This is a genomic window from Priestia sp. MDV22-iso46 (genome assembly GCF_058629175.1).
The window spans coordinates 283,017-502,025 of sequence record NZ_JBZVWT010000003.1; the positions used below are offsets into that span (position 1 = coordinate 283,017).

266 protein-coding genes, 1 other RNA gene and 3 pseudogenes (2 of these 270 running past the window's edge) are annotated in these 219,009 nt (G+C 38.9%); 177 read left to right on the forward strand and 93 right to left on the reverse strand.

What is annotated here, in order from left to right; genetic code table 11:
- The 3 genes from AC4NPH_RS18690 to phaZ form a co-directional block, all read left to right on the forward strand.
- A protein-coding gene (locus AC4NPH_RS18690; RefSeq protein WP_013058090.1) for an ECF transporter S component crosses the window boundary here: on the forward strand, positions 1–340 show its 3' portion. Its footprint begins 191 nt before the window's first position; the window shows 340 of its 531 coding nt (coding positions 192–531); its start codon lies beyond the left edge, outside the window; it ends in the stop codon at positions 338–340.
- 89 nt (positions 341–429) lie between these two features.
- Complete coding sequence (locus AC4NPH_RS18695) at positions 430–621, forward strand: hypothetical protein (RefSeq protein WP_013058089.1); 192 nt, start codon at positions 430–432, stop codon at positions 619–621.
- A gap of 207 nt (positions 622–828) precedes the next feature.
- The gene (phaZ, locus tag AC4NPH_RS18700) at positions 829–1,725 is read left to right on the forward strand and encodes an intracellular short-chain-length polyhydroxyalkanoate depolymerase (RefSeq protein WP_013058088.1); all 897 of its coding nucleotides are present in this window, start codon (positions 829–831) and stop codon (positions 1,723–1,725) included.
- A gap of 218 nt (positions 1,726–1,943) precedes the next feature.
- Here the strand turns inward: phaZ and AC4NPH_RS18705 are convergent, their stop codons facing one another.
- Complete coding sequence (locus AC4NPH_RS18705; protein ID WP_053487524.1) at positions 1,944–2,510, reverse strand: CBO0543 family protein; 567 nt, start codon at positions 2,508–2,510, stop codon at positions 1,944–1,946.
- A gap of 268 nt (positions 2,511–2,778) precedes the next feature.
- On the opposite strand from AC4NPH_RS18705, the gene AC4NPH_RS18710 reads away from it, so the two are divergent.
- From AC4NPH_RS18710 to AC4NPH_RS18730, 5 genes are all read left to right on the forward strand, one after another.
- Complete coding sequence (locus AC4NPH_RS18710) at positions 2,779–3,006, forward strand: hypothetical protein (protein WP_063672158.1); 228 nt, start codon at positions 2,779–2,781, stop codon at positions 3,004–3,006.
- Positions 3,007–3,109: 103 nt separating this feature from the next.
- Positions 3,110–3,259, forward strand: coding sequence for a glycine zipper domain-containing protein (locus AC4NPH_RS18715; protein WP_160203617.1), 150 nt, complete (start codon positions 3,110–3,112; stop codon positions 3,257–3,259).
- 23 nt (positions 3,260–3,282) lie between these two features.
- A complete protein-coding gene (locus AC4NPH_RS18720; RefSeq protein WP_013058086.1) occupies positions 3,283–3,660 on the forward strand; it encodes a hypothetical protein in 378 nt (125 codons plus the stop codon).
- Positions 3,661–3,934: 274 nt separating this feature from the next.
- Positions 3,935–4,558 (forward strand): FMN-binding negative transcriptional regulator, encoded by a 624-nt coding sequence (locus tag AC4NPH_RS18725; protein WP_098196753.1) that lies wholly within the window; start codon positions 3,935–3,937, stop codon positions 4,556–4,558.
- 210 nt (positions 4,559–4,768) lie between these two features.
- Positions 4,769–5,746: a ring-cleaving dioxygenase gene (locus AC4NPH_RS18730; protein WP_075421114.1), complete on the forward strand. Its 978-nt coding sequence runs from the start codon at positions 4,769–4,771 to the stop codon at positions 5,744–5,746.
- Positions 5,747–5,815: 69 nt separating this feature from the next.
- Here the strand turns inward: AC4NPH_RS18730 and AC4NPH_RS18735 are convergent, their stop codons facing one another.
- From AC4NPH_RS18735 to AC4NPH_RS18750, 4 genes are all read right to left on the reverse strand, one after another.
- Entirely contained in the window at positions 5,816–6,085 is a 270-nt protein-coding gene (locus tag AC4NPH_RS18735; protein ID WP_029323149.1) for a YjcZ family sporulation protein, read from the reverse strand.
- Positions 6,086–6,306: 221 nt separating this feature from the next.
- Entirely contained in the window at positions 6,307–7,200 is an 894-nt protein-coding gene (locus tag AC4NPH_RS18740) for a tyrosinase family protein (protein ID WP_098196752.1), read from the reverse strand.
- A gap of 177 nt (positions 7,201–7,377) precedes the next feature.
- On the reverse strand, positions 7,378–7,902 hold the full coding sequence (locus AC4NPH_RS18745) for a hypothetical protein (RefSeq protein ID WP_098196751.1): 525 nt from the start codon (positions 7,900–7,902) through the stop codon (positions 7,378–7,380).
- A 4-nt stretch (positions 7,903–7,906) separates the two neighbouring features.
- Positions 7,907–8,116 (reverse strand): hypothetical protein, encoded by a 210-nt coding sequence (locus tag AC4NPH_RS18750; protein WP_029323142.1) that lies wholly within the window; start codon positions 8,114–8,116, stop codon positions 7,907–7,909.
- Positions 8,117–8,314: 198 nt separating this feature from the next.
- On the opposite strand from AC4NPH_RS18750, the gene AC4NPH_RS18755 reads away from it, so the two are divergent.
- Entirely contained in the window at positions 8,315–8,854 is a 540-nt protein-coding gene (locus AC4NPH_RS18755) for a GNAT family N-acetyltransferase (RefSeq protein ID WP_098196750.1), read from the forward strand.
- 59 nt (positions 8,855–8,913) lie between these two features.
- On the opposite strand, the gene AC4NPH_RS18760 is transcribed toward AC4NPH_RS18755, so the two are convergent.
- The 3 genes from AC4NPH_RS18760 to AC4NPH_RS18770 form a co-directional block, all read right to left on the reverse strand.
- Complete coding sequence (locus AC4NPH_RS18760; protein WP_013058078.1) at positions 8,914–9,549, reverse strand: FMN-dependent NADH-azoreductase; 636 nt, start codon at positions 9,547–9,549, stop codon at positions 8,914–8,916.
- Between the two features lie 485 nt (positions 9,550–10,034).
- Complete coding sequence (locus tag AC4NPH_RS18765) at positions 10,035–10,670, reverse strand: FMN-dependent NADH-azoreductase (RefSeq protein ID WP_013058077.1); 636 nt, start codon at positions 10,668–10,670, stop codon at positions 10,035–10,037.
- Between the two features lie 40 nt (positions 10,671–10,710).
- Positions 10,711–11,028 carry a winged helix-turn-helix transcriptional regulator gene (locus tag AC4NPH_RS18770; RefSeq protein ID WP_013058076.1) on the reverse strand — a complete coding sequence of 106 codons (318 nt, stop codon included), beginning with the start codon at positions 11,026–11,028 and terminating at the stop codon, positions 10,711–10,713.
- Positions 11,029–11,248: 220 nt separating this feature from the next.
- Between AC4NPH_RS18770 and AC4NPH_RS18775 the strand changes: the two genes are divergently transcribed.
- The 7 genes from AC4NPH_RS18775 to AC4NPH_RS18805 all read left to right on the forward strand — a co-directional run bounded on the left by AC4NPH_RS18775 (position 11,249) and on the right by AC4NPH_RS18805 (position 17,252).
- Positions 11,249–11,491: a spore germination protein gene (locus AC4NPH_RS18775; protein WP_029323136.1), complete on the forward strand. Its 243-nt coding sequence runs from the start codon at positions 11,249–11,251 to the stop codon at positions 11,489–11,491.
- A 409-nt stretch (positions 11,492–11,900) separates the two neighbouring features.
- Positions 11,901–13,064 (forward strand): glycosyltransferase family 2 protein, encoded by a 1,164-nt coding sequence (locus tag AC4NPH_RS18780; RefSeq protein ID WP_491938846.1) that lies wholly within the window; start codon positions 11,901–11,903, stop codon positions 13,062–13,064.
- Positions 13,065–13,193: 129 nt separating this feature from the next.
- Positions 13,194–13,814 (forward strand): polysaccharide deacetylase family protein, encoded by a 621-nt coding sequence (locus tag AC4NPH_RS18785; RefSeq protein WP_029323133.1) that lies wholly within the window; start codon positions 13,194–13,196, stop codon positions 13,812–13,814.
- Positions 13,815–14,068: 254 nt separating this feature from the next.
- Positions 14,069–14,638, forward strand: a complete 570-nt coding sequence (locus tag AC4NPH_RS18790; protein WP_013058074.1) for a LemA family protein — start codon at positions 14,069–14,071, stop codon at positions 14,636–14,638.
- The gene (locus AC4NPH_RS18795; RefSeq protein WP_053487521.1) at positions 14,638–15,402 is read left to right on the forward strand and encodes a TPM domain-containing protein; all 765 of its coding nucleotides are present in this window, start codon (positions 14,638–14,640) and stop codon (positions 15,400–15,402) included. Before AC4NPH_RS18790 ends, AC4NPH_RS18795 begins: the two co-directional genes overlap by 1 nt.
- A gap of 153 nt (positions 15,403–15,555) precedes the next feature.
- Positions 15,556–15,744 carry a hypothetical protein gene (locus AC4NPH_RS18800; protein ID WP_082522656.1) on the forward strand — a complete coding sequence of 63 codons (189 nt, stop codon included), beginning with the start codon at positions 15,556–15,558 and terminating at the stop codon, positions 15,742–15,744.
- A 137-nt stretch (positions 15,745–15,881) separates the two neighbouring features.
- Positions 15,882–17,252, forward strand: a complete 1,371-nt coding sequence (locus AC4NPH_RS18805) for a DUF2254 domain-containing protein (RefSeq protein WP_013058071.1) — start codon at positions 15,882–15,884, stop codon at positions 17,250–17,252.
- Between the two features lie 36 nt (positions 17,253–17,288).
- Here the strand turns inward: AC4NPH_RS18805 and AC4NPH_RS18810 are convergent, their stop codons facing one another.
- Entirely contained in the window at positions 17,289–18,593 is a 1,305-nt protein-coding gene (locus tag AC4NPH_RS18810; RefSeq protein ID WP_098196747.1) for an aldehyde dehydrogenase, read from the reverse strand.
- A 60-nt stretch (positions 18,594–18,653) separates the two neighbouring features.
- Entirely contained in the window at positions 18,654–19,280 is a 627-nt protein-coding gene (locus AC4NPH_RS18815) for a nitroreductase family protein (protein WP_013058069.1), read from the reverse strand.
- 453 nt (positions 19,281–19,733) lie between these two features.
- Here AC4NPH_RS18815 and gdh point away from each other — a divergent pair, with 453 nt between their 5' ends.
- From gdh to AC4NPH_RS18830, 3 genes are all read left to right on the forward strand, one after another.
- Positions 19,734–20,519, forward strand: a complete 786-nt coding sequence (gene gdh / locus AC4NPH_RS18820) for a glucose 1-dehydrogenase (protein WP_013058068.1) — start codon at positions 19,734–19,736, stop codon at positions 20,517–20,519.
- A 144-nt stretch (positions 20,520–20,663) separates the two neighbouring features.
- The gene (locus tag AC4NPH_RS18825; protein WP_098239026.1) at positions 20,664–21,653 is read left to right on the forward strand and encodes a DUF4003 family protein; all 990 of its coding nucleotides are present in this window, start codon (positions 20,664–20,666) and stop codon (positions 21,651–21,653) included.
- Between the two features lie 131 nt (positions 21,654–21,784).
- Complete coding sequence (locus AC4NPH_RS18830; RefSeq protein WP_013058066.1) at positions 21,785–21,922, forward strand: hypothetical protein; 138 nt, start codon at positions 21,785–21,787, stop codon at positions 21,920–21,922.
- Between the two features lie 69 nt (positions 21,923–21,991).
- Here the strand turns inward: AC4NPH_RS18830 and AC4NPH_RS18835 are convergent, their stop codons facing one another.
- Together AC4NPH_RS18835 and AC4NPH_RS18840 are read right to left on the reverse strand one after the other, a co-directional pair.
- The gene (locus AC4NPH_RS18835; RefSeq protein WP_491938847.1) at positions 21,992–22,756 is read right to left on the reverse strand and encodes an MBL fold metallo-hydrolase; all 765 of its coding nucleotides are present in this window, start codon (positions 22,754–22,756) and stop codon (positions 21,992–21,994) included.
- Positions 22,757–22,900: 144 nt separating this feature from the next.
- On the reverse strand, positions 22,901–23,068 hold the full coding sequence (locus AC4NPH_RS18840) for a GGDEF domain-containing protein (protein WP_306473015.1): 168 nt from the start codon (positions 23,066–23,068) through the stop codon (positions 22,901–22,903).
- A 3-nt stretch (positions 23,069–23,071) separates the two neighbouring features.
- Here AC4NPH_RS18840 and AC4NPH_RS18845 point away from each other — a divergent pair.
- Positions 23,072–24,196: pseudogene (locus AC4NPH_RS18845) on the forward strand (glycoside hydrolase family 1 protein); the annotation flags it as partial.
- A gap of 91 nt (positions 24,197–24,287) precedes the next feature.
- On the opposite strand, the gene AC4NPH_RS18850 reads toward AC4NPH_RS18845, so the two are convergent.
- Positions 24,288–25,106, reverse strand: coding sequence for a histidinol-phosphatase (locus tag AC4NPH_RS18850; protein ID WP_013058063.1), 819 nt, complete (start codon positions 25,104–25,106; stop codon positions 24,288–24,290).
- Positions 25,107–25,353: 247 nt separating this feature from the next.
- On the opposite strand from AC4NPH_RS18850, the gene rnpB reads away from it, so the two are divergent.
- Both rnpB and AC4NPH_RS18860 read left to right on the forward strand, forming a co-directional pair.
- Positions 25,354–25,742: RNase P RNA component class B (rnpB, locus tag AC4NPH_RS18855), an RNA gene on the forward strand.
- A 224-nt stretch (positions 25,743–25,966) separates the two neighbouring features.
- Positions 25,967–26,356: a VOC family protein gene (locus AC4NPH_RS18860; protein ID WP_013058062.1), complete on the forward strand. Its 390-nt coding sequence runs from the start codon at positions 25,967–25,969 to the stop codon at positions 26,354–26,356.
- A 125-nt stretch (positions 26,357–26,481) separates the two neighbouring features.
- Here the strand turns inward: AC4NPH_RS18860 and AC4NPH_RS18865 are convergent, their stop codons facing one another.
- Complete coding sequence (locus AC4NPH_RS18865; RefSeq protein WP_013058061.1) at positions 26,482–27,699, reverse strand: MFS transporter; 1,218 nt, start codon at positions 27,697–27,699, stop codon at positions 26,482–26,484.
- A gap of 252 nt (positions 27,700–27,951) precedes the next feature.
- Between AC4NPH_RS18865 and AC4NPH_RS18870 the strand changes: the two genes are divergently transcribed.
- The gene (locus tag AC4NPH_RS18870) at positions 27,952–28,836 is read left to right on the forward strand and encodes a LysR family transcriptional regulator (RefSeq protein WP_029323104.1); all 885 of its coding nucleotides are present in this window, start codon (positions 27,952–27,954) and stop codon (positions 28,834–28,836) included.
- 32 nt (positions 28,837–28,868) lie between these two features.
- On the opposite strand, the gene AC4NPH_RS18875 is transcribed toward AC4NPH_RS18870, so the two are convergent.
- The gene (locus AC4NPH_RS18875) at positions 28,869–29,408 is read right to left on the reverse strand and encodes a MerR family transcriptional regulator (protein WP_029323102.1); all 540 of its coding nucleotides are present in this window, start codon (positions 29,406–29,408) and stop codon (positions 28,869–28,871) included.
- A 349-nt stretch (positions 29,409–29,757) separates the two neighbouring features.
- On the opposite strand from AC4NPH_RS18875, the gene AC4NPH_RS18880 reads away from it, so the two are divergent.
- Entirely contained in the window at positions 29,758–30,072 is a 315-nt protein-coding gene (locus AC4NPH_RS18880) for an MGMT family protein (RefSeq protein ID WP_097812255.1), read from the forward strand.
- Positions 30,073–30,106: 34 nt separating this feature from the next.
- Here the strand turns inward: AC4NPH_RS18880 and AC4NPH_RS18885 are convergent, their stop codons facing one another.
- On the reverse strand, positions 30,107–30,724 hold the full coding sequence (locus AC4NPH_RS18885) for a LysE family translocator (RefSeq protein WP_013058057.1): 618 nt from the start codon (positions 30,722–30,724) through the stop codon (positions 30,107–30,109).
- Between the two features lie 137 nt (positions 30,725–30,861).
- On the opposite strand from AC4NPH_RS18885, the gene AC4NPH_RS18890 reads away from it, so the two are divergent.
- The 5 genes from AC4NPH_RS18890 (at position 30,862) to AC4NPH_RS18910 (ending at position 34,849) form a co-directional block, all read left to right on the forward strand.
- Positions 30,862–31,407 carry a cupin domain-containing protein gene (locus AC4NPH_RS18890; RefSeq protein ID WP_097812254.1) on the forward strand — a complete coding sequence of 182 codons (546 nt, stop codon included), beginning with the start codon at positions 30,862–30,864 and terminating at the stop codon, positions 31,405–31,407.
- Positions 31,408–31,577: 170 nt separating this feature from the next.
- Positions 31,578–32,510 carry a class A beta-lactamase gene (bla, locus tag AC4NPH_RS18895; protein WP_013058055.1) on the forward strand — a complete coding sequence of 311 codons (933 nt, stop codon included), beginning with the start codon at positions 31,578–31,580 and terminating at the stop codon, positions 32,508–32,510.
- Positions 32,511–32,608: 98 nt separating this feature from the next.
- Positions 32,609–32,872 (forward strand): excalibur calcium-binding domain-containing protein, encoded by a 264-nt coding sequence (locus tag AC4NPH_RS18900; RefSeq protein ID WP_055992029.1) that lies wholly within the window; start codon positions 32,609–32,611, stop codon positions 32,870–32,872.
- A 242-nt stretch (positions 32,873–33,114) separates the two neighbouring features.
- Complete coding sequence (locus tag AC4NPH_RS18905) at positions 33,115–34,512, forward strand: NCS1 family transporter (RefSeq protein ID WP_013058053.1); 1,398 nt, start codon at positions 33,115–33,117, stop codon at positions 34,510–34,512.
- 187 nt (positions 34,513–34,699) lie between these two features.
- Positions 34,700–34,849 carry a hypothetical protein gene (locus AC4NPH_RS18910; protein WP_013058052.1) on the forward strand — a complete coding sequence of 50 codons (150 nt, stop codon included), beginning with the start codon at positions 34,700–34,702 and terminating at the stop codon, positions 34,847–34,849.
- Between the two features lie 81 nt (positions 34,850–34,930).
- Here AC4NPH_RS18910 and bglA read toward each other — a convergent pair whose 3' ends face one another.
- Positions 34,931–36,370, reverse strand: a complete 1,440-nt coding sequence (gene bglA, locus AC4NPH_RS18915; RefSeq protein WP_491938850.1) for a 6-phospho-beta-glucosidase BglA — start codon at positions 36,368–36,370, stop codon at positions 34,931–34,933.
- 13 nt (positions 36,371–36,383) lie between these two features.
- Positions 36,384–38,267: a beta-glucoside-specific PTS transporter subunit IIABC gene (locus AC4NPH_RS18920; RefSeq protein ID WP_097812252.1), complete on the reverse strand. Its 1,884-nt coding sequence runs from the start codon at positions 38,265–38,267 to the stop codon at positions 36,384–36,386.
- A gap of 168 nt (positions 38,268–38,435) precedes the next feature.
- On the opposite strand from AC4NPH_RS18920, the gene AC4NPH_RS18925 reads away from it, so the two are divergent.
- Both AC4NPH_RS18925 and AC4NPH_RS18930 read left to right on the forward strand, forming a co-directional pair.
- Entirely contained in the window at positions 38,436–39,146 is a 711-nt protein-coding gene (locus AC4NPH_RS18925) for a GntR family transcriptional regulator (protein ID WP_013058049.1), read from the forward strand.
- Positions 39,147–39,269: 123 nt separating this feature from the next.
- The gene (locus AC4NPH_RS18930; protein ID WP_013058048.1) at positions 39,270–39,761 is read left to right on the forward strand and encodes a GNAT family N-acetyltransferase; all 492 of its coding nucleotides are present in this window, start codon (positions 39,270–39,272) and stop codon (positions 39,759–39,761) included.
- A gap of 682 nt (positions 39,762–40,443) precedes the next feature.
- Here AC4NPH_RS18930 and AC4NPH_RS18935 read toward each other — a convergent pair.
- Positions 40,444–41,337 (reverse strand): DMT family transporter, encoded by an 894-nt coding sequence (locus tag AC4NPH_RS18935; protein WP_013058047.1) that lies wholly within the window; start codon positions 41,335–41,337, stop codon positions 40,444–40,446.
- Between the two features lie 114 nt (positions 41,338–41,451).
- On the opposite strand from AC4NPH_RS18935, the gene AC4NPH_RS18940 reads away from it, so the two are divergent.
- The 12 genes and pseudogenes from AC4NPH_RS18940 to AC4NPH_RS18995 all read left to right on the forward strand — a co-directional run bounded on the left by AC4NPH_RS18940 (position 41,452) and on the right by AC4NPH_RS18995 (position 48,648).
- The gene (locus AC4NPH_RS18940) at positions 41,452–42,324 is read left to right on the forward strand and encodes a LysR family transcriptional regulator (protein WP_013058046.1); all 873 of its coding nucleotides are present in this window, start codon (positions 41,452–41,454) and stop codon (positions 42,322–42,324) included.
- Between the two features lie 130 nt (positions 42,325–42,454).
- A complete protein-coding gene (gene fabI, locus AC4NPH_RS18945; RefSeq protein ID WP_097812251.1) occupies positions 42,455–43,234 on the forward strand; it encodes an enoyl-ACP reductase FabI in 780 nt (259 codons plus the stop codon).
- Between the two features lie 247 nt (positions 43,235–43,481).
- Complete coding sequence (locus AC4NPH_RS18950) at positions 43,482–43,799, forward strand: hypothetical protein (RefSeq protein ID WP_013058044.1); 318 nt, start codon at positions 43,482–43,484, stop codon at positions 43,797–43,799.
- A gap of 343 nt (positions 43,800–44,142) precedes the next feature.
- Positions 44,143–44,508: a hypothetical protein gene (locus tag AC4NPH_RS18955; protein ID WP_041816586.1), complete on the forward strand. Its 366-nt coding sequence runs from the start codon at positions 44,143–44,145 to the stop codon at positions 44,506–44,508.
- Complete coding sequence (locus tag AC4NPH_RS18960; RefSeq protein WP_013058042.1) at positions 44,498–44,758, forward strand: metal-sensitive transcriptional regulator; 261 nt, start codon at positions 44,498–44,500, stop codon at positions 44,756–44,758. The genes AC4NPH_RS18955 and AC4NPH_RS18960 overlap by 11 nt, the downstream gene beginning before the upstream one ends.
- Positions 44,759–44,849: 91 nt before the next feature.
- Positions 44,850–45,077 (forward strand): sulfurtransferase TusA family protein, encoded by a 228-nt coding sequence (locus tag AC4NPH_RS18965; protein ID WP_053487514.1) that lies wholly within the window; start codon positions 44,850–44,852, stop codon positions 45,075–45,077.
- Positions 45,078–45,124: 47 nt separating this feature from the next.
- Positions 45,125–45,607, forward strand: a complete 483-nt coding sequence (locus tag AC4NPH_RS18970; RefSeq protein ID WP_013058040.1) for a DsrE/DsrF/DrsH-like family protein — start codon at positions 45,125–45,127, stop codon at positions 45,605–45,607.
- A pseudogene (locus AC4NPH_RS18975) lies at positions 45,592–45,744 on the forward strand (rhodanese-like domain-containing protein); the annotation flags it as partial. The gene AC4NPH_RS18970 and the pseudogene AC4NPH_RS18975, both read left to right, overlap by 16 nt.
- A 55-nt stretch (positions 45,745–45,799) precedes the next feature.
- A complete protein-coding gene (locus AC4NPH_RS18980) occupies positions 45,800–46,351 on the forward strand; it encodes a sulfurtransferase TusA family protein (protein WP_097812250.1) in 552 nt (183 codons plus the stop codon).
- Positions 46,352–46,413: 62 nt separating this feature from the next.
- Positions 46,414–47,541 carry an MBL fold metallo-hydrolase gene (locus AC4NPH_RS18985; RefSeq protein ID WP_491938853.1) on the forward strand — a complete coding sequence of 376 codons (1,128 nt, stop codon included), beginning with the start codon at positions 46,414–46,416 and terminating at the stop codon, positions 47,539–47,541.
- Between the two features lie 35 nt (positions 47,542–47,576).
- Positions 47,577–47,801 carry a sulfurtransferase TusA family protein gene (locus tag AC4NPH_RS18990; protein ID WP_055992054.1) on the forward strand — a complete coding sequence of 75 codons (225 nt, stop codon included), beginning with the start codon at positions 47,577–47,579 and terminating at the stop codon, positions 47,799–47,801.
- Between the two features lie 70 nt (positions 47,802–47,871).
- Entirely contained in the window at positions 47,872–48,648 is a 777-nt protein-coding gene (locus AC4NPH_RS18995; protein WP_097812248.1) for a sulfite exporter TauE/SafE family protein, read from the forward strand.
- 28 nt (positions 48,649–48,676) lie between these two features.
- Here the strand turns inward: AC4NPH_RS18995 and AC4NPH_RS19000 are convergent, their stop codons facing one another.
- The 3 genes from AC4NPH_RS19000 to AC4NPH_RS19010 form a co-directional block, all read right to left on the reverse strand.
- On the reverse strand, positions 48,677–48,853 hold the full coding sequence (locus AC4NPH_RS19000; RefSeq protein WP_165592324.1) for a hypothetical protein: 177 nt from the start codon (positions 48,851–48,853) through the stop codon (positions 48,677–48,679).
- Positions 48,854–48,948: 95 nt separating this feature from the next.
- The gene (locus AC4NPH_RS19005) at positions 48,949–49,491 is read right to left on the reverse strand and encodes a DUF2812 domain-containing protein (protein ID WP_097812247.1); all 543 of its coding nucleotides are present in this window, start codon (positions 49,489–49,491) and stop codon (positions 48,949–48,951) included.
- Positions 49,488–49,814 (reverse strand): PadR family transcriptional regulator, encoded by a 327-nt coding sequence (locus AC4NPH_RS19010; protein WP_053487510.1) that lies wholly within the window; start codon positions 49,812–49,814, stop codon positions 49,488–49,490. Before AC4NPH_RS19010 ends, AC4NPH_RS19005 begins: the two co-directional genes overlap by 4 nt.
- A 486-nt stretch (positions 49,815–50,300) precedes the next feature.
- Between AC4NPH_RS19010 and AC4NPH_RS19015 the strand changes: the two genes are divergently transcribed.
- The 3 genes from AC4NPH_RS19015 (at position 50,301) to AC4NPH_RS19025 (ending at position 52,831) form a co-directional block, all read left to right on the forward strand.
- Positions 50,301–51,503, forward strand: a complete 1,203-nt coding sequence (locus AC4NPH_RS19015) for an aminotransferase-like domain-containing protein (RefSeq protein WP_013058032.1) — start codon at positions 50,301–50,303, stop codon at positions 51,501–51,503.
- A 5-nt stretch (positions 51,504–51,508) separates the two neighbouring features.
- The gene (locus tag AC4NPH_RS19020) at positions 51,509–52,111 is read left to right on the forward strand and encodes a dienelactone hydrolase family protein (protein ID WP_097812246.1); all 603 of its coding nucleotides are present in this window, start codon (positions 51,509–51,511) and stop codon (positions 52,109–52,111) included.
- Positions 52,112–52,216: 105 nt separating this feature from the next.
- The gene (locus tag AC4NPH_RS19025; protein WP_097812245.1) at positions 52,217–52,831 is read left to right on the forward strand and encodes a GNAT family N-acetyltransferase; all 615 of its coding nucleotides are present in this window, start codon (positions 52,217–52,219) and stop codon (positions 52,829–52,831) included.
- A 48-nt stretch (positions 52,832–52,879) separates the two neighbouring features.
- On the opposite strand, the gene AC4NPH_RS19030 is transcribed toward AC4NPH_RS19025, so the two are convergent.
- The 4 genes from AC4NPH_RS19030 to AC4NPH_RS19045 form a co-directional block, all read right to left on the reverse strand.
- Positions 52,880–54,826: an ABC transporter permease gene (locus AC4NPH_RS19030; RefSeq protein WP_097812244.1), complete on the reverse strand. Its 1,947-nt coding sequence runs from the start codon at positions 54,824–54,826 to the stop codon at positions 52,880–52,882.
- Entirely contained in the window at positions 54,816–55,577 is a 762-nt protein-coding gene (locus AC4NPH_RS19035; protein WP_029323043.1) for an ABC transporter ATP-binding protein, read from the reverse strand. The genes AC4NPH_RS19030 and AC4NPH_RS19035 overlap by 11 nt, the downstream gene beginning before the upstream one ends.
- A 100-nt stretch (positions 55,578–55,677) precedes the next feature.
- Entirely contained in the window at positions 55,678–56,682 is a 1,005-nt protein-coding gene (locus AC4NPH_RS19040) for a sensor histidine kinase (RefSeq protein WP_013058027.1), read from the reverse strand.
- Positions 56,675–57,367 (reverse strand): response regulator transcription factor, encoded by a 693-nt coding sequence (locus AC4NPH_RS19045; RefSeq protein WP_013058026.1) that lies wholly within the window; start codon positions 57,365–57,367, stop codon positions 56,675–56,677. Before AC4NPH_RS19045 ends, AC4NPH_RS19040 begins: the two co-directional genes overlap by 8 nt.
- Positions 57,368–57,537: 170 nt before the next feature.
- Between AC4NPH_RS19045 and AC4NPH_RS19050 the strand changes: the two genes are divergently transcribed.
- Positions 57,538–58,452: an NAD(P)-dependent alcohol dehydrogenase gene (locus AC4NPH_RS19050; protein ID WP_097812243.1), complete on the forward strand. Its 915-nt coding sequence runs from the start codon at positions 57,538–57,540 to the stop codon at positions 58,450–58,452.
- Positions 58,453–58,498: 46 nt separating this feature from the next.
- On the opposite strand, the gene AC4NPH_RS19055 is transcribed toward AC4NPH_RS19050, so the two are convergent.
- Together AC4NPH_RS19055 and sfnG are read right to left on the reverse strand one after the other, a co-directional pair.
- Positions 58,499–59,719: an acyl-CoA dehydrogenase family protein gene (locus tag AC4NPH_RS19055; protein WP_013058024.1), complete on the reverse strand. Its 1,221-nt coding sequence runs from the start codon at positions 59,717–59,719 to the stop codon at positions 58,499–58,501.
- A gap of 42 nt (positions 59,720–59,761) precedes the next feature.
- On the reverse strand, positions 59,762–60,835 hold the full coding sequence (sfnG, locus tag AC4NPH_RS19060) for a dimethylsulfone monooxygenase SfnG (protein WP_013058023.1): 1,074 nt from the start codon (positions 60,833–60,835) through the stop codon (positions 59,762–59,764).
- A gap of 446 nt (positions 60,836–61,281) precedes the next feature.
- Here sfnG and AC4NPH_RS19065 point away from each other — a divergent pair, with 446 nt between their 5' ends.
- Together AC4NPH_RS19065 and AC4NPH_RS19070 are read left to right on the forward strand one after the other, a co-directional pair.
- Positions 61,282–62,634, forward strand: a complete 1,353-nt coding sequence (locus AC4NPH_RS19065; protein WP_097812242.1) for an LLM class flavin-dependent oxidoreductase — start codon at positions 61,282–61,284, stop codon at positions 62,632–62,634.
- On the forward strand, positions 62,612–63,796 hold the full coding sequence (locus AC4NPH_RS19070; protein ID WP_013058021.1) for a M20 family metallopeptidase: 1,185 nt from the start codon (positions 62,612–62,614) through the stop codon (positions 63,794–63,796). The genes AC4NPH_RS19065 and AC4NPH_RS19070 overlap by 23 nt, the downstream gene beginning before the upstream one ends.
- 181 nt (positions 63,797–63,977) lie before the next feature.
- On the opposite strand, the gene AC4NPH_RS19075 is transcribed toward AC4NPH_RS19070, so the two are convergent.
- A complete protein-coding gene (locus AC4NPH_RS19075; RefSeq protein ID WP_223268997.1) occupies positions 63,978–64,451 on the reverse strand; it encodes a hypothetical protein in 474 nt (157 codons plus the stop codon).
- Positions 64,452–64,546: 95 nt separating this feature from the next.
- On the opposite strand from AC4NPH_RS19075, the gene AC4NPH_RS19080 reads away from it, so the two are divergent.
- Positions 64,547–65,089 (forward strand): GNAT family N-acetyltransferase, encoded by a 543-nt coding sequence (locus tag AC4NPH_RS19080; protein WP_098314670.1) that lies wholly within the window; start codon positions 64,547–64,549, stop codon positions 65,087–65,089.
- Positions 65,090–65,190: 101 nt separating this feature from the next.
- On the opposite strand, the gene AC4NPH_RS19085 is transcribed toward AC4NPH_RS19080, so the two are convergent.
- The 5 genes from AC4NPH_RS19085 to AC4NPH_RS19105 all read right to left on the reverse strand — a co-directional run bounded on the left by AC4NPH_RS19085 (position 65,191) and on the right by AC4NPH_RS19105 (position 70,287).
- Positions 65,191–66,618 carry an MFS transporter gene (locus tag AC4NPH_RS19085; RefSeq protein WP_491938858.1) on the reverse strand — a complete coding sequence of 476 codons (1,428 nt, stop codon included), beginning with the start codon at positions 66,616–66,618 and terminating at the stop codon, positions 65,191–65,193.
- A 31-nt stretch (positions 66,619–66,649) separates the two neighbouring features.
- Entirely contained in the window at positions 66,650–67,585 is a 936-nt protein-coding gene (locus tag AC4NPH_RS19090; RefSeq protein ID WP_063672118.1) for a TauD/TfdA dioxygenase family protein, read from the reverse strand.
- A 13-nt stretch (positions 67,586–67,598) separates the two neighbouring features.
- A complete protein-coding gene (locus tag AC4NPH_RS19095) occupies positions 67,599–68,411 on the reverse strand; it encodes an ABC transporter ATP-binding protein (RefSeq protein ID WP_063672116.1) in 813 nt (270 codons plus the stop codon).
- A 63-nt stretch (positions 68,412–68,474) separates the two neighbouring features.
- Positions 68,475–69,476 carry a taurine ABC transporter substrate-binding protein gene (locus AC4NPH_RS19100; protein ID WP_063672114.1) on the reverse strand — a complete coding sequence of 334 codons (1,002 nt, stop codon included), beginning with the start codon at positions 69,474–69,476 and terminating at the stop codon, positions 68,475–68,477.
- A gap of 22 nt (positions 69,477–69,498) precedes the next feature.
- Positions 69,499–70,287: an ABC transporter permease subunit gene (locus AC4NPH_RS19105; RefSeq protein ID WP_013058014.1), complete on the reverse strand. Its 789-nt coding sequence runs from the start codon at positions 70,285–70,287 to the stop codon at positions 69,499–69,501.
- 482 nt (positions 70,288–70,769) lie between these two features.
- Between AC4NPH_RS19105 and AC4NPH_RS19110 the strand changes: the two genes are divergently transcribed.
- Complete coding sequence (locus AC4NPH_RS19110; RefSeq protein ID WP_491938860.1) at positions 70,770–72,368, forward strand: FAD-dependent oxidoreductase; 1,599 nt, start codon at positions 70,770–70,772, stop codon at positions 72,366–72,368.
- The gene (locus AC4NPH_RS19115; protein ID WP_063672108.1) at positions 72,368–72,697 is read left to right on the forward strand and encodes a 4Fe-4S dicluster domain-containing protein; all 330 of its coding nucleotides are present in this window, start codon (positions 72,368–72,370) and stop codon (positions 72,695–72,697) included. The genes AC4NPH_RS19110 and AC4NPH_RS19115 overlap by 1 nt, the downstream gene beginning before the upstream one ends.
- 34 nt (positions 72,698–72,731) lie before the next feature.
- Here the strand turns inward: AC4NPH_RS19115 and AC4NPH_RS19120 are convergent, their stop codons facing one another.
- A complete protein-coding gene (locus AC4NPH_RS19120) occupies positions 72,732–74,120 on the reverse strand; it encodes an alpha/beta fold hydrolase (protein WP_013058011.1) in 1,389 nt (462 codons plus the stop codon).
- 164 nt (positions 74,121–74,284) lie between these two features.
- On the opposite strand from AC4NPH_RS19120, the gene ggt reads away from it, so the two are divergent.
- The 3 genes from ggt to AC4NPH_RS19135 all read left to right on the forward strand — a co-directional run bounded on the left by ggt (position 74,285) and on the right by AC4NPH_RS19135 (position 77,343).
- The gene (gene ggt, locus AC4NPH_RS19125) at positions 74,285–75,895 is read left to right on the forward strand and encodes a gamma-glutamyltransferase (protein WP_013058010.1); all 1,611 of its coding nucleotides are present in this window, start codon (positions 74,285–74,287) and stop codon (positions 75,893–75,895) included.
- Between the two features lie 297 nt (positions 75,896–76,192).
- Complete coding sequence (locus tag AC4NPH_RS19130; RefSeq protein WP_063672106.1) at positions 76,193–76,693, forward strand: CBO0543 family protein; 501 nt, start codon at positions 76,193–76,195, stop codon at positions 76,691–76,693.
- Between the two features lie 131 nt (positions 76,694–76,824).
- Positions 76,825–77,343, forward strand: a complete 519-nt coding sequence (locus AC4NPH_RS19135; protein ID WP_231101760.1) for a hypothetical protein — start codon at positions 76,825–76,827, stop codon at positions 77,341–77,343.
- Positions 77,344–77,398: 55 nt separating this feature from the next.
- Here AC4NPH_RS19135 and AC4NPH_RS19140 read toward each other — a convergent pair whose 3' ends face one another.
- Positions 77,399–77,710, reverse strand: coding sequence for a hypothetical protein (locus AC4NPH_RS19140; RefSeq protein ID WP_141480541.1), 312 nt, complete (start codon positions 77,708–77,710; stop codon positions 77,399–77,401).
- 226 nt (positions 77,711–77,936) lie between these two features.
- On the opposite strand from AC4NPH_RS19140, the gene AC4NPH_RS19145 reads away from it, so the two are divergent.
- From AC4NPH_RS19145 to gvpU, 20 genes are all read left to right on the forward strand, one after another.
- Positions 77,937–78,119, forward strand: a complete 183-nt coding sequence (locus AC4NPH_RS19145; protein ID WP_063672104.1) for a hypothetical protein — start codon at positions 77,937–77,939, stop codon at positions 78,117–78,119.
- Between the two features lie 31 nt (positions 78,120–78,150).
- On the forward strand, positions 78,151–78,351 hold the full coding sequence (locus AC4NPH_RS19150) for a hypothetical protein (RefSeq protein ID WP_013058005.1): 201 nt from the start codon (positions 78,151–78,153) through the stop codon (positions 78,349–78,351).
- Positions 78,352–78,438: 87 nt separating this feature from the next.
- Positions 78,439–78,777 carry a zinc ribbon domain-containing protein YjdM gene (locus AC4NPH_RS19155; RefSeq protein WP_013058004.1) on the forward strand — a complete coding sequence of 113 codons (339 nt, stop codon included), beginning with the start codon at positions 78,439–78,441 and terminating at the stop codon, positions 78,775–78,777.
- A gap of 199 nt (positions 78,778–78,976) precedes the next feature.
- A complete protein-coding gene (gltP, locus tag AC4NPH_RS19160; protein ID WP_013058003.1) occupies positions 78,977–80,221 on the forward strand; it encodes a glutamate-aspartate/proton symporter GltP in 1,245 nt (414 codons plus the stop codon).
- A 247-nt stretch (positions 80,222–80,468) separates the two neighbouring features.
- Positions 80,469–80,948: a DUF2798 domain-containing protein gene (locus AC4NPH_RS19165; RefSeq protein ID WP_013058002.1), complete on the forward strand. Its 480-nt coding sequence runs from the start codon at positions 80,469–80,471 to the stop codon at positions 80,946–80,948.
- Between the two features lie 181 nt (positions 80,949–81,129).
- Positions 81,130–81,615 carry a YflT domain-containing protein gene (locus AC4NPH_RS19170; protein ID WP_013058001.1) on the forward strand — a complete coding sequence of 162 codons (486 nt, stop codon included), beginning with the start codon at positions 81,130–81,132 and terminating at the stop codon, positions 81,613–81,615.
- A 443-nt stretch (positions 81,616–82,058) separates the two neighbouring features.
- Positions 82,059–82,319: a gas vesicle structural protein GvpA gene (gene gvpA / locus AC4NPH_RS19175; protein ID WP_013058000.1), complete on the forward strand. Its 261-nt coding sequence runs from the start codon at positions 82,059–82,061 to the stop codon at positions 82,317–82,319.
- A 60-nt stretch (positions 82,320–82,379) separates the two neighbouring features.
- A complete protein-coding gene (gene gvpT / locus AC4NPH_RS19180) occupies positions 82,380–82,865 on the forward strand; it encodes a GvpT/GvpP family gas vesicle accessory protein (protein WP_013057999.1) in 486 nt (161 codons plus the stop codon).
- A 25-nt stretch (positions 82,866–82,890) separates the two neighbouring features.
- Positions 82,891–83,364 (forward strand): gas vesicle protein GvpQ, encoded by a 474-nt coding sequence (gene gvpQ, locus AC4NPH_RS19185; protein WP_013057998.1) that lies wholly within the window; start codon positions 82,891–82,893, stop codon positions 83,362–83,364.
- 19 nt (positions 83,365–83,383) lie between these two features.
- Entirely contained in the window at positions 83,384–83,650 is a 267-nt protein-coding gene (gvpA, locus tag AC4NPH_RS19190; RefSeq protein ID WP_013057997.1) for a gas vesicle structural protein GvpA, read from the forward strand.
- Positions 83,651–83,725: 75 nt separating this feature from the next.
- Positions 83,726–83,992, forward strand: a complete 267-nt coding sequence (gvpO, locus tag AC4NPH_RS19195) for a gas vesicle protein GvpO (protein ID WP_013057996.1) — start codon at positions 83,726–83,728, stop codon at positions 83,990–83,992.
- 28 nt (positions 83,993–84,020) lie between these two features.
- Positions 84,021–84,947, forward strand: coding sequence for a gas vesicle protein GvpN (gvpN, locus tag AC4NPH_RS19200; RefSeq protein ID WP_013057995.1), 927 nt, complete (start codon positions 84,021–84,023; stop codon positions 84,945–84,947).
- A gap of 14 nt (positions 84,948–84,961) precedes the next feature.
- Positions 84,962–85,729 carry a GvpL/GvpF family gas vesicle protein gene (locus AC4NPH_RS19205; RefSeq protein ID WP_013057994.1) on the forward strand — a complete coding sequence of 256 codons (768 nt, stop codon included), beginning with the start codon at positions 84,962–84,964 and terminating at the stop codon, positions 85,727–85,729.
- Position 85,730: 1 nt separating this feature from the next.
- On the forward strand, positions 85,731–85,997 hold the full coding sequence (locus tag AC4NPH_RS19210; protein WP_013057993.1) for a gas vesicle protein GvpG: 267 nt from the start codon (positions 85,731–85,733) through the stop codon (positions 85,995–85,997).
- The gene (locus tag AC4NPH_RS19215; protein ID WP_097812236.1) at positions 85,998–86,807 is read left to right on the forward strand and encodes a GvpL/GvpF family gas vesicle protein; all 810 of its coding nucleotides are present in this window, start codon (positions 85,998–86,000) and stop codon (positions 86,805–86,807) included.
- 17 nt (positions 86,808–86,824) lie between these two features.
- Positions 86,825–87,112, forward strand: coding sequence for a gas vesicle protein (locus AC4NPH_RS19220; protein WP_097812235.1), 288 nt, complete (start codon positions 86,825–86,827; stop codon positions 87,110–87,112).
- Entirely contained in the window at positions 87,066–87,350 is a 285-nt protein-coding gene (locus AC4NPH_RS19225) for a gas vesicle protein K (RefSeq protein ID WP_013057990.1), read from the forward strand. Before AC4NPH_RS19220 ends, AC4NPH_RS19225 begins: the two co-directional genes overlap by 47 nt.
- Before the next feature lie 21 nt (positions 87,351–87,371).
- Positions 87,372–87,674, forward strand: coding sequence for a gas vesicle protein (locus AC4NPH_RS19230; RefSeq protein ID WP_013057989.1), 303 nt, complete (start codon positions 87,372–87,374; stop codon positions 87,672–87,674).
- Positions 87,675–87,710: 36 nt separating this feature from the next.
- A complete protein-coding gene (gene gvpT, locus AC4NPH_RS19235; RefSeq protein ID WP_097812234.1) occupies positions 87,711–88,589 on the forward strand; it encodes a YtxH domain-containing protein in 879 nt (292 codons plus the stop codon).
- Positions 88,590–88,612: 23 nt separating this feature from the next.
- Positions 88,613–89,029, forward strand: a complete 417-nt coding sequence (gene gvpU / locus AC4NPH_RS19240; protein ID WP_013057987.1) for a gas vesicle accessory protein GvpU — start codon at positions 88,613–88,615, stop codon at positions 89,027–89,029.
- Positions 89,030–89,059: 30 nt separating this feature from the next.
- Here the strand turns inward: gvpU and AC4NPH_RS19245 are convergent, their stop codons facing one another.
- Positions 89,060–89,959 (reverse strand): AraC family transcriptional regulator, encoded by a 900-nt coding sequence (locus tag AC4NPH_RS19245; protein WP_491938867.1) that lies wholly within the window; start codon positions 89,957–89,959, stop codon positions 89,060–89,062.
- A 108-nt stretch (positions 89,960–90,067) separates the two neighbouring features.
- Here AC4NPH_RS19245 and AC4NPH_RS19250 point away from each other — a divergent pair, with 108 nt between their 5' ends.
- The gene (locus AC4NPH_RS19250) at positions 90,068–90,988 is read left to right on the forward strand and encodes an EamA family transporter (protein ID WP_057273573.1); all 921 of its coding nucleotides are present in this window, start codon (positions 90,068–90,070) and stop codon (positions 90,986–90,988) included.
- Between the two features lie 34 nt (positions 90,989–91,022).
- Here the strand turns inward: AC4NPH_RS19250 and AC4NPH_RS19255 are convergent, their stop codons facing one another.
- Positions 91,023–91,238: a hypothetical protein gene (locus AC4NPH_RS19255; RefSeq protein ID WP_013057984.1), complete on the reverse strand. Its 216-nt coding sequence runs from the start codon at positions 91,236–91,238 to the stop codon at positions 91,023–91,025.
- Positions 91,239–91,511: 273 nt separating this feature from the next.
- On the opposite strand from AC4NPH_RS19255, the gene AC4NPH_RS19260 reads away from it, so the two are divergent.
- From AC4NPH_RS19260 to AC4NPH_RS19270, 3 genes are all read left to right on the forward strand, one after another.
- Positions 91,512–92,447: an aldo/keto reductase gene (locus tag AC4NPH_RS19260; RefSeq protein ID WP_053487497.1), complete on the forward strand. Its 936-nt coding sequence runs from the start codon at positions 91,512–91,514 to the stop codon at positions 92,445–92,447.
- A 370-nt stretch (positions 92,448–92,817) separates the two neighbouring features.
- Positions 92,818–93,201, forward strand: coding sequence for a MerR family transcriptional regulator (locus AC4NPH_RS19265; RefSeq protein WP_013057980.1), 384 nt, complete (start codon positions 92,818–92,820; stop codon positions 93,199–93,201).
- Positions 93,202–93,221: 20 nt separating this feature from the next.
- The gene (locus AC4NPH_RS19270) at positions 93,222–93,668 is read left to right on the forward strand and encodes a GNAT family N-acetyltransferase (protein ID WP_013057979.1); all 447 of its coding nucleotides are present in this window, start codon (positions 93,222–93,224) and stop codon (positions 93,666–93,668) included.
- Positions 93,669–93,977: 309 nt separating this feature from the next.
- Here AC4NPH_RS19270 and AC4NPH_RS19275 read toward each other — a convergent pair whose 3' ends face one another.
- The gene (locus AC4NPH_RS19275) at positions 93,978–94,124 is read right to left on the reverse strand and encodes a YjcZ family sporulation protein (protein ID WP_013057978.1); all 147 of its coding nucleotides are present in this window, start codon (positions 94,122–94,124) and stop codon (positions 93,978–93,980) included.
- 516 nt (positions 94,125–94,640) lie between these two features.
- Between AC4NPH_RS19275 and ymaG the strand changes: the two genes are divergently transcribed.
- The 4 genes from ymaG (at position 94,641) to AC4NPH_RS19295 (ending at position 98,486) form a co-directional block, all read left to right on the forward strand.
- Positions 94,641–94,934 carry an inner spore coat protein YmaG gene (gene ymaG / locus AC4NPH_RS19280; RefSeq protein WP_035439060.1) on the forward strand — a complete coding sequence of 98 codons (294 nt, stop codon included), beginning with the start codon at positions 94,641–94,643 and terminating at the stop codon, positions 94,932–94,934.
- 476 nt (positions 94,935–95,410) lie between these two features.
- Positions 95,411–96,619, forward strand: coding sequence for an NAD(P)/FAD-dependent oxidoreductase (locus AC4NPH_RS19285; protein ID WP_098314667.1), 1,209 nt, complete (start codon positions 95,411–95,413; stop codon positions 96,617–96,619).
- 77 nt (positions 96,620–96,696) lie between these two features.
- The gene (locus AC4NPH_RS19290) at positions 96,697–97,269 is read left to right on the forward strand and encodes a GNAT family N-acetyltransferase (protein WP_013057975.1); all 573 of its coding nucleotides are present in this window, start codon (positions 96,697–96,699) and stop codon (positions 97,267–97,269) included.
- An 80-nt stretch (positions 97,270–97,349) separates the two neighbouring features.
- On the forward strand, positions 97,350–98,486 hold the full coding sequence (locus AC4NPH_RS19295; RefSeq protein ID WP_013057974.1) for a GAF domain-containing sensor histidine kinase: 1,137 nt from the start codon (positions 97,350–97,352) through the stop codon (positions 98,484–98,486).
- Between the two features lie 57 nt (positions 98,487–98,543).
- On the opposite strand, the gene AC4NPH_RS19300 is transcribed toward AC4NPH_RS19295, so the two are convergent.
- The gene (locus AC4NPH_RS19300) at positions 98,544–99,317 is read right to left on the reverse strand and encodes a DUF2628 domain-containing protein (protein WP_053487493.1); all 774 of its coding nucleotides are present in this window, start codon (positions 99,315–99,317) and stop codon (positions 98,544–98,546) included.
- A gap of 190 nt (positions 99,318–99,507) precedes the next feature.
- Between AC4NPH_RS19300 and AC4NPH_RS19305 the strand changes: the two genes are divergently transcribed.
- The 6 genes from AC4NPH_RS19305 (at position 99,508) to AC4NPH_RS19330 (ending at position 104,815) form a co-directional block, all read left to right on the forward strand.
- Positions 99,508–99,852: a YunG family protein gene (locus AC4NPH_RS19305; protein ID WP_013057972.1), complete on the forward strand. Its 345-nt coding sequence runs from the start codon at positions 99,508–99,510 to the stop codon at positions 99,850–99,852.
- A gap of 14 nt (positions 99,853–99,866) precedes the next feature.
- Positions 99,867–100,745: a PhzF family phenazine biosynthesis protein gene (locus AC4NPH_RS19310; RefSeq protein ID WP_013057971.1), complete on the forward strand. Its 879-nt coding sequence runs from the start codon at positions 99,867–99,869 to the stop codon at positions 100,743–100,745.
- 163 nt (positions 100,746–100,908) lie between these two features.
- Positions 100,909–101,583: a response regulator transcription factor gene (locus AC4NPH_RS19315; RefSeq protein WP_029322953.1), complete on the forward strand. Its 675-nt coding sequence runs from the start codon at positions 100,909–100,911 to the stop codon at positions 101,581–101,583.
- Positions 101,580–102,962, forward strand: a complete 1,383-nt coding sequence (locus AC4NPH_RS19320; RefSeq protein ID WP_097812231.1) for a sensor histidine kinase — start codon at positions 101,580–101,582, stop codon at positions 102,960–102,962. Before AC4NPH_RS19315 ends, AC4NPH_RS19320 begins: the two co-directional genes overlap by 4 nt.
- A 72-nt stretch (positions 102,963–103,034) precedes the next feature.
- The gene (locus tag AC4NPH_RS19325) at positions 103,035–104,120 is read left to right on the forward strand and encodes an ABC transporter permease (protein WP_491938869.1); all 1,086 of its coding nucleotides are present in this window, start codon (positions 103,035–103,037) and stop codon (positions 104,118–104,120) included.
- Positions 104,120–104,815 carry an ABC transporter ATP-binding protein gene (locus AC4NPH_RS19330; protein WP_057273564.1) on the forward strand — a complete coding sequence of 232 codons (696 nt, stop codon included), beginning with the start codon at positions 104,120–104,122 and terminating at the stop codon, positions 104,813–104,815. Before AC4NPH_RS19325 ends, AC4NPH_RS19330 begins: the two co-directional genes overlap by 1 nt.
- A 115-nt stretch (positions 104,816–104,930) precedes the next feature.
- Here AC4NPH_RS19330 and AC4NPH_RS19335 read toward each other — a convergent pair whose 3' ends face one another.
- A complete protein-coding gene (locus AC4NPH_RS19335) occupies positions 104,931–105,251 on the reverse strand; it encodes a hypothetical protein (RefSeq protein ID WP_013057966.1) in 321 nt (106 codons plus the stop codon).
- A 152-nt stretch (positions 105,252–105,403) separates the two neighbouring features.
- Between AC4NPH_RS19335 and AC4NPH_RS19340 the strand changes: the two genes are divergently transcribed.
- From AC4NPH_RS19340 to AC4NPH_RS19390, 11 genes are all read left to right on the forward strand, one after another.
- A complete protein-coding gene (locus AC4NPH_RS19340; RefSeq protein ID WP_255284992.1) occupies positions 105,404–105,739 on the forward strand; it encodes a hypothetical protein in 336 nt (111 codons plus the stop codon).
- A gap of 111 nt (positions 105,740–105,850) precedes the next feature.
- On the forward strand, positions 105,851–106,402 hold the full coding sequence (locus AC4NPH_RS19345) for a shikimate kinase (protein ID WP_098196723.1): 552 nt from the start codon (positions 105,851–105,853) through the stop codon (positions 106,400–106,402).
- A gap of 14 nt (positions 106,403–106,416) precedes the next feature.
- Positions 106,417–106,806 (forward strand): VOC family protein, encoded by a 390-nt coding sequence (locus tag AC4NPH_RS19350; protein ID WP_013057963.1) that lies wholly within the window; start codon positions 106,417–106,419, stop codon positions 106,804–106,806.
- A gap of 232 nt (positions 106,807–107,038) precedes the next feature.
- On the forward strand, positions 107,039–107,605 hold the full coding sequence (locus AC4NPH_RS19355; protein ID WP_029322936.1) for a GNAT family N-acetyltransferase: 567 nt from the start codon (positions 107,039–107,041) through the stop codon (positions 107,603–107,605).
- Positions 107,606–107,968: 363 nt separating this feature from the next.
- Entirely contained in the window at positions 107,969–108,823 is an 855-nt protein-coding gene (locus AC4NPH_RS19360) for a GAF domain-containing protein (RefSeq protein WP_098589973.1), read from the forward strand.
- Between the two features lie 161 nt (positions 108,824–108,984).
- Positions 108,985–109,437 carry a hypothetical protein gene (locus AC4NPH_RS19365; RefSeq protein WP_274589153.1) on the forward strand — a complete coding sequence of 151 codons (453 nt, stop codon included), beginning with the start codon at positions 108,985–108,987 and terminating at the stop codon, positions 109,435–109,437.
- 440 nt (positions 109,438–109,877) lie between these two features.
- Positions 109,878–111,380, forward strand: a complete 1,503-nt coding sequence (zwf, locus tag AC4NPH_RS19370; protein ID WP_013057959.1) for a glucose-6-phosphate dehydrogenase — start codon at positions 109,878–109,880, stop codon at positions 111,378–111,380.
- A gap of 28 nt (positions 111,381–111,408) precedes the next feature.
- The gene (tkt, locus tag AC4NPH_RS19375; RefSeq protein ID WP_064471864.1) at positions 111,409–113,403 is read left to right on the forward strand and encodes a transketolase; all 1,995 of its coding nucleotides are present in this window, start codon (positions 111,409–111,411) and stop codon (positions 113,401–113,403) included.
- Between the two features lie 38 nt (positions 113,404–113,441).
- A complete protein-coding gene (gnd, locus tag AC4NPH_RS19380; protein ID WP_013057957.1) occupies positions 113,442–114,335 on the forward strand; it encodes a phosphogluconate dehydrogenase (NAD(+)-dependent, decarboxylating) in 894 nt (297 codons plus the stop codon).
- A 49-nt stretch (positions 114,336–114,384) separates the two neighbouring features.
- Positions 114,385–115,053, forward strand: a complete 669-nt coding sequence (fsa, locus tag AC4NPH_RS19385; RefSeq protein WP_014459236.1) for a fructose-6-phosphate aldolase — start codon at positions 114,385–114,387, stop codon at positions 115,051–115,053.
- 78 nt (positions 115,054–115,131) lie between these two features.
- Positions 115,132–115,617, forward strand: coding sequence for a hypothetical protein (locus AC4NPH_RS19390; RefSeq protein ID WP_053487488.1), 486 nt, complete (start codon positions 115,132–115,134; stop codon positions 115,615–115,617).
- A gap of 307 nt (positions 115,618–115,924) precedes the next feature.
- Here the strand turns inward: AC4NPH_RS19390 and AC4NPH_RS19395 are convergent, their stop codons facing one another.
- Complete coding sequence (locus AC4NPH_RS19395; protein ID WP_057273558.1) at positions 115,925–116,470, reverse strand: GNAT family N-acetyltransferase; 546 nt, start codon at positions 116,468–116,470, stop codon at positions 115,925–115,927.
- A 297-nt stretch (positions 116,471–116,767) separates the two neighbouring features.
- On the opposite strand from AC4NPH_RS19395, the gene AC4NPH_RS19400 reads away from it, so the two are divergent.
- From AC4NPH_RS19400 to AC4NPH_RS19410, 3 genes are all read left to right on the forward strand, one after another.
- Positions 116,768–118,048, forward strand: coding sequence for a glycosyltransferase (locus AC4NPH_RS19400; RefSeq protein ID WP_335447980.1), 1,281 nt, complete (start codon positions 116,768–116,770; stop codon positions 118,046–118,048).
- Between the two features lie 23 nt (positions 118,049–118,071).
- Positions 118,072–118,728: a TetR/AcrR family transcriptional regulator gene (locus AC4NPH_RS19405; RefSeq protein ID WP_029322917.1), complete on the forward strand. Its 657-nt coding sequence runs from the start codon at positions 118,072–118,074 to the stop codon at positions 118,726–118,728.
- Between the two features lie 155 nt (positions 118,729–118,883).
- On the forward strand, positions 118,884–119,477 hold the full coding sequence (locus AC4NPH_RS19410; RefSeq protein WP_013057951.1) for a hypothetical protein: 594 nt from the start codon (positions 118,884–118,886) through the stop codon (positions 119,475–119,477).
- A gap of 40 nt (positions 119,478–119,517) precedes the next feature.
- Here AC4NPH_RS19410 and AC4NPH_RS19415 read toward each other — a convergent pair whose 3' ends face one another.
- The 7 genes from AC4NPH_RS19415 to AC4NPH_RS19445 all read right to left on the reverse strand — a co-directional run bounded on the left by AC4NPH_RS19415 (position 119,518) and on the right by AC4NPH_RS19445 (position 125,208).
- Positions 119,518–119,862, reverse strand: coding sequence for a DUF1516 family protein (locus tag AC4NPH_RS19415; protein ID WP_028414497.1), 345 nt, complete (start codon positions 119,860–119,862; stop codon positions 119,518–119,520).
- Positions 119,863–120,024: 162 nt separating this feature from the next.
- Positions 120,025–120,447: a NucA/NucB deoxyribonuclease domain-containing protein gene (locus AC4NPH_RS19420; protein ID WP_013057949.1), complete on the reverse strand. Its 423-nt coding sequence runs from the start codon at positions 120,445–120,447 to the stop codon at positions 120,025–120,027.
- Between the two features lie 140 nt (positions 120,448–120,587).
- Positions 120,588–121,052 carry a FixH family protein gene (locus AC4NPH_RS19425; protein ID WP_491938872.1) on the reverse strand — a complete coding sequence of 155 codons (465 nt, stop codon included), beginning with the start codon at positions 121,050–121,052 and terminating at the stop codon, positions 120,588–120,590.
- A gap of 29 nt (positions 121,053–121,081) precedes the next feature.
- Positions 121,082–122,464, reverse strand: coding sequence for a PepSY-associated TM helix domain-containing protein (locus tag AC4NPH_RS19430; protein WP_082611746.1), 1,383 nt, complete (start codon positions 122,462–122,464; stop codon positions 121,082–121,084).
- Between the two features lie 112 nt (positions 122,465–122,576).
- Complete coding sequence (locus AC4NPH_RS19435; RefSeq protein WP_098196719.1) at positions 122,577–123,569, reverse strand: glycerophosphodiester phosphodiesterase family protein; 993 nt, start codon at positions 123,567–123,569, stop codon at positions 122,577–122,579.
- 175 nt (positions 123,570–123,744) lie between these two features.
- Positions 123,745–124,386 carry a response regulator gene (locus AC4NPH_RS19440; RefSeq protein ID WP_057273553.1) on the reverse strand — a complete coding sequence of 214 codons (642 nt, stop codon included), beginning with the start codon at positions 124,384–124,386 and terminating at the stop codon, positions 123,745–123,747.
- Positions 124,387–125,208 carry a sensor histidine kinase gene (locus AC4NPH_RS19445; RefSeq protein WP_098196718.1) on the reverse strand — a complete coding sequence of 274 codons (822 nt, stop codon included), beginning with the start codon at positions 125,206–125,208 and terminating at the stop codon, positions 124,387–124,389.
- A 223-nt stretch (positions 125,209–125,431) separates the two neighbouring features.
- Here AC4NPH_RS19445 and AC4NPH_RS19450 point away from each other — a divergent pair, with 223 nt between their 5' ends.
- From AC4NPH_RS19450 to AC4NPH_RS19460, 3 genes are all read left to right on the forward strand, one after another.
- Positions 125,432–126,265 carry an AraC family ligand binding domain-containing protein gene (locus tag AC4NPH_RS19450; protein ID WP_098196717.1) on the forward strand — a complete coding sequence of 278 codons (834 nt, stop codon included), beginning with the start codon at positions 125,432–125,434 and terminating at the stop codon, positions 126,263–126,265.
- Positions 126,266–126,292: 27 nt separating this feature from the next.
- Positions 126,293–126,922, forward strand: coding sequence for a LysE family translocator (locus AC4NPH_RS19455; protein ID WP_029322899.1), 630 nt, complete (start codon positions 126,293–126,295; stop codon positions 126,920–126,922).
- Between the two features lie 153 nt (positions 126,923–127,075).
- The gene (locus AC4NPH_RS19460) at positions 127,076–127,210 is read left to right on the forward strand and encodes a hypothetical protein (RefSeq protein WP_013057941.1); all 135 of its coding nucleotides are present in this window, start codon (positions 127,076–127,078) and stop codon (positions 127,208–127,210) included.
- Positions 127,211–127,297: 87 nt separating this feature from the next.
- On the opposite strand, the gene AC4NPH_RS19465 is transcribed toward AC4NPH_RS19460, so the two are convergent.
- Positions 127,298–127,660, reverse strand: a complete 363-nt coding sequence (locus AC4NPH_RS19465; RefSeq protein WP_013057940.1) for a hypothetical protein — start codon at positions 127,658–127,660, stop codon at positions 127,298–127,300.
- A gap of 202 nt (positions 127,661–127,862) precedes the next feature.
- Here AC4NPH_RS19465 and AC4NPH_RS19470 point away from each other — a divergent pair, with 202 nt between their 5' ends.
- Genes AC4NPH_RS19470 through cotJC form a run of 3 tightly spaced genes read left to right on the forward strand, consistent with a single transcriptional unit; the run spans position 127,863 to position 128,959 of the window.
- Positions 127,863–128,111 carry a spore coat associated protein CotJA gene (locus AC4NPH_RS19470; protein ID WP_013057939.1) on the forward strand — a complete coding sequence of 83 codons (249 nt, stop codon included), beginning with the start codon at positions 127,863–127,865 and terminating at the stop codon, positions 128,109–128,111.
- On the forward strand, positions 128,108–128,368 hold the full coding sequence (locus AC4NPH_RS19475; protein WP_098196715.1) for a spore coat protein CotJB: 261 nt from the start codon (positions 128,108–128,110) through the stop codon (positions 128,366–128,368). The genes AC4NPH_RS19470 and AC4NPH_RS19475 overlap by 4 nt, the downstream gene beginning before the upstream one ends.
- Positions 128,369–128,389: 21 nt before the next feature.
- Positions 128,390–128,959: a spore coat protein CotJC gene (gene cotJC, locus AC4NPH_RS19480; RefSeq protein ID WP_013057937.1), complete on the forward strand. Its 570-nt coding sequence runs from the start codon at positions 128,390–128,392 to the stop codon at positions 128,957–128,959.
- Positions 128,960–129,029: 70 nt separating this feature from the next.
- Here cotJC and AC4NPH_RS19485 read toward each other — a convergent pair whose 3' ends face one another.
- Positions 129,030–129,398 carry a nuclear transport factor 2 family protein gene (locus tag AC4NPH_RS19485; RefSeq protein ID WP_013057936.1) on the reverse strand — a complete coding sequence of 123 codons (369 nt, stop codon included), beginning with the start codon at positions 129,396–129,398 and terminating at the stop codon, positions 129,030–129,032.
- A 303-nt stretch (positions 129,399–129,701) separates the two neighbouring features.
- Here AC4NPH_RS19485 and AC4NPH_RS19490 point away from each other — a divergent pair, with 303 nt between their 5' ends.
- From AC4NPH_RS19490 to AC4NPH_RS19500, 3 genes and pseudogenes are all read left to right on the forward strand, one after another.
- Complete coding sequence (locus AC4NPH_RS19490; protein WP_013057935.1) at positions 129,702–130,280, forward strand: TetR/AcrR family transcriptional regulator; 579 nt, start codon at positions 129,702–129,704, stop codon at positions 130,278–130,280.
- 26 nt (positions 130,281–130,306) lie between these two features.
- The gene (locus tag AC4NPH_RS19495; protein ID WP_491938875.1) at positions 130,307–133,456 is read left to right on the forward strand and encodes a bifunctional cytochrome P450/NADPH--P450 reductase; all 3,150 of its coding nucleotides are present in this window, start codon (positions 130,307–130,309) and stop codon (positions 133,454–133,456) included.
- A gap of 138 nt (positions 133,457–133,594) precedes the next feature.
- A pseudogene (locus tag AC4NPH_RS19500) lies at positions 133,595–133,843 on the forward strand (hypothetical protein); the annotation flags it as partial.
- Here the strand turns inward: AC4NPH_RS19500 and AC4NPH_RS19505 are convergent.
- Positions 133,746–134,705 carry a helix-turn-helix transcriptional regulator gene (locus AC4NPH_RS19505; protein WP_491938877.1) on the reverse strand — a complete coding sequence of 320 codons (960 nt, stop codon included), beginning with the start codon at positions 134,703–134,705 and terminating at the stop codon, positions 133,746–133,748. The pseudogene AC4NPH_RS19500 and the gene AC4NPH_RS19505 sit on opposite strands and share 98 nt — an antisense overlap.
- 90 nt (positions 134,706–134,795) lie before the next feature.
- Here AC4NPH_RS19505 and AC4NPH_RS19510 point away from each other — a divergent pair, with 90 nt between their 5' ends.
- The gene (locus AC4NPH_RS19510) at positions 134,796–135,314 is read left to right on the forward strand and encodes a dihydrofolate reductase family protein (protein WP_098196712.1); all 519 of its coding nucleotides are present in this window, start codon (positions 134,796–134,798) and stop codon (positions 135,312–135,314) included.
- Between the two features lie 131 nt (positions 135,315–135,445).
- Positions 135,446–135,886, forward strand: a complete 441-nt coding sequence (locus AC4NPH_RS19515) for a cell wall hydrolase (RefSeq protein WP_013057931.1) — start codon at positions 135,446–135,448, stop codon at positions 135,884–135,886.
- Between the two features lie 141 nt (positions 135,887–136,027).
- On the opposite strand, the gene AC4NPH_RS19520 is transcribed toward AC4NPH_RS19515, so the two are convergent.
- From AC4NPH_RS19520 to gvpA (AC4NPH_RS19565), 10 genes are all read right to left on the reverse strand, one after another.
- Positions 136,028–136,552, reverse strand: a complete 525-nt coding sequence (locus tag AC4NPH_RS19520; RefSeq protein WP_013057930.1) for a hypothetical protein — start codon at positions 136,550–136,552, stop codon at positions 136,028–136,030.
- 144 nt (positions 136,553–136,696) lie between these two features.
- Positions 136,697–136,825: a hypothetical protein gene (locus tag AC4NPH_RS19525; RefSeq protein WP_328250670.1), complete on the reverse strand. Its 129-nt coding sequence runs from the start codon at positions 136,823–136,825 to the stop codon at positions 136,697–136,699.
- Positions 136,826–136,857: 32 nt separating this feature from the next.
- Positions 136,858–137,175 (reverse strand): gas vesicle protein, encoded by a 318-nt coding sequence (locus AC4NPH_RS19530; RefSeq protein WP_013057928.1) that lies wholly within the window; start codon positions 137,173–137,175, stop codon positions 136,858–136,860.
- A gap of 14 nt (positions 137,176–137,189) precedes the next feature.
- The gene (locus AC4NPH_RS19535; protein WP_013057927.1) at positions 137,190–137,474 is read right to left on the reverse strand and encodes a gas vesicle protein K; all 285 of its coding nucleotides are present in this window, start codon (positions 137,472–137,474) and stop codon (positions 137,190–137,192) included.
- A complete protein-coding gene (locus AC4NPH_RS19540) occupies positions 137,464–137,715 on the reverse strand; it encodes a gas vesicle protein (RefSeq protein ID WP_013057926.1) in 252 nt (83 codons plus the stop codon). Before AC4NPH_RS19540 ends, AC4NPH_RS19535 begins: the two co-directional genes overlap by 11 nt.
- Complete coding sequence (locus tag AC4NPH_RS19545; protein WP_063672074.1) at positions 137,712–138,536, reverse strand: GvpL/GvpF family gas vesicle protein; 825 nt, start codon at positions 138,534–138,536, stop codon at positions 137,712–137,714. Before AC4NPH_RS19545 ends, AC4NPH_RS19540 begins: the two co-directional genes overlap by 4 nt.
- A 9-nt stretch (positions 138,537–138,545) precedes the next feature.
- The gene (locus AC4NPH_RS19550) at positions 138,546–138,803 is read right to left on the reverse strand and encodes a gas vesicle protein GvpG (RefSeq protein WP_013057924.1); all 258 of its coding nucleotides are present in this window, start codon (positions 138,801–138,803) and stop codon (positions 138,546–138,548) included.
- Positions 138,800–139,570, reverse strand: a complete 771-nt coding sequence (locus AC4NPH_RS19555; RefSeq protein WP_063672073.1) for a GvpL/GvpF family gas vesicle protein — start codon at positions 139,568–139,570, stop codon at positions 138,800–138,802. Before AC4NPH_RS19555 ends, AC4NPH_RS19550 begins: the two co-directional genes overlap by 4 nt.
- Positions 139,571–139,593: 23 nt before the next feature.
- Positions 139,594–139,857 carry a gas vesicle protein GvpO gene (locus AC4NPH_RS19560; protein ID WP_013057922.1) on the reverse strand — a complete coding sequence of 88 codons (264 nt, stop codon included), beginning with the start codon at positions 139,855–139,857 and terminating at the stop codon, positions 139,594–139,596.
- Positions 139,858–139,880: 23 nt separating this feature from the next.
- On the reverse strand, positions 139,881–140,159 hold the full coding sequence (gene gvpA / locus AC4NPH_RS19565; RefSeq protein WP_013057921.1) for a gas vesicle structural protein GvpA: 279 nt from the start codon (positions 140,157–140,159) through the stop codon (positions 139,881–139,883).
- A gap of 436 nt (positions 140,160–140,595) precedes the next feature.
- Here gvpA (AC4NPH_RS19565) and AC4NPH_RS19570 point away from each other — a divergent pair, with 436 nt between their 5' ends.
- Positions 140,596–141,420: an SPL family radical SAM protein gene (locus AC4NPH_RS19570; RefSeq protein WP_429582199.1), complete on the forward strand. Its 825-nt coding sequence runs from the start codon at positions 140,596–140,598 to the stop codon at positions 141,418–141,420.
- 36 nt (positions 141,421–141,456) lie between these two features.
- Here AC4NPH_RS19570 and AC4NPH_RS19575 read toward each other — a convergent pair whose 3' ends face one another.
- Both AC4NPH_RS19575 and AC4NPH_RS19580 read right to left on the reverse strand, forming a co-directional pair.
- Complete coding sequence (locus AC4NPH_RS19575; RefSeq protein WP_013057918.1) at positions 141,457–141,840, reverse strand: nuclear transport factor 2 family protein; 384 nt, start codon at positions 141,838–141,840, stop codon at positions 141,457–141,459.
- 18 nt (positions 141,841–141,858) lie between these two features.
- Entirely contained in the window at positions 141,859–142,338 is a 480-nt protein-coding gene (locus tag AC4NPH_RS19580) for an RrF2 family transcriptional regulator (protein ID WP_013057917.1), read from the reverse strand.
- Between the two features lie 160 nt (positions 142,339–142,498).
- On the opposite strand from AC4NPH_RS19580, the gene AC4NPH_RS19585 reads away from it, so the two are divergent.
- Both AC4NPH_RS19585 and AC4NPH_RS19590 read left to right on the forward strand, forming a co-directional pair.
- Positions 142,499–143,482 carry a LacI family DNA-binding transcriptional regulator gene (locus tag AC4NPH_RS19585; protein WP_013057916.1) on the forward strand — a complete coding sequence of 328 codons (984 nt, stop codon included), beginning with the start codon at positions 142,499–142,501 and terminating at the stop codon, positions 143,480–143,482.
- Between the two features lie 272 nt (positions 143,483–143,754).
- Positions 143,755–144,438 (forward strand): TerC family protein, encoded by a 684-nt coding sequence (locus tag AC4NPH_RS19590; protein WP_013057915.1) that lies wholly within the window; start codon positions 143,755–143,757, stop codon positions 144,436–144,438.
- A 35-nt stretch (positions 144,439–144,473) separates the two neighbouring features.
- Here the strand turns inward: AC4NPH_RS19590 and AC4NPH_RS19595 are convergent, their stop codons facing one another.
- On the reverse strand, positions 144,474–145,025 hold the full coding sequence (locus AC4NPH_RS19595) for a helix-turn-helix domain-containing protein (protein WP_013057914.1): 552 nt from the start codon (positions 145,023–145,025) through the stop codon (positions 144,474–144,476).
- 95 nt (positions 145,026–145,120) lie between these two features.
- On the opposite strand from AC4NPH_RS19595, the gene AC4NPH_RS19600 reads away from it, so the two are divergent.
- The 6 genes from AC4NPH_RS19600 to AC4NPH_RS19625 all read left to right on the forward strand — a co-directional run bounded on the left by AC4NPH_RS19600 (position 145,121) and on the right by AC4NPH_RS19625 (position 151,721).
- On the forward strand, positions 145,121–145,846 hold the full coding sequence (locus AC4NPH_RS19600; RefSeq protein ID WP_013057913.1) for an AzlC family ABC transporter permease: 726 nt from the start codon (positions 145,121–145,123) through the stop codon (positions 145,844–145,846).
- A complete protein-coding gene (locus AC4NPH_RS19605) occupies positions 145,843–146,172 on the forward strand; it encodes an AzlD domain-containing protein (RefSeq protein WP_013057912.1) in 330 nt (109 codons plus the stop codon). The genes AC4NPH_RS19600 and AC4NPH_RS19605 overlap by 4 nt, the downstream gene beginning before the upstream one ends.
- Before the next feature lie 453 nt (positions 146,173–146,625).
- A complete protein-coding gene (locus tag AC4NPH_RS19610; RefSeq protein WP_053487472.1) occupies positions 146,626–148,524 on the forward strand; it encodes an endonuclease MutS2 in 1,899 nt (632 codons plus the stop codon).
- A gap of 363 nt (positions 148,525–148,887) precedes the next feature.
- Positions 148,888–149,670, forward strand: a complete 783-nt coding sequence (phnX, locus tag AC4NPH_RS19615) for a phosphonoacetaldehyde hydrolase (protein WP_013057910.1) — start codon at positions 148,888–148,890, stop codon at positions 149,668–149,670.
- An 11-nt stretch (positions 149,671–149,681) separates the two neighbouring features.
- Positions 149,682–150,794: a 2-aminoethylphosphonate--pyruvate transaminase gene (gene phnW / locus AC4NPH_RS19620; RefSeq protein WP_491938909.1), complete on the forward strand. Its 1,113-nt coding sequence runs from the start codon at positions 149,682–149,684 to the stop codon at positions 150,792–150,794.
- Between the two features lie 156 nt (positions 150,795–150,950).
- The gene (locus tag AC4NPH_RS19625) at positions 150,951–151,721 is read left to right on the forward strand and encodes a DeoR/GlpR family DNA-binding transcription regulator (protein WP_013057908.1); all 771 of its coding nucleotides are present in this window, start codon (positions 150,951–150,953) and stop codon (positions 151,719–151,721) included.
- Positions 151,722–151,869: 148 nt separating this feature from the next.
- Here AC4NPH_RS19625 and AC4NPH_RS19630 read toward each other — a convergent pair whose 3' ends face one another.
- Both AC4NPH_RS19630 and AC4NPH_RS19635 read right to left on the reverse strand, forming a co-directional pair.
- A complete protein-coding gene (locus tag AC4NPH_RS19630; RefSeq protein WP_013057907.1) occupies positions 151,870–152,283 on the reverse strand; it encodes a DUF1259 domain-containing protein in 414 nt (137 codons plus the stop codon).
- Between the two features lie 115 nt (positions 152,284–152,398).
- The gene (locus AC4NPH_RS19635; protein WP_013057906.1) at positions 152,399–153,055 is read right to left on the reverse strand and encodes a DUF975 family protein; all 657 of its coding nucleotides are present in this window, start codon (positions 153,053–153,055) and stop codon (positions 152,399–152,401) included.
- Between the two features lie 328 nt (positions 153,056–153,383).
- On the opposite strand from AC4NPH_RS19635, the gene AC4NPH_RS19640 reads away from it, so the two are divergent.
- From AC4NPH_RS19640 to AC4NPH_RS19695, 12 genes are all read left to right on the forward strand, one after another.
- Positions 153,384–153,740: a nuclear transport factor 2 family protein gene (locus tag AC4NPH_RS19640; RefSeq protein WP_491938884.1), complete on the forward strand. Its 357-nt coding sequence runs from the start codon at positions 153,384–153,386 to the stop codon at positions 153,738–153,740.
- An 83-nt stretch (positions 153,741–153,823) separates the two neighbouring features.
- A complete protein-coding gene (gene lepB, locus AC4NPH_RS19645; protein ID WP_491938886.1) occupies positions 153,824–154,384 on the forward strand; it encodes a signal peptidase I in 561 nt (186 codons plus the stop codon).
- Between the two features lie 292 nt (positions 154,385–154,676).
- Positions 154,677–155,240 (forward strand): NAD(P)H-dependent oxidoreductase, encoded by a 564-nt coding sequence (locus tag AC4NPH_RS19650; protein ID WP_013057903.1) that lies wholly within the window; start codon positions 154,677–154,679, stop codon positions 155,238–155,240.
- Between the two features lie 312 nt (positions 155,241–155,552).
- The gene (locus AC4NPH_RS19655; protein WP_328230435.1) at positions 155,553–157,595 is read left to right on the forward strand and encodes a BglG family transcription antiterminator; all 2,043 of its coding nucleotides are present in this window, start codon (positions 155,553–155,555) and stop codon (positions 157,593–157,595) included.
- Between the two features lie 36 nt (positions 157,596–157,631).
- Positions 157,632–158,117, forward strand: coding sequence for a PTS sugar transporter subunit IIA (locus tag AC4NPH_RS19660; RefSeq protein ID WP_013057901.1), 486 nt, complete (start codon positions 157,632–157,634; stop codon positions 158,115–158,117).
- A 1-nt stretch (position 158,118) separates the two neighbouring features.
- Complete coding sequence (locus tag AC4NPH_RS19665) at positions 158,119–158,415, forward strand: PTS sugar transporter subunit IIB (protein ID WP_098314658.1); 297 nt, start codon at positions 158,119–158,121, stop codon at positions 158,413–158,415.
- A 42-nt stretch (positions 158,416–158,457) separates the two neighbouring features.
- Positions 158,458–158,742 carry a PTS sugar transporter subunit IIB gene (locus AC4NPH_RS19670; protein ID WP_013057899.1) on the forward strand — a complete coding sequence of 95 codons (285 nt, stop codon included), beginning with the start codon at positions 158,458–158,460 and terminating at the stop codon, positions 158,740–158,742.
- A 55-nt stretch (positions 158,743–158,797) separates the two neighbouring features.
- Positions 158,798–160,069: a PTS galactitol transporter subunit IIC gene (locus tag AC4NPH_RS19675; protein ID WP_013057898.1), complete on the forward strand. Its 1,272-nt coding sequence runs from the start codon at positions 158,798–158,800 to the stop codon at positions 160,067–160,069.
- A gap of 26 nt (positions 160,070–160,095) precedes the next feature.
- On the forward strand, positions 160,096–161,142 hold the full coding sequence (locus tag AC4NPH_RS19680; protein WP_013057897.1) for a galactitol-1-phosphate 5-dehydrogenase: 1,047 nt from the start codon (positions 160,096–160,098) through the stop codon (positions 161,140–161,142).
- A 5-nt stretch (positions 161,143–161,147) separates the two neighbouring features.
- Entirely contained in the window at positions 161,148–162,179 is a 1,032-nt protein-coding gene (locus tag AC4NPH_RS19685; RefSeq protein WP_013057896.1) for a zinc-binding dehydrogenase, read from the forward strand.
- Between the two features lie 42 nt (positions 162,180–162,221).
- Positions 162,222–162,566: a hypothetical protein gene (locus AC4NPH_RS19690; protein WP_013057895.1), complete on the forward strand. Its 345-nt coding sequence runs from the start codon at positions 162,222–162,224 to the stop codon at positions 162,564–162,566.
- A 317-nt stretch (positions 162,567–162,883) separates the two neighbouring features.
- Entirely contained in the window at positions 162,884–163,048 is a 165-nt protein-coding gene (locus tag AC4NPH_RS19695; RefSeq protein ID WP_013057894.1) for a hypothetical protein, read from the forward strand.
- An 81-nt stretch (positions 163,049–163,129) separates the two neighbouring features.
- Here AC4NPH_RS19695 and AC4NPH_RS19700 read toward each other — a convergent pair whose 3' ends face one another.
- On the reverse strand, positions 163,130–163,384 hold the full coding sequence (locus tag AC4NPH_RS19700) for a hypothetical protein (protein WP_013057893.1): 255 nt from the start codon (positions 163,382–163,384) through the stop codon (positions 163,130–163,132).
- Between the two features lie 362 nt (positions 163,385–163,746).
- Here AC4NPH_RS19700 and AC4NPH_RS19705 point away from each other — a divergent pair, with 362 nt between their 5' ends.
- From AC4NPH_RS19705 to AC4NPH_RS19740, 8 genes are all read left to right on the forward strand, one after another.
- The gene (locus AC4NPH_RS19705; protein ID WP_013057892.1) at positions 163,747–164,553 is read left to right on the forward strand and encodes a cell wall hydrolase; all 807 of its coding nucleotides are present in this window, start codon (positions 163,747–163,749) and stop codon (positions 164,551–164,553) included.
- Between the two features lie 318 nt (positions 164,554–164,871).
- Complete coding sequence (locus AC4NPH_RS19710; protein WP_013057891.1) at positions 164,872–165,822, forward strand: ABC transporter permease; 951 nt, start codon at positions 164,872–164,874, stop codon at positions 165,820–165,822.
- Complete coding sequence (locus tag AC4NPH_RS19715; protein WP_013057890.1) at positions 165,815–166,762, forward strand: iron chelate uptake ABC transporter family permease subunit; 948 nt, start codon at positions 165,815–165,817, stop codon at positions 166,760–166,762. Before AC4NPH_RS19710 ends, AC4NPH_RS19715 begins: the two co-directional genes overlap by 8 nt.
- Entirely contained in the window at positions 166,756–167,514 is a 759-nt protein-coding gene (locus tag AC4NPH_RS19720; protein WP_013057889.1) for an iron ABC transporter ATP-binding protein, read from the forward strand. The genes AC4NPH_RS19715 and AC4NPH_RS19720 overlap by 7 nt, the downstream gene beginning before the upstream one ends.
- 23 nt (positions 167,515–167,537) lie before the next feature.
- The gene (locus tag AC4NPH_RS19725; RefSeq protein WP_053487467.1) at positions 167,538–168,494 is read left to right on the forward strand and encodes a siderophore ABC transporter substrate-binding protein; all 957 of its coding nucleotides are present in this window, start codon (positions 167,538–167,540) and stop codon (positions 168,492–168,494) included.
- A 536-nt stretch (positions 168,495–169,030) separates the two neighbouring features.
- A complete protein-coding gene (locus AC4NPH_RS19730; protein WP_016764829.1) occupies positions 169,031–169,873 on the forward strand; it encodes a manganese catalase in 843 nt (280 codons plus the stop codon).
- 273 nt (positions 169,874–170,146) lie between these two features.
- Positions 170,147–171,001 carry a manganese catalase family protein gene (locus tag AC4NPH_RS19735; RefSeq protein WP_013057886.1) on the forward strand — a complete coding sequence of 285 codons (855 nt, stop codon included), beginning with the start codon at positions 170,147–170,149 and terminating at the stop codon, positions 170,999–171,001.
- 255 nt (positions 171,002–171,256) lie between these two features.
- On the forward strand, positions 171,257–171,397 hold the full coding sequence (locus tag AC4NPH_RS19740; RefSeq protein ID WP_013057884.1) for a hypothetical protein: 141 nt from the start codon (positions 171,257–171,259) through the stop codon (positions 171,395–171,397).
- 468 nt (positions 171,398–171,865) lie between these two features.
- Here AC4NPH_RS19740 and AC4NPH_RS19745 read toward each other — a convergent pair whose 3' ends face one another.
- From AC4NPH_RS19745 to AC4NPH_RS19755, 3 genes are all read right to left on the reverse strand, one after another.
- Positions 171,866–172,945, reverse strand: a complete 1,080-nt coding sequence (locus AC4NPH_RS19745; protein ID WP_013057883.1) for a PrsW family intramembrane metalloprotease — start codon at positions 172,943–172,945, stop codon at positions 171,866–171,868.
- Positions 172,946–173,221: 276 nt separating this feature from the next.
- A complete protein-coding gene (locus tag AC4NPH_RS19750; protein WP_029322842.1) occupies positions 173,222–173,470 on the reverse strand; it encodes a hypothetical protein in 249 nt (82 codons plus the stop codon).
- A gap of 22 nt (positions 173,471–173,492) precedes the next feature.
- Positions 173,493–174,107 carry an NAD(P)-dependent oxidoreductase gene (locus tag AC4NPH_RS19755; RefSeq protein ID WP_013057881.1) on the reverse strand — a complete coding sequence of 205 codons (615 nt, stop codon included), beginning with the start codon at positions 174,105–174,107 and terminating at the stop codon, positions 173,493–173,495.
- 535 nt (positions 174,108–174,642) lie between these two features.
- Between AC4NPH_RS19755 and AC4NPH_RS19760 the strand changes: the two genes are divergently transcribed.
- A complete protein-coding gene (locus tag AC4NPH_RS19760; protein WP_013057880.1) occupies positions 174,643–176,130 on the forward strand; it encodes a hypothetical protein in 1,488 nt (495 codons plus the stop codon).
- Positions 176,131–176,432: 302 nt separating this feature from the next.
- Here AC4NPH_RS19760 and AC4NPH_RS19765 read toward each other — a convergent pair whose 3' ends face one another.
- Positions 176,433–177,155, reverse strand: a complete 723-nt coding sequence (locus AC4NPH_RS19765; protein WP_231101754.1) for a DUF421 domain-containing protein — start codon at positions 177,153–177,155, stop codon at positions 176,433–176,435.
- 327 nt (positions 177,156–177,482) lie between these two features.
- Between AC4NPH_RS19765 and cspD the strand changes: the two genes are divergently transcribed.
- Together cspD and AC4NPH_RS19775 are read left to right on the forward strand one after the other, a co-directional pair.
- The gene (gene cspD, locus AC4NPH_RS19770) at positions 177,483–177,680 is read left to right on the forward strand and encodes a cold-shock protein CspD (RefSeq protein WP_013057877.1); all 198 of its coding nucleotides are present in this window, start codon (positions 177,483–177,485) and stop codon (positions 177,678–177,680) included.
- 242 nt (positions 177,681–177,922) lie between these two features.
- Positions 177,923–179,500: a peptide chain release factor 3 gene (locus AC4NPH_RS19775; RefSeq protein ID WP_013057876.1), complete on the forward strand. Its 1,578-nt coding sequence runs from the start codon at positions 177,923–177,925 to the stop codon at positions 179,498–179,500.
- 97 nt (positions 179,501–179,597) lie between these two features.
- On the opposite strand, the gene AC4NPH_RS19780 is transcribed toward AC4NPH_RS19775, so the two are convergent.
- Positions 179,598–179,924 (reverse strand): DMT family transporter, encoded by a 327-nt coding sequence (locus AC4NPH_RS19780; RefSeq protein ID WP_013057875.1) that lies wholly within the window; start codon positions 179,922–179,924, stop codon positions 179,598–179,600.
- The gene (locus tag AC4NPH_RS19785; RefSeq protein ID WP_013057874.1) at positions 179,921–180,454 is read right to left on the reverse strand and encodes a TetR/AcrR family transcriptional regulator; all 534 of its coding nucleotides are present in this window, start codon (positions 180,452–180,454) and stop codon (positions 179,921–179,923) included. The genes AC4NPH_RS19780 and AC4NPH_RS19785 overlap by 4 nt, the downstream gene beginning before the upstream one ends.
- A 221-nt stretch (positions 180,455–180,675) precedes the next feature.
- Here AC4NPH_RS19785 and AC4NPH_RS19790 point away from each other — a divergent pair, with 221 nt between their 5' ends.
- Positions 180,676–181,251 (forward strand): poly-gamma-glutamate hydrolase family protein, encoded by a 576-nt coding sequence (locus AC4NPH_RS19790; RefSeq protein ID WP_013057873.1) that lies wholly within the window; start codon positions 180,676–180,678, stop codon positions 181,249–181,251.
- Here AC4NPH_RS19790 and AC4NPH_RS19795 read toward each other — a convergent pair.
- Positions 181,202–181,756: an HAD-IIIA family hydrolase gene (locus tag AC4NPH_RS19795; protein ID WP_035439049.1), complete on the reverse strand. Its 555-nt coding sequence runs from the start codon at positions 181,754–181,756 to the stop codon at positions 181,202–181,204. The genes AC4NPH_RS19790 and AC4NPH_RS19795 overlap by 50 nt on opposite strands.
- 148 nt (positions 181,757–181,904) lie before the next feature.
- Between AC4NPH_RS19795 and AC4NPH_RS19800 the strand changes: the two genes are divergently transcribed.
- Positions 181,905–183,227: an AlbA family DNA-binding domain-containing protein gene (locus AC4NPH_RS19800; protein WP_013057871.1), complete on the forward strand. Its 1,323-nt coding sequence runs from the start codon at positions 181,905–181,907 to the stop codon at positions 183,225–183,227.
- A gap of 157 nt (positions 183,228–183,384) precedes the next feature.
- On the forward strand, positions 183,385–183,531 hold the full coding sequence (locus tag AC4NPH_RS19805) for a hypothetical protein (RefSeq protein ID WP_013057870.1): 147 nt from the start codon (positions 183,385–183,387) through the stop codon (positions 183,529–183,531).
- Positions 183,532–183,569: 38 nt separating this feature from the next.
- On the opposite strand, the gene AC4NPH_RS19810 is transcribed toward AC4NPH_RS19805, so the two are convergent.
- Positions 183,570–184,013 (reverse strand): hypothetical protein, encoded by a 444-nt coding sequence (locus AC4NPH_RS19810; protein ID WP_013057869.1) that lies wholly within the window; start codon positions 184,011–184,013, stop codon positions 183,570–183,572.
- A gap of 118 nt (positions 184,014–184,131) precedes the next feature.
- On the opposite strand from AC4NPH_RS19810, the gene AC4NPH_RS19815 reads away from it, so the two are divergent.
- The 9 genes from AC4NPH_RS19815 (at position 184,132) to AC4NPH_RS19855 (ending at position 189,589) form a co-directional block, all read left to right on the forward strand.
- Entirely contained in the window at positions 184,132–184,350 is a 219-nt protein-coding gene (locus tag AC4NPH_RS19815; protein WP_013057868.1) for a DUF1659 domain-containing protein, read from the forward strand.
- A gap of 15 nt (positions 184,351–184,365) precedes the next feature.
- The gene (locus tag AC4NPH_RS19820; protein ID WP_013057867.1) at positions 184,366–184,578 is read left to right on the forward strand and encodes a DUF2922 domain-containing protein; all 213 of its coding nucleotides are present in this window, start codon (positions 184,366–184,368) and stop codon (positions 184,576–184,578) included.
- A 55-nt stretch (positions 184,579–184,633) separates the two neighbouring features.
- Positions 184,634–184,771, forward strand: coding sequence for a YvrJ family protein (locus AC4NPH_RS19825; protein ID WP_013057866.1), 138 nt, complete (start codon positions 184,634–184,636; stop codon positions 184,769–184,771).
- An 84-nt stretch (positions 184,772–184,855) separates the two neighbouring features.
- Complete coding sequence (locus AC4NPH_RS19830; RefSeq protein WP_013057865.1) at positions 184,856–185,269, forward strand: BlaI/MecI/CopY family transcriptional regulator; 414 nt, start codon at positions 184,856–184,858, stop codon at positions 185,267–185,269.
- A gap of 3 nt (positions 185,270–185,272) precedes the next feature.
- Complete coding sequence (locus tag AC4NPH_RS19835) at positions 185,273–186,124, forward strand: M56 family metallopeptidase (RefSeq protein ID WP_098598593.1); 852 nt, start codon at positions 185,273–185,275, stop codon at positions 186,122–186,124.
- A 36-nt stretch (positions 186,125–186,160) separates the two neighbouring features.
- Positions 186,161–186,868 (forward strand): DsbA family protein, encoded by a 708-nt coding sequence (locus tag AC4NPH_RS19840; protein WP_013057863.1) that lies wholly within the window; start codon positions 186,161–186,163, stop codon positions 186,866–186,868.
- A complete protein-coding gene (locus tag AC4NPH_RS19845) occupies positions 186,868–187,278 on the forward strand; it encodes a disulfide oxidoreductase (protein ID WP_013057862.1) in 411 nt (136 codons plus the stop codon). The genes AC4NPH_RS19840 and AC4NPH_RS19845 overlap by 1 nt, the downstream gene beginning before the upstream one ends.
- Positions 187,279–188,355: 1,077 nt before the next feature.
- A complete protein-coding gene (locus AC4NPH_RS19850) occupies positions 188,356–188,838 on the forward strand; it encodes a DUF2243 domain-containing protein (RefSeq protein WP_491938887.1) in 483 nt (160 codons plus the stop codon).
- Positions 188,831–189,589 (forward strand): cytochrome c oxidase assembly protein, encoded by a 759-nt coding sequence (locus AC4NPH_RS19855; RefSeq protein WP_013057859.1) that lies wholly within the window; start codon positions 188,831–188,833, stop codon positions 189,587–189,589. Before AC4NPH_RS19850 ends, AC4NPH_RS19855 begins: the two co-directional genes overlap by 8 nt.
- A 39-nt stretch (positions 189,590–189,628) precedes the next feature.
- Here AC4NPH_RS19855 and AC4NPH_RS19860 read toward each other — a convergent pair whose 3' ends face one another.
- Positions 189,629–190,513 (reverse strand): YitT family protein, encoded by an 885-nt coding sequence (locus AC4NPH_RS19860; RefSeq protein WP_013057858.1) that lies wholly within the window; start codon positions 190,511–190,513, stop codon positions 189,629–189,631.
- Positions 190,514–190,814: 301 nt separating this feature from the next.
- On the opposite strand from AC4NPH_RS19860, the gene AC4NPH_RS19865 reads away from it, so the two are divergent.
- Both AC4NPH_RS19865 and AC4NPH_RS19870 read left to right on the forward strand, forming a co-directional pair.
- On the forward strand, positions 190,815–190,940 hold the full coding sequence (locus AC4NPH_RS19865) for a hypothetical protein (protein ID WP_013057857.1): 126 nt from the start codon (positions 190,815–190,817) through the stop codon (positions 190,938–190,940).
- Positions 190,941–191,038: 98 nt separating this feature from the next.
- Positions 191,039–191,512, forward strand: coding sequence for a hypothetical protein (locus AC4NPH_RS19870; protein ID WP_013057856.1), 474 nt, complete (start codon positions 191,039–191,041; stop codon positions 191,510–191,512).
- A 28-nt stretch (positions 191,513–191,540) separates the two neighbouring features.
- Here the strand turns inward: AC4NPH_RS19870 and AC4NPH_RS19875 are convergent, their stop codons facing one another.
- The gene (locus AC4NPH_RS19875) at positions 191,541–191,999 is read right to left on the reverse strand and encodes a GyrI-like domain-containing protein (RefSeq protein WP_013057855.1); all 459 of its coding nucleotides are present in this window, start codon (positions 191,997–191,999) and stop codon (positions 191,541–191,543) included.
- 244 nt (positions 192,000–192,243) lie between these two features.
- On the opposite strand from AC4NPH_RS19875, the gene AC4NPH_RS19880 reads away from it, so the two are divergent.
- Positions 192,244–192,753, forward strand: coding sequence for a hypothetical protein (locus AC4NPH_RS19880; RefSeq protein WP_231101753.1), 510 nt, complete (start codon positions 192,244–192,246; stop codon positions 192,751–192,753).
- A gap of 14 nt (positions 192,754–192,767) precedes the next feature.
- Here AC4NPH_RS19880 and AC4NPH_RS19885 read toward each other — a convergent pair whose 3' ends face one another.
- Positions 192,768–192,995 carry a hypothetical protein gene (locus tag AC4NPH_RS19885; protein WP_063672045.1) on the reverse strand — a complete coding sequence of 76 codons (228 nt, stop codon included), beginning with the start codon at positions 192,993–192,995 and terminating at the stop codon, positions 192,768–192,770.
- Between the two features lie 128 nt (positions 192,996–193,123).
- On the opposite strand from AC4NPH_RS19885, the gene curA reads away from it, so the two are divergent.
- Positions 193,124–194,122 (forward strand): NADPH-dependent curcumin/dihydrocurcumin reductase, encoded by a 999-nt coding sequence (gene curA, locus AC4NPH_RS19890; protein ID WP_013057852.1) that lies wholly within the window; start codon positions 193,124–193,126, stop codon positions 194,120–194,122.
- A 40-nt stretch (positions 194,123–194,162) separates the two neighbouring features.
- Here the strand turns inward: curA and AC4NPH_RS19895 are convergent, their stop codons facing one another.
- Positions 194,163–194,795: a YitT family protein gene (locus AC4NPH_RS19895; RefSeq protein ID WP_013057851.1), complete on the reverse strand. Its 633-nt coding sequence runs from the start codon at positions 194,793–194,795 to the stop codon at positions 194,163–194,165.
- A gap of 416 nt (positions 194,796–195,211) precedes the next feature.
- Between AC4NPH_RS19895 and AC4NPH_RS19900 the strand changes: the two genes are divergently transcribed.
- On the forward strand, positions 195,212–196,036 hold the full coding sequence (locus AC4NPH_RS19900) for a 5'-nucleotidase, lipoprotein e(P4) family (protein WP_053487465.1): 825 nt from the start codon (positions 195,212–195,214) through the stop codon (positions 196,034–196,036).
- Between the two features lie 208 nt (positions 196,037–196,244).
- Here the strand turns inward: AC4NPH_RS19900 and AC4NPH_RS19905 are convergent, their stop codons facing one another.
- A complete protein-coding gene (locus AC4NPH_RS19905; protein ID WP_013057849.1) occupies positions 196,245–196,814 on the reverse strand; it encodes a GNAT family N-acetyltransferase in 570 nt (189 codons plus the stop codon).
- A 312-nt stretch (positions 196,815–197,126) separates the two neighbouring features.
- On the opposite strand from AC4NPH_RS19905, the gene AC4NPH_RS19910 reads away from it, so the two are divergent.
- The gene (locus tag AC4NPH_RS19910; RefSeq protein WP_013057848.1) at positions 197,127–197,918 is read left to right on the forward strand and encodes a sulfite exporter TauE/SafE family protein; all 792 of its coding nucleotides are present in this window, start codon (positions 197,127–197,129) and stop codon (positions 197,916–197,918) included.
- A gap of 29 nt (positions 197,919–197,947) precedes the next feature.
- Here AC4NPH_RS19910 and srtD read toward each other — a convergent pair whose 3' ends face one another.
- The 3 genes from srtD to AC4NPH_RS19925 all read right to left on the reverse strand — a co-directional run bounded on the left by srtD (position 197,948) and on the right by AC4NPH_RS19925 (position 200,283).
- A complete protein-coding gene (gene srtD / locus AC4NPH_RS19915; RefSeq protein ID WP_098238971.1) occupies positions 197,948–198,673 on the reverse strand; it encodes a class D sortase, LPxTATN-specific in 726 nt (241 codons plus the stop codon).
- 1 nt (position 198,674) lies between these two features.
- Positions 198,675–199,808 carry a processed acidic surface protein gene (locus AC4NPH_RS19920; RefSeq protein WP_491938891.1) on the reverse strand — a complete coding sequence of 378 codons (1,134 nt, stop codon included), beginning with the start codon at positions 199,806–199,808 and terminating at the stop codon, positions 198,675–198,677.
- Positions 199,809–200,151: 343 nt separating this feature from the next.
- A complete protein-coding gene (locus tag AC4NPH_RS19925; protein WP_013057845.1) occupies positions 200,152–200,283 on the reverse strand; it encodes a hypothetical protein in 132 nt (43 codons plus the stop codon).
- 349 nt (positions 200,284–200,632) lie between these two features.
- On the opposite strand from AC4NPH_RS19925, the gene AC4NPH_RS19930 reads away from it, so the two are divergent.
- The 6 genes from AC4NPH_RS19930 to AC4NPH_RS19955 all read left to right on the forward strand — a co-directional run bounded on the left by AC4NPH_RS19930 (position 200,633) and on the right by AC4NPH_RS19955 (position 205,630).
- Positions 200,633–201,190, forward strand: a complete 558-nt coding sequence (locus AC4NPH_RS19930; RefSeq protein WP_013057844.1) for a thioredoxin family protein — start codon at positions 200,633–200,635, stop codon at positions 201,188–201,190.
- A gap of 382 nt (positions 201,191–201,572) precedes the next feature.
- Positions 201,573–203,216, forward strand: a complete 1,644-nt coding sequence (gene aimA, locus AC4NPH_RS19935; protein WP_013057842.1) for a glutamate/serine transporter AimA — start codon at positions 201,573–201,575, stop codon at positions 203,214–203,216.
- A gap of 137 nt (positions 203,217–203,353) precedes the next feature.
- Positions 203,354–203,533: a hypothetical protein gene (locus AC4NPH_RS19940; RefSeq protein WP_013057841.1), complete on the forward strand. Its 180-nt coding sequence runs from the start codon at positions 203,354–203,356 to the stop codon at positions 203,531–203,533.
- 115 nt (positions 203,534–203,648) lie between these two features.
- On the forward strand, positions 203,649–204,272 hold the full coding sequence (locus AC4NPH_RS19945; RefSeq protein WP_013057840.1) for a LysE family translocator: 624 nt from the start codon (positions 203,649–203,651) through the stop codon (positions 204,270–204,272).
- A gap of 152 nt (positions 204,273–204,424) precedes the next feature.
- Positions 204,425–204,547, forward strand: a complete 123-nt coding sequence (locus AC4NPH_RS19950) for a hypothetical protein (protein WP_013057839.1) — start codon at positions 204,425–204,427, stop codon at positions 204,545–204,547.
- A 237-nt stretch (positions 204,548–204,784) separates the two neighbouring features.
- On the forward strand, positions 204,785–205,630 hold the full coding sequence (locus tag AC4NPH_RS19955) for an N-acetylmuramoyl-L-alanine amidase family protein (RefSeq protein WP_097812212.1): 846 nt from the start codon (positions 204,785–204,787) through the stop codon (positions 205,628–205,630).
- A 47-nt stretch (positions 205,631–205,677) separates the two neighbouring features.
- Here the strand turns inward: AC4NPH_RS19955 and AC4NPH_RS19960 are convergent, their stop codons facing one another.
- The 6 genes from AC4NPH_RS19960 to AC4NPH_RS19985 form a co-directional block, all read right to left on the reverse strand.
- Positions 205,678–205,995, reverse strand: a complete 318-nt coding sequence (locus AC4NPH_RS19960; RefSeq protein ID WP_013057837.1) for a DUF3243 domain-containing protein — start codon at positions 205,993–205,995, stop codon at positions 205,678–205,680.
- Between the two features lie 223 nt (positions 205,996–206,218).
- On the reverse strand, positions 206,219–206,725 hold the full coding sequence (locus AC4NPH_RS19965) for a PCYCGC motif-containing (lipo)protein (protein WP_041816582.1): 507 nt from the start codon (positions 206,723–206,725) through the stop codon (positions 206,219–206,221).
- An 84-nt stretch (positions 206,726–206,809) separates the two neighbouring features.
- A complete protein-coding gene (locus AC4NPH_RS19970; RefSeq protein ID WP_013057835.1) occupies positions 206,810–207,430 on the reverse strand; it encodes a class I SAM-dependent methyltransferase in 621 nt (206 codons plus the stop codon).
- Between the two features lie 58 nt (positions 207,431–207,488).
- Positions 207,489–210,050 carry a heavy metal translocating P-type ATPase gene (locus AC4NPH_RS19975; protein ID WP_055992109.1) on the reverse strand — a complete coding sequence of 854 codons (2,562 nt, stop codon included), beginning with the start codon at positions 210,048–210,050 and terminating at the stop codon, positions 207,489–207,491.
- A gap of 31 nt (positions 210,051–210,081) precedes the next feature.
- Complete coding sequence (locus AC4NPH_RS19980; protein WP_013057833.1) at positions 210,082–210,441, reverse strand: ArsR/SmtB family transcription factor; 360 nt, start codon at positions 210,439–210,441, stop codon at positions 210,082–210,084.
- 284 nt (positions 210,442–210,725) lie between these two features.
- Positions 210,726–211,157, reverse strand: a complete 432-nt coding sequence (locus AC4NPH_RS19985; protein ID WP_013057832.1) for a PAS domain-containing protein — start codon at positions 211,155–211,157, stop codon at positions 210,726–210,728.
- Between the two features lie 504 nt (positions 211,158–211,661).
- Between AC4NPH_RS19985 and AC4NPH_RS19990 the strand changes: the two genes are divergently transcribed.
- Positions 211,662–211,814, forward strand: coding sequence for a hypothetical protein (locus tag AC4NPH_RS19990; RefSeq protein WP_176519016.1), 153 nt, complete (start codon positions 211,662–211,664; stop codon positions 211,812–211,814).
- Positions 211,815–211,871: 57 nt separating this feature from the next.
- Here the strand turns inward: AC4NPH_RS19990 and AC4NPH_RS19995 are convergent, their stop codons facing one another.
- Positions 211,872–212,336, reverse strand: a complete 465-nt coding sequence (locus AC4NPH_RS19995; protein ID WP_231101752.1) for a hypothetical protein — start codon at positions 212,334–212,336, stop codon at positions 211,872–211,874.
- 383 nt (positions 212,337–212,719) lie between these two features.
- Here AC4NPH_RS19995 and AC4NPH_RS20000 point away from each other — a divergent pair, with 383 nt between their 5' ends.
- The 6 genes from AC4NPH_RS20000 (at position 212,720) to qoxD (ending at position 218,384) form a co-directional block, all read left to right on the forward strand.
- Complete coding sequence (locus AC4NPH_RS20000) at positions 212,720–213,067, forward strand: rhodanese-like domain-containing protein (protein WP_013057829.1); 348 nt, start codon at positions 212,720–212,722, stop codon at positions 213,065–213,067.
- 308 nt (positions 213,068–213,375) lie between these two features.
- Positions 213,376–213,954, forward strand: coding sequence for a hypothetical protein (locus AC4NPH_RS20005; protein WP_013057828.1), 579 nt, complete (start codon positions 213,376–213,378; stop codon positions 213,952–213,954).
- A 566-nt stretch (positions 213,955–214,520) separates the two neighbouring features.
- Positions 214,521–215,474 carry a cytochrome aa3 quinol oxidase subunit II gene (gene qoxA / locus AC4NPH_RS20010; RefSeq protein WP_013057827.1) on the forward strand — a complete coding sequence of 318 codons (954 nt, stop codon included), beginning with the start codon at positions 214,521–214,523 and terminating at the stop codon, positions 215,472–215,474.
- 46 nt (positions 215,475–215,520) lie between these two features.
- Positions 215,521–217,464: a cytochrome aa3 quinol oxidase subunit I gene (gene qoxB, locus AC4NPH_RS20015; protein ID WP_063672039.1), complete on the forward strand. Its 1,944-nt coding sequence runs from the start codon at positions 215,521–215,523 to the stop codon at positions 217,462–217,464.
- Positions 217,464–218,072, forward strand: a complete 609-nt coding sequence (gene qoxC, locus AC4NPH_RS20020) for a cytochrome aa3 quinol oxidase subunit III (RefSeq protein WP_013057825.1) — start codon at positions 217,464–217,466, stop codon at positions 218,070–218,072. The genes qoxB and qoxC overlap by 1 nt, the downstream gene beginning before the upstream one ends.
- Positions 218,073–218,075: 3 nt before the next feature.
- Positions 218,076–218,384, forward strand: a complete 309-nt coding sequence (gene qoxD, locus AC4NPH_RS20025; RefSeq protein WP_013057824.1) for a cytochrome aa3 quinol oxidase subunit IV — start codon at positions 218,076–218,078, stop codon at positions 218,382–218,384.
- A 29-nt stretch (positions 218,385–218,413) separates the two neighbouring features.
- On the opposite strand, the gene AC4NPH_RS20030 is transcribed toward qoxD, so the two are convergent.
- The gene (locus AC4NPH_RS20030) at positions 218,414–218,752 is read right to left on the reverse strand and encodes a hypothetical protein (RefSeq protein ID WP_013057823.1); all 339 of its coding nucleotides are present in this window, start codon (positions 218,750–218,752) and stop codon (positions 218,414–218,416) included.
- 1 nt (position 218,753) lies between these two features.
- A protein-coding gene (locus AC4NPH_RS20035) for an undecaprenyl-diphosphate phosphatase (protein ID WP_013057822.1) crosses the window boundary here: on the reverse strand, positions 218,754–219,009 show its end. It continues 524 nt past the right edge of the window; 256 of the gene's 780 nt are visible here — the last part of the coding sequence; its start codon lies beyond the right edge, outside the window; its stop codon occupies positions 218,754–218,756.

Below are 219,009 nucleotides of genomic sequence, written 5' to 3' on the forward strand. Positions count from 1 at the left end.
AGGAGCCATCGCCGGGGCTTTTGGAATGGGTTTATTCGACCTCATCTCCGGCTGGACAGCATGGGCGCCGTTTACGTTTATTATCGTAGGTGCAATGGGCTTTTTAGCAGGTCTTATCTCAGAAAAAGCACCTGGTAAAAGAGCACTTGTGAACACACTGGCAGTTGTTGCTGCGCTGATTGTAAAAATCGTAGGCTACTATTTTGCTGAAGTGATTCTTTATCATAACTGGATCGTTCCGCTTGGCTCTATACCAGGAAATGTGATGCAAGTTGTTATCGCCGGTATTATCGTCGTTCCGCTTGTAGGACGCTTAAAGAACAGAGCGGTACAGATTTAATCGCTCAATCGTAAGTCGTTTTACCATTATCTCATCCTTAAGTGATATACTTGATAGATATTCATCAAGTGAAAGGAGCGGAAAACACCATGAAATATTTAAAATCACAGATGAAGCAGCTCATTAAAGACAATCAGGAACTGCAAGGTAAGCTGAACGGACTGATGAAAGAGCACAGCCTTGAAAAAAACTTTGCTCTTAAAGCTCTGTACCATGCAGAAGTAGCTGAAGGTGGGAAATATCAGCTTGCCTATCAAGCATTAGACGCACCGAAAAAGTAATGGCCTTGTTGCTCATTCGTATATTTCTTCATTATAAAAAGGCAGCCAAATCGCGTATTTGGCTGTCTTTTTTAGCAAATAGAATGACATAGAATTATTTTGGGTTTTGCACAACTTCTTTCTAACTGCTTAAATCTTGATAAATAGGGTATTGAAAAATAAATGCTAGCGATCGTTCTAATTATATAAGAAAAGAGGAAAATAGCGATGACCGTATCTGCTTTAGAACAAGCAAAAGTAGAATTATCAAATGGAGAAACAGTAAATTACCGAATGAAAAAGGGCGGAAAAGAGGTACTTTTGTTAATTCACGGAAACATGAATTCTTCCCTTAACTGGGATGTGTTAATGAACGAACTTCCAGAACATATCACAGCTTATGCGATCGACTTAAGAGGATTTGGAGACTCCACTTATCATACACCTATTCACACAATCAAAGACTTATCAGATGATGTCAAACTGTTTGCAGATGCTTTAAAGTTGTCTGCTTTTACAATAAGCGGGTGGTCATTAGGAGGAGCAGTTGCTATGCAATATGTGATTGATCATCCGAATGATGCTAAAAAATTAATTTTATTAAGCTCCGTCAATATCAAAGGCTATCCGATTCCAAGAAGAACGTTTCTAGAACTGCCTATTCCTAACAACTTTATACAAACCAAAGAAGAAGTAAAAGAAGCATTTAGAATGGTAGAAAACGCGAAAGAAACAAAAAACACATGGTTTTTAAAAATGATGCTGCGTCAATTTTTATATACAAAAAATAAGCCGTCTGCTGATCAATTTGAAAAATATTTAGAAGAAACGATCAAGCAGCGCAACTTAATCGATATCAATTACGCACTCATGAGATTTAATATTTCAAACGATTTTAATGGTGTTGTGGAAGGGACAGGAGAGGTGGGAAAAATCACGATTCCGACTATGGTTATTCAAGGAGACGAAGATAAGATGGTTTCGACAAGAGATGCATCTGACATCGCGAAAGGCATAGGGGAAAATGCGACGTTAAAAATTATGAAAGGTGTAGGTCACTGTCCGTTGTTAGATGATTTAAGCAGTTTAATGGACTTATACAACACTAATTTAAGCAGGGCTTAAAAAAGTGAGATTTTCGCTGTTAACAGAAGTTTTATTATTGCTAGATGCAGCATGTTCTAAATCCACACAAGCAAAATGAGCTGCCTGCAAAATGCTTTGAGATGAACAAAGCCTGTTACCTTCTGAGGAAGCAGACAGCTAGTAAATAAAACAATCACAAAAAACGTAAGGTCTTTTCAAAAAGGCTTACGTTTTTTTATTGAGTGGACTTATTATATTTAATGTTGTTTTTCAAAATAAAGAAACAGATTGGTAATCCATTTTGATAGCAGTATCACAGCCAGATAAAATACAAATAAATGACCGTAAGTAGCCCATTCATGCAGCTGGAAAAAGCCAATCCCTGTTAATAGCGGTTTGAAAATAAAAGCAAAAAACAAACAAAGAGCAGTTGCATATACATAGTAATTTTTATGATGGTTAATTGTCCACTGATAAAGAAGCATAAAAGAGACAGGAATAAGCGAAGCATCTAGGCTAAAGCTTACGGGTATGATTGTGTTGATTTGGTAAGGATACGTCCACAGCCCGTTATAAACTCCAGCGGTGTCAATATAGTGAAACCAAACGTGCACGTTAAATCCATAAAACCCTAAGTGAAAGGCTTTTTTTCGGTCAATTAAAAAATAGAGAATGACTAAAGGTAAAATGAAAGCGCCCAAGGTAACCCAAAACTGCCAAGAACTTGGAGTGGAGTAGTGCTGCCAATATTCAGCCCACGTTTTGGCTAGATTTTCTTGTATGCTATGTATTTTTTTAAGATATTCCTGTTGGTTTGGTGTCAATGTAATCCATCCTTTTTAAGTAAGCAAAATTTCGTTACTTTTAAAATGCCCTTTTCTTAAGTTTTGGATACCTTTTCCTATTAAGATGTTCGTAACTTTCTGAGGAGAGATTATGCTTTTGATACATTAAGTGTAAAGTATGTAGTATTTCATTCTTTTATAGGCACTCCTCGGCTTTCCGCTATGCTAAAATAGTAGCTACAAAAAAGGAAAAATAAGGGAGAGTATAAATAGTCATATTTTAAACATAGTGATAGCAGTTTTGTGTATGATGGTTGGTTTAATGATTCTTTCTTTATCTCGGTCATTATCCGATGAATCAATGAAGCGGGTTCGGATTAAAGGTCTCCTTATCCCCATGTATTGGATAGCTAAAGGATGCTTTGGCGTATCGTTTGAGCGGTTTGTACGTAAATCGATGTATGTATTTGGAGTGATCTGCATGCTTACGTCGGTCTTGCTGCTCGGAGAGGCCGTTTATCAGCTCATCATTTAAAAAGCAGTTACAGCGACTGCTTTTTTTCCATTTTTATGAAACTTTTGCGCAGTTTTTACGTATAAAAGGTATCAATAAAATAGTAGAGAAAAGGAGTGGTTTTTTGTCTGAAGAAAAGAAAAAGACAGATTATCTAGGAATGGGGTTAGGGATGGGCGTTGCGATGGGGGCTTCTCTCGGTATGCTTATGGATAATATTGGGTTCGGCATTGCTATTGGAACGGCAATGAACCAAAGGAATAAAAAGGAATAAAGTTTTGAAAGAAGGAGTTCAGAATGAAGTATTTTGACGAAGCAAAAGAACTATGGTTAAACTATGTCCCGAGAAATGGGCAGTCGGATATCGTAGAAGGAGAAGTCATCCGGGCCATTGAAAAGCTTCGCTGTGAAGCTCAAGGCAACGGAAATGCCAATTGGGACGGCGGATTTGAGATGCTGGTGTTATATATACTAGACGTATTGAATGATCCGGACGTATTCAGCACAGCTATGTTAGCCGAAATAAAAGCCGATGTTCACACCTTGCTCACTTCGGCAGAAGATCCGTATTTAGAAGACGACGTATACGATCGTTTGACCGACCGCGTCATTGAGTGGCATATAGCCAAAGGCGGACCTATCAAACGAGAAAAAAATCCTCAATTGTATAGATAAACGTGAGAAAGAAGCTGTTTTAAACAAGCTCTTCTTTTTTTGAGTTTCTGAAGCTTTATTTAACCAACGGGTATCTAATTGCATCATGTGCTAAATAAATACATATAAAAAAGCAGCGGTTTACATCGCAACAGTGTAGCATAAGCTTCTTAAAAAATCGATTCATAAATGGTTAAATGTTTGCTGACCTCCATAAAAAGTTCATAACTGACGCTGTTGCAAACACGTATAGTATTATATCTTTTACTAAATAAGAGATAAAGGAGAAGCGCCGATGTATATTCCAAAGTATTTTAAAGTGAATGAGGAACAAATAATGTATGAATTTATTGAAGACAATGGATTCGCCACTTTGTTTTCGTATCATAATGAAAAGCCTTATGCTACTCATTTGCCCCTGATGTTAAACCGGAAAGAAAAAGCTTTATACGGACATTTTGCTCGTCCGAATCAGCAGTGGAAAGATGCTGAAAATCAAGAAATTTTGGTTGTGTTTCAAGGGCCTCACTGTTATATTTCACCTTCTTGGTATGAAACGAATCAAGCTGTACCAACATGGAATTATGAAGCTGTTCACGTGTATGGAACCATGAAAATGATTGAAGAACCAACAGAACTGCTTGGGCTGCTGAGAAAGATGGTGGAGAAATATGAAAGCCCGAACAGTACATATACACTAAATGACGTTGATCCTGCTTATATGAATGGTTTAAGCAAAGGAATCATTGGGTTTAAAATCGACATCAGCAAAATGGAAGGTAAACAAAAGATAAGTCAAAATCATTCAGTCGAAAGACAGCAGTTAGTCATAGAAAAATTAGAGCAGACATCTCGTGAAAATGAAACAAAAATTGCGGAGCTGATGAAGCAAAATGTGCAGCGCGTGCTTAAGAAGTAACCGCTGTTGGAAAAGATCAGCAGTTTGTTAAAGGGAAGATAAAGAGAAACTAACTATGTGTTTAGTTTCTTTTTTATGTTCACAACATTTTCTTGTTATTGACAAACAGCTGTATATCCTTTAAAATTATCTTTAATTAAAGATAATTAAATTAAAGATAATTTTAGTGGAAGTTAAAAAATTTATATATTATGAAAAGAGGCGGAGCAGATGGAATTGTTAGGGTTGCATCATGTATCTATTTTGACGGGGAAAGCTGAGAAAAACTATCAGTTTTTCACCAAAGTTTTAGGCATGCGATTAGTAAAAAAAACGGTTAATCAAGATAACACTCAGTCTTACCACTTGTTTTATGCAGATGGAGAAGGGACGCCAGGAACGGAAGTAACGTTTTTTGATATTCCGGGGCTTGCAAGAACGCATCAAGGTGCATCTGACATTTCGACTGTTTCGCTTCGCGTTAAAAGTACGGATTCTTTACACTTTTGGAAAGAGCGCTTCGAGCAGTACGGAGTGGAATATGAAGAAATAGCTAAACGAGCTAATCGTGATACGTTAGCATTTAAAGATTATGAAGGGACACGTTTGCTTCTTGTTGCGGACAACGGTGAAAAAGGGGTAAGAGCAGGCGTGCCGTGGAAGCGCGAAGACATTCCGTTAGAACATGCGATTATCGGCTTAGGACCGGTCACGCTAACGGTGGGTACGGCAGAACCAACTGTTGACGTACTGACAAATATTATGGGATTTCGCTACGTGGGTTCTTATCCATCTCTTGCAGGAGATCATAGAGATATTTTGGTTTATGCAACAGGTAAAGGCGGAAGCGGAGCCGAAGTTCATATTGAAACGAGACCCGATTTGCCGAAAGTTCGCTTAGGGCGCGGTGGCGTTCATCACGTTGCATTCCGTGTTCCAAATGAAGAAGAATACAATAAGTGGGCAAGTCGATTAAATGAAAACAGTCTGCCGAATTCCGGTAAAGTAGAACGATACTATTTTAAAGCACTTTATTTCAGAGAACCAAACGGCATTTTATTTGAATTATCAACGGACACACCTGGATTTGCGACCGATGAACCGCTTGAAACGATGGGCCAAACATTAGCGCTGCCGCCATTTTTAGAGCCTAAGCGCAAAGAAATCGAAGAGAAGCTGAGACCGCTAGATTTGGACGAAACGCTATAGAATTCTTAAGGTGCCTGCCGCCTATTAAGACATTAAAAAACTCCAGTATTAATACTGGAGTTTTTTAGGTTAACACTCATCGTGCCAGAAACCGCAACCACATGCACCAATAATAATGAGTAAAATAAACAGTACGATGATAATGGCGAAACCATTACATCCATGGTGAGGAACGCCATATCCACATTCAGGAACCACATATCCATAGTCAGGCATTGAATATCCGCAGTGTGGAATCATATGATCATAAGCAGGAGCTGTATAGCCGTGGTGAGCCATAGCAGGTGAGAACGGCATATTTTCATTAGAACTAAAAGGTGCGTTTACGTTATTATGCATTTTGATATCTTCCCTTCATTTATAAAGCTTTGATAACTTATTCATATGTTCCAAGGTCCTCATATGAAGCTTATTCACAGCCCAATTATGGTTGATTAACTATATTTTATGGTGAATGGAAATGAAGCAGTGAGTTTTACGATGCTTGCGGCCTTATAAGTTATGTCAGAAGGGAAGGGGTTTACCTGATTTTGATTGCATACCGCTGTTTCTAGAACGGGTTATGATGAACGTTTTGATTTTCTTAATTCTATATCGTATACGTACCCAAGCTTTCGATGGTTCATAACGTCTTCAGGGGTTGTATTCCAAGGATACATCGGATCTCTAAAGTTTTGACCAAATGGCCCGTTTTTCATCGGCTGATAGTTTTGATTGCGATGAACAATTTGCCATACAGCCCAAATACGATCCACATTTGCGTGGTGTAAAAAGAAGACAGGATCATTCGGAGCAGTAGGGACAACGCCCATCTGTCCGCCAACCCAACGGTGTACGCGATTGTGAAGCTGTGGCCCGTTAATAAATCCTTCAAGCTGATTACGAAAGCTGTTTTGGCTGGTCATATCCCAAGGCGGCGTGTCATATTGAGTTATTTTTAAAGCATCGAGCACATCATCTCGAGTAGGCAATGTAGGTGCCTCTTTAGTTGCTCCAAAATTACGTTTTAGCCCTCCAGAAGGATTTCCTTGTTCATCGATCGTCGTCCAGCGCCCAGCTGCAAATGGCCCGGTATCGACGATAAAATCTTTTTTTGGATTTCCGTTTCCTCCCATAAAATCTGCACTCCAAATTTGTGACTGTGAGGGATCCTGCAGCTGTGCGTCCGTTTCCCATTCCCAATAAGGAAGGGTTACTTCTGGATTGATTGATTGAAGGTCACGTTCGAATCGTAAAAGGTATTCACGATGCCACGGCAAAAAAGCAGAACTCATATGTGCTGCATTTCGATCGCTGCCCGGAGGAGTATGAAATTTACCTGCTGCACCATGCCAGGCTATATAGCGGTCATATATCCCTTTTTCCTTTAGTATTAGCACGGTACGAACAAAATCTCTTTTTTCCGTGTCGGTAAGCCGTAATAAGTTTTTTCTAACTCTGTACTTGTTACTCATTTTTTAACCTCTTTCTAAAAAAGAAGCAAGGGGCTGTTTCTTTTTTATATTTAGAATATGTCCAAGAGGTAAGAGTGCTACTGTAAATTTACAGAGACTTTTTTAAAGGTGTAAATCATAAATAGAGGTAAAATAATAAAAGCAGGCATGCGCCTGCTTTTATTCACTGCATTATTATTAATGACCAATTGGATACATGGTCGTTACGCTGTAGTCGTAGTCTTTGCCTCTGTAGTCAGTATACACAACTCTAACTTCTTGGTTTAAGGAACTAATATACTTTTCTTTAACGTAGTTGCCAGATTTATTGTTGGTGCCGTCGTCACCTTCGTTGATGACTTCTTCAGCAACAGACATCGCTTGTTTTTCATTTAAATACTTGCTGAATTGGCTTTTACCTTGGTAATTGTCAACGCCTGGTTTTTGCATATGCGCGACAATGTGGCAATATCCGTATTTATCATTTCCTTCTTGTAAGACAAGTTCTTTGCCGGTAAATAACCTGTCGCTTTGAGTCTCTGCAGAGCATTGGTTGCTTGATGTAGTGTCCGATGTGCTACTCGATGTGCTACTCGATGTGCTGCTTGAATTTTCATGCTGCTGAATGAGGGAAATGGGCGAATTGTTGGTAAATACAGCGATGAGAGCAATAACAAGTGCTACAATAGTGTATAGTATTTTGCTGTTTTTAAAAAAATCCATTTCTTTATGTGTCTCCTTTTTGAATCAACGTTAAAATCAAATCGACTTTCTTTTCTAGCTGATCAATTAAGTTTTGTTTTACTTGTTCTGATTGTAATAAAGCGCTTCTTAGTTCGTCCATATCTTTTTGCATATACGCACGGTTTTCTTTTTCTTGCTGCAGCTCTTTTTGAAGAGCGTGTATCGTGGACAGCAATTCTTTATCTTGGTTCATTTCTGCGTTCACCGCCTCTGTGTTGATAAAAAGCAACTTATGCCTACTATATAAAATACCACTATCTCCGCTGTAAATCGACTATTTGGATAGGAAATGAGTCCTCCCGGGTGAGGTTTTAGCAGGATATTGCTAGTTGAGAGGAGAATAGTATGGTTTACCGTAGGTAGATAAGCTGGGCAGAAAAGAGGGAAGAAAATGTTTCCGGAATTAGAGACAAAACGGCTGATATTAAGAAAAATTGTAGAAGATGATGCCGGTGAGATTTTAGAATGCTTTTCTGATGAAGAGGTGCTGCGCTATTACGGGCAAAAACCTTTAGAATCGATCAACCAAGTGAAGGAGATCATTAAGGGTTTTTCCAAAGGCTACGAAGAAAAGCAATTGATTAAATGGGGGATTCAGCTAAAAGGAAAAGAAAAGCTGATTGGAACAATAGGGTTTCAAGAGTGGTCTTCTGAGCATAAGAAAGTAAACGTAAGCTATGCTCTTTTTCCAGAGTATTGGAACAAAGGATACGCAACAGAAGCCGTTCATGAAGCGATTTCTCATGGCTTCAACGAACTTCAATACAATCGCATAGGAGCGATTGTATTTACACAAAATAGTGGATCTATCGCCTTGTTGAGCAAATTAGGATTTAAAAAGGAAGGGATGCTAAGAGAGTACATGTTCCAAAACGGCATCCCGTTTGATACATATGTTTATTCGCTACTGCGCGGGGAAGCCAAGATATAATTGTGAGCATAAAAAAAAGGAACATGAGGAGATGTTCCTTTTTTTGCTTACATTTTTTGTTAGAACGTACGTGCAGCTTCTTTAGCGCGAGCAATGCCGTCTTCTTTAATTTCTTGTGCTTTATCTGGCATTGCAGCCTGTCCTTCTACAAATAGGCTTCCAATAGAAGGAACCCCGAAGAAGTTCATCATAATGCGCATATATCGGTGACCCATTTCTAGTTCACCAGCAGGGCCGCGAGAGTAGATACCGCCGTTTGCTTGAATATGATACGCTTTTTTATCTGTTAATAGACCTACAGAACCTTCTGCTGTATATTTAAATGATTTTCCAGCTACTGCTACAGCATCTAAGTATGCTTTCATCACTGGTGGGAATGAGAAGTTCCACATTGGTGTAACAAATACATATTTGTCTGCTTGAGCAAATTGGTCACTTAACTCGTTTAAGCGAGCAACTTTGCGCTGTTCTTCAGGAGTAAGCGCGTCAAATTCTGCGCCGCTTCCAAGTTTACCCCATCCGCTGAATACATCGCCGTCGATGTGAGGGATATGTTCTTGATATAAATTAACATGAACAATCTCATCCGTTGGGTTTACTTCTTTATACTCGTTAATGAATGCGTCTCCCGCAGCCATACTGAATGATTGCGTAGCATCGTTAGGGTTTGCTGTAATATATAATACTTTTGCCATAATTCTTTTCACCTTTCTGTCTTCAATATATAAATGTTGTTTCATGAATTAAAGATAATGTGTTCGAAAACATCTACTACGTTATTAATAGTAACTTACGTAACAAATTTAGTCAAAGGTTTTTTATTTGGTTTTATCATGTTTAAAACTTTTCTTGCTGATAACATATTTTCTGTTTTTATGCGTAAACCCTTTTAAAAAAAGGATTTACACGTCTTACAGTACGATTTTAAATGTTATGATTTGAAAATAAATATCTTTTTTTGAAGGTGAATAATTTAAAAAAGAAAAAAGAAAAACATATATTTACATAACCTACGTTATGAATAGTAACAAAAAATAACGGCGTTTCATCTTTCCTTTAAACCTATTTTCAGTGCAAACCGAGCAGGAAGGTGATCATTATTTCAAGGGAAATATAAGGGAGGGAAGAGTAAAGAAAAAGACCTCGATCTGCTTCGAGGTCTTTTTCGTTTCTATTGAATTTAAAATGTTTTGGCCATTGAATGGGCTTTTTGGAATGCTTTTTCTTTAATTTGCGGAATTTGATCCGGGAATTTTACTTGTCCTTCAATAATAATGCTTTCAAACGCTTCAATGCCAAAGAAATCCATCATAATTTCTAAATAGCGATGACCCATTTCTCTTGCCATTTCAGGGCCTTCTGAATACACGTCTCCGCGGGATTGAATGTGTATCGCTTTTTTTCCTTTAAGCAATCCCTGAGCGCCTTCTTTTGTATATGTAAAGGTTTTACCTGACACGGTGATCGCATCAATGTACGTTTTCATAATCGCAGGAACCGAAAAATTCCACATTGGCGTGACAAAAATATATTTGTCAGCGAGTACGAACTGTCCGCCTAGTTCGGCTAATCGTCCCACTTTTAATCGTTCATCCGTTGATAAATCCTGAATGGAAGAGTGAGAACGAAGCTTTTTCCATCCATTAAATACGTCTGCATCTAAGTATGGAATATCTGCTTGATATAAATCTAAATGAACCACATCATCTTCTGGATGTGTTTGCTTATACACGTCGATAAATTCTTTCCCCACAGCCATGCTAAGCGATTCGTCTTCAGCTAAAGGGTGTGCAGTAATATAGAGAACATTTGCCATGATGCTCATCCTTTCTACGGAGTAATTTTAGTAACTGACATTAATCTTGGACCCAGCTTTCTGCCCACTGGCTAATCGGCCCTAATATTTTGCCTAGCTCTGTTCCTTTTTGAGTCAGCGAATATTCAGAACGAATAGGGCGGTCGGGAATAACATTTCGGACAACGATGCCGTGGTCTTCAAGCTCTTTAATCCGTTCTGTCAAAAGCCTTCTGCTTAAGGCTGGTATACTTTCATTTAATTCACTAAAGCGTTTAGGACCGCTCATAAGTACATAAATGATTAATCCTGTCCACTTCTTGCCAATCAGTTCGAAACTTTTTTCTACTTTAGGTTGAATATCTTTTGGTTCGTCCATATTACGTATCCTCCTTCAAACAATATGGATGAAAAATAACTTATGCATTTATTGTAACAGAAAAAGCATAAAAACATGTGGAAACTTTGGGTGAAGCAGGGTGAAATGAATAATTTCACTAGTATTTGTACCTTGCTTTTCACTTTTTGAAAATCTTTCACACATAGGCTTGTTACAGCATACGATGTACGAATTCATTTTAAGAAAAGGTGGTATGGCCATGGCAGGAGTTATTAACATCTGTAACACAAGAATTAATGGTATGGCGAGGAACGGATCGATGAATTTTGGAGAAGTTCTTCACAACGGACACACAGCGGATGTTAAATCTGTTGGAATCAACTCAACCTATGGAGACATTTCAGCTGCTTGTGCGCGAATGAAAAACACAAATATGGATGCAGATATATTTGATCAAACGGCTGTTGCGAATATTGACGGGGTATATGGAAATCAGCAATAGAAATCATAGAGATAAAGCGGCTTATAACAAGCAAAGTTATAAGCTGTTTTTTAATGTTGTTGTATAGTAGGATACCGTCTATTTACTAATGATAAGCGAATGTAAATGTTCGTTCTAATTATAATGATAGAGCGAATCTGTTATATACGCCTTTTCTAAAAAAAATTATATATTGTACAAGCACCCGGTCATTTATTGAATAGTATATAGAGGAAAAACAAAAAAGGATGATTAAAATAGACTTGTATGATTCCTATTACAACCGTTCTGATGGAAAATACTATATTAAAAAGAAAAGAATCTTAAACCCTTAAAAGAGTCTAAAAATAAAAGGGATAAAGTAGATAATCCATTATATAAAATGAGTATAAAAAATAATCACAAACACCCTATTAAAGTTAGCATCGTTATGCCCACTTATAATAAATATTATCAAACCTCTCTTTCGCTTTACGGTTTATCAAAACAAACGTTTCCTCAAGCTGAGTATGAAGTCATTTTAGTGGATGACGCTTCTTCCGATAATACGCCCAACATTTTTAAAGAAGCTGATGTCCCGTTCAAATTTAAGTATATCGGTATGAAACAAAATAAAGGGCGTTCCTCAGTACGTAATATAGGAATTAATCATGCTGAAGGAAATCTTTTAATCTTTTTAGATGGAGAAATGCTAGCGCCTCCTGCTTTTATTGAAAATCACTATAAACATCATGTGCATGAATCAAATCTCGTGGTTACCGGTGCCATGCATTATGAGGGAGTCTACACGTTTATTATGCCAGACTATAATGAAGATCAAGTGGCTCACTTGAAAGAACTAGTCAGCAGGGATCCTGAGTATAGAAGATTGTATGAAAACTATGAACAGACGCAGCAGCATTCAAATGTTCCTTGTCCTCTTGTAACAAAAGAAGATATTAATACAAACCGTTTTCAACGTGTATCATTTCCTAATCGTTATTTCCTTAACAGCGGGCTAAAACATTTCGGAGAGCGACTTGAAGGATTTACACTACCTTATATTGCATTTTTAAGTGGAAATGTATCAGTAAGAAAAGCGAACTTAAAAAAATCCGGTCTTTTTGATGAAACGTTTGTTGGCTACGGGGCAGAAGACTGGGAGCTTGGATATAGATTGTATAAAAATGGGGTGCAGTTTGTTTTAGATCCCTCTACGGTTGCCTATCATCAGGAACATGGGATATCGAAGCGGAAAGTGAAAGAGCAATGGGGCAATCACTATCGTTTTGTTAAAAAACATCCCAATATAGACGTTCTTATTCTATCTCTTGAATGGAAAGAGCTTCCGTTTATGCATATGCACCAAACACTAGTTGAATATAAAGAGCTGAAGAAGCGTTTTCCTGACGAATACAATGAACTTACACATGCTTTTCACGTCATGCTTTTTAGAATTATTGAGTATTTAAATAATGGACAGCCTGTGACGAAACTATATGAACTTCCTCCAGGCTCGGAAGAAAGAATAAAAATTCATCAGCAGCTTGAAACGCTGCGCCCCCGCGGATTTGACTACTTGGCGAGTTCTTTTGAACAAATCTATTACCTTTAGTAATTAACACTTTCAAAGAAAATATAGTATCGTCTCGTGAAAATCGTCTCACTGCAAAAACCCCTCAACTTACGCAAAAAAATTGAGGGGTTTATTTCTATATCTATTTTTTATATAAGGGGAGAACACATGAATCAAAATTCACCAAAATATGTTGCTTTAACGTTTGATGATGGACCCTCAGCCTACACCGTTGCTATTTTAAAAATTCTAAAAAGATATAATGTACGTGCGACATTTTTTGTCGTAGGTGCAGAAGCGGAAAAATTTCCAAGATTAATCCGACGTATTCATAGAGAAAAGCACGTAATTGGAAATCATACGTGGAGTCATCCTGATATTACAACTCTTTCTAAACGCGAATTATGGAAAGAAATCACTTCTACAAATGCTCAAATAGAGAAAATAATAGGTTGTTCTCCAAAGCTGTTTCGTCCACCTTACAGTTCGATAAATGATACAGCTCTTGCTGATATTAAAGAATTGGGAATGACGTCTGTTCTATGGAATGTAGATAGTCAGGATTGGCGTGAAGAAGATCCATTGGCCATATGCAAACATACGATTAAAAATCTACAAGAAAAGAATCTTATTGTCATGCATGATGGGGATCGATACGGCAGCGGAGCGCGAGACCAAATTGTTACTTCATTGCCGAAACTTATTAAGTATTTAATAAATAACGACTATCAATTTGTAACGGTTCCTGAATTTCACCGAGTGGCATTCAAAATTGAAGGATGGTCTTAAGCAAAAAAAGGAATACCCAAGAGGTATTCTTTTTTCTATTGTGAAACAAGATAAAATCGAGAAGGGTTACATGTGCTAATTGATAGAAAGACTAGGTAGAGAAAAGTATTTCACCTTATAGAGGAATTGATTGTTAGGAGATGTCTTACTTATACGTTCAATATAAATAAAATTGGTAAAAAATGAATCTTTTTAGAGCATGATTCGTACTAGTAAGTAGATACATAATTTTGATGAAGAAAAGAGGTAGTACATTGAAAAACAAAGGTTTGATCGCTACGATCATTGTGCTAGTGCTTGTTGTAATTTACGGAGTGAGCTCTTACAATAGTCTCGTTAGCGCAGAGGAAGATGTAGATAATAAATTTTCACAAATAGATAATCAACTGAAAAGAAGATCTGATTTAATTCCGAACTTAGTGGAAACCGTAAAAGGCTATGCTAAGCATGAGCAGGAAGCAATTGATTCGGTCACTCAGGCAAGAGCGCAGCTAGCGGGAGCTAAAACTCCTGAAGACAAAGCTGATGCTAATCAACAGTTAAGCGGTGCATTAAACCGCCTGCTCGTAGTGGTTGAAAAATATCCGGATTTAAAAGCGAATGAAAACTTCAGAAGCTTAATGGACAGTTTAGAAGGAACAGAAAATCGACTCGCTGTAGCGCGTAAAGACTATAACGATGAAGTTGCAAAATACAATAAATCGGTTAAGAGATTTCCTAAAAGCATGTTAGCGGGTACGTTCGGCTTTGAAAAAAAGCCATATTTTGAAGTAACAAATGAAGAAAAAGAAGCGCCGAAAGTTGATTTTGGGAGCGATAAGTGATGAAATTTCTTGCTTCGTTTGCTTTATTATTGTCTCTTTTATGTAATACGGTAAGCGTTGCTTTTGCTGCACCTGATATTCCAAATCCGGTAGGCGATATTTATGTTCAGGATTTTGCTCATCTATTAAACGATCAGGAAAAAGCTGATATAAATCAAATGGGCAGAAAGTTAGATGATGAAACCAAAGCTCAAGTAGCGGTTCTTACCGTGAATTCATTAGGTGATGCGGATGTAGAAGAGTACGCAAATGAAGCGTTTCGAAAGTACAAACTTGGTGATAAAAAGCTGAACAATGGCGTTCTTATTTTGCTCGCTAAAAAAGAACGAAAAGTTCGAATCGAAGTAGGATACGGGTTAGAAGGAGCCATCACCGATATCAAATCGGGGGAAATCATCGACTCTTATGCCATTCCTAACTTAAAAAATGGTAAATACGATACGGCGCTAGAAAGCACATACAAAGCTGTTTATAACCAAGTCGTAAAAGAGTATGATTTAGGAACAGATTTTGAACAAAAAGTACCAAAAGCAGATGCTCCCTCTGATAGCGGCGTTCATTTAACAACTCTTCAAACGCTGCTGATTGCAGCTGTTATTGTGGGCTTGCTTATTCTCGACTTCGTCTTTTTTAAAGGAGCGATTACACAATTTCTGCTAAACTTCCTTGTGATGTTTGGAGGAAGAGGCGGAGGCGGTGGCAGCGGTCCTCGCGGAGGTGGAGGCGGCAGTTCTGGAGGCGGTGGAGCGAGCCGAGGCTGGTAAAAAGATAAGAGTAAAAAGAGGCTGGGATAAAATTAGGTTAGTGGAAGGAAGATCCGAACGAGATGGATTCTTGATTGAGAATCCAACGCGTTCGGTTTTTTTATTTGTATGGTGAACATAGCTTTCATATCTTCATTCAGTTCCTTCTAGCAGTTGATTGGAGGGCAAGACGAAGACTCCTGCGGGAAAAGCGGTACAGGTGAGACCCCGCAGGAGCGCAAGCGACGAGGAGGCTCACCGGTCGCCCGCGGAAAGCGAAGTCTTTCACGGAAATCAACTGCGGTGTCAAAAGCGGTTCAACTCATGTATCCTAGTTGTACGTATTTAAATCGAATTAATTAGGTATGTCTCAACCTCTTTTTTGCTTTGTACAGTTATACCTTAAAAAATAGATTTTTTCCATTATATAAGCATAATCAGAAAAATTTAGGGAACTAAGAAAAAAGTTAGAGATTTACAAATAAAAAGGAAGGTTTTATATGAATACATTTAGATGGATAGCGGCAAGGAAACAGCTCTCTCCTCGTGCTTTTAAAGATGAGCTAAATAGCCAAATATGGTTTAGTCCCTTAATTTATGCTCTTTTTTCTGTCCTTTTAGCTGCATTGACGCTGTTTCTTGATTATTACTGTAAAGTAGGAGAGAAGGTTCCTTCATTTTTTTCAATCAACATGGATTTAACCAATACGTTAGTGAGTACGATTATGCCCGGAATTCTATCGATTACGACGTTTACCTTTAATTTAATGCTTGTTGTGTTTACATCATTTGCAGCTCAGTTTTCTCCTCGCGTGTTAAAAAACTTTGCTTCTTCTAAATCTACTCAGCGAATTCTGGGGATTTTTATAGGGAGTTTTTTGTATACACTTTTTGTTTTTTTATTTTTAAACAGCTCTCAAGTAGACGGATATTTTGCGATTCCATTTGTGACGACGGCGCTATCGGTTTTTAGTGCGGGCACGTTTGTCTACTTTATTAATCACTCTGTGAAGTGGCTGCAAGTAAATCATATGACTCAATCGATGAAAACAGCGTCCATAAAAGCAATTAAGACAACAATCCGCGAGGAACTGGAGATTCATCGAACGCAGTCTAGTCATAGCGAACAATTTTCCTTTCCAGAAGGAGAAAAAAAGCCGGTATGTATTCAAACATCTGGCTATATTCAAACAGTGAACTACAGCCAATTGATTCACTGCGCCAAAGAGCATAATTTAGTTATAAAAATGGAGCGTGAAGTAGGGGATTATGTGCTCAGCGGAACCGTATTATTTTATTATTGGCATAGAGATTCGACAGAGCAGGATGAAATGGATTGTACCGCCTTTCACCAATATATCCATGTAGGGAAATCTCAGACTGATATTCAAGATACTACGTATATCATTACGAAGTTTGTGGAGATGGCAGTTAAATCACTAGGGAATGATGATTTCAAAACGGCGGTTAACTCCATTCATCAAATTAGCGATATTCTTCGGGAAATTTGTGAAGCTAGTCAATTTTCTTCTTATTTAGTGGATGACAGCGGCGTGATACGAATGGTGATTCCTGATAAAAAATTTGAGGACTTTTTATATGATGGATTCGCTAATATCCGGCACTATGCGAGGCGGAATATTATCATTACGATGGAGCTGCTCAAAACGCTTGGAAATCTCGCTGAGGCCATTGGACCAGCTTTTTACGATGACATCTGGGAGTTTGCTGTATACATTTCTAAAGGCTTTGAAGAAGAGTATTTATTTGTTCAAGATAAAAAGTACTTTTTACATATTCTTTATGATTTAGCTATTTCTACAAAAAAAGAAGAGCAATATGAACAAATCGCCAAACAAATGAAGGAATAAAAAAGCCGAAGTCAGACGCTGACATCGGCTTTTTCTTTATTTATTTGAACGTTTTAAGATGCTTTTAGCATGTGAAAATGTATCGAAGCTTGCTTTTCCGTGATACGCACCCATTCCGCTGTCACCAACGCCTCCAAACGGAAGATAGTGAGATGTCATATGGTTAATTGTATCGTTAATAGAACCGCCGCCGAATGACACGCTGTTTAAGATGCGATCTTGGACTGCTTCATCTTCAGAGAAAAGATAAAGTGCCAATGGTTTTGGACGTTTTACGATTGCTTCAATTACTTCTGAGATTTCATCGTATACGATGACTGGAAGAATTGGTCCAAAGATTTCATCTTGCATCACATTGTCTTCCCATGAGATGTTGTCAAGAACAGTTGGTTCAATAAACAGACGAGAACGATCCGTTTTGCCTCCAAAAACGATATCTCCGTTTGTTAAGAAGCTGTTAAGACGATCAAAATGCTTTTCGCTCACTACGTGAGGGAAGTCTAGATTTTGTGAAACATCTTCGCCGTACGTGTTTGTTACGACTTGTTTTAGATTAGCTAGCAGCTCGTCTTTTACATTTCGTTGAACAAGAATGTAGTCTGGCGCTACGCAAGTTTGGCCAGCATTTGCAAATTTACCGCGCGCAATGCGTTTAGCTGCTTCTTCAATATTAGCATCTTCGTGTACAATTGTAGGACTTTTTCCGCCTAGTTCTAGTGTAACAGGCGTTAAATGTTTAGCAGCAGCTTCTGCCACAATTTTGCCGACCATTGTACTTCCTGTAAAGAAGATGTAATCAAAGTTTTCTTTTAGTAAAGCCGTGCTTGTTTCCACTTCACCTTCGACTACTGTCAAGTATTCTTCAGGGAAGTTTTCATTAAACATCTTAGCAAGAAGGCTTGACGTATGAGGTGTTAATTCAGAAGGCTTTAATACCACGCAGTTTCCTGCAGCAATCGCGCCTACTACCGGTGATACAGCAAGTTGGAACGGATAGTTCCAAGGTGCAATCACTAGTGCTAAACCGTACGGATCTTGATAAATATAGCTTTTTGCTCCGGCGTGAGTAGATGGTGTTTCTACTTCTTTTGGCGCTGCCCATTCTGCAAGATTCTTAACTGCAAAGTCGATTTCGCTTAGCACAAGACCAACTTCTGCACGTTTTGCTTCCATTTCTGGTTTGTTAAGGTCAGCTTTTACTGCTTTTAAAATGTCGTCTTCATGACGTACAACAAGTTCTCTTAATTTCTTTAGCGTTTCGATACGGAACGCAACGTCTTTTGTTTTACCGCTATTAAAGAATGAAAGCTGTTTTTTTGTAAGTTCTTGATAGTTATTCATTGGAAAGTCTCCTTTTACTTCACATTTTTAGCTCTTTATTTATTGAATAGAACTAGCTGCTTATTTCCAAGTTGTAACCGTATTGACCGGTAAACGGTAAGAAGCATGGCCTTCGCTTGCTGCTTTCCCGATTGAGATAAGCATAATCGGAAGATAACGTTCTTTATCTAAACCGAATGCTTCTGCGATTAATTCTTTTTCATATCCGCCGATTGGATTTGTATCATATCCGTGAGCGCGAGCAACAAGCATAAGCTGCATAGATACAAGACCTGAATCTATTAAAACGATGTCTTTCATATCAGCTTTTGGCATGTTTTCGTAAATCGGCTTGAAGAAATTTAGCTGCTGTTCTTTAATATCTTGAGGCATATAGCCAAGCTCTACGGCTTTGCCAAAAATTTCGTCTGCATATTCGACGTTGTTCATGTCACCAAATACAGCAATAACAGCTGAAGATGTATGAACTTGTTCGCTGTTAAATTTCGCAAGTTCAGCTAATTTTTCTTTTCCTTCAGGTGTTTCAATCACAACAAAGCGCCATGGCTGCATATTAACAGAAGAAGGAGCGCGCATAGCTTCGGTAAGAATTTCCTCCATTTCCTCACGGCTGATTTTTACTGAAGGATCATATTTTTTAATTGAACGGCGTTTTAAAGCAATTTCGTTAAAGTCTTTTGTAGTCATAGTCATTATTCCTTTCTTTTTAGGCGTTAAACTTATTTATTTTCATTTCCATATTTTTGATTGCGGGCAATTGTTTGATATATCAATAATTGATACATCAACAATATAATACATTGATTTAAGAATTGCAAGGGAAAAAGTTTAAACTTGTGAAAAGGTGTTAACTTAGAAGTGGGAAGACTCATTCTCCAGGGAACAAACAAATATGAGGAAAGTGAGAGATAAAAATAAATTATAAAAATGATCAAACAAAAAGTTTGACTACTTTATCTCTCTTGGTTACGATAAGTAACGAAAAGAAACAAAAGTGAATTTGTCTCTTTTTAAATGACATACAGTTTAAGAAAGAAGAGACAAAGAGATATTTCTTCTCTATTTAAAAACCTAAACTGTATTTATAATTAGTACAGTATAGCAAGACATATCACGCAGGAAAAGTAGGAGGACTTCAAGATGTACACAGATTTAAAAGATAAAGTAGTAGTTGTAACAGGCGGATCAAAAGGGTTGGGTCGCGCAATGGCCGTTCGTTTTGGTCAAGAGCAGTCAAAAGTGGTTGTAAACTACCGCAGCAATGAAGAAGAAGCGCTAGAAGTAAAAAAAGAAATTGAACAAGCTGGCGGCCAAGCAATTATTGTTCGAGGCGACGTAACAAAAGAAGAAGACGTTGTGAATCTTGTAGAGACAGCTGTTAAAGAGTTTGGCACATTAGACGTTATGATTAACAATGCTGGTGTTGAAAACCCGGTTCCTTCACATGAATTATCGTTAGAAAACTGGAATCAAGTAATCGATACAAACTTAACAGGCGCGTTTTTAGGAAGCCGCGAAGCGATTAAATATTTTGTTGAAAATGATATTAAAGGAAACGTTATTAACATGTCCAGCGTTCATGAGATGATTCCTTGGCCACTATTTGTTCACTATGCAGCAAGTAAAGGCGGTATGAAACTAATGACAGAAACATTGGCTCTTGAATATGCGCCAAAAGGTATCCGCGTAAATAACATTGGACCAGGCGCGATCGATACGCCAATCAACGCTGAAAAATTCGCAGATCCGGAACAGCGTGCAGACGTAGAAAGCATGATTCCAATGGGCTACATCGGCAACCCGGAAGAAATTGCATCAGTTGCAGCATTCTTAGCATCGTCACAAGCAAGCTACGTAACAGGTATTACACTATTTGCTGATGGCGGTATGACAAAATATCCTTCTTTCCAAGCGGGAAGAGGTTAATAAATAAAGCTGAAAGAAAAAAGACCTTGGGATATCCCGAGGTCTTTTTTGTATGCAACAAATACAGATTGAATTTACTAAATATTGAAACTTTTATTGAAGTATTACGTATATAAACTAACGACAAATAAAGGACGTGTTGATATGCTACCGGAAACGATTCAACAAAAAGTAGAGCAGTATAGAGGTTTTTATATCAGCTTAAAGAATGAACTCAAATGGAAAGTGGCAGATCACAAGCAGTTTATGGCTATCGCTTCTATGTATGTAGTGAAAGGCAAATCGCCTCAGCTTCAGCCTTATATTGAGTTAAGTGACTATATTAAAAATCAAGTAGGAATGTTTTCTACATTAAAATCATCGCAGCGGTTTACGATCGCAGCCATGCTGGATACCCGCTATGAGAATCCAAAAGAAACGTTTCATGAATTTCTGGATGTATATGATCAATTGGTACAAGGCGGGTTTACTAGAGGCGCATTTACGTATATCGCGGCTTCTGCTATGCTGTCGAATGAGTCGAGTCGAAGTCATAAAGAAATGGTTCGAAGGTCAGTAGAAATTTATCAAGGCATGAAAAAAAAGCATCTCTTCCTCACATCAAGCGGTGATGTACCTCTTACCGTTTTATTAGCTGAAACGAGCGAGTCTGTTGATGATTTGATGCATGAAATTGAACACTTTTATACCACATTGGCGCAGCATGGATTTAAAAAAGGAAATGACCTTCAATTTTTAAGTCATATTCTCGCAAACGATAAAAACTTACATGGAGATACCCTTATTGAAAGATGCCTAGCAGTAAAAGAAATCTGTGAATCGGCAGGTATGAAAGTAAAAGCAATGCATTACCCAGTCCTTGGCTTATTAGCACTGTTTGAAAAACCGGAAGCTGAAATTGAAATTATCCATGAAGTGGTAAAGCAGCTGAATGCAGATAAACTTTTTAAGTGGCAGAAAGACATCAATGTTATGCTGGCGGTTAATCTGGTTATCAGTGAAAAGCTAAAGGATTCTAGACTGGTCGAAACAGGCATCTATACAACGATTGAAACGATTATTCAAGCCCAGCAAGCGGCTATGCTAGCGGTTATTGCGAGCACTTCAGCGGTTGCTACTACGACTACTACTTGATAAATTAACCGGCTATAAAAAGAGGCTGGGACAAAAGTATGTTAGTTGAAGGGTGACCTGAACGATAAATCGGTCGGATTTTTTATTGGTAGAGGGAAGGTAGGTTTACTCAATTTAGTTACTTCTAGCTGTTGATTGGAGGGCAAGGCGAAGACTCCTGCGGGAAAAGAGGAACAGATGAGACCCCGCAGGAGCGCAAGCGACGAGGAGGCTCAGCGGCCGCCCGCGGAAAGCGAAGCCTTGCACGGAAATCAACAGCGGTGTCATAAGCGAGCGATCCATGCGATCTCATTTGTCTGTCTTTAGATTGGAATGATTTTGTTATGTCTTAATCTCTTTTACTTAAAAGTATAAACCTCGCCATCATCTGGAATAAAGACGCGGGACGCCATATCTTTTTCGTTGATAAAGCCTTTTAGCTCTTCTCTTGATAACGTCCAGTGATTTACAGCTTCCATATGGACAGAAACAATCGTAGCATGAGGGGCCGCTTTAAAAACTTGGTAAATATCTTCTTTCCCCATCACAAGAGAACCGCCTTCTAAAAATTGATTATCTCCGCCGTTTACGACAATGATCTCTGGTTTATGTGTATTGATCTCTTCTTCAACAGCGGAATACCATACCGTATCTCCAGCTACATAAAGCGTTTTTTCATTCTTATGTTTAAAAACAACGCCGCACACTAAACCAGTACGCTTTAAAATTTCTCCTCTTCCGTGTTCACCTTTTGTTTTGATTAATTCAACGCCTTCAAAAACCGTGTTTTGCGTAAGTACTTCTACATTTTTAAAACCAGCTTCTTTTACTACTGCGGCATCTTCTTCATTTTGAACAAACATTTTGATGTCTTTTGGCAACGCCTGTTTAGCGGCATCGTCAAAATGGTCTAAATGGAGGTGAGTGACAATAACCGCATCTACATCAGCAATAATTTCTTCAACGGATATCGGTAAGTTCACTAAAGGGTTGTTTTGATCTTGTCTGATCGAATTTGGGAAAGGAGGGTACGTGCCTTTCTCCGCTAACATAGGATCAATTAAAAACGTTTTTCCTCCGTATTCAACAATTAGAGTAGCGTTACGAATATGTGTAATCTTCATCTGTATCTCTCCTTTTTTTGATCTACGTATAGTTTATAGGATACTCTAGTTGCAAATACATAGATAAAATCAAGTCTTTTAACACTTTCACTTGATAAATGAAAGAATAGTAGTCAAAAGCAAAAAGAACCGAAACAGTGCTGTTTAGGTTCTTTTCAGGATTTCTTTTATCTCTTTATATATACGTACTTGGTTGCGTCCATGTTGTTTGGCAGCGTACAGGGCGATATCTGCTTTATTCAACAGCTCATCTAACGTTTCATTTTCTTGTTTTTCCGCTTGTGCTACTCCAAGACTTAGCGTAATAGAAATGGTTTCTTCATTAACCTATTTGATGAAATGTTAAAGTACGGAATTGAGCCGTTAGTGACGCTTTCGCATTATGAAACGCCGCTGGACCTTACGCGTAAATACAACGGCTGGTACAGCCGCAAGCTAATTGGCTTTTATACACGCTACGCAGAAACGGTATTTACACCCTATAAAAACAAAGTGAAATACTGGCTGACGTTTAATGAAATCGATGTGATTACCCATAGTCCTTATACAGGCGGCGGTATTTTAGTTGAAAACGTTCCAAATCAGTCAGCAGAACAAATTGCGTATCAAGGAGCGCATCATCAGTTTGTTGCGAGTGCACTTGCCACTAAGCTAGCTCACGAGATTATTCCTGATGTAAAAGTAGGGTGTATGCTTGCGCGTATGACAACGTATCCTGTGACGAATCATCCGGACGATATTTTACTAGCACAGCATAAAAATGACTTGAACTTATTTTTTACAGATGTTCAAGTGCGCGGAGAATATCCAAAGGTAATGGAGCGTTACTTTAAAGAGAACAACATTCAAATCGTAAAAGAAGTAGGGGACGATGAAATTATCAAACAATATCCCGTTGACTTTATTTCATTTAGCTACTATATGTCTCTTTCTGTCACAACTCAAAGTGAAGAAGAAAATATCCTAGGAAATATGATTGCGGGAAGTGTAAAAAATCCTCACCTTCAAACGTCCGATTGGGGATGGCAAATCGATCCGAAAGGACTTCGCTATACGTTACAAGATTTTCATAACCGTTACGGCAAACCGCTGTTTATTGTTGAAAATGGGTTAGGAGCTCATGACAAAGTAGAAGAAGACGGCTCGATTCATGATCCGTATCGTGTAGATTACTTAAGACAGCATATGGAACAAATGAAAGAAGCCGTCAAAGATGGTGTAGACTTAATGGGCTATACAGCGTGGGGACCTATTGATTTAATCAGTGTGTCAACAAACGAAATGTCAAAACGATACGGCTTTATTTACGTAGATCAAGACGATGAAGGAAATGGTACGCTTGAACGATCTAAAAAAGATTCCTTTTACTGGTATAAACAAGTGATTCAGACAAATGGAGAAGATTTATCTTCATCTCCAAAAGTCAAAGTTTCTCAGTAAAAAACACATGCCTGAAAACACGAGATGTTCCTTCATCTGCGTGTTTTCAGGCATATTTTAATTGGTGCACAGCCTATTTAAGTTCACCGTTTTACAAAGATACCACCTGCATTTTTTTCTGTCTGAAAAAGACCCAATCTGTAAAACCTATTTCTTTAAGGCGCTTTTTTACTAGTTCAAAGTCGTCTCCAATGCGCTCCGGGTCATGGGCATCGGAACCAAATGTAATGCGTACCCCGTAGCGCAGAGCTCTTTCCAAAATGTCGTCTGCAGGATACCAGCCTCCGCAGTCTTTGGTTTTGCCTGATGTATTCACTTCTATGGCAATATCATGTGCTGAAATCACTTTTAGCGTCTGATCAATGACAGCCGTCTCGATAGAAGAAAAAGAAGGGTAGAATCCTTTCATGGCATCAATATGGCCAAGAATCTGAAACATTCTGCTCCGGGCGGATTCTTCGATCAATTGATAATACGTTTCTTTCGTGCGCTGCTTTTCTTGCTGAGAAAGACCTTCCCAGCGCGTTTTATGAAAGATGCTGACTTCATCAACTTGATGGACAGAGCCGATTATGTAGTCAAACGGATATTTTTCATAGTAGCTACGATATATCTCCGCATGCTGGGGAAAGAAATCAGACTCTACGCCTAACAGCACTTCAATTTTTTCTTTATATTCTTCTTTTAGTTTCAAAATCTCAGCTACATATCCGGAGAATGCGCTTTTTCCCATAGCAATGTGAGGATACGGCTGGTCTTCTTCGCTCGCAAAATAAGGAGAATGATCCGAAATCCCAATGATATCAAGGCCTTTATCAATAGATGCCTCTATATAATCTCGAATCGTTCCGCGAGCATGTCCGCATCGGTCGTGATGGGTATGAAAATCAAATTTTAAATCAGCGTTCATTTTTCATCACCTCTGTTACCTTTTTATGTAGTGTATAAAATATTCTACAAAGAAACAAAGTATCCCCCGTAGAAATGGATGAAGAGAATATTTCTTGGCTTGCTGGTGAGTCATCTACTAAAAAGATTGTACAGAAAGAGGTTATTTTATTTAATTTGCTGCAAAAATTGACATGGAATCCATACCAAAAGTTACATTTGATTCGGCAAGCTAAAACGCATATACTACTCATACACGATCTGAAATAACGTTCAGGTAATCGCTGCATCATTTGATGTAGAGGAAAGTCCATGCTCGCACGGTGCTGAGATGCCCGTAGTGTTCGTGCCTAGTGAAAAAATAAGCTAGGGCAGCTTGGCTTATAGCTTAGCTGACGGCGGGAAAAACCACCTAAGTCTTTGGATATGGTCGAGTATCCCTGAAAGTGCCACAGTGACGAAGCTTTGCTGGAAACAGCAAAGGTGGAACGCGGTAAACCCCACGAGCGAGAAACCCAAACAATGGTAGGGGAACTGTCTCAAAGGAATCTAACGGAGAGACGGACGGTTACATGCGTAATCGTAGATAGATGATTACCGCCTGAGTACGAGATTAAAATCGTTTGCAGTACAAAGGTACAAAACATGGCTTATCGAACGTTGTTGAAACAGAGACTGACTATAAAATACGTAACCCAAACAAACCAGTGAGGTTTGTTTTTTTATTTGTTCTTTTTTAAAATTATAGCGCAAATGCGTTGATGGAGTGCTTGGATTTTCCTTATCGTAGCAAGAGGAATTAAGGTATATGTAAATACATATTAACTAAATTGCTGTATAGTTTACTTGTACTCACTAAACATGGGGAAAGGGAGAATATTCATGATTAAGAAAATGGAACATACAGCCATTATTGTTGGAGATATGGATGAAACGATTCACTACTACTCGGATATGTTTGGCTTTAAAGTTCGCCTTAAAGGCTCTACCGAAAAAAGAGAGATGGCTTTTTTGTATCTTGAAGAACAGCCGGGAATTGAAATTGAGCTCATTCGAGATATTGATCCGATTGGCAAGTATAACAAAAGTGGGATTGTTAACCACCTTGCATTTACGGTAGAGGATATAAATAAGGCGATTCAACATTATAAGAGCAAAGGAATTGAATTTTTATCATCGGAGCCTCAGCCAACGCTCGAAGGGGGACGTATGATTTTATTTCACGGACCTAATGATGAATTGCTGCAGTTAGTAGAACGAGTTAAACTCTAAAAAAGGTTACTTTAAGAGGTACATACAAGAAAAAATGTGTTTTAGATTCTCAAAAAAGACCTTTCTTTTATGGTGATAGAAAGGTCTTTTTGATGTGTAGTTACTATGATAGATCAAGTATCTTTTTAATAATTTTCTTTAACATTGGCAGCGCTTCTTGTCTTTATTGAGCTTTTTAAAAGAAAACCAGAAAGGATAAAAGCAATTAGTAAAAAAACAATAATCATATAAATCAAGCCTTTCCAGCCAAACATTGACCAAAAGACTCCTCCTAGCGTTCCGCCTACGCTTGAACCCGTGTAATATAGAAACAAATAAAGTGAAGAAGCCTGAGCTTTATTTGTTAAAGCGCGCTGACCTACCCAGCTGCTGGCAATCGAATGGCTGCCGAAAAACCCAAACGTAAACAAGCCCAAGCCAGCTACTTTAGCAAGTAAAGCAGGATCTAACGTTAAAACGACACCAGCTAGCGTAATCGAAAGGTTGATCATAAGTATTTTTTGTTTTCCGTAGCGGTCTACCAGCCTGCCGGTCCACATCGAACTAAACATTCCGATAATAAGAATTAAAAAGATCCAGCTGACAATCGTTTGGCTTAAGGAATAAGGGGTAGCGGTTAGTACATAACCGATATAGTTAAATAAGGCGACGTTGCTGCCTAACAGCAAAAAGCCTAAGCCGTATAAACAAACTAATCCTGGATCTTTAAGATGATCAAGCAGCGATTTCCCTAGCTTTCCAACCTCTAATTTACGAGATTGAAAGTGCTGTGAAGGAGGCAGGCTAATCCAAAAGATAACGGTCGCTGCTATACTTATAATACCAATTCCTGCTATTGCACCGTGCCAGCCGAAATACTCACTAAGCGTGCCGGAGATCACTCTTCCGCCAACGGCGCCAATTGCATTGCCGCTTATGTAGAGGCCCATTGCTGAACCTAGGCTTTTTGCTTCGATTTCTTCTCCTAAATAAGCCATTGCCACTGAAGGCAGCCCGGCTAGCGTAATTCCTAGCATTGTTCGAAAAAACAATAGAACGTGAAAAGTAGGACTACATGCAGTCAATAGGCATAACACAGAAGCAGCAAGCATGGAATAGACCATAACAGGCTTTCTTCCCCATACTTCCGATAACGAACCGAAAATAAGCATACTAATAGCCAAAGCTATGGTTGTAACGGAAAGCGATAGGCTAGAAGTCGTCGGAGAAATATGAAATTCTTTTGTGAACGCCAGCATTAAAGGCTGAGCGCAGTATAAAATCGCAAACGTATTAAACCCTGCTGCAAAAAATGCAAAGCTCGTTTTGCGAAAAACGGGCGTTCCTTTCTTTATGTAACTCATAGAGCAACCAGCTTACGCTTTCTCAGATGTACGATACGTTTCATAACAAATCCTTCTTTCTGCTAGAAAATGATGATTATAAAATTTTGTAGGAGCTGTATACAGCAGTCGTTAAAAGAAACTAAAAACATCCTCGAGTATGTTTCCATTTTTTATCGTAACACCAGCTATTTATAATGTATAATTCATTATAATCATATTTTTCATACATCTATGTAATGAATAGAACGGTTAATAAGGAGATGGTACAAAGTGGAGTGGCAGCAGTTTAAATACTTTCAAACGCTTGCACGTACGCAGCATATGACGCGCGCCGCAGAAGAGCTGTTAATTACGCAGCCTGCGCTCAGTCGTTCAATTGCTCGTTTTGAAGAAGAAGTAGGAGCGCCGCTATTTGACCGGCAAGGACGTTCCATTATATTAAATCAATATGGTAAAGTTTTTTTAAAGCGTGTAGATAACATAATGAAAGAATTTGATAAAGGACAGGAGGAAATTCAAGCGCTGCTAGATCCTGAAAAAGGGCAGGTGTCACTTGGATTTTTACATACGCTCAGCACAGATTTGATTCCAGATTTAATCGCTTCGTTTCGTAGTTTGTATCCTAAGGTGAATTTTCAGCTGAGGCAAAGCCCTTCTCACGTTCTTCTTGAGCAGCTGCAGCTGGGCGAACTAGATCTTTGTTTGATTGCGCCTATGGAAGAGAAATCGATCATCAAGTGGCAGCACCTTTGGAGTGAAGAGCTGTTTGTGATTGTGCCAAAAAATCATCGGTACGCTCGCTGTGAGAGTATCCCACTAGAAGAAATTGCTGAAGAATCATTTATTCACTTAAAAGAAGGCTTTTCTCTTCGTCTTACGTTTGAGCAGTTATTTGAAGAGACAGGGGTAAAGCCTCACATCATGTTTGAAGGAGAGGAAGCTGATACCGTAGCGGGACTTGTAGGAGCCGGCTTAGGAATTTCTATCCTTCCAGATTTACACGGAATAGATCAAAGTAAAATAGTGAAAATCCCATTAGCTAAAGCCAATTGCCACCGAGTAATTGGACTAGCTTGGATTGAAGGAAGATATCTATCACCGGCTGTTAAACAGTTTAGAAACTTTGTTTTACATAAATTCCATGAGCAGAAATAAAGGTGTTTCGTAGCCTAGACTTGTTTACAAACTCAGTCCTTTTTTCTTTTAAATAACCTTTTTAAAATTGATCTCTTTTTACCTACTACGCTGCTTTCTTTTGAAGCTTCTACTAATTCTGAAATGGCCTGCTGTTCACGCAAGCTTTTACGCAAAGATTGAATAAGCTGCTTATCTTTTTCCTGAAGAATTTGTTTTGTATCAGGCTCTTGTTGGGGTGAAGGCTGTACCGGCTGTTCGGGAGGTGTCGGCTGCTGGTCAGCTGCTTCTGCTGTGTTCTCTGTGTTCTCTTTGTCTTCGGCTTCTTCTAGAGACACGGCAGCTTGATCCTCGCTTGTAGTTAAAGAGAATTCTTTTTGCAGCGCTTCATTGATTTCTTCTGCTTGACAGCCCTCATCATAAAGCTGCTTAATTTTCAGTAAAACGGTCGCAGCCGCAGCTTCATATTGTTTTGGTCGATGATCCTCTTTTTGTATAAAGAAATATTGGAATTTATCTATATATCTTCTAATCGTTGAAGTAGGAATACTCGTTTCTTCAGATAACTCTTTTACACTAAGCCATTTTGTCATTTTCTCACCACTTTTTAAATGATTACTTATTCGTCAGCATCAATTTGAAATTGTACTAGTATCTACTGTTTATCTTATCATGTAACGCTTCTACGTACCTTGCTGTGTTGGTTTCTGTAACGTTTTTATAATCACAGTGTCATAAATGAGGTATAAGCTGCCACTCGCACAAAGATTTGTTAGTTGAAGAATAGGAAATAATCAGTAAGCATTTGTTTGGAGTATGTTGAACAATGATGAGCGTACTTCTTATTATTATCTTATAATGTTGCTGAAGAAAAATCGAGTGATTACTTCACTGTTTAATGATTATGGTAATGTTGTACTAAAGAATAAAAGGAGGGGCAGCATGAGTTTTACAGAACGAGCAGTAGCACTTATTAAACAAATACCATCCGGGAAAGTAATGACATACGGACAAATTGCCGGCCTGGCTGGTAGTCCGCGAGGTGCAAGGCAAGTTGTACGAGTACTGCATTCGATGAGTAAGAAACATAATCTCCCCTGGCACAGAGTCATTAATTCTAAAGGAGAAATTGGGTTTAAAGACGAAGAAATGTACGTTGTTCAAAAACTTTCACTTGAAGCGGAAGGGATACTCGTTTCTTCGCATGGAAAGCTTGATCTTAAAGTCTATCTCTATGAACCTGACGTGTATAAATAACAAAAAAGCTATCTGAAATAGATAGCTTTTTTTGTTATTTATGTTTTTCAAAAGCGAGCTTTAATCCAAAACCAATTAAAACGACTCCTGTTGCTTTATCCATAAAGCGCTGAACGCTAGGTGTTGTGAGCCATTTTCGTAAGTAGTTAATAAAAAAGACGAATACGAAAAACCACGTGATAGCAAGAAACGTATACGTTATGCCCATAAGAAGAAGTTGAAGCGTTACATTTTGATCACTTTGGACAAATTGAGGTAAAAAAGTTAAGAAAAACACCGCCACTTTTGGATTAAGGACGTTTGAGACAAGACCTTGACGAAAAGCAGACGTTTCTTTTGACTTCTCTTCTTTTACAGGAGAAGCTGTATCGCTTTTTTTAGAAAATAAAGAAGAGATCCCTAAGTACATTAAGTAAAGGGCTCCTGCATATTTTACCACTTCAAATGCCAGAGCTGACTGAAGAAGAAGAGCAGATAAGCCAAACGCGGCGGCGAGCGTATGAACTAAAGAGCCGCTTGCCAATCCTAACGCCATTTTATAGCCGCCCGTTTGTCCATCTGCCATCGTTCGTTTGGTGATAAGAGCCGTATCAATACCGGGACTCATAATAACAAACAATGTAAGAACTAAAAAGGTCAAGATGTCATTCATTTTTTTCTTCCTCCTTGCTGTGATAAAATACAACTACATTTTATTTATTAAATATAATTTAACATATTTCACTAGGTTTATTAAGTCTAATTTAATAAAATTAAATATAATTAAACATCTTTTACGGAGGAATCATCATGGAAAACATAGATATTGGAAAAAAAGTAGAGAAATTTCGAAAAGAAAAGGGGCTAAGCAGTCGAGAATTAGCCAAATTAGCGGAGATTACGCCGTCTATGTTAAGTCAAATTGAACGGGGATTAGCTAATCCGTCCATTTCAACGCTTAAAATTTTAGCTAAATGCCTCGATGTTCCTACTTTCAGTTTTTTACTTGAAGAAATAAACACCTCTCATTTAGTCGTACGGTCGAACGAGCGTAAAACGATGAAAGTAAAAGAGTTAACGTATTCGCTAGTATCACCAGACTTTACGGGAAATCTAGCTACGGCGATTATGGAAGTACCGCCGATGAAGTCCTCATCAGAATCTCCTTTAGCGCATAAAGGGGAGGAAGTGGCATATGTCTTAGAAGGAAAAATTAAGGTGTATTTGGAAGAGGAAGTATACGTGCTAGAAAAAGGAGACAGCGTCAAAATCCCTTCGCATCTGAAGCACAAATGGGACAATCCGTTTGAGGAGAAAGCGGTGATTTTATTCTCAGTTACACCGCCTGTTTTTTAAAATACTTACGGTTTTCATACTGCTCATCTTCAGTGTTAGCCACTTTTATTATATAAATGTGATAAAGCTATCATGTTCGTGGGGATAAACAATTGATAAAATAGCATTGTTGGGAATCTCTACCTAAGAGAATACATACTAAATACTTTTTTGAAAGGTGTTGAAGGGTAATGAAGACATGGAAAGAGATGTTTCGTACTTCAAAGCTTAAAAAAATGATGCCTGTACTCGCTCTGTCGTGCGCGGCGGCTGTAAGCTTTTCAAGCAGCGAGGTACATGCTGAAACGGTAAAATGTCAAAGACAAGAAACTAAGAGTGATCGAGAGTTTGCTAAGCTTGAAGAAAAATATGATGCGAATCTTGGCGTTTTTGCATTAGATACGGGTACCAATAAAACGGTAACGTATCATCCAGATGAGCGTTTTGCTTATGCGTCTACTCATAAAGCTCTTGCTGTCGGTGCACTTTTACAGCAGAAGTCAATCGAAGATCTCAATGAACGAATCTTTTATACGCGCGATGACCTTGTAAACTATAATCCCATTACAGAAAAGCACGTGGATACAGGCATGACTCTTCGAGAACTTGCGGATGCATCGCTTCGCTACAGCGACAATACGGCAGGGAACTTAATTCTGCAGCAGCTGGGCGGACCGGATGGATTTAAAGAAGCTTTAGAAAAAATAGGAGACGATGTGACGCTGCCTGAGCGCTTTGAACCGGATTTAAATGAAGTGAATCCAGGAGAAACCCACGATACAAGTACACCGAGAGCGCTCGCTACAAGTCTTCAAACGTATGTACTTGGACAGGCACTTCCTGAAAACAAACGTGCACTTTTAACAGATTGGATGAAGCGAAACACAACAGGGGATGCGTTAATACGAGCGGGCGTGCCGAAAAGCTGGGAAGTAGCCGATAAGACAGGCGCAGGCTCGTACGCGACGCGAAATGATATTGCCATCCTTTGGCCGCCAAAAGGAGATCCAATTGTTCTTGCGATCCTCTCCAATCGTACGGAAAAAGATGCGGAGTATAATGATAAACTGATTGCAGAAGCGGCTAAACAAGCGGTGAAGACCCTTAAAGTTACTCGGAAATAAAATTGGATAATAGTAGTTTAAATGTAAAAGAAAGATCGAAAAGATTGATAGAACATTCTATTATTAATTAGAAAAAATACAGGAAGGAAGTATCTCTTATGAAAAAGATTTTTCCAATTGTTCTATCTTTCGGTTTATTAACGAGCGTATCTTTTAGCACAGTTTCAAACGTAGATGCGGCAGCTAAATCTTACAAAAACTGCACGGAATTAAACAAAGACTATAAAGGCGGCGTAGCTCGTGCGGCCAATGTAACAAATAAAGGCGGCAAAACAAAGTACAAACCGTATGTGTCAAAATCACTGTATGATGCCAATAAAAAGCTAGATCGAGATAAAGACTACATCGCCTGTGAAAAATAAATACTAGCTGACTCATCCAAGCGCCTATTGTAAGCGCTTGGATTTTTTAATATCATCAACTTCTGTATGTTGCGAGCTGAGGTCAAAAATTAGTCAAATCGCACAAAATAATATCAGAAAATTCACATAAATAATAATGAACTTCCGTTGGAATTCGTATACACTATGTACATGTTAAGTTAACTTACATCTAATGTTAGAAGTCAGAGAGGAAACATCATAAAAAAGGAGTTGAGTATATAGTGTCTACAAATGCAACAAGTTCCGTTATAGAAGAGATGCATTCTCATCAAGATAGAAGTCTTGATCCGTCACTAAAGCCAAAAGTGGAAAGTGATCGAAAGCTAACTCCGATGTCCTATATGTTTATGTGGATTGGAGACGGCGTTAATTTAGGAAATATGACGCTTGGCGCAAGCTTAGTAGTAGCAGGTACTGCGGTATTAAATCTTTTTCAAACGTTTGTGGCAGCGATTATTGCCATTGGTATTATTTCTACTTTTTTTGTATTAAACGATCGAATTGGCTATAAGACGGGCATACCGTATGTGATGCAGCTTCGAATGTCTTTCGGAATAAAAGGATCCGTCATATCGTCTCTTTTACGAGGTATTCCAGCTATCATTTGGTACGGTTTCCAAAGCTGGACAGGCGGTACCGCTTTAAACGAAATCGGGAAAATTGTGAGTAAAGGGTCTTTTGACAATCTTGTTCTTTGCTTTATTATCATTCAGCTGCTGCAAATTGTGCTTTCTCTGTACAGCTTCCACGCGGTTAAATGGGTAGAGATGCTTGCTTCAATCATCATATTGCTTGGTCTTGTTTACGTATTTGGCGTTCTTTTAACTTCTCATAGTGAGGTAGTAGGGGAGAAGTGGATACATACAAAAGGTTCATGGGGACTTCCGTTCTTTTCTTTCATTATGATGTTTATGGGAAATTATGCAGCGATTTTTCTAAGCGCAGCCGATTACTCTAGAGAACTGAAGACAGGAATTAGCGACACAAAGCGTGGGTTCTTATACTTTACACCGATTCTAGTAGCCTACGGATTCGTTCTTACAATCGGGGCAATGCTTGCTTCTGCTACGGGTATTTCCAATCCAGTTAAAGCGTTCGCGGTTGTAGTGGATAATTCATATATTACCGTCGCTGTATCAGCTTTTATTGTGATTGGGGTTATTGCCGTAAACATGGTGGCGAATATTATTCCACCTACGTATGTGATTACGCTGCTGACAAAAGCAAATTATAAAGTGGCGGTGACCATTACTGGACTGCTTGCCTTTTGCTCGTTCCCTTGGGTGCTTGTTCAAGATTCGTCAGCTGCAGGTCTTGGGCTGTTCATTTTGATTTACTCTGCTTTTTTAGGTCCAATTGTTTCTATTTTACTAGTCGATTACTATATTTTACGAAAACAAAGAGTAAACGTAGAAGAATTGTATCAAGAAAAAGGGCCGTTTTCCGGCTACAATCCGTGCGCCATGCTTGCGATGCTCATCGGCGCAGGTGCTGCGTTTATCGAAGTCGATTTAGGCTGGATTATAGGAGTGGTAGTTGCAGGAGTTACGTATATTCTTTTAACGAAATTTGCTTTTAAACATTCAAAATTTAAAAAAGGAACCATCTTTGAATACTAACATTCCATCGATAAAAGCCTTTGCTTTCTGCAAAGGCTTTTATCGCGTCAGATTAAATCTCTTTGTCTAGTTTCCTAAAAAGTGGGTAAAGTAAAGAAGAGAAAAAAGTTACCTCTATTATGAGTTGCTTTTACAGGAGCGCATCTAATGTATCGCATCAATCATAGTTTAAAGGAGAGGGCAGAGTATGTATGAATTTAGAGTGTATACTCTTCGAGATGGAAGCGAAAAGGTAATCAAAACGCTGAAACATGAATCGTTTGCTGATGAAATTCAACGAGCGGGAATTAAGCAAACAGAAATTGCTCAAACACAGCTAGTAGATAAACCGAGATAAGGCATTTGCCTTTATTTTTACACGTTTTAAAAAAGCCGGATTCCTATGCCTTTACGCAGGAGTCCGGCTTTTTCTAATTTCTTATAGTTCTTCACCATTTGTTTCAATTACATGTTTATACCAGTTAAAGGAATCTTTTTTGTAGCGCTTCATTGATCCGTTTCCTTCGTTGTCACGGTCGACATAAATCATGCCGTATCGCTTTTTCATTTCGCCTGTTGTAAAGGAAACAATATCAATAATTCCCCACGGCGTGTAGCCCATTAAATCAACACTATCGTACGTCACAGCTTTTTCTAACGCTTCGATGTGCGATTTTAAATATTCAATTCGTGATGCGTCATGAATGGATCCGTCTTCTTCAACTGTATCGATAGCGCCAAATCCGTTTTCTACGATGAACAGCGGAATTTGATAGCGGTCGTAGAAGCGGTTTAACGTATAGCGCAAGCCCGTTGGATCAATCGACCAGCCCCAATCGCTTGACTTGATATAAGGATTTGCTACGCCGTTTGGCAATCCTCCGTTTACGATATCGCCTGTGTTATCAGCTTCAACGTCGCTTTTAACCGTTGTTGACATGTAATAGCTGAAGCCTAAATAATCCACCTTTCCGTTTCGTAAAATTTCTTCGTCGCCTTCTTCAAACGGAATACGATAGCCTTCTCGTTCGAACTCTTTTAACGCATAGCTTGGGTAGTAGCCGCGAACTTGAACGTCAGGGAAGAAGTAGCGCTGTCTCATTGTTTCTTCTGCTAACATCACGTCTTCAGGGTTTGAAGAATACGGATAGATTGGTACATGTGACACCATCGCTCCGATTTGGAAATTCGGATTAATTTCTTTTCCTTTTGACACGGCAAGAGCACTTGCCAGCAGTTCATGATGTCCTGCTTGATACATCACTTCTTTTGCGTTTTCACCCGGTTTTACAGAAACGCCGGAGTTCGTCCATAAGAATAGAGGGTTGTGTACGTCCATTTTGTTGTTGATTTCATTAAACGTCATCCAGTACGTGACTTTGTCTTTGTAGCGGTCGAAACAAACTTCAGCGAACTTCACAAAGCAATCTACCGTTTTTCGGCTTCTAAATCCGCCGTATTCTCGAGCCAAATGCAGGGGCATTTCAAAGTGAGACAGCGTAATAACCGGCTCAATGCCGTGTTTTAACAGTTCATCAAATACATCATCGTAGAATTTTAGTCCTTCTTCGTTTGGCTCAGCTTCATCGCCCTTAGGAAAAATACGACTCCAGCCAATAGACGTTCGTAAACATTTTAAGCCCATTTCTGCAAACAGTGCGATATCTTCTTTGTAGCGGTGGTAAAAATCAATTGCTTCGTGATTTGGATAGAATTTATCTTCTTCCACTGTTTCAGTGATTTTTCGCGCTACACCGTGCGCACCTGCAGTCATAACGTCTACTACGCTCGGTCCTTTTCCACCTTGGTTCCATCCACCTTCAAATTGATGAGCTGCTAATGCGCCGCCCCATAAAAAATCTTTTGGCATCTTTGTCATTGTTAGTTCCTCCTTATTTCACTACGGTAAATAATGTTTGATCTAGCCCGCTATTTTCAACATCTTCAACAATCACTTCGCGGTAAGCGCTTGAATTTGTGATAATAACCGGCGTAATGGTTTGTAATCCTTGTTTTTTAATAAATTCTTTATCAAATTCTATTAGTAAATCGCCTTTTTTAAATTTTGTACCGTCTTCTACGTGTAGCGTAAACGGCTTGCCGTCTAACGTAACGGTATCTAATCCAATATGAACAAGCAGCTCAACGCCGTATTCTGAACGAAGGCCAATGGCGTGCTTCGTTGGTGCTACCATGACTACCGTTCCGTCAAAAGGTGCATAAAGCTTATTATCTGAAGGATCAATCGCTAATCCTTCTCCCATCGCACCTGAGCTGAATACTTCATCGGGTACGCTAGAAAGAGGGATGACTTTCCCGCTAAACGGTGCGCTGATTGTTTCTTCATTTTCTTTTGGATTACTTACAGCTACTTCGTTTAAAGGAGCAGCAGCTGCGTCTTTTGCTGCATCTTCTCCGTAACCAAATACTTGAATAAGCAGAACGGGAAGAATGATTGCAATGGCACATCCAATTAAAATGCCCCAGATCGACATCGGGTAGTCCTGACTGATACCGTTTACAATGGTCAGCGGTCCAGGCAATCCTGCGTAAGCAAAGTAGTAAGGATGAAAGAAGCTTGCTACAACAGCACCAATAGCACCTGAAACGCATCCAAAGATAAACGGCTTTTTAAAACGTAGGTTTACGCCGTAGATGGCTGGTTCGGTAATACCGAATAATCCTGTTATCCCAGCTGATACGCTGACTTTGCGTGCTTCTTGGCTTTTTGCTTTTAAAATAACCCCAAGTACCGCTCCGACTTGAGCTACCACGGCAATTGTTTGATACGCTTGAAACGAATCTCTGCCGTTTAAATCAAAGTTTGCAAGCACCATCGGCGTAATTCCCCAATGTACTCCAAAGATAACAACAATTTGCCAGAAGCCGCCAATGATTGCTCCGGCCAAAGCAGGTACGTTTTCAGCTAAAAAGTTATAGCCATGAGCGATTCCATTAGCGCCCATCGTGGTAACAGGACCAATAAGCAAAATTGTTACAGGAACCATAATTACCATACATAAAAATGGGACAAACAGCGGTCTAACCACTTCATGAATGCTTTTGTTTAGGAACCTTTCAAGATAAGACAAAATCCATACTAAAAATAAAGGCGGTAAAACAGAAGAAGTATAGACCGTTTCGGATAGGAAAAGACCTAAAAACGTAATGCGGCTTCCGTCTGCAATTTTAGCCGCCATTTCTGCCCATGTTGGACTGACTAATGCCGCACAGCACGCCACTGCGATGTAGGTGTTGGTCTTAAAATGCTTGGATGCTGTGATGGCAATAAAAATAGGTAAAAAAACAAATGGTGCCCATGAAATGAAGCTTAATACTTGATATGTGCCCGTTTTTGCAAAGCTGTTAGAGACTAAGTTAATTAAAATTAACGAGCCCTGTAAAATTCCTGCTGCTGCTAGGATGTATACAAACGGGGCAAACACCGCTGACATCGTAGCAATCACACGATTTAAGATTGTTCCTTTGTTTTCAGATTGTTCCTCTGTGGTATCCAAGTTTACTAAACTAGCAAATTCTTCATAAACATCTCCTACGTGCTGTCCAATAACAACTTGAAACTGTCCGCTGTTTTCAACGACTGTAATAACACCAGGCATAGAAGACACCTTGCGTTTGGCTTCTGGCTTTGAGCGCTTTAACACAATTCGCAGTCTCGTAGCGCAGCGTGTAGCGCTTACGATATTTTCTTCGCCGCCTACCGCATCTAAAATGTCTGCTGCAAGCTTGTGATAATCTCTAATTTTCCCTCCCATATGTTCAACCCCCTTGTTGAGTATACGCTTTCAGTATAATTGTACCGATACAATTTATCAATACCCAAATAAAATAATAATTAATGAATAATTTAAGTTTATGGTATGGAGTTAGATTATGGTATAATCGTGTTATTCTTGAGACAAATTCAGTAAAGAGGTATAGCTATGATTAAATACCAACAAATTGCAATTGAAATTGAAACCTATATTGAAGAACACAAGCTTCAACAAGGAGAAAAGCTGCCGGTATTAGAAACGCTGATGGCGCAGTTTAAAGCAAGCAAAAGTACCGTAACAAAAGCCTTAGATCTGCTAGAGAAAAAAGGCGTTGTTTTTCAAGTGAGAGGAAGCGGCATTTTTGTCCGTCGCCATAAACGAACAGGCTATATTGGCTTGCTTTCCAATCAAGGATTTACGAGTGAACTTGAAGATTTTCAGTTAACGTCGGAAGTGATTGAGTTAGATGTACGAAAGCCGACGCAAGAAGCCGCGTTAAATTTAAACATAGAAGAAAATAGTGACGTCTATTATGTAAAAAGAGTACGGTATATTAACGGCCAGACGCTTTGTCTAGAAGAATCGTTTTATAATAAATCCATCGTTACGTACTTGAATAACGAAATTGTTTCTCAGTCTATTTTTCATTACATTAAAGAAGGACTTGGCTTAAAAATCGGGTTTTCTGATCTATATCTTCACGTCGGCAAGCTGAACGGAGAGGAAGCGAAGTACCTAGGATTAAAAGAAGGAGATCCTAAATTATTTATTGAAACACTCTTTCACTTAGCTAACGGCCAGCCGTTTGATTTTTCAAAAGTAACGTATAACTACGAACAGTCTCAGTTCTTTTTACAAGCAACGAGTCACGTTTTATAAAAAAAGTGTCCGTCTCTCAATTCTTGCAGGTGCTATGATTGGTTTTGTAGTTAACATAAGTTGTGCATTATTAAAGTTAATTAAAAATAAAGTGGAGTAAACTTATTCGGGGCGGTGGAGGTTTTGAGTGAAAGTATCATTATTCAGCCATATACGAGCAAGTATCAACAGCAAGTAGTGGATTTAATTCTTCATATTCAGCAGCAAGAATACCAAATTCCAATAACGGAAAAAGATCAGCCTGATTTGTTTGAAATCGAAAGCTTTTATCAACAGGGGAATGGAAACTTCTGGGTTGCTGTTTGCGACGAAAAAGTAGTAGGAAGCGTAGCTTTAATAGACATTGGCAGCCGTCAAGTAGCGCTGCGGAAAATGTTTGTAGCAAAGCCTTATAGAGGAGCAAACTTCAAAACAGCTCACCGGTTATTGCATACAGCCATCGCGTGGGTAAAAGAGCAGGAAGTGGAAAGAATATATCTAGGAACCACATTACAATATAAAGCTGCTCATCGATTTTATGAGAAAAATGGGTTTCAACATATAGAGAAAGAAAAGCTGCCTAAGAATTTCCCCGTGATGAACGTAGATAAAAAGTTTTATACATATAAGGTATAAGCTAAGCCTTTGTGCAAAATCATATCGGTTATTGTAATGAACGGTAGATATGAGAGCTGTGTTTGTAGCAAAACATATAAAAAAGACGGTCTATGCATATTAGATCGTCTTTTTATATAGCCTGTTTATAAGGATGGATGATAACCCAAACGGTAATGAACAGCTCAACGTTACAATGAGGATTCGCGGGAAGAGACTAAAAGCGGATATCCCGTCGCTTAGCAAAAATAAAGTTAATACGGCGAGTGCTCCAACGATACCGAAAAGAAGATATAGAATTAGTTCAATTAATATCTTAAGTGAATTTATGTATTTCATGATGCTTGTTATAGCTATTGAACAGGGGATGCCTACTATAATGATGAATGGAGTCGTAAGATACACACCAATAAGCAAAATCGATAGATAGTCTAGTATACCGGTATAGCCAAGGGAATTTAATTCAAATATTTCGATGCAAACTGCACCGCCGCATATCGATGAAGCAATAGTTGCAAGTATTTGTTTAATAAGCTTCACAGTCGTTCTGCTAGACGTACTTTTTTATCTAGAATAGCAATATAGTTTGAAAAATACTAGCATCTATTAAAAGAAAAGTGGATATAGGCGTTGGAACTGCTAAAAGAAAGCTTATACCTTAGCTTAATGACAAAAGCCGCTAGGTCAACGAATCTAGCGGCTTTTACTTTGGCAATGTCTCTTGATAATGAACTCTTTTTTTAAGTAGGAAATTGTCTAACTGAGCAATTAAAATCCCCGCAACCACAATAACAGAACCAATCAGTTCTTTAAGCGTAAACAGCTCATGCAAAAAGAGAACGGCAAACAGCGCAGCAAAAATAGGCTCTGTTGCAAAAATAAGTCCTGTGTGAGTAGGAGTTGTATAGCGCTGCGCAATAGCTTGACAAATGAATCCAATCGCGCTGCAAAGAACGCCAAGACCTAATATTGCAATCCATGATGATAAAGTAGTTGGGATGCTAGGGTGTTCAAATAAAAAGCTGCAAGTCAGTGCAAATAATCCAGCAAACCCTAGCTGTAAAATGCCGAGAGCAATTGGGTTTTCGTTTTTCGTAAACGTGCCGGTTAGCGTGATATGAATGGCATAACATAGCGCCGTTCCAATGCAAAGTAAATCACCAGCATTCATATGAAAGGAGTGCTTTAAAGTTAAAACACCTATACCAGTTAGGGTAGTGATAACGCCAAGCCCAATCGGCCAAGAAGGAAGCTTCTTCACTAAAAAGCAGTTAAGCAATGGAACAAAAATGACCGTTAAACTGACAAGAAATCCGGCATTTGAAGCAGACGTCATGCTGACGCCAAACGTGACAAATGAAAAAACGGAAAACAGTAAAAAGCCTAAAATAGCTGATGATCCAATTGTTTTGCGTGTGATTTGTCGTAAAGGCTTATAGAAAAAGAGTCCGGCAATAAAAAAAGCAATCAAACATCTAAGTGCAATAATAGTAAATGACCCGAGCGAACTCAGCCCCATTTTCATAAACACGTACGACATGCCCCAAAATACGTTTACCCCAATCATCATCATATTTGCTCGCGTGCGGTAACTCACGTTCAATCCTCCATTGTTTATAATATACTCACAGTATACAAAGGAATTTGATATTAATAAAATGAATCTTTATAATGATGAACGTGAATTAAATTCATGTTGAGGAGGGAGAAAATGAGCTTAGTAAAATATGAAATATTAAATAAAGTAGCGGAAGTGAAAAGCTTTACAAAAGCGGCAGATGCGCTGGCGCTCACGCAGTCAGCGGTCAGTCATGCCATTACAAATCTTGAATCGGAATTTGGATTTCTGCTTGTGAATCGAAACAGATCAGGTATTACCTTAACAACAGAAGGCGAAACGATGCTTCTTGCCATTCGGAAAGTGCTGCAAGAAAATGAAAAAGTTCATCAAGAAGCAGCCAGTCTGTTAGGTCTTGCAAAAGGAACGATTAAAATCGGTATTTTTAAAAGCGTGTCGACCAAATGGCTTCCTGAAATTATTCGGCTGATGGAAAAAAACTACCCTGAGATTCAAATTCAGCTCAAAGAAGGCGACTACCTTGAAATTGAACAGTGGCTGCTAAGCGGAGAAATAGACTGCGGTTTTATTAACATTACGCATTCAAGTCAATTTCATATTATTTCTTTAAAAAAAGACCGGCTTCTGTGTGTCGTATCGGATCAAAGTGCTCTATATCATCAGAAAACCGTTTCTTTTGAAGATTTAGAGAAAGAACCGTTTATTATGCCGACGTACGGCGGTTATCATGATATTAAGCAATTGTTTGAAGAACATGGCATTCAGCCTGACATCCGTTTTGAATTAATGGATGAAAGTGCTATTTTATCGATGGTTACGCATCACTTAGGAATTAGCATTTTACCTGAAATGCTTTTGGATTCGATCCCGCAGGAGCTGCGTGCGATTCCGTTTCAAGTAGACAGCTACCGTTCAATTGGTCTAGCTACTCGTTATCATCTTTCACCTGCAGCCAAAAAATTTGCTGAAACAACGCAAGCATGGCTGCAGGATTCGGATAAGTAGGAGATTATTTATAGAGCAAAATCGGTTAATTTATAAGACTCTTAGGAACTAAGCGCATCTTTGTGCTATAATAAAGCTATACAATTACCTATTAGTCATCATTGATGACTAATTTTTTTTGGAGGATAATATGGAAGATTTATTACAATTAAAGAACAAGAACTTTGTTATTATGGGAGTTGCCAACGACAGAAGTATTGCTTGGGGTGTTGCAAAAGCCCTTCATCAAGTAGGAGCAAACTTAATTTTTACATACCGTAAAGAACGTTCACTAGGAAAATTGAACAAGCTGCTAGAAAAAAATGAAATTCAAGCATCACTAATTGCTGAATGTGACGTGAACAGCGATGAAAGCATTGAAGCAGCGTTCAAGAAAATCGGAGAAGAAGCAGGCACAGTTCACGGAGTGATTCACTCTGTTGCGTTTGCTCACTCAGAAGATTTAAACGGTGAGTTCATCAATACATCAAGAAGCGGATATGCATTTGCTCAAGATACAAGCGCGTATTCATTTATCGCGGTAGCAAAAGCAGCAAAACCTCTTATGACAGAAGGCGGTTCTCTTGTAGCAATGAGCTACCTTGGTGCAGAACGTGCAGTTGAAGGCTATAACGTAATGGGCGTAGCAAAAGCAGCGCTTGAGTCTTCAGTAAAATACTTAGCATTAGACTTAGGGAAAGACAATATCCGCGTAAATGCGATTTCAGCAGGCCCAATTCGTACACTTGCAGCGAAAGGCATTTCTGACTTTAACCAAATTCTTCACCATGTTGAAGAAAAAGCACCTCTTAAGCGTAACGTAACGCAAGCAGAAGTTGGCGACATGACGGTTGTATTACTGAGCCACCTTTCACGCGGCGTAACGGGAGAAATCGTACACGTAGACGCTGGTTACAATATTGTAGGTTAATTCCTAGACACCTTCTTAAATGAGAAGGTGTTTTTTTGTGCCAAGTTCAGAAATTTAATGCCTTTTACTCTATTAAAATGATCAGTTCTTTTTATTCACAATTGAACTATATAGCTGTAAAGCGTACTTTTTTTATAACTGTCAATATGAATACATAAGAAATCAAAACGCCCATATTTAAGAAAAGATAAGCTCTAAATCAAAGAATGAACATATGATGTGGCAAAGGAAAAGGAGTTGAAGAAACATGCATCAAGGACAGCAGCATTATGTTCCATGGGAACAATGGCACAAACAGCATCCGCACGGCACGTGGAATCAATGGCATCAGCAACATCCCCACGTACCTTGGGAGCAGTGGCACAAACAGTATCCGCACGGCACATGGAATCAATGGCATCAACAACATCCATACACACCTTGGCATCAGTGGCATCATCAGTATCCGCACGGCACGTGGCATCAGTGGCACCAGCAAAATCCATATGTGCCTTGGAATCAATGGCACCAGCAGCATCCACACAGTTCATGGAATCAATGGCATAATATTTATCATCAAAGCTAATCAGCTTTTTAACATAAAAGGTCCAGTTCTCCTTAGGAACTGGACTTTTTGTGCGCAGATGGTGAATGGCGCAGTCAGCTTATTTTTTAGTGCTATAGACGAGCCCGCGTGGTGCATGAAAATGGAAAAGTATGTTTGTTCTATAGGGGAGGGGGTACACAAATAAAGCAGGTTAAAGAAAACATTCATGATTTCTAAGCTGTATAAAGTGGGTTAGTTCGTAGTAAAGCATCCATGTAAATAAGCAAAATTAAATATAATTTTCTCGCTTGACAATATACCTATAGGGGTATAATATAAGTCTTGTAAACAACATCAAATCGATAGCAAGGCGGTGATTGTTATGCTCTATATAGCAGTGTTGTTGCTTGCTATTTTATTTATTGCATACAGACGTTATTATCCTGTTAAAGGGATACAGTGCATGCGTGAATCTGAAGGGAAAGAACTTGGGCGAACGGTTGTAGATATTCGCCATTACCATGAAGTTCATGATTCTAAGGGGTTAGTTATTCCGTATGCTTACCTTAAACGCTTTTATTCAGAAATTCCACAGGGCAGCGTTCATCTAATTGCCGGAGATAGAGTGGAATTAAATGTAGGCGTAAGGTTCTTACGAAAAAGAGGTTTTCAAGTGCGCAGCTATGAGTTAGCAGCGTGTAAGTGTAAAAGTAAAGGAAAGAAAGGGGTATTCGATTATGGAGTATAACCAACAAGTGAAAAATCGCCTGCGCCGAATTGAAGGGCAGCTAAAAGGTGTGCTCAGCATGATGGAGCAAGAAAAAGACTGCCGAGACGTCGTGACTCAATTATCCGCTGCAAGAAGTGCTATTGATCGCACAATGGGAGTCATTGTGAGCAGCAATCTTGAACAGTGCGTCAGAGAGAGCCTTCAGCAAGGAGAGCCAACGGCAGGGCTAGTGCAAGAAGCTGTACAGTTATTAGTAAAAAGCCGCTAATTGTCATCACTTTATTAAAGTTGACGAATATAATTATTTAGTATAATATACCCTTACGGGTATATGTATATAAAAAGGAGAGATAAACACTATGAAAAGTGATCATGTATTAGATGCAAAAGGATTAGCATGTCCAATGCCAATCGTAAAAACAAAAAAGGCAATGGATACTTTAACAACAGGTCAAGTATTAGAAGTGCAAACGACAGATAAAGGTGCTAAAAGTGATTTGACAGCGTGGGCAAAATCAACAGGACACGAGCTTATTGATTTTAAAGAAGAAGGCAGCACATTTATCTTTTACATTCAAAAAGGCTAATTTTTTTTAGAATTAAATATACCCCATAGGGTAATAGGAGGGGCAACATGACTGAACAAAAGAAACGAACAACGATTGTATTATTTAGCGGGGATTATGATAAAGCAATGGCAGCTTATATTATTGCCAACGGAGCGGCTGCTTATGATCATGAAGTGACGATATTCCATACGTTTTGGGGATTAAATGCGCTGCGTAAAGAAGAAATGGTACCCGTGAAAAAAGGATTTTTAGAAAAGATGTTCGGCAAAATGATGCCGCGCGGTGCGGATAAAATGGGCTTATCTAAAATGAACTTTGCAGGTATGGGACCTAAAATGATTAAAAACGTAATGAAAAAGCATAATGCTCTAACCTTGCCGCAGCTTATTGAAATGGCGCAAGAACAAGATGTGAAGCTAGTAGCTTGTACGATGACGATGGATCTTCTAGGATTACAGGAAAAAGAGCTGCTAGATAATATTGAATATGCGGGCGTAGCGGCGTATTTAGCCGATGCAGAAGACGGAAACGTAAACTTATTCATTTAGACAAATCAAAGAACTACATTGTCGTCTGTCGTTCTGGAGGCAGAAGCGGAATGGCAGCTCGTTTTCTTGAGCAGCAAGGCTACAGTGTAACGAATATGACCGGCGGAATGATGGAGTGGAAAGGGGAAACGGTCTAATTTTTTTAGAGAAAAATATACCCCTACTAGTATTTGAAGCAAGGAGGAAAAAGAAATGATGCAAGCAAACTTCGCATTAGATGCAAAAGGACTAGCGTGTCCAATGCCAATCGTAAGAACAAAGAAGAAAATGAATGAATTAGAAGCAGATCAAGTACTAGAAATTCAAGCAACGGATAAAGGCTCTACGGCTGACTTACAAGCGTGGGCAAAAAGCACAGGTCATGAGTATTTAGGTACCGAGACAGAAGGTGACGTTCTTCACCACTTTCTTCGTAAAGGCGGTGCCGAAGAAAACATAACGCCCATTCCTGAAATTTCATTAGAAGAATTTGCGAAAAAAGTAGAGAATGAAGAACATCTTCATATTTTAGACGTTCGTGAAGTAGAAGAATACGATGAAGCTCATATTCCAGGCGTAGTTCATATTCCGCTTGGTGAAGTAGAAAAACGTTCGAATGAGCTAAATAAAGAGAATGAAATTTATATTATTTGCCACTCTGGAAGACGAAGTGAAATGGCAGGGCAAACGTTGAAAAAGCAAGGATTTAAACACTTAGTTAACGTGGTTCCTGGTATGCGTGACTGGACAGGTAAAGTAGAATAACCAATGAATCATAGTGAATTAAAAAATTTTGATGTTTTATATACCTAAGGAGGTATTTTAATATGACAGTACATGTTCTTACTGCAAAAGAAGTTACATCTAAAATTATTAATAAAGAACCGCTATTTATCTTGGACGTTCGTAATGAAAGTGATTTTAGCGATTGGAAAATTGAAGGTCATCAATTTCAGCATTTAAATGTTCCATACTTCGATCTTTTAGACGGAGTAGAAGAAATCTTAGAAAAAATTCCTTCTGATAAAGCAGTGTTAGTTGTCTGTGCCAAAGAAGGTTCATCGGTGATGGTAGCTGACATGCTTTCAGAAGCGGGTCTTACCGTATCGTACCTTAAAGGCGGTATGAAAGCGTGGAGTGAATATTTAGAGCCTGTTAAAGTCGGAGATTTAAAAGACGGCGGAGAGATCTATCAGTTTGTTCGTATCGGTAAAGGATGCTTATCTTATATGATCGTATCGAACGGTGAAGCTGCTATTATTGATGCGACGCGTATGGCGGATGTGTATATTAACTTTGCCAAAGAACTTGGTGTCACAATTAAGCATGTGTTTGATACTCACCTTCATGCAGATCACATTTCAGGAGGAAGAGTTATTGCTGAAGCAACAAATGCAGCTTACTGGCTGCCTCCAAAAGATGCAGAAGAAGTGATTTTTGACTACAAGGCGTTAGAAGAAGGCAGTGATGTCGTGATTGGTAACACAATGATTACGATTCAGCCTCTTTATTCACCGGGTCATACGATTGGATCAACTTCTTTTATCGTAGACGATCAATACTTGCTTTCAGGTGATATTTTGTTCATCGATTCAATTGGACGTCATGATTTAACAGGTATGGCTGAAGACTGGGTAGGCGATCTGCGCGAGACGCTTTATACACGCTATAAAGCATTATCAGATGAGTTAATCGTATTGCCAGCTCATTTTATGATTATTGATGAGCTAAATGACAACGGCAGCGTGGCTGAAAAGTTAGGTACTTTGTTTGCTGAAAATCATGGATTAAATATTGAAGACGAAGCAGAGTTCAGACACTTAGTAACAGATAATTTACCGCCGCAGCCAAATGCATATCAAGAAATCCGTGAAACTAATATGGGAAAAGTAAGTCCAGATGAAGAAAAACAGCGTGAAATGGAAATTGGACCAAACCGCTGTGCGATTCGCTAAGTAAAAAATTCAACTCAAACAAAGGAGAGAGAGAAATGGAATCAACTAAAATACTAGATGCAAAAGGGCTGGCATGTCCAATGCCGATTGTTAAAACAAAAAAAGCAATGAATGAACTTGAAGCAGGTCAAGTGTTAGAAATTCATGCAACGGATAAAGGGGCAAAAAACGATCTTGCAGCCTGGGCAAAATCTGGCGGTCACGAGCTTCTTCATACAGAAGAAGGCGACGTTTTTAAGTTTTGGATTAAAAAAGGATAAGAAATAATGGACGAAAAGGGTATCTCTTGTAAAAGGTACCCTTTCCTTATATGAAACGGAGCGACTATAGATGGATCTTACATTTATCATCACGCTTTTTCTTATTGGATTTATTGGGTCGTTTATTTCCGGTATGGTCGGTATTGGCGGGTCTGTTATTAATTATCCGATGCTGTTATATATTCCTCCATTAGTAGGAGTAGGAGCATTAACGGCTCATCTAGTCTCAGGTGCAGGAGCTGTTCAAGTGTTCTTTGCGACAATAGGCGGCGTATGGGCGTATCGAAAAAGCGGATTTTTAAACAAATCATTAATTTTATATATGGGCAGCAATATTCTAATCGGCAGCATGCTTGGAAGCTACAGCTCACATTATATGAGTGAACAAGGATTAAATGTTGTATATGGAGCTTTAGCTCTTATTGCGGTTATTATGATGTTTATTCCAAAGAAAAATTTAGATGAGATAAAAGAAGGCGAACTTCAATTCAATAAAGGATTAGCTTCTATTTTATCACTGCTTATCGGAGCCGTAGCAGGCGTGTTAGGAGCAGGAGGAGCCTTTATTTTAGTTCCTGTGATGCTCGTGGTACTTAAAATTCCAACTCGAATTACTATCGCAACTTCACTAGCCGTTACCTTTATTTCTTCCATTGGTTCGACGGTTGGAAAGCTGATAACGCATCAAGTCCCATTTATACCTGCACTTATTTTAGTTGCTGCAAGCCTAATTGCCTCTCCAATCGGTGCAAAAGTGGGGCAGAAAATGAATACAAAATTGCTTCAGTGGATCCTTGCCGGTTTAATTTTAGCAACGGCAATTAAGATTTGGTGGGGGCTGCTATAAAAAAAGCTATGGATTCCCATAGCTTTTTTTATAGTACTTCATCACTTTCCACAAACGTTTCAAGCGCAGGATGAAATTCTTTTTGATAGTGGTTAGACGGACATACTTTCACAACAGTAGAGCGAAGCGCATTGGATTTTGATGTATTTAACACTTGCTTGCATTTAGGGCATCGTTCATTAAACAGCAAATGAAGCCATTTCACTTCTTATCACTCCTGTATTAAAACCTTTAAATCTTATCGAGTTAATAAGGATTATAAAGTGTTTTATACGGAAGGTCAATGAAAAGGGAATCTCTTTAGGTGTTACTAAGCTTTTTTAGCTTACGCTGATACGCAAGGTAAGGAAGTCCTGGAAATACTAAAATTACTGTTGAAATCGCTAATAAAATCTCGCTTATTGTACCTAATGCTTCCGGAAGCCAGCCGTATAAGCTCATAACGTCAAGAAGCAGAAGAAACACCATAGCGGCAAGAATAGATAGCGCTGCTTTCCCTACGAAATGCTTTTCTCGTTTGTATCTGTCAATAATGGTCTCTATATCGGAATAGATAGGTTTTGTTCCCGGAGGTGCGCTGAAAATATGCATGGCATTCCCCTCTGAACAAACGTGCTGCCATCCAGCATCTTTAAAAAGCAGAAAATATTCATCATCTGCATTTTCCTGAAAATCCAGTGAATATTGAAGGTCTTGAGGCTCTCCTTTTTTAAGGTATATCCCAAAAATGCAAAACGATCTAAGAGCCAGCCTTTTTTCGCATAGTCGCTGAGCTTTTGTAAATCTTCTTGCTCTGCAAAAGCCGTTCCGCCGCTCATTATGTATTTTGTCTTTTTCATTTATAAACCTCCTAAAGCATCTTCAGCGTGTTTAATCATTTCTTTACGGCGCTGAATTTCTTTTTTTAAAAACTGAATTCCTTTTTCCGTTGCAACATACGTTTTCTTTTTGTCTTTGCTTTCGCTAAAAAGCGAAATTAACTCAGCTGCAAGAAGCTTTTTAATCGTGGTGTACATGGATGCAGGTCCAATCGAAAACTGTTGATTGGTCATGTCTTCAATGGTTTTCATAATAAGATACCCGTGTTTTGCTTCTATGAGGGACACTAAGATGTAGTAGGACGTGTCAGTAAGTTCCCCTGTCTCTAATGAATCGTTTCGCGGCATATTCAACCTCCTTATATCATTAAACGATATATCGTTAATTAATATATATCATTTAATGATATAAACAGTCAATAGAAAATGTTAAATTTTAGGTTTATGATTGCCTCATGAAGCGATTTAACGAGTATAAAAGGGAAGGAATCTTACAAAATAGTTTACTGAGATAAATATATTTGCATAAAAAATTAAGAATTTATAGAATTTATTGTTTATTTATTTGATTTTTATGTTATCCTTTTTAACATACATTAAATACAAGGCCATAATTATCGTACGACCTTTGATTTGTATTACAAATAGTGAATGAGAAAAATATGTACCGAAAGGAGAACGTGGCATCAAGAAGAAATGAAGAGTCAGAGAGCAAGCAGATGCTAGTTGTCTATTAAAAAGGCAGCTTCCAAGGCTTCCGCTTTAATTTTTCTGACTATTCGAATAATTAACCTGTCATTAAAAGTTTAAAATCTAGAAAAGGAATGATCATCAATGAAAGATAAATTTGCCCAACGAGCTAGTCTTGTAAAATCCTCTGAAACACGCGAAATTTTAAAAGTAACGGAACGACCAGAAGTGATTTCATTTGCAGGAGGACTTCCAGCGCCGGAGCTATTTCCCGTTGAAGCAATGAACGATGCGTGCCGCGCCGTATTAAATGAAGACGGAGCCGCTTCGCTTCAATATAGTACAACAGAGGGGTATATTCCTTTACGAGAAGCAATTTCTAAACGAATGCAGGACATCGGCATTGAGTCCACGGTTTCGAACATTTTAATTACGTCCGGATCTCAGCAGGCAATCGATCTTACCGGAAGACTGTTTCTTAATGACGGAGACGTGGTAATCTGTGAAAGTCCAACGTATCTAGCAGCCATTAACGTCTTTAAATCTTATAATGCAACGTTTGTAGAAGTGGACATGGACGAAGACGGAATGATCATGGAAGAGCTAGAGAAAAAGCTTCAGGAAAATCCGCATGCGAAATTTATCTATACAATTCCAGATTTTCAAAACCCTACAGGGCGCACATTAACGCGAGAAAGACGTCAGCGAATGATCGAGCTTGCGAACGCATACGACGTTCTAATTGTAGAAGATAATCCGTACGGAGGCGTTCGATTTGCAGGAGAAACGCTGCCGCCAGTTAAGCATTTTGATACAGAAGGCAGAGTTATTTATATCAGCACATTTTCTAAAATCTTTGCACCGGGTCTTCGGATCGGCTGGGTGTGTGCAGATGAAGCTTTTATTGATAAGTACGTAGCGTTTAAGCAAGTGGCTGACTTGCATACGGACAGCTTTGCTCAGCGCGTAACGGCTAAGTACATGGAGCTTTATGATATCGAAGAGCACATTCAAAAAATTAAAGCCGTATACAAAGAGAGATGTACCCAAATGTTATCGTGCATCGAAGAATTTTTCCCGGAGAATTTGTCTTACAGTAAGCCAGAAGGCGGATTGTTTATTTGGGTGGAACTGCCCCAAGGAATTGATTCAGCGCATATCTTTTCAGAATGTCTAAAAAACAACGTAGCCTGTGTTCCGGGAACTCCTTTCTTTCCAAACGGAACAAGAAACAATGCGCTGCGCTTGAATTATTCTAATATGTCTGCTGAACAAATCGTTGAAGGCATGAAGCGCATGGGAGACGTATTGCATCGTGAATTGACAAGGGAAACGACTGTTTTATAAAAAGAATGGAAAAATCAAATAAAGCAATATTATTGATTCATGAAATATACGGTGTGAACAATCATATGAAGTTTATGAAAGAGAAATTGTCTAAGTTAGAGGCAGATATTATCTGTCCTAACTTATTATCTAAAGACGCTCCTTATAGCTATGAAGAAGAACGAATGGCTTATCAAAACTTTGTTCAAAACATTGGTATTGATGAGGGTTCAAGACAAATTACTAACATGTTAATTCAACTAAAACAGGAATATGAAGAAGTAGGAGTTATAGGCTTCAGTGTAGGAGCCACAATATCGTGGCTATGTAGTGAAAACAATTTGTGTGACTTTGTGATAGGCTGTTACGGATCGCGTATTAGAGACTATATAAATAGACGTCCTGTGTGTCCAACTCTTCTTATTTTTCCTGCTGAAGAGCAAACATTTGATGTAGACTCTTTAATAAACTCATTAGAGCAAAAAAGAGAGCCGCTTTTGAAAATCAAAAAGTTTTATGGATTTCATGGGTTTATGAATCCTTTTTCAAAAACCTTTAATAAAGAATCAGCAGACCAAGCCTTCCAAACCATAAGTGATTTTCTCGAAAAAAACTTAGCTGATAACTAGGGTTATACTGAAAGTGATACCTTACAATAAGTAGAAACTGACCCTTTTTCAGTGCGTATACATGTATTAACATTTTCTTTAGACGTATCGAAAAGGAGCGAGATTATGCTAAAGTCAGTTGAACTTGTAGGAACAGCGGTAAAGCTAGTGCCGCTTGAAAAAATGCATGAGCAAGGACTCTATGAAGCTGCAAAACCGAAAGAAATTTGGGAGCACCTCCCGGTGAAAGTTCATAGTCTAAATGATATAAAACAGCTGATCAAAAGTGCTTTAATAGCCAAGCAAGAAGGAAGAGAGCTTCCTTTTGCTGTATTTGATATAGAGTCACATTCGATTGTAGGAAGCACGAGATTTTTAGATATATCGCTTCCTAACAAAAGCGTAGAAATAGGGTGGACGTGGTATCATCCATCCGTGTGGCGAACGCGAGTTAATACGGAGTGTAAGTATTTATTATTAAAATACTGTTTTGAAGAGCTGAAGCTTCACCGCGTTCAATTCAAAACGGATGTACGAAACAATCGGTCTAGAAAGGCTATTAAACGCTTGGGTGCCATGCAGGAAGGCATCAGCAGAAAACATATGGTTTTACCTGATGGATACGTACGAGATTCGGTTATCTTCAGTATAATTGACGACGAATGGCCGTTTGTCAAAAAGCGACTAGAAGGTTTTTTACATGCAGCCAGTCAGGGAAATAAAGAAAATGCCAGCAATTAATGGCATTTAAAGATAAAAAGCACAAGCTATAGCTTGTGCTTTTTATCTTTAAAGAGCTTCTTTAATAATTTTTTTATAGTAAAGAACAGATAAAATACCAAAAATAGAGTAGAGTGCAGTATAGACAATCATGACAATAATCATTGGTGTCCAAACCTCTGTTCCAAACAAGAACCAGCCGGATTGCACGGCAAAATAACTGTGAAGTAAGCCGATGACTAATGGGATGCCGAAGTTAAAGAGCTGCTTTATTTTAATGCCTTTCAATAAATCTTTTTCTGTGAAGCCGAGCTTTCTAAGAATGGTATAGTTTGGCTTTTCATCTTCACTTTCGTCCATTTGTTTAAAATAAAGAATGCAGCCTGATGTAATTAGAAATGCCAGTCCTAAAAAAGCAACAATGAACATGATTAGGCCCATATTTTGTTTTTGACTCACTGCCATTTCTATACGCGAGTTATTTAAGCTATCATCGCTAAATTTTATCTCTCCGAAAAGCTCATTTGCTTTTGGTAAGTTATCTTCATTTGATATGTCTATTCCAGTGTAGACAGAAGATTCTTTTTGAATAGAGGGGTCCGCATCCTTTTTTAGCTCATTAAATACGTGATCGTCTACAATCGCAGTAGGCAAACCGCCGCCTGTAAAATAAATAGGTAGAAGAAACTTTCGGTTTAATCCTACAAACTTTTGTGGAATTACTTTTTGCTTTCCTTTTAGCTCAATACGCCCCGAATCTTTAAAGGCCATTGTTTTTTGAAGCATATTATTATAGCCGGTAAACAAGGTTTCGTTTTGAGCTAGATTTATGCCATTAACTGATTTTTCACTGATCATTGGAATCGTCATAGCGGACGAATCCACCATCGGGCTTTCCAAATCATTTTCTAAGATGTTTTTTACGTTTGCTTTTACTTGGATGACGTCGATCTTTTTTTCCGTATATGCTATTTTCTTTCGATCCAGCGCGGCTTTAAACGAAGCGGCGTCTTTTGAATTATTGATAGCAAAATCGTTAGGTACATAGTCTCCAGCCGACTTTTCAGCAGAGTAATAGGAAATGTAGCTCAAACATAAAAAACCGATAGCAAGAGCGGATACGGTTGTAATAACCGTTAGTAATAACGCGTTTGATTTCATTCGAAACATAATCGAAGAAAGAGATAATACATCGTTAATTGACAAATAGCCTTTTTTGCTTTTTCGCATAAGATTTAATAAAAATCGAACCGAGCCTTTATAAAACAAGTAAGTACCTATGATAACTGAAGCCAAAATAGATATCATTGCGATTGCTAAAGCATTCATGCTGGTAAAAGAGCCGTCAAATAATTTGGCGGAAATGTAATAGCCTGAAGCGATAAAGGTAATGCCGAGAATCCCAATAATAATTTCAGCTATACTGATTTTTTTTAGTTTGCCTTCTGTCGATGAAGTGACTCGGAATAAAGCTAAAATAGTTTGTCTTTTAATAAAAAGGTAGTTCATCGTCATAATCAGCAAATAGATAGCGCCGAACACAATCAGCGTTTGAATCAAGGCTTCTTCAGAAAAATGAAGCTTGGCAATGCCTTTTGTATCGGTGATTTTAAACAAAATCATAATGACCGCTTTTGAAAACGAAAACCCAATTAAAATGCCGACAATCAGTGAGGCAAAATACAGCATAAAATTTTCAACGGTCAAAATACGGAAAATTCTTGTTTTGGTCATGCCAATTAGCTGAAATAAGCCAATTTCTTTGCTGCGTCGTTTGATGAATATCGTGTTTGCATATAATAGAAAGATAGAAACGATGGCTACAAGTAAAACGGAAGCCGCTCGAACCGCTGCGCCTCCTTTAATGGAACCTTTGGTTGCATCAAGAGCCGGATCATACTGCAGCGTTACAAAAGCAAAATATAAAGCTGCGCTGAACATCAGCGCAAAAACGTATAAATAATAGTTTTTTACATTCTTTTTGAAGTTTCGAAAAATCAGCTGATTAATGTTCATGTTGAACTCCGCCTAGCACGCCTTGAGTTTTCATAATATCGTCAAAAAAGGCTTTTTGCGTTTGATCGCCTTTGTACAGCTGCGTATAAATTTGTCCGTCTTTTATAAAAATGACTTTGCTGCAGTAGCTGGCTGCCACTGGGTCATGCGTTACCATCACAATACTTGCGCTTCTTTTGTCATTAAGCTCGGTCAGTTTGTTTAACAAATCGCTTGCCGCTTTTGAATCAAGTGCACCGGTTGGTTCGTCAGCAAAAATCATGCTTGGCTCATGAATAAAGGCTCTTGCAGCGGAGGTACGCTGTTTTTGTCCCCCGGAAATTTCACTTGGATATTTGTCTTTCAGCTCATAGATGCCGAGCTGTTTGGCTAGCGCGTCAAATTTTTTGTGAGCTACTGCTGAAGGAGTTTTCGCAACGGAAAGAGGCAAGAGGATATTTTCTTTCACTGTCAGCGTATCGAGCAAGTTATAGTCTTGAAAAATAAAGCCTAAATGTGTTTTTCGGAAGTTTGCTAACTGCTTTTCTTTCATTCTGCTAATTTCGTTTCCTTCAATTTTGATGGTTCCTCCGTTGATTTTATCAATGGAGGAAAGCACGTTCAGAAGCGTCGTCTTTCCTGAGCCTGAAGCGCCCATAATTCCTACAAATTCTCCTTTCATAATGGTAATATCTACGCCTTTTAATACTTCTTGTCTATTAAATTTATTTCCGTAGCTTTTATGAATATTAGTTGCTTCTAATATGTTCATATGTATTCACTCCTTTAATCTGATACGTTTATTATAGAAAAAGGGCTTTAGCTTTTCCTTTGATTCACCGAACAAATAACGAAAGCATGTGACATTTTTGTCACATGCTTTTCATATCCACAAAATCATTTGATTTAGGAAAGGCAAGTGTAAACGTTGTGCCTTCATTAAGAGCAGACTGCACGCCAATGTGAATCGAAAGAGCGTGGGCAGCTTTTTGAGCTAGATACAGACCCATGCCAGTGGCACGGCTGTCTTCATGCTGCGTAGTTGAGGTGAAACCTTTCTCAAAAATGCGCGGCATATCTTGAGGAGAAATGCCCCGTCCGTTATCTTTTACCTCGATGTATACTTGACCATGGTGCTCGTAGCTTCTAATCATCACATCAGATTCTTCACTGTACTTGACTGCGTTTGTTAATAGCTGTCTCATAATAAACGAAAGCCACTTTGCGTCACACAGTACACGTTCTGCCTGTAGGTCCACATCAAACCCAATATTTTTTTGCATGCACCAAGCTTGCAGCGTTTTGATTTCAGTGAAAATAAGGGACTCTAAATCCAGATGTTCAATATACATATCATTTTCGATAAAGAAAATGCGCTTTTGATGCAGCTGTTGATCAAGTAAAAAGTGAATACGGAGCCACTCGAACGTCAAGTTTGCTTTAACTTCTCGATTTTCTAAGCGTTCAATTATTAAATGCATTGCAGTTAACGGCGTTTTAATTTCGTGAATCCAAGCTAACAGTTCATCTTTTTCCTGCGTCACATGCAGCTGAGTTTGCACGCCATCTTTTTTCGCTTGTTCTAATTGTTGCATCAGATTTCGCTGAACAATCTTTTCAAAAGGACGCAGCGGATGAGAAAAAGTAGAAGAATCAAAGAAGTCTTCTTCATCTTTTAGCTTTTGATAAAATTTCGTTTCTTTGTGATAGCGGAAGACGCAGAAAATAAGAAAGATAATCGATGATAAAAACACGATATAGAGAATCGAAGACAGAGGAATAGATTCATCAATATACGCGATAAATAGCATGAAAAAATGTATGATAAAAAAGAAAAGAATCCAGCTTAGACGCTCGCGAATAAAGAGTTTAATCATAGCGTTCCTCTTCAATGGCTACGTAGCCTTGGCCGACTTTTGTTTCAATAAAAGTTCCCAGTCCAATTTCATCCAATTTTTTTCGCAGGCGATTGACGTTTACCGTCAGCGTGTTGTCACTGATAAATCGTTTATCTTCCCACAAACTATTAATCAGTTCATCTCGGCTTACAATCGTATTCTTTTTATGTATTAAGCATTTTAAAATAAAGATTTCATTTTTGGTTAAATCAATAGCTGTAGATTCGGTTGATACTTTATTTTTTTCGTAATCAATCGTTGCGCCTTGCCACGAAAGAAGGTTTACTTGCTCAACGCTGTAATTATACACGCGGCGGAGAAGGGCTTGTATTTTTGCTACAAGCACATCAAAATGAAACGGCTTTTGCACAAAGTCGTCTGCTCCAAACTGCATAGACATTACCATATCAGAAGGATGATCACGTGAAGATAGGAAGATGATAGGGATTTTCGAATGAGAACGAATCATTCTGCACCAGTGAAATCCGTCATACTTCGGCAGCTGAATATCCATAATAACCAAATCAGGTTTTACCTCGCTAAACTCCTGCATAACGTTACTGAAATCACGGATGCCGTAAACATCATAAGACCATTGCTCCAACCGCTCTTTCAGTTCGTTAAACAGCGTTACATCGTCTTCAATTAAAAGAAGTTTAAACAATAACACGTACCACGCTTTCTGTTTTTATACTTATTTTATAGCAATATCCTTTTATTTACCATATGTGATAGTAGATTCACCGGCGTTCTTTATAAAATGTGAAAGAATAGCTTTCGACGAGCATAGTTTATAAACATATATTGAACTCTAGCGAGAAAAGGAGAGCTGTTATGAAAGCAATGGTATGTACAAAGTATGGTAAACCAGATGTTCTTCAGCTTCAAGAAGTGGAAAAGCCTATTCCAAAAGAGAATGAAATACTGATAAAAATTTATGCCACCACGGTCACATCGGGCGACTGCAGAGTGAGGAGCTTTAATAGTCCACTGCTGTTGTGGCTTCCAATGCGAATAGTTTTAGGATTACGGAAGCCTAGAAAATCAATACTAGGTGTAGAGCTGGCCGGAGAAGTAGAAGACGTCGGAAAGAACGTAACGCGGTTCAAAAAAGGCGACCAGCTGTTTGCAATGACAGGTATGAAGTTCGGAGGATATGCGGAATATATCTGCTTACCAGAAAAGGGGACAATAGCCGTAAAGCCAGAGAATGTAACCTATGAAGAAGCCGCCTCTATTTCTTTCGGCGGCACGACGGCTCTGCATTTTTTTAGAAAAGGAACCATTCAAACCGGGCAAAAAGTGCTTATCTACGGTGCTTCAGGTGCCGTAGGAACTGCCGCTGTACAGCTTGCTAGCTATTACGGAGCTGAAGTGACAGGCGTGTGCAGTGCTAAAAATAGTGAACTAGTAAAGTCTTTAGGAGCAGACCGCGTCATCGACTACCAAAACGAAGATTTTACTGAAAAACAAGAAAAATACGATCTTATCTTTGATGCCGTTGGAAAAATCACAAAAAATCAGTGCAAGGCAGCGTTAGCCTTAAATGGACGCTTTGTTTCGGTCGAAGGGCAAGGAATTGCCAAAGTGCAGACGAAAGATTTATTACTTCTTAAAAAGCTGATAGAAGAAGGGCAGATTAAATCAGTGATTGATAGATGCTACTCTTTAGAACAAGTTCCAGAAGCTCATGAGTATGTAGAAACCGGACATAAGATAGGGAGCGTAGTCGTTACGTTAAAAAAGTAAAAAAGAGAATCTCTATAAAAGATCCTCTTTTTTATGATATTAAACTTTACTCTCCGCCTTTAATCCAAAGTTCAAGAGGAAGCCCTACAAGGTTCTTTCCGATCCATTCTCTGGCAATATTATTAGAAGGGCCCATAGCAATGCCCGCTCTGGCATCTCGGAACAAACGTTCAATAGGGCCTTTTTTATAGCCGTATCCGCCGCTTACATCCAATGCAATTCGCGTTGCTTTGTTGGCTACTTCTGAAGCGTGCACTTTAAATTCAGTCAGCGGGAGGGTAAGGACACCTTGTGCTTTTTGTTCAGCTTGTAAAATATCAAGCTGTTCTGCCAAGTCAATTTGCCATGGTTTTGTGCTTTCAATGAGGACTTTTGCTTCAGCAATCTGCTGGCGAATGACTTGATAGTCGCTAAGCTGGTTATTAAAATCGCGGTGAATCGTTCGCGTTGCATGGTTAACCGCAAGCTCTAGCGCATGTTCCGCTACTCCAAGCCAAGCAGAACCAAGGCCAATTAAATAAATAGGGGAAACGCCGTTTAAGACGATTTCTTTCCCTGTTTCTTCACTGCCTAGAAGATCTTCTTTTGGCACGTGTACATTTTTATAAGAAATCGGACCGCTGTGATTACCGCGAACGCCCAGCGCTTCCCATGGACTTGCGGTGATGCCGTCTGATTTTCCATCTACAATAAAAAAGCTAATATCCGTTGCTTCTTGTGCTTCAGGGCTGCGTGTTTGAACGACATAAAAATCAGCTTGCCCGGCGCTCGTAGTAAATGATTTGTCAGCATTAACTACATAATCTTCGTCATTTCGCTGCGCTTGACTGAAGTTGTACCACCAGTGTCCTCCTGAGGCTTTTTCACTTGTAGAGTACGTACCAATCAGCCCTTGGTCAATTGGTTGTAACCAACGTTTCTTTTGATCGTCATTTCCGTACAGCGTGATAGTTTGAATCGCTCCGACATGCATCACGTAAACTAAAGCAGTAGAAGCACAGGCTTTTGCAATTTCTTCAGCTACAATCGCAAAAGCCACGTGATCAAGTTCTAAGCCGCTGTATGCTTTTGGTACAAGAATATTTCCCCAGCCTGCTTTAATAAGCGCTTCTAAATTTTCTCGTGGAAAAACGCCTTCTTCATCTGTAAGGGCTGCATTAGGCCGGATCACTTCATCTACAAGAGAAGCGATTTTCTCGCGGATGGACGCGTAATAAGCGCGCGTTGATTGATTGTATACAGGACGTGCAGAAATTTCGACTGACATAACATACCTCCAAAAATTTTAATGTTTGTTACGATAAACTATTTACAATGCGCCCGCTTTTTCTTTTAGTTCCTGTTCTTTTTGTCTTACGAGCGGAATGATGGTTTCGCCAAACGTTTTGATTTCTTCTTCATAATGTAAAAAGCCTGTCAAAATAATGTCCACGCCGATTTTTTTCAGTTCGATAATTTGATTGGCGACTTGTTCGGCTGTTCCGATAAGGCCAGTTCGAAAGCCATCATTGTACTGAACTAAGTTTTCAAATGAAGAGTTTGCCCACATGCCTTCACCTTGAGGAGAAGCTTTGCCCGCGAATTTCACTTGACTTTCAAACCCTTCAACGGCTTCTTTATCCGCTTGTAGAACAATTTCTTTTAGCACTTGTTTTGCTTTTTCTTCTGTTTCACGGACAATGACAAACCCGTTCACGCCGAATTGAATATCACGGCCGTTTGCGTTTGCTTTTACATCTTCAATTTGGTTTTTTAAGTTTTCAATCGAGTTGCCGTTCATGAAATAAACGTCTGATACTCGGCCTGCCATTTCACGGGCGGCTTTAGAGTTTCCTCCTTGAAATACTTTTGGCGGCTGAAGAGGCTTTGGTTTTAGCGGTGCGTCATTTAATCGGTAAAAGTCTCCTTTGAACGTAGTCGTTTCGTTTTTCCATAGTTCTCGAAGCACGTTAATAAATTCTTCAGAACGGCGGTAGCGCTCGTCATGATCTAGCCATGGTTCGCCGTAGCCGTTAAATTCGCCTTTAAACCAGCCGCTTACAACGTTCACAGAGACGCGTCCGCTGCTGATATGATCAATAGTCGAAATGATTTTAGCAAATACGCCGGGATGCCATAGCCCCGGAAGAACCGCTGTAATAATGTTGATTTTTTTAGTAGTGGCAGCCAGTGCAGAAGCGAGAGTCGCAGCTTCTAGTTGATTTTCAGCTCCGTAGCTTGCAAAAAATCTAGTTTGCAAGAGAACATAATCAAAGCCCACCTGCTCGGCAATTTGCGCATACCGGCTGTTTGCTTCAAATGACCACTCTGTTTTTTGAGGAATGTTGGAAATGACAAGGCCTCCGCTTACGTTCGGGGCCCAATAAGCAAATTGCAAACTCATATGTAACGCCTCCTTAGTTAAGTAGTGAAAATAAATGAGCTGGGTAAAACATTCATCTCCTTAAATGCCAAAGGCTCTTATCTCGCTTCAAGTTGAAGAGAAGATAAGAGCCTTCAGTAGCCTGACAGGCGGTACGGATGCTGAATGTACATATAGTTATATCACCGGTTATTCCGATAGTCAAAGTGAGTTTTAAGAAATTTAAAAAGAATGAAATCGTAATTAAGTTTAACTAAAGAAGGAAGAGATCATCTATTTTAACCAAAAACAAACTTGACTTATAGGGATAGTGAGTATACTATTCAAATATGTTAAACTAATGAGAAATAAACATCTATTTTTTCTAAATAAATAGCCGTTTAAAAACGATCGACCAGACGACTGGAGATGCTTTGAACAATCAAAGCATCTCTTTTTTATTTGTCGTAAAAAGGAGGAAGTATACGTTGAGTGAAAAAAGAAAGCTGAAGCTAGGAGCAAATATTAAAGGACTTGGAAATACGACGGATGGATGGAGACATCCGGACGTAGAGCCTGATGCGAGCATTAATATTGAGTTTTACAAGAGGCAAGCGCGTATATTGGAAAAAGGACTGTTCAGCTTTGTCTTTATTGCGGATGGGTTAGCAATATCAGAAAAGTCCATTCCTCACTTTTTAAATCGTTTTGAGCCCATTACGCTGCTGTCAGCTATTGCTGCTTCTACGAATCACATCGGTTTAGTTGGGACGGTTTCAACAAGTTTCAGTGAGCCTTTTACCATCGCTCGTCAGCTGATGTCTCTTGATCATATCAGCGGTGGGCGAGCGGGATGGAACTTAGTCACTTCTCCACAAGAAGGGGCAGCGCGCAATCACAGCAGAGGATATCTTCCTCTTCACAGCGAGCGATACGAAATAGCAAAAGAGCATCTCGACGTAGTAAAAGGGCTGTGGGATTCGTGGGAAGATGATGCTTTTACCTATCAAAAAGAAACCGGTCAGTTTTTTGATCCAAAGAAAATGCATACTCTTGGATTTAAAGGCAAGCACTTTCAAGTTCAAGGGCCGTTAAATATTGCTCGTTCAAAGCAGGGACATCCGGTTGTGTTTCAAGCGGGTTCATCAGAAAGAGGAAGAGGATTTGGCGCAGAAAATGCGGATGCGATTTACACCAATGCACATACACTAGAAGAAGCGCAGGCATTCTATCAAGATATGAAAAATAGAGCAAGAGATCACGGCAGAACCCCTGAAGAACTTCTCATTTTTCCAAGTATTGATTTAATTATAGGAGATAGCGAGGAAGATGTAGAAAGAAGATATCAAGAGCTTGCCGCTTTAATTCCAATCGATCATGCCATTACATATTTAGCCCGTTTTTTTGATGATTATGATTTTCATCAATTTGACGTAAACGCACCGTTTCCAGAGTTAGGGGATATAGGAGCAAATGCGTTTCAGAGCACTACAAATAAAATTAAACAAGCGGCAGCTGCTAGGAAGTTAACGTTAAGACAAGTGGCACTTGAAACGGTTTTACCGCGTTCGCCGTTTTCAGGGACGCCGGAGCATGTAGCGAATGAAATGCAAAAATGGCATGAGCAAGAAGCAGCGGATGGATTTGTGCTTCGCCCGTTTATGAGCGATACGTTTCATCAGTTTGTGGAAAAAGTGGTGCCTATTTTACAAGAGCGTGGGCTTTACGATACTTCTTATAAAAGCGATACGCTGCGCGGAAATTTGAACCTTTCCGTTCCAGCCAATCGATATAGTCAAACAAAGGAGGAGTATGTGTATGACAGTCAAATTAATCAGTGAATACAGCGTCACAGAAAGCTTAAAAAAGCAGGTAATTGAGTGGAGAAGACATTTTCATCGCTATCCTGAATTATCGTTTCAAGAACACCGAACGTCTCAGTTTGTTGAAGATACGCTTCGTTCGTTTGGAAGCTTTATCATTACTCGTCCTACCCCAACAAGCGTGGTGGCTAGATTAATAGGAAAAGAAGAGGGAAAAGTGGTTGCGATCCGGGCGGATATGGACGCGCTGCCGATTGAAGAAGAAAACACGTTTGCATTTGCCTCGGTTCATAAAGGCGTGATGCATGCATGCGGACATGACGGTCATACGGCTATTTTATTAGGAGTAGCTTCTGTTCTTTCTCAGTTAGGAGATGAATTTAAAGGAGAAATCCGCTTGATTTTTCAACACGCAGAAGAGCTGCTGCCAGGAGGGGCACAGGAGCTTGTTAAAGAAGGCGCGATGGAAGGTGTGGATTACGTAATTGGCACGCATTTGAATTCTGGTCTTCCCATCGGAGAAATCGGCGTGCTTGCAGGTCCTATGATGGCTTCGCCTGACACGTTTAATATATCGATTAAAGGAAAAGGAGGACACGCCGCAGCGCCTCACGAAGCAGTTGATGCTATTGTTGTAGGAGCGCAAATTGTGACGAACCTTCAAACGATTGTTTCAAGAACGACCAATCCAATTGATAAATTAGTCGTATCGGTTACACAATTTCACGGAGGAACTACGCACAATGTACTTCCTGATAAAGTGGAGCTTAACGGTACCGTTCGCAGCTTTGACGCAGCTCTGCGAGAAAAAGTTCCGGCACAAATTGATCGAATTGTAAAAGGACTAACAGAAGCCTACGGTGCAGAGTACACGTTTACGTATGAAAAAGGGTATCATCCCGTCATTAATTCTGAAGAAATTACAAGGTTAATTGAAGAAACAGCTATCGAAGAATATGGAGAAGAACGTGTAAAGACGCTGTCTCCTAAAATGGGAGGAGAAGATTTTTCAGCTTATCTGCAGGAAACGGAAGGAGCATTTTTTAACATCGGAGCACGAAATGAAGAACAGGGCATCGTATACCCTCATCATCATCCGAAGTTTACGGTAGATGAAGACTCGCTTGAAATTGGAGTAAAGATGTTTTTGCGCATAACAGAAAAGCTATTGGCTCGTTAAAAAAAGAACAAGAACCAAATAGGTTCTTGTTCTTTTTTATGTATTCTTATTTCGTATCCTTATAATTCGTCGCAAATCCTGCTGCAATTAAACCAATCAAACCCAGCACTCCTACAATAACGGTTATGACCATTACGTGCACCTCAGTCGCCCTTAATAATACGCTTTCATTTGTTTAATTTTACCATGAGTCTTCATATGAAAGAAGCTTTTCTTTTAAAGACTCTAGCTTTTTAAATTTTTGATCATAGCTTTGCCGTTTTAACATGTCGTTGGTTATTATCAGCGCATCTTCTTTACGCCCTGCATACAAGTAGGCTTCAATGACTTCGTCGAATCCTTCTGAGTAAGGGAATTCTTCATATTTTGCTAGTTTAAATGAGGCGTCGTAGTGTTTCGTTGCTTTTTCGTATTGCTTTAGTTTTAAAAGCATACGCCCATTTGCTAAATGTAAATCTGCTCGTTCTAAATTGGTAAGGGTATGGAGTTCAATCCCTTGGTTGCGTATATCAAGGGCATCTTCATAGCGCTTTTTTTCTTCTAGCTCAAACGCTTTCTCATAAAAATGGTCAAACTTCGTTAGGGGTCTTCTTGATTTATAGAACTTGTAAATGCCGTATAGGATCAAAAGCAGTAACCAGAGCAATTTGTTCAACTCTCTTTCATCTCTGTATGTATAATATTTATATTAAAGGAAATTAAATTCAGTTGATAGATTTATTGAAATAAAGACGTTTGAGGGGGAATACGATGGTCATCAACCAGCGAATCTATAATGTAAAAGGACTTCAGTACATCATTCGCTCAGCTGCCACTAGCGATGCAGATGAATTGTCTCACCTAAGAGTTCAGCTAGACGGAGAAACGGAAAACTTAGATCGTGAACCAGGAGAAGGGTATATGAATAAAGGGGACTTTGAAGAGCTTATTAGTCGTGACACGGAAAGTAAACGAAACTTATTTTTAGTAGCGGTTGTACATAATGAAATTGTCGGATTTTCAAGGTGCGAAGGTAATGAGTTGAAACGATTTGCCCACAAAGTAGAGTTTGGCGTGTGCATCGCACAAGAACGTTGGGGATACGGAATTGGCAAAGAGCTTTTACAGCAGTCTATATTATGGGCAGATAGCGCGGGCATGAAGAAAATGACGCTGAATGTGCTAGAGACCAACAAAAAAGCGATTGATTTATATACAAAGTTCGGGTTTGAAATAGAAGGGGTATTAAAAAATGACAAGCTGCTGTCTGACGGCAAGTTCTATAACACAGTAGTGATGGGGCGCTTTGCATAGTCTTTTGCGAGGGTTTTTTATCGATTTTTAAAGAAAAAACACCTTCAAGGCTAATGTGCTTGAAGGTGTTTTGCGTTTCGCCTGTTTTACTAGAATGATAGTTAGTGATAGACCTCACTTTTTTTACTAAAGCTTTTATTGATTTCAAATCCTTGTTCTTCTTTTTCGACATCTGTACCAATAGGCTCCCACTTAATAAGGAGTGTCGCGACCAGACCAATAACGGGAACGATTGTAAGGACGAGAAACGTCGTATAGATCCCGCCAATTGAAAGGACAACCGGAAATAAGTAAAAACCTAAAATACTGCCGATACGCGTTGTTCCTTGCCCCCATCCAGAGCCCAGTCCTCTCAGTTCAGTCGGGTAAGAAAGAGTGGCCATTGTCATTCCTTGCGCTCCGGGGCCAAAAGATTGACCAAAAATAAATAAAGCAATAAATAAAATCGGCAGCGCAATAAAATGTGTATCGCCTGTGAGCCCCATCAGGACTAAGCTTAAAGAGCAAATGGTATACCCTGTAATGGCAAGTTTTCTTATGCCGACTTGTTCAGTTAGCCTTGATTGTGTAAAGCCGCCAATAATACCAAATAAATTAAAGAAAAGAGTACCGATAATTGCATAAATCATTCCTTTGCCAAAAATAAGCGTGGAAATGGTTGGGATATAGAAGCCAACGGCAAAGTACTGCATACTTTGAGTAGCCGTAATGATGGAAGCTAGAAATGTCCGAGCCCGATACTTTCCTTGGAAAATAGCTTTATAAGACAGTTTTTTTGAACGAGATAATGGTTCTTCTTTTGCATTTTTAGCCACCGTGACTTGTATGTCATAGGTTTTCTCTAATACCTTGACAGCTTCTTTAAGGGGAAGGTGATGAGCGGCCCACATCGGGCTTTCATCCATGTAGCGGTAGCGCAAAATTAGCACGATTAGTGCAGCAACAGCTCCAAATCCTACTGACCAGCGCCAAATATCCTCATGCTGCCCGAGCAGATAAAAAGGCAGAACAACAAGTCCAGTAACAGTTGCGGCCACGTACCACAGGGGACACCACAAGTTCACGTATTGACCTTTTTTCTTTAAATTGCTGAACTCCGCAATAAAGCTGAGCGCTACCGGAACATCTAGCCCTACACCTACACCCATTAAAAACCGAAAGATAAATAACCAAACTAGATCAGTCGCTAAAGCAGCGCCAAGAGCTGCGAACACCATAAAAAATAAATCAATTAAAAACATTTTGTTGCGGCCGAATTTGTCGGTGTAATATCCTCCTACAGTAGCCCCTAACAAAGCGCCAAAGGCCATAATAGCGGTGAGGCTTCCAAGACCCGCAGGAGAAAGGTTAAATTGTTCCTTTAATTGATCAGCTCCAATTCCGAGACTGGTAAAGTCATAGGCGTCGACAAAAATGCCGCCTAAAGCTACCAAAATGATTTTCCAGCTTTTAGACGTAACTGGATTTGAATTAACAAAGTTGATAATGTCTTGACGCGATTGAATTACGTGTGTGTTGCTGCTTCCCATTTCTTAACCTCCAATCTGCATATAACGAATGTTAAAAAGGACGATCGCCAATAATAGCCGCGCGCTCAGCTTTTCGGATATGAGGATAATAGTCCGATACAGCATAATGCTGTGTTGCACGGTTATCCCAAAAGGCAATTGAATTTACTTCCCAACGAAACCGTACTTGGTATTCTGGAACATGAGCTTGCCTAAACAAAGATTGAAGTAACTGTTCGCCTTCAGAATGTTCTAAACCTACAACATGAGTAGTAAAGGATGAATTGACAAAAAGCGTTTTACGACCTGTTTCAGGGTGAGTACGTACAATAGGATGTTCAACCGCTGGAAACTCTCGTTGAAAAGCCTTCAGTTCATCTGGTTGTAATAAATGAGCAAAAGAAGGAGTGAAGTCATGAATAGCCTTCAAATGTTCAATTTGTTTTTTTATGGACTCAGGCAAGTTGTCATATGCTGCAGCCATATCTGCCCAAAGCGTATCGCCGCCCACAGGAGGCACTTCAATTAATCGAAGTACTGAAGCTTTAGCAGGGCTTTCGCGGAATGTGACGTCTGCATGCCAAACATTTTCAGATCCTCCTTGTTTCTGATTTCTAGAGAATTGTACAATTTCTTTCGCTTGCTCTTGTGAAGCAGGTTTGTAAAAAGGGTGTACTTCAAGATCTCCCCATAGCTTTGCAAAAGCAAGATGTTGTTCGCTTGTAATTTCTTGATTGCGAAAAAAAAGCACTTTCCATTCTAAAAAAGCCCGATTTAATTCTTCTTGCACTTCTTTTGCAAGAGGCTTGGATAAATCTAGACCTTCGATTTCAGCACCGATAATCGGTGTGAGGGGCTTGATGGAAAAGAAAGTATAAGGCTTTTCTTCAACACCATCTGGCAACCGTTTTAACAAACGAGGACCTTCTTTTACCTCGCGGTTAAAAAACTGAAGAGGCCTTGGGTAGCTAGAAAGATTATTAGACACTGTGTTCATCTCCTTATGCTTGTTCTCTTATCTTTGAAATGAAAAACTGTCGCAGTTCCATGAACTTTTCGTGATATTGAAAAGTTCCTTCTTCGTAACGTCCCGACTGTAATGGATTTTGCGTATCTAAGACGACTCTTCCGGGCTTTGGGTGCATCACAATGATTCGAGTTGCGAGTTTAAGAGCTTCTTCTACATCATGAGTAATAAAAAAGATGCACTTTTTTGTTTGGTTCCAAATGGTTAATAAATGTTGCTGCATCGCTTCCCGCGTTAGCGCATCAAGAGCACTAAAAGGCTCATCCATTAAAATAACTTTAGGGTCTGTCGCGAGTGTTCGAGCAATGGCTGCTCGCTGCTTCATTCCTCCTGACAACTGATGGGGAAGTTTTTTAGAAGCAGACGTTAGATCAACCAGCTGCAGGTAATTTGCAACAAGCTGTTTACGTTCTTCTTTGGCGACTTTTTGCATCTTCAATCCAAATTCAATGTTTTTTTCAATAGTCAGCCAGGGAAATAGATTAGGATGCTGAAAAACAACGCCAACGTCTGGATTAGGCTTGGTCTGTTCATCTCCATGAATCATGACTGTACCTGTTGTAGGATGTTGGAAGCCTGCTAGAATATTTAAAAGTGAAGATTTGCCACATCCAGATGGCCCTAATACACAAACAAGCTCATGCTCATATAAAGAAAGATTAATATTTTGTAGTATGAGATGCTCACGTTTTGTTTGAGCATAAGCGAAATCAACGCTTTTTACATCGACGACTTTAGGCTTATGGACACGTTTAGGTCTTTCTTCAACAGCAACACTAGTTTTCAAATGTATCACTCCTTTTGACCGAGAAAGTATCCCTCGACTGACCGCAAGAGATACTTCCCGCTACTATTTAGAAAAATTATTTAGCAGTGCTTGTTGATACGTTTTTAAATCGGGAGAAGAAGGAATATCTTTTTGAGCTTCTAGAAAATCTCCTGTATCTTTTAACACATGCGCCAACTTACCATTAGATTGAAAGTATGCTTTTTGATCTGATTTATTTAGCCAGGTTAGCTGCTGCATCGTTTTTAAGCTTTGTTTTGGTGTTAAGTTCAATTCTTTAGCCAATAGTTCTGCTGATTTTTCTGGATTTTTGTGATAATAGTTAACGGATTCATTTAAGATCGAAATATATCCTTTCACAATATTCGGATATTTTTTAGCGAAATCCTCATGAACAATTCCAAATTCTCCTGTAATGCTTCCTTGCTTGGCTACTTCTTTGGATGAAATGAACACGTTTCCGTCAGCATGAATTAAATTTGTTTGCAGAGGCTGCCATACATACGCACCGTCAATATCACCGCGATTCCAAGCGGCTAAAATATCGGGAGACTGCATGTCTAATAGTGTGATATTTTCTTTTTTAAGATCAATGTTTTTGTTTTTTAACGCACTTAGTAAGCTGTAGTGGGCCGTTGAACTAAAAGTAGTGGCAATTTTTTTTCCTTTTAAATCCTCTAAAGATTTTATGTCCGCACCTTTTTTTACTACTAAGGCTTCACTTTCGCCGATAATATCATGTAAATAATACACTTTGTAAGGAAGTTTATTAGCCACTCCTATTGCGCCGGGCGGTGTTCCAACGAGTCCAAAATCAATGCTTCCTCCCGCAATGGCATTGTTGATATCTCGGCCTGACTCAAATTTAATCCATTTAATTTGAGTTTCTGGATATTTCTTTTCTAATGAGCCACGGGCTTTTGCTAACAATTCTCCATTAGGTGAAGCTTGATAGCCTAAACGTATTTCTTTCGGTACATCATTTTCAGAACCAGATGTAGTGCTTGAACAGCCGGAAACGACTAATATAAAGCATAGCAATAAACCAAGTATTCCTTTTTTCATCCATGTTCCTCCTAAGTAAGCTCTATTTTCCTACCCACGAAAAGGCTAAGCGTTGGTAAAAGCGAATAATGCTATCAATAAGTATAGCGATTAGACCCATGATAATAATGCCCACAAAGACAATATCACTTCGCATATATTTGCTTGCATCAAGTACCATCCAGCCAATTCCTGAAGTAGCTGCAACCATTTCAGCAGCGACTAACGTTGCATAGGTGATTCCAATGGACGTGCGTAGTCCTGTCACAATATCCGGCAGAGCAGATGGAAGAATGATGTGAATAAATACATTAAACTTTGATGCACCTAATGTTAGTGCCCCGTTAATTCGGTCCTGCGGTACGCGTTGTACGCTTGCAACTGTTGCGATAAATAGTGGAGCGAAGGCACTTAAAAACAGTAGTGCTACTTTAGATCCTTCATCAATTCCTAACCATAAAACAAGAAGTGCATAGTAAGCTAACGGAGGAAGCGGACGATAAAATTCAATAATTGGATCAAAAATTGCCAGTATGTATTTAGAGTAGCCACATATAATCCCAAGCGGAATAGCTGTAAGCAAAGCAAGCAGCAAGGCTGTAAATAACCTATACAAGCTTGCAGACAAGTGAGTAACAAGAGATGTTCCTTTGTATCCTTCTACTACTAAACTAATAAATGAATGCAAAACGCTCTGAGGCGTAGGTAGAAAAATTGGATCTACCCATTTAAGTGTACTTAAAAGCGTCCAAAGCAGGAGGATCATAAGTACACTCAGAAAAGATAGTCCTTTTACTTTAAATGATTTAGTTGCCACCAACGTGTTTTTCACTTTATCCCTCCTTTTTAAGTTTTTCTAAACAAAAAAGACTCTCATCTTTTAAAAAGAATGAGAGCCTCCAGTTGACTGGTAGGTTTTTAAATCCTATATGTTTAGTGAGATTAATTTACCAAAAAATTCATAGAGTTGTCAATAAGAGATAAAAATAATCGAAATAAATTCTAAGAATAACATAATCATTGACAATCCTAGCATAAACTTTTAATATATAATTAAACAAAGTGAATTACTTGGTATTAGTGATGCTGTACGAAAAAACGCGCCTACTAGGCAACTGGAGGCCAGACCATTGTGGTGAAACAAATGGACTGGTCTCCTTTTTATATTGAATGGGTATTATGGAAGAGTTGAATTCTGGAACAGAATAGTTGGTATAGATTTAGCGATGAGGAAAATAGTCGAGTGGATAATAAGTAAGGTTTTTCTTAATAAGGTTTTTGAGAGCGTAAACATTTTAAGAGGGGGATCCGTATATGACTGCCGACTTTCATTTTCATACTGATGTATTAATTATTGGAGGAGGCCCTGCTGGTGCATGGGCAGCTCTGCAAGCAGTTAAAGAAGGTGCAAAAGCTGTACTTGTTGATAAAGGATATTGCGGAACGAGCGGAGCAACTGCGCCTTCTGGTACAGGAGTTTGGTATGTAAAGCCTACTTCTGATGAACAGATGAAAGCAATGAAAAGCAGGGAAGCGCTTGGGGGATATTTAGCCGAAAGAAGCTGGATGAAACGAGTGCTTGATTGTACGTTTGAACAAGTAAATGAATTAGCTCATTTTGGCTATCCGTTTCCAGTAGACGAAAAAGGGATTTCTCAGAGAACGACGCTTCAAGGGCCTGAATATATGAGGTTAATGCGGCGGCAGCTTCAAAAAGCAGGGGTTCAGATTTTGGACCATAGCCCGGCACTGGAGCTTCTTGCAGATGAACACGGTGTCGCAGGCGCTTGCGGAATCAATAATCAAACGCAAGAAACTTGGAGAGTGGAGGCTGCTGCGGTTGTGATTGCAACGGGAGGGTGTGCATTTCTAAGCGGAGCACTCGGTACAAATGTTTTAACAGGAGACGGTTACTTATTAGCTACAGAAGCAGGTGCGGCGCTTTCCGGCATGGAGTTTTCAAATGCTTATTCGATTTCGCCAGCTTTTTCTCCAATCACAAAATCTGCATTTTATAAATGGGCTACATTTTATTATGAAGACGGTACAGTGATTGAAGGAGCCGGTTCTCATAAAGGACGTTCCATCATTGCCAGAACGTTAATGACCCAGCCCGTTTATGCAAGGCTGGACAAAGCGGATGAACGTATTCAAAAAGCCATGCGCTTATCACAGCCAAATTTCTTTTTATCATTTGATCGTCTTCATATAAATCCTTTTACTCAAATGTTTCCAATCACCTTGCGCTTTGAAGGAACCGTTAGAGGAACAGGAGGTATTCACATTGCAGATGAAACGTGCAGAACCGACATTCCAGGTTTATATGCAGCCGGAGATGCGGCAACGCGCGAATTAATTTGCGGAGGATTTACCGGAGGAGGCAGCCATAATGCAGCGTGGGCTATCTCTTCAGGCTGCTGGTCAGGAAAAGCAGCGGCAGCATTTGTTGTTAAGCAAGGGCGAAATGCCGCAAATCGACATGCCAAAGGCTTATCAGAAGCGTCAGGAATCACAAAGTCAGTAGCTTCTTCTGATGCAGCTGATACGAAAGAAATGATAGCATCAGTTCAACGCGAGGTCTTTCCATATGATCGAAACTGGTTCCGTTCAGAAGTAAGACTGCAAGATTCACTTATGAGGTTAAATGCAGTGTGGAATGAGTTGAAAAACGGAGTTTATGATAAAGAAAGAAACATCGTGAAAAGTCGAGAGCTTGCGGCCATGACGGCAACGGCGCGATGGATGTATACAAGTGCATTAGAAAGAAAAGAAACGCGAGGAATGCACCGGCGTGACGATTTTCCGTTTATGGATTCCAAGCAACACTACCGTATTCTAAGCGGAGGCGTACAGGAAGTCTGGGCGAGACCCTTAGGTACAAAATCTTCTAATCACGTAAAGGGGGTTATTTAATGATCGAGCTTCTTAGTGAAGACCGATGTATTAACTGCAATCTTTGTGTATCCGTTTGTCCAACAAATGTCTTTGACCGCTCTCGAATGGGAGGTGCTCCTTCCATAGCTCGTCAATCCGATTGTCAAACTTGCTTTATGTGTGAACTGTACTGTCCGGTAGATGCTTTATATGTGACGCCTTTAGCTGAACAAACTGTAGAAGTAAACGAACGGCATGTAATAAACCAGCATCTGCTTGGAAGTTACCGGGAAGCTGTAGGCTGGGGAAAAGGAAGAAAATCCACCGCTTCTTCCGATCAGTCACATATCATCTTAAATAAGAAATAAAGAAAAAAGAGCGGGCAAAGCCGCTCTTTTTTCTTTACTTTTGCGTTTCACGAACCCATTTGACAATATCATCAATGACATAAGAAGGAATGTTGGCTGAAACAGCATATTCATCGGGCGTGCTTTTTTCACCAGTTCCTTCTGTGAAAAAGTGGTTGAGCATTGGATAAAGCTTAAAAGAAGTGTTAGAACGCTGAGATAAGCTTTGTTTCCAGCCTTCAAAATCTTCCGTCGTTACTTGATAATCACGCGCTCCTTGTAAAAAAAGCAGAGGCGTATCCTGAGATTTTGCGACTTCTGCAGGTTGCCAGTGAGCTAAGTCATACCAAAAATAAGGCGTGCCAAGCAGGAATTCTTTTGGCGGCTGAGCTGGTGAAAAGCTTGGATCTTGTAAAATGGCAAACTGCTGTTGGAAAAAAGCAAGCTGCTCTTTCGGAAGCTGATTCAGCGATACAAGATAGGCAAATTGTTCAAGCATTAACTCTGGAAGTGTGCGGCTCGGTGCAGCAAGTAAAATAGAGCCGCGCACGCTTTTATCTGGCGTGTGATTTAAAATCCTGGGCATCATCATGCCGCCTTGACTGTGTCCTAGTATAAAAATATTGCGGCTGTCGATGCCTTTTTGTTTCGCCATTGCTTTGACTGCGAGTACGGCATCATCCGTTGTTTCATTGTCGACGTTTATTTTACTTTCACCGGACATTTTAGCTGCATGTTCGTATGTACGCTTGTTGTAGCGTAAAACGGCGATTCCTTGAGAAGCGAGTCCTGAAGCAAGATCTCGAAACGGCTTTAAGCTCATAAACGTTTCATCTTGATCAGAAGGACCTGATCCATGAACTAAAATGACAACGGGTACATTTTGATGCTTTGAGCGTGTTGGAAGAGTGAGCGTTGCTGGAAGTTCGTAAGGTGCTTTGCCGATTGAAAGCTGTTTTTCACTGTAATTCTTAGGGATGTCATAAGGCGGTGTAGAAAACGAAAACTGGCGCTCCTCCGGTACGATTCGCCAATCATCAATTTGCCGATTTTGACTAAATCGAACGGTTAAAGTAGCTGATACGTGTTCAAATTCAATTGGAATTTCTATATTTCTATGAACGGTATTGACCTCACCTTGTACAGATATACCAATCTTTTTTACAGAACCAAACTGAGCCGTTAGAGCTGACCACCATGTTTTTATGTTGTCTTCACTCATTTTGGACTGCAGGCTGCGGGAAAAGTAGCGCTTAGCTTCTTTTGCTTTGCCGTTCGCTACATTCGTTAAAAATGCGTTTGCTCGTTTGACTTCAATTTTTGCTGAATGATGAGCCGCATTTGCCACTGCTTCAGCTTGAACAGATGAAGTGGACATAGGGAGTACTTGAAGCCCGAGTGCTAAAGAAACAGCGAGTGGAAGGGCAGCTTTTACTTTTTTCATACATCATCCTCCTTGGCGATTCTTGTACTCTATCAGTATACCAATTTTAGGTAAAAAGAGTCATGTCATTCTAAGATAAAAAAAGCCGATGCGTTATGAATATGGTAAAATAAAGAAGTTATATTATTTAGAAAATTTAAATATCTAAAAAAGGAGGCGCTTTTATGAACTATGATCCGCATTATCATCCATATCCATCATCCCGAGTTCCCGTCTATGCTAAAAAAGGAATGGTAGCTACATCTCAGCCGCTTGCAGCGCAGGCAGGCCTTGATATCTTAAAAAAAGGCGGCAATGCAATTGATGCAGCAATCGCGACAGCTGCAAGCCTCACAGTGTTAGAGCCCGCGTCAAATGGAATCGGAGGAGACGCATTTGCGCTTGTTTGGACCAATGATCAGCTGTACGGACTGAATGCTAGCGGCCCTTCTCCTCAGTCTATTTCCATTGATGCATTAAAGGAAAAAGGATACAGAGATATTCCTAAGTACGGAATGATTCCCGTTACGGTTCCCGGTGCTCCGGCTGCTTGGGCTGCTTTATCGAAGCGATTTGGCAAACTGCCTCTTTCTCAAGTACTGCAGCCTGCTATTCAGTACGCCAAAGAAGGATTTCCGCTAGCGCCTACTCTCACGAAACAATGGAAACAAGCGTACGATACGTTCAAACGAATACATACAAGCGAAGAACTTGAGTCATGGTTTCAAACGTTTGCCCCAAATGGACGAGCACCAAAAGCAGGAGAAATGTGGTCATCCATCCACCATGCCCGTACGCTTCAGCTCATTGGCGAAACAAATGCAGAAGCGTTTTATAAAGGCGAGCTTGCGGATCGTATTGATGCATTCAGTAAAAAACACGGCGGCTTTTTATCAAAAGAAGATTTGGCTGCTTATGAGCCTGAGTGGGTGAACCCGATTTCCGCTCACTACCGTGGATATGATGTGTGGGAAATTCCTCCGAATGGTCAGGGGCTTATTGCGTTAATGGCATTAAATATCGTAAAAGGTTTTGAGCTTCAAGAAAAAGATGCTGTGGATACGTATCATAAACAAATAGAAGCGATAAAGCTTGCGTTTGCGGACGGGGAAAAATACATTACGGAAGAAGCAAAAATGAGCGTGTCTGTTAGTGAGCTTCTGTCTGATACATATGCAAGCTATCGTCGAAGCCTTATAAAAGAACATTCCCTGCAGCCTGAAGCGGGAGAACCTGTTGGAAGCGGAACAGTGTATTTAGCAACTGCTGATGAAGAAGGAAACATGGTTTCATTTATTCAAAGTAATTATATGGGCTTTGGTTCTGGAATCGTTGTGCCAGAAACGGGAATTGCCTTGCAAAACCGCGGCCACAATTTTTCAATGGATCCTGATCACGATAACTGTCTTGCTCCTAATAAAAAAACGTTTCATACCATTATTCCAGGGTTTCTCACCAAAAATAATGAGCCCGTAGGACCGTTTGGCGTGATGGGAGGCTTTATGCAGCCGCAGGGACATATGCAAGTTGTCATGAATACAATTGACTTTCATCTTCATCCTCAAGCCGCTTTAGACGCGCCAAGATGGCAGTGGAAAAAAGATAAAACGGTGCTTATTGAGCCGGCTTTTCCATCCCACGTGGCACAAGCGCTTGAACGAAAAGGACATAAAATTGAAGTAGCCGTGGATTCAATGGCATTTGGGCGCGGACAGATTATTTGGAGAGATCCTGAAAGCGGCGTGCTATGCGGAGGAAGTGAATCACGAACGGATGGATTTGTAGCTGGATGGTAACGTTTAAAAAAACACAATAGGTGGAGGAAGAAGCCCGTACTGATTAGAGTTGGGCTTTTTTCATGTCTCAACCACATGTATAAATCTCTTCAAAGAACTTAAAACTAAAACAAACATTTACGTATGTATGGATAACGTGAACTTAGGGGTTATGTACGGGAAATTTACATTAGACGCTGCTGCGTATCTTTATAAATTAACATAAGCAATAATTGAGCGTGGTGAGAACAGCCGTCTCAAGCTGCCAACTGACATGAAGGTAGGCTAACAACACTTGGTGAAAGGAGCGAAAAGGTGATGAGAAATAAAAAGTTTGAAGTGAAATTTTTACGTGTAATACTACTTATCGCCCTGGGGATTCTCCCTTTTTTATTTAGAAAACCACCGATTAAAGACTGGCTGCTGGCCTATGTATTTAACGCCTTGACAAATGGTATTATTGATAAATTTATTATAACTCACGGCCTTCTTCGATATCCAACTCGCTTATTGAAAAAACAGTTTAGAATTAACGTGTTGTTCGATTTTTTGCTGTATCCTATGATATCCGTCATGATTAATCAAGCTACGTATTACGATAAAGGGTTAAAAGTTTTATATAAAATTATGCTTTTTACGATCCCGATGTTTTTTATTGAATTATGGGCTGAAAAACGAACGAAGCTTATCGAATGGAAAACTGGCTGGATGTGGTACCACACCATTGCTAGCGTGACGTTAAAATCGTATCTTAATCGAATGCTGATTGGATGGATTCGAAAAGTTGAAAAGAAGCAGGAAGAAATAAAAATACAATAACAGAGGTTCTAAAAACGATGTTAGAGAGGTGAACAAAGGTGCATATTTCTATCCTTCTATGGCTGATTTTTCAAAATATCCAAAAGAAAACGTGGAAAAAAATTCACGAGCTTTATGCTGGGGGATTATACGTGAGTTTTTTTAATATTCTTTATTACTTTCTCTGTAACGATAAATTGCTTTGGGATTTTAAATCTTCCCATCTTTCACTAAAAGAACTGCGCGTGCTGCACCTTATCTTCATTACACCTCTTATGATTTGGTCGTTTTTAGCTACGTATCCGCCCACACTCGTCAAACAGGTGAAGTATATCGCAAAATGGGTATGTACAGCTTCATTTGTAGAATGGATTGGACTCAGGTGTAAAGCCATTACCTTTAGGCACGGCTGGCATTTAGGGTGGTCAGCACTTATTTACATAATGATGCTTATCTTCTCGAGATGGTTTCAAAAAAAGCCTTTTGCGGTCTTGCTGCTTTCGGTTTTAGCAACAGTGGTCCTCAGCGTTATCTTTAAAGTTCCAGTGAGCAAACGGATGCTAAAACATCCGCTGAAACGAATATTGACTCGGCCTTTAAAAGATCATGTGACTCAAGCTGTTGCGAATAAAGTAAAGCGAAAATGCCTGCTTCTCAAGCTGTTCTCGTAAGTTCCTGCTCTCTGTAAAGAGCAGGTTTTTTAGCTTACTGGAGGAATAACGTCCGTCAGCAGCAGAATAAAAAAATCAGGCCCACTCCGGTAAAGCTTAAAGAAGCAAGAAAATAAGCCGTCCAGCGCAAACGAAACGGATTATGTTCGATATTGGCTCCAGACATTAGCCTCATGGAATGAGTTTTATAGTGAGAATGAGCGCTGTTGCTTCCGCTGCTTGAAAACCAAAAAGTCAAAACTGAAAACAAAAGTCCGCTAAAAAACATAAGCGCAATAAAGCGAATAGACAAAAAAGATGAGCACGCATAGGTTAATCCAGCTTCAATAAGCAGGGGAATAACAAAAACAAGCTGAGTTTTCTTCAAAAAATCCCTCCCTTTTTTCTCTTTGTCTACTTTTCATTATACAATAATTTACATTTATAAAAAGTCTCAAAAATGCTTTTATTATGATATAATGGTAATAAATGTATGATTGAAAAAGTATTCAAAGTTCGTATGCATCACGATTATAAGCTCTTTTATAATGATGAGACTTACTATATACGCTGCGCTTAGCTTCAAGTGCGTAGAATAAAAGTGAGGAGTGTGTATGGAGTTAGGAGAGACTGTGATTGCGATACTAGCAGCGGGGGCATTTTTGTTATACGGCACGTTAGAGCTTTGGTTTGCGCCTCGTAATTCTTCTTTTTTTAAAGGGTGGAAGCAAAAACTAGCCGTCATTTTACCGTTATATGCGGTTACATTCGGCATATGGTTCGTGTTTTTTTCGTAACAAAAAGTCTTACAAAAAGGAGGAATGAAAGATGGAAATCAATTCATACCTCACTCGGTTTTCATGTATGCTGATGCTCATGTTTGGAGGATTATTTATTATACGGTATGTAAAAACAGGTGACCTTTATTTAGATCAGCTTCTTGTCTTTGGAGCGGGTTTTGTTCTGTTTATCGGCTCACTTATTTGGAAAAGAAAACATCAGCAGCAAGGAAATAGAAAAGCTTGTTAATTCTATAAAACTGTGACAGTATAAAACAGATAAAAAATGTAATCTCGTGACCGTACTATTGTTTACGAGCTGGTGGAGGAAAAGAAAATGAATGTACCTAATTGTCCAAGCTGTCAATCACAGTATACATATGAAGATGGAAGCCTGTTTGTCTGCCCGGAATGTGCGCATGAATGGGGACAAGATGAAAAAACAGAAAGCACGGAAGAGCAGCTTACTGTAAAAGATGCAAACGGTAATCTTTTAAAAGACGGAGATTCAGTTACCGTCATCAAAGACTTAAAAGTAAAAGGAAGCTCATCGGTTGTAAAAATCGGTACGAAAGTAAAAAGCATTCGTTTAGTAGAAGGCGATCATAACATCGACTGCAAAATTGACGGATTTGGAGCGATGAGCTTAAAATCTCAGTTTGTGAAAAAAGCATAACGATAAAAAAGTCAGGATGAAGAAGACTTTCATCCTGACTTTTTTTTATGCATTTTAACGGGTAAGGTGAAATATATAGACCATTTTGTCTATTTTAGAAGGAATTTAGCCCAATGTCCCGAACTTACATAAAGTGTATGAAATTTGGATATTAATGGAACGGTTGTCCGTTTCATGAAGTCAAAGGGGAGGGAGAAATGTGAAAAAGTTTTTAGCGTTTCAAATTTTAATTGCATTAGTAATCGGAGCTGTCATCGGGCACTTTTTTCCGGATTTCGGAATGGCTTTAAGGCCGGTAGGAGACGGGTTTATCCGCCTCATTAAAATGATTGTGGTGCCGATTGTCTTTTCAACCATCGTCATAGGTGCTGCGGGAAGCGGCAGTATGAAGCAAATGGGGAGTCTAGGGTTAAAGACGATTATTTGGTTTGAAATCATTACTACCATCGTATTAGGAATTGGGCTGCTGTTAGTGAATTTGCTAAAGCCCGGAGTAGGCCTCGATCTTTCTCATCTTGTTAAAAAAGATATTGGTGAATTGTCCCAGTACACCGACAAAGTCGTAGACTTTAAACAAATGATTTTGAACATCATTCCAACAAATATCGTAGATGTGATGGCAAAAAATGATTTGCTAGCCGTGATTTTCTTTGCTATTTTATTCGGTGTTGCCGCTTCAGGAGTTGGTAAAGCATCCGAACCTGCAATGAAATTTTTTGAATCTACGGCTAAGATTATGTTTAAATTAACGCAAATTGTTATGGTCACAGCGCCTCTTGGTGTACTAGCGCTAATGGCTGCATCTGTAGGGCAATACGGCATTGCACTTCTGCTTCCAATGCTAAAGCTAATTGGAACCGTCTTTTTAGGTCTTTTTATTATTTTATTTGTTTTATTTCCACTTGTTGGGTTTTTATTCAAATTCAACTACTTTGAAGTATTCAAAATGATTTGGGATTTGTTTCTTATCGCGTTTTCCACAACAAGTACAGAAACGGTGCTGCCACAGCTGATGGAGCGGATGGAAAGGTACGGATGTCCTAAGCGAGTCGTGTCGTTCGTTATTCCGTCGGGCCTGTCGTTAAACTGTGATGGATCTACTTTGTATTTATCCGTTTCATGCGTCTTTTTAGCACAGGCTTTTAACATCGATATGCCATTATCTCAGCAATTATTTATGATGCTTATACTGGTGATGACAAGTAAAGGAATTGCGGCTGTCCCGTCAGGTTCACTTGTCGTGCTTTTAGCAACAGCCAACGCAGTAGGTCTGCCGGCTGAAGGAGTGGCAATTATTGCAGGAGTGGACCGCATTATGGATATGGCCAGAACAGGAGTCAACGTCCCAGGCCACGCCATTGCCTGTATCGTCGTCTCGAAATGGGAAAAAGTATTCCGCACCCAAACGCCAATCCCGCCCGGATCTCACACGGAATCTCTATAAAACCAACCTCCGCTTTAGTCTATAGAGCGGGGGTTTTTTGTTAAAGTTTCAAAGGGGCAGATTAGATTTTCCATACTCATTCCTCCACAAAAAAGGGGCAGCAGCCGCTTTCGTTTAGAAAATCCCCTGTGCCGTTTTTTAATCACAGGGGATTTTCTCCATAAATGTTCACAAATCGTTCACTTACGAAGAAGGAAGATAAAAAGCTATACTAAGCCAAGTAAAAAACATGAAAAGGATGAGGAAAGTGCCAACAACTAAAAAAGAAAGTATGTATTTTGGAATGATGATGTGCGGAGGGATGGTGCTTGTGATGACGGTGTATAACATGTTAATGAATGACGTCATCGGGCATATCACGCTTGCAGAAGGTATTTTGAACTTGGTTATCACGTTTGTAGTCGCAATGGCTGTCGAAACTTTTTTCGTCGGTCCCGTAGCAAAAAAAGTAGCATTTTCACTGCCGTTTGATAAATCGAAACAGTTAAAAGTCGTGTTGATTTTGTCATCATGTATGGTGATCGGAATGGTGCTTTGCATGTCTGTATACGGGTTAATTACGATGTCACTTACAAAAGGTTTAGACGGAGAGCCGCTTCTTTCAAGCTATGCATTGATCGTTATGAAAAACTTTATCGTGGCATACCCGCTTCAGCTTCTCATCATGGGTCCTTTAGTTCGCGGACTGTTTATGAAATTTGTGAAAAAGAATCCGGCAGCTGCTTAAGCCAAAACCCTAAGAACGCCTATTTTCTTAGGGTTTTGTTATGCAAAGCTGTTTGGTAAGAAGAGAAGAAAGTCACTAAATGAAAAGTGATTTGGCGTTATTTATTTAGAAATACTTACTCTTTAAAACGTTTCAAAGTAATGCTCTCGGGTACACACAACATTAATGAGGAGGAGATAGTATGGAAGCAAAAGCAAAGAATGTTGTGGGAATATACGAAACGGAACAAGAAGCAGTTCATGCCGTAGAGAGTTTAAAAAAAGAAGGGTATGCATCGGAGGAAATTTCTATCATCGGCAAACATAAAAAGACCAAAAACGTTCAGAAAGAAACGAATACAAAAGCAGAAGGAGCAGCAACTGGAGCACTTACCGGAGGTACGCTAGGGAGCTTGACCGGAATATTAGCAGGTGCCGGCGCTCTTGCCATACCGGGAATAGGTCCAATTGTGGCGGCTGGTCCGATTGTAGCTACATTAACAGGTGCGGCAGCTGGTGCGAGCGTAGGAGGTCTGTCTGGTATTTTAGTAAGTATGGGAATTCCAAAACAGCAGGCCGAACAATATAATGATTCAGTCAAAGAAGGCAGCTTGCTTGTTTTAGTAGACAAAGAAGACTCAGATCATGATGGAAACCCGAAAGCTCCTTTAACCGGAATGATTTTATAGAACGTATGATATGTAGGAGAAATCTGTCGCAGTGCGGCAGATTTTTTTATGCACTGATTTAAACACATCAATTGAACAATAATATTCCATAACAGTTAAAAATATCAAAATATGTCATGGTGTATCGAATAATAATATGCCTTAAATTATAATGTAATATTATTGTAACAATAATGTATTTATTGTTTTATTTTGGGATTAAAATCTTGATGAAAGCTTTAATAGAAGGATTTACGCGCAAATTTCATCCAATAATTAACTGTTAATTATTATACGTAGTAGAATAATTTTCTAATTTATTTTCAGAAATTACTTTTTAGCAAATTATTCATGTTTGAAAGAGGGCTAAAAAGTATATTTCAAAAGTATGTTTACTTAAAAAGTTAAGCAGGTTCATTAGTAGCATCATTCATTTAGCTAAATTTCGAAAGGAGCTGCTAAAAATGAGTATTCAAAAAAGTACAGATAGTTCTAGTTTAGCAGAAGTGATTGATCGAATTCTCGACAAAGGGATTGTCATCGATGCTTTTGCCCGAGTATCACTCGTAGGAATTGAAATTTTAACGATTGAAGCACGAGTCGTTATTGCAAGTGTCGATACGTGGCTTCGCTACGCAGAAGCCGTTGGGTTATTAACCGACAAAGTAGAGGAAGAAGGGCTGCCTGGCCGAACAGAGGAGCGAGGAGCAGGGCTTAGCTTTTAAGTCTTTTAATCGTAAGAAAATTCATTAAATAAATAATAATAAGAGAAAAGAGGATGAAACATGTCAACAACTGATAACAATGTGCAAAGTGAAAAACAAGAAAATCAGCAGCAGGAAGAAAAAACGCAAAACTCTTTAAATCTTGCTATTTTAGGAGGCGTAGTAGGAGCGGGAATTGGACTTCTTTCAAGTCCTCAAACGAGTAAAAAAGTACTCAGCCGCTTAGGACAATCAGAAATTGTACGTGCGACAGGACAAGAGTTAAGAAGAAACGCACAGGATATTCTAACGCAGCAAGCGATGGGAGCATTAAGGCAGACGGCTACAGGATATCTTGAAAAAGACAATTTAAGCAAGCTGCTGGCACCTAAAAAGAAAAAAGATGATGCATCAAATGAACAGGGCGATTCGCAGGAAGAAGTCAGCCAAAGCGCAGAAATGGAAACGTCTCAGTACGAAGAGCTAAAAGAAGAAAATAAAAATATGAACGACCAGCTGCAGCGCATTGAAGAGATGCTAAACAAACTCATGGACGCGAAGAAGTAAGATATCCGTCCTGAAGGGGAATTTCATGGATAAAAAAGATGTGGAGAAAGCAGCCTTAAAAGCAGGAAAAAAGATCATCGATCATACGCCTGAACCTGTTAAGGAAAAGATAGAAGAAAAGGTTAAAGAAAAAGCGAAAGAAAAATTTGTCGAAAAAACTGAAGGGAAACTGCAGGAAAAAGCAAATGAAGCGTCAGAAAAACTGCAGGAAACAAAAGAAAAAAATGCCCAAAAGGTACACGGCAAAGGGGAAGACGCAAAAGAAAAGCTCCAAGACGTCTTACTATCAGTAAAAGATAAGCTTAGCGATGTGAAAGAAGCTGGAGAAAACTTTCAAGAAAAAGTTTCTTCTTCAGACGATAAAGAGAAGTCAAAAAATAAGCGGAAAATAAAAGGCGTAAATCAGATTAAAAAAGCAACGGATATTAAAAGCTCTACTAAGATTAAAAGTTCTAATGATATTAAATCATCTACAGATTTAAAAACAATGGGATCATAAGCGAAAGGAGAAATGAGATATGTCTATTCAAAAAAGTACTAATAGTTCAAGTTTAGCAGAAGTCATTGACCGTATTTTAGATAAAGGAATTGTTATTGATGCTTTTGCAAGAGTTTCTGTTGTAGGAATTGAAATTTTAACGATTGAAGCGCGAGTGGTTATTGCCAGTGTTGATACATGGTTACGCTATGCAGAAGCAGTAGGGCTTCTTCGTGACGACGTAGAAGAAAACGGTCTTCCTGAACGTTCAAATTCAAGTGAAGGGCAGCCGCGTTTTAGTATTTAATATGAAGTGGTATGGAACCTTCCTTTTTTGAGGGTGGTTCCAGCTTTTAGATCTAACTATTGGAGGCTACTAAAAATGGAAATTAAAAAAATTATGCAAGCCGTGAACGACTTTTTCGGTGAACACGTAGCTCCTCCTCATAAAATTACCTCGGTGGAAGCTACTGAAGATGAAGGTTGGAGAGTTATTGTTGAAGTCATTGAAGAACGAGAATATATGAAAAAATACGCCAAAGATGAAATGCTCGGAACGTACGAGTGCTTTTTAAATAAAGAAAAAGAAGTCATTTCATTCAAACGACTCGACGTCAGATATAGAAGCGCCATTGGCATTGAAGCATAAACGATAAGATGGCAGGAGGAACGTAAAAATGACCGTCTTAACAGACAAAAGGAAAAAAGGCAGTGGAGCTTTTATACAAGATGACGAGACAAAAGAGGTTCTTTCAAGAGCGCTGAGCTATTTAAAATCCGGCTATTCCATTCATTTTACAGGTCCTGCCGGCGGAGGCAAAACCTCTTTAGCGCGAGCGCTTGCTAAAAAGAGAAAGCGTCCTGTAATGCTGATGCACGGGAATCACGAGCTCAACAACAAAGATTTAATTGGCGATTTTACGGGATACACGAGCAAAAAAGTAATCGACCAGTACGTTCGTTCTGTCTATAAAAAAGATGAACAAGTGAGTGAAAACTGGCAGGATGGCCGATTGCTTGAAGCTGTAAAAAATGGCTATACGCTGATTTACGACGAATTTACTCGTTCTAAGCCTGCGACGAATAATATCTTTCTATCGATATTAGAAGAAGGCGTGCTGCCGCTGTATGGAGTAAAAATGACCGATCCTTTTGTGCGCGTGCATCCCGATTTCCGCGTCATCTTCACAAGCAATCCAGCTGAGTATGCCGGCGTATATGATACACAAGATGCGCTTCTCGACAGGTTAATTACCATGTTTATTGATTATAAAGACATCGACAGAGAGACAGCGATTTTAACGGAGAAAACGGACGTAGAAGAAGATGAAGCGCGCACAATTGTAACGCTCGTAGCAAACGTGCGAAACCGCTCTGGAGACGAAAACAGCAGCGGACTTAGCCTGCGGGCTTCGCTTATGATCGCTACCCTTGCCACGCAGCAAGACATTCCTATCGATGGAAGTGACGAAGATTTTCAAACGTTATGTATCGATATTTTGCATCATCCGCTTACCAAATGTTTGGATGAAGAAAATGCAAAAAGCAAAGCCGAAAAAATCATTTTAGAAGAATGTAAGAATATAGACACTGAAGAAAAGTAAAGGAGCTTGAAAACATGAGTGAAACAAACGAAACAGGTATTTATATTTTTAGCGCCATTCAAACGGATAAAGACGAAGAATTTGGCGCCGTGGAAGTAGAAGGAACAAAAGCTGAAACATTTTTGATTCGCTACAAAGACGCGGCTATGGTAGCAGCTGAAGTACCGATGAAAATTTATCATCCTAATCGCCAAAATTTATTAATGCATCAAAACGCAGTAGCAGCGATTATGGACAAGAACGATACGGTTATTCCAATCAGCTTTGGGAATGTATTCAAATCAAAAGAAGACGTAAAAGTTCTTTTGGAAAACCTTTATCCGCAGTTTGAAAAGCTGTTTCCAGCGATCAAAGGAAAAATTGAAGTCGGTTTAAAAGTAATTGGGAAAAAAGAATGGCTTGAGAAAAAAGTAAACGAAAATCCTGAACTTGAGAAAGTATCAGCATCCGTAAAAGGAAAATCAGAAGCAGCCGGTTATTATGAGCGTATTCAACTTGGAGGAATGGCTCAAAAGATGTTTACTTCCCTGCAAAAAGAAGTCAAGACAGATGTATTTTCTCCGCTTGAAGAAGCAGCGGAAGCAGCAAAAGCAAATGAGCCAACGGGCGAAACGATGCTTTTAAACGCGTCTTTCTTAATTAACCGAGAAGATGAAGCGAAGTTTGATGAAAAAGTAAATGAAGCGCATGAAAACTGGAAAGACAAAGCCGATTTTCATTACAGCGGTCCTTGGCCTGCTTATAATTTTGTGAACATTCGCCTAAAAGTAGAAGAGAAATAACGTGCTTCACAAATTAGTAACCGCACCCATTAACCTTGTAGTGAAAATCGGCGAAAAAGTACAGGAAGAAGCTGATAAACAGCTATATGACCTTCCGACGATTCAGCAAAAACTCATTCAGCTTCAAATGATGTTTGAGCTTGGTGAAATTCCAGAAGAAGCGTTTCAAGAAAAAGAAGATGAATTGTTAATGAGGTACGAAATTGCGAAACGCAGAGAAATTGAACAATGGGAAGAGCTAACACAAAAAAGAAATGAGGAATCCTAGATGGGAGAATTACTGTATTTATACGGTTTAATTCCAACAAAAGAAGCAGCAGCCATAGAGCCGTTTCCATCTTATAAGGGGTTTGACGGAGAACATTCACTGTACCCAATTGCGTTTGATCAGGTGACGGCTGTAGTTTCTAAGCTGGATGCTGACACCTATTCAGAAAAAGTGATTCAAGAAAAAATGGAGCAGGATATGAGCTGGCTGCAGGAAAAAGCATTTCATCATCACGAAACGGTAGCCGCTTTGTACGAAGAATTTACGATCATTCCATTAAAATTTTGCACCATTTATAAAGGTGAAGAAAGTCTGCAGGCAGCTATTGAGATTAACAAAGAAAAGATAGAGAATTCACTGACGCTGCTTCAAGGAAATGAAGAGTGGAATGTGAAAATTTACTGTGATGATACAGAGCTTAAAAAAGGAATCAGCGAAACGAATGAAAGCGTGAAAGCGAAAAAACAAGAAATTAGTCACTTATCACCAGGAAGACAGTTTTTTGAAAAGAAAAAAATAGATCAGCTGATTGAAAAAGAATTAGAGCTTCACAAAAACAAAGTGTGTGAAGAGATACATGACAAGCTAAAAGAATTATCGCTTTATGACTCTGTTAAAAAGAATTGGAGCAAAGACGTAACTGGCGCAGCTGAACAGATGGCGTGGAACAGCGTGTTTCTTCTCCCGTCTCTGCAGATTACTAAGTTCGTAAACGAAATAGAAGAGCTTCAGCAAAGGCTTGAAAATAAAGGCTGGAAGTTTGAAGTGACGGGACCATGGCCGCCCTATCATTTCTCGAGCTTTGCGTAAAGTGAGGAATTAACATTATGTCTCTTAAACAATCCATGGAGAATAAAGATATTGCTCTTATTGATATTTTAGATGTCATTTTAGATAAAGGAGTCGCCATTAAAGGAGACTTAATCATTTCCATAGCTGGCGTCGATTTAGTGTATTTGGATTTGCGGGTGCTTATTTCTTCGGTTGAAACGCTTGTGCAAGCAAAAGAAGGAAATCACAAACCAATCACTTCTGAACAATTTGATAAACAAAAGGAGGAATTAATGGATGCAACCGGTCAGCCAAGCAAATGGACGAATCCACTTGGATCCTGATCAAGCTGAACAAGGCTTAGCGCAGCTTGTGATGACAGTTATTGAGCTATTGAGGCAAATCGTTGAACGTCATGCCATGAGGCGGGTGGAGGGTGGAACGTTGACGGACGAACAAATTGAAAACTTAGGAATTGCACTAATGAACTTAGAAGAAAAAATGGACGAGTTGAAAGAGGTGTTCGGTCTGGATGCAGAAGATTTAAATATTGATCTTGGACCGCTAGGCAGCCTGCTTTAAGCGGTCAGTAGGAGGAACAGTATGGCAGTCGAACATAATATGCAGTCAAGTACGATTGTAGATGTGCTCGAAAAGATTTTGGATAAAGGAGTCGTTATAGCGGGGGACATCACCGTAGGAATTGCAGATGTCGAGCTATTAACGATAAAGATCCGCTTGATTGTGGCTTCGGTTGATAAGGCAAAAGAAATCGGCATGGACTGGTGGGAAAATGATCCGTATCTCAGTTCAAAAGGAGCCAATAACAAAGCGCTCGAAGAAGAAAATAAAATGCTGCATGAGCGGTTAAAAACGCTTGAAGAAAAAATAGAAACGAAACGTTAAAAACTGTACGCTACTTAAAAAATGGAGGGATTTACAATGGCAACTGAAACAAAATTAGATAACACACAGGCAGAAAACAAGGAAAATAAAAATGCGGAAAACGGTTCAAAAGAAAAGAACGGTTCAAAAGCAAGCAAAACAACAAGCAGCGGGCCAATCAAACGAGCGGTAGCAGGAGGCATCATCGGTGCAACGATTGGATATGTATCGACTCCTGAAAATCGAAAAAGTCTCCTTGACCGCATTGATACAGACGAATTAAAAAGCAAAGCATCTGATTTAGGAACAAAGGTAAAAGAAAAATCAAAAAGCAGCGTGGCCAGCCTGAAAACATCTGCGGGAAGCTTGTTTAAAAAAGATAAAGATAAATCAAAAGATGATGAAGAAAACGTAAATTCTTCTAGTAGCGAAACAGAAGACGATAACGTTCAAGAGTACGACGAGTTAAAAGAAGAAAATCAAACTCTTCAAGATCGCTTATCACAGCTTGAAGAAAAAATGAACATGCTTGTTGAGCTTAGCCTCAATAAAAATCAAGACGAAGAAGCGGAAGATACAGATTCCGACGAAGAAGAGAACGATGAGAACGATGAAAACAATGAAAACGAGCAGGACGATGAAAACGAAGAAGAAACATCTAAGCCACGTAAAAAGGATAAAAAAGAAGCTGAGGAAGAAGAAAGTGAAAGTGACGAAGACAGCGAGGAAGAAGAGGAAGATTCTCGCTCAAACAAAAAAAATAAAAAAGTAAAAACAGAAGAAGAAGACGAAGATGAAAGCGAAGAAGAAAAAAAGGAAGCGAAACCAAAAAAGTCAACAGCTAAAAAATCAAAAAATACAAAAGCAAAGAAAAACACGGACGAAGAAGATGATGAAGCAACATCTCTTTCTAGTGAAGACGATACAACAGCCTAAGACGTAAAGGAGGAAAGAAAGACATGAGTACAGGCCCTTCTTTTTCAACTAAAGACAATACGCTTGAATATTTTGTGAAAGCTTCTAATAAACACGGCTTTTCACTTGATATTTCATTAAATGTAAACGGCGCTGTGATTTCCGGTACCATGATTTCAGCAAAAGAATACTTTGATTACTTAAGCGAAACGTTTGAAGAAGGCAGTGAAGTGGCTCAGGCGCTAAGCGAACAATTCTCTTTAGCAAGCGAAGCGAGCGAATCAAACGGAGAAGCAGAAGCCCATTTTATTCATTTGAAAAATACAAAGATTTACTGTGGAGACAGTAAATCTACTCCTTCTAAAGGCAAAATCTTTTGGAGAGGGAAAATAGCAGAAGTAGACGGGTTTTTCTTAGGAAAGATTTCTGATGCAAAATCAACGAGTAAAAAGAGTTCATAAAAAACGGCGGGGTGATTGCCCCGCCGTTTTTTAGTGATGTGATGAGATGTGCAGCTTCTTTTTTCGATACATGAGCGGAGTCATCTTCATTTCTTTTCGAAACTGATTAATAAAATAGCTTGTACTATTAAATCCTACTTGATAGGCGACTTCCGTCACATTTGCTTCTGCTTGCTGCAGCATAACTAAGCTTTGCTGAATTCGATAGTTTAATACATAGGTCAAAGGCGATTTTTTTAACATTTTCTTAAAATATCGACAGCATTCAGAACGGCTCAATTGTCCGGCTTTGGCAATATCATCGAGCGTAATCTTTTCAGCAAAGTGCAAATGAATCCAATTGAGCATTTGCTTCATCCGCTGATTTTTGATCATTTCTTTTTCATTGTATTTCAGCTGCAACCCGTTAAGAGTTAAATTTTTCCACATTATGCTGAGTTCAGAGGCAATCTCTATTTCATAGTGGTGCGGCTGCTTATGAATCCATGTGTGTATCTTATGTATAGACTCTAACACGTTATTTCCCCAGGCTTGCTTTGGACTGATGAATAAATGTGATAGATTCGTTGCATGAATGTAGGGATAAACGTAATTTGTAAAAAGCTCTTGCGGCACAAGAAAATGAGGAGAAACATTTAAACAAATGTACACGCAGCCGGATTTGTTTATATCTTCAGTCATATGAAGACATCCGCTGTTAATAAACAGTCCGTAGCCTTGTTTTACAGTCACTGTTTTTTCATTTATTTGAAAAGACGCATCACCTTTTATAACGAATACAAATTGAAGCTCATCATGCCAGTGAAGAGGGATGTAGCCGTTTATGTGATCGCCGATCGTCGTTTGATAACATGCTACTGGTAGCTCAACGGTGCGATGGGTCGTTAGCTCTTTTAAGTTTTCATCAATTTTAAAATGGGCTGCTGGCATACATGGTCACCTCAATATATTTATATTTTTTAATGCAATATGCGTATTTTCCGCCCCGTTTTTCACTTATTATAACACTATTCTTATAATAAAAGTGAGGGATGAAAGATGAACGATCTCAGCAGAAAAAAAGGGTTCTTCTTTGTAACAACTGGAGCTATATGTTGGGGGATGGGAGGAACGGTTGCTCAAAAGCTTTTTCAAGAATTTGAAATCAGTGTAGACTGGCTTGTTTCAGTACGGCTTCTCATTGCGGGTTTTTTGCTGCTAATGATTTCATGTATAAAAAGTAATCGTTCTCACATACTTGGAGTATGGAAGAACCGAAAGTCAGCTTTTCAGCTCGTCGTTTTTGCCATAGTTGGTATGCTTGCCGTTCAGTATACGTATATGGCTTCTATTAAGCATGGAAATGCAGCAGTAGCTACGCTGCTGCAGTATTTATCACCGGTGATGATTATCATCTATTTGCTTTTGCGCAAGCAGTCTATATTTACGCGACAAGACGTCATCACTGTTTTGCTGGCACTGGGGGGCTGCTTTTTTTTATTAACAAACGGCTCTATTTCTCAGCTGTCTGTTCCTGTATCTGCCGTTGTTTGGGGAGTGCTGTCAGGCGTAGCGGCTGCTTTTTATACGCTGTATGCGGTGCCGCTGATTAAAAAGTACAGTTCGCTTGTCATCGTTGGCTGGTCAATGGTAATTGGGGGAAGCGTAATGAGCTTTATTCATCCTCCTTGGGAAGCGTCAAGCTTATCACCAATAACCTGCGGATATATTTTATTTGTCATTATTTTTGGCACGATGCTTGCTTTTTGGTTTTATGTAGAAAGCCTGCAAAGTCTTTTACCTAAAGAAACGAGTTTGCTTGGAAGTTTAGAGCCTTTAGCCGCTGTTATTACAACCGTTGTTTGGCTGAAAGAGCCTTTTGGTTTTTATCAATGGATTGGCACAGCTTGTATTATTGGATTAGTTCTATTACTCACACGAACGAAACAAACATCTTCTGAGACGACACTTTCAGCATAAATGGGGGCTTGCTAAAAGAAGAAGCAAACAAATGTCACTTTGCCGCCGAATCTGTAGAAACTCGTTTGACTTTTAAAATCTTTACATATTGAATAAACACTCTTTCTTTTGTAGAGACATTTAATTTAGCAAGTCTTGATGCGTCATCTCGGTTTTTAGCAGATTCTATCACAAAAGTTCCTTTGATTTTGGCTTCATCTTTTAGAACGGAATACTGTATTTCAAATCGTTTTGCTTTCGTTTTCTGCATAGTGATTGATAAGCTCCTTTGCCTGATAGATTAATGTATTGCTATGAAATAAGCTTCGATAAAAAGAAAGAAAAGAACGTAACATATACTACTAAATGAAATGCAGAGCGGCAGTGACTTTTATCACACCACAAACTAGTATTTCATCTTTTTACCAAAAAAGATAGGGTGTTTTACCGTCGTTGCTTATAAAATCTTTTATTCTTTCTGCTTGACCTAGAGTTAACTCTATGGTTTATCTTGTAGTAGTATCATTTCAAGGAGGGGCTTTATATGAAGTATCATACAATTGCTAATACTGACTTACACGTATCAAATTTAATTATGGGAAATATGCGTTTAACAGAGCTTTCTTTACAAGAAGCAGAGAAGCTAATCCGCACAGCGATGGAAGAAGAAATTAACTTTTTTGACCATGCTGATATTTATGGTCCTGATTATGTAGGACAATGCGAAGAGTATTTTGCAAACGCTATACAAATGAATTCAAGTCTTCGTGAGAAAATGGTGATTCAAAGTAAATGCGGCATTAACTCAGCGAAAAATTACTATGACTTTTCAAAGAAGCATATTATAGACTCTGTTAACGGCAGCTTAGAGCGTTTGAAAACAGATTACTTAGATCTTTTATTACTTCATCGCCCAGATCCGCTAATGGATCCTGAAGAAGTAGCAGAAGCGTTTAATGAGCTTCAAAGCAGCGGAAAGGTACGTCACTTTGGTGTGTCGAACCACAACCCAGCGCAAATTCAGCTGCTTGAAAAATACATCGGCCAAAAGCTTGTCGTAAACCAAGTGCAGTTCAGCATCGCACATACGCCAATCATTGACTCTGGTATTTCTTTAAATATGGGCATCGACCAAGCTGTGAACCGCGACAGCAGCGTGCTTGAATATTGCCGTTTAAATGATATAACGCTTCAAGCGTGGTCGCCATTCCAAAACGGATTTTTCGAAGGACCTTTCCTAGGCGATAAAGAGAAATTTGGAAAGCTAAACGAAGTGATTGATCGCATCGCAAGTAAATATAGCGTGACGAATACAGCGATTGCCGTTGCGTGGATCACAACTCATCCTGCAAATATTCAAGTAGTGCTTGGTACTACAAATATTCAGCGTATGAAAGATGCAAGTAAAGGTTCAGAAATCAAGTTAACGCGCGAAGAGTGGTACGATATTTATAAAGCCGCTGGCAACATGGTGCCTTAAGCGCTGCAGTTCTTAAAATAAAGCAGGTAACTCCGTTCGGATATGGAACGGAGTTACCTGCGTTTTACGATAAGTAACTACTGGTTAAGCTAGAAAAAGATTTAGCAGCAGCTCAATTATTTTTGTGACGCCAAGACCTAACAAAAAGGCAATAAAACCGCCAATTACAATGGTAAGCATCATGCGAGCAGTATTCATCGTATTCATCCTTTCAGGTTTAAATATATGTTGCTTGCTGCTTGTACAAAAAATCTGCAGCATAAAGAGCTCAATGAAGAAGACTATAAAAGAATAAACCCTCGAGATAACTAGAGGTCAAGACAAAATCATCATGTTTTTCTGAGAAGTTTAAGGTGTAGGAGGAAGCAGTATGACGTATACCATTTCACAAGTTGCAAAGAAATTGAACGTGACAATTTATACCATTCGCTATTATGATAAAGAAGGGCTTTTTCCATTTTTAGATCGTACAGCGTCAGGGAATCGTATTTTTAAAGAACAAGATATTGAATGGATTGATTTAATTTGCTGCTTAAAAAGCACAGGTATGCAAATCAAGGACATTCGGACGCTTATTGAAAACTGTACGCTTGAAAATGCCGTGCTTGATAAAAGTCTGCAAATGCTGATGGATCATAAAAAAGCGGTACAAAAAGAAATCGAAGAAATCTATCACAAGCTTGAGACGATTGATTATAAAATTAAGCACCTGCCGGAAATGTACGAGCGAATTGTTAACAAGCCTTCAAACTAAACAAAAAAGGAAGCATAAAAATGATCGAAAAAGTAGTACCTCTCACTGGAGAGAATATGCAGCAGTGCATTAACTTGTATATGAATGTATTTACAAAAAAACCTTGGAATGAGCCTTGGACAGAGAAATCAGCTAGAGAAAGGCTGACTGATTTACTGAACACACCTAAATTTATGGGTTATTTATTTTATGACCAAGGAGATTTGATTGGAATGATTGCAGGTCAAGCGAAAAAATCATACAGCGGTATGACCTTTTACGTGGCCGAGCTTTGCGTCAGCGCAAGCGTGCAAGGAAAAGGATATGGTTCAGCTATCTTAAGCCGGTTTGAGAATGAACTTCAAAGACACGATATCAACAGCTTGTATCTCTTGACGGCGACTGGAGGAGCTGCACAGGCGTTTTATGAAAGAAACGGCTATACTGTAAATGATCAGCGCGTTGTCTTGAAAAAAACGTTTGTTTAATGTTTAGCATCTACATAGAGCAGGAAGAGAGTTGCGGAGTGACTCTCTTTTTAATTAATCTTTTTATCTATTAATATGTAGAAGAAAAGGAACTATGAACAAGAAAAATAAGATGATGGGAAGAAGTAGACAAGAAACGGCAGATTAAAAAATCCATTTTTTTACGTTAGTCTTATTATTATCCGGTTCATAAGCACATTTAAAAACAGTGCCCATTATGTGGACACTGCTTTTTCATAATAAAGTGGAAAGCTAGCTTTTGGTAAAAAAATTAGTGGAAATGAAGCTGTTCATCATTATTTCTAATGATTAGCAACCGCCAAATCCTCCCCAGCAAGCACAGCCGATGATGATTAATAAAATGAATAATACGATGATTAAAGCAAAGCCACTGCCAAACCCGCAGCCGCCGCCGTAACCGTAACCGCCATAACCACAGCCACCATAGAAGCCCATATATTTCACCTCCAAGTTCTGAGTACATTTTTAACATATGCCTGAAATGCAAAAGTGCTCCAAAAATATCCAATGATTTCAATGAAAATAAAAAAAGATAAGAAAATAAGATGGACACGGTACTTTTTTTCACTTTCTACATAGGATGAATCATCCCAAGATCTCATATATGAGCCCCCATGTTATAACGAAGCAGGCTAATACCACTTCCTCCTTAGCCTGCGTACATAATGAAAAAGAAGCCGAAGAATTTTTTCTTCGGCTTCTTATTTTTTACTATGAAATAAACATGTTAGTACTTTCCGTATACCATTCTAAGTCAGGATCCGCTTCTTTTTGTATGTATTAGGTACTAAAGAGAAATCAAGCTCATTTTCATATAAACCTAGTAATTTGCTTTTTTTCGTAATTCTTTTCCCTTATTTTCAGCATAACCAAGATATTTGCCTAAGACAGCGAATAGGTAAATGCATATTCATGGGTGAAAGCAAAAACAAAAAAACGGAGGTTTCTCTTATGAATTCAGAAATGCATTTTTTACCTACTATGTATTCTCAAGATCATCATCAACTTCAACACGCAGATGAAAGGTTTATTGGCAGACCGTTTGGTTTCGGACGCCCGTTTGGCTTTGGCAGACCATTCGGCTTTGGCTTTGGGGGTCCATTTTTAGGAGGATTAGCAGGAGGGCTAGTAGCAGGCTCACTGTTATCACCATACGGCTATGGTGGCTACGGCTACGGTTACGGTGGTTATCCGTATGGCGGTTACGGCGGCTACGGCGGTTATGGCTTTGGCTGCGGCTGTTAAACGCAAGTAAAAGAAAAATCTCAGAAGAAGTATTTTTTACATCATTCTTTTCTATAAAGAAGTCTGTTTTGGAACGTAAGGCTTTATATCCATCCGCAGTTAATCAGAGCGTGCACCCCACTTAATATAAAAAACCATCTGGTGATTTTCCAGGTGGCTTTTGCGTGGAGTTTTTTATGTAGTGAAGAAGTTATATATTTACGCACTTACTGGAGGTCTGTGTCTAAAGCAGAAGATCACAACATGATGTTTATCAATACTTTAGTCGTCCACTTTATATGCTCATGGTATTAAGAGTCATGATTAATTCTATTGTATAGAAGATTAGTTTAATGAATGGCTTCTTTAATCACTTGACCTCTACGTTAATAACCTGCTTACTATTCTCGAAAAGCTTAACCCACATACTTTCATCCTGCTGCATGCAAAAATTAGCTTATATTGGGCATAATACAGAGAAGAAAGGAGGCGTTTGCATGGATTTATTATCTGGAAACCCTTATTGGCAGACAACTGTAGCGAAGCCGCCTGTATACCCATCTCTAGAGGAAGATATTGAGTGCGATGTTCTTATTATTGGAGGAGGAAGTTCAGGTGCACAATGTGCTTACTATTTATGTGAGCAGGGGCTTGATGTTGTGGTTGTTGATAAACGTAAAGCAGGGCATGGAAGTACAATTGTAAATACCTCTCTTATTCAATATTTAGGAGATAAATTGTTTTACGAATTAGTCAACACGTTTGGAGAAGAAAAAACAGTCCGTCATTATAAGCTGTGCGAACAGGCTATTACAGATATTGAGGAAGCAGCTAAAAAGCTTCCGATTAATGCAGAATTTATAAGAAGAGACAGCTTGTATTATGCAAGTTATGAAGAAGATATCACGAAGATAAATAAAGACTATTTTTATATGCAAAAGCATGGATTTGAAGCTGAAATCTTATCAGAAGACCAAATTGAAAAAGACTATGGATTTAAAAAACGAATGGCAATGCTTATTAAAAATGATGCAGAGCTGAACCCTTACAGCTTTACACTCGGTCTGTTAGAGTATGGAAAACAGCATGGGGTTCGGATGTTTGAAGAAACAGAAATTGTCGGTCAAAAGTTAGAAAAAGATGAAGCTGTGTTTTTCACTAAAAATAAATCACAAATCAAAGCTAAATATGTCATTATGGCAGGAGGCTATGAAAATCAAGAATTTAAGAGAGAGAAAAAAGCTGTACTCACAAGTTCCTATGCTATCGTTACGACTCCTGTAAAGGATTTTAAAGGATGGAAAAATCGAAATTTAATTTGGGAAACCGCTCGACCGTATATTTACATGAGAACAACTTCCGATAATCGGGTCATTATAGGCGGTCTTGATGAAAACACCATTGTGCCGCAAGAACGTGATGCCAAACTCGTTCATAAACGAGACAAACTTTTAAAAGAGTTCAATAAGCTTTTTCCTCATCTTCAAGTTGAAGCTGATTATTACATAAGCGCTTATTACGGAGGCACTCATGACGGGTTTCCCCTTATCGGAATATATGACGAAATGCCTAACTGTTACTTTCTAAGCGGATATGGAGATAACGGAACGGTGTATAATATGGTGCTAGCTAAAATCATAGCAGAACATATCACAACGAAGAAAAGCAGTGATTTAGAACTTTACATTCAAACGAGAAAAGTTTAATATGTGAGAAAATGGAAGGTTTTTAAAAAGCCTTCTTTTTTTTACATATATTTCTTGAAGTAGAGGAGAGACATAGTATGATAGAGGGTCACGCTATTTATTTACGCCCGTTAACTGTCAGCGACGCGCATGACAGCCTTCGGTTGCAAAAGGACAATCGCGGCTTTTTTGAACAGTTTTCTATGATTCGAGAGCATTCTTTTTATACGTTGGAAAGCCAAGTAGAAAAAATTCAGCGTCATGAAGAGAATAGGAAAAACGATGAAGAATACTATTTTGGTCTTTTTCAAAAAGAGAATAATAAGTTGATTGGCACCATTAGTCTTTTTCAAGTGCTGCGCGGATCTTTACAAAGCGCGTTTATCGGCTATTTTCTAGATCAGCATCATAATGGAAAAGGGTACGCAACAGAAGCTGTAAAAGTACTTGTTGGCTATGCGTTTGAAGAGCTGCATCTTCACCGCATTGAAGCCGGCGTCATGCCACGTAATTTGCCTTCTCAGCGCGTACTCGAAAAAGCAGGGTTTCATAGGGAAGGAATTGCTAGAAAAAATGTAAATATTAATGGCATATGGGAAGACCATCAAGTCTTGGCTATCCTTAACCCTAATGATGAAATAGAAGAAATAAACGAGTTCTTAAAATTTTGATATACGTTTTTACATTTAAAATTTATAATGAGAATAAGAGAATAGAACAGTCTATATTTAAATAGTAGGTGACTAAGGTAATGGAAGAGAGGAACATCAATGAAAAAGCCGTTTGGGATGTATTGCAGATGGCTAGCGAAGTAGTCGGAAGCAGGACGCTGTTTGTAGGGGTTTTCGACGAACAATTTTCAGTTATGAAAGCCTTTAATAAAGAAGGGGGCAGCCTTGTAGAGGATGGACTGACGCTGCCGTTAGAGCTTGCGGTATGCAACTTAGTCACGTGTGATGAACCCCTTGTTATTCCCAATACAATACGCGATGTTAGAACGTCTAATTTAGCCATCATTGATGGTGCTCGGGTAGGTTCTTATTTAGGAACACCTATTGTGCTAGAAGACGGGAGAATGTTTGGTACCTTATGCGCGGTCGATCCGGATCCTTATCAGTTTAGCGAAAGTGAAATTCAAGGGTTAAACCGGCTGGCTGGTATTTTGTCTCATATTATTTATAAAAATCAAGCGGCTGTTTTGCCGAAAATTGAAGAGAAAATTCTGCAGCTTGATAAATTGGCGCTCGTAGGGCAGCTAGCAGCAGGGTTAGCGCATGAGATTCGAAACCCGATGCAGTCGGTGCGCGGCTTTATCCAATTTCTATTTAATGAAAATGAACAGGCAGAGCCTTTTCAAAAAATTGTTCTTGATGAACTGGATCGTATGAATGAACTCATTAACAACTTCTTGCTTGTTACGCAGCCAACAGCGCCTAAAAAAGAAATCGTATCGATTGTAGAAGTTATTCATGATACCGTTGCTTTCTTGAAAAGTGAAGCTGCGCTGTATAATGTCGAAATGAACGTAAGAATAGAAGGAGCCATTCCGCTTGTATCAATCGATCCTGCTCAAATGAGACAAGTGTTTATGAATCTTTTGAAAAACGCCATTGAAGCAATGGAGAAAAAGAAACGCGGCGAAGTAAATCTTATTATCAAAGAATGGGAAGGTTGGGCTCTTATTGACATTCAAGATACCGGCTCTGGCATTCCGCTATCCATTATTAATAAAGTAGGAAATCCATTTTTCTCAACAAAAGATGGAACAGGCATGGGGTTAGGGCTTTCTATTTGTAAAACGATCATCAACGAGCATAACGGTAAGCTTGCGATTGAAAGTGATGAGAACGGGACGGTAGTGACGGTGAAGCTGCCTTTGACGCTTTAAGATAAAACAAAAAAGAAAGGAGAGCAAGCACTCATCCTTTCTTTTTTGCTGACCTTTTTAATATGCTGAACTGTCTTCAATCCAGTATTCATAGTCTTCCGCATCTTTTTTATTTAACTTTTTGCCGTTGATGTAAATTTTGTCCCATTCGTAAATTTGTTTATCCAAATAAACGTTAAACACAATGCGTACATGCTCTTTTTCTGTATAATCGTAGCCGGTAAATTGTACAACATGATGACGGCCTTCTTTTTTAATATAGGTCCATTTTGGATGATCGTTGTACGTTTCGAGCGTAATTGCTTCGTCGCCGTAGCGAACTACATCTTTAATATTCGTTTTTGTTGGTAAAAATGATAATCCCGCTCCGACTCCAAAAGTAATCACAAGCGCCAAGATGCTTAAACCAATAGCAATTCCGATGTGAGTGCCGCCTTTTATTTGCAGATAAGCTTCTTTCCGCTGCTCCGGCTGAGCTTCGGCTCGAGCTAACACGTTTTTAACATGCTTATAATACCAGCGGTTTGCACATAGCCCTGTAATAAGTGAAGCGCCGCCGAACACAATTGCATCGGACCACTCTGGTATGTCTACAAAGCACAAAAGGGAAAACCAAATTACTTCAATAAGCGATAAAATAAAAAAGTGCTTATACATTTTTCGGTATGCAAACCAAGCGCTTGTCAGAAAAAAGGCTGCCCAGTTCCACGTGTTGTTTTTAGCTGGATTGGCTGTTTTTCCCCATTTTAAATCATAATACGACGTATTCGTTCGAACTACTTTATGCTCTTCTTCAAAAGAAATGAGTTCATTTACTGCTTGTTCTTCCATTTAAAACACCTTTCGTTGGTTATAATCTATCATCTAAAATGACTCTATTATTATACATTATTTCTATTATTTTTCTATTCTTCCTTAAATTATTTTTAAAGTAAGAATATTTGTGCTATGGGTTTTTCAACAAGAAGTTTCATAAAAAAGAATAATATGGTAGATTTGAAGAAAAAGGAGCTGCTTGAGCATGAATCATTTAAAGAAAGCCCTGCACCAATCGTGGTCAATTCATTCAAGCACGAAGTGGACGGCTGATAATCCTTCTAAGGGACAGTGCGGCGTAACGGCCCTTGTCGTTCAAGATCTAAAAGGAGGATATATTTTAAAAACTCCGTGTAAAGAAGGCTGGCATTTCTATAATCAGCTTGATGAACAGCGCTGTGATTTTACACAAGAACAATTTCGCGAGCCTCTCCATTATGCAGACATTTTATCCAGTCGGGAAGAAGCGTTTATGGATACGAATAAGGAGCAATATGAGGCTTTAAAGAAAAACGTAATGACCTATTTTATACATGAAAATTTGCTTTAGAAAGGAACACATAAATGAAAAGTATTCAGTATTCCATTGTTGATGTATTTGCACAGAGAAAATATACGGGAAATCAGCTCGCAGTTTTTAAAGACGCAGGAAACCTTTCAGACAAAGAGATGCAGCAAATAGCTAAAGAAATTAATTTCTCTGAAACGACGTTTATTACGTCTTCTTCTGCAAAAAGGGAATATAACGTGCGAATTTTTACGCCTAATGAAGAAGTGCCATTTGCAGGACATCCGACGCTCGGAACCGCTTATGTTATCCGAGAAGAACTAGAAGAAAAAGATACAGAGGAGCTTATTCTTCATTATAAAGCAGGTCCTACGCCCGTTACATACGATGAACCAAAAGATGTGCTGTGGATGACACAAGGTCAGCCGACGTTTGGGAAAGTGCTTGATAAAAAGCGAGTGGCGGACGTGTTAAACCTTGATAAAGCTTATATCGACACGCGTTTTCCTGTTCAAGAAGTATCCACCGGTCTGCCGGTTATCCTTGTCCCGTTAACATCATTAGAAGCAGCTAAAGAGATAAACGTAGACAAAGAAAAATATTTCAAACTGATAGAAGACACGGAAGCAAAAGCAATTATGGTATTTTCGCCGGAAACCTATCACCAAGATCATCACTTAAACGTACGAGATTTTGCCGACTACTATGGTGTTCCAGAAGATGCGGCAACCGGCAGCGCCAACGGCTGTTTAGCAGCATATTTAGTTAAATGCGGCTATTTTAATCAACCAGCTATTGATATACGTATAGAACAAGGATACGAAATAGGAAGACCTTCACTGCTGTATGTAAAAGCTAGTTATGACGGAGAGAAATTTCACATTCAAGTAGGCGGAAAAGTAGAGATGATTGCGCGCGGTGAATGGATTTTGTAACAAGCTGTTCATCTGCTGTTCACAATAAGTTCTTATCCTAATAAAAACGCAATAGGACCACGGCGTTTGGTTACACTAGTAAACAGATAGATACTGAAAGAATAAATAATGGCGGCCAAAAGGCCGCCATTTTAAATGGTTGATAAAAGGAGTGGCAGAAGAAATGATTCACATTTTACTGGCGGATGACGATGAGCATATGCGGCAATTAGTTCGTCACTATTTGCAGCTTGAAGGCTATGTGGTGCATGAAGCAGAAGACGGTGAGGAAGCTTCGGGTCTGCTTGCTAAGCAGCACATTCATTTAGCGGTTGTCGATATTATGATGCCTCATAAAGACGGGTATGAAGTTTGCGAAGAAATACGCAGCTATTATGATTTTCCCATTATTTTATTAACGGCAAAAGATCAGCTGGAAGACAAAGAAAAAGGCTTTTTAGCAGGAACAGATGACTATGTGACAAAACCGTTTGAACCAAAAGAATTGATTTTCCGAATCAAAGCCCTGCTTCGCCGGTACGAAGTGGTAAATGAAAAAATGATCGTGCTGAACAACACCTCTATCGACCGAAAAAGCTATGAAGTGCACTGCAGCGGGCGACTGTTAATTCTTCCAATGAAAGAATTTGAATTATTAGCTCAGCTTGCGAGCTATCCAGGAAGAATTTTCACAAGAGAAGAATTAATTCATCTGATATGGGGAGCGGATTTTAACGGAGATAACCGCACAATCGATGTACACGTAAAAAGGCTGCGCGAAAGGTTTGAACATACCGATGATTTTGTCATTACGACGGTTCGAGGAGTCGGCTATAAGCTTGAGGTGAAGGCAAAATGAAGACGCTCTATTTGCAGATTGTCCTGACGACCATCGCTGTAATGGTATTTAGCAGTCTCCTAGCGTTTATTTTAGCAAACGTTTATTATCAGTACAGCTTAAAACCTTATAACGATCAAAAGCTTACGCGTATGGCAAAAGACATTGCGAGTTTTTACGAAAGCAATAGGGGCGTGGATCAACAAGCTTATTTACAGCATATTAGTAAATTAGGCTATCAAATATATGTGGTGGACAGCAGCGGACATGAGACGTTTTACGGACGGAAATTTAGAAATCAGCGCTTAGAAAAGAGTGCTGTCAAACAAGTACTGGACGGAAAAATGTATCACGGAATTGCAAACTTTCCTTCACAGGTGTTTGTGACGGGATTTTTTGATAATGAGTTAGCCAATACCATCGGCGTGCCGTTAAAAGGAGAAAGTAATAAGCAGCAAGCGCTGTTTATCCGCCCTGATATTCAGCTGCAGTTCGGGGAAATGCGCATTTTTTTCTCGGTTATTTTACTGGTGATGATTATATTAAGTATTTTATTTGTACTTATTAGTACGCGTTATTTAGTAAAACCAATTGTCAAGCTAACGGAAGCGACAAAACAAGTGGCAAAAGGAAAATACAACGTCGAGCTGTACGTAAAGCGCCGAGACGAAATCGGCGCGCTTGCTTCACACTTTTCCGAGATGGCTAAAAGTTTAGAGCAGCTTGAAGAGATGCGCCAAGAATTTGTATCCAACGTGTCGCATGAAATTCAGTCTCCGCTGGCATCCATTCAAGGGTTTTCGAAAACGCTCCGTTCTGCACATCTTTCTGATGAACAAAGAAATGAGTATCTGTCTATTATTGAAGAAGAAAGCCGGCGCATGTCGTCGCTCAGCAAACAACTGCTTACGCTTGCTTCACTTGATAAAGAAAGTCAGAATATCGACAAAATCCCGTTTGATGTTGCAGCTCAAATCAAGCAAGTGCTGTTTATGACAGAGTGGAGCTGGCGTGAAAAAGAGTTAGCTATTGAAATGGATCTTCCTTCAACGATGATTTCAGGCGATCAAAAACTGCTTCATCAAGTGTGGACAAACTTGATTACAAACAGCGTAAAGTTTACGGAAGAAGGAGGAACGCTGTCTCTTCGCGTGCAGATGGAAGACACGCATTGCCACGTTGAATTTCAAGATACGGGAATCGGCATGTCAAAAGAAAGCCTCCCGCATATTTTTAATCGTTTTTATAAAGAAGATAAAGCAAGAAGCCGGACGGAAGGAAGCAGCGGTCTTGGTTTAGCGATTGTGAAGCAAATTGTCGAAATGCACGGAGGTTCCATTCACGTTGAAAGTGAAAAAGGAAAAGGCAGCACCTTTCACGTTTATCTTCCGAAAATGTAATGAGCCGTTCATCTTCCATTCATTTTTTATTTTTATACTTTAAATAGAATTAAAAAAGGAGATGAAAGAAAGATGTTTTTGGCTTTACGTGAATTGAAACATGCGAAGCTGCGCTACTTACTCATTGGCGTGATTATGGTGTTAATTGTATGGCTTGTGCTTTTTGTATCAGGCTTAGCAAAGGGGCTTTCCTCTGACAATGCTTCAGCTGTTCAAGAAATGAAAGGAAATTACGTTGTGCTTCAAAAAGAAGCGGATCAGCGCCTGACGCGCTCTGTTTTATCCGCAAACAAAACAGAAGATATTCAACAACTAAGCGGCAAGAAAAATGCTGAGCCGCTTGGTGTGATGATGACAGCCGTTATAAATGAAGGAAAACAGAAAAAAATAGACGCCTCGTTTTTTGCCATAAGCACAAGCGGCTTTTTAGCTCCGAACGTAATAGAAGGGAAGATGATTACGGACGATGCGAAACATGAAGCCGTGGCGGACTCTTCGCTAAAAGAAGAAGGAGTAAAGCTAGGTGATACGATAAAAGATACGGCTTCAGGAAAAAGCTTTACAATTGTTGGTTTTACAAAAAATCAGTCGTTTAGTCACGCGCCTGTTATTCATATTAATCTTACAGAGGGGAAGACAATTGAAAGCACAGGTGCCTTTAATGCAGTGGTGTTAAACATGGACGATAAAAAAGCGCATGCTCTTCAAAAAAAGGGGTCTAACATTGACGTGATTAGTAAAGATGAAGCGTTAAAGGGTATTCCTGGCTATCAAGAAGAACAAGGCACGCTTTTAATGATGATCGCGTTTCTGTTTATCATTGGAGCTTTTGTATTAGCCGTTTTTTTCTACGTGATGACGCTTCAAAAAATGAATCAGTTTGGGGTGTTAAAAGCGATAGGAGCAAAAACAAGTTATTTAGCGCGGACGATTTTATCTCAAGTGGTTGTGTTAACTTTATGTAGTCTCGCTATTAGTATTGGACTGACATACGGAGTAGCTGCCATTTTGCCCGATTCGCTGCCATTTTACTTGGATTTATCGCTAATCGCAGGCTGTTCAGCGCTATTTGTAGCTGTTTCTGTACTGAGTTCATTATTGTCGCTGTATCGCGTAGCAAAAGTAGATGCGGTTGAAGCGATTGGGAGGGCCGTTTAATGAGTGAAGAAAAATTAGTTTTAGAGAATGTTAGCAAGTCGTTTGGAGAAGGAGAAAACGCTGTAGTCGTGTTAAATGACCTATCGCTGCGTGTAAAAGCCGGAGAGCTTGTGGCGATTGTCGGTCCTTCAGGTTCTGGGAAAAGTACCTTTTTATCTATTGCAGGGGCGCTGCTTTCACCGTCTAGCGGACGTGTAATTATTGATGGAGACGAGATTAATAAAATGTCTCCTGGGCAAATGAACAGCATCCGCTTGAAGAAAATCGGCTTTATCTTTCAATCGGCTAATTTAATTCCGTATTTAACGGTTCGCGATCAGCTTCTTCTTGTAACGGAACTAGAAGGAAATCGAAATAAAGAAGCGAAAAAAAGAGCGGATGATTTGCTTGAAAAACTAGGGCTTGCTCATCGAAAACATCACTACCCTGAAAGTCTATCCGGCGGAGAGCGTCAGCGGGTAGCGATTGCAAGAGCGTGGATGAATAACCCTGAAATTATCTTTGCAGACGAGCCTACAGCAAGCTTGGATTCAGAGCGAGGAAGAGCAGTCGTGCAAATGCTCGCAGATGAAGTGAAGCTAAGGGGCAAGTCAGCTGTAATGGTTACCCATGATCAAAGAATGCTGGATTTATGCGATCGCGTTGTGTGGATGGAAGATGGGAAATTAGTAGAATCAAATAGCGTGCAAGTCTAAAAAAGTGCTGCTCTTGTCAAGAGCAGCACTTTTTTTATGGTATAAAATTAAGCGATGGAGGCGTACTTTCTTGTTCTTCGTTAAATAAGTTAATCTCTCCTGCCGTTTCCAAACCTTAGCCTGCCGTTTTTAATGACGTTCCAGCAATTTCATTTTTCTGTCCCTGAAGCATCACTTCATCACTTGGCTCTCCTAGCTGCTGAAAAATTCCGGTCGTATGAATAATTTGACCAATCGTTTGAAGCACAATTCCCGATACGACTTGTTTGTCTCCAGGAGTTGGTCGTTCATTAAGAGAAAAGAGATTTGCAGCTCCAATCAACTCCATAATTTGACCGATTGTTTTTAAAGAATTTCCTGCAGCAATTAGCTCTTCAAAACTTACTTTGCTTTCTTCATTATGGGTATATTTGTCATCTCGATTTGGCGCCTCCATATGTTCACTCCTTTGTTAGTAGATGGGTTAGTTATTCATATTCCACTTCTGTAAAAAGCGTGTAGCGAAAATAAAACAACGCTATTTAGGAAGGAATAAAATAAGAAACAGGAAATGAAAGAGCCATGAAGAAATAATAAAAAGGTGATGAAATGATGAGAACATGGAAAACAGCCGCGTTTGGACTTCTCATGGCAAGCTTTACAGGATGTTCAAGCAGTGGATTTCTTGAAGAATCCCCGCCAAAAGCGTATCTCGAAGCAAACAACCATCTTTACGAAACAAAAGTCGGCACATACTGCTGGAAAAGCACGTGTGTGGATACAGCAGGACCTTCAGAATTATTAAAAACAGAAAAGCCTATTGAAGTAAAAGCAAATGAATCGCTATCACTTGTTATAAAACATGAAAGGCAGCCTAACGAGCGGCATATGGTACAAATACAAAACAAAAATGAAGTGGATGTATCTCTGAAAAAAATAAGATGAAAGCACCTTCTAAAGCGGGCACTTACTACTACTCATATTCAGTATGGTGGATGGATGAAAGCCAAAAAAATGTAGCTAATTTGTATTGGAAGTGAAATAAGGAGAGAGCCTATGCAAACCCCTATTATTCTCATTGGACCTATATGCGCGGGAAAAACGACGGTGGGTGAAAAAGTAGCAAAAAAACTAAAGATTCCTCAGTGCTCAATGGATGAAGTACGATTTCCCTACTATCACGAGATAGGATTCAGCAAAAAAACACAGCAACATATTCGAGAGAAACAAGGATTTCAAGGCATGTACGCCTATTGGAAGCCGTTTGAAGCTTATGCCGTTAAAAGAATACTAGAAGATTACAAGCACGCGGTAATTGATTTTGGCGCCGGCCACTCGGTTTATGAAGACATAAAGCTGTTTCAACAAGTGGAAAAGACCTTAAAACCTTACCAGTCTCTGTTTTTACTGCTTCCGAGTACTGACAAAGAAGAGTCCATACAAATATTGCAGCAAAGATTGCTTCAAATAACGGATGACAACGATGTTTTTGAACTTAACAAACATTTTGTAACGCACCCATCCAATCAAAAGTTGGCAAAGCAAACGATCTACACAAAGGAAAAGTCCGCAGATACCGTAGCGGAAGAAATTATTTTATCTATATAAAAGGAGTGAAAGCAATGATTAAAAAAGTCGGTCAAATTATGGTATATGTAAACGATCAAGATCAAGCGGTAAAGTTTTGGACAGAAAAGATGGGATTTCATGTTATGTCTGAACAAAATAATGAACAAGGTATGAGGTGGATTGAGCTGGCACCGGTAGAGAGTGCCGAAACAACCATTATCCTTCATAATAAACAGCTAATAGCAAAAATGCAGCCAGAATTAAACGTTGGGACTCCTTCACTGATGTTTTTTACAGAGAATGTGGATGAATTATACAGAGACTTAACAGCTAAAGGCGTAACGGTGGGAGAAATCGTATCTATGCCTTCAGGAAAAGTCTTTAACTTTTCAGACAGTGAAGATAATTATTTTGCAGTTATGGAAAACGGGAATAATAAATAGAGCAAAAATAAAAAACACCGGGAGCATAATATTGTCTCGGTGTTTTACGGGCAAAGCAGGATAAGTTACTTTTCATTTTCATCTGCTGATTGGCAGTAGCAATAATATTCTTTATAAATTTACTCCTTTTCTTCATTATTCAACGCTATGATTGTACAAATGTGTATTAAAATTCACTTTAAGTTTCTAGAATTTAATAAGCCATTTCATAAATCAAGGAGTAATGCCTCTCATGATAAAACTAATAGGGAAAAAAGTGTTGCTAAGAGAAGCGACACAGGAAGATGCTAATACGCTCTATTACTGGAAATATGAAGAGAAAAAACAAGAAGCGAAAAAATGGAATGCTCCTTACATACTAGAAGAAAGGCTTACGAAAGAAAAATATATGAATTCATTTGACAAAGAGCATGAGCTTTTTCCAGACGTTCCTCAACTCCTTGCGGTCATCATTGATGAAAAAGCTGTGGGAACAGTGAGCTGTTACTGGGTGGACAAATATACAGACTGGCTGGAAACTGGAATTGTCATTTACGACTCAGACTATTGGAGCGGAGGATATGGGACAGAAGCTTATGGAATGTGGATCAACTTTTTATTTGAGTTTACACCTTTGCATAGACTCGGCATGTCTACGTGGTCAGGCAATATCAGAATGATCAAAACAGCGGCAAAAATAGGTATGAAAGAAGAAGCAAGAATCAGAGAAGCTCGTATCGTAAACGGGGAATATTTTGATAGTGTCAAAATGGGAATTCTGCGAAGAGAATGGAACAACCGGATGAAGCAGAAGCTCTAATACCCTGTGTTCTATGCTTTCCTTGCATAGAATGCCAATCTCGCTGTTTTTCTATAAGTGTTTGCTTTTTGATCCATAATTGAATTAGGCAGTTTAGTTTGATATATCCTAATAGAGGGAACAGAGGGAAGATGGGGACGTGTGAGATTTTTATATAATTTAAAACTTCTTCCTTCATGAACGGAAGAAGTTTTTCTTATGTGAAATCATGTCATATGTCAAATCTAGCATGTATAAGATAGAAAAGAGGCAATATAGCCGTCCTCTCTCATACTACAAAAAAGTTATAGCCAAGCTGTGCGTATCTTTATGAAAGAATGCACTTATGGCAGAGAGAATGATAGTTGCGATGGAGGTAACTAAATGAACGTTGATGGAGAAAATAAAGTTCCTCATTTTTATTCACTGCGGTCTGTTTCGCAAAAATTATTTGAGGTTATTACCAAACAGCTGAATGTCAGTACAACGTACGTAACTAGAAGAGGAGAAACAGCGATGACGGTCCTCAGCTCATATAACGAGAAGGAAGAGATTATTCCTGAAGGATACAGCGTTGAATACGGAGGTACATACTGCCGCTTAATTATTATGAATGACGGAGACGTTATGCATACGGCAAATCTGATGAAGGATGCCGTTACAAGACAGCTAGAAGTAACGGATCAATTGCAGGTAAAAGGTTTTTTAGGTGTCACATTAAAAGATTTAAAAGGAAATGTATTTGGAACACTCTGTGTAATGGACAAGGAAGAAAAAGAATTTTCAGGAGAAGGCATTGATTTTTTACAATCAATGGCAGGTATCTTATCCCACATGATCGATCTGGATGAAACACGATATCAGATGGGATTTTTAAGCGTCCCAATTATTCCGATTACAGAAGGTGTTTCGATTCTTTCTCTTCAAGGTATTATTGATAAAGAGCGGGCGGATCAGATTATGACAGATGTGCTTCACGATGCAGCTCATAATGAAATAGATTACTTTATCATTGATTTATCGAAGCTGCTTTTGAGAGAAAAAGAGTTTCCGAATTTCTTCTTTAAAATGATTACAGCACTTCAGCTCATGGGTGCACAAGCAGTTATAACAGGTGTAACGCCAACATTTGCGAAAGAGCAAATTAAAAATCATGATTTGAGAAACTTACAGTTAAAAGTCGTGAAAAATATTCAACAAGCTCTTCAATGTGTAGGGTATAACTTAATCAAAACGTGAAGCAAGCCTTGGCTCTATCAGCCAGGGCTTATTTTTGTGTGCGTATATAATTCAATACGAAACGAAAAAGACAAGCTGGTATGCTCAGAAGCTGTGAAAGCATCAAATGCAGCATAAAGTGAATATAGATAAAGAATATAACTTCATTGAAGCCTTGCGTGATGATCATTACGCATCTTTTGATAGCCGTGGGAGAGGCCTGCGTATGGCTAACGATCTTTTTTGTTGTATGCAAGGGGGGAAAATACATACGAGCAAACTTCAAAGAATCTACAGAAATAAACGTGAATACGAAAAAGGAGAGAACGCTCCAGCTGACGTTAAACGTAGTTGGAATCCTTATGTTTATGGGGGTTTTGATAAGGTGGTGGACCGCACCATTTTCTGTCAGCAGGGACCTTCAAATTTATTATAATCAAGGTTTTCAAATGACATTGAACGAGCGTAAAGAGTTTCTTGCGTTCGTTTTATGCGCAGCAAGCGTGTATTTTAGTTTAGTAAACGTCTACTTTTTAGGCAAAACAGGTAGAAGACTAGTCTATACCGTTCTTGTTTTATTTGCTGTTTTTAGCCTCTATATGATGCTTACGCTTCTTGCTGTAGCCACGCATTAAAGGTGTGCGTGCAGCTCAAAAGAAAGAGCTCAAACTTCCTTTCTCCTTTAAAGTGTTTTACAATTTTTCTATGTAAAAAACAGATAGGTCTTCAAACATCTTCATTAGTTGAGCTTTCATATCACTTCCACCTTTTGATATTTTTCCCCGGCATATATGCAAACATTATGTATGCTTTTACTTTCATACAATTCTATCAAATCCATTAAAACAGTTTTATTTTCTAAATTCAACTAAAAAGTATTTCATTATTTTTCCATAAGCTAACCGAGATAAGCTGCTATAAGGTTTAAAGAAAAAATGAAAAAATGAAATGATTTTTTACGAGTTTTATATCTTGACGAAAAAATATTTCAGGAATAAGATAGGTTACATAAAGTAACGAGTGAAAAAAAAGTTACTTTTTAAAGATTATATTTTTCCTAACAGGAGGAAGAGATATGGAAGCGATGACTTTTGTTTTATTCGGTTCAACAGGTGACTTAGCGAAACGTAAAATTTATCCTGCACTCTATAATTTATTTGTAGACGGGAAAATTCCTAAATCAATTTCTGTTGTGGGACTAGGCAGAAGGGAGATGTCAGACGCTGACTTTCAGGAAAAAGTAGAAGAGTCTATTCATACTTTTTCACGTCGCGTCGAAAAAGATTCATCTCTTATGCAGCATTTTCTTTCAGCTTTTCGCTACAGCCAATTGGATGCAACGAATACTGAAGATTATAAAAATTTGTTAAATCTAGTAGAAGCACGCGAAGCAGAACTAAACATTCCAAGCAACCGAATGTTTTATCTCTCCGTTGCACCAGAATTTTTTGGTACGATTGCCGAGCATATTAAAGACAGTGGCTTAGGTGCTACAAAAGGTTGGAAACGGTTAATTATTGAAAAACCGTTTGGTCATGATCTACAGTCAGCTCGTCAATTAAACGAAAACTTAAGCAAAGCGTTTAAAGAAGAAGAGATTTACCGCATTGACCACTATCTTGGCAAGTCGATGGTGCAAAATTTAGAAGCGCTGGAATTCGCTAATCCTATTCTTCAATCATTATGGAATAACGAACATATTGCGAATATACAAATTACAGCAAGTGAAACGGTCGGCGTAGAGGAAAGAGCAAGCTATTATGACCATTCAGGAGCCATTCGAGATATGGTTCAAAATCATATGCTGCAAATGCTGATGATGACGGCCATGCACTTACCGGCTCGCATTAGCGCTGATGATATTCGAAACGAAAAAATAAATGTGTTAAAAGCACTTCGTCCGCTTGTAAAAGAAGATATGGATCTAGACGTTGTTCGCGGTCAATATGAGGCCGGAAAAATAAACGGGTCTTCAGTGGAGAGCTACGTAAATGAGCCCGGCGTATCACCATCTTCGCAGACGGACACGTTTTTAGCAGCCAGACTATATATCGATAATTCGCTTTGGAAAGGCGTTCCTTTCTACATTCGTACAGGGAAAAGAATGGCTGAAAAAGCGACGCGAATTGTTATTGAATTCAAAGACTCGTTAAAAGAGTTGTACTTAGACAAAGGAGAAACAACATCTCCAAATCTGTTAATGATTGAAATTAACCCGCATGAAAATATTACGCTGCAGTTGAACAGTAAAAACCCATTTAATCATGGTCATATTGAGCCTGTACAAATTAATTTTTCAGGTCAACAAGAAGGAGCACCGGAAGCATATGAGCGTCTTATTGCAGATGCATGTGCGGGAGATTCTACATTTTTTGCTCATTGGAAAGAAGTAGAGCTAGCTTGGGAATGGGTTCAGCCGCTTCTTGAAGCATTTGAGGAAAATACAGTGCCGCTTTATAAATATGCAGCTGGTTCACACGGCCCTGATGCATCAAATGCACTTTTAGAAAAAGACGGTTTTAAATGGTGGCTGGATGAAGAAGCAGCGAGCCAATCACGCGAAGTGCAGCCAGTTTAATACAAACAAAGCGAAAGAAGGATGACACATGAGTACCAACATAGACACACTTGCAGTTAATACGATTCGCACCCTGTCAATCGATGCGGTGAACGCAGCCAATTCAGGCCACCCCGGGCTTCCGATGGGAGCGGCTCCGATGACCTATGCGCTATGGGCGAATCACTTACAGCATAATCCGGCAAATTCAAGCTGGTTTAACCGAGATCGTTTTATCTTGTCAGCCGGGCACGGTTCAAGCTTGCTGTATAGCATGCTTCATCTAAGCGGATACAATGTATCAATAAAAGATTTAAAAAGCTTCCGCAAACTAAACAGTAAAACACCGGGACATCCTGAATTTGGCCATACGGACGGCGTAGAAGCCACAACAGGTCCTTTAGGTCAAGGAATTGCAAATGCAGTGGGAATGGCAATGGCAGAAGCCCATTTAGCGGCAAAATTTAACCAGTCAAAATTCCCTGTCATTGATCACTATACGTATACGTTAGTAGGCGATGGTGACTTGATGGAAGGCATCTCTTATGAAGCGATGTCCATGGCTGGCCATATGAAGCTTGGCAAACTTATCGCTTTATATGACTCCAACGATATTTCGTTAGACGGGGAATTAAATCTTTCGTTTAGTGAAAATATCCAAAAAAGAGCGGAATCTGCAAACTGGCAGTATTTACGTGTAGAAGATGGAAATGACGTAGATGAAGTCACAAAAGCAATCGAAAAAGCGAAGCAGAACAAAGAACAGCCAACGCTCATTGAAGTGAGAACAATTATTGGATACGGAAGTCCAAAAGTAGCGGGAACAAATAAAGCACACGGCAATCCGCTTGGAGAAGAAGAAGCAAAAGCAACAAAACAAGCCTATGGCTGGGAAACGGAAGAAAACTTCTATGTTCCAGAAGAAGTAAAAGCCCATTTTGAAATGCTAGAAGAAAAAGGGATGAAAGCAGAAGCAGAGTGGAACGAGCTGTTTGCTTCTTACCAAAAAGAACACCCCATGCTCGCTGATGAATTAGAACGTGCCATCACAGGCGAAGCGTTAATTGAAGTGAATGATATTTTAACATTCTCATCAGAAAAAGCGATTTCGACTCGTGTTGCAAGCGGAGAAGCTATTAATTATTTCACTAAATCTGTGCCATCTATTTTTGGAGGCAGCGCTGATTTATCGCATTCCACGATGACGGACATTAAAGAAGAAGGCCCTTACGCACCTGGATATTTCGGTAACCGAAATATTTATTTTGGAGTACGCGAACATGCAATGGGAGCGGCCGGTAATGGAATGGCCCTTCACGGCGGTGTGAAGCCGTTTGTCAGCACATTTTTTGTTTTTAATGATTACTTGCGTCCAGCGATTCGTTTAGCTGCACTGCAAAAGCTGCCGGTCACATATGTGTTTACTCATGATTCCATAGCAGTAGGAGAAGATGGACCAACTCATGAGCCCGTTGAACATTTAGCTTCTCTTCGTGCAATTCCAGGGCTTACCGTAATCCGTCCGTCTGATGCAAATGAAACAGCAAGCGCTTGGGCTTATGCGCTTCAGCAAGTGGAAGGTCCTGTAGCCTTAGTGCTTAGCCGTCAAAACTTGCCTGTATTTGAAGAAACAAAACGAAATATCAACGACCTAGCTAAAGGAGCTTACGTACTAACCGAAACAAACGATAAACCGGAGCTGATTTTCATCGCTACAGGTTCTGAAGTAGCACTAGCGGTCAGTGCTAAAGCTCAGCTAGAACGTGAAGGTACATCCGTACGGGTTGTGGCAATGCCTAGCTGGGAGCTGTTTAACAAGCAGTCAAAAGAGTATCAAGAGCGCGTCTTGCCTGAATCTATTTCAAAACGAATCTCTCTAGAAATGGGAATTTCACTTGGCTGGGAACGTTTTGTAGGACCAAAAGGAAAAGTGTTAGCCATTGACACATTTGGTGCTTCAGGAACGGGAGCTGATGTGATGAAGCTGTTTGGATTTACAGAAGAAAACGTAGTGGCACAAGCAAAAGAATTGCTAAAGGCTTAAATAAGAAGATGAAAAGATAAATAGAAGGAGCTGTTCACATGAAAGTAGGATTAGTTGGTTTAGGGAAAATGGGGATTAACTTAGGACAAAACTTATTGGATCAGCGTCATGACGTTGTAGCATTTGACGTAAATTCAAACGCAGTGGAACAAATGAAAGGGTACGGTGCTTCAGGAGTATCAAGCTTACAGGAGCTTGTTCAGTCACTAGAAACACCAAGAGTTGTATGGCTGATGGTTCCTCATACGGTTGTTGATTCTGTTATTAGTGAAGTGAAGCCTCTTTTAGCTGAAGGAGATATCGTAATTGAAGCCGGAAACTCTCATTACAAAGAGTCTATTCGACGCTATAACGAGTTAAAAGAAAATAAAATCCGCTTTATGGACGTTGGAACATCTGGCGGAATGGAAGGCGCTCGTAACGGAGCTTGTTATATGATTGGCGGAGATCGTGAAGCGTGGGAAATTGTTGAACCTATCTTCCGCGATACAGCAGTAGAAAACGGATATTTATATGCTGGAGAAGCAGGGAGCGGCCACTTTTTAAAAATGGTTCATAACGGCATTGAATACGGCATGATGGCTGCAATCGGAGAAGGATTTGAAGTTCTTGAAAAAAGCCAATTCGACTATGATTACGAAAAAGTGGCGAGAGTATGGAACAATGGATCTGTTATTCGTTCATGGCTAATGGAATTAACAGAAAATGCATTCTCTAAAGATGCTAAGCTAGATGACATCAAAGGAGTTATGAACTCTTCTGGTGAAGGGAAATGGACGGTAGAAACCGCTCTAGACCTTCAAACAGCTACGCCGGTTATTGCGATGTCTTTACTGATGCGCTATCGCTCGCTTGAAGATGATACCTTTACAGGAAAGGTAGTTTCCGCACTTCGAAACGAGTTTGGCGGTCATGCTGTGGAAAAGAAATAACAAGTGAAATAGTGGGTATAGTAAAAAAAACTAATGGAGGAATGAAAAAATGAAATTTTTTATTGATACTGCAAACCTTGACGATATTAAAAAAGCATACAAAGTGGGCGTTTTATCTGGCGTCACAACAAACCCTTCTCTTGTTGCAAAAGAAGGCGTAAAGTTTGAAGATCGTATTGAAGAAATTTTAAAAACTGTTCCAGAAGTAGAATCCGTTTCAGCAGAAGTGACGCCGGATGCAGAAACAGCAGAAGACATGATTGCGCAAGCAGAAGAACTCATTAAAATTAACGGCGGGGACCAAAATATTACGATTAAGCTTCCAATGACAATCGCTGGATTAGAAGCGACTCGCTACCTTGCTAAAAAAGGTGTAAAAACAAACGTAACGCTTATTTTCACTGTGAACCAAGCGCTTTTAGCAGCTCGTGCAGGTGCAACATATGTATCTCCGTTCCTTGGTCGCCTTGATGATATTTCAGAAGACGGCGTACAGCTTGTGGCTAAAATTGCCGAGCTGTTCCGCATTCAAAATATCGACTCTCAAATCATTGCGGCTTCTGTAAGACATCCGGATCACGTTACACGCGTAGCCCTTGCCGGAGCCCATATTGCAACTATTCCATATTCAGTAATCGAGCAGCTTGTTAAACATCCTTTAACAGAACAAGGAATTGAAAAATTTGCGGCTGATTGGAAAAACGCTGTTCAAAACTAAGTAAAAGATAACGAACGTGCGCATTCTAGAGAAGGAATGCACGCGTTCTTTCATAATATCCCTAAAGAGGTAAACATCATGAATACAGTAGACGCTAAGATTATTAAAACCCAATACGGTTCAGAGGTTTATGTAGATGACGTAGAGCATATTAACTTTAAAAGCCTTCATGCGCCGAAAGTTAATATGCCGCTCTATCGCATTGAATTTGAAATTGGCTACTTTTTATTAAAAGAACACAGATATTACGAGTACGAAAAAAACTATTTTTGGCTTGCAGTAAGCGAAGATTTTAGTAAGCTAATTATTCAAGAACCTGATATGGAGAGCTTATTTGGAGCTAAAAGCGAAGACGAAAGAAAGGCGACAAAAGAGCTTTTAAGTCAGTGGCTCATTCATACAGAGGCTTATAAAAAGCAATTAAATCAGCATATTAATGACTGCAAGAAAAGTAATAAAACAAATGAGGGCATAACGGCTGTTTTAGAAAAGTTGCTGCATATTTCAGCAGCAGACATTGAACAAGCCCCCATTGAGAAATTAGCTGCCTCACGGTCAGTTTAACTTAAAAAAGTAGGTAGGCATTCATAGCTGCACTAGAAAAAGATGCTTCGTTTAAAACGCGAAGCATCTTTTTTTCATTCTTTATAAAGAGAGGGTTTATCTTTAGGAAAGGCTCTTTTCGCATAGAGTATTTCCTGATAAGAGGTGATAAGATACTCTTTTAGGAGGCGGTTTCTCAATGATTAAAGACATCTATGCCACGCTTTCGGACTTCACTAAAGAAGAGCAAATTCAACTATTTAACTCTTTAACTCTTTAAAATTCCTATGTTAAAACGACTGTATTATTTATTCCGCTAAAGCCCCCGTTACTTGAATAACTTATACCAGTATAAAGTGGTTTCAATAGTAGGGTTATATGACTGTTTTAGTGTGTCAACTCCACCTAGTATGAATCCTTGTTTTACATAAAATCTGCATGCGCCAAGATTATCATCTTGTGCTTCCAAGGACATTCCTATAAGTTTTCTTTGTTTTGCCCACTCTTCTGCTTTATTTAAGAGCAACTTTCCGACTCCACTGCCTCTATAATCTTTTTTAGTAGCAATGTTTTCAATATAACAAAAGTGATTCCAATCCTTAATTATTCTAATCTGTCCTATGCAAGTATTATTCATATAAGCTAAAAACAAAGCTTTATCCTCTCGGTTTATATATTGGCTCCAATCAAGTTTGTCATCTGGAAAACGTGTTTCTCTAGTTTCATCAAAAAGAACTTCTTTATAAGACCACCTTCCTGATTGTAAACTGGGGACAACTCTGCCATATAGCTTAAAATAATCATTTGTCATATTGATATCCTCTATTAAGTCATTATTTAATGGAGAAATAATGAGTTTACTTTCACTACCCAATATTACACACTTCCTTTTATGATGTTTTGAAAATATTTTATTTAAGGATAAGTAAACCCTATCTTATTCAACATTTCTGCCCGTTAGCTGAATAAGCCTTTCTTTATACAATACTATAAAAAGGAAATTTTCCCTTGTTATAATTAAAAGCAGCAATCTTTACAAAAAGTGCCTTAGGAAAATAAAGGATAGTAATAAAAAACGACATAATTGTCGTTTTTACATTGACGAATCAATTTCAGGAGGTTACATTATATTAAAACGACAACGTTGTCGTTTTAATATAAGGAGGCTGAAATGATGCTTATTACGATGTTAACAACAGGAACGCGAGGAGACACCCAGCCTTTTATGGCTTTAGGATTAGAGTTGAAAAAGAAAGGATACCGTGTACGAATTGCGGCTTCAGAAGCTTATCAAAACTTCATAGAATCGTATGGATTTGAATATGCCATGCTTCGAGGTGATGTTTCTAAAGTTATAGAGAGCGGAGCAGCAGACGATGCGATTAATGCAGACAATCCTTTCAAATTTTTTTCAAGCTTAAAAAATGAAAAGATGATGGGTATGATGGTTAATATACAAAAAGATTTGCATAAAGCCTGCAAAGGAGCCGATGCAATTGTATATCATCCAGGCGCAGCAATTGGATATTTTGCTGCTAAAGAAATGGATATACCAAGCATTCTAGCGAGCCCTTTTCCAATGACACCAACAAAAGATTATCCAGCTCTAATTTTTTACGATCGCCCCCGATTTGGAAAAATATATAATAAGCTGACGCATCGTATTTTTGAATGGGGATTTTGGAAGATAGTAAGTGGTCCTTTAAAAAAATATTGGGTGCAGCAGTATGGAGAAGGACCTAACGATTTTTCATGTCCGTATCCAAAGCAGCGTACAGCAGCTAACCCAACCATTATTTCATCAAGTCCCACTGTATTTTCCGTATCTAAAGATTGGCCTGAACACGTTCATTCCTACGGAAATTGGTTTATGGACAGTGACCATAGCTATCAGCCGGAAGAGAAGCTGGAAAGGTTTTTAAAGGCTGGAGAACCGCCAGTTTATATTGGATTTGGAAGTGTTGGGGATAAAAAAAATGCAGGCGAAACGACTGCTTTAGTGATTAAAGCCTTAAAACTTGCCGGGAAACGAGGTATCATCAATACAGGAGGAAGCGGAATGAATCAGACGGAAGAGATAGCAGAAGACATTTTATTTGTAAAAGATATTCCTCATGAGTGGCTGTTTCCTAAAATGTCTGCCGTTGTTCATCACGGAGGAGCAGGAACAACGGCGGAAGGCCTTCGAGCCGGCGTTCCAAGTGCTATTATTCCTTATGGAAATGACCAATTCGCTTGGGGAAGAAAAATTCACGAGCTAGGAGCTGGAGCAAAAGCCATTCCGAGAAAAGAATTGACGGCTGAAAAATTATCCGCAGCCATTTCCTATACGCAAGTTAATGAAATTCGATCCAAAGCACAAGAAATCGGAAAACAAATCCGAGCTGAAAAAGGAGCCGAAAAAGCAGCTCAGGTGATTATTGATACACTCGAGACATTCGGAAATAAATAAAAAAGTAAGCGAGCGTGAAAAAAATGCCAAAAGTAAGGGAAGGATACGCTGAAAAAAAGAAGCAAGAGATTTTAGAAGCAGCCAAAAGAGTATGCAAGAGCAAACCGGTGTATGATGTAGCCATGCGAGATATTGTTCTGGAATCTGGAATGAGTCAAGGAGGCGTGTACAAATATTTTTCAAATCTTGATGAAGTATTTGTCGGACTTCTTAATCAAGAAAGCGTCAGCTATAAAGTAAAAGATAAAATTGAAGCCCTACTCCAGACAAAAAAAGATCCCTTTGAAGTGCTGCATAATTTTATTATGTATATTGGAGAGCATATCCAAGAATCGATGACAGCAGGAGGAGAAATTTACTTTGAACTAGTAGCGTTGTATTCAAAAGATCCTCAGCGTTTTATGAAAATTGAAGATCAGCTAGTTGAAGTATCTAACCTTAAATATATTCAAAAAAAGCTTCACGACTTTATCACGCAGCAAATAGAAGTAAAGAATTTCTCTCCGTCTGTACCAACAGATGATCTGCTAGCTTTTATGGCTACAACGATCAACGGAATTACACAAAATCCAGCGCCGGTTTACAACGTCGATGAACAGAAACAAGTTGCTGAGGCGGCAAACGTAGAACGCCATGTCAATACGCTGTCAATAGCTGTCCGAAAGCTATTAGGAGAATAAGTACAGCTGTAACATTAAAATGTGTCTTGTAATATTGCTAGCAGCATTAAGTATATTTTTAAAAAAGGTTTTTTCACTTCTCCGTCTCGCTTTGAATAGTTTTGCAAAAATTAAGCATAATACGACTGCAAACTATATTTAAGGAGATGGAAAAAATGAAAAAAGGACTTATCATTGCTTCTTCGGTTCTTTTCCTTTCAGGCCTAGCTGCGTGCGGAGGAAATAAGGACAATAACGCAATGGACAATACTCAAAATGACTTACGCAACACTTCTACAAACGACGGGGTTGATAACAATATCCCAATGGATAACACGGATCAGCCGACCAAGTCAGTTGAAGCAGCGCAAAATGTAGAAGATATGAAGGAAGTCGATGATGCATATGTGCTTCGCGATAATAATAATGCCTATGTAACGGTAGATCTAGCTGGAAATGACGCAGCGGACAACAATGATAAGGGCAAGGTCAACAACGTAACGTATAACGGCGATACTTACCATGAAGTTTCAACTGATTTTGAACAAAAAATTGCGGATCGTGTGAGAGAAGCAGATAGTAAAATCGACAAAGTATACGTAGCGTTTGTAAACACGGGCTTAGACAATATGAACAACAACAATAACGTACCTGGCGTAGATAAAAATGACAAGATGTATCGAGATGATGAAAAAGATAACAACCGTGATCCAGAAGATATTGTAGAAGATCCAAAAGATATGATGGACCGTAACAACAAAGATCAATAACATCAAAAAGGCCTCTGAATCACCAGAGGCCTTTGGTTCATTAACTAAGTTCAAGTAAAGAAATAAAAATCGGAAGAACACAGCAAGAAACGGCTGAAATAAAATCAAGCTCGTTCTGTTTTTTTGCAGAAAGCGTGAACTCCATCAAAATAATTGTCAGGATACTCATGAAAAGCGTTGCATAAAAAAGAAAATCGCGCTGACTTTCCACTAAAAACAACACCGCATTTAAAATCAAAATAACGGCATAAAGAAACTTAAGCAGCACGTGAAGCTGCATGCTGAATTTATTCTCTTGTTTGTAGCGCAAGATATAGACAAAAAAGAAAATAAATAAAGTTAATTGCCATGAGGCAGGAAGTAACTGCTGCCATAGATTGTCCAAGAAACTCATTCCTCCTATAAAACGATAATGCATATATGTATAACATACATTTTTATTTTAAAAGTGAAGAGTATCTTTAGGCAAGCACAATTCTACTTTTTTATTCTTTTTCTTATACAGACTCTTAACATAAAAAAAGAACGGTCGCGATGACCATTCTTTTTACTTCACTTCAATTAAAACCTTCGTACCGTCAGGAAACTCGTCTACTTGATGTGAGATCCAAGACCCGGCGCCTCGATTGTCTGAAGGCTTTACATATTCAATATCGGCACCGCTTCCGCCTTCTTCACAAAAGGCCATCGGAAACTCATCTCGGTCATAGCCGCTTTTAGTCGGAATGCCTTTTAAAGACTCACGGCGGTTTTCCTCAGCCCCGTCTCGGTCGATTGTACAAACAGCCGATTTTCCTTTATCGATTGCATGTTGAATGTGCGCTGCAGTTTCAGGGTAACGATCAGCAGGGAAGGTAATTACTTCATCGTAGGAGGTATTCGTTGAAGAGTTCTGCTCTAACGGATTTCCTTCAATCATAACAATAACGGCTAATACTAAAATTAAAATTCCAGAAACAATTTTTTTCAATCTGTAAAACTCCTTTATAAAACGTTTATCACTTTTATTTTAAAGTAATAAGAAAAAAATGTAAAAACATATAATGGAACTAGCTAGAATTCATAAGAAAAACATAAGCTCACGTACAGCTGCTAAACGTGAGCTTATGTCTAATGATGAGAGTGATAATGATGCGTTTCGTTTTCAGCTGGCTGCAGTGAACGTAACTCTTCTTTCGATAATTTGCCTACTGCGACTTGCTGAGTAGGAAGGATGTGTTCACCGCGCGCGTTAATATCGGTTTTAACATAATAAATACCATCCTCTTTAAAGGTTGTTTTTGCTTTATACATACTGCCGTCATAGTGCGCTTTTACTGTTTCAACTTTACGGGGGGCATCTTTTTTCCACACTTTAAACTGAACGCTTTTTGCATCATCCACCGTTTTATTTTCTTGAATCACATGTACTTCTAGTACTTGTATGCTCCGTGGTTTTATAGTTTCAGGAAGCATCACATGCGCAGACAGAGGCTTTGGCTGCTTGTAGAGCTTGTCTGCGTTACTGTTTACAGAGCACGCGGAAAGTAAAATCGTACTGAGTATGACCAATCCGGGTATTTTCCATTTGTTCATTGTTACTGCACCTCACATCGTTTCATAAATCATGCGTTTAAAAACCGCTTCAATGCTGGAATTCGTTTGATGACAAAGAAATCTAAAAGCCACACGATAACTAAGGACAGTCCAACTAAAGGAAAAAGGATACCAAGCACCACGATTATACACGTCACGATTCGCATTGCATTTCCTTCAGGAACTTTAGGAGCCCCTATGTTTTTAGCTGGTTTTCGTTTCCACCACAGTAAGGATCCGCTGATGGCGATACCAGCAATTCCGATACAAATAATAAGGCCCATAAGCTGATTCATAAATCCAAACTGTGTGCCTTTATGAAGCGTAATACCGAGTGCAATCAATTTGCCCATAAATCCATAGTTGCCGTACCGATAATCAGCTAAAACAGCTCCGGTATATTGATCAAGGTGAATGGTTGCTTCATCCTGAGCTCTTGGTGAAAAAACAGAGAGCGTATACACACCTTGGGGCTCTTGCGGAATGGAAATGGTGTAGCCATCGTGAATATGCTGTTCTTTTGCAATACCTACAATGTCATCAAGCGATACTTTTGTATATTGCTGAGCTGTGGAGCTTGGAACTTCTAACGTTTCAGCTCCCCAAGGCACGTCCGCTACATCTTTTGTTTGCACGGTTGAAGTAGGGGCACTGCCTACCCAAATAGACGGAGGGTACCCAACGCCTGCGTTTGTGGCGATTTGCTGAAACGCATTACCCCACAGTCCTGACCACGGAAGGCCTGTTAGTACGAGAAAAAGCATACCGGCTGAAATCCAAAAGGCCGGTACCGCATGAAGGTCTCGTGCAAGCACGTTTTTACCTTTTGAAAAACGAGGAATCAGTACGCCTTTTATTTTGTCTTTTTTGCGCGGCCACCATAAAAAAGCACCGGTTACAATTAAGACAATCGCCCAGCAGGCCGCAAGTTCTACGATACGATCACCGGCTGTTCCTGCCATTAGCTCTCCGTGGAATTCTTCAATTTGATTCATTAAGCGACTCGAATCATCTAATTTTCCTATGATGTGACCATTGTGAGGATTAACGAAAATCGTATATGTATGGTCTTTTAATGAGATTCCTACTTCTGAAGAACGAGTGGAGCGATCACTGGGCTTATACGTCAACACGTCAGCGCCTGGATACTTTTCCTTTACAGCCTGTACTTGTGCTGAAGGAGATACGGACTGTGACTGAGCTTGCACATGATACAAGTCGTGGTACAGTCTTTCTTCAACTTGAGGCTTGAATAAATACATGCCTCCAGTAACAGCTAATATAAGAAGAAACGGAGTAAACACTAAACCTGCATAAAAGTGCCAGCGCCATATAGCTTTGTATAGACCTTGAGAACGTGCCGTGCTTTTTTTAGTTGTACTCGTTGTTTCTTCGCGCTTTTCCTGCATCATTTTTTCCTCCTTTTTACTAACTAATGTGCTTTTATTATAGAAGGAAAGGGAGAATTAGCCATCACTCCTGAGAGTGATTGTTGGGACTTATAAGAGGAAGGTGCTTTTTCGTTTATTTCTTTTTCTTTTCATAATAAGGACCTAGACGGTCAATACGATTTGTCCAAATTCCACCTGAATAATTAGCCGGAAGGCGTTTTATGTCTTTGGTAGAATCAAATCCAGTGGAAAATTCGCTTCCGTTTCCGCCTACAATAATAGTCCGGGTATTGATGTGATCCATTCGGTTTAAAAATCGGTTTGGCCATCCCCACAGAAAAGGTCCGATCTTTTCAGGTATATGTAGTTCAGTGTTTTCGCATGCTTTAGGCACGTATCCGGTCCACCCGGTTGCTATATATGGAATAAGACAAGATTTCATCGTTGCTTTTGACATAACTTTTAGGTTGGGCATAGCTTTTTTCAGGGAATCAATAGGCTCGTCTCCTCCGTACACAGTGATGTTTTTTAAGCGTTCTTTAGAGAACTGTGACAAATACTTTGCTAGTTTTTTTCCTTCTTCAGGATCATTGCTTTTTACGTGAATAAGAAAAGATTCGTGCGGAAAGTATTTCATCACTTCGTCTAGAGAAGGCATAAGGTTAACTCCTTTGCCGCGAAAAGGATACGTTTTTCCTCCGTCTGCCGTGTAGCCGTACCCAATATCGAGCTTTTTTAATTCGGCCATGGTGTAGTCTCGGGTTACGCCCGTTCCGTTCGTCCGGCAATCAAGAGTCCAATCATGGAACACAGCAAACTGATTGTCTTTTGTAATATGAACGTCGAGCTCAACAATATCAGCTCCGTCTTTAAAGGCTTGTTTTATAGAAGGAATCGTATTTTCTAAAAAAGAATGCTCAGGTTTGTAGATGCTTTCCGCTGTACACGTATCGTTTTGAAGGCCTTTTATATTAAACGTTTGAGCTACGCCTCTATGAGCAAGAAGGAGAGGCTGTCCGCTTTTTTTTGTCCATAAAGAGCTATTGTTTATGTATACAAAAACAGCCATTCCTATCAAAATAAACCACACAGATTTTCGTTTAAAAAGCGCTCTTAAAAAATTCATGGCATCCTCCAGGTAGTTATTACATGTTAATTCTTACTTCTAAAAATCCTATAAGAATCCGGTATTATTTTCAATATTCAGACGATAATAACTTCATGATAGTTTTCAGATAATTTATAGAAAAATAAAATGTTTCACATCTACCAAGACACAAAAAAACAGCTCGTGAAAGCTGTTAGTTCATTAAGCCATTTTGAAACGCATAGCTTGTCAGCTGCACGCGATTTTCTAAATGAAGCTTGCTTAAAATGTTTTTTAAATGGCTTTTTACCGTATGTTCAGAAATAAATAAATGCGCGGAGATATCGCGGTTTGACAGTCCTTTAGCCACTAATTGAAGCACTTCAAGCTCTCGTGCAGAAAGGGGAGTGTCGGGTTTTGTAATGGACGTTTCCTGAGGAAACTCTTTTAAAATTTGAAACGCAATTTCTTTTGACATAGGAACTTCATCTAAAGCGAACGCACGCAAATAGTCGTACCACACTTCAGACTGCAGGTTTTTTAACAAATAGCCCTGTGCGCCTTTTTTCAGCGCATCAAATAAATCCGTAATATCGTCTGAAACCGTGATGACCACAATTTTAACGTATGGAAACCGAAACTTAATTTGTTTAGTTGCTTCTAAACCGTCCATAACAGGCATTCCAATATCCATTAACACGATATCGGGCATTAATTTTTCGGTCAGTTCAATGGCTTCTTGCCCGTTGGTTCCTTCGCCAACAATAATAAAATCTTCATATTCTTCTAAAATATCGCGAATGCCTTCTCTCGCATGAGCATGATCATCTACAATCAAAATACGAAACGGCTGCATTTACGTAACCTCCTTTTTAATACTAACAGTCGTTTGGTTCTGTTTTCGCTGAATAGAAAAGTCCCAGTTCATATCTTTAGCACGATCTTTCATAATTTGTAAACCAAGCCCGGCCTTGAGAGATTCCGAAGTAAAACCTATACCAAAATCTGTAATTTCACAAATCCATCCGCCAGCCGTTTCACTGGCTGTAATCCAGATTTTATTTGTTTTTGCATGTTTAATGACGTTCATAGCAGCTTCTTTCACACAGGCAAACAGCTCATTTTTTTCTTTTCTGGACAGCGTTGTTTCTGACAGTCTCCAATCTAAATTTACATCTAGTAAATGAGTATGTGTTAAATCATCGACGTATTGATGAATGCTTTCAGTCCAGCTTTCTGAAGTGTCTGAAGGAGAGTGCTTTAAATTTGTAATCGCTTGGCGCGTATCTTCATGAACATGCTGCAGAGTTTGTTTCATTCGTATAAAATCAGGATCCTGCTCTAAGTTGTTTTTTCTTCCGAACTTGTTCATTTTAACAGATAAGAGAAACAGCGACTGCGCAATGCCGTCATGCAATTCTCTCGCTAATTTTTCACGTTCAATAAGCGCAGCTTTCTTTTCTTTTTCTTGCCTTAGTTCCTCTTGTATTTTTTCTAAAATAGAAAATAAATAGCGGACAAACACAAGCGTGACAAAAAAGACAAGCAGCGGAGAAAGCACATTTCCCATATCCATTGAGATGTAAGGGAGCAAAAAGGCATGGCGAACATACTCCCAAAGCGCGATGGTCAGAGTTGGAAGAAGCAAAATCAGCCATTTGATTTGTCTATATTTCACGGTATCCCTTCTTTCGTCCATAAAATGTGTCTATATTTTATCATTTGAGCGGAAAATTACTAGAGGAAAGGAGAGAAATCACTCTTAAGAGTGATTAGTACCACCTGTAGCTGAACGGATAAAAGTAATGGAAAAAAGTCTTATCTGCAATATCATACAAGAAAAATTTTCGAGTGAATGGTATGGTTAAAAAGCTTAGTATGTGACAAGGAGGGGTCGATTGATGACAAAAGAAATTCGCACGGCGCACGTTGACGCCGATTTACATATTGAAGCTTACCGTTTTAAAGGAATTATGCAAAATTTCCCTGCTCATTTTCACGAGTATTATGTGATTGGATTTATTGAAGAAGGTCAGCGTCATTTAATTTGCCAAGGCAAAGAATACATCATTAACCCAGGAGATTTGCTGCTGTTTAATCCGTATGATGTCCATAGCTGTGAACAAATAGACGGCAAAGCGCTTGATTATCGCTGTATTAACGTGACGCCAGAAGTAATGAAAAAAGCTGTTTTTGACATTAACGGCAGTGAAATTCTTCCGCGTTTTAACAGCAGCGTGGTGCAAAGAAGTGATGCTGTCTCTAGTTTAAAAGAGCTTCATTTGCAAATTTTAAAGGGTGAACGTGAGTTTAAGAAAGAAGAGTTATTTTTATATTTGCTAGAAGAACTCATGCAGGATCATTCAAATCTTTCTTTTCTTTCGTCAGCCGTTGACACGTCTCATGAAATCACAACGATCTGCAGCTATTTGGAAGACAACTATACAAACAAGATCACACTGGATGAATTAAGTCAGCTAATTGGATGGAGTAAATACCGGTTGCTGCGCTCTTTCACAAAGCAAAAAGGAATCTCTCCATACAGCTACTTGGAAACAATACGAATCAATCAGGCTAAAAAACTGTTAGAGCAAGGAAAAAAGCCGATTGACGTATCGTTTTTAACGGGATTCAGTGATCAAAGTCATTTGACTCGATTTTTTAAAAGTCAGGTTGGGTTAACACCAAAACAATACATGAAAATATTTGAAAATGAAAAGAAAACAGGATGCTAGTAATAGCTTAGAAGGGAGAGAAGAGATGTGGATCATTTAGCTGCTTACATGCTGATGGCATTGGTCATGTCCATGATACCTGGTGCTGATACAATTCTTATCATGAAAAATACGCTTCATCACGGAGCAAAAGCAGGACGTTTTACCATACTCGGCATGGCTACAGGCCTCACGTTTTGGACATTAATTGCTGTGCTTGGCTTGTCTGTTGCTATTGCGCAGTCGGTGTATCTGTTTAACACGATTAAATACATAGGGGCAGCGTACTTATTTTACTTAGGCATCAAAATATTTCTGACAAAAAATACGCTCTCATTGGAGGCCATTTCAGAAGAAACAAAAACTGTAAAGTCTTCATCTAATCGCTGCTATAAAGAATCATATATGCAAGGGGCTCTTAGCAATTTTCTTAATCCTAAAACGGTATTAGTTTATATTACGTTTATGCCACAGTTTATTAACTTGGATGCACACACAAATCAACAGCTGCTTATGCTTGGCTTTATTCTGACGCTTATAGCGGTAGGGTGGTTTTTAATCTTGGTGTATGTAATAGATTACGTAAAAAAATGGCTTAAAAAACCGGTGTTTCAAAAAGCCTTTCAACGATGCAGCGGAGTGCTGCTGATTGGTTTTGGGATAAAAACAATAGTGTAATAGTGGTTAGTAAGCAAAAAAAGCTGGGATAAAAATATGTTAGTTAGAAGATCTGAATGAGTTTGATTCTTGATTGAGAATCAAACTCGTTCGGATTTTTTTATTAGTATGGTGAACATAGCCTTCGTATATTTATCCATTTACTTCTAGCAGTTGATTGGAGGGCAAGGCGAAGACTCCTGCGGGAAAAGCGGAACAGGTGAGACCCCGCAGGAGCGCAAGCGACGAGGAGGCTCACCGGCCGCCCGCGGAAAGCGAAGCCATGCACGGAAATCAACAGCGGTGTAACAAGCCACCGATACTAGTTCATGTATTCAATTTTATCGTCTTTGAATTGTATTGATTTAGCTATGTCTCAATCTCTTTTCTTAACGTTTAAAAACACGTAAACGAAACAATTTGTCGTGTATCGACACCGAAAATGGTCCAAAAACGTCCGTTCCATCTAAATCCTGCAACCGATCGCGGTCCTACAAAAATAGGAAAATACCAGAAGCTAGAGCCGTTTCTAAGCCATATAAACGTATTGCGGAATAGACAAAGAGAAATGGCTCCTGGGTCAACAGCAAATGGAGTTGCCGTTTGTTGAGCTGGAATAAATGCCGGCGGAGGGGAAGTTGGAGCTTGCTGCGGGTTAGGTGTAGGTAAACCGCCTGGTGGCCTGGGTGGACCGGCCGGGAGTTGAGGTCCAGGAAATCTTGCTGGGTAAGAATAAAAATCCATATAATTAATGTCCATTTTTTTAATCACCTCTATTTTTTATCACTATTTTATAAAGTATGAGAAAGCTGCCTAAAGGGATTGGGCAACTATAACGTTTTTTACATAGGTCTTTTTTACGAAGAAAAGTTTGGTTCTTAAGTCGGGAATAAATTCCTTCATGAACTCGATAAAAGCTGAATAGGATAAAACAGAGTGTGTTTTTAGAGGAGGACTTTTCATGGATAACAATCCAAAAAAGATGTTTACACCGGTTAAGACCTATCAACCTTTCCACAGTATCTATGATCCGTGCCGGCCGATAGGAGTTAAATATTATTCTACGCCGCCTCAATTATACATGGGATTTCAGCCGCCGAATCTGCAGCAGTTTTCACCGAAAGAAGCGCTAAAAAAAGGAACGCTGTGGCCGGCTTTTTGGGACTACTATGAAAATCCATACAAAGATAAGAAGAGGGATGAAGAATGAAAAATCTACCTTCGGAGTACTATCAGGATTTAGAAGAAATACAGGCGATTGATTTTGCACTGGTAGAATTAACGCTGTATTTAGATACCCATCCAAATGACCAGCAGGCTATGCAGCAGTTTAACGAATACGCGCAGCAGGCTATGCAGTTAAAAAGAAACTTTGAAACAAAGTACGGGCCACTCCAGCAGTATGGAAACAGCTATACCGACGGAAATTGGAGCTGGGGAACAAGCCCTTGGCCATGGCAAATATGAGCAGGTAAAGGCGGGAACTATATGTGGGTGTATGAAAAGAAATTGCAGTATCCAGTGAAAGTAAGCACGTGTAATCCAACGCTTGCAAAATATTTAATGGAACAGTACGGGGGCGCGGACGGAGAGCTTGCAGCAGCACTTCGTTATTTGAATCAGCGCTATACGATTCCCGATAAAGTTGTTGGATTACTAAACGATATCGGGACAGAAGAGTTTGCTCATCTTGAAATGATTGCTACGATGATTTATAAGTTAACAAAGGATGCAACGCCGGAGCAGCTGAAGGCAGCGGGATTAGCAGAACACTATGTGAACCATGATAGTGCACTTTATTACAATAATGCTGCTGGGGTTCCGTTTACAGCTACTTATATACAGGCAAAAGGAGATCCGATCGCAGATCTTTATGAAGACATAGCTGCAGAAGAAAAAGCAAGAGCTACATATCAATGGTTAATTGATATATCAGATGATCCTGATTTAAACGACAGCTTAAGATTTTTACGAGAAAGAGAGATTGTTCACTCACAGCGGTTCCGTGAGGCCGTGGAGATTTTAAAAGATGACAGAGACAGAAAGAAAGTCTTTTAACTAGTAAAAAAACATCCCCCTTGGCGAATGCAAACGAAAGGAGGGATGTTTTTTGTTGTGACTGCGTTGATTATACGCTAGAACTGCAGTGACAAGAAACAACCTTTAATTTCCCTTCAACATCTTTCCAAACTCGCGTATAGCTGTATTCGCCTCCGATCGATTCACCGGTTGCCAGCGACCCATTTAACGCTATTTTTGTAACGGTAACGGCAAGTTCTTGAAACAGTTTAATTTCTTGTTCCAACACTTCGATGCCCGCTATATCAAGACTTTTTGAACGATGAGCATTTATATCTTGCTCTTTTGACACCCATTGCCCAAGGTGATTCACAAAAATAAGCTCATCTGAAAGTAATTCTTCTAATAGCTCTACGTTATTAGAAAGCATGGCTGAACGAAGCATTTCCTCGTATTCTATAACTCTTGCTTGGTTCATTTTTTATCCTCCTTTACGCCTTGTGTAACTCTTTTCTATTTCCACGTTGCTTTTCCTTTAAACTTCTGCTCTTAATAAAATGTGTTAATTTATGTTAATAGAGGGGATAAGTAGACTAATTTTCTGTAAGCACAAAAGATTCTGAAAGACTCGGTTAATTACCTTTAAATGGTATAAAATTAGAATGAAAGAACCTTTTCTTTCCACTTTTTCAGTTATCTTTTTACTATTAAGATGCAGTTTTTTATACTTGTAATTGTAGCGGAATGAACGTTCATTCCGTTTTTGAAAAGAGGTGATAAAGTGGAATCTACTCCAACAAAACAAAAAGCGATTTTTTCTGCTTCGCTTCTGCTGTTTGCAGAAAGAGGATTTGATGCAACAACGATGCCAATGATTGCAGAGAATGCCAAAGTAGGAGCAGGAACAATTTATCGCTACTTTAAAAATAAAGAAAGTCTTGTAAATGAATTATTTCAGCAGCATGTGAACGAGTTTTTACAGTGTATTGAAAGCGGTCTGGCAAACGAAAGAGATGGATACCGAGATGGGTTTCATCATATCTTTGAAGGTATGGTGGCATTTACTAAAAACCATCCTCGTGCTCTTGGATTTATTAAGACTCATAGCCAAGGAGCTTTTTTAACGGAAGAGAGCCGCTTAGCATATCAAAAGCTGGTGGAATTTGTTTGCACGTTCTTCAGAGAAGGACAAAAGCAAGGTGTGATTAGAAATCTTCCTGAAAATGCGCTAATTGCTATTTTATTTGGAAGTTTCATGGAAGTATATGAAATGATTGAAAATAACTATTTATCTTTAACTGATGAACTTCTTACCGGTGTAGAAGAGAGTCTGTGGGCAGCACTTAGCAGACAATCTTGAAACTTAACAAGTGAAAGAGGGATACGATGCCAATTAAAGAAATGCCTCAGCCAAAAACATTTGGAGAGCTTAAAAACTTACCGTTATTAAACACAGATAAACCGATTCAAACTTTGATGAAAATTGCGGATGAATTAGGAGAAATCTTTAAATTTGAAGCGCCTGGCCGCGTGACGCGCTACTTATCGAGTCAGCGTCTAATCAAAGAAGCATGCGATGAATCACGCTTTGATAAAAACTTAAGTCAAGCGCTTAAATTTGTGCGTGATTTTGCAGGAGACGGTTTATTTACAAGCTGGACCCACGAAAAAAACTGGAAAAAAGCCCATAACATCTTGCTTCCAAGCTTCAGCCAGCAAGCAATGAAAGGCTATCATGCGATGATGGTAGATATCGCTGTGCAGCTTATTCAAAAGTGGGAGCGTCTAAATACAGATGAGCATATTGAAGTACCGGAAGATATGACGCGTTTAACGCTTGATACAATCGGTCTTTGCGGCTTCAACTATCGCTTTAACAGCTTTTACCGAGATCAGCCGCATCCGTTTATTACAAGTATGGTTCATGCACTAGATGAAGCAATGAACAAGTTGCAGCGAGCAAATCCAGATGATCCAGCTTACGATGAAAATAAGCGCCAGTTTCAAGAAGATATCAAAGTGATGAACGACCTAGTAGATAAAATTATTGCAGACCGCAAAGCAAGCGGTGAACAAAGCGATGATTTGTTAACGCATATGCTAAACGGAAAAGATCCAGAAACAGGTGAGCCGCTTGATGACGAGAACATTCGCTATCAAATTATTACGTTCTTAATTGCGGGACACGAAACAACAAGCGGTCTTTTATCATTTGCGCTGTATTTCTTAGTGAAAAATCCACATGTATTACAAAAAGCAGCAGAAGAAGCAGCACGAGTTTTAGTAGATCCTGTGCCAAGCTACAAACAAGTCAAACAGCTTAAATATGTGGGCATGGTCTTAAATGAAGCGCTGCGCTTATGGCCAACGGCTCCTGCGTTTTCCCTATATGCAAAAGAAGATACGGTGCTTGGAGGAGAGTATCCTTTAGAAAAAGGTGATGAACTGATGGTTCTGATTCCTCAGCTTCACCGTGATAAAACAATTTGGGGAGACGATGTAGAGGAGTTTCGCCCAGAGCGTTTTGAAAACCCAAGCGCGATTCCACAGCATGCGTTTAAACCATTTGGAAACGGTCAGCGTGCGTGTATCGGTCAGCAGTTCGCTCTTCATGAAGCAACGCTTGTACTTGGTATGATGCTAAAACACTTTGATTTTGAAGATCATACAAACTACGAGCTGGATATTAAAGAAACTTTAACGTTAAAACCTGAAGGCTTTGTTGTAAAAGCAAAATCGAAACAAATTCCGCTTGGCGGCATTCCTTCACCAAGCCGAGAGCAGTCAGCTAAAAAAGAGCGCAAAACCGTAGAAAACGCTCATAATACGCCGCTTCTTGTGCTATACGGTTCAAATATGGGAACAGCCGAAGGAACGGCGCGTGATTTAGCGGATATTGCGATGAGCAAAGGATTCGCACCGCAAGTCGCAACGCTTGATTCCCACGCAGGAAACCTTCCGAGTGAAGGAGCTGTTTTAATTGTAACGGCTTCTTATAACGGTCATCCGCCTGATAACGCAAAGGAATTTGTTGACTGGTTAGACCAAGCGTCTGCTGATGAAGTAAAAGGCGTGCGCTACTCCGTATTTGGATGCGGTGATAAAAACTGGGCGACAACGTATCAAAAAGTGCCTGCTTTTATTGATGAAACTCTTGCCGCTAAAGGGGCAGAAAACATAGCTGAACGCGGTGAAGCAGATGCAAGCGACGACTTTGAAGGCACGTACGAAGAATGGCGTGAACACATGTGGAGTGACTTAGCAGCCTACTTTAACTTAGACATTGAAAACAGCGAAGAAAATGCGTCTACGCTTTCACTTCAATTTGTCGACAGCGCTGCGGACATGCCGCTTGCGAAAATGCACCGTGCGTTTTCAGCAAACGTCGTAGCAAGCAAAGAGCTTCAAAAGCCAGGCAGTGCACGAAGCACGCGTCATCTTGAAATTGAACTTCCAAAAGAAGCTTCTTATCAAGAAGGAGATCATTTAGGTGTTATTCCTCGCAACTATGAAGGAATAGTAAATCGTGTAGCAACAAGATTCGGTCTAGATGCATCACAGCAAATCCGTTTGGAAGCTGAAGAAGAAAAATTAGCTCATTTGCCACTCGGTAAAACAGTATCAGTAGAAGAGCTTCTGCAATACGTGGAGCTTCAAGATCCTGTTACGCGCACGCAGCTTCGCGCAATGGCTGCTAAAACAGTCTGCCCGCCGCATAAAGTAGAGCTTGAAGTCTTGCTTGAAAAGCAGGCGTACAAAGAACAAGTGCTGGCAAAACGTTTAACAATGCTTGAACTGCTTGAAAAATATCCGGCGTGTGAAATGGAATTCAGCGAATTTATCGCACTTCTTCCAAGCATGCGTCCGCGCTATTACTCAATTTCTTCATCACCTCGTGTCGATGAAAAACAAGCAAGCATCACGGTCAGCGTTGTTTCAGGAGAAGCGTGGAGCGGATACGGAGAATACAAAGGAATTGCATCGAACTATCTTGCCAATCTGCAAGAAGGAGATACGATTACGTGCTTTGTTTCCACACCGCAGTCAGGATTTACGCTGCCAAAAGGCCCTGAAACACCACTTATCATGGTAGGACCGGGAACAGGCGTCGCGCCGTTTAGAGGCTTTGTGCAGGCTCGCAAGCAGTTAAAAGAACAAGGACAGTCGCTTGGAGAAGCGCATTTATACTTTGGCTGCCGTTCACCTCATGAAGATTATCTGTATCAAAAAGAGCTTGAAAACGCCCAAAATGAAGGCATCATTACGCTTCATACCGCTTTTTCTCGCGTACCAAATCAGCCAAAAACATACGTTCAGCACGTGATGGAACAAGACGGCAAGAAATTGATTGAACTTCTTGACCAAGGAGCGCACTTCTATATTTGCGGAGACGGAAGCCAAATGGCACCTGACGTTGAAGCAACGCTTATGAAAAGCTATGCTGAAGTTCACCAAGTGAGTGAAGCAGACGCTCGCTTATGGCTGCAGCAGCTAGAAGAAAAGGGCCGATACGCAAAAGACGTGTGGGCTGGGTAAATTAAAAAGAGGCTAGGATAAAAGTAGTTTAGTTGGTTGAAGGAAGATCCGAACGATGAGTCGTTCGGATTTTTTTATTGGTAGAGTGAACGTAGATTTCATTTATTTAGTGGCTTCTAACGGTTGATTGGAGGGTAAGGCGAAGACTCCTGCAGGAAAAGCGGAACAGGTGAGACCCCGCAGGAGCACAAGCGACGAGGAGGCTCACCGGCCGCCCGCGGAAAGGGAAGTCTTGCACGGAAATCAACCGCGGTGTCACATGCGAGCCATACGAATTCATTTCTTCCATTTATTCGTCTTTTGTCGCCGCCTCATTTTTATAGTGTCTTAGCGTTTCTTCTGCGTGATAGCAAATTTTTTCAATTAGCTCCTGAGGTTCTTCAATAAAAGCATGGGCCCCTAAGGTATAGAAAAAAGAAGCCATGTAGTTTAATTCATTTCCATCAGTTATTGTATCGATATAGCCATTCCCATCACGCGCCACCTTTACATGATTTTCAAGCCAAGGAACGCCTTTACACTGACGAACGCCTTCGTGCGTCAAGGTTACTTTTAACGAAATCGGCTGTGAGTTTACCGGTTCTGTTTCAAGCCATCCCTTTAACGTAAGAGACATATTTTCGTCTTTTTCTAAAACCTTTAACGAGTGAATACGATCCGCTCGAAATAATAACACTTTTTGCTTATCGCAGGAATAGGCAGGGCAGTACCATAAACCGTTATGAGCATAAATGCCAAGGGGTTTGACTTGTTTTCTTGTTTGACCGGTCTGTGAATCATAAAGAAATTCAACATATTTTCCTGCAAGGCTTGCTTCTAAAAGCTCTTTTAAATAAGGAGTGTCAAGGTTTCTTTTAGGATTCCAAAACGCAATATGAGCACTCATTTTATCTACTTTTTTCTTTGTTTCCTCAGACAGGTACACATAAAATTTTTGAAGAGCCGCATGAATTCCTGCATCAAACGGAAGGTCATGATAATACTGCAGAGCCTGATAAGCAAAAAAGATAGAGATAGCTTCTTCTTCCGTAAACAAAATAGGAGGGAGAATGCGATTTTTTAGCACTCTGTAACCGCCGCTCCGTCCTTTTTCACTGTAAAGAGGCAGTCCTAATTCACTTAAGTCCAGTAAATAGCGTTGAACGGTCCGCACGGAAAGACCAAATTCCTCCGCTAGTTCTTTTGCCGTAAACGTTCTTTTTGTATTAATAAACATGAGCATATCAACAAGCCGTCTAGACTTAGCCATTTATTTTCACCTTTTTCTTCTAATATGACAAAAATTGTCGTATTAAGATGATATCATACAGAAACAGTAAAGTTGAAAGGAGAAAAAGGAATGAAGAAAAAAATCGTCGTATATATTGCGGCAAGCTTAGACGGGTATATTGCAAGAGAAAACGGAGAGATTGACTGGCTGGAAAGCGTAGAAGGAGAGGGAGACAACGGCTACGAAGCGTTTTATCAAACGTGTGATGCGGTCGTTATGGGAAAGGCTACGTACGACCACGTGCTGAAGCTCATATCAGATTTTCCTTATCACGATAAAAAGTGCTACGTGTTTAGCCGCTCATCTCAAGGAAAAGATCAGTATGTAGAGTTTGTAAACGAAAGCGTAGCATCATTTCTTAACAACCTCAATCAAGATACGAAAAAAATATGGCTGGTGGGAGGCGCTGATATTCTCGCTGATTTCTTAACAGCAAAGAGGGTGGATGAATTTATTATATCGGTCATTCCCGTTTTGCTTGGGGCTGGTATTCCGCTGTTTAAACGAGGAATTCCCGAAATAAACTTGAAGCTGACTTATATGAAGCAGTACGGGCAAATTGCTCAGCTTTATTACGAAAAAGAATAAGCTTTTCGTAATAAAAACTCTTTCTGTAGTGTCAGTGTGCTCATCGTGTATTTAACATACAGCTATTGTTATTTTAAGGACAGTGACATCAAGACTGGCTTTTTTTCATAGTATATTTTTGGGGTGAGAAAATGCCAAGAGTAAATTATCGAGATTCAGACGTTGCTTTAATGGCAAGGATGATGAGAGCAGAAGCTGAAGGCGAAGGAAAACAAGGAATGCTGTATGTTGGAAATGTCATTGTCAATCGCCTGAAAGCAAACTGTTTAGATTTCAAGAATTTAAGATCCGTTCCGCAAGTTATTTATCAGGTGCAGGGTGGCAACTATTCGTTTGAAGCTGTTCAAAAAGGAAATGTATTTTATCAAAGAGCAAGAAGTGTTGAAAAAAGGTTAGCCAAAAAGAATTTGGATTATTGGAGAGAACATCCGGGGAAATATGCCCTGTGGTACTTTAACCCATCCGCTCCATGCCCTCCAACCTGGTACGATCAACCTGCTTCTGGTCAATACAAAAATCATTGTTACTATGAGCCAAAACCCGGAACATGCGCTAGCGTTTATAACGGGTAGATAGCCTGGGAAATATGCTGCATTCTGAAGGTTGGGCCTCACATCCGAATCTTTAGCTGCAGGAGACAAGGTAGTCGTTCTTCATATAATAAGAGAAAGCCCTCTTTTAATAAAGGGGGCTTTTGGTAATTGGTGCATTCATCATTTTGCTTCAAATTTTATGTTTTTACCAGCAGCAAATTCCTCTTGATTCTTCGTTTTTGTATCCTTCAATACCCAAGACGTCTTGATCTTACCTGTTGCTAAAATATCTTTGATTTGTTGATCGTTTAAGTCTTTTGTATAAAGGACAAATTCCCTTGTATAGATGTTTTTATTTTCTTGCTCTTCATCTGCACCGCTGCCAAACCAATATCTTATTTGCTGATCGTCTTTCATGTTATTAAAAGCTTGTTTATAATTAGGCAGCTTAACTTGAATATTCGACAGGTAATCCGTACCGCGTAATGTAAGAACCACATGCACTTTGCGAAAATCTTGTTTAGAGGGGCTTGTTAATTCGGATATTTCAACTTCACTAAATTCTTTTTTCGTCAGCGGTTTAACTGTAGTAGAAACAGAAACTTGCGGGTCTGAGTGATTTGTCGTAACTTCTTCGGTACTGCAGGCGCTTAAAATGATCACCGTTAAAAGAGCATAAACGAACCCCACTGCTTTTTTATTCATGCACGTTCTCCTTTGTCATTAATAGATAATGGTACTCATTCGTCGTATTCATTGTATTTACCTCTATTTGTTCCAATGTCCTAATCAACGAAGAAAATCGTAAAAGTATAAAAAAAGAAATGCCGAGGCATTTCTTTTTTCGTTCTATGAGTCTGGATTAAGCGAAGTATGCGTATACTCCGGCATACGCTCTTCTTTTTCCGTTAGCTGAGTATCGGGGCTTTGCTGCTCTTCTGAAATAGGAGACAGCGTAGGTTTTTGTTCATGATTCATGTTTGTTATTCCTCCTTATATAAAGTGAGCTGTTAATCAAGCGAAAGCAAATCATCTTGAATTCGCTGCGTTAAAGATGCCACTTGCTGCGTTAAACTGTCATTTTCCGCCTGGAGTTTTTGATAAGACTGATTTGCTTTTGAACATAGGTAAGGGTCTGTTTCCCACCAGTCCATGCCAATTTCTCTTGCTTTATCAATAGAAGCGACAAGCAGCCGGATTTTTATTGTTAAGAGTTCAACATCAGCAATTTGCACTTTAATATCTCCAGCAATGACAAGACCTTTATCTAATACTTTTTCCAATACTTCCACAATGGTGCCCAGCTGCCCGTTATGTTCCGCCGCCATTTTTTCACTCCTTGTTATAACACTTTTCCTAGGGGACCTAGATCAATATTTAAATCTTCATTTGTAAAGTTAAATACTGATTTTAGCTCCTCCATTTTGTTCTCTAACTTCATCAACGCCACGCCCAGGTCTTCGATTTGAGCGTCCGTCAGGTTTCCGCTGTCGACTCGGCGAATCGCATGTTTTTCAATGAGCTGCCGCAGTAATTCAATGACGGTTAAAACAAGCTGCGCTAGGCCTTGTTCAGCATTTTCCGCACTCAGCTCAATGCGACCGTTTCGTTTGAGGTTATTTTCCATTTCGCAACGCCTCCGTTTCCTGTTCAAGCTGCTGAGAAGAAATGATTTGACGATCATGAGAGCCTATCAGCGTTTCTACAGAAGAAATCAATACCCGCAAATCAAGATAGACTAAATCAATTCCGGCAATTGAAATCAATAAATCACCTTTAATGGCAATTCCTTTATCGAGGATCACATCTAATATATCAATGAGAGCGATGTCTTTTTGCTCGAGCGTTTGTTTTCGCAGCGATGTCATCCCGCATCTTTCTCCGAGCGCAGAGTGTCGATATGATAAGCAGGCCATGGTCCCGTTACTTCAATGTTCAGTCCCATTTTATTGTAAAACGTTTGCTTGTCGCTAATGGCTTTTAGAAACGATTCCACATTGTTCTTTGAAAGAAGGTAGATGCTGTTCCAGCACATGCTGTAGCTCTCGCCGGTTATTTTTTGACTCCAGTTATTTTTGATTTTATGATAAGTGGCGTAAGGACTTATCTCACTGTGCAAGTGATCACAAAGCGAAAGCTGTTCTTTTTCTGTTTCTTCTTCAATCAGCCTTTCTATCTTTTTACGTTCGAAAAACTGCCTGCCCGGAGGCAACGTAGTTATTTCTTCTTTTTTCTCTTGGATAGTTTCATTATGGGTTAGCAGATAGTTCTTTAAAGAATTCGTATGGGCATACACTTTTATATTCCATTCTTCAGATCTTTTTAAAAGCTGAAGAGAAGAGAGGTTTTTTTCTTTGTTATTGACAATACTTTCTCGACAGCTTTCCTTGCTTTTGTAGACCGTACAAAATTTCATGGGAAGAAGCGTGTAGTGACTTTGTAAGAAAAGAAGAGTCTCATGGTGATGCATGGCTTTGTCCTGCAGCCATTTCATATCGTGCTCGATCTTTTCTTTCAGCATTTCTTCCGAATAATCATCGCTTGGCAAGTCGCATACAAATGCGGTAATGTCATCAAAGTAAAGAGCATAGATAAGGTTGTTCTGATCCATGCCTTCAAGTGAAGGAAAGGGCATTTCCTTAGCTTCTTCGGTTGGAACTAGACCATATAAATAAATGAGCTTTTCCATCTTTTAACCTCACTTTTGTTTCTTCGTCATTGATTCCCATTTTTTTAATTCATATTCTTTTGCTGCTTCATACCTCAGCAGCAGTTCTTTTTCTTTTTCCATATATGCATCTTCTGGTATTTCTCCAAGCTCATACATCATTTGAAGATGAACGATTTTTTGCTGAATAAAAGAGACATCGTAAAGTTCTTTATCCGCTTCTTCGTTGATTTTCTGTCCGACTTTTACAATGAGCGTAACTGGAGACAGCAGCAGTTTATGAATCATACATTCTCTTCTACTTTTAGTTGAATATTAATAAAGTTATAAGCAGCCCACGGTCCGGAATATTTAAAATCGGCTTTGTGCTTCCATTTTTCATACAGGTCATTTACACGTTCATCAAACGCTGCTTCTTTTTCTCGGTCAATTAAAAAAGAAGCGTTCAAAAGCATCGTTTCGACAATAGGAGGGTTGAGTCTCGACGCTTCAGCTATCGGTTCTAAATGTTGATACAGCTCTTTATTACAGTCGTGCTGAAGCTTTAAAAAGAATTTCTGAGCTGTTTCTCCGTGCGCAATTTGTTTATAAAAATCAGCACTGGCAGAACGCGGGTTTCGTACTTGCTGCAAAGAAGAATCTTGATTCACTTTTTGTTTCAGCCAGTCCGGTTTCCCAATTACTTTTAGTCCGACTTCTATTTTTCCTTTTAACTGTGGGAAAAGGGAGGCGAACTGTGGATATAAGTTTTCTAACAGCATTTCAACATCTTGTTGACTATGAAACACGTTGCCAAAGCTGATTGGAATAACCGAATCATGCTCATTCATTACTTTGGAAATCACCTGCTGGTGCGCTGTGACGTTCTCTTTTGTAGGATGATAAATTTTAAGAGGAAAGGCAGCGGCCACTATAGCTGCATCTCGGTAATGAATGGTAAAAGTAGCTCTTTCCTGATGATCAATCGTGACGCTGCCAAACGTATGCGCCTCGGTGGCGGGAATACTGCAAAAAATATAAATGCCCGTTTCTTCACTCATCGATTTCTGTTTCATTCCTTTCCATTAAAATAATCAGCTTACTTCTCTGCTGGAGAGCTTCGATAGCGCAGGCTGGTGCGTGAAAAAGACGTAATGTTATGCTGCTTATTGACCAGCACTTCATAGATACCAAGCAGTTCATCTTTTGCATAGCGCCTCATATACTCCTGTTCTTCAAATGCTTCAAGTGTTATTTTCCATCCTCCATTTTGAATCGATTCATACGAAATAATTCGGTGAGGAGGAGCAACGTGTTCTTTAAAAAAATCAGTCACGGATTCCATGATTTCGGCTACTTTCACTTCTCAAATCCACCTTTATGAGTTTATAAATCTAAATCTTGTAAAAGGTTTAGCTGTTCAAGTTTTTTTCCGCCGTTATTCGAAGAAAGAAAATCTTCTCTTTCATTATGAAGCAGCCGAACTGCCTCAGCATACCTCAGCCATGTGTCCACACTGGCAATAACGATTCGAGCTTCGATGGTAATTAATTCAATACCAATAACGGAAATACGAGCGAATACGTCAATTACGACGCCTTTATCTAAGATGCGGTCAACTACTTCAGCTAGACTAGAACAATCGTTTGATTTGTTAATCGTCATGATGAAATTCCTCTCATGTTGCATAGTAAAATATATACGTTTGCTAATCTTGCTATTAATGTGCGTGATATTGTTAAAAATATACAAATAAAACGCGCATAAATTAAAAAATAGTATAAAATACCATGATTATTTTTGTTTAGATACGGGTAGAGTTAAGTACATTACTTTTATCCATTGATGAATGAAAACACATACATAAAACACAAAAGGAGTGGAGAAAGATGAGAAAAGAAGAGCAGCCGGTATTATCTGATTTTATTGAAAAGGACCAATTTGAGTTAAATTCATATTTAACTTCTTTATTTGAAACTACAAGTGAAAAGGAAGAAAAAAACGGTTGATAAGCTGAGAGTGTATAGGGCTACTTTCCATACGGAAAGTAGTTTTTTCATTTGTAAACTTGATATACTGATTGGATAAAGAGGTGAGAAAGGTGAACGAAAGAGACGTGGTTTCGAGAAGTATTTTAACAAAAGCGACGGGCTTTTTGGCATCTGGTTATACTCATAGTTTAAATCCGTATGCCGGATGTGCATTTTCCTGCAAATTTTGCTACGTGCGAGAACTGCCAATTCAGCGTTTTAAAGAGATGGAGTGGGGGACATGGCTAGAGCTTAAAGTCAACGCAGCTGAAGTCTATCAAAAAGAAATACAAAAACTGCGAAAAAAAGAGCAGCCGGTGCGCATCTTTATGTCTTCAGCGACAGATCCCTATCAGCCTGCTGAGCGTAAAGCAGGCATCACACGTGCCCTTTTAGAAACGATGATCAATCATCCGGCTGATTTTTTATTGATTCAAACAAGGTCGCCCCTTGTGACGAGGGATATTGATTTGCTTTTACAGCTTCAAAAAGTATGTGATCTTCGCGTATCGATGACTGTTGAAACGGACCGAGAAGATGTAAAACAAATTTTTTCTCCTTATGCTCCGGGGATGAAACTTCGTATGAACGCGTTAAAAAAAGTAAAAGAAAGCGGAATTTCAACGCAAGTAACCATTGCTCCAATGCTTCCTTTCACGCCTGAATTTCCTAAAAAAATAGAAGGAATGATGGACCGAATTTGCATTGATACCTTGTACTTAGGAGACGGTTCCTTAGGTAAAACGTCTAAAAGGCTAGGGATGCCTGAATTATTTGAGAAGTACGGTTTCCTAGACTGGTATGACAAAGACATTCATATCAAAGCCATTCGTTATTTTGAAAAATTTTATCCTTCTTCAATGATTTATCTTTCTCAAGAGGGATTTGCCCCATAAAAAAAGAAGGGCTAGAAGAACCCTTCTTTTTTTATATTAGTTTTTATACGTATCAAACATGTTCGTATCGTCAGGTACGTTTTCTAAATAGCTGATTTTCCCGTTTTCATCTAGCTTAGCAATATCTTTTCCCGTTTGAGTAAAGACGCTGCCAGATGCACGTTTACCGCATACTGCCCAAGGCGTTTCAAACTTATCTGTACCTTCAACTGCTTTCCAGCCTTCGAACATATGCTTAATATCAGCATTTTCTTTAAACACCATTTTCACAAACAGCTTCCAGTTTTCAATGCCTTGCTTTTCGTGGCCGTTTAAGACAAATACGATATCTTCTGAAAAAAGCCCCACTAATTCTTCAAATGCTTGTTCGCTTGTACGTGATTGATCGAATAAATCAAAATATCTATTTAAGTTTTCCATGATGATCTCCTTTGGGTGCTACAGCACCATTTTTTCTTCTACTGTTGCTTTTAGCATGTCCAGGTTTTCTTTTGGACATTTTTTGTGAATTTCATTTGTGAGCGTAGCAATGGTTTGCCGTTTTAAGATAGACTGCCACGAAGATTCGGCTTCTTCCATTAAATCGGATAATAAGCAAATATCTTTGTCTTTTAAGTTAAGCATATCGTGAAAAATACCGCTTGATGAGTAAAGAGACTGCTTACCTTCAATGGCTACGTATACGTCATAAATACGAATTTCTTCCGGCGTTTTCTTTAAGCGAAATCCACCTTTGCTACCAGGAACGGAAGCAAGTAAATCAGCGCTAACCAGCTTGCGAAGAAGCTTTTGAAAATACGTAGGCGAACCACCAAGCTGAGTGCTGATGACATCTCCTGGCAACACAGCTTTTTCAGGTAAAAACGTAAGCAGCAAAATGGCATACACCGATTGCTCAACGCCTGTTTTCATGTGCAAAGACATCATCTCCTGCTATATGTGTACAACGTGGATAATCATTATCTACGTTGTGCACATCATAACGCTTATGAATCAAAAAGTAAAGCAGTTACTTAATATGCACGTGATATTCGTGTATACTGTGAAAGAAACAGCAACAAAATACGGAGATGAGAGAATGACAACTATTGCAGATATCGCTCGGCTTGCAGGAGTAGCAAAAAGCACTGTATCCCGCTACCTTAACGGAGGGTCTGTGAGCGATGCGACGAAACGAAAAATCGAAGAGATTATTAAAGAAACAAACTATAGCCCAAATGCGTTTGCTCAAAGCTTAAAAGCGAAAAAAACAAATATCATTGGCGTAATTGTTCCGCGCATGGGTTCTTTTGCGACTTCCCGCACATTAGATGGTATTGACCAAGAACTTAGAGACCACCACTATCAAATGATTATTTCCAATTCTAATCAAGATTTAGAAAGAGAAGTCGAAAATATCTATACGCTGGCTAAGCAGAAGGTAGCAGGTATTATTCTTCTTGCCGTTCAAATCACAAAAGCTCATTTGGAAGCGTTCCGCACAATTTCAATTCCCGTTTTGTTAATTGGACAGCAGCATGAAGAAGTCCACAGTTTAATTCACCAAGACTACGAGGCTGCATGCGACATTGGAAGGTACATAGGAGAAAAAGGGCATAAAAAAATCGCTTTTTTAGGCGTAACCGAAAAAGACATAGCTGTAGGTGTAAAGCGAAAAGAAGGCGTAAAGCAAGGTCTTAAAGACAGAGATTGCGAGATCCGCTGTTATCAAACAAGCTTTAACATGAGCGATGCAATCGGGGCCGCTACGGCTGTGATGAAAGAATTTAATCCGTCCATTATTGTATGTGCGACCGATAACATTGCGCTTGGTACGTTAAAGGCAGCTTATTTAAACGGACTGCGCGTTCCTGAAGATGTATCTATTACCGGCTTTGGAGGCTATGAAATTACAGGTGTGATTCATCCCAGCTTAACGACCGTAAAATATTACTATAAAGAAGCGGGACAAATGGGGGCGCAGCGAATCATTAAGCTAGTTAACGGAGAAGAAGTCGAAAAGCTTACGCTTTCGAACTATGAATTAATTGAAAGAGAGAGCGTTGATAATCGTTTTACATAAAAAACGATTGACAGAATGTAGGAGATGCTATAGTATAAGTGGTGTAAATACAAACAAATAATTGAACGTATCTCCTAAAGGGGAGTAGCTTTAACAGCAAAGTCGTCATTACAGAGATTATCTCTCGGCTTTGTTGGCGACATTATGTTGTTAGCAAGACCTTTACCGCTTATTTGGTAAGGGTCTTTTTTGTATTTAATTATAAAAAGGGAGGAAAAGGCTCGGACATTTAAAGGAGAAACGTTACATAAAAAGAGAAGGTGGAGGTAACTATGGAGGAACTAATTGGCGTATCAGTGCAAGGTTTGCTGCAAATTATTTTTCTTGATTTAATTTTAAGCGGGGATAACGCAATTGTTATTGCAATGGCGGCTCGTAACGTACCAAAAGATTTACAAAAAAGAGCGATTTTAATTGGAACAGGCGGCGCGATTGGTCTTCGATTATTATTTGCGGCTATTATTGTCCCTTTATTGAAAATACCATTAATCGGAGCGGTCGGCGGTTTGATGCTAGTGTGGATTGCATATAAATTATTAGCGGACAATCACGATCACGGTGACAATCCTCAAGGTGGAGCAACGGTATGGAGCGCGGTTAAAACCATCATTATCGCAGATGCGGTCATGTCATTAGATAACGTATTAGCTCTAGCAGGTGTAGCTCACGAATTTGTCCCGATTATGATTGGTGTATTAATTTCAATTCCGATTATTATTTGGGGAAGTAGCTTTATTATGAAAGCAATGGAAAAATTTCCGATTATCATTTACGCTGGAGCAGCGATGCTTGCATGGTCTGCTGGAAAAATGATTGTGGAAGATAAAATTATCGGCGGATTTGTTCCAACTACAGCTTTACATCTCGCTGTTCAAGTTATCTTAACCATTGCAGTTGTAGGCATTGGGTACATGAAAAACAAAAAAATGAAAAAAGAACAAGCCCACGCAGCTTAAAAAAAGAGCGTACGGATCATCCGTACGCTCTTTTTTTATGATTCGGGGTAGTGCATAAGTAAAAAAAAGCTTGCTTCTTCTTCAGAAGAATTGATATAGCTGTGAGAGGTATTTCCTGAAAAATGCAGAGCGTCTCCCGAGACTAATTCATGTTCTTCATTTTCAAAACGAACCGTTAATTCGCCTTCTTTAATAAGTAAGTATTCATCTCCTAAATGAGTTTTCGCTTCGTGCACGCATCCGGGCTTTAATGTGACGATGTAAATTTCAAACTTTTTTTCCGGATGATAAGGAAAAAAAGAATACACTAAGTAATCACCTTTGTTGTCCGTGATGGGATCTAGCTGTTTTATGCTTACTTTCTGCACATCCGGGGTGTCTTCTTTCATAAATACAGAAAAAGAGACTTGAAGGCCGTTGGCGATTTTCCAAAGCGTGGTAACCGTGGGACTGGATTTACCTTTTTCAATTTGTGCAAGCATTGCTTTACTAACACCCGTTAATTCGGAAACTTGATCAAGCGTCAAATTTCGATTTTTTCGTAATTTAACAAGATTTTTAGCAATAATATCTTGAATCGCGTCCATTGTTGTACTCCTTTAATTATTATAAAGATAGTATAACATACTGTTGTTTAATATAACGTATAGATGTATAATATAGCAGAAAAGGAGGGAGTACGGTGATTGCAGAAAAAGCAGTACAGCAAAGAGAAAAAGTGGACTTAACGTTCAGACAAGGGGCTAAGGATTGTATCCCTACGCTACTCGGTTACATAAGCATAGGGCTTGCTGCCGGGATCGTTGGAGTGTCCTCGCATCTTTCCATTATGGAAGTTACTTTATTATCAGCGCTCGTGTATGCCGGGGCAGCCCAGTTTATTATTTGTGCACTGATGGTTGCGAACAGCTCGATTTCAGCTATTATTCTCACAACATTTATCGTTAACTTAAGACACTTTCTTTTGAGCGCTACGATCGCGCCTGAATTTACAAAATATTCGTTATTAAAAAACGTCGGAATTGGAGCCCTTCTAACGGACGAATCATTTGGGGTGTCTTCCAGTAAAATTGCAAAAGGTGAGCCAATTAATGACCGCTGGATGAATGGATTAAATATAACGGCTTACGTCAGCTGGATTATCGCCTGTACGACAGGAGCTATTTTTGGCCATATGCTATCAAACCCGGAAGCCTTTGGGTTTGATTTTGCCTTAACAGCTATGTTTTTAGCTCTGCTTGTTTTACAAATCGAAAGCGTGTTACCTTCAAAGCTTAATCATTACTTACGTTTAATTCTTTATATGGCGATTATTATGATTGTGCTGTCTTTTTTCGTACCTTCACATGTGGCTGTATTAATTTCAACGATTATTGTAGCGACAATTGGGGTGGTGACGGATAAATGAGTATCCACTACCCAACACTCATCATTATTTTAGGGTGTGCCCTTGTTACCGTAGTTCCTCGCATTGTTCCGTTTTTAGTTGTACGTAACATCGCGCTGCCAGAACCCGTATTAAAATGGCTATCCTATATTCCTATTTGTATTTTAACCGCACTTGTTGTAGAAAATTTTATCATTCAAGCAAATGACAGCGTAAAGATTAACTGGCCCGTCATTATCGTAGTCATTCCAACCTTACTGATTGCCCTGAAAACCAAAAGCTTATCCATCACCGTTATTAGCGGAGTTGGAATGATGGCGCTGCTTCGTTTTTTTCTTTGGTCATGAAAGCTCAAGTTATGCTCTTGAGCTTTTTTACTGTCTCCTTTACGTACGCTTTTTCATATAGTATGATAAGAGTGTAAATTAGAAGCCAATGAAAACAAAAATATAAATGAGGTGCTTTTATGAGCGGAGTAGTATCTAAATAGGAAAAATTAAATGAAATAAATTGAATAAGTAAGATGGGTATTTTTTTAAAAAATAAGGTACCCTTTGTTTGCTTATGAATTTATTTCACTGCCTATGAAGATACCTACAATGCTTTATAAAGGGTTCGGCATTTGTCGTCAGGGAGGCGTCTGTTTTTACAGAGCTTTCTTTTGTGATATGTGCCCTAGACGCCTGATTAACGCAAAAAGCTGTGGGATCACCACAGCTTTTTTTGTTTACCTTTTTCATTGCCTTCTAATAAATAGGTATCTTCATATGTGATGACAAATCATAGTGAGGAGAAAAACCATGAATACGATGACATTTGAAAAATTGCAGTATCATGAATTAAAAAAAATCGTAAAATCTCACTGCGTAAGTGAGCTGGGAAAACAATTAATGGATAAACTTCAGCCGAGCACATCTCTTAAAACAGTAAAAAACCGACTTAAAGAAACAACGGAAGCACGAAGACTTCTAGATGCTGAGAAATCACTTCCGCTATCAGGTGTCTCAGGTATAGGAAGAGTCATCGAAAAGCTTGAAAAAGGCATGATTTTAGAGCCCGAAGAGCTAATGCGCGTATCCGATTTTTTAAAAGGCTGCAGAAAAGTAAAACAATATATGGTGGATAAAGAATTTTTTGCTTCGCTCTTAAGTTCCTATGCCCATTCGATGAAAGAACTGACAAGTATAGAAGAGGAAATTAATTTTGCGATCAAGGCTGGAAAAGTAGACGCTGCGGCAAGCAAAGAGCTCAAGCGTATCAGAAGACATATAGAAGGAACGGAAGCTAAGATTTCAGAAAAGCTTGCGAAATTTTTACGAAACAGTAAAAACAAAGAGTATATTCAAGACTTTTTTATCAGTAAAAAAGGAGACCGCTATACGATTCCGATTAAGGCCTCCTATAAAAATCACGTTGGAGGAACAATTGTTGAAACATCCTCTAAAGGGTCAACAGTATTCATAGAGCCGGCATCTATTACAAAGCTGAATGCGGAACTAGCGATTTTGAAAGCAGAAGAAGAGGTAGAAGAATATCAAATTTTAGCGTCTTTAACAGGTTTAGTGTTAGAGAAGCTAGCTGATATTCATATTAATTTAGAGCTAATTAGCCAATACGACATGGTGTTTGCCAAAGCAAAATACAGTAAACAGGCAGACGGAATCGAACCTAAAATTAATGATTATGGATATATTCATTTAAAGGGCGCATATCACCCGCTGTTAACTGGTGAAATTGTTCCGCTTCACTTCGAAATTGGCGAGAATTATCGAAGCTTAATTATTACGGGACCTAACGCAGGAGGAAAAACCGTTGTCTTAAAAACGATTGGGCTACTGACACTCGCTACAATGTTAGGATTTCATATTACAGCTGATGAAGGAACAGAAATTGCATTGTTTGAGCATGTTTTTGTCGATATCGGCGACAACCAAAGTATTGAAAATGCGCTGAGTACCTTTTCCTCACACATGAAAAATATATCGGCTATTTTGCAAAAAGCAACAAACAATACGCTGCTCCTATTCGATGAAATTGGCAGCGGCACCGAACCGAATGAAGGAGCTGCACTTGCGATTGCGATTTTAGAAAAGTTTTATCATATGGGCTGCATAACGGTCGCGACTACGCATTACGGAGAAATTAAGCGTTTCTCAGAAATTCATCCTGACTTTATGAATGCCGCAATGCAGTTCAACAGTAAAACATTAGAACCGCTGTATCAACTGTTAATTGGAACATCTGGAGAAAGCAATGCGCTTTGGATTTCAAAGAAGATGAAGGTAGAAGAAGAGATTTTACAAAAAGCAAAGTTTTATATGGAAAGTAAATCGTATGATACAGAAGTCGTCAGAGAAAATAAAATAAAAAAACCAACTATTTTGAAGGAAAAGAAAAAAGACCGTGTTGAATACCAAATGGGAGATCGAGTCAAACTGTTAGATTATGAAAATCATGCGATTGTTTATAAGTCTAAAGACAACACAAACAATATAGTCGTACTCTATCAGAATGAGTTAATTGAAGTAAACGTTAAGCGAGTAGCTCTTGAAATCAAAGCTGCTGAATTATATCCCGAAGGCTATGACCTCGATTCGTTATTTATTAGCTATAAAGATCGAAAAGAGCAGCATGATCTGCAGCGAGGATCAAAAAAAGCATTGCGGAAAATTGAAAAAGATATACGCGAAAATAGATAAAGCAGAAACCCAGCACTTATAAGAAAGTGGTGGGTTTTGTTTTTATGTAGCTTCTCAAAACTACATAGAACAGATCTCCAAATAAATCTTAAAAGAATTTACATCACTTTTATAGTTGTTTATTGTTGTGGTTTTTTGTTGTTTTAACGTGTTATAATATGAAATAGTTATAAAAACAACATAAACAACAACAATCAACATCTAAAACACTTTCATTTTGTTAAGTGTAAAAAACAGCCTCAGATATAAGTGCACTCATTATTTTTACCGCTTTCGCCCATCGTAGGAATTCTCTACGAATGAGAAAACTATTTATCAAAAACATTGTAAATGGCAAATTAAATAACGAAAGGAAAGAGGAAAATGAAAAAAATCGAAGCTGTAGTATTTGACTGGGCTGGAACAATGATTGATTACGGGTGTTTTGCTCCGCTTGAGGCGTTTTTAGAGGTATTTAAAAGACATAAGGTAGAAATTACAATTGAAGAAGCTAGAGAGCCAATGGGCATGCTGAAAATTGAACATATCCGAGCGCTTCTTAAGATGCCGCGTATTCAACGGGAATGGAAAAAGGCACACGGATCAAAGTCAACAGAACAAGATGTTGCAAAACTGAATGATGAATTTGAATCAAGCTTATTTTGTATATTAGAAGACTTCACCACGCCTATTCCTGGAGCTGTTGAGCTTTCAGAGCGTTTGCGAAACAGAAATATTAAAATAGGTTCTACGACGGGATATACGAAAAAAATGATGGCGATTGTTGCGCCAAAAGCAAAAGAAAAAGGATATTCACCGGACTGTTACTTCACAGCAGATGATGTAAAAGCAGGCCGGCCGTATCCATGGATGTGTTACCGTAATGCCATGGAGTTAGATGTCTTTCCTATGAATCGTATCATAAAAGTAGGAGACACCGTAACAGATATGCAAGAAGGAAAAAATGCCGGCATGTGGACAGTAGGCGTGATTTTAGGAAGCAGTGAGATGGGACTTTCTGAAGAAGCAGAAAAGAATATGGATCAAAAAGAATTAAAAATAAAAATGGAAGAAGTGAGAAGCCGTTTAGAAGAAGCCGGGGCAAATTTCGTAGTGGATCGTATATCTGACCTTGATCAAGTGATTAATCAATTGGAACAACAATAAAGAGGAGGATTATCATGAAAAATCCATATTTGCTTTTAACTCCAGGTCCATTATCTACGACAGCTTCGGTTCGCGAAACGATGCTGAAAGATTGGTGTACATGGGATGATGAATATAATAATCTCGTCCAAGATATAAGAAAGCGTTTAGTCAAGCTGGCAACGGCGTCTTCTTTATACACTGCTGTGTTAATGCAGGGAAGCGGCACGTTTTGTGTAGAAGCAGCCATCGGAACGTTCGTACCGAGAGTCGAAGGGAAAATCCTGATAGCAGCAAATGGAGCTTACGGCTTAAGAATGGTTCATATGTGTGAAGCAATCGGAATTAATAACACTGTATATAAAGTAAATGAAACTGAGTCTTTTGATACAGATGTGATTGAACGAATGCTTCAAGAAGACGAAGACATCACTCATGTAGCTGTCGTTCACTGTGAAACGACAACAGGAATTTTAAATCCTATTGAAGAAGTATGTTGTATTGCTAAGCGCTATAATAAAATGACCATTGTAGACGCCATGAGCAGTTTTAGCGGTATACCCATGGATATAGAGCAGCTGCAGATTGATTTACTTATCAGCAGTTCGAATAAATGCATTCAAGGCGTTCCTGGATTCGGATTTGTCATTGCTAAAACAGATGAGCTTGAAAAATGTAAAGGAAATGCCCGTTCCCTTTCACTCGACCTTTATGATCAATATAAAACGATGGAAAAGGATAAAGGGAAATGGCGCTTTACCTCCCCAACTCATGTGGTCCGGGCATTTTATCAGGCGCTACTCGAACTTGAAGAAGAAGGGGGAGTCCAAGGTCGCTTTAAGCGGTATCGAGAAAATCAGCACTTGCTAGTGACAGGGATGAGGAGGCTAGGGTTTAATACGCTGCTGCAATCAAAACAGCAGTCACCTATTATTACATCCTTTCTTTACCCTACCTATTCTTTTTTTACATTTCAAGGATTTTATCAATCTTTAAAAAAACAAGGTTTTGTCATTTATCCAGGAAAAGTTTCTCAAGTGGACACCTTTAGAATTGGAAACATTGGAGACGTACATAAACAAGATATCGAAAGATTGCTAGAAGCGATTCATTCGACAGTGAAGAGGAAGGAGATTCAGCAATGAACGTGTTTAGGCGGTGCCGGCAAAATTTCTCGCGAATCAGTATAAAATTTAGCGTAATACTATCTTTCAAGAGTTAAAGAAGCAAGGTCTGCATGAAGAAAGAAAATATCATCTTTATATGAGCAAATTTTTTCGTAGAGTTAGGAGTGTAATAATGTGTCTTTATTGGCAGAACAACGTAAAAAAACAATTATAGATATGATTGAACATCAAGGGCAAGTCAAAGTAAACGACTTAGCGCACGCTTTTGATGTATCGACTGAGACTATTCGCCGTTATCTAGAAGAATTAGAAGGAGAAAAAAAGTTAAAAAAAGTGTATGGCGGGGCCGTGAAAATAGAAACAGAAATTGCTGAGCCGCCTATGTTTGAGCGAGAAGTCATAAGAAGCAAAGAAAAGAAAAAAATAGGGAGTAAAGCAGCTGAGCTGATAGAAGAAGGCAACGTTATTTTTATAGATGAAGGCAGCACGACCATGCACATGGTTTCGTCACTTGTCAATATTTCTAATATAACGGTTATTACAAATTCCTTTCCTCTTGTGACTATGCTAATCGACTACCAAAACAAGCAGGTTTTCAGCGGAGAAGTTATTTTTCTAGGAGGTCATGTAAGAAGCAAACATTTTCGGGCTTCTGGATCCCTAGCAGAAAGGGTTGCAAAAGAATTTTATGTAGATAAAGCCTTTATTTCAATTGACGGCCTTCATCCCGAAGCTGGGATTACGAGCTTTGACTTAGAAAAGTGCCTGCTGTCTAAAATCTTCATCGCTAATGCAAACCAGACCATTGTATTGGCTGATCATTCCAAGCTAGAAGTGAAGGCGAACTACAAAATAGATTCTTTAAAGCACATTGATTATATTTTATGCACTGCTTCTCTTCCGGAAACTTGGGGAGATTTGGACGCAAGCTGGATTAAATGTTAAAAATAACAAAAGGGGAATGTTTTATAAACATTCCCCTTTTGTTAAGTACTTAAAAGGTAAGGAGGTTTTTTTAGCTATATTAATAATCTATAGGTACAAAAAAACATCTTTCACCGCTCTAATGTACTCGAGAGATGCGTTTAATAAATTATTCGTTCGTTGGAACAGGAAGACTTTTGAGCATTGAAAAACAATAAGCCATTTTTTTTGCAAAATGTAAAGGAGGCTCTACAGATTGAATATGCAGATACATAAGGACCGGTTCTGTAAAAAGCCAATGGTTATGCAAAGCGCTTACGATAAGACCTTGCCGCGCAGCAGCTTCTGTAAAACGAGGGATTTCTTCTTGTAAAATAGCAATCTCAGCCAAGTTTAACGCGTTTCCCTGTGCGTCTATCGCCTCAAATGATACACCAACAGGAACGACAGAGCTGCTTTTTCGCCCTTGAACATGAGCTTGAAAGCTTCTTTTAAGCGACACTGAGCATCCTGTTGGACTAACTTTGCTTTTAGCGTTTAAAATCTGGCCAAACTGCTGACAAATTTCACTTGTAGTATACATTATAAGCTCCTGCCTTTCTTCTATACTCTTAGTAAGCTTTATGACATAAGAGCTTCACTTATGCAAACAGTGTTCTTATAAAAAAATCCCCTTCACGATGAAGAGGATTTTTTTATTATTCAGCATGCGATGAGCGTTCGTTTAACAAATTTTCATAAAAACGGGCAAGTGAAGCAGAAAGGTATGGAATAGACCATAAAAAGCCGATTCCTAGTGTAATAATACTTAATAAAAACCAGCCAAGAAAGCTTAGCAGCAGCAGGAAGTACTGTCCTTTGTAACCATTCATCAACCTGCGGCTTTCTGTAATCGCTTGATTCATCGAGTAAGTAGGATTGTCTTTACAAATATAGTACGTTTGTGAATATGCCAGTGCTTTGATAATTCCAGGAATCAGTAAAAGCAGTGACCACAGCATCACATAAAGAGTCATAAGTACATAAATCCCTAATGACTTTACATAAAGACCGAAGTCTTGGAATGTTTTGAACAAATGTCCCAATTGGACAGATTCACCTCGCGCTAAACCTAAAAATGCCCAGTAGTTCGCCATGAGAAGAGGCGAAAAGACAATAGCAAAGGCAGTGGAAATCCATGAGGCCGAATCAGATTCATCTTTCATCCAATTGTCATAGCCGCCGCTTGCCACAATTTCAAATGGAATAGGCAGAAGCGTATATACTCCGTACGTCACCACCGTTAGTAAAATCGCAAGTCCCCAGCGATTCTTTAAAGAAGCTTTAGCTTCTCTTTTAATCGTACCGATGTTCATGTTGTTCCTCCTTTAATGTTGCAAAATATGTACCTTTTTTGCTCGTATTAACATGTAAACCATGCACAATTGTTAATTTTGTATGAAATGAAAATAATAGTCAATAGGTTCTGAGGTGAAAAAGAAAGCTTTTAAGAAAAACACTATTATAGACAGATAGAAAACGATAAATAGGTACAAGATGTTTTTAAAGAATATAGATGTAAGAAAAGAAAGCACTATGTATGATTCTTTATTTCTCACAGTATTTATCATGGGGATTTTGGTGAAAATAACGCGTTATTTCTTTATAATAAGCGTAAGAGGAGATGGGAGGAGATGAGTAAAAATGGAGAATGCTATACAAACATTTTATGAGCTAGAATGTATACACTTAAAATCAGAAGTACGCACCTCTGCTGAAGAGCTTTCGAACATTCTTGCAGATGATTACGTGGAGTTTGGCAGTTCGGGCAGGATATGGAAGCGAAAAAATTACCATGACAATCATGTACTTTCGCCAGATGTATTTGAGATCTCTCATTTTCATGTAGACGTATTGTCTCCTGACTGCGTGTTAACTACATATCATCTTATGAACCATACCGCAGAAAAAAAGACGCTTCGCAGTTCTATTTGGCGAAAAAGAGAAGAAAAGTGGCGTTTGTTTTTCCATCAAGGCACAATGACAAACGGTGATCAATAAATAAGATTATTCGGTTATTATTATACTTTCCCTCTATTTGATGCTATGATGAAAGTATATTTTGACGTAAGGGATGTTTTAAGATGAGCAAAAATAATGTGAAAAAAGAAGTGTTTTCATGGATTAAGTCCATTGTTATTGCACTGGTTATTGTAGTGGGAGTTCGCCATTTTTTATTTGCGCCAACTACGGTTCACGGAGAATCAATGTCTCCAACGTTTGAAGATTCAAACCGCGTCATTTTAAATAAAATCAGTGATGTTGATCGCTTTGATATGATTGTGTTTCATGCACCGGATGCAGATGAAAATTATATTAAACGTGTAATCGGCTTGCCGGGAGATACGGTAGAAATGAAAAACGACGTTCTGTATATTAACGGCAAAGCTTACAAAGAGCCGTATTTGAAAGAATCTAAAAAACCTCTTGCACCTAATGAGAAATTCACGGAAGATTTTACGCTTCAAACGTTGCCTGCAACTGATGGCAAAGTGAAGGTACCGAAAAATTCACTGTTTGTAATGGGGGACAACCGTCCTGTAAGTCATGATGGACGAGCATTTGGCTTCATTCTACAAAAATCAGTTATCGGAAAGGTGCAGTTTCGCTACTATCCGTTAAATGAAGTAGGCGAACCGAAATAAAAAAAGGGAAAAAGGCTGGCGGAATTTAATTCGCCAGTCTTTTTTATTGGGTTAAAAGAACTGATTTAAAAAAAACGACTTGTTTTATACAAGTTAAACATCTTCTAATAAATTAGTAAATTAGACCTTGTTTTTTTCTTTGTTTAGGAAATGATAAGGGTGTTTAAAAAGGGACTTCTAGGTACCTATGTTACTTCAAAGTAAGAGTAGGTATTGATAGGTAAGTAGTTTTTATGGGTATACAGATATATGAAGACAAAGAAGCAAGGATTTTGGAAAGGAGCAGGTCAACATGAAAAACGTATTAATCATTAATGGACACGAGTATTATAAAAAGTCAAAAGGAGAGTTAAATCAGACGATTTTTAACGAAATGCAGCATTTACTCACTGATCAATTTGACATTAAAACAACGGTGGTTGATAAAGGCTACGAAGTAGAAGAAGAAATTGAAAAGTGGCTATGGGCTGATGTTGTGATTATGCAGACGCCTATTTACTGGTTCAGCATTCCCGGAAAGTTTAAGCAATATATTGATCGCGTATATATGGATAACATTTTTTTTAAAGGTTCAAATCAATACGGGCGAGGCGGCTTATTAACTGGGAAAAAATACATGTTTTCTCTCACATGGAATGCGCCGGAAGCTATTTTCGACAATGACGAAGCTTTCTATGAAGGAAAAAGTTTAGATGAAGCCATTATGCATTTGCATAAAATGAATCAGTATGTCGGTATGAGCCCACTTCCAACGTACACTATTCATGATGTAGTCAAACATCCAAACATTGATCACTACAAGCATAAATTAGAAAATCATGTAGCAGAAGTATTTGGAATAGGAGAGCATCATTGAACTACCCCCACTTAGCAAGCCTGAAGTGGGGGATTCCTAAAATCTTTAAAGACTTAGGAACCCTTCCCTATAAAAATCGATATCTACAAAAAACCTGACTAAACAGTCGGGTTTTTTTATTCACTTTGACGCAAAAATCGTAGTCAAAAACAGTTTTTCTTTTTCTTTCTGAGCACTAGCGGAATGTCTACAATGGTAAGGAAGAGTTAACCATCAAGTTGCACAATAATTGGACCAGAAGTGGTAATGAAAGCGTAAACATTTTGGTAGAGATCAGTGATAGAATAAATTTAAGCAAGGGGGGAGCAATTGATGCATCTAGATGAAAGGAGCAATTTAATTTTAAAACGAGTGGTTAGTAATCCTGGTATTTCCAATACGGAATTAGAGAGAAAGTATCATCTTTCACGGAGGCAGATTAGCTACAGCTTTACAAAAATTAATGACTGGTTAAAGAGTAATAACTATCCGAAAATTCAGCGAACGAACGGGGGGAAATTTATTATTGATCCTCTTCTAATGGAACTGTTTGCTGAAAAAGTCGAACACTCTGCTGGAAGTTATATTCCGTCTGAAAAAGAAAGAGCTCAATTGGTTTTGCTTATGCTATTAAGTAGCGAAGAAGAATTATCTTTACTTCATTTCTCTAGCTCGCTATCAGTGAGTAAGAATACGGTATTAAGAGATATGAAATATACACAGAAAATTGTAAATGGTTATCATCTTGAAATTGTTTATTCGCGAATGTATGGATACGACATAGTAGGAAGTGAGTGGAATAAAAGGAAGCTGCTTATTGAAGTACTGCGGACCGTCTATGACATGTATCAAGGCGAGACGTATATTCAGGCGTATACAGGAACTTCAAGAGAAGAAATTCAGAGATTAAAAGAGCAAATGGAAAAAGTAGAAAAGCGTTTAGCACTTCAATTTATCGATCAAAAAATAAAACTTCTTCCATATACAATAGCTATTTTGCTAAAACGAATTAAAAAAGGAAACTTAATTAAAGATTCTTATCATATCGACTATGAAGAACTGTCGGATACAAAAGAGTTTGAAGCTGCCGAAATTTTAATTGAAGATGCTGCTTGCATCCCAAAGGAAGAACGTTTATTTATTACATTACAATTGCTTACTTCTAACGTTCTATCCTCCCAGTTTTTAAGAGAGGAAGAAACTCTTGAATTAAAATCTTCATTAAAAAACTGCCTTGCGTTATTTGAGAAAAAAGCATGTATCACTTTTAAAGAAAAAGAGAAGCTGCTTCAAAAATTAGTGCTGCATATGAAACCAGCTTACTACCGCATTAAATATCAGCTAACTACTAACTATTCAATAATTGAAAAAGTTAGTGAAGAGTTCGAAGCCATTCACTACATTGTAAAAGACTCATTAAAGCCTTTTGAAACTTATATTGGCTGCTCTATTCCTGAAAGCGAAGTGATGTTTATTACCGTTTTTATTGGCGGACATTTAATTAACAGTGGCGAAACAATACAGCTTAAAAAGCGAGCGGTTGTTGTTTGTCCTAACGGGGTATCCATTTCACATTTGATGGAGCACACGCTGCGTGATTTATTTCCAGAGTTTTATTTCTACGAAGCTCTTTCGATTCGAGAATTTGAGCAATCAAAAGCAGAATTTGATATGGTATTTTCTCCTGTTCCTGTTCAGACTTCTAAGCATTTATTTATTGTGGAACAATTTATTACCGATTTTCAAAAGTTACAGCTTCGGCAGCGAGTCATTCAAACCATATTCGGTTTAAATACATCCGTGGTAAACATTGAACAGTTAATAAGTGTCATTGAAAAATACGCAAAAGTTGATCAGAAGTCTCAACTTCAAAAAGCACTGCAAGATTATTTTTCTCTCCAAGTATTAAACGAAACAAGTAAAAATCAAGAATACAGTTTAGCAGATTTAATTACACCCGAAACAATTGTGCTGCGCGATCAAGTGGAAAGCTGGAAGGAAGCTATTTCAATAGCCGCTGCCCCGCTTTTACATAAAGCTATTATTACTGAAGCTTATATTGATAAAATGCAGGAACAATATCCGTCTATGTCTCCACATATTGTACTAAGACTTAATGTTGCAATACCTCACGCAAGCCCTGAGGATGGTGTTCAAGCAGTAGGCATGAGCTTACTTAAGTTAAAAGAAGGCTTATTGTGCGGAGAGCAAAAAGTTCATTTTATTGTTGTTATCGCAGCTATTGATAAAAAGAAACATTTAAACGCTATGCTGCAGCTGATGAAGTTAGCGGAAATGAACGGGGTAATAAATGAGATGAAACGGCTAAATGAAAAATACAAAATCTATGAAATAATTAAAACGCACTCTATCTAATCATGGTACAGAATGTATAGCAAGGAGGATACAATCGTGACATTACAGCCTTTTTTAAAAGAAGAGTTATTGAAGTTAAATAGTGTATGTAAAGATCAAGCCGATATTTTTGAAATGGTGTACAAAGAGGCATTTGGCAAAGGGTATGTCAGTGAAAACTTTCTGACAAAAATTAAAGAAAGAGAAGCATCTTTTCCGACAGGCCTCCAAATAGGCGATTACAGTGTAGCAATTCCTCATACAGATCCAGAGCACGTTTTTGAACAATTTATTAGTGTGGTTACCTTACAAAAACCTGTATCGTTTTATTTAATGGATGATAATACAAAAAAAGTGGATGTGCGCATTGTGCTTCTATTAGGGTTAAACCAGCCTCACACCCAGTTAACAGTACTTCAGGAGCTGATGCAAGCAATTCAAGATCAGCAAAAAATAGAGCAATTATTACAGGCTGAAAATCAAAGGGATGTTCAAGCTATTTTTAACGGAGTTGAAAAAATTAGTACAAAAGGGGAGAAGTAAAATGAAAAAGTATACGGTATTAGTAGCGTGCGGAGCGGGAATTGCAACATCAACAGTGGTGTGTGAACGAGTAGAAAATTTATTAAAAGACAACAGCATTAACGCGGAAGTTGTGCAGTGTAAAATTGCCGAAGTAGCTTCTCGCCAAGAAGGAGCAGATTTAATTGTATCGACAACGATTTTACCCACAACGTACAGCATTCCAGCATTAAGCGCAACCTCCTATATCACAGGGATTGGCATGGAAGCACTGGACCAAAAAATAATAGATGCCTTAAATAAAACCTTTGCTAATTAATAAGTCGGAAAATTCAAAATAATAAATTAGGAGCTGAACAAAATGAAAAAATATACGGTATTAGTAGCATGCGGAGCGGGAATTGCAACATCAACAGTGGTGTGTGAACGAGTAGAAAATTTATTAAAAGACAACGGCATTAACGCAGAAGTTGTGCAGTGTAAAATTGCCGAAGTAGCTTCTCGCCAAGAAGGAGCGGATTTAATTGTATCGACAACGATTTTACCCACAACGTACAGCATTCCAGCATTAAGCGCAACCTCCTATATCACAGGGATTGGCATGGAAGCACTAGATCAAAAAATTCTGACGCATTTACAAGCATAGGTACCACGCGTTGCCTCCATTTTAGGAAATGACAAAAGAAAAATGAGGGATGGATATGGATAAACTTCTATCAGGTGTGCAAGCAGTATTAAATCTAGGACCTACAGTTATTTTACCAATTGCCATTTTTATCTTAGGCCTGTTATTTAAAACAGGAGCAAAAAAAGCGTTTAAATCTGGAATTACAATAGGAATTGGTTTTGTCGGCATCAACTTAGTTATTGATTTACTTGTAAAAAACTTAGGACCAGCAGCACAAGCAATGGTTGAACGATTTGGATTAAATCTAACTGTTATCGATACAGGATGGCCTTCTGCCGCTGCAATATCTTGGGCATCTCCCGTTGCAGCTATACTAATTCCTGTTTGCTTGTTTGTAAATATTATTTTGCTTTTGTTAAAACTGACTAAAACGCTTGATATTGATATTTGGAACTATTGGCACTTTATCGCTGCTGGTGCAACAGGATACGTTGTCACAGGAAGCTGGTGGTTTGCAATACTGTGTACCGTTCTGTATGAAATTGCTGTTTTATTTGTAGCAGATAAGACAGCGCCAATGGTTCAAAAATTTTACGGGTTAGAAGGAATTTCTCTTCCTACGGGCTCTACAGCTGCGTTTGGACCAATTGGTATTTTGGTAGGTATGGGTGTATCAAGGATTCCAGGGATTAAAAGGTTGAACGCAGATCCCGAATCTATTCAAAAACGTTTTGGTATTTTCGGTGAACCAATGATGATGGGTTTAATCTTAGGGTGTGTAATCGGTATATTAGCAGGCTATGACCTTGGTAAAGTTTTTCAAGTAGGTATTTCAATGGGAGCGGTTATGCTTTTGATGCCTAGAATGGTTAAAATCTTAATGGAAGGACTTATTCCAATTTCTGAAGCAGCTCGTTCTTTTCTTCAAAAACGATATGGTGATCGTGAAATATATATTGGATTAGATGCCGCTCTTGCAGTAGGACATCCATCCGTTATGGCTACAGCACTGTTACTTGTCCCCATTACATTACTTTTAGCTGTCATTCTGCCTGGGAATAAAGTATTGCCGTTTGGGGATTTGGCTACCATTCCTTTCTATGTAGCTTTTGTTGTGGGCTCATTAAGAGGGAATATTATACACTCTCTTATTTCGGGCACTGTTATGGTAGCGCTATCACTTTATATGGCAACGAATTTTGCAGATGTGCATACGCAAATGTTATCAGGAGCTCAGTTTTCTATGCCGGAAGGTGCAACACAAATTTCAAGTTTAGACATGGGAGGAAACTTATTTAACTGGCTTATTCTTAAATTCTCTCAGCTGTGGGCTTCTATTTTTTAAAATAGGCATAAACAGGAGGTAAGGCAATGAAAGCGGCTGTGCTACATGAAAAAAATAAAATTATTTATCAAGATATTGGGATTGATTCCTGCCGAGCGAATGAAGTCAAAATAAAAGTAATGGCAGCAGGAATATGCGGATCGGATACACACAAAATGACAAGCAGATGGAAGTATCCGCTGCCTGCCATTATGGGACATGAATTTGCTGGGTATATCGTTGAAAAAGGGGGAAAAGTAGTAGATTTGAACGTTGGAGACAGAGTAGCTGCTATTCCGTTTAAACCGTGCAGCGCATGTGAATATTGCCAAAAAGGGCAGTATTCACTATGCGAAAACTACGGAATGATTGGCGCGCAATCATTTGGCGGATTTGCTCAGTATGTCAATATTCCAGCTTCAAATGTTATCCAAGTAGGAGAGATGGACTTTGAAGAAGCAGCTATGATAGAACCTTTAGCAGTAGCGCTTCATGGAGTACTTAATATTCATCCGCAAATAGGAGACACTGCAGCGGTCTTTGGAGCAGGAGTCATTGGCATGCTGACGATTCAATGGTTGAAAATTGCGGGTGTAAAAGAAATCATCGCCATCGACATTTCTAGTGAAAAGCTTGCAGAAGCGAGGGCCATGGGTTGTGAAAAAGTGATTCATGCCCGTTATGAAAATGTCCTTGAAAAAATTAATGATTATACAAAAGGAAGAGGGGTGGATCTTGCACTCGAATGTGCAGGTTCCCCTGTCACTCAAGAGCAGTGCCTGCTCGTTACTCGTAAAAAAGGGAAGGTTGGATATTTAGGTATTGCTTATTCAGATGTGTGTTTATCTGAAGCAGCATTTGAGAGTATTTTTAGAAAAGAGCTTACATTGCAAGGTTTTTGGAACTCTTATTCTGCACCGTTTCCCGGGAAAGAGTGGAAAACAAGCGTTGACTTTATTTTAAATAGAAAGATTAGATTAAAAGAATTAATTTCTCATCGATTCAAGTTAGAAGACACGCAAAAAGCATTTAATATGATTATTAATCGAGAAGAAGCTTATGGAAAAGTGTTAATAATTCCAAATAAGGAGTGAAAAAAATGAAGGCAGTCATGAAGGTAGAGCCAGGCTACGATAAGATGCTGTTAAAAACAATCCCTGAATTAGAAGTTCAGAAAAACCAAGTGAAGATTAAAGTAGCGTATACCGGAATATGCGGTACGGATATTCACACGTTTACAGGTCAATATAAAAATTCCCAGACGCCGGTTGTGCTTGGGCATGAGTTTTCCGGTATAGTCGTTGAAGTAGGGGAAGCTGTAACAAAAGTAAAAGTTGGCGATAAAGTAACGAGTGAAACAACATTTGTGACGTGCGGAGAGTGTGATTATTGCTTAGAAAAAGACTATAATCTGTGCGCTCATCGAAAAGGAATAGGCACACAAATAAACGGCAGCTTTGCTGAATATGTTATTTCACGTGAGGAAAGTGTCCATGTGCTACCAGATGCAGTCGACCTAAAAGCAGCTGCTTTAACTGAGCCTCTAGCTTGCTGCGTTCATGCAGCTTTAGAAAAAACAGTTGTTAAAAAAGAAGATAAAGTATTAATTTTTGGTCCAGGTCCCATTGGTTTACTGCAAGCGCAAGTTGTAAAAGCACAAGGAGCGTTTGTTATATTAGCAGGTATAACAAAAGACCAGAAGCGTTTAGAGTTAGCTAAGTCTTTAGGAATCGACGTAACTGTAGATATCCAAAATGAAAGCTTAGAAGAAATTGTGCTAACCTATACAAAGGGATACGGTGTTGACAAGTTATTTGAGTGTTCAGGTGCTGTCCAGGCGTTAAACCAAGGGTTGCCTCTGGTTAAGAAAAAAGGAACGTTTGTACAAGTAGGGATTTTCTCCGAAAAATTAAACCTTTTAGATCAAGAATCTATCATTCAAAGGGAAATTACATATATTGGAACGCGTTCTCAGAAACCAAGTTCTTGGCATATTGCTTTGAAACTTCTTGAAGAAAAGAAAATTAATACAGAGAAAATGATCACTAAAATTGTACCTCTTGATTATTGGCGTCAAGGATTCGAAGCCGTTCTATCAGGTAATGAAATAAAAGTGCTTGTTCAGTCGTAGAAACGAACTATATAAATAATGTAAATCAGGGAGGGAGGAAGTGTGAAAGATACCCAAATGGAAGCAGGTTTATATTGTAACAGTTGCAAAGAAGAGCTTCCTCACCACGTTTATTATATTAACGGCAAAATTGTACGCGTAGAGTGTCAAGAATGTAGGCGTACAATGGTATTTAAAGTTGATGTTTTGAAAGAGTTCTATAAAGAGGTCTACAAGCGTGTCTTTACTAAACCTAACCGAGTATCAAAAGAATATAAAAAAGATATAAATAGATTTTTAACTGGAATTCCGATAAGGTTAGTGAGCAAGCCTTATCGTCTAATGAAAGATTTTAATGAATCCATGCATACTATTCACCGTTACAAAAAACGAACTGCTAGAAAATAAAGGGCGGGTTGCCTGTTGTTATAGCTGGTGCATCAATGCGTTTTTTCTAGCTACATAAAAAAGCTGCTTTCTATACATTAGATGTATAGAAAGCAGCTTTTTTACGTGACAGTTTCAAACTTCAGGGTGTGAGGTGGGATAGTTTTTGTTTACCCGTCTATATCTAAATAAAACAATCTAAATGATAATGAAGTAGAAATTATTTATTCCGTTTGTTTATAAATTGTTTAAATATAAGATGAAGCAGTTTAGCTTTGGAAAATAAGGGAAGAAGCATACTAACTTGCCTGTGTATATTTAGAAAAGGAGGGATAAAGATGTCGTTAGCTCATTTTGATGATATTTCAGAAATTTGCTATGCATGTGAAAAACAGCCTCTTGGGAAAAGACAAAAACGCATTGGCGTATGGACGGAAAAAGAAATGAGAAAGCCTGTTGAAGAGAGAGTAGAAAATCAGAAGGTGGTCGCACTTTCTCGTTAATGTAAAAAAGCCTTTAGCTCATCTAAAGGCTTTTTTACGTATTGGCGTTTGGACATGTGTGAAGGATCATAGAAGCAATCGTTATAAATCTTCTAGTCTTTGAACTTTTTTGCCTTCTATTTTATGCTGTTCCATCGTTTCTTTTAACTCTTTGTTCGCCGTTGTCATCGTTGTTTCATTTGTTACGCCCATAAATGACCAGCCGTGAGATTCAAGCCAGTACTTGAATTCCCGCAAAAACTCTTCCTGCGTTCCTCCCGTATGATAAAAAGCTCCTTGAATTGTAATAGCCGGTTTCTCCGTGTTATACGTCACATACATTTTATTTGCACACATCCAAATAGACCTCCTTTATTAATAAACAAACGTAAATTGACAAAGAAGCGCTGAACCATTCCTCAATAGTTACACTATTTCTCTATTTAACTGCTGTTTTCCTTTTTATCTCTGCGATTAATCATAATTAAATCAAGTTTTTTACAGAAAGAGGAATGTAAGTAAACAGATAAAAAGCTCGTTTCGCAATCAAATCGTCATATTTCTACATATTCTTTAAGGGTCATGTAAAAGTTGTAACATAATGAATGGCACTGTAAGAAACTTAATCCAATTAGAACAAATGTTACTGTTTTTTTTAATGAAAAGGCGAATCTATGTGCTAAGGTAATAACAGGTTCAAATTTTAGGAGGTAGTTTTTGTGAGTAAAAAACGTGTAAAAAAATGGGCAGTTGCTTCTGCAGCGTCTGTAGCATTTCTAGCAAGTCAAGGAACAGCATCAGCAGCAGCTTCGCACAAAGTCGTAAAAGGAGATACCTTGTGGGGGCTTGGCCAACAAAATGGGGTTACGGTAGATGAGCTGAAAGGTGCTAATAACCGCCAAAACGACATGATTTACGTTGGAGAAACATTAACGATTCCTGACCAGGGACAAGCACAACCTGCCGCTAGTCCGGCAACATCTGTACATACAGTAGCACAAGGCGAAACGTTATATCATATTGCAACACAAAACGGCATGACTGTGGATCAGTTAAAAGCTGTTAACGGTTTACAAAGTGATATCATTACCATCGGACAAACATTAAAACTTCAAGGAGAAGCACCGGCGCCGGCACAAACTGCTCCGTCTACATCGGTTTCTGCACAAGATCAAGATTTACTAGCTAGATTAGTAGAGGCAGAAGCAAAAGGTGAGCCGTACCAAGGAAAAGTAGCGGTAGCAATTGTGGTATTAAACCGTGTAGCTTCACCGGAATTCCCAAATAACATTCACGACGTTATTTATCAGCAGCTAGGAAACGGCGTATATCAATTTTCACCAGTAGCAAACGGAGCAATTAATCAGCCTGCATCAGAAGAATCAAAACGAGCGGTAAGCGAAGCATTATCAAACCCGCATGAAAACGATGCGCTGTTTTTCTATAATCCGAAAATCGCTGAAAGCCAATGGGTTGCAACGCAGCAAGTAACGGCAGTTATTGGAAACCATGTATTTGCAAAATAAGTAGATTTCTCTCAAATATAAACATATATTTCATATATATGTAATGTTGATGCAAAGAGTCTGCTACAGAAGTATCTTGGTTAAAGTAAAATCCAAACTATTAATATTAATAGTTTGGATTTTTAAGTCTAATTGAACCTTAAAATACCTTAACAGATCCATCTGTTAAGGTATTTTTTTGCTTAAATTTTGAGAAAACCATTGATTATTTAGAGAAAAATGATATGATAAAGAAAGTCAATTGATAATGATAATCATTTACATATGATGAAGGAGGAGATAACTAGACTTATAGAGGGAAGAAAGGAGTAAGGAAAGTTGAAGTTTTATCAGTTAATTCTTGTGTTTGCTGTACTATCGATTTTGTCTCTTTTTGTAGGAGTACAAGATCTGTCAGCGATGGATCTGTTTCATTTAACAAAAGAAGAAAGCCAAACGCTGTTTTTTAGTCGTTTTCCTAGGCTTTTGAGTATTATTATGGCGGGAATGAGCCTTAGTATTTGCGGATTAATTATGCAGCAAATTACGCGAAATAAGTTTGTATCTCCAACAACGGCAGGAACGATGGACTGGGCAAGGCTTGGTGTGTTGATTTCTCTACTAGTATTTGCTTCAGCAAGTCCTCTATTAAAAATGAGCATTGCTTTCATTTTCTCACTGGCGGGCAATCTATTGTTTATGAGAATACTAGACAGAATTAAATTTAACGATACGATTTATATTCCACTAGTCGGTTTAATGCTCGGTAGTATCGTAAGTTCCTTAGCTACCTTCATTGCCTACAAATACGATTTGATTCAAAACCTTTCTTCATGGCTGCAAGGCGACTTTTCGCTAGTAGTCAAAGGGAGATATGAACTTTTATACCTTAGTATACCGCTCTTAATAATTGCTTATCTTTACGCAGATAAGTTCACGGTTGCTGGTATGGGAGAAAGCTTTTCAATCAATTTAGGCGTGAAATACAAACAAATCGTAAACATTGGATTAGTCATTGTTTCGCTTATTACTTCGATTACGATTTTGACCGTTGGCATGCTGCCTTTCTTAGGATTAATCATCCCAAATATCGTATCGATTTACCGTGGAGATCATTTGCGCAAAAGCCTGCCTCATACAGCGCTTCTTGGAGCTGTGTTCGTACTTGCGTGCGATATTTTAGGCAGAGTCATTATTTTCCCATATGAAATCTCTATCGGGTTAATGGTAGGTGTAATAGGAAGTGCGATCTTTCTTTTTATGCTGATAAGGAGAGGTCGTTATGCATAACAAACATAAAATTATCATTCTCGCCGCGCTGGCCATTTTATCAGTGGCGCTGTTTATCAGCTATGATTTAGGCTACTGGCAGTACACGCTGCCGCGAAGAATTGAAAAAGTCGCTGCGATTGTTTTAACTGGAGGAGCCATTGCGTTTTCATCCGTTATCTTTCAAACGATTACCAATAATCGAATTCTAACTCCTAGTATTCTAGGACTAGATTCACTGTATTTATTTCTGCAAACGTTTATTGTGTACATCTTTGGCTCAACGAATATTATCATCATGAACAAAAATCTTAATTTTCTTCTTTGCGTTTCGCTGATGATTATCTTTTCGGTCTTGCTTTACATACTGATGTTCAAAAAAGCCGGTAAGAATATTTTCTTTATTTTACTGGTTGGAATTGTGTTCGGAACGTTATTTAAAAGCATGTCTTCATTTATGGAAATGCTGATCGATCCGAATGAATTTCAAATTGTACAAGATAAATCATTTGCAAGCTTTAACAATGTTAATACCGATTTGCTATACATAGCAGCCGTCATATTTATCCTGCTTGGCATTTACGTGTGGCGCTTTACATCCATTTTTGATGTACTGTCGCTAGGAAGAGAACATGCGGTAAATTTAGGGATTGATTATGACGGGCTCGTCAAAAAAATGCTGATTGTGATTGCCATTTTTGTCTCAGTGGCTACAGCGTTAGTTGGACCGATCACCTTTCTTGGACTGCTTGTTGTGAACCTTGCGAGAGAGCTGTTCAAAACGTACAAGCACACCTATTTAATGATGGGATCACTGCTGCTTAGTGTTATAGCCCTCGTCGGAGGAGAGTTTATCGTTGAAAAAGTGTTCACCTTCAGCACCACGCTGAGCGTCATCATTGACTTTGCCGGCGGAATTTACTTTATTTATTTGCTGCTAAAGGAGAATAAATCATGGTAGAAGTAACAAATGTCAGTAAAACATACGGAGAAAAAACCGTTTTAGAAAAAACATCCGTCGTGATTCCAAAAGGGAAAATTACGTCATTTATCGGCCCAAACGGAGCGGGGAAAAGTACGCTGCTTTCAATTATGAGTCGTCTCATTAAAGCCGACTCAGGATCAATATCAATAGAAGGAAAAAATATAGAGAATATTGACAGCTCAGATTTAGCCAAAAAAATGAGTATTTTAAAACAGTCCAATCAGCTGAATATCAGGCTTAGCGTACGTGAACTCGTAAATTTTGGCCGGTTCCCTTATTCAAAAGGCCGGTTAACAAAAAGCGATGAACAAGCGGTTGATCAGGCGCTGAGTTACATGAAGCTTGAAAGTATTCAAGATAAATACTTGGATGAACTGAGCGGGGGACAGTGTCAGCGAGCTTTTATCGCTATGGTCATCGCACAGGACACGGAGTATATCTTCTTAGATGAACCGCTCAATAACTTAGATATGAAGCATTCTGTTGAAATTATGAAGCTGTTGAAACGTCTCGTAGAAGACTTAGGCAAAACCATTGTGATTGTCATTCACGATATTAATTTTGCGTCTGTCTATTCGGATTACATCGTGGCGCTTAAAAACGGCGAAGTGATCCGTGAAGGCCCAACAGAAACCATCATTCAAACGTCTGTATTAAAGGATATATACGATATGGATATTCCAATCGAAACAGTTGGCGGACAGCGTATTTGCGTGTATTTTTCATAAAATTTATTCATGAGGTGACGAAAGTGAAAAAAGTGTTATTAATGTTTGTAGCAGTCTTAACTGCAATTGTTGTAGCCGCTTGCGGTAATCAAGGAGCAAAAGAAACAACAGGTGGAGAAAGTAAGCAAAAAGAGACGGTAACAGTAACCGATCAGTTCAATAAAGACGGAATTAAAATTAAGAAAAACCCTAAAAAAGTTGTAGTATTCAGCATGGGTGCACTTGATACACTAGATAAACTAGGGGTTGAAGTAGCGGGCTTACCAAAACAAGCGATTCCTGAGTATTTATCAAAATATCAAGATGATAAGTACGCAAATGTAGGTGGATTAAAAGAACCTGATTTTGAAAAAATTGCAGAGCTAAATCCAGACTTAATTATTATTCAAGGCCGCCAAGCAGATTCATTTGATGAATTCTCAAAAATTGCGCCGACGATTTATATCGATACGGACAACCAGCACTATATGAAGTCATTTAAAGAAAATACAAAAGTACTAGGACAAATTTTTAATAAAGAAGATCAAGTGAAAAAAGAGCTAGCAGCGATCGATAAGCAAATTGCAGATTTGAAAAAACAAGCGGACAAACTAGATAAAAAAGCGCTTGTAATGATGGCAAATGATAGCAAAATGACAGCGTTTGGTCCGGGTTCTAAATACGGATTAATCCACGACGTATTCGGTATCAAAGCAGCAGACGACAGCCTAGATCCATCGGCTAAGCACGGTCAAAGCATTGCATATGAGTATTTAGTTAAGCAAAACCCGGACTACTTATTCGTAGTTGACCGCGGCGCCGCAATTGGTGAAAAATCATCCGCTAAACAAATTGTTGAAAATGAGTACGTAAAAGAAGTCAATGCAGTGAAAAACAATCACGTTGTATATCTTGATCCAGGCCTTTGGTATTTATCTGGAGGAGGCCTTGAGTCAATGGCAGGCATGATTGAAGAAATCAAAGCAGGGATAGAGAAGTAATAGAGAAAAGAGAGACTGGAACAAAGGTATTTTAATTGAAAGTAGATCCGAATGATTAATCAAATCATTCGGATTTTTTTATTGTTGTGGAGAGAAAATTAGGTTTCATATCTGTAGCTGCTTCTAGCTGTTGATTGGAGGGAAAGGCGAAGACTCCCGCGGAAAGCAAAGTCTTGCACGGAAATTAACAGAGACGTAATCCATATTAGTTCATTTATCCAATTGGTTCGTCTATAGATTGAAGTGATTAGTTATGTCTCAATCTCATTTTTTAGTGAACATTTTTCTATCTGGCAGTGGTTGTGACTATAAAACGTTATAAACTGAACGAATACTAAAGAGCAAAGTGCAGGTATTTCCTTTTCTTTAGGTGTCTTTCTACTTATTAAATTAAGTTTATTAATAGGTGTTTTTATCCATTTTCGTTCTAGACGAAAAAAGGTACAAGTTTAGTGATTAATTGAATAGGGAGAGGGAACGGAAAAAAGAGGAAAAAATCTCTAAAAGGAATTTATTATATTAAAGGAGGAGTTAACATGTTTCGTCATCAAAAAGAACTGCAATTTGAAGTCAAAGTAGATCGCCCCGATCCGATGCTTGCTCGCCAGATTCAAGAAGTACTAGGTGGACAATTCGGTGAAATGACGGTGATGATGCAATACCTCTTTCAAGGATTTAACTGTCGAGGAGAAGAAAAATATAAAGATATGCTGATGGATATAGGTACAGAAGAAATTGGACACGTAGAGATGCTTTGTTCACTTATTAGTCAATTACTTGATGGAGCCTCTCCAGAAGATCAAGCAGAAGCTGCGAAAGATCCTGCAACAGCAGCTATCATGGGAGGAATTAATCCTCAGCATTTATTAGTGAGCGGGCTTGGTGGTTTGCCTACTAATTCAAATGGAGTTCCATGGAACGGTTCATATATCGTAGCAAGCGGCAATTTATTAGCAGACATGCGTTCGAACTTGCATGCAGAAAGCCAAGGCAGACTTCAAGTAGCTAGGTTATACCATATGACAAAAGATGAAGGTGTACGCGCGACATTCCGAAAAATGCTAGCGCGTGATCGCTATCACCAGTATCAGTGGATGGAAGCGATAAACGAACTAGAAGAAAAAAATGGAGTAGTTGTTCCTGCATCTTTCCCTCCTGAGGCTGAAAAAGAATCACAGCCAGAAGCTTATGAGTTTTGGAACCTTTCAGAAGGCGCTGAATCAGAAGAGGGACCGTGGGCTACTGGAAGTGCCCCAGACGGAAGCGGTGAATATGTATATATCAAAGATCCTGTAGCAAAAGGACAAGTTCCCAATCCGGAAATTCCTGATACTTCGTTGCATCATGATTTAACTCGTAAAAAAGTTTTCTCTAAATAAAAGAAAGAAAGACCCTCGATATGTTCGAGAGGTCTTTTTTTGCTTATAACAAAGGGTGTTATCCACGTGTTTCAATGACGTTGTCTTTTGACTACCCAGAATAAAAAGACCGCATATGGAAATAGTAGTTATGTGCACATGTTAGAAAGATGGCACCACGGAATATGTTAGGAAGAAAAGCAACAGGTACTGTAAGTGAAAAATCCTATAGCGGACAAAAATCTACATAAGTTAGTTCAAAAACAAGCAATGTCAATAAAAGGAGTGTTTGATATGTATTATTACAAAGAAGGATTAATCAATGGCATTAAACCGGATAAGCCCGATCCTGCGGCCGCGAAGGTACTGCAAGAAGCCTTAGGCGGGCAGTTTGGTGAAATGCGGACGATGATGCAATATTTCTTTCAAAGCTCTAACTTCAGAGGAAAAGAAACGCAGTATCGCGATTTAATGAAAGGTGTTTTTTTAGAAGAAATTGCTCACGTAGAACTCGTTCAAAATACTATTAATGCATTGTTAGATGAATCTGGCGGAGCCGGGGTAGGAAGTCAAGGTTCAGATCAGGCTCCTCTTGATGAAGCCGTAAAACATGCTAATCCTCATCACTATATCATGGGCGCTCAAAGCTCACTGCCAGTAGATGCGGGCGGAAATCCATGGAACGGCTCGTGGGTTTATAATCACGGAAATCTAGTGGCTGATTTACTGAATAACGTTGTATTAGAATCAACCGGTGTTTTACAAAAAACAAGAATATACGAAATGAGTTCTAACCAAACGTTAAGAGAAACGCTAGGTTTCTTAATTGTTCGAGATAATGCTCATCAAAATGCGTTTGCAAAAGCTCTTGAAACATTAGGCGTGGACTGGGGAAAACTATTCCCTGTACCAAATTATGATATTAACAAATACCCTGAATGCAGAAAGTTTGTCGAGATGGGGTATCATAACACGCAATTTGATTTTAGGTTAGATCCGCACCGAATGGGAGAAATATTCCAAGGGCAGACGCCAAGCAGAAATGGCGGAGACTTGAGCGTAACACCTCCACCGGAAGCTTTTCCAGTCCCTCATTTATCTGAAATGCCAAATGAGCATGCTCCAGGTTTAGGAGATATGAACGCATAAAAGTATGTGAATCGACTTTAATTAAACAAAGCTAAAATAAAAAACATTGACTGGGAGCTAGTAGTCAATGTTTTTTTATTTGCTTTAGCGAAATTCTTTCATTTGTCTAGCGCAAAGCACATCTCGCCATTCCTGTAAGCGCATGATAAAGGGCTTTTTTACATCTGTTTGTGAATTTATTTGTTTTTTACAAGAAGAAAAGGGAATACTTTCTTTAATCGCTTGTGATAGAAAGCTAATAAGGGGTATGCTGCTATGAGTAACCAAAAAGATGAATTTTTATTTAAACGAGAGCTCTATCGCTTAGTACAAGAATACAAACGCTGTAAAGTTGAAGAAATTAGACGGGCAATTAAAAAGGATATTCTTCTTTTGAAGAAGGTTATAAATAACTAAAATAGATAAACACCGGCAAAAAAGCTCATGTTAGTTAATAAATGAGCTTTTTTTGCTGCTTTAAACTTGTTCAAACGAATTAGTATGTCTATAAATAGTCTCAGGAAGATTATGGACCATGTTAAACAGAGCTAACGCAGTTGTTTCTGGTTCCTCATAACGATAAATGATATCGTTTTCAATGTCGCAGATTTGAAAACTGTTTAATTGTTTTGAATAACTTAGTGTAAACCTATTGGCAAGAGTATGAGTAATGTCGCTATCTCTATAATTTACTAAATTTGCTATCATGTGCTTAATTTCAGTTAGGTTCATCCACCAAGTCACCCTTTCATGTTATTGAAGTTATCATACCATGTACAGGTAGTTTGAATGCTTTTTTTTACAATTTGTAACAACAATTTTCAAAATGAAACATAAAGGTAATAAAAAGTTAAAACGAGCAGCTTAACGCAAGCTGAACATTTCCTATGAGGGGGTAGGTTTTTCTTTGCAGTAGGTCAACTCCAACTTTTTATCTGCGATTTCTTTTAGCCCAATACGAATCATACTGAATACTAAAATCCATAATATAACCGTTAAAATTGTATGTCCAGCGGGCAAAATACCTAGTATAGGTGAGTCCCAAAGAGCGTGCATAAAAACGACAAGCAAAAATACACCGAGAAATTTTGGTTTTATCAACATGCTCCACTGAAATTTCTTATCTCCTTGGACGATGCAGACGGCAGCTCCAGTCAAGGCAGCCCAAGCTACATGTCCTCCAGGAGCAAAAATACTGCGCCAAAGTATTGTAGAATAAAGCATGTGAAAGCTGCCGGAAAGAAGTGCCCGTAAAGCATAGCCAGCGGTTTCAAAAGCAGCAAAACCAGCTCCTATTGCAGCTCCCAAGAGGAGTCCGTTAAGGATATATCTATATTTAAGATTGCGCACAAAATAAATAACCGCGATAACTTTAGCCAGTTCCTCGCATATTCCAATCACGATCACGTTTGTGTTATTTCCAAGAATATCATAAAACACAAGTGCTAATAAAAGTGAGAGGATTCCGCCAATAAAAACGACATAAACAATTTTGTAAATAGCAATATTCTGCGGAGCGTTCATTTCCCAAAAGAAAATGAGCGTAGTAAATGGCACTGCAAAAGCACCGACTACAATAAGACCGGGTATGAAGTTGATGTTTTCGAACAAGCTTACGCCTAGATATAGCCCTAAGTATGCGATAAGCGCAATAAGAAAGACCCTTGCAAAAAGCCAAGGCTTTGGCCATGTATTTACAACTTCTTCTATTTTAGGAGTCGTAAGTCCTGTTCCTACAATAAAAAGCCGTTCAGCTTCCATTTCACTGTGCTGTCGGAAGACTCGAGAGAATATATTTCGAAATTTAGGTTCAACCGAACGTTCATTTCTTGGTATTTTATCAACACGATGGGCAAACAAGTAGAATATGCTGTAGTTTTCATCACGGTCCACGATTTCATGGCCGCAATTTAAGCAGAATTTTACCCCTTCCGGATTAGAATAAGCGCAATGGGGGCATTTCATTTATCTTCCTCCTTTTTCTAGATACAAATCGTTTGACGCTTGTCTTATGACATCTTCTACATATATTATGTGAACTGATGAAAAAAGCATAAGAGGGGTTGATAGGTAATTTGCTTAAATAATGGAATGGTATGTATATAAAAGACAGAAGCTATTGCTAAAAGAGACCTCATGAAACCAAAAAAAGGCTGCGTCATAAGCCGAACATTCGACTTACAGCACAACCTTTTATATGATTGAAAATGTGGATTTAAGCCTGTTTTCTTTACAATGCTTCTACGCAATAAAAAAGCTTCCTGAAATAAAAACGATGACACCAATGACCATCATTAATATTTCGCGGTCTTTTTTTCCTGTTTTTTTATTAGCAGGAAGCAGCGATTTTGAAAGAGGCTTGGCAAAAATTATGACAAGCATGCAAACAGCAGCAAAGATGCCAAGCGCCACCTGAAAATTACCTTCAATAAAGACGCATGCCATTAAAAGTACAAGACTTATTTTTAGAAAAATTTTTGATAGGTTCACTATCAACACTCCTTTAGAACACTTAATACGAAAGACTTAGTGATTTTTTTATGTGCCTGTTGTTTTCTACGGCTTGAAGGAGAAAATGAGCGACGTCAGAACGGCTGATGTTACGTCCGTTTTCTGGTACGCTAGCTTCTCCTATACGATAATACGTAGTTAATGGACCGCTCGTTAACCCCATTGGCCGAGCAACAGTCCAGTCGAGTCCGCTTACCTTCAAGAGCTTCACGGCTTCGTAATGATCGCGAAGCACATTTTTTAAAATACGCTGAGCAAGCCAGCCCGTCATGCCTGGAATTTCTCCGTCGATTCCGGCAGAAGCCGTGTAGGCGATACGCTGAATTCCGTTTTCGTTCATACATTGAATCAGCAGATTTGTCGTTTCTACTAAAAGGGTAGAATGCCCTAGATTTTCGGTCCCAAGACAAGAAATTACTGCATCACACCCTCGCATGGCCTGACACACTTCATAATAATCAAGCACGTCGCCTTGTATGATGTGTACGTTCGCATGCGTTATCTTAAGCTTAGATGGATTTCTCACAAATGCTTTTACATAATGTCCGTTTTTAATCGCTTGCTTTATTAATTCCTGTCCGGTCCTGCCGCTTGCGCCAATCAAAAAAATGTTCATACGATCAACCCTTTCGTTTCAATGTAGGTAGTAAAAACGAAATTTTCTTTTACCATAACACATTTTTCTCGATTTAGCTTGTCAAAACATAAAAGCTGCTTACGAGATTCATCAAAGTAAGAGGTATCCTCTGTTCTTTTTTAAAACTTATGTCATAGACTGTCTAGAAAACAAAGAATTGTACGAACGGTTTATAAAGGTGTTTAATGCTATAGAAGCGAAAGGGTATTATAGGAATAAGGGACGAACAGAAGGGGCGATGCACTATGAAAAAATCGGTAAGCCGAGCACGTATCATCATAGTACTAATAGGTTTTCCGCTCATCTTTTTCATTATGGCGCTTGTGACGGGTGAGTGGCGATATATGACTTGGACCATTCCGCCTGCACTGATGTCATGTTGGACGGCACTCTTTGTATTAAGGAAGCAAGAAGAAAGATAACAGGAAATTTGAACTATTGCATCGAATTTATAGAAAAAGTATAAAATGATAGAAAGCTATAGTAAGAAAATTTAATGAAGGACGGTGTGAAGATGAACGGACAACAGTTATTGTATGGGTTGCTTACGTCTAAAGGCGATATCCTAAGAGCTGCTTATGTGTTATGTGACCACCGCATTTATACGGAAATGTCAGCACAGTATCAGCAAACGGAGCATACGGATTTTCAAGCGTCATTGGTAGAAGAAATGAAATTGCTTGAAAAACAGCCTGAAGTAGACATGCATCTGCATATTTTGCTTGAAATGGCGAAGTTTTTTGAACTTCCTGTTTCCCATGCTACAACAAATGGCGAGCTGTACGAGTTAAGTGATAACATTGGAAATTTGCTTGTATCTAAATACAATGAGCTGTTTTCAATTGCACGCTGTCATACGCTAGAAGACGTAATGCGCCATCAAATCCGACTGTTCTTTCATCTAATTGATTCGCAATACATGATTGCTACAAATCGTCAGCAAGCTGTGTTTCAGCAGCAGCTGATGAATTGGATTGAACAGCTGCCCCCCATGTATCAGGAAAGAATGATTGATGCATTAGGAGAATATCAGCAGGAAGCGCTTGTGAAACTGCTGCAAAAAAAAGGGACAATCGAGCTATACAAACAGCTTCCTCCGCACGCATACCCTGCTGTTTCAGGCCTTATGGCAACCGTAATGAGTATCTTTATTCCCGTTAATTACCCGCCAGCACTGCTATTTAGTATGAATGCGCCGCTGTTTTTAATGGCGAGCTTTGAAAGTCATGAAATTATTGCAAAACGCAAAGAAGCTGGAACTTTTTTACCGCTGTTATTAGTAGTTGTTCAGCTGATGTGGACGTACAAGCTTGAGCATCAGGATGAGCTGTTGAATTATCAGTCTCTGCTGATCAAGTGGTCATCTGTACACACAGGGTATCAAGATTACATGAAAAAGAAAGAGCAGTCACTGTTTGACCGTGAACGGTTAGACAGCTTTATTTATAAAACAGAGCAGTATGTTAAGCAGCTCCGCGCTACGGAGAAAAAGACGGTGAAGCAAATTGAAACGCTCAAAACAGCCATCCGCCATCAGCTTGATGAAATGGAGCTCACATCGTTAAACGGAGGGCTTGTGCTTCAAAAAATGATTGAAGAGCATGAATCATTAAAACAAGATGTAGAAGAACTGCAGCGCAAGCTTTCGATTAAAGGTGACTTCTTCTCTAAAGTAAGGCTGACGTTCCGTTCTGCAGAACGGGCCGTCAAAAGCAAAGTGAAAGAGGTAGAGCGTAAAAAAGTGCTTATGCAAATGACGGACTTTATTTTAGCAAATCGCTTGCCCGTATGCGTGGATATTCAAAATGAAATTTATGATTATCAAGACGAGCTGACGACGACTATTTTTCAAATTAATCAGCAGGTCGAGCTGCTTGAAGAAACAAAACAAAGCCGCCAGCTAGCCGATGCAAAAGTACGCCGCTATGATCAAGAAATAAAGCGATTTGAACGGAACTACTATGGCTTAAAAGAAGGAACCGTTGAAGAAATGGCACAGTGAAACTGGGACAAACATATTTTATCCGAACGAGTTTGGTTCTCCATCAAGAATCAAACTCGTTCGGATTTTTTCATGGTGGTCATGAACATAGGTTTTATGTATGTAATTGCTTCTAGCTGTTGATAGGAGAGCAAGGCGAAGATTCCTGCCGGAAAAGCGGAAGCAACGAGGAGGCTCACCGGCCGCACGCGGAAAGCAAAGCCCTGCAAGGAAATCAACAGCCATGTCAAGATCGATCCATACGAACTCATTCACCTCATTTGTCTGTCTTTAGAGTGGCGTAATTTAGTTATGTCTCAATCTTATTCTCTGTCTGTAGGAGCGGACAGCTGATCTTTATACTCATCTACATAGAGCATGCCGTTTGTTGACACAACTGCATACAGCACTTGGTTCAACTGAAGCTGACGATTTGAAAGCTCAAGGTTGATCCACTGTTCGGTATATTGAGATGTTAAATTTTTATGAATAATTTCTCCGTCCATGATGAGTTCTACTGGTAAATTCATTTCTTTAAACGGCTTAGACAAAACGTCCTGTTTGGCAATGTTTTGATAAGCAGTTTTCTTTAATACCGACAGTTTTCCGCTTACTTCTAAAACAGCAAATTCTACTTCAGCAATGTTGAATGTTCCTAGTTCTCGTAAATGCTGATTCAAGTCGTCAATAGAATATTTGACTTTTTTCATATTTGCTTCAAGAAGCTTTCCTTTTTCCATAATAACCGTCGGGCGACCTGAAATCCATTTTCGCAAGCGTCTGCTTTTTAAAGCTGTTGATGCTAAAAGAAAATGAATGGCCACAAGAAAAGCAAAAGAAGCGAACATCGGCAGAAATTTTAATTTTAAATCAAATCCCATATTTGCAATGAACGACCCAATAATGATGGACATCGCAAATGTAAAATGATTATTATGTGTGTTAATTTGTTTTCCAATCAGGAAAGTTGTAATGCTTAAGATAATAAAAGAAACAAAGGTTCTAAGAAGGGACATGAGAATGTCTTCCATAGGTTGTGATGTCACCTGCTTTCTCATAAATAGAAAGAGTATCTATCTCTATAGCGTTATCCATTTAAAGGATCGTTATACAAGAAAAAACATCAAGAAGAAGGGCGGATAATGCGTTCACATTCGGCTGCTTAAAAAGGGGCGGAAAGGCTGTAGGTAAGGGATCAAAGCAAACAAAAAGAATGTGCAAATTCCTTTGAATTTTTTTGGAGGATTTGTTACAATAAAGGTGCTTATTTTTGTTCGGTAAGGATAGTTCGAAGTGTTCGTCTTGACTTATTGTAAGAGCAGGAATAGAGTAATACACAATGTGTGGATTGTCACACAAGGAGGAAAAGAGATATGTTACAAGGTAAAGTAAAATGGTTCAACGCTGAAAAAGGTTTCGGTTTCATCGAAGTAGAAGGACAAGACGATGTATTCGTTCATTTCTCTGCTATCCAAGGCGAAGGTTTCAAAACTTTAGAAGAAGGTCAAGAAGTTACATTTGAGATCGTTGAAGGCAACCGTGGACCACAAGCTGCTAACGTTCAAAAGTAATTTTTTTTATAAAGTTTAAGCCGATCAGCAGAACGTTTCTCTGGTCGTTCGTTAAACTAAACTGGGAGAAGGCCCCTTTTATAAAAGGGGTCTTTTCTTGTTCGCTTTTTACACCTTGTTGACGATTTCTTTGATTTTGTAGAAGTATTCAATTATGAAAAAAACTAGTCACGCAGTATAAAAAAAGCGTATAATGAAATGATGAAAATAGGAATTGTAGAGCAGAAAGGATTTTAAAACGTATGAGCAACCAACTTCAAGAAACGATGGTCGATTCACGTCGTACATTCGCCATTATTTCTCACCCGGATGCCGGGAAAACAACGTTAACAGAAAAAATGCTGTTACTGGGCGGAATGATTCGTTCAGCCGGAACGGTTAAAGGAAAAAAATCAGGCAAGTTTGCTACATCTGACTGGATGGAAATCGAAAAACAACGTGGAATTTCGGTTACATCAAGTGTTATGCAGTTTGAGTATAAAGATCACTTTATTAACATCTTGGATACACCAGGACATGAAGACTTCAGTGAGGATACGTATCGTACCTTAACGGCTGTAGACAGTGCGGTCATGGTTATTGACGGAACAAAAGGGATTGAAGCACAAACGCTTAAACTTTTTAAAGTTTGCCGTATGCGCGGTATTCCCATCCTAACGTTTATCAATAAATTAGACCGTGAAGGAAAAGAGCCGCTTGAGCTGCTTGAAGAAATTGAAGATGTACTCGGTATTGAATCATACCCTGTAACGTGGCCAATTGGCATGGGGAAACGATTCCAAGGAACGTATGACCGTTTTTCAAAACAAATTGAAGTATACCAAGGAAACAAAGAGTCCTATTTTGCAGACTTTGACGGTGAAAATATCGACGATGAAATTAAAAAACACGTCGATGAAATGTATTTACCAGGCTTAGTGGATGATTTATCTCTATTAGACGAAGCAGGTAATGATTTTTCAATTGAAAAAGTAAAGCAAGGCCTATTAACACCTGTTTTCTTCGGAAGTGCGATTGCAAACTTTGGTGTACAGTCTTTCTTTAATTCATTTTTACAATTAACATCACCGCCGCAGCCTCGTGAATCAACGAATGGCACCGTTCAGCCTACGGATGAAAACTTCTCAGGTTTCATCTTTAAAATTCAAGCGAACATGAACCCAGCTCACCGCGACCGCATTGCGTTCGTACGCGTATGTTCAGGAAAATTCGAGCGTGGAATGAACGTGACGTTAGCAAGAACGAACCGTAAAATGAAGCTTGCGCAGTCTCATCAGTTCTTGGCATCAAGCCGTGAAACAGTAGACACAGCGTATCCAGGGGATATCATTGGCTTGTATGATTCAGGCACGTATCAAATTGGCGATACCATTGTAGGAGAGGGAAAAGTATTCGAATTTGATGCTCTTCCAAAGTTCCCGCCTGAACTGTTTGTAAAAGTTCGTGCGAAAAATGCAATGAAATCCAAGCACTTTGAAAAAGGGATTAATCAGCTTGTACAAGAAGGAGCCGTACAGCTTTACCGTACGCCGTTCTTTGGAGATTATATTTTAGGAGCAGTCGGTGAACTTCAGTTCCAAGTGTTTGAACACCGTATGAAAGGTGAGTACAATGTCGATCTTGAATTCACCCGCATGTCTCATAACATTGCAAAATGGGTAGACAAATCAACAATTGAAGATCGCATGCTAGATTCTCGGGTGATGCTAGTAGAAGATCGTGATAAGCATTCCGTTCTTATGTTTGAAAACGATTTTGTATGGCGTTTGTTCCAGGACAAATATCCATCTGTTAAATTCCTAGATCCGTTTAATCTATAAAAGAGTATAAAAAAAGGAAAACGATACATACTACTTTCATAAGTAGACAGTCGATTTTCCTCCTTTGCTTAAGAGTCAGTATTTACTGGCTCTTTTTTTAGTGAGCCACTGATTTTAAATTTAAAAGAATGACTCCTGCAATGATTAATACGATGCCAAATACCATCGTGAGACTGCCGCTTTCTTTCCAAATGACTACGCCAATCACAGCTGTCACAGCAGTTCCTACGCCAGACCAAATGGCATACGCAACGCTGAGTGGAATGTGCTGAAGCGATGTGGAAAGCGCATAGAAAGCAAGACCAAACCCTAATAAAACACCAAGGCTAGGCCAAAATTTTGTAAATCCGTTTGATGCTTTTAACATAGATGTACCAAATAACTCTGAACTAATTGCAATGGCTAAAAATAAATAGGCTTTCATCGAAAACCCTCCTCTGTTAATTTCCGAAGTTGTTGTTGAATCTGTTTTTGCATGTCTGGATCCACGGGTGCGAGCCCAAACATTTGACTGAACCATAATCCGTCAGCTGCTAAGCGCACAATGGTAGCAAGGACTGGATCAATGGCGTCTTGTTCAATGTGCTGCTGCCACTTTTCGTATTGCTTTTGAAAGTGCTGCAGGAGTTCAGGATTGGTTGCAATACCTGCAAGTAATCCCGCGCTCATCACTTGTTCACGCTGCAAATCATGAAGCGTCTCAGAGAGATAAGCCCGGCTCCATTTGCCAGGAGAATCGTCATGTTCAACTTGTACGTTTAGCCCGTCATCATATTTCTTTGTGACTGAATACAGCATTTGCTTAATCAATTCATCTTTTGAAGAGAAGTGATACAACAAACCGCCTTTACTGACGCCGGCTTCTTTTGCTACTTTTTCAAGCGTTAACTTTCCAACACCGTCGCGCTGTACAACCTGCGTAGCTGCAAGCAATATATCATCAAATGTAGACACATGAATTTCCTCCTTTTTGATTTTCCCTAGAATACTTTACCGTCTGGACGGTTTGTTTGGCAATACTTTTATTTCGAATTTCAAAAAAAATTTTTGTGCACACTAAAATATAAAGTATAAAAACAAAAATAAACGAGTAAACAAAGGGTTAATACCATTACTATATGAAGAAAAAGAAAAAATAAAGCCTGGGTATATGAAAGAAAGGTGTGAAGAAACAGATGAGGGATGTGTATCAAAGTTTTCAAGAACTATCACAGTGTGAACGAGCGGGAATTGATTACGAAATAGAATGTGTCATTCGCCGGAGAGAAATTGTCGTGCTTGCTATTCACGGAGGAACGATGGAAATTGGGACAGAAGAAGTAGCAGAAAAAATAGCAGAAAAGCTGAACGCAACGGTGTACGTATTTAAAACGCTGAAAACAGAAAATCCGTTTGAATTGCATGTTACGTCTGCAAACTACGATGAAGAAATGGCGCGTCATCTCGTTAAAAAATCAGCGGTCACAATTTCTCTTCACGGTGCCTACAGCGACGTCTGCACGACTTATATCGGAGGAAGAGACGAAGAGTTAGAAAAAGCGGTGCGTCATGCACTCTCAGGTTTTCCGATCAGTGAAACGCCCGTACATTTAAAAGGCGTTTCACCTCGAAATATCGCAAACGGCAATCAGCGGCATAAAGGACTGCAGCTTGAAATAACCACTCCGCAGTATGAACAATTATTGAAGGATAATCAGCTGTTTAACGAGTATGTGAATGCGGTAGTATCGGCTGTGAACTCAGTGATGTAAAGATAAATTCAACAGCTTCCTGTATATTGGCTGCAATAAAGGCTGCTTGTACGTCAGCCCATTTTTCCCGTGCATGTAACGTGTCGTGCCCAGCTCCTGTTAACACTAAAATACATTGTGCTCCTGCTGCACGGGCCGCTACGAGGTCTTTCCACCGGTCGCCAATCACGATGCAGTTAGCCAAATTTAAGCTGTGCTCCTCGGCTGCTTTTAACAGCATGCCCGTCCTTGGTTTGCGGCACGAACAATTGTCCGAATCTTCATGAGGACAAAGGTAAACATCATCAAATCCAAAAGCTAAAAGCTCAGAGATAAAGTCTGATTTCTTTACCTTTCCTTTTGCAATATCGGGCTGATTCGTAAAGGAAAACAACGGAATGTTTTGTTTCTTTATGTCTATAATCGCTTGTTTTGCTTGGGGGAATAGCTGAAAATCACCTGGATATTGTATTTCATTACTGCCGCCAATTGTTCCGTCTCGGTCTAAAAATATTGCTTCAATCATATTAATCACCTCTTTTTCTATCATAATATAAAACAGGATTAATTTGGTAAAAAATTTGTTTTTTGAAAAAAATCAAAGAAATATGACTGTCTTTTTACTTCTCATCATATGGATAAGTTAAATAGAAGTGGTGAGGAGGGGAAGACAAGTGAACGAAGAATCGTTTTATTCACCATTTATAAGCGAAGACGGAAAGAAAAAAACAATTGGAGAAATTGAGTTTTCAGATGTGCAGCGCATGATGGAAAAACATTTAGAAGAAGGCTATCAGCTTGAGTTCAAGCGCGAAGTAAGCTCAACGGTCAAACGGAAAATCCCAAATATCATCGCTTCGTTTGCCAATGAAAAAGGAGGGTGGCTTATTTTTGGCGTAGATGAAGACGACCATTCCATTAACCTGCTCGAGCGCAAGGAATATGAGCTGTTTATTAATAATATGCTTAAAGATGTCACCAATCCCATTCCTCGTATCGTTACGCGTTTTTTATCACCTGAAGATCACCCCAGGCAAGGTGTTTTTGTCATTTGGATTCCCGAAGGTCCGAACCCTCCGTACATGTCTTACGGGAAAATTTACAGAAGAATTGGAAGCGGCACATCTCCGGTTACGGAAATCGATGATCGCTATCATTTAGATCGACTCTATCAAAAATCCGAGGATCAAACGCAGCGAATAGAGGAATTTTGCACAAAAGAACTGTCTATCTATAACAGAAAATGGCCGATGCATGGGAAAAGCTATATTCATTACGGGATGTGTAATATGTACGTGCTGCCACTATATGATTTGCATTTAGTTGAACAAATGGAAGAAGAACGGTTAAAACAATATATTTTAAGCAAGTCTAGCGAGCCAAAACACTATCGTTTGGACGACGAGAGTACGGTGATGCTGCATACACCGTTTGTTAAAGCCTCTTATTCAGCGGAATCCATCATTTTTCGAAGCACAGATGTGATTGATGCGTATGATAAAACAATTGCGTGGGAGCAGTTTTATAACGGATCAGCTAAGTTTCATATTCCTATTCCGTACATGGAAGAATCAAAACAAATTCATGACGTATTAAAGTCAAGTATTTCAAGCTATATCGATGAGACGATTTTTGAGCAGTTTCAATATATAAACGGACCCTTTTTTCTCACATCTTTAATCAGCTGCATCGGCGGATACATTGATTGTATGATGGAATTAAAAGCAGAGCTGGAAGATATGATTATTGTGATTGACTTAGAGAACGTTCGAAACGATGTGCTTTACTTTCCGCATGAGCAATTTCAAACATTTTTAGAAGAAGAAGGGCTCGTCTTTTCAGATAAAAAGCAATACCGATTTAATCGATCATTTAAAACGACAAAATTGGGAGGTAATCTGGAGCTTCTTGCCTACGTTGATTATATCGTGACAGCGTTTGGCCTTTCAAAAAACCAGTCCATTGACTTTCTTAAACACTCATTAAATCAAGGATAAAATATACAATTTTTTGACAATAACTAAAAAAATGACAAAAGTGAAAAAAAGTATGATAATATCTTTCGTAAGTAATGAGCAAGTAAAGAAGAGAAAGGGGACTCTTTTTTACGGATGCCGTTGCTAGGTAGGGTTAAACATAAGGGGAGAAAAGGCAATGAAAAAAGCGACATCCATACTTCTAATTGTCCTAGCACTGGCTGGGTTAGGAGGAGTATGCGCTGCTTATTACCATTTGGAGCAGCAAAAGCAAACGGAAGAAATGACGTATGAACAGAAGTACATAACCGTAAGAAATGCATGAAAAAACCAGCCGATCGGCTGGTTTTTTTGGGTTTCAAGTCATAGTAAGTAAAATAAAGATTTTGCTTGTTCAGTTTTTTTAAACAACTCCAATGATGTATAGACGCAAAATAGAAAGCCAACGCTTGAAAAAACAAAAAACAAGCGGAGAAAAGGGCGTTTTTTTTGAATGCGAAAGTACGTAAAAACAACGAGTGAACATACAAGCAGTACGCTCATAGCAGCAAATCGAATCGCGAGGTCTGCTAAATCATCAACCGTACGCTGAAACAATTTTAGCGTTTCATCGTTCAAATCAGTCTCAGGAATGTTTGTTTTGTCTTGCTGATTTAACACCCCTACATCCCATTTTTCTCGACTATAATCATGAGAAACCGTGTAGTAAAACGGACCAAGCTTTTTTTCATCTGCACCTTCGTCAGCAAGTGCTGAAGCTGGATGCATGAATGCTAGAACAAAAAATAAAAAGCTCCACTTTCTCATTACCAAAGCCTCTTTCTAACTCAGACTATCTCCCATTATAAACCAAAAATTTTTATGTTTCCATCATCCCTCTTTCCTATTTCCATTTCTATATATAAAGTGAAAGGGGGAATAAAAGATGGCAGAAAAAATTCAGCATTCAAGCCAGCTTCGCTTAGTATTAGAACAAGGAATAAAAGAGGATGGAAAACCCGATTTAAAGACAAAATCCTATATGAACATTCAGCCTGGAAGTTCTGCAGATGCACTCATTACAGCAAGTGAAACCATTGCCAGCCTGCAGTCACTGCCGCTTGTTGAAATCAACGAAGTTGTCACGTTTTCACTTTTAAAATAAGAAAAGAGGTAGAGTATGAAAACTTTAACGATGCAGTTTTTGAATGAGTCACAAAAAGCAGTAAGCCTATCGATTGAATCACCAAAAGATACGTTAGACGCGGCAGCCATTACAGCAGCAATGAATGCGCTGATCGCAAGCGATGTCTTTACTTCAAGCGGCGGAGCGCTCGTTGCCAGAAAAGGCGCTCAAATCGTCGAGCGAAATGTAACCGAATTTACGATTTAAAAATGAGAGTCCTTCCACTTCGGTGCGAAGGGCTTTTTTAAAAGGAGAGAGGAAGATGACAGAGTGGTTTACGCTTGTCTCAGACGTTGGTTTTCCCGTTGTGGTGACGCTTTATTTACTTCACCGAATCGAAGCCAAGCTCGATACAGTTGTGCTATCCATTCAGCATTTAACCGATGAAGTAAAAAAGTGATTATGACAATTGTAAGGCAGTTGTCATGGAAAAGTTGACGGATTTGACACCTCACACTACAATTGGTAGTGTGAGGTGTCAAATATGAAAATTGAAAAATTCAAATTTAACGAAACCGGCCTTAATCGCTTTTTTGGCCCGCTTGAAGCAAAAATTATGACGGCTTTATGGAACGGAAGTGAAATGTCCATTAAAGATGTGCAGCACGTGCTTGAGAAAGAAAAAGCAGTTAACTTCAACACCGTTATGACCGTTATGAATCGATTGGTGGAAAAAGGCGTGTTGCAAAAGCGTTTAAAAGGACGTACGTCGATGTATCAGCCGATTCTTTCTAAAGAGGAATTTATCGACGCTCAGTCGAAAGAGTTAACGCACGAATTGATCGACGAATTTGGCTCGCTTGCTGTTACTCATATGCTTGATGCGTTAGAAGAAGTCGATGATTCACTGTTAAGCATGCTCGAATCAAAAGTCAAACAGTTAAAAAAGGATGAATAATCAATGAATCAAGGAATACTAAAGCGTTCTAAGCTTATTTTTAACCTGTGCTTTTTTATTGCCGTGACGTTGCTTATGCAAATGGGCATGTATGTGCTGCATTTGCTGTTTGGATGGAATTTATCATTTAACTTAATTTTACTTTGTAACAAAGTAGCCCACTTTTTCGGCTTGTTTTTTATTGAATACATGCTGAATGCGGTTATTTTTCATACGATGTTTGTACTGTTCATTAAAGCTGTAAAGCAAGTGATTCAAATGCGGAAAGTCCGTAAAATGATTACGAAGCTGCGAAATGAAACAACAACGGCTCACCTGCAAAAAGCGTACGGAAAGAATTTAACAGTTTTAACAACAGATCAGCCCATTGCATTAACAATGGGGTTGTTTACACCGCACATCGTTCTGTCTACAGGGTTGCTCTCAGTGCTTGATGAAAATGAACTAGAAGCTGTTATTTACCACGAGCAGTCACACGTTGCAAACAAAGATCCGCTCAAAACATTTTTACTAAGCACGCTTGCTTCTGCATTATGGTATATTCCGTTTATTAAATGGAGCCATAAACGTTTCAAAGTCATGCGTGAAGTGCTGGCTGATCAAGATGCCATTGTGAAAAATGGCACGTCTGCTCACATCGGCAGCGCCCTTTTGAAAATGGTTAAAACGGGACAAACAAGTCTTTCGTGTGCGCACGTATCGTTTGCTGATACGTCGGTTAATTATCGCATTCAATATATTTTAAATCCGGAAACGAAAATGCCGATGCAGCCTCCTGTTGTTTTAACGCTGACGTCGCTATACGTGTTTTTTATTTTGTGTGCGCTAATTTTTACAGCTCTAACAGCTTTGTAAGTTTGTAAGAGAGAAAGAAAAGAAGGAGATGAGATTGTGTCAAAAGCAAAGAAAAAGAAAAAAGTAACGCCCAATCAGCAAACGTCCTCGAGCAAGTGGATTTTTTGGGTGATTGGAATTATTGCGGTCTGCATTTTAGGGTTAATCGTCCTTTCTAATATGTCAAAGGGCGGAGGAGATGAAAGGGCCGCTCTTACATATGATAATCAGCCGTATCTTGGAAAAGAGTCAGCTCCGGTAGAAGTAGTAGAGTTTGGAGATTACAAATGCCCGGCTTGTAAAAACTTCACGGAATCCTTTTTCCCGCTGATTCAAAAAGATTATGTAGATACGGGCAAAGTCAAATTCTACTTTATGAACTATGCGTTTATCAACAATGACTCATCTCGTGCAGCAGAGTTTGCCGAGACGGTATATAAAGAGCTTGGAAACGATACATTTTGGAAATTCCATGAACTTCTTTATAAAAAGCAAAACGCAGCGGACGAAAAGAAAGATGTCTTAACGGAATCTTACTTAGAAGATACGCTGAAAGAAGTATCTAGCGATGCCGATGCGAAAAAAGTAGCGAGTGCATTTAAAGACGGAAAAGGAAAAGATGCGTTTGATCAAGATATGAAGACAGCCAATGATTTAGGCATCACAGGTACACCAACCATTTATGTAGGCGGTAAAAAATTCGAAGGAAAAACAATCGATGACTTTGATCAAATGGTCAAAGATGCGGCTAAGGAGAACAAATAATGAACAAGTCTTTGGTTTTCGGGTGGATTACAGCGCTTATCGCGATGCTTGGAAGCTTGACGTTTAGTGAAGTTCTTCACTTTATCCCGTGTGAACTTTGCTGGTATCAGCGAATTTTAATGTATCCGCTCGCGATTGTGCTAGGTATAGCCGTGTATCGGAATGATACGTTCATCTACAAATACGTCCTGCCGTTTTCGGTGATTGGTATGGCGCTTTCAGGCTATCATTATTGCCTGCAGAAGATACCGGCTCTTAAAGCATTTGAAACGTGTACAAGCGGTGTTCCTTGCTCAGGTCAATATATTAACTGGCTTGGGTTTATCACCATTCCTTTTTTAGCGTTTATTGCGTTTACCATTATTACGATTATGATGCTTGTTCTTCGCAAGCAGACGAAAAAAGCTTAACCTCGGGGTTAAGCTTTTTTGTATGGAAACAAAAAAAGTCCCGCTTACAAAAAGCGGGTGCAAATAGGGTACATCTATGAAAAATGATGAAATTGTTTTGACAAGAACAGTATATAAAAGAAAAGTGAAAAAACGGTGAAAAGAGAAAAGCTTTTTTAAAAAATAAGGGGAAAATATGCTTTTCTTATAAAAAAAGCCCCGCTCACAAAAAGCGGGGAATAAATAGGGGTCATTTATGAAAAATGATGAAATTGCTTTGACAAACTTAGTATACAAAAGAAAAGTGAAAAAACGGTGAAAAGATGGAAGCTTTTAGAAAAAATAAAAAAAGACCTGTTTTGGGGAAACAGGTCACTAGAAAGGGAGTAAAACTATGAAAAAATATGCTAATTGGCTTTACACATACTATCTTACCGCCCAATAGTGAAAAAACAGTGAAAAGAAACATAAAACAAAAAAAGACCTGCTCTGGGGAAGCAGGTCTTCACAAAGGAGTAAAACTATGAAAAAAATATGCTAATTGGCTTCGCAAGTACTATCCTATACCTTTATGGTGAAAAAATGGTGAAAAGAGAAACGGGATATAAAAAAGACCTGTTTTGGGGAAACAGGTCATTAGAAAGGGAGTAAAACTATGAAAAAATATGCTAATTGGCTTCGCAAGTACTATCCTATACCTTTATGGTGAAAAAATGATGAAAAGAGAAGCGGGATATAAAAAAAGACCTGCTCTGGGGAAGCAGATCTTCAAAAGGAGTAAAACTATGAAAAAAATATGCTAATTGGCTTCGCAAGTACTATCCTATACTTTTATGGTGAAAAAATGGTGAAAAGAGAAGCGGAATATAAAAAAGACCTGCTTTGGGGAAACAGGTCATTAGAAAGGGAGTAAAACTATGAAAAAATATGCTAATTGGCTTCGCAAATACTATCCTATACCTTTATGATGAAAAGATAGTGAAAACGATATTAGGATATAGCTCCTATTTTTCCATATTATAGATTCATTTCTCTTTAATAGGGTATACGTTCATTAGAATCGATATAAACTTAAAGAACTGCCAGGGAGGTATATATATGGAAAAGAAACACGAAGCAACTACAAATCAGCGCGTGGTTCACCGCGCTCGAAATAGCTGGTCAGGCTTTTTGTTTGGCGTAGGGTTAGTTGCTTTTATTGATGAAGCAGTGTTTCATCAGCTGCTTCATTGGCATCATTTTTATGATAAGTCCACAACGTCCGCTGGTTTAGTGTCGGACGGTTTGTTTCATGCATTCAGCTGGTTCGCTACAATTGCATCACTTTTTATGGTGGCAGATCTCAGGCGCCGGGGTGGCTGGTGGGTGAAAAGGTGGATAGGAGGAGTATTGCTTGGAGCCGGTGCGTTTCAGCTTTATGACGGGACCGTGCAGCACAAGCTTATGGGACTTCATCAAATCCGGTACGGAGTGAAGATTGCACCTTACGACATTGCGTGGAATGTACTTGCATGTTTGATGCTGCTTATTGGCATCATTTTAACATGGTTTACACGTAAACAAGGTGCACATCATGATTAAATATGAAGTATTGTCTCAGCTTTTATTAGCTCTGCCTTTTGCCGCTGCCTTTTTTTTATATATGTGGGCTGTAGCGTCTTCGAATGCGACGTATAGAAAATGGTCATTATATAGGACGTCCAGCTGGACACTTGGTATTTTATGCGCCATATCTTCTGTAGCAGGACCGCTCGCAGCCCGTGCTCATATGGACTTTACCGCGCATATGACGGGGCATTTGCTTTTAGGTATGCTAGCTCCGCTTTTAATGGCGTTAGGAGCACCTCTTACGCTGCTGCTTCGCACGCTTCCGGTTCATGCAGCCAGAAAAGTGTCAAAACTTTTAAAAGGACGGTTTGTTCGGTTCATCAGCAGTCCGGTGACAGCTTCTGTTCTTAACGTAGGAGGACTTTGGATTCTTTATACAACAAGTCTGTATGGCATGATGCATCACTCTTTTTTCGTGCATGTCGCTGTACATATTCACGTATTTTTAGCCGGCTATTTATTCACCGTATCGATGATTTCAATTGATCCTTCGCCGCATCAAAAAACTTTTACGCACCGAGCATCCGTATTGGTTCTTGCTCTTGCCGCTCACGGTATTTTATCAAAATATGTGTACGCTCACCCGCCTATGCACGTCTCGGCGGAAGGGGCGCAGCAAGGGGCTATGCTGATGTATTACGGAGGCGATTTAATCGACTTATGTTTAATTGTGCTTCTTTGTTATGAATGGTTTAAGCGGGTTCAAAAAGTATCTCTTATATAAAAAAACGCGCAGAAAGCATCATGCTTTCTGCGCGTTTTTTTAGTGAATGTTTCGTTTTTTAAAGCGTCCGCCGCGGACTTCGGTAATATCTGCAACGGCTAAAAAGGCAGTAGGGTCAAAATCTTCAACAATGGTTTTTAGCTTTGATTCTTCAAGGCGCGTAATGATGCAGAAAATCACTTTTTTATCATCGCCCGTATAAGCACCTTCACCGTGCAAATAGGTAACGCCTCGACCTAGACGCGCATTAATCGCATCGCCAATTTCGTCGGAATATTCACTAATAATCCAGGCTGATTTTGATTCTTCCAATCCTTCTACAACCGTATCAATGGCTTTAGCTGCAATGATATAAGCAAGGATGGAATACATGGCGCGGTCCCACGTGAACACAAATCCCGCTGCTCCTAAAATGAAGAAGTTGAAAAACATCACAATTTCTCCCACAGAAAACGGAATTTTTTTACTGATTAAAATGGCAAGTATCTCCGTACCGTCAAGCGCTCCGCCGTAGCGAATTACGAGTCCAATTCCAATTCCGAGAATAATTCCTCCAAAAACGGTAGCAAGGAGAACGTCTGCGGTAAACGCGGGGACTTCATGAAACATAGAAGTTAAGATGGATACAACCAGTATGCCAAAAATAGTGGAAAGGGCAAATGTTTTCCCCATTTGCTTGTACCCGATAAATACAAACGGAAGATTTAGTACAAAAAGAAAGATTCCTAGATTTACGCCAGTAATATGTGAAAGCATGATGGAAATACCGGTAATTCCTCCGTCGACAACGTGGTTTGGGACAAGGAAAATTTCAAGTCCTGTGGCCATGAGCAGCGCACCGATCGCAATGGCGACGGCCCTTCCAAATACCTGTCCCTTGGACAGCTTTCGGTGCTGAATTTTCGCTTTTTCGAGTTCTGTCATTTGCATGTCTCCTTTGATGCCTCATATGTATTTCTCACTTTAGAAAAGTGAAACTATTTTTAATTATACCTTACTATGCACAATTAGTGGGGATAGACGGCTTAATTACTTGTTTCACCATGTAAAAAAAGCCTGCTTTAGAGTCATAAGCAGGCTTTTTAAAGAGTAAAACGATGAAAAAAGATAGTTGGCTTCACGGCTTTAACTATATAGAAACTTGATGAAAAAACAGTGAAAACGCCGGCATGTGCGGTAAGAAAATCGGGGATACTAGTTAAAAAAGCCAAAAGGAGATGACGAAATGAGCGTGTGGATGATGTATAATCACTTGATGCATTCGCAAACCTTTTTAAGCAGCGTATTAATTAGCGGTATTCTTCTTGTTAGCGGAGGATTTGTGTACGGCAGAATAATGAGCAAAAAGTGAACCTAATATTGCCACGGATAGGTTGTTAATGGAAGATGCTCAATAGCTGCTTGGTTAATGTTATACTTGCTCCATAAGCTTAGCGTGGAGGTGTCAGCATGAGCAAGCATCATGATCTAACAGCATCATACGGAGAATCGTTAGTGACGTGTGAACATCAGTTTGAAGCTAGCTATTACTATCATCAAGTGCGCGAACAGTGCATGAATCATATTCATGAAATAAGCAAAGCGGTAGATGAATTCACCGTTGATTTTACAGATGAAAGCTTGAAAATATTAGAGCTTCTTTACTATGATCTAGAAGACAGCAATTGTTTTGACTATTTTTCGATGACAAAAGAAGAATTCGAAGAGTGCATGGGCGTATACTTTGGTGAAGTGGTTACGTCTACTATTGACGAAGCGCGCTGGGTTGTGAAAGAATATCCGCTTATGGAAAACAAGTATGTGACCGGAATTGAAAAAGGGAATCTTTCACTCATGTTTCCCCATGGATTTTTTAACCATAAAGAGCGTCATCCAGAGTGCGTTTTTACTCTTTATCATTTATATAAACAGCTGCAAAAATAGGAAAAAGGTGAACTTAAGTTCACCTTTTTTATTGTCCCAGCTTTATGGGAATATAAATATCCATTTCATATGTATCACTATATAAATTGCTGTGTATAGCTGTATTTACAATTTCAAGAGCAGGACCTTCAATCATGCTGTAAGGAGAGTTCGGCAGCCATTCATTCCAGATGCTGTTATACGTCGACCCAAGCGATGTAATGGGACCTCTGTGTTTAAACTGCAGGTATGTAAACGAAGGAAACGTATGAACGCTCATACCGTTTGGAATACAAGCCGTATCAGCCACTTCTGTCCCTGCAATATAAAAATAATTTTCTTTTTTCGGAGCCATGCAAATGCCTGTAACCATATGAGGTTCTTTTGAAGAGCTAATCATTTCTTTTTCTTTAAGTATTTGCTTCAAAAGATTCTCTTTTTGATACTCTCCGTTTTTTGCTATGCCTATCACTGAAAATCCTTCTTTATATACAACTTTACCTTGCATAATCCACCTCGAATTTTTCAAGCTCTAGCTTTTATTCTATCAATCATAAATTACTTTACCGTGATTGTAACATAATCTTAAGTAGATATCGATGCAGAAAATGGAACATTATAAAAGATAGCTTTTGTGAATCAAGAGATAGTTCTGGCAAGCTGATTAGTGGAGATTAGTAAACTCTTAGTCATGTTAAATAAAAGGAGAGTATATACTTTATTACCATGTAATTCATATTGGAGGTAGGAAGATGGGAGACGTAATTCAAGGTCAGTTGAACATATTTTCAGCACAGTCTCAAAACGTGCAGACATTGACTTATGGTTCGGAAACGAGCATTTTAAGTGTAGACGCTGAGACGAAAAAACCCAACCAAAAGATGAAAATAGACGGTTTTGCTACAATTGAATCAAGTATTCCCCTTGGATTAACTAGTTATCAATATGGAGTAACACTTAGAGTATATAGAAATTCTCAGCTTTTGTTTTCACAGAATTTACAGCAGGGAGCTGCAGCCGTTTTAACACTATCATTTACTCAGCAAAACGCTCTTTCTTTTACATGGGTAGATACAGTAACATCAATTGGTACATACACGTACTCAGTGAGAATAGAGTTTTTTAGCCGGTCTTCAACCGGGGTGACTGCTCAAACAAATACACGTGCAATTGCGATTACTACAGTAAAAAACAGCGCCAGAATTCTGGAGCTGTTTTTTACTGATGCAACACTTTATTTATATAACGTTTATGAAGAGTAAATCCGGGAAACTCCTTAATATAAGTCAAAATGGTAGTTAAACCAGTAGTCGTCCTGCACATTCTTTGTGTTTGAAGCGACAATATGCTCATGACCTTGTTCATCCGTGGCAATCCAATTATAGTTGATATCCATTTTAATCGGATACATATTGCCTTTTTTAAACAAAATAACGGGGGGAGTTACTTCAACAAACTCATTTAGTTTTTTAACAACATTTTCTTTACAGCGAATTAGCTCCATGTCTTTTTCTCCTTCGGTGTTATTGCACAATCATATTTTTTGCGTTGTGCACAATATATAATTTAAAATAACAAAGGTAAGTTTAGCATATTTTACAAAAAACAGAGAAATAAAAAGGAGCGATATCGATGAATGAACAAATTTTATTAGCAGAACGCCCAAAGGGAATGCCAACAAAAGATACGTTTAAATACGAAAAAATTGAAATGCCTACAGCGAAAGAAGGCGAGGTACTTGTTCAAACACTGTACCTTTCTGTTGATCCGTATATGAGAGGACGCATGAACGATACAAAATCATATGTTCCTCCATTTGAGCTAAACGCACCGCTTGCAGGCGGCATTGTAGCACGCGTAATGGAATCAAAATCAGATCGCTTTAAAGAAGGCGATATCGTGACGGGTATGCTTCCTTGGAAACGCTATTCAGCTGCAGAAGCAAAAAACTTACAGAAAGTTGATCCAGAGCTAGCGCCAATTACAACGGCTATCGGCGTTCTTGGTATGCCTGGTCTCACAGCTTACTTTGGACTGCTTGAAATCGGTCAGCCAAAAGAAGGCGAAACAGTAGTCGTTTCCGGTGCAGCAGGTGCTGTTGGATCTGTTGTTGGTCAAATCGCTAAAATTAAAGGCGCACGTGTTGTCGGCATCGCAGGTTCTGAAGATAAAATTGCTTATTTAAAAGATGAGCTCGGATTTGATGAAGTGATTAATTATAAAAAAGGAAATGTGAAAGAAGCGTTGAAAGAAGCGTGTCCTAATGGCGTTGACGTTTACTTTGAAAACGTCGGCGGAGAGATTTCAGATGCAGTTGTTAGCTTATTAAATAAGTTTGCGCGCATTCCGCTTTGCGGCCAAATTTCACTGTATAACTTAGAAAAACAAGATGTTGGACCGCGTGTTCAAACACCTTTATTAATTAACAGTGCGTTAATGAAAGGCTTTATCGTAGCCGACTATGCAGACAAATTCCCTGAAGGCATTAAGCAGTTAGGCGAATGGGTGCAGCAAGGAAAAATCAAGTACAGCGAAAACGTTGTAGAAGGTTTTGAAAATGTACCTGAAGCGTTCCTTGGTTTATTTGAAGGAGCAAACTTAGGAAAACAGCTTGTAAAAGTAGCAGAATAAGCGTAAAAAACCGTGCGGGGATAATCCCGCACGGTTTTTTTTACATCGTTGAAGCCGTTTGTTGTTTCGCTTCTTCTTCCATATGTTCACCAGTTCGTTCGATTGGCGAGCGTTTGTGATAGCGTCCAAGCAGTCCTGTCATGATGAAGATACCAATTAACGAATAAAGAACTTGAACTACACCGAATACCACTGTTGCAGAGCCTACAATCAACACATCTGTCAAAAGCATTGTTTTACCTGGATTAATGCCAAAGCGTTTATCAAGAAACACGCATAGCATGTTGATTCCGCCAAGAGAAGAGCCGTGGCGAAACAAAAAGATCAGTCCAATGCCGACAATAATGCCGCCCACAATCGCAGCTACAAGCGGATGCGGAAGCTCAAACGAAAAGTTGGCAGCTAATAAATCGGACATCACTGACATCAGGCTAACGCTGATGAAGCTTTTTATCGTAAATTGCAGCCCGATTTGCGTAAGAGCCATAAAATAAAATGGTAAATTGATGATAAAGAACAATACCCCAAATGAAATACCGGTTAAATGCTGCAGGACGATTCCAAGTCCTGCTGTTCCGCCAATAACGAGGTTAGAAGCGGTTAAAAATTGAATTCCGATGGCAACGCACAAACAGCCAAAGGTAATCCATCCCCATTGTTTTACGTGATTCATATCTCCATCCCCTTTTGTATATTTATACAATACTTTCGATAGAAAACACCGTCTTTTAATTCACAAAATCTATTTTACTATATATCTTTTCAAAAAAAAGCACTTTTGTGAGAGAATCTAACACAAGATTAAAAGTTAGATAATTCAGATTTATTAAGTTTTTTTGAAGCGAATGAGCGATAAACCAATATGTTTCTAAAAAAAGATTACAAAGAAAGAATGAGAAAAACGGATTTTGGAAAATGTATAAACAAATATTTGGATAATGGTTAAAAAAAGGGAGGAAACATTAGTTTAAACGAACAATTTTAACTAAAATTAAAATATAATTCGTATTTTCGTTGATTTTTTGTTTAATTTAGGTAATATATAACATTATTAGTATGAAAATATGTAGAGATGGAAGTGGATGCGAAATGAATAAGAAATTATCAGCGTTGACAGGGGTGGCTGTACTTGCTTTTTCAATGACAGCATGTGCCCCTCAGCAGGAAAAAGAAGTGTCTGCTGAGAAAAAAGAACCCGCTCAACACCTCGCTGATCAGCAAATCATGGCCGACGCTTGGTACCAAACATCCGGCGAAATGAAAGCTTTGTATTACCAAGGCTATAATACAGGAAAGCTTCGTTTAGATGAGGCGCTTGCAAAAAGTACCGATAAAAAGCCTGCCATTATTTTGGATTTAGATGAGACCGTGCTTGATAATAGTCCATTTCAAGCATCAGCAATCAAAACCGGCAAAGGATTTCCTTATAAGTGGGATGAGTGGGTGCAAGCAGCAAAAGCGAAAGCAGTACCAGGTGCTGTTGATTTCTTGACGTATGCGGATCAAAAAGGCGTAGATATTTACTATATTTCAGGCCGTACAACTTCTCAGCTTGAGGCAACAATTAAAAACCTAAAGAATTTACATATTCCTCAAGCAACCAAAGACCATGTGCTATTAACGGGTCCAAAAGATGAAGGAAAAGAAACGCGCCGTCAAAAAGTAGCGACGAATCATAATGTAGTCCTGCTGTTTGGGGATAATTTATCTGATTTTAGCGGCTTTGATAAAAAGTCCATTACTGATCGAAATAAGCTTGTAGAAGAGCAAAAAGAAGCGTTTGGCCAAAAGCTAATCGTATTTCCAAATCCAATGTATGGAGATTGGGAAGGAGCTATTTATAACTACGACTACTCAATTTCGGACAAACAAAAAGATAAGCTTCGCCGCGAACAGCTTCAGTATTTCAACTAAAAAAGAGATGGAGACATAACGAAATCGCTCCAATCAACAGCTAGAAGCACCTGCATTGAAACCTTTGTTCACCATCACAATAAAAAATCCGAACGAGGTTGATTCTCCATTAAGAATCAACCTCGTTCGGATTTCTCTTCAACTCACATATTGTTGTCCCAGCTTCTTTTAATCTTTTTACTATAGCTTGTCCAACTGATCCTGCCTTTTAAGAAAGAAGCCAAGGAGCATAAGGAGCTTGCTTCCACTCGTGTTTTAACATGCCATAAATCACAAGGTCGTGGTAATGATCATATAGGTATTCACCTTCTCTGCAAAGGCCTTCTTCTGTAAAACCTAGACGCGTAGGGATGGCTTTACTTTTTTCGTTATTAACGCCGCAGCGTATTTCGACTCGATGAAGGTTTAACGTATTAAATGCATAGTTCAGGCATCCGTGTACGGCTCTTGTCATAATACCTTTTCCTTGAAAATCATGTCCAATCCAATAGCCGAGACTTGTACTTTTGTTTCCCCAATTAATTCCGTGAAAACCAATCATCCCGGCGATTTCTCCGTAGTACCGAATGATGGCCTGGAACCCTTGGTTATTATAGTATTGAGCTCTCCATTCAGGGATAAGTTCATCATAGTCAGCAATACTTTGCATGCTATCTACCCATGGGAGCCATTCTTTTAGGTAAGGTCTTGACTCGTTAATAAGAGAAAGCAAGGGGAAAGCGTCAGTTGATTCAATCAAATGCAAACTAACTTCGTCATCAATTTTGTATTCAAACATACGAAAGCCTCCTGTGATGATGGGCCTGCTGAGATAAGCGTAGCGTGTAGGCAGTTCTAACATCTAGTTTTTCTTTATTCTACCACAAGTAACAGAGAGGAGAACGAGGAAGTTTAGGCTAAAAGCAAATAACGCATAAAGTCGATAGGATTTTAATGATTAAAAAAATTAATAATTGAAAGCACTTTTATCAATATTTTTACAGAAAAGAAGCATATACAGTGATACAATGGAAGAAGAGATAAGGCGTTGTATGTATACATACTTTATAACAAACATGATATTGGATTGATAAAAGCAGGTGGTAAAAACATGGATGTACAACTATTAATAACGGTATTTGCACTCGGGTTTTTCGGGTCATTTTTAGCAGGTATGCTTGGAATTGGAGGATCAGTTGTTTTGTACCCGCTGTTGCTATTTGTTCCGCCTCTTGTAGGAGTGGGAATGTTCAGCGCGCACGAAGTAGCTGGTATAGGAGCCGTACAGTCGCTGTTTGCGTCTGTTTCAGGAGCTCTTGCTTACAAAAAGGGCGGCTATTTGAATAAACCGTTAATTTTATATATGGGTATCAGCGTCTTAGTTGGCAGTCTCATTGGTTCAACGCTATCAAACTCGTTTTCAGAAGGAATGATCAATTTCATTTACGGCGTGATGGCAACAATTGCTGCAGGATTAATGTTTATGCCCAAAAAAAATAATCCAGCGGCCGATTCATTCGAAGTGACGTTTTCAAAACCTTTGGCAGCAGCTCTGGCGTTTTTAGTTGGAATTTGCGGGGGGATTGTCGGAGCAGGGGGCGCATTTTTACTTGTTCCTATTATGATTACCGTGTTGAAAATTCCTGTGCGCGTAACGATTGCAAGCTCATTAGCCGTGACGTTTATTTCGTCTATGGGAACAACATTCGGTAAAGTAATGACGCATCAAGTCCTTTTGCTTCCGGCGCTTATGATTATTGGAGCAAGCTTACTAGCAGCTCCAATCGGCGCTTTTGTCGGGCAAAAGACGAAGGTAGCGTCGCTGCAAGTTATCTTAGCGATCGTTATTACGGCGACTTCGCTGAAAATATGGTTTGATTTACTAATGAAATCTATTCATTAAAAAAAGCTGCCTTTTTAAGGACAGCTTTTTTATTTTGTTGTTGATGACACAAGGTGAGCGACTAAAATATAGCGTTCAGGTGCTGAACCAACGTAGTTAAATGGATAACAGGTGCTGACGGTTAAAGTGGCTCTAGGCTTTGGCACAATAACAGTCCGGTCATCCGCATCAACGATTCGTACTTTGTTCACTTTGTATGTGAAGGTGCCTGCTGCCGTGTTCACCACGAGCGAATCGCCTTCACCCACGTCGCCAAGCTTACGAAAAACCGTATCGCGATGTCCTGATAGAACAGAATTGTCGTTTTGACCAGGCAACACGCTTCCTGCAAAATGACCCACGCCTTTTTCTAATTCATCTTCGTTCGTACCGTGATAAATCGGCAGCTTAGCGTTTAATTTAGGAATATATAATTCTCCCATTAAATCACCGATTTTTGGCTGTTTCGGGTAAGACACATTTGACACTTTCGGCTTTTTTTCCGAGCTAGCAGTACGAGAATGTACCGCTTTTTTAGCTTCAACAGAAGAAGCTTCAGCAGAAGAGTCTGCTGTTGAAGAGTCCTTGCTTTTAGAAACTGAAGCTGCGGCTGGTTCTTCTGTATCCATTGTTTTAAATGCCAAATAGCCTCTTGCAAATTTATAGGCGTTTGTTGTTGTAAACCAAAGACCAAAGCAAATAACGGCGGCTAAAAGGGAAAGAACAATCAACTGCTTTTTGCGATTGATTGTTCTTCTTGTTTTTCTTGGTTCCATTTTATGCGCGTCTCACTTTGCGGAAAAGAACAAAGCCAGCTGCTACAAGCACTAATCCAATTAATGTATTTGTTACATAATTAGAAGCCGTTTCGGGAAGTTTTCCACCTTTAACGGTTTTTTGTACAGCGCCATTCGTTTGTTTCTTCACCGGTTCTTGTTTCTTTTCTACTGCTGGTTTTTGCGCTTGAGCTGGTTTTGCTACAGCTTCAGCAGATTTTTCTACTTCTTTTCCTGTGTCTGTGATGATATCAGAATTAAACATATCGCCTGTAATCACCATGTCTGCTAAAAATTTACCGTCTGTTGTATAAAGAGAAATTTTTAGACTTGCATTTTTTAATTCTTCTAAGTTGATTAAATCAGTAAGAGAAAGCGGTCTTTCATTTCCTCCTTGTACAAGTGCAAACTTAGCGTCTAAATGGAAGATTGATAGCATTTCTTTATAAATAGACATTAATTCAGCGACTTGATCAGCAGATAATTCTGTTGCTGTATCAAAATCTTCGAATGCCGCTAAGCGCTCGCCTAATTGATCTAAGCGGTTAAGCGTTGCTTCATTTGAAAGCTCATCTTCTAACGATGTAAAATGTGCTTCAATTCGATTTAACTCTTCTGAAGTTAAGCCTAATTCAGACTGCATAAACGATAGTAAGCCGCTTAAATCTTCTTCGCTTAATTCATCATCGTAAGAAGCGTCTTCTTCGTCATATGACTCATCATCTTCATACCAGTCGTCGCCCTCTAGATAGAAGCCAACATCCTCATATAAATCATCTAGGTACACATAATCGTCTAAGCTTTGGCCATTCTCTTTTAATAACGCATTTAAGCTTGTTTTGTCTAAGTCAAAATCTGCATATACATCTTGCACGTTATGTAAGTCAGCTGCAATTGGTTCACCTAAAAAATCTTCTAAATCTGCGATTGTATCGAAGTTTTCAAGACTTTCATCGTACAGTGAAAGCGAATATTCAACGTCGTCTTTGGTTACTTCAAAGCCTCGCGTTTGGCTTACCGATTTTAAATACTTGTTGAAATCTGTGTCAAATGTTGACGCTGCTGCGAATGAAGACGTTGGAAATACGCCTACAAACAGCAGAAATGATAATAGTATTGCCCCCAGTTTTTTCATCAATTTTCTCCTTTTTTTTACGTTTTCTACAAGATTATATAGGAAGAGTTATAAATTTACAATATATACTTATATTATATATAGCTTGAATATAGTGGTAATTTAAGGGATTTATAGAACTATAGATTTTGAGAATCCCGTATGAAAGGGAGAGGAAAGCCCCAGATAGAAAAAGGAGGAAATAAAGAAAAAGGTTTATAATTTTTTTGACAGAGGCAGAAATATAAAAAAGTACCAAAAAAGAACAGCACTTAGAAGCTGTTCTTTTTGAAATGATATGTAAGCCTTAGCATAGATAGTTGAAATTCGATACCGTTCCGCTTTAGAAAAAGGTGGTTACGAGTTATGATTTTAGTAAGGATAGTGAAGAAAAGTGAGAGCGCGGTTTTGTCAGCTCTATTTTGATTCCTTTTAGCCTTAAACGTTCTACAAACTGTTTGCGTTTTTTTCGCTTTTCATGCGGGGATTGATTCATATTTGCCTCATCCTCCATATTTAGTCAAGTAGCTAACATATCATTATCATAATCAAAAGATGACGGTTACACAATAAACATTCTCAAATATTCACAAAGATTTAAAATTTGTTACATTGATAGTGTACATGTACCCCATTCTCTTTTTTTATAACATCTCAATGTGCTGTTTTTAAATTGAAGTGTTGTAAATCCTGTCGCAGGCTAAAAAACGGGATTAAAAAAACGCGCTGACTTTTATATTTTGATTCGCTGTGCTTAAAAGCTATACTAGTAGTGCGTATAGAAAAGAGTAAACCGAATTTTTACATCTCATCTATTCGTATACAAAAAAGAAAGAGGGATTTTGATGAAAACAGAACAGCAGTATTTTGAAGAAGGAAAATCAATTCAAACATATATGAACGACATGAGTACATTAAAGGAGGAAAGTTTAGCTGTTTATGAACAATTTCAGCTTCCTAAAGATGGACTCGCTGACAAATTAAAGGCTCACAAGCTTCACTTCTTAGCAATTACTGAAGATTGGTGCGGAGATGCGATGATGATTAACCCAATCATTCGTAAAGTAGCTGAAGCTGCCGGCATCGATGTGCGCGTTGCACTGCGAGATGCAGACACCGAATTAATTGACCGCCACTTAACAAACGGAGGACGTGCCATTCCGATTATTTTAATTTTTAATAATGAGGGGAATTTACTGGGAAAATGGGGTCCTCGCGCTCCTGAAGTTCAGCAAATCGTCGATGAGCTTCGTGCCACGCTTCCTTCAAAAGAAGATCCTTCGTTTGAAGAAAAACAAAAAGAAGTCTTTTCTTCGTTACGAAGAAGATATAAAGAAGAACCGGCTCTTTGGTCGTATGTTTATAACAGCTTTAAAGAAACGGTATTAGCTGTTGTGAAATAACTTAAAAAAGCAAGATAAAATGAAGCGCTCATTTTATCTTGCTTTTTTTCTGGTTATTGCAACAAGATCGTTTGTATATCACTTTAATGGAAAGGCAGCTCTTATGAATGTTAGTGTTCAAATCGCGCACTTTTAATTGAGAAAACGTACAAAATTCTAAAAATAAAAATATTTTTTATTCAAAACGCGTACTTTTCAACTTGATGATGATATAATAACAAATAATAAATGAAGAAAGGGGACGCGTGAATGAATGGAAAAGCTTTTGGTCAGTATTTTTAAGCAGCATTTTTAGAGTTCAAAATGAATTTTATTTTTAAAATTTAATGAAAGCGCTTAATAACTAACTTCTCAGAAAATATAGAAGAAAGGTGTTAGATACATGAATAACTTACATAGAAAAATGGGAACGTTTTCTCTCATGATGGTCGGTCTTGGATCTATTATTGGATCAGGATGGCTGTTTGGGGCATGGAGAGCTGCTCAAATTGCAGGCCCGGCAGCAATTGCTTCTTGGATTATTGGAATGGTTGTTATTTTATTTATAGCTCTTTCTTACAGTGAACTAGGGTCTATGTTTCCAGAAGCAGGAGGTATGGTTAAGTATACGCAATACTCGCACGGCTCATTTCTTGGCTTTATTGCGGCTTGGGCAAACTGGATTGCAATCGTATCGGTTATTCCTGTTGAAGCGGTTGCTTCTGTTCAGTATATGAGTTCATGGCCATGGGAGTGGGCGAAATGGACAGGCAGTTTAGTAGAAAATGGGATTCTTACTGGAAAAGGCTTGGCTATTGCTACAGGACTATTAATCATTTATTTTCTTTTAAATTATTGGACCGTAGGCTTATTTTCGAAAGCTAATTCGCTTATTACCGTTTTTAAGATTGTAATTCCAGGGCTTACAATTGGTGCTCTTTTATTTGCAGGGTTTCACGGAGGAAACTTCTCCTCTGCAGGAGGCGTTGCTCCAAATGGATGGGCAAGCGTTTTGACAGCTGTTGCTACGTCTGGGATTGTGTTTGCTTTTAACGGTTTTCAAAGCCCCATTAATATGGCGGGAGAAGCGAAAAACCCGGGACGCTCTATTCCTATTGCGGTAGTAGGATCCATTTTAATTGCGACCGTGATCTATGTATTGCTTCAAATTGCGTTTATTGGAGCGGTAAATCCTTCAGAAATCGTAAAAGGATGGAGTCATCTTAACTTTAATTCGCCGTTTGCCGATCTAGCGATTGCCTTGAATATTAACTGGCTTGTTATTGTTTTATATGCCGATGCTTTTGTATCGCCATCAGGAACAGGTATTACGTATACAGCTACCACGTCACGCATGATTTATGGTATGGAAAAAAATAAATATTTGCCGAATATACTGGGACGAGTTCATCCGCTTTACGGAGTTCCGCGTCAAGCCATGTTCTTTAATTTATTTGTCTCATTCATCTTTTTATTTTTATTTAGAGGCTGGGGAATATTAGCCGAAATTATTTCTGTAGCTACATTAATTTCATATCTTACCGGTCCTATTACCGCTATGACGTTAAGAAAAACGGGGACCGATCTTTATAGACCTTTACGTATAAAAGGGTTAAACGTAATAGCGCCTCTTGGATTTATTTTTGCTTCACTTACTCTTTACTGGGCAAGATGGCCGTTAACTGGACAGGTATTATTTATTATTTTAATTGGTTTGCCAATTTATTTTTATTACCAAGCAAAATCCAAATGGAAAGGCTTTGGTCAAAACTTCCGAGCTGGCGTTTGGATGATTGTCTACTTATTATGTATGATGACAATCTCTTGGATAGGAAGTGAAAAGTTCGGGGGACTCAATATTATTAAATACGGCTGGGATATGGGTCTGATTGCAATTGTTGCACTTTTCTTTTATGCTTGGGCACTTAAAAGCGGATACAAAACCGAGTATTTAAAAGAAGCAATCGATGTTAATAATGAAATGAAAGCAGCTGAAGCACAGACTGCCTCAGCTAAAGAACAGATCATAGAAAAACAAATTAAATAAGTAGTAAAAATGAGGCTGGGACAAAAGTATTTCAGTTGAAGTCAAATGCGAACTATTAATTATTTGTTGATTGGTAGTTCGTGTTTTTTTGTTGTTATGTTGAATATAGATTTTATGTGTATAGTTGGTTCTAGCAGTTGATTGGAGGACAAGGCGAAGACTCCTGCGGGAAAAGCGGAAGGGATGAGACCCCGCAGGAGCGCAAGAGACGAGGAGGCTCATCGGCCGCCCGCGGAAAGCGAAGTCTTGCACGGAAATCAATAGCGGTGTCACAAGCAGTCCAGCTCATGTATCCAATTTGTTTGTCTTTAGATTAGATTGATTTAGTTATGTTCCAGCCTCTTCTTTTGTGGATAAATTTTATTTTTTTGAATACTAGATAGTAAAAAATGCTATAATGGTGGGCAAAATCATGCAGGGGGAGAACGACTTATGGATATCGTATCAATCACTTCTTTTTTAGGCGTAGCCGCTTTGCTTACGGTTATGCCTGGACCTGATAACTTATTTGTTTTAGCACAAAGCATATCAAACGGTAGATATGCAGGAATCTCGACTTCATTAGGGCTTTGTACGGGCTTGCTTGGTCATATAGCTGCAGCAACATTGGGTCTATCGGCCGTTATCTATCAATCGGCTTTAGCGTTTGCTATTGTAAAATACGCTGGAGCAGCTTATTTATTATATCTGGCTTATAAGACGTTTACAGCAAAAGATTCCGCTCTCGCTGTTGAAAACAAAGAAGCCGTTGAGTACAAGGTGCTATATAAAAAAGGAGTGATTATGAATCTGCTAAATCCAAAAGTTTCGCTTTTTTTTCTTGCTCTTTTACCTCAGTTTGTTAATCATTCAACCGGACACGCCACACAGCAAATGCTTGTTTACGGCGCTGTGTTTTTAGTTCAAGCGCTGATTATTTTTACGTTAATTAGTCTATTTGCAGGGAAAGTAGGAGAGTTTTTGCGAAAATCTCCGGCGCTGTCTAAGCGGCTTAATCTTGTGCAAGGCTCTATCTTTACGCTTATTGGCTTAAAAATTGCTTTCAGTGAGAAATAGCAAAAGATAAGACGGTAAACCTGCTTTTTATCTCTATTAAAAGGCGTGGACATAGGTTAGTTAAAGGGAGATCCGAACGATAAATCCAATTCGTTCGGATTTTTTATGTCTATAGTAAAAGTAGGTTTCATGTATGTAGTTGCTTCTAGCTGGTGATTGGAGGGCAAGGAGAAGACTTCTGCGGGAAAAGTGGAATAGGTGAGACCCCGCAGAAGTGCAAGCGACGAGGAGGCTCACCGCCCGCGGAAAGCGAAGTCTTGCACGGAAATCAATAGCGGTGTAACAAGCAGTCCAGCTCATGTATCCCATTTGTTCATCTTTATTTTGTGCTTTAAAACAGCAGAGAATACCTAGCAAAATCCAGCTTTTTTGAGTGAATATTCTCGAATGTTTTAAGGGGACGAACCCTTCTTGTCCAATCACATATATATATAGAATGAGAGATAAAACATCAGGCAAAGCCGGTGTTAATCACAAGTTCTTTCATATTATGATTGAAAGGAAAGGTTCACATGAAAAAAGTATGGCTAGATGCAGGACACGGCGGTACAGATTCAGGCGCTTTAGGAAATAATTTGCGTGAAAAAGATATTACGCTGCAGCTTGTACTACACGCGCGGGCGTATTTAGAACATAACTATTCCGTAGATGTTCAAGTAACCCGTTCAACCGATGTGTTTGTTTCATTATCAGATCGAGCGAACCGGGCTAATGCATGGGGAGCGGATATTTTTGTTTCTATGCACATCAATGCTGGCAGCGGTACTGGATTTGAAACGTATCGGTATCCGTCACAAGAGGGAAGTCAATCTTCTCTTTTACAAAAAGAGCTGCACACAGAGATTTTAACAATCATGCGGAAATTTGGGACGATTGCAGATCGTGGTTTAAAAACGGCTAATTACGCTGTACTGCGTGAAACAAATATGCCAGCTGTTTTAACAGAAAACTTGTTTATCGATACGACAGCCGACGCTGAAAAATTAAAAAACGCTACGTTTCTTCGGGAAGTGGGAGAAGCGCACGCGCGTGGAATTGCTAAGTATTTAAACTTACCTTCTAATCAAATTACATTCTATACCATTCAATCTGGAGATACATTTTATAGCATTGCAAAGAAGTATAATATCACCGTTCAGCAGCTGCAGGATGCAAATCCTGGCGTAGATCCTACAAAACTGCAAATTGGTCAGCAAATTGTTCTTCCTGTCACTACGTATACCGTACAAGCAGGAGATACGTTTTATAGCATCGCGAAAAAATACAGCATGACCGTTCAGCAGCTGCAGGATGCAAACCCCGGCGTAGATCCTACAAACTTACAAATTGGTCAGCAAATTATCATTCCCGCTGTTTAATATCTGTAAATAAAAAAGATGACACGGCAGCGTGTCATCTTTTTTATTTATTGAACTAATCTTACAAGCATATGGGCAAGGTGATGCTGCTGTTCTTTGTCTCCAACCTTCCACAGTTCGTGAAGCAGGTTTTCCTCTCGATTGCGCGGCTCTTCATGCTTAGCAAGGTAATCAGCTACTTTCTGAGCTGTTTTAGCCAGCTGTTCCTCATTCATCCCTAACTTTTCGCCTTTTGAGACCTTGTCCCCTAGATAACTTTTAAATCCTTCGAAGCTAGAGAGAATATCCTCTTTTTTCTCCTCGCTCATAGAATTAATTGCTCCTTCAACTTTTGCTGAATGATTTGCTTCTACAGAATTACTCATAGTTTTTTTTCTCCTCTCATGGTTATATTTGGGTGTTAGAAAGCATATTCCCTGAGGATTCAGTAAATAAACGTCCAAATGTGTTATTTTTACATTATGACATTTTACAAGGACTTAAAAAGGTGAGGTCAACCGAGAGTTTATCAACCAATAATAAAATGACAAAAAGACTTTGAATAAAGAAATCAAAGTCTTTTACTAATTTTTATTTTATACTGAAGCATCATACCTCGGGCGTAGGAGTAGGCGTAGCATAGCCTTCCTTATATTTATCATCGATTTCTTGGCGAATGTCTTCGATGCTTTTGCCTTTGCTGTAGTCTACTACAGCTTGAGCCGCTATTTCTAAACAGACGCCGCATTTTGTTCCGTGATCATCCCACGTCACTGCGCCGTTTCCTTTGTTTTCAAAGATAAAACAGTCGTAGTTGTTTTGATGATTAGCTTCTTCTCCACATCCGCAGTAGCAAGGAATGTTTTCTAGTAAGGTTTGATGCTTAGCAGCGGCTGCATAAATAAGCTGCATGTCTTCGGGCTTGTCATTCAGAAAAGAGGGAAGAGTTTCACTATTTTTTGTTTCTTCTCGTTTATCACCTAATGTGTGCTGCTGATGTTCTTCATGTTGTGTTGCTTCTGTACGTTTGCTGCCTGAACTTTCTTTACTTTCGTTTCCGCAGCCGGAGACCATGCTTGCTGCAAGGACAACTGTTATGACCTTTGATTTCATCATCAAAATGTTCATCCTTTCTTCAATTAAAGATAGAAAATGATATGTACATCCATCATGTGAAAAAGACATTATTCGTCTTTGAAGTCATTCATCAACTTTCTGCAAAATAATTTTCCGATACATACCTTTCAACATGACGCTTGAATTTTCCTTTAAGATAAGCTGATCCCGGCTTGCTTCAAACACATGTTCAAAAGAGAGTCCAATATCCGTTCCTAGTAATTTTACGAAAGGGCGGAATATTTTTTTAGCAAAAGCCGCTGATTTCTTTTTAGTTTCAAATTTATCAAAAATCAGGATAGTTCCCTTAGGCTTTACTACTCTTGTCATTTCTTTTAAAGCTTGCTCCGCATCAGGTACTACGCTAAGAATTAAGCTTGCTACAACTACATCAAACGAAAAAGAGTCGAATGTTAGCTGCTGAGCGTCCATTTGGTGGAAGGTTATAGATGGATTTTTGTATTTATCTTTTGCTTTTTGAAGCATTTCACTGGAATAGTCGATGGCTGTTACATTTACTTCATGAGGAATAAAAGCTAAATCTGCACCCGTTCCAACACCTACAAATAAAATGCGCTGTTCAGATGAAAAGTGGACGTCTTGAAAGACTTTTTTTCTGGCTTGATAAAACATCCCATTATTAAAAAACGCATCATAAAAAGGGGCCCAACACTTATAAATAAATTGATTCCAGCGGTTATTCACGTAAACCCTCCTAGAAAATAAGCTTTCCAACGCCTGCTGGAAAGCTTATGGATTATATTTATTTTCTCATTTTGAGTAAGCGAAGACTGTTTAAAATAACAAGTAGCGCTGCTCCTGTATCGCTTAAAACGGCAATCCACAGAGTAAGCCACCCTGGGAAGATAAAGGCTAAGGCAATGACTTTAACAATAATAGAAAACCAAATGTTTTGTTTGATGACAGCTAACGCTTTGCGGCTTAGCTTCATCGTATGAGGAAGCTTTTCTAAATTGTCTGCCATGAGAACAATATCAGCTGTTTCCATGGCCGTATCAGTACCAGCACCGCCCATTGCAATGCCAAGATCAGCAGTTGCGAGGGCAGGGGCGTCATTAATTCCATCTCCAACCATAGCCGTTTGATACCCTTCATGTTGAAGCTGCTGTATGGCTTTTACTTTGTCTTCAGGCAGCAAATCGGCGAAATAGCGGTCTACCCGCGACTCAGAGGCAATCATTTTAGCTGTTCCTTCGTTATCACCGGTTAACATCACAATTTGCTGCATTCCGTTTTGTTTGAGGCTTTCTAAAGCAGATACGGTTGTATGTCTGATGGTATCAGCTACGCTAATAATACCTAGAACACTTTTAGCTGTTCCGACAATAATAATCGTTTTACCTTCGTTTTGAAGCTTTTCAATATGAGACCAGCAGTGGGATAGAGGTGTTCCTAAATCTGAGAATAATTTTGCATTACCTGCGTAATAAACCGTTTCTTGAATTGTTGCCTGAACGCCTTTTCCTGTAAGGATTTTAAAATTTGATCCTTGTAAAGAATCGACTTTTTTCTCCGCTGCATAATCCACGATAGCACGGGCAATGGGATGATTCGAATAGTCTTCAAGCGTTTTTGTTATCGCTAAAAGCTGATTTTCTTCAGCAGCAAGGGAAACAACCTCTGAAACGGCTGGTTTACCTTCTGTTAGCGTTCCTGTTTTATCAAAAGCAATCGCATTGATTGCACCAGCTTTTTCTAAAAACGTCCCGCCTTTAATGAGCACCCCATTTTTCGCCGCGTTTCCAATCGCAGATACAATGGCGACAGGAGTAGAAATGACTAGCGCGCATGGGCAAGCCACAACTAATAATTCAAGCCCCTTGTAAAACCACTCACTCCATGCACCATCAAACAGGGGAGGGATGACCATAATGAATAAAGCTAAAATAAAGACGATAGGCGTGTAAATGGTTGCAAATTTATCAACAAATGCTTGAGTAGGCGCTTTTTTCTCCTGTGCTTCTTCCACTAAATGAATAATTTTAGAAATAGTCGTATCTTCGACTAGCTTTGTTACCTTAACTTCTAACGATCCGCTTTCGTTAATGGTGCCTGCATAAACAGCATCACCGATTATTTTATCAACTGGAATAGATTCACCTGTAATAGGAGCTTGGTTGATACTGGATTCGCCGTTTATAATTTCACCATCTAGCGGAATTCGGTCTCCTGGCTTTACGACAATCGTAGTGCCGATTGAAATATCTTCCGCTGCTTTTTTAATCAGCTGGCCGTTTTCTTTCACCCATGCTTCAGAAGGAGCTAAATCCATCAAACCTCGTATGGAGTTTCTTGTTTGTTCAATCGACCTTGTTTGTAGAGCAACACCTAAAGCAAATAGCCAAACGACCGTAGCACCTTCAAGCCACTCACCAATAACAGCTGCTCCAAGTGCTGCAACGGTCATTAAAACATTCATGTCTAAAGAACGGCTTTTAATTCCGTAATAAGCACTTTTAGCCGGTTTATATCCGCTAACAATCATGGCAATAGCGTAGAGTACAGTTGTCATATAAGAAGCAATTCCTGTATGAGAACCAATAAAACCTAATGCGATGAGAATACCCGAAAAAACAATCGGTCCATTTTGGCCTTTATGGTGCCGCGACTCAGCAGACTGCCTGCTGCTGGTTACTAAAGTAGCGGTATACCCAGCTTTAGATACTTCTTTAATAATGTCATCCGCTTCGTTATCGTGCTCAATTTGTGCTTTTCCCGTTGAAAAGTTAACGCGTACATCTTTGACAGCAGGAACTGTTTTTAAATGATTCACAATTGTGTTCGCACAAGCCGCGCAGTCCATTCCTTCAATCAAATACGTTTTCATTTTTTTATTTGATTGGATAGTCTCAATGTTAAACCCTAGTTTTTCTACTGAGCTTGGAATGAGTAACAGAGCTGACTCACTTGCTGCCGCTACCTGGAGCTTCCCTGTATTATAGTTGAGGGTTACATGTTGAATATCGTTTAATGTTTTTAAACTTTTTTCAATCGTCGCGGCGCAGGAAGGACAATCCATTCCATATACGCGGTATTCAGCCGTTTCTTCTATGTCACTGTCGCCTGATACTATATCGTGATCACTGCAGCAAGAATGCTGGCCTTTGTCGGTCGTTAACGCAATGGTATCTGAACAGCAGCTGTGACTGTGTTCATGACTCTTTGTGCCGCAGGAAGAAGGCTCTTCAGTAGATGCGGCTTCTGAAGAAGAGGAGCAGCAGGTCTTGCTTTCAATTTCTGGTGAAGAAGATCCGCTGCAGCAGCTTCCGGTATGCTGATGATTTTTTTTATCTTCGTGTTTCATTGTGTCCCACTCCCTATACGGTAAGAAAAACTTAAATGGTTACGTCTTCTTTTTTAGCAAACATGATATCAATTACTTGTTTAATATGTGCATCCCTTAAAGAATAAAAAGCTAACTTTCCTTCTTTGCGATAATTGGCAATTCCTATATTACGCAGCAGTCTTAAGTGATGAGAAGCAGTCGCAACTGTAGAGCCTACAATATTGGCTACGTCACATACACATAATTCCTCGCCTTTATACAGAGCCAAGACGATTTTAAGCCTCGTTTCATCTCCTAACGCTTTGAACAGGGCAGAAACACCTTGAACAGCTTCGGCATCGATAGCAGGCTTAATACGATTTACTTTTTCTTCATTAAAACAATAAATATCACAGCGGTCTTTTGGCATGATTTCCTCCTTCATTCAAACATTCAAATGATTGTTTGTTTATAATATATGTCAATTTTAAAAAATGTTCAAACATTTATTGATTATTCGGAATTTTTTTCTGAGCAAAACATAAATATAGAAAGTATGCCTATTAGTGTATGTACTCTGTACTAAATGGTGCGGGCGAAAAGAGAATGACTTTACATGCAGGCCAAAACAAAAAGCCACCCCTGTAGGTAGCCTTTTAATGATTTTAAAAATGATAGAAATAATGGAATATAGCTTAGACTTTGTTTACTTAATTAGCGTTTTAATCGGTTAAATAATAAATCTGCTGAATTATTTAACACCTTGTCCGACTCTTTTAATCGTTTGTCCGAGTTTTCTAAATAGGATTGAGCAGATAATACAACATCTAACGGATCCTTGACATTCTTCTTTTCGGTACATACTAAATGCCCTACACCATTTTTCCAATGAATCGTGCATTTAAAATTCACAAATGTATCATCGGTCGTTCTCAAACGCAAATGCCTGATGATGGGGTTAGGTGAGGAGTGCTGTGACAGCATCCACATTGCTTGTTTCCGGTCGTCTTTATGAATAATGCTCCACAGACTGGAGACTGAAGAAAAATAAGAATGTGCTTGACTAGAAAAATGAAGGATTTCACCTTCTTGATTTAATTGAAAGTAAGGAACGGGGATCCATTTAAGTATGTTACTTTCCATCATGCACCTCTCCCAACTTAAGTAATTCCTTTTACCATATCACAATTACCTAATATTTGTATGATTTTTATTATTTTCCCCATGCTTTTCCCCGTTTTAAGCTGTAAAAGCTAAAGAATTATTCAGTTTAAAACACTTGAAAAAAGAACATACGTTCGATAAACTAAAAATTAAAGGAGCGAATTCTATGCGACAGCTACTTCAAGAAAGCTACTCTTCAAAACGACCTGTTGAAATTATTTATATGGACGATAAAGGATGTTTGACACAGCGATTTATTATTGTGTATAAAATTTATCCTCAGAGCGTAAAAGCTTGGTGCTTACTAAGGAACGAGAAACGAACGTTTAAAATAGAGAATATCCTTTCATGCGGATTCAGCAATAAAAGGAAAAGCAGTTTTAGGCAGAAAGCTCACTCAATTTAAGAGGGGCTTTTTCATATCATTTCCTCTTATGGCGTGTGAGTTATTTTCATACACTATATCCACCAGAAAGGGGAATGAACATGACATTAAACCAAGGAAATAAAACTAAACACATCGCTAAAGGAAGAACGGAAAAAGATGATATGACAATGCAGGTTGAGAAAAAACAGCATGAAGCACAAAGTACCTCTTTGTCTCATAATAATTGTCGGGCAAACCTTGAAGGAGATTAATCTAAAAAAGGAAAGCTTTCGTTTCCGAAGCTTTCCTTTTTTGTGTATATCGCATTTTTAAGTTAACTCGTATTTTTCTGAGCCAATCACAATATAGTCTCTCGCTTGATAGATGAATTTTACCGATTTCTCACAAACTTCGTACGAATAATTTTCTAAAACATTGTTTTTTTGATTAATATATTGCATAAAAACGCTTTGAAAATAACCGTTCTCCACAAAAAGTTCCCCGGCTTTGCACAGCTTCTCATGTGCTTCTTCCAGCCATTTTGCAATTTGACTGTCGTTGTTAGCAAATGTAAGGATGTGTGCATAGTGACCTGATAAATCCGTCATATCCTCTTTATCCCGGTCAAAATAAAACACTTTTTCTTTTTTTGACTGCAGCCTTTGTTTATGCAAAGTGATATTTTTTAACAGTTCTTTTTCAACGTCTTCTTCGGGACTTATATAGATGGGGCAGGTGCCTGCTACCTCACCTTGATCTGTAAATAATACAACATAGTACAAATCAAACATCATATCTCTCCCTTCACGTGTTCATACTATCCTATCTCGCATCCTTCACTTTTAGAATCATTTTTCTGACGTTTGTGCAACATTGGTTCTAATGTATTACTCATAAGCGAACCTCAGTTTTAACGGGAAAGAAAAGGGGAAATGAAAATAAAAATTCTGCGTTTCTTCATTATAATAAGAAAAAACGATCTGTTTACTGGTATTTAAATCTTTTGAAAAATCAAAATAAATAATGATTGATTTCGTCACTTTATTGTGGTTTCATAATAAAGTGTAAAAAGACCATTTTTCTTTCAGAGAGAAATGAGATAGAGTGCTTCTGTGTTGATTCTTTCTTTTGAATATAGTATACATACAGGGGTATAGAAATTAATTGGGAGGAAAACATGGCGATACTATATATGAGCATAGGTATTTTACTTTTATTAATTTGTTACAGTTTTTATAAACGCTATGTGCCGGTGCAGGGAATAAAGAAAGTGACGACCGTCGACTGTGCTTCTACAACAATTTCGTATGTAGATGTTCGTCATTTTCATGAAATGAAACAAAACCCCTGTCAAAAAGCAATCCATATTCCGCTTCCTTATTTAGAGAGACAGCATGCAGAAATTCCATATAAAGAAGTGGTCGTAATTGTTCCTGACAGCATTTCCCGAAATTTAAGCATTCGGCAGCTCAAAAAGCATGGGTATCAGGTCAAGGGATACATGTGTGCGGAAAGATGTGTGTAATAAAAAGAACAGCAAATGACCTTTATGGGGTTTCCTTTTGGAAAGCTGTGATATATAAGCTGAAAGATACCTGTGTCAAAACGGGTATCTTTTTTTGTTATGAAGATGAGAAGGGGGGGCAGGGATCGGTTTCTTTTGGTTCAACAGCTACTGAGTCTTTTAGCGTATTTTTATGACAAAAGGTTTGAAAAATCCCTTTTGTGGTAAAAAAAAACGTAGTTCTCCTAGTGCATAGACAGAGGTTTAATAGGAAGTTATAATTTAGGCAATTACATAAAAGGGGAGTAAGCTAAGGAAGGTGAATAGATGTGCGAAAGATAAAGCGGTTGCTATTTCTGTTCATTTGTATAGCGGTTGTAATTGTTGCGTATGAGATGATTCGATATCCGATTGAAAACAATGCTGCAAGTGTGCAGCAGCATTTGCGAAATTGGGAGCATAAAGAAAGTATTGATGGTTCTGCAAGGATTACGCTGCAAGATTTTAAACGGGTTGATCACTCTAATACATACATAGCCTTGTTCTCCATACCTGGTGATAAAGAAGGAATGGCCGTATTGAAGCAAGGATGGAACAAACGCCTGCGTATTGAAGTCAGTACCAAAATGAGCAATTTAGTGGATTATGATGATATCCATACAAATAAAGGGACATATGCGCTGTTTACAGGAACAAATAGAAGTAAACAAATTGAGCGAGTAAAGGCGGCTTTGGTGCACGATACATATACAATTGATGCCGCGGTTCCAAAAAGTGATTATTTTGTGCTGTATGAAAAGATACCGAGTCATATTAAACATCCGTTTCCAGCAACGACAACGCTGCTAGATAAAGCAGGGGATGATATCACGGTTAAAGAATTTATGGATCAAGAGCTGCGTGAATAACACGCAGCTTTTTTCTATAATAAAAAGCTTTTTAAAAAAATTCACGTTTTGTTCATATTTTCGAAAGAAAGAATTTTAAGCAAAAAAATCAAATATTTGCTACAAAGTAAAAGGGAATTAACGGGCAAAATAAGTTTCATACAAGGCGTCACATTTTCTTTGAAAATTTGTCACAAAATATTCAATTATGTCGATGTGTATTGATATATCAATGTTGAAGCAAACATACAAAGCTAATTTTGCAGTTATTCCTAAAGAAATAGTTAAGAAATGGGAGCTAGATCCTTTTATTTACATTTATTCATACCAAATTATGTGATAGAATATCGCAAGGTTGAAGCACTCTAACCCCATTGGTACAGTCACTATATTAGAATATTTTTAATATAAAAAAATAAAGCAAAAGGGACGAAAAAAATGTCATTTTGTATTACAATAGTAGTGGCCTACAAATAAGGGGGAAGAGAGTCTGTATAAAAATGTCGTTATCTAGCGAAAGATAGCGCATTTTGAATGTTCATCAATATAGGCTTCGCATCATGTGTTGTTAGAAAGGAGAGTTTTAAGTGAAACCAAAAAAAGGATTTTGGAAGCTAGTAGGTTTACTATCTGCGCTTTCACTAGTATTTTTGAGCGGTTGTTCAAAGCTTGCTGTATTGAACCCGCAAGGTCCTGTTGCAAAAACGCAATCTGATTTAATCATTTGGTCTATGTGGATGATGTTGATCGTGGTTGTTGTCGTATTTGCTATTTTTATATTTGTTCTTGTCAAATATCGTGAAAAACCTGAAAACATGGACTATGAGCCACCTGAGCAAGAAGGTAACTTAAAGATGGAGGTTATTTGGACAGCATTCCCAATCATCATCTTAATTCTATTAGCAGTGCCAACTGTTAAAGCGATCTATTCTGCAGAAGAAGTACCGGCAGAATCAAAGGATAAAGATCCAATCGTGATTCACGTTACATCTGCAAACTGGAAATGGATTTTCAGTTATCCGGAACAAAATATCGAGACGGTTAACTACGTAAACATTCCAGCGGATACGCCAGTGAAATTTGAGTTAACAGCTCAAGGGCCTATGAACTCATTCTGGGTACCAGAACTTGGCGGACAAAAATATTCGATGAACAACATGTCAATGCCATTATACTTAGAAGCTGATAAGCCTGGTTCTTATATGGGACGTAGTGCTAACTTCTCTGGTGAACATTTCACTCAAATGCAGTTCGAAGTTCAAGCTCAAACGGACAAAGACTTCAAAGAGTGGGTTAGCGACGTAAAAGGCACAGCTGGTAAACTGACTGAAAAGAAATATGATCAAATCCTAAGCCCAGGCGTTGTTGGTCGTCAAACTTACAACGGTACACATTTAAAATGGATTGACCATGCAAAAGATGTATACATTCCTGGCAAAGAGCTAGAACGTGGTACAGGACATGATCACAGCAAGATGAAAGAAGACGAAAAAACGAGTAATGAAGAAATGGAAAACATGGATCACTCAAATCATGAATAACATTCATTTATTACACTAAATAACGTAATGATTGGGGGAAGACATAATGAAGCTAGATGAATTTTTCGTCACTGGCGAACCTATGATTTACGCTGCTGATGCAGCAATCGCTATGACGGTCATCGGTATCGTTTTTGTCTTAACATATTTCAAGAAATGGAAATGGTTATGGACAGAATGGTTAACAACAGTTGACCATAAAAGACTCGGTGTCATGTACATCCTTTCAGCTGTATTAATGCTTTTCCGCGGCGGAATCGATGGAATCATGATGCGTATGCAGCTTGCATTCCCGGGTATGAACATTTTAGATGAACATCACTACAACGGAGTCTTCACGGCTCACGGTGTTATCATGATCTTATTCATGGCAATGCCATTTATTATCGGACTAATGAACGTAATCGTTCCATTACAAATTGGTGCGCGTGACGTAGCATATCCGTTCTTAAACGCAATTAGTTTCTGGACATTCTTTATGGGAGCAATGCTATTTAACCTTTCTTTCGTAATCGGAGGAGCTCCTGATGCAGGTTGGACAAGTTACTTCCCGCTTGCAGGTAAAGAATTCAGTGAGGGCATCGGAAATAACTTCTATGCCGTTTCACTACAGATTGCTGGTGCTGGTACATTAATGACTGGTATCAACTTCTTTGTAACAATTTTAAAAATGCGTGCTCCTGGCATGACAATGATGAAAATGCCAATGTTTACTTGGTCAATCTTCATCACATCAATTATTATCATTTTCGCGTTCCCTGTATTAACAGTAGCGCTTGCACTTATGACACTTGACCGTGTATTCGGAACAGCCTTCTTTACAATGGCTAACGGCGGTCTTCCAATGATGTGGGCTAACTTATTCTGGATTTGGGGTCACCCTGAAGTATATATCGTTATTTTACCGGTATTCGGTGTCTTCTCAGAAGTTATCAGTACACATTCTCGTAAGAACTTATTCGGTTATAAAGCAATGGTTGTATCAATGGTCGGTATCGCATTCTTAAGTTACCTTGTATGGGTGCATCACTTCTTTACAATGGGTAACTCACCGTCAGTTAACTCGTTCTTCTCAATCACAACGATGTTAATTGCCGTACCAACCGGAGTTAAAATCTTTAACTGGCTCTTTACAATGTATAAAGGCCGTATCAAATTTACGACTGCGATGCTTTGGTCATTAGCGTTTATTCCAAACTTCGTAATCGGTGGGGTAACAGGGGTTATGCTTGCGATGGCATCAGCCGATTATCAATATCATAACAGTTACTTCCTAATCGCTCACTTCCACTATGTATTAATCTCTGGTACAGTGTTTGGCTGTTTCGCAGGTTTATACTTCTGGTATCCAAAAATTTTCGGTCACACGTTGAACGAAAAATTAGGAAAAATTTCATTCTGGATTTTTGTTGTTGGATTTAACGTATGTTTCTTCCCACAATTCTTCCTAGGTTTAGACGGTATGACTCGTCGTATGCAAACTTATGCAGACAACCTTGGCTGGAACGGATTAAACTTAGTTTCAACAATCGGTGCATTCTTAATGGGTCTTGGTTTCTTTGTATTAGTAATCAACTTATTATACAGTGCATGGAAAAACAAACGCGACACTGCAAACGATCCTTGGGATGGTCGTACACTTGAGTGGTGGACTAAATCACCAGTTCAAGCTTACAACTTTGCAGTAATTCCTCATGTGAAAGAAATGGATGCATTCTGGCACATGAAAAAACGTAATGAAACAGAAATTAAAGCAGAAGACTTAAAACCAATTCACTTACCAAGCAATTCTGGTGTGCCGTTTATCTCAGGTATTTTCTGGTTTATCGGTGGATTTGGCTTAGTATTTGAATGGATTCCAATGGCAATCGTTGGATTAGCAGGTATTTTTGCTTGTATGCTTGCTCGTTCATTTGATTATGATCCGGGCTTCTATGTAAAAGTAGATGAAATCAAGAAGGTTGAAGGAATTACAGGGGGTGACAAATAATGGCAGGACATTTAGATAAATCATTGCCGTTAGAATACCAAGAAGAACAAAGTCGCCTGAATATCCTTGGATTCTGGATTTTCTTAGGTGCCGAGATCGCGTTGTTCTCTACGCTGTTCGTAACGTACTTAACGTACCATACGCGTACAGCGGGTGGCCCTACTGCAGAAGAACTGTTCGTTGTTAAAGATTTTATGATCGAAACGCTGTTACTACTATTCAGTAGTTTCACGATGGGAATTGCCATCTTTAAAATGCGTAATAATGATTTAAAAGGACTTTTAGTTTGGTTCGTTATTACGCTTGTCCTTGGTGGAGGATTCCTTTTCTACGAAATTCGTGAGTTTTACATGTACGCAGTTCACGAAGGTGCAACAATGCAAACAAGTGCCTTCTTATCAGGGTTCTTTACACTACTTGGAACGCACGGTCTTCACGTAACAGTCGGTGTATTCTGGGCAATCAGTATTATTATTCAATTAGTAAGACGAGGATTAACACCAGTTACTGCTCGTAAAGTATTTATTATCGGTTTATACTGGCATTTCCTTGATGTTGTATGGATCTTCATCTTCACGCTTGTATACTTGAACGGATTGGTGGGATAAGACATGGAAAATAAACAAGGCCAAAAAGCAGGTTTTCCGCTTAGTCATGTATTTGGGCTTATCCTTTCACTAGCCTTAACATTCGCAGCGCTTGGTTTAGTAGTGCTAGCTGATCTATCAAGAAGCATTACGATGACTCTTATCATGATCCTAGCGTTATTACAAGCAGCAATGCAGCTAGTAATGTTCATGCACATGACTGAAAGTGAAAATGGTAAAGTACAGGTTGCAAACATTCTTTACAGTTTCTTTATTGCACTTTGTATCGTTGTTGGTACACTGTGGATTCTTGCAGCTCACTTTAACCATTAAAAATAAAACCACTTACTTCGGTAAGTGGTTTATTTTTTTTCATTCAGTTTATATTTCAACGTTTGATATTCTCCCGTGGGAACTTTTTTTACTACTTTTCCTTTATCATCTCTATAAACATTTACTTGTTCGTACACTTCAATTCGGTATCCGCCTCTTTTTTCTGTTTTAACATGAACTTCTTTGACCGACATGTTTAATTGTTCCGCCTCGCCTTCATCTGCAGAGGTTTCAACAGCTCCTCCATCAAGTGAAAGGTGAGATAAGCTGTCAAACGACTGCTGGGAATTGTTATCAACATAGCTTGTCACGACTAAAATGCCGGCAAAAAACAATACTAAAAAAAGCGTGCGGACTTTCATCTTCATCTTAAAACACCCCCGTAAACTGACAAACCAGCACGACTGCACCTAATATCCAAACGTAAATTGCAAACGTTTTTAATGAATGATGCTTTAAATAATTGATCATCCATTTTACCGCTACATAACCAAATAAAGCAGATGAAAGGGTGGCGACGAATAAAAAGAAAATGGAAAGCTGCTCGACTTCACCTGTGACTACATCTTTTAACTGAAGTAACACCGCTCCGCAAATAGCGGGAGTCGACAATAAAAATGAAAAG

What these genes read in the sequence shown, in the direction of transcription:
- AC4NPH_RS18695 (WP_013058089.1), top strand. Translation starts at nt 430, where the DNA reads ATGAAATATTTAAAATCACAGATGAAGCAGCTCATTAAAGACAATCAG.
- phaZ (WP_013058088.1), top strand. Translation starts at nt 829, where the DNA reads ATGACCGTATCTGCTTTAGAACAAGCAAAAGTAGAATTATCAAATGGA.
- AC4NPH_RS18710 (WP_063672158.1), top strand. Translation starts at nt 2,779, where the DNA reads ATGATGGTTGGTTTAATGATTCTTTCTTTATCTCGGTCATTATCCGAT.
- AC4NPH_RS18720 (WP_013058086.1), top strand. Translation starts at nt 3,283, where the DNA reads ATGAAGTATTTTGACGAAGCAAAAGAACTATGGTTAAACTATGTCCCG.
- AC4NPH_RS18725 (WP_098196753.1), top strand. Translation starts at nt 3,935, where the DNA reads ATGTATATTCCAAAGTATTTTAAAGTGAATGAGGAACAAATAATGTAT.
- AC4NPH_RS18730 (WP_075421114.1), top strand. Translation starts at nt 4,769, where the DNA reads ATGGAATTGTTAGGGTTGCATCATGTATCTATTTTGACGGGGAAAGCT.
- AC4NPH_RS18735 (WP_029323149.1), bottom strand. Translation starts at nt 6,085, where the DNA reads ATGCATAATAACGTAAACGCACCTTTTAGTTCTAATGAAAATATGCCG.
- AC4NPH_RS18740 (WP_098196752.1), bottom strand. Translation starts at nt 7,200, where the DNA reads ATGAGTAACAAGTACAGAGTTAGAAAAAACTTATTACGGCTTACCGAC.
- AC4NPH_RS18745 (WP_098196751.1), bottom strand. Translation starts at nt 7,902, where the DNA reads ATGGATTTTTTTAAAAACAGCAAAATACTATACACTATTGTAGCACTT.
- AC4NPH_RS18750 (WP_029323142.1), bottom strand. Translation starts at nt 8,116, where the DNA reads ATGAACCAAGATAAAGAATTGCTGTCCACGATACACGCTCTTCAAAAA.
- AC4NPH_RS18755 (WP_098196750.1), top strand. Translation starts at nt 8,315, where the DNA reads ATGTTTCCGGAATTAGAGACAAAACGGCTGATATTAAGAAAAATTGTA.
- AC4NPH_RS18760 (WP_013058078.1), bottom strand. Translation starts at nt 9,549, where the DNA reads ATGGCAAAAGTATTATATATTACAGCAAACCCTAACGATGCTACGCAA.
- AC4NPH_RS18765 (WP_013058077.1), bottom strand. Translation starts at nt 10,670, where the DNA reads ATGGCAAATGTTCTCTATATTACTGCACACCCTTTAGCTGAAGACGAA.
- AC4NPH_RS18770 (WP_013058076.1), bottom strand. Translation starts at nt 11,028, where the DNA reads ATGGACGAACCAAAAGATATTCAACCTAAAGTAGAAAAAAGTTTCGAA.
- AC4NPH_RS18775 (WP_029323136.1), top strand. Translation starts at nt 11,249, where the DNA reads ATGGCAGGAGTTATTAACATCTGTAACACAAGAATTAATGGTATGGCG.
- AC4NPH_RS18780 (WP_491938846.1), top strand. Translation starts at nt 11,901, where the DNA reads ATGCCCACTTATAATAAATATTATCAAACCTCTCTTTCGCTTTACGGT.
- AC4NPH_RS18785 (WP_029323133.1), top strand. Translation starts at nt 13,194, where the DNA reads ATGAATCAAAATTCACCAAAATATGTTGCTTTAACGTTTGATGATGGA.
- AC4NPH_RS18795 (WP_053487521.1), top strand. Translation starts at nt 14,638, where the DNA reads ATGAAATTTCTTGCTTCGTTTGCTTTATTATTGTCTCTTTTATGTAAT.
- AC4NPH_RS18805 (WP_013058071.1), top strand. Translation starts at nt 15,882, where the DNA reads ATGAATACATTTAGATGGATAGCGGCAAGGAAACAGCTCTCTCCTCGT.
- AC4NPH_RS18810 (WP_098196747.1), bottom strand. Translation starts at nt 18,593, where the DNA reads ATGAATAACTATCAAGAACTTACAAAAAAACAGCTTTCATTCTTTAAT.
- AC4NPH_RS18815 (WP_013058069.1), bottom strand. Translation starts at nt 19,280, where the DNA reads ATGACTACAAAAGACTTTAACGAAATTGCTTTAAAACGCCGTTCAATT.
- gdh (WP_013058068.1), top strand. Translation starts at nt 19,734, where the DNA reads ATGTACACAGATTTAAAAGATAAAGTAGTAGTTGTAACAGGCGGATCA.
- AC4NPH_RS18825 (WP_098239026.1), top strand. Translation starts at nt 20,664, where the DNA reads ATGCTACCGGAAACGATTCAACAAAAAGTAGAGCAGTATAGAGGTTTT.
- AC4NPH_RS18835 (WP_491938847.1), bottom strand. Translation starts at nt 22,756, where the DNA reads ATGAAGATTACACATATTCGTAACGCTACTCTAATTGTTGAATACGGA.
- AC4NPH_RS18850 (WP_013058063.1), bottom strand. Translation starts at nt 25,106, where the DNA reads ATGAACGCTGATTTAAAATTTGATTTTCATACCCATCACGACCGATGC.
- AC4NPH_RS18860 (WP_013058062.1), top strand. Translation starts at nt 25,967, where the DNA reads ATGATTAAGAAAATGGAACATACAGCCATTATTGTTGGAGATATGGAT.
- AC4NPH_RS18865 (WP_013058061.1), bottom strand. Translation starts at nt 27,699, where the DNA reads ATGAGTTACATAAAGAAAGGAACGCCCGTTTTTCGCAAAACGAGCTTT.
- AC4NPH_RS18875 (WP_029323102.1), bottom strand. Translation starts at nt 29,408, where the DNA reads ATGACAAAATGGCTTAGTGTAAAAGAGTTATCTGAAGAAACGAGTATT.
- AC4NPH_RS18880 (WP_097812255.1), top strand. Translation starts at nt 29,758, where the DNA reads ATGAGTTTTACAGAACGAGCAGTAGCACTTATTAAACAAATACCATCC.
- AC4NPH_RS18885 (WP_013058057.1), bottom strand. Translation starts at nt 30,724, where the DNA reads ATGAATGACATCTTGACCTTTTTAGTTCTTACATTGTTTGTTATTATG.
- AC4NPH_RS18890 (WP_097812254.1), top strand. Translation starts at nt 30,862, where the DNA reads ATGGAAAACATAGATATTGGAAAAAAAGTAGAGAAATTTCGAAAAGAA.
- bla (WP_013058055.1), top strand. Translation starts at nt 31,578, where the DNA reads ATGAAGACATGGAAAGAGATGTTTCGTACTTCAAAGCTTAAAAAAATG.
- AC4NPH_RS18900 (WP_055992029.1), top strand. Translation starts at nt 32,609, where the DNA reads ATGAAAAAGATTTTTCCAATTGTTCTATCTTTCGGTTTATTAACGAGC.
- AC4NPH_RS18910 (WP_013058052.1), top strand. Translation starts at nt 34,700, where the DNA reads ATGTATGAATTTAGAGTGTATACTCTTCGAGATGGAAGCGAAAAGGTA.
- bglA (WP_491938850.1), bottom strand. Translation starts at nt 36,370, where the DNA reads ATGACAAAGATGCCAAAAGATTTTTTATGGGGCGGCGCATTAGCAGCT.
- AC4NPH_RS18920 (WP_097812252.1), bottom strand. Translation starts at nt 38,267, where the DNA reads ATGGGAGGGAAAATTAGAGATTATCACAAGCTTGCAGCAGACATTTTA.
- AC4NPH_RS18925 (WP_013058049.1), top strand. Translation starts at nt 38,436, where the DNA reads ATGATTAAATACCAACAAATTGCAATTGAAATTGAAACCTATATTGAA.
- AC4NPH_RS18940 (WP_013058046.1), top strand. Translation starts at nt 41,452, where the DNA reads ATGAGCTTAGTAAAATATGAAATATTAAATAAAGTAGCGGAAGTGAAA.
- fabI (WP_097812251.1), top strand. Translation starts at nt 42,455, where the DNA reads ATGGAAGATTTATTACAATTAAAGAACAAGAACTTTGTTATTATGGGA.
- AC4NPH_RS18950 (WP_013058044.1), top strand. Translation starts at nt 43,482, where the DNA reads ATGCATCAAGGACAGCAGCATTATGTTCCATGGGAACAATGGCACAAA.
- AC4NPH_RS18955 (WP_041816586.1), top strand. Translation starts at nt 44,143, where the DNA reads ATGCTCTATATAGCAGTGTTGTTGCTTGCTATTTTATTTATTGCATAC.
- AC4NPH_RS18960 (WP_013058042.1), top strand. Translation starts at nt 44,498, where the DNA reads ATGGAGTATAACCAACAAGTGAAAAATCGCCTGCGCCGAATTGAAGGG.
- AC4NPH_RS18965 (WP_053487514.1), top strand. Translation starts at nt 44,850, where the DNA reads ATGAAAAGTGATCATGTATTAGATGCAAAAGGATTAGCATGTCCAATG.
- AC4NPH_RS18970 (WP_013058040.1), top strand. Translation starts at nt 45,125, where the DNA reads ATGACTGAACAAAAGAAACGAACAACGATTGTATTATTTAGCGGGGAT.
- AC4NPH_RS18980 (WP_097812250.1), top strand. Translation starts at nt 45,800, where the DNA reads ATGATGCAAGCAAACTTCGCATTAGATGCAAAAGGACTAGCGTGTCCA.
- AC4NPH_RS18985 (WP_491938853.1), top strand. Translation starts at nt 46,414, where the DNA reads ATGACAGTACATGTTCTTACTGCAAAAGAAGTTACATCTAAAATTATT.
- AC4NPH_RS18990 (WP_055992054.1), top strand. Translation starts at nt 47,577, where the DNA reads ATGGAATCAACTAAAATACTAGATGCAAAAGGGCTGGCATGTCCAATG.
- AC4NPH_RS18995 (WP_097812248.1), top strand. Translation starts at nt 47,872, where the DNA reads ATGGATCTTACATTTATCATCACGCTTTTTCTTATTGGATTTATTGGG.
- AC4NPH_RS19010 (WP_053487510.1), bottom strand. Translation starts at nt 49,814, where the DNA reads ATGCCGCGAAACGATTCATTAGAGACAGGGGAACTTACTGACACGTCC.
- AC4NPH_RS19015 (WP_013058032.1), top strand. Translation starts at nt 50,301, where the DNA reads ATGAAAGATAAATTTGCCCAACGAGCTAGTCTTGTAAAATCCTCTGAA.
- AC4NPH_RS19020 (WP_097812246.1), top strand. Translation starts at nt 51,509, where the DNA reads ATGGAAAAATCAAATAAAGCAATATTATTGATTCATGAAATATACGGT.
- AC4NPH_RS19025 (WP_097812245.1), top strand. Translation starts at nt 52,217, where the DNA reads ATGCTAAAGTCAGTTGAACTTGTAGGAACAGCGGTAAAGCTAGTGCCG.
- AC4NPH_RS19030 (WP_097812244.1), bottom strand. Translation starts at nt 54,826, where the DNA reads ATGAACATTAATCAGCTGATTTTTCGAAACTTCAAAAAGAATGTAAAA.
- AC4NPH_RS19035 (WP_029323043.1), bottom strand. Translation starts at nt 55,577, where the DNA reads ATGAACATATTAGAAGCAACTAATATTCATAAAAGCTACGGAAATAAA.
- AC4NPH_RS19040 (WP_013058027.1), bottom strand. Translation starts at nt 56,682, where the DNA reads ATGATTAAACTCTTTATTCGCGAGCGTCTAAGCTGGATTCTTTTCTTT.
- AC4NPH_RS19050 (WP_097812243.1), top strand. Translation starts at nt 57,538, where the DNA reads ATGAAAGCAATGGTATGTACAAAGTATGGTAAACCAGATGTTCTTCAG.
- AC4NPH_RS19055 (WP_013058024.1), bottom strand. Translation starts at nt 59,719, where the DNA reads ATGTCAGTCGAAATTTCTGCACGTCCTGTATACAATCAATCAACGCGC.
- sfnG (WP_013058023.1), bottom strand. Translation starts at nt 60,835, where the DNA reads ATGAGTTTGCAATTTGCTTATTGGGCCCCGAACGTAAGCGGAGGCCTT.
- AC4NPH_RS19070 (WP_013058021.1), top strand. Translation starts at nt 62,612, where the DNA reads ATGACAGTCAAATTAATCAGTGAATACAGCGTCACAGAAAGCTTAAAA.
- AC4NPH_RS19080 (WP_098314670.1), top strand. Translation starts at nt 64,547, where the DNA reads ATGGTCATCAACCAGCGAATCTATAATGTAAAAGGACTTCAGTACATC.
- AC4NPH_RS19085 (WP_491938858.1), bottom strand. Translation starts at nt 66,618, where the DNA reads ATGGGAAGCAGCAACACACACGTAATTCAATCGCGTCAAGACATTATC.
- AC4NPH_RS19100 (WP_063672114.1), bottom strand. Translation starts at nt 69,476, where the DNA reads ATGAAAAAAGGAATACTTGGTTTATTGCTATGCTTTATATTAGTCGTT.
- AC4NPH_RS19110 (WP_491938860.1), top strand. Translation starts at nt 70,770, where the DNA reads ATGACTGCCGACTTTCATTTTCATACTGATGTATTAATTATTGGAGGA.
- AC4NPH_RS19115 (WP_063672108.1), top strand. Translation starts at nt 72,368, where the DNA reads ATGATCGAGCTTCTTAGTGAAGACCGATGTATTAACTGCAATCTTTGT.
- AC4NPH_RS19120 (WP_013058011.1), bottom strand. Translation starts at nt 74,120, where the DNA reads ATGAAAAAAGTAAAAGCTGCCCTTCCACTCGCTGTTTCTTTAGCACTC.
- ggt (WP_013058010.1), top strand. Translation starts at nt 74,285, where the DNA reads ATGAACTATGATCCGCATTATCATCCATATCCATCATCCCGAGTTCCC.
- AC4NPH_RS19130 (WP_063672106.1), top strand. Translation starts at nt 76,193, where the DNA reads ATGAGAAATAAAAAGTTTGAAGTGAAATTTTTACGTGTAATACTACTT.
- AC4NPH_RS19145 (WP_063672104.1), top strand. Translation starts at nt 77,937, where the DNA reads ATGGAGTTAGGAGAGACTGTGATTGCGATACTAGCAGCGGGGGCATTT.
- AC4NPH_RS19150 (WP_013058005.1), top strand. Translation starts at nt 78,151, where the DNA reads ATGGAAATCAATTCATACCTCACTCGGTTTTCATGTATGCTGATGCTC.
- AC4NPH_RS19155 (WP_013058004.1), top strand. Translation starts at nt 78,439, where the DNA reads ATGAATGTACCTAATTGTCCAAGCTGTCAATCACAGTATACATATGAA.
- AC4NPH_RS19170 (WP_013058001.1), top strand. Translation starts at nt 81,130, where the DNA reads ATGGAAGCAAAAGCAAAGAATGTTGTGGGAATATACGAAACGGAACAA.
- gvpA (WP_013058000.1), top strand. Translation starts at nt 82,059, where the DNA reads ATGAGTATTCAAAAAAGTACAGATAGTTCTAGTTTAGCAGAAGTGATT.
- gvpT (WP_013057999.1), top strand. Translation starts at nt 82,380, where the DNA reads ATGTCAACAACTGATAACAATGTGCAAAGTGAAAAACAAGAAAATCAG.
- gvpQ (WP_013057998.1), top strand. Translation starts at nt 82,891, where the DNA reads ATGGATAAAAAAGATGTGGAGAAAGCAGCCTTAAAAGCAGGAAAAAAG.
- gvpA (WP_013057997.1), top strand. Translation starts at nt 83,384, where the DNA reads ATGTCTATTCAAAAAAGTACTAATAGTTCAAGTTTAGCAGAAGTCATT.
- gvpO (WP_013057996.1), top strand. Translation starts at nt 83,726, where the DNA reads ATGGAAATTAAAAAAATTATGCAAGCCGTGAACGACTTTTTCGGTGAA.
- gvpN (WP_013057995.1), top strand. Translation starts at nt 84,021, where the DNA reads ATGACCGTCTTAACAGACAAAAGGAAAAAAGGCAGTGGAGCTTTTATA.
- AC4NPH_RS19205 (WP_013057994.1), top strand. Translation starts at nt 84,962, where the DNA reads ATGAGTGAAACAAACGAAACAGGTATTTATATTTTTAGCGCCATTCAA.
- AC4NPH_RS19215 (WP_097812236.1), top strand. Translation starts at nt 85,998, where the DNA reads ATGGGAGAATTACTGTATTTATACGGTTTAATTCCAACAAAAGAAGCA.
- AC4NPH_RS19220 (WP_097812235.1), top strand. Translation starts at nt 86,825, where the DNA reads ATGTCTCTTAAACAATCCATGGAGAATAAAGATATTGCTCTTATTGAT.
- AC4NPH_RS19225 (WP_013057990.1), top strand. Translation starts at nt 87,066, where the DNA reads ATGCAACCGGTCAGCCAAGCAAATGGACGAATCCACTTGGATCCTGAT.
- AC4NPH_RS19230 (WP_013057989.1), top strand. Translation starts at nt 87,372, where the DNA reads ATGGCAGTCGAACATAATATGCAGTCAAGTACGATTGTAGATGTGCTC.
- gvpT (WP_097812234.1), top strand. Translation starts at nt 87,711, where the DNA reads ATGGCAACTGAAACAAAATTAGATAACACACAGGCAGAAAACAAGGAA.
- gvpU (WP_013057987.1), top strand. Translation starts at nt 88,613, where the DNA reads ATGAGTACAGGCCCTTCTTTTTCAACTAAAGACAATACGCTTGAATAT.
- AC4NPH_RS19245 (WP_491938867.1), bottom strand. Translation starts at nt 89,959, where the DNA reads ATGCCAGCAGCCCATTTTAAAATTGATGAAAACTTAAAAGAGCTAACG.
- AC4NPH_RS19250 (WP_057273573.1), top strand. Translation starts at nt 90,068, where the DNA reads ATGAACGATCTCAGCAGAAAAAAAGGGTTCTTCTTTGTAACAACTGGA.
- AC4NPH_RS19255 (WP_013057984.1), bottom strand. Translation starts at nt 91,238, where the DNA reads ATGCAGAAAACGAAAGCAAAACGATTTGAAATACAGTATTCCGTTCTA.
- AC4NPH_RS19260 (WP_053487497.1), top strand. Translation starts at nt 91,512, where the DNA reads ATGAAGTATCATACAATTGCTAATACTGACTTACACGTATCAAATTTA.
- AC4NPH_RS19265 (WP_013057980.1), top strand. Translation starts at nt 92,818, where the DNA reads ATGACGTATACCATTTCACAAGTTGCAAAGAAATTGAACGTGACAATT.
- AC4NPH_RS19270 (WP_013057979.1), top strand. Translation starts at nt 93,222, where the DNA reads ATGATCGAAAAAGTAGTACCTCTCACTGGAGAGAATATGCAGCAGTGC.
- AC4NPH_RS19275 (WP_013057978.1), bottom strand. Translation starts at nt 94,124, where the DNA reads ATGGGCTTCTATGGTGGCTGTGGTTATGGCGGTTACGGTTACGGCGGC.
- ymaG (WP_035439060.1), top strand. Translation starts at nt 94,641, where the DNA reads ATGAATTCAGAAATGCATTTTTTACCTACTATGTATTCTCAAGATCAT.
- AC4NPH_RS19285 (WP_098314667.1), top strand. Translation starts at nt 95,411, where the DNA reads ATGGATTTATTATCTGGAAACCCTTATTGGCAGACAACTGTAGCGAAG.
- AC4NPH_RS19290 (WP_013057975.1), top strand. Translation starts at nt 96,697, where the DNA reads ATGATAGAGGGTCACGCTATTTATTTACGCCCGTTAACTGTCAGCGAC.
- AC4NPH_RS19295 (WP_013057974.1), top strand. Translation starts at nt 97,350, where the DNA reads ATGGAAGAGAGGAACATCAATGAAAAAGCCGTTTGGGATGTATTGCAG.
- AC4NPH_RS19300 (WP_053487493.1), bottom strand. Translation starts at nt 99,317, where the DNA reads ATGGAAGAACAAGCAGTAAATGAACTCATTTCTTTTGAAGAAGAGCAT.
- AC4NPH_RS19305 (WP_013057972.1), top strand. Translation starts at nt 99,508, where the DNA reads ATGAATCATTTAAAGAAAGCCCTGCACCAATCGTGGTCAATTCATTCA.
- AC4NPH_RS19310 (WP_013057971.1), top strand. Translation starts at nt 99,867, where the DNA reads ATGAAAAGTATTCAGTATTCCATTGTTGATGTATTTGCACAGAGAAAA.
- AC4NPH_RS19315 (WP_029322953.1), top strand. Translation starts at nt 100,909, where the DNA reads ATGATTCACATTTTACTGGCGGATGACGATGAGCATATGCGGCAATTA.
- AC4NPH_RS19320 (WP_097812231.1), top strand. Translation starts at nt 101,580, where the DNA reads ATGAAGACGCTCTATTTGCAGATTGTCCTGACGACCATCGCTGTAATG.
- AC4NPH_RS19325 (WP_491938869.1), top strand. Translation starts at nt 103,035, where the DNA reads ATGTTTTTGGCTTTACGTGAATTGAAACATGCGAAGCTGCGCTACTTA.
- AC4NPH_RS19330 (WP_057273564.1), top strand. Translation starts at nt 104,120, where the DNA reads ATGAGTGAAGAAAAATTAGTTTTAGAGAATGTTAGCAAGTCGTTTGGA.
- AC4NPH_RS19335 (WP_013057966.1), bottom strand. Translation starts at nt 105,251, where the DNA reads ATGGAGGCGCCAAATCGAGATGACAAATATACCCATAATGAAGAAAGC.
- AC4NPH_RS19340 (WP_255284992.1), top strand. Translation starts at nt 105,404, where the DNA reads ATGATGAGAACATGGAAAACAGCCGCGTTTGGACTTCTCATGGCAAGC.
- AC4NPH_RS19345 (WP_098196723.1), top strand. Translation starts at nt 105,851, where the DNA reads ATGCAAACCCCTATTATTCTCATTGGACCTATATGCGCGGGAAAAACG.
- AC4NPH_RS19350 (WP_013057963.1), top strand. Translation starts at nt 106,417, where the DNA reads ATGATTAAAAAAGTCGGTCAAATTATGGTATATGTAAACGATCAAGAT.
- AC4NPH_RS19355 (WP_029322936.1), top strand. Translation starts at nt 107,039, where the DNA reads ATGATAAAACTAATAGGGAAAAAAGTGTTGCTAAGAGAAGCGACACAG.
- AC4NPH_RS19360 (WP_098589973.1), top strand. Translation starts at nt 107,969, where the DNA reads ATGAACGTTGATGGAGAAAATAAAGTTCCTCATTTTTATTCACTGCGG.
- AC4NPH_RS19365 (WP_274589153.1), top strand. Translation starts at nt 108,985, where the DNA reads ATGATCATTACGCATCTTTTGATAGCCGTGGGAGAGGCCTGCGTATGG.
- zwf (WP_013057959.1), top strand. Translation starts at nt 109,878, where the DNA reads ATGGAAGCGATGACTTTTGTTTTATTCGGTTCAACAGGTGACTTAGCG.
- tkt (WP_064471864.1), top strand. Translation starts at nt 111,409, where the DNA reads ATGAGTACCAACATAGACACACTTGCAGTTAATACGATTCGCACCCTG.
- gnd (WP_013057957.1), top strand. Translation starts at nt 113,442, where the DNA reads ATGAAAGTAGGATTAGTTGGTTTAGGGAAAATGGGGATTAACTTAGGA.
- fsa (WP_014459236.1), top strand. Translation starts at nt 114,385, where the DNA reads ATGAAATTTTTTATTGATACTGCAAACCTTGACGATATTAAAAAAGCA.
- AC4NPH_RS19390 (WP_053487488.1), top strand. Translation starts at nt 115,132, where the DNA reads ATGAATACAGTAGACGCTAAGATTATTAAAACCCAATACGGTTCAGAG.
- AC4NPH_RS19400 (WP_335447980.1), top strand. Translation starts at nt 116,768, where the DNA reads ATGATGCTTATTACGATGTTAACAACAGGAACGCGAGGAGACACCCAG.
- AC4NPH_RS19405 (WP_029322917.1), top strand. Translation starts at nt 118,072, where the DNA reads ATGCCAAAAGTAAGGGAAGGATACGCTGAAAAAAAGAAGCAAGAGATT.
- AC4NPH_RS19410 (WP_013057951.1), top strand. Translation starts at nt 118,884, where the DNA reads ATGAAAAAAGGACTTATCATTGCTTCTTCGGTTCTTTTCCTTTCAGGC.
- AC4NPH_RS19425 (WP_491938872.1), bottom strand. Translation starts at nt 121,052, where the DNA reads ATGAACAAATGGAAAATACCCGGATTGGTCATACTCAGTACGATTTTA.
- AC4NPH_RS19430 (WP_082611746.1), bottom strand. Translation starts at nt 122,464, where the DNA reads ATGATGCAGGAAAAGCGCGAAGAAACAACGAGTACAACTAAAAAAAGC.
- AC4NPH_RS19435 (WP_098196719.1), bottom strand. Translation starts at nt 123,569, where the DNA reads ATGAATTTTTTAAGAGCGCTTTTTAAACGAAAATCTGTGTGGTTTATT.
- AC4NPH_RS19440 (WP_057273553.1), bottom strand. Translation starts at nt 124,386, where the DNA reads ATGCAGCCGTTTCGTATTTTGATTGTAGATGATCATGCTCATGCGAGA.
- AC4NPH_RS19450 (WP_098196717.1), top strand. Translation starts at nt 125,432, where the DNA reads ATGACAAAAGAAATTCGCACGGCGCACGTTGACGCCGATTTACATATT.
- AC4NPH_RS19465 (WP_013057940.1), bottom strand. Translation starts at nt 127,660, where the DNA reads ATGGACATTAATTATATGGATTTTTATTCTTACCCAGCAAGATTTCCT.
- AC4NPH_RS19470 (WP_013057939.1), top strand. Translation starts at nt 127,863, where the DNA reads ATGGATAACAATCCAAAAAAGATGTTTACACCGGTTAAGACCTATCAA.
- AC4NPH_RS19475 (WP_098196715.1), top strand. Translation starts at nt 128,108, where the DNA reads ATGAAAAATCTACCTTCGGAGTACTATCAGGATTTAGAAGAAATACAG.
- cotJC (WP_013057937.1), top strand. Translation starts at nt 128,390, where the DNA reads ATGTGGGTGTATGAAAAGAAATTGCAGTATCCAGTGAAAGTAAGCACG.
- AC4NPH_RS19485 (WP_013057936.1), bottom strand. Translation starts at nt 129,398, where the DNA reads ATGAACCAAGCAAGAGTTATAGAATACGAGGAAATGCTTCGTTCAGCC.
- AC4NPH_RS19495 (WP_491938875.1), top strand. Translation starts at nt 130,307, where the DNA reads ATGCCAATTAAAGAAATGCCTCAGCCAAAAACATTTGGAGAGCTTAAA.
- AC4NPH_RS19505 (WP_491938877.1), bottom strand. Translation starts at nt 134,705, where the DNA reads ATGGCTAAGTCTAGACGGCTTGTTGATATGCTCATGTTTATTAATACA.
- AC4NPH_RS19510 (WP_098196712.1), top strand. Translation starts at nt 134,796, where the DNA reads ATGAAGAAAAAAATCGTCGTATATATTGCGGCAAGCTTAGACGGGTAT.
- AC4NPH_RS19515 (WP_013057931.1), top strand. Translation starts at nt 135,446, where the DNA reads ATGCCAAGAGTAAATTATCGAGATTCAGACGTTGCTTTAATGGCAAGG.
- AC4NPH_RS19520 (WP_013057930.1), bottom strand. Translation starts at nt 136,552, where the DNA reads ATGAATAAAAAAGCAGTGGGGTTCGTTTATGCTCTTTTAACGGTGATC.
- AC4NPH_RS19525 (WP_328250670.1), bottom strand. Translation starts at nt 136,825, where the DNA reads ATGAATCATGAACAAAAACCTACGCTGTCTCCTATTTCAGAAGAGCAG.
- AC4NPH_RS19530 (WP_013057928.1), bottom strand. Translation starts at nt 137,175, where the DNA reads ATGGCGGCGGAACATAACGGGCAGCTGGGCACCATTGTGGAAGTATTG.
- AC4NPH_RS19535 (WP_013057927.1), bottom strand. Translation starts at nt 137,474, where the DNA reads ATGGAAAATAACCTCAAACGAAACGGTCGCATTGAGCTGAGTGCGGAA.
- AC4NPH_RS19540 (WP_013057926.1), bottom strand. Translation starts at nt 137,715, where the DNA reads ATGACATCGCTGCGAAAACAAACGCTCGAGCAAAAAGACATCGCTCTC.
- AC4NPH_RS19545 (WP_063672074.1), bottom strand. Translation starts at nt 138,536, where the DNA reads ATGGAAAAGCTCATTTATTTATATGGTCTAGTTCCAACCGAAGAAGCT.
- AC4NPH_RS19550 (WP_013057924.1), bottom strand. Translation starts at nt 138,803, where the DNA reads ATGATTCATAAACTGCTGCTGTCTCCAGTTACGCTCATTGTAAAAGTC.
- AC4NPH_RS19555 (WP_063672073.1), bottom strand. Translation starts at nt 139,570, where the DNA reads ATGAAACAGAAATCGATGAGTGAAGAAACGGGCATTTATATTTTTTGC.
- gvpA (WP_013057921.1), bottom strand. Translation starts at nt 140,159, where the DNA reads ATGACGATTAACAAATCAAACGATTGTTCTAGTCTAGCTGAAGTAGTT.
- AC4NPH_RS19575 (WP_013057918.1), bottom strand. Translation starts at nt 141,840, where the DNA reads ATGGAAAACTTAAATAGATATTTTGATTTATTCGATCAATCACGTACA.
- AC4NPH_RS19585 (WP_013057916.1), top strand. Translation starts at nt 142,499, where the DNA reads ATGACAACTATTGCAGATATCGCTCGGCTTGCAGGAGTAGCAAAAAGC.
- AC4NPH_RS19590 (WP_013057915.1), top strand. Translation starts at nt 143,755, where the DNA reads ATGGAGGAACTAATTGGCGTATCAGTGCAAGGTTTGCTGCAAATTATT.
- AC4NPH_RS19595 (WP_013057914.1), bottom strand. Translation starts at nt 145,025, where the DNA reads ATGGACGCGATTCAAGATATTATTGCTAAAAATCTTGTTAAATTACGA.
- AC4NPH_RS19605 (WP_013057912.1), top strand. Translation starts at nt 145,843, where the DNA reads ATGAGTATCCACTACCCAACACTCATCATTATTTTAGGGTGTGCCCTT.
- AC4NPH_RS19610 (WP_053487472.1), top strand. Translation starts at nt 146,626, where the DNA reads ATGAATACGATGACATTTGAAAAATTGCAGTATCATGAATTAAAAAAA.
- phnX (WP_013057910.1), top strand. Translation starts at nt 148,888, where the DNA reads ATGAAAAAAATCGAAGCTGTAGTATTTGACTGGGCTGGAACAATGATT.
- AC4NPH_RS19630 (WP_013057907.1), bottom strand. Translation starts at nt 152,283, where the DNA reads ATGTATACTACAAGTGAAATTTGTCAGCAGTTTGGCCAGATTTTAAAC.
- AC4NPH_RS19635 (WP_013057906.1), bottom strand. Translation starts at nt 153,055, where the DNA reads ATGAACATCGGTACGATTAAAAGAGAAGCTAAAGCTTCTTTAAAGAAT.
- AC4NPH_RS19640 (WP_491938884.1), top strand. Translation starts at nt 153,384, where the DNA reads ATGGAGAATGCTATACAAACATTTTATGAGCTAGAATGTATACACTTA.
- lepB (WP_491938886.1), top strand. Translation starts at nt 153,824, where the DNA reads ATGAGCAAAAATAATGTGAAAAAAGAAGTGTTTTCATGGATTAAGTCC.
- AC4NPH_RS19650 (WP_013057903.1), top strand. Translation starts at nt 154,677, where the DNA reads ATGAAAAACGTATTAATCATTAATGGACACGAGTATTATAAAAAGTCA.
- AC4NPH_RS19655 (WP_328230435.1), top strand. Translation starts at nt 155,553, where the DNA reads ATGCATCTAGATGAAAGGAGCAATTTAATTTTAAAACGAGTGGTTAGT.
- AC4NPH_RS19665 (WP_098314658.1), top strand. Translation starts at nt 158,119, where the DNA reads ATGAAAAAGTATACGGTATTAGTAGCGTGCGGAGCGGGAATTGCAACA.
- AC4NPH_RS19670 (WP_013057899.1), top strand. Translation starts at nt 158,458, where the DNA reads ATGAAAAAATATACGGTATTAGTAGCATGCGGAGCGGGAATTGCAACA.
- AC4NPH_RS19675 (WP_013057898.1), top strand. Translation starts at nt 158,798, where the DNA reads ATGGATAAACTTCTATCAGGTGTGCAAGCAGTATTAAATCTAGGACCT.
- AC4NPH_RS19680 (WP_013057897.1), top strand. Translation starts at nt 160,096, where the DNA reads ATGAAAGCGGCTGTGCTACATGAAAAAAATAAAATTATTTATCAAGAT.
- AC4NPH_RS19685 (WP_013057896.1), top strand. Translation starts at nt 161,148, where the DNA reads ATGAAGGCAGTCATGAAGGTAGAGCCAGGCTACGATAAGATGCTGTTA.
- AC4NPH_RS19695 (WP_013057894.1), top strand. Translation starts at nt 162,884, where the DNA reads ATGTCGTTAGCTCATTTTGATGATATTTCAGAAATTTGCTATGCATGT.
- AC4NPH_RS19700 (WP_013057893.1), bottom strand. Translation starts at nt 163,384, where the DNA reads ATGTGTGCAAATAAAATGTATGTGACGTATAACACGGAGAAACCGGCT.
- AC4NPH_RS19715 (WP_013057890.1), top strand. Translation starts at nt 165,815, where the DNA reads ATGCATAACAAACATAAAATTATCATTCTCGCCGCGCTGGCCATTTTA.
- AC4NPH_RS19720 (WP_013057889.1), top strand. Translation starts at nt 166,756, where the DNA reads ATGGTAGAAGTAACAAATGTCAGTAAAACATACGGAGAAAAAACCGTT.
- AC4NPH_RS19730 (WP_016764829.1), top strand. Translation starts at nt 169,031, where the DNA reads ATGTTTCGTCATCAAAAAGAACTGCAATTTGAAGTCAAAGTAGATCGC.
- AC4NPH_RS19735 (WP_013057886.1), top strand. Translation starts at nt 170,147, where the DNA reads ATGTATTATTACAAAGAAGGATTAATCAATGGCATTAAACCGGATAAG.
- AC4NPH_RS19740 (WP_013057884.1), top strand. Translation starts at nt 171,257, where the DNA reads ATGAGTAACCAAAAAGATGAATTTTTATTTAAACGAGAGCTCTATCGC.
- AC4NPH_RS19745 (WP_013057883.1), bottom strand. Translation starts at nt 172,945, where the DNA reads ATGAAATGCCCCCATTGCGCTTATTCTAATCCGGAAGGGGTAAAATTC.
- AC4NPH_RS19755 (WP_013057881.1), bottom strand. Translation starts at nt 174,107, where the DNA reads ATGAACATTTTTTTGATTGGCGCAAGCGGCAGGACCGGACAGGAATTA.
- AC4NPH_RS19760 (WP_013057880.1), top strand. Translation starts at nt 174,643, where the DNA reads ATGAACGGACAACAGTTATTGTATGGGTTGCTTACGTCTAAAGGCGAT.
- cspD (WP_013057877.1), top strand. Translation starts at nt 177,483, where the DNA reads ATGTTACAAGGTAAAGTAAAATGGTTCAACGCTGAAAAAGGTTTCGGT.
- AC4NPH_RS19775 (WP_013057876.1), top strand. Translation starts at nt 177,923, where the DNA reads ATGAGCAACCAACTTCAAGAAACGATGGTCGATTCACGTCGTACATTC.
- AC4NPH_RS19780 (WP_013057875.1), bottom strand. Translation starts at nt 179,924, where the DNA reads ATGAAAGCCTATTTATTTTTAGCCATTGCAATTAGTTCAGAGTTATTT.
- AC4NPH_RS19790 (WP_013057873.1), top strand. Translation starts at nt 180,676, where the DNA reads ATGAGGGATGTGTATCAAAGTTTTCAAGAACTATCACAGTGTGAACGA.
- AC4NPH_RS19795 (WP_035439049.1), bottom strand. Translation starts at nt 181,756, where the DNA reads ATGATTGAAGCAATATTTTTAGACCGAGACGGAACAATTGGCGGCAGT.
- AC4NPH_RS19805 (WP_013057870.1), top strand. Translation starts at nt 183,385, where the DNA reads ATGAAAAAAGCGACATCCATACTTCTAATTGTCCTAGCACTGGCTGGG.
- AC4NPH_RS19810 (WP_013057869.1), bottom strand. Translation starts at nt 184,013, where the DNA reads ATGAGAAAGTGGAGCTTTTTATTTTTTGTTCTAGCATTCATGCATCCA.
- AC4NPH_RS19815 (WP_013057868.1), top strand. Translation starts at nt 184,132, where the DNA reads ATGGCAGAAAAAATTCAGCATTCAAGCCAGCTTCGCTTAGTATTAGAA.
- AC4NPH_RS19820 (WP_013057867.1), top strand. Translation starts at nt 184,366, where the DNA reads ATGAAAACTTTAACGATGCAGTTTTTGAATGAGTCACAAAAAGCAGTA.
- AC4NPH_RS19825 (WP_013057866.1), top strand. Translation starts at nt 184,634, where the DNA reads ATGACAGAGTGGTTTACGCTTGTCTCAGACGTTGGTTTTCCCGTTGTG.
- AC4NPH_RS19830 (WP_013057865.1), top strand. Translation starts at nt 184,856, where the DNA reads ATGAAAATTGAAAAATTCAAATTTAACGAAACCGGCCTTAATCGCTTT.
- AC4NPH_RS19835 (WP_098598593.1), top strand. Translation starts at nt 185,273, where the DNA reads ATGAATCAAGGAATACTAAAGCGTTCTAAGCTTATTTTTAACCTGTGC.
- AC4NPH_RS19845 (WP_013057862.1), top strand. Translation starts at nt 186,868, where the DNA reads ATGAACAAGTCTTTGGTTTTCGGGTGGATTACAGCGCTTATCGCGATG.
- AC4NPH_RS19850 (WP_491938887.1), top strand. Translation starts at nt 188,356, where the DNA reads ATGGAAAAGAAACACGAAGCAACTACAAATCAGCGCGTGGTTCACCGC.
- AC4NPH_RS19855 (WP_013057859.1), top strand. Translation starts at nt 188,831, where the DNA reads ATGATTAAATATGAAGTATTGTCTCAGCTTTTATTAGCTCTGCCTTTT.
- AC4NPH_RS19860 (WP_013057858.1), bottom strand. Translation starts at nt 190,513, where the DNA reads ATGACAGAACTCGAAAAAGCGAAAATTCAGCACCGAAAGCTGTCCAAG.
- AC4NPH_RS19865 (WP_013057857.1), top strand. Translation starts at nt 190,815, where the DNA reads ATGAGCGTGTGGATGATGTATAATCACTTGATGCATTCGCAAACCTTT.
- AC4NPH_RS19870 (WP_013057856.1), top strand. Translation starts at nt 191,039, where the DNA reads ATGAGCAAGCATCATGATCTAACAGCATCATACGGAGAATCGTTAGTG.
- AC4NPH_RS19875 (WP_013057855.1), bottom strand. Translation starts at nt 191,999, where the DNA reads ATGCAAGGTAAAGTTGTATATAAAGAAGGATTTTCAGTGATAGGCATA.
- AC4NPH_RS19880 (WP_231101753.1), top strand. Translation starts at nt 192,244, where the DNA reads ATGGGAGACGTAATTCAAGGTCAGTTGAACATATTTTCAGCACAGTCT.
- AC4NPH_RS19885 (WP_063672045.1), bottom strand. Translation starts at nt 192,995, where the DNA reads ATGGAGCTAATTCGCTGTAAAGAAAATGTTGTTAAAAAACTAAATGAG.
- curA (WP_013057852.1), top strand. Translation starts at nt 193,124, where the DNA reads ATGAATGAACAAATTTTATTAGCAGAACGCCCAAAGGGAATGCCAACA.
- AC4NPH_RS19895 (WP_013057851.1), bottom strand. Translation starts at nt 194,795, where the DNA reads ATGAATCACGTAAAACAATGGGGATGGATTACCTTTGGCTGTTTGTGC.
- AC4NPH_RS19900 (WP_053487465.1), top strand. Translation starts at nt 195,212, where the DNA reads ATGAATAAGAAATTATCAGCGTTGACAGGGGTGGCTGTACTTGCTTTT.
- AC4NPH_RS19905 (WP_013057849.1), bottom strand. Translation starts at nt 196,814, where the DNA reads ATGTTTGAATACAAAATTGATGACGAAGTTAGTTTGCATTTGATTGAA.
- AC4NPH_RS19910 (WP_013057848.1), top strand. Translation starts at nt 197,127, where the DNA reads ATGGATGTACAACTATTAATAACGGTATTTGCACTCGGGTTTTTCGGG.
- srtD (WP_098238971.1), bottom strand. Translation starts at nt 198,673, where the DNA reads ATGGAACCAAGAAAAACAAGAAGAACAATCAATCGCAAAAAGCAGTTG.
- AC4NPH_RS19920 (WP_491938891.1), bottom strand. Translation starts at nt 199,808, where the DNA reads ATGAAAAAACTGGGGGCAATACTATTATCATTTCTGCTGTTTGTAGGC.
- AC4NPH_RS19925 (WP_013057845.1), bottom strand. Translation starts at nt 200,283, where the DNA reads ATGAATCAATCCCCGCATGAAAAGCGAAAAAAACGCAAACAGTTTGTA.
- AC4NPH_RS19930 (WP_013057844.1), top strand. Translation starts at nt 200,633, where the DNA reads ATGAAAACAGAACAGCAGTATTTTGAAGAAGGAAAATCAATTCAAACA.
- aimA (WP_013057842.1), top strand. Translation starts at nt 201,573, where the DNA reads ATGAATAACTTACATAGAAAAATGGGAACGTTTTCTCTCATGATGGTC.
- AC4NPH_RS19945 (WP_013057840.1), top strand. Translation starts at nt 203,649, where the DNA reads ATGGATATCGTATCAATCACTTCTTTTTTAGGCGTAGCCGCTTTGCTT.
- AC4NPH_RS19955 (WP_097812212.1), top strand. Translation starts at nt 204,785, where the DNA reads ATGAAAAAAGTATGGCTAGATGCAGGACACGGCGGTACAGATTCAGGC.
- AC4NPH_RS19960 (WP_013057837.1), bottom strand. Translation starts at nt 205,995, where the DNA reads ATGAGTAATTCTGTAGAAGCAAATCATTCAGCAAAAGTTGAAGGAGCA.
- AC4NPH_RS19965 (WP_041816582.1), bottom strand. Translation starts at nt 206,725, where the DNA reads ATGATGAAATCAAAGGTCATAACAGTTGTCCTTGCAGCAAGCATGGTC.
- AC4NPH_RS19975 (WP_055992109.1), bottom strand. Translation starts at nt 210,050, where the DNA reads ATGAAACACGAAGATAAAAAAAATCATCAGCATACCGGAAGCTGCTGC.
- AC4NPH_RS19980 (WP_013057833.1), bottom strand. Translation starts at nt 210,441, where the DNA reads ATGCCAAAAGACCGCTGTGATATTTATTGTTTTAATGAAGAAAAAGTA.
- AC4NPH_RS19985 (WP_013057832.1), bottom strand. Translation starts at nt 211,157, where the DNA reads ATGATGGAAAGTAACATACTTAAATGGATCCCCGTTCCTTACTTTCAA.
- AC4NPH_RS19990 (WP_176519016.1), top strand. Translation starts at nt 211,662, where the DNA reads ATGACATTAAACCAAGGAAATAAAACTAAACACATCGCTAAAGGAAGA.
- AC4NPH_RS19995 (WP_231101752.1), bottom strand. Translation starts at nt 212,336, where the DNA reads ATGATGTTTGATTTGTACTATGTTGTATTATTTACAGATCAAGGTGAG.
- AC4NPH_RS20000 (WP_013057829.1), top strand. Translation starts at nt 212,720, where the DNA reads ATGGCGATACTATATATGAGCATAGGTATTTTACTTTTATTAATTTGT.
- qoxB (WP_063672039.1), top strand. Translation starts at nt 215,521, where the DNA reads ATGAAGCTAGATGAATTTTTCGTCACTGGCGAACCTATGATTTACGCT.
- qoxC (WP_013057825.1), top strand. Translation starts at nt 217,464, where the DNA reads ATGGCAGGACATTTAGATAAATCATTGCCGTTAGAATACCAAGAAGAA.
- qoxD (WP_013057824.1), top strand. Translation starts at nt 218,076, where the DNA reads ATGGAAAATAAACAAGGCCAAAAAGCAGGTTTTCCGCTTAGTCATGTA.
- AC4NPH_RS20030 (WP_013057823.1), bottom strand. Translation starts at nt 218,752, where the DNA reads ATGAAGATGAAAGTCCGCACGCTTTTTTTAGTATTGTTTTTTGCCGGC.